The 225,235-nt window shown below is 65.1% G+C and carries 205 protein-coding genes, 4 tRNA genes, 5 pseudogenes and 1 riboswitch (2 of these 215 cut by a window edge); of the genes and pseudogenes, 109 read left to right on the top strand and 105 right to left on the bottom strand.

Annotated features, from left to right (window positions below):
- Positions 1-149, bottom strand: partial view of a hypothetical protein gene (locus P5W99_RS12500; protein ID WP_421024710.1) — the 5' portion only. The gene continues 100 nt to the left of window position 1, outside the view; the window shows 149 of its 249 coding nt (coding positions 1-149); the start codon lies at positions 147-149; the stop codon falls past the left edge of the window.
- Between the two features lie 438 nt (positions 150-587).
- Between P5W99_RS12500 and P5W99_RS12495 the strand changes: the two genes are divergently transcribed.
- Positions 588-1,391: a ferritin-like domain-containing protein gene (locus P5W99_RS12495; RefSeq protein ID WP_421025266.1), complete on the top strand. Its 804-nt coding sequence runs from the start codon at positions 588-590 to the stop codon at positions 1,389-1,391.
- Positions 1,392-1,496: 105 nt separating this feature from the next.
- Here the strand turns inward: P5W99_RS12495 and P5W99_RS12490 are convergent, their stop codons facing one another.
- The 4 genes from P5W99_RS12490 to P5W99_RS12475 all read right to left on the bottom strand — a co-directional run bounded on the left by P5W99_RS12490 (position 1,497) and on the right by P5W99_RS12475 (position 6,212).
- Positions 1,497-3,143 carry a DEAD/DEAH box helicase gene (locus tag P5W99_RS12490; RefSeq protein ID WP_421024709.1) on the bottom strand — a complete coding sequence of 549 codons (1,647 nt, stop codon included), beginning with the start codon at positions 3,141-3,143 and terminating at the stop codon, positions 1,497-1,499.
- A 267-nt stretch (positions 3,144-3,410) separates the two neighbouring features.
- Positions 3,411-4,031, bottom strand: a complete 621-nt coding sequence (gene trhA, locus P5W99_RS12485; RefSeq protein ID WP_421024708.1) for a PAQR family membrane homeostasis protein TrhA — start codon at positions 4,029-4,031, stop codon at positions 3,411-3,413.
- A gap of 108 nt (positions 4,032-4,139) precedes the next feature.
- Positions 4,140-5,435, bottom strand: coding sequence for a c-type cytochrome (locus tag P5W99_RS12480; RefSeq protein ID WP_421024707.1), 1,296 nt, complete (start codon positions 5,433-5,435; stop codon positions 4,140-4,142).
- A 21-nt stretch (positions 5,436-5,456) separates the two neighbouring features.
- Complete coding sequence (locus P5W99_RS12475; protein WP_421024706.1) at positions 5,457-6,212, bottom strand: c-type cytochrome; 756 nt, start codon at positions 6,210-6,212, stop codon at positions 5,457-5,459.
- A gap of 570 nt (positions 6,213-6,782) precedes the next feature.
- On the opposite strand from P5W99_RS12475, the gene P5W99_RS12470 reads away from it, so the two are divergent.
- Positions 6,783-7,709 (top strand): copper resistance D family protein, encoded by a 927-nt coding sequence (locus P5W99_RS12470; protein ID WP_434660970.1) that lies wholly within the window; start codon positions 6,783-6,785, stop codon positions 7,707-7,709.
- A 65-nt stretch (positions 7,710-7,774) separates the two neighbouring features.
- On the opposite strand, the gene P5W99_RS12465 is transcribed toward P5W99_RS12470, so the two are convergent.
- Positions 7,775-8,074, bottom strand: a complete 300-nt coding sequence (locus tag P5W99_RS12465; protein WP_421024704.1) for a hypothetical protein — start codon at positions 8,072-8,074, stop codon at positions 7,775-7,777.
- A 289-nt stretch (positions 8,075-8,363) separates the two neighbouring features.
- Complete coding sequence (dgoD, locus tag P5W99_RS12460; RefSeq protein ID WP_434660968.1) at positions 8,364-9,512, bottom strand: galactonate dehydratase; 1,149 nt, start codon at positions 9,510-9,512, stop codon at positions 8,364-8,366.
- 144 nt (positions 9,513-9,656) lie between these two features.
- Between dgoD and P5W99_RS12455 the strand changes: the two genes are divergently transcribed.
- Both P5W99_RS12455 and P5W99_RS12450 read left to right on the top strand, forming a co-directional pair.
- Complete coding sequence (locus P5W99_RS12455; RefSeq protein ID WP_434662584.1) at positions 9,657-10,373, top strand: FadR/GntR family transcriptional regulator; 717 nt, start codon at positions 9,657-9,659, stop codon at positions 10,371-10,373.
- Between the two features lie 113 nt (positions 10,374-10,486).
- Complete coding sequence (locus tag P5W99_RS12450; protein WP_421024702.1) at positions 10,487-11,500, top strand: diguanylate cyclase domain-containing protein; 1,014 nt, start codon at positions 10,487-10,489, stop codon at positions 11,498-11,500.
- A gap of 79 nt (positions 11,501-11,579) precedes the next feature.
- Here P5W99_RS12450 and P5W99_RS12445 read toward each other — a convergent pair whose 3' ends face one another.
- Positions 11,580-13,226, bottom strand: coding sequence for an extracellular solute-binding protein (locus P5W99_RS12445; RefSeq protein WP_434660966.1), 1,647 nt, complete (start codon positions 13,224-13,226; stop codon positions 11,580-11,582).
- A gap of 158 nt (positions 13,227-13,384) precedes the next feature.
- Here P5W99_RS12445 and P5W99_RS12440 point away from each other — a divergent pair, with 158 nt between their 5' ends.
- The 3 genes from P5W99_RS12440 to iolG all read left to right on the top strand — a co-directional run bounded on the left by P5W99_RS12440 (position 13,385) and on the right by iolG (position 16,351).
- Entirely contained in the window at positions 13,385-14,404 is a 1,020-nt protein-coding gene (locus P5W99_RS12440) for a sugar ABC transporter substrate-binding protein (protein WP_434660964.1), read from the top strand.
- Between the two features lie 62 nt (positions 14,405-14,466).
- Entirely contained in the window at positions 14,467-15,240 is a 774-nt protein-coding gene (locus P5W99_RS12435; RefSeq protein ID WP_434660962.1) for a TIM barrel protein, read from the top strand.
- Between the two features lie 100 nt (positions 15,241-15,340).
- Positions 15,341-16,351 carry an inositol 2-dehydrogenase gene (iolG, locus tag P5W99_RS12430; protein WP_434660960.1) on the top strand — a complete coding sequence of 337 codons (1,011 nt, stop codon included), beginning with the start codon at positions 15,341-15,343 and terminating at the stop codon, positions 16,349-16,351.
- A gap of 78 nt (positions 16,352-16,429) precedes the next feature.
- Here the strand turns inward: iolG and P5W99_RS12425 are convergent.
- The 4 genes from P5W99_RS12425 to P5W99_RS12410 all read right to left on the bottom strand — a co-directional run bounded on the left by P5W99_RS12425 (position 16,430) and on the right by P5W99_RS12410 (position 20,875).
- Positions 16,430-16,506: transfer RNA gene (locus tag P5W99_RS12425), tRNA-Met, on the bottom strand.
- A gap of 103 nt (positions 16,507-16,609) precedes the next feature.
- Positions 16,610-18,268, bottom strand: coding sequence for an MFS transporter (locus P5W99_RS12420; RefSeq protein ID WP_421024697.1), 1,659 nt, complete (start codon positions 18,266-18,268; stop codon positions 16,610-16,612).
- 264 nt (positions 18,269-18,532) lie between these two features.
- Positions 18,533-20,098 carry a sensor histidine kinase N-terminal domain-containing protein gene (locus tag P5W99_RS12415; RefSeq protein ID WP_434660959.1) on the bottom strand — a complete coding sequence of 522 codons (1,566 nt, stop codon included), beginning with the start codon at positions 20,096-20,098 and terminating at the stop codon, positions 18,533-18,535.
- Positions 20,099-20,110: 12 nt separating this feature from the next.
- The gene (locus P5W99_RS12410; RefSeq protein WP_421024695.1) at positions 20,111-20,875 is read right to left on the bottom strand and encodes a response regulator; all 765 of its coding nucleotides are present in this window, start codon (positions 20,873-20,875) and stop codon (positions 20,111-20,113) included.
- 270 nt (positions 20,876-21,145) lie between these two features.
- Between P5W99_RS12410 and recA the strand changes: the two genes are divergently transcribed.
- The 8 genes from recA to P5W99_RS12370 all read left to right on the top strand — a co-directional run bounded on the left by recA (position 21,146) and on the right by P5W99_RS12370 (position 29,803).
- Positions 21,146-22,222, top strand: coding sequence for a recombinase RecA (gene recA, locus P5W99_RS12405; protein WP_421024694.1), 1,077 nt, complete (start codon positions 21,146-21,148; stop codon positions 22,220-22,222).
- A 49-nt stretch (positions 22,223-22,271) separates the two neighbouring features.
- Complete coding sequence (recX, locus tag P5W99_RS12400; protein WP_434660957.1) at positions 22,272-22,904, top strand: recombination regulator RecX; 633 nt, start codon at positions 22,272-22,274, stop codon at positions 22,902-22,904.
- A gap of 133 nt (positions 22,905-23,037) precedes the next feature.
- Complete coding sequence (locus tag P5W99_RS12395; protein WP_421024693.1) at positions 23,038-23,733, top strand: DUF2889 domain-containing protein; 696 nt, start codon at positions 23,038-23,040, stop codon at positions 23,731-23,733.
- Between the two features lie 50 nt (positions 23,734-23,783).
- Positions 23,784-24,950, top strand: coding sequence for an ADP-forming succinate--CoA ligase subunit beta (gene sucC, locus P5W99_RS12390; RefSeq protein WP_421024692.1), 1,167 nt, complete (start codon positions 23,784-23,786; stop codon positions 24,948-24,950).
- A gap of 94 nt (positions 24,951-25,044) precedes the next feature.
- Complete coding sequence (gene sucD, locus P5W99_RS12385) at positions 25,045-25,926, top strand: succinate--CoA ligase subunit alpha (RefSeq protein ID WP_035532387.1); 882 nt, start codon at positions 25,045-25,047, stop codon at positions 25,924-25,926.
- Between the two features lie 218 nt (positions 25,927-26,144).
- Entirely contained in the window at positions 26,145-26,855 is a 711-nt protein-coding gene (locus P5W99_RS12380) for a TerC family protein (RefSeq protein ID WP_421024691.1), read from the top strand.
- A 193-nt stretch (positions 26,856-27,048) separates the two neighbouring features.
- Positions 27,049-27,726, top strand: coding sequence for a pilin (locus P5W99_RS12375; RefSeq protein ID WP_421024690.1), 678 nt, complete (start codon positions 27,049-27,051; stop codon positions 27,724-27,726).
- Positions 27,727-27,970: 244 nt separating this feature from the next.
- Positions 27,971-29,803, top strand: a complete 1,833-nt coding sequence (locus P5W99_RS12370; protein ID WP_421024689.1) for a PglL family O-oligosaccharyltransferase — start codon at positions 27,971-27,973, stop codon at positions 29,801-29,803.
- Between the two features lie 107 nt (positions 29,804-29,910).
- Here P5W99_RS12370 and moaC read toward each other — a convergent pair whose 3' ends face one another.
- Entirely contained in the window at positions 29,911-30,390 is a 480-nt protein-coding gene (gene moaC, locus P5W99_RS12365; RefSeq protein WP_213299674.1) for a cyclic pyranopterin monophosphate synthase MoaC, read from the bottom strand.
- A 368-nt stretch (positions 30,391-30,758) separates the two neighbouring features.
- Between moaC and P5W99_RS12360 the strand changes: the two genes are divergently transcribed.
- Complete coding sequence (locus P5W99_RS12360; protein WP_434660953.1) at positions 30,759-32,642, top strand: M48 family metalloprotease; 1,884 nt, start codon at positions 30,759-30,761, stop codon at positions 32,640-32,642.
- Positions 32,643-32,657: 15 nt separating this feature from the next.
- Here the strand turns inward: P5W99_RS12360 and P5W99_RS12355 are convergent, their stop codons facing one another.
- The 5 genes from P5W99_RS12355 to P5W99_RS12335 all read right to left on the bottom strand — a co-directional run bounded on the left by P5W99_RS12355 (position 32,658) and on the right by P5W99_RS12335 (position 36,826).
- Complete coding sequence (locus P5W99_RS12355; protein ID WP_421024687.1) at positions 32,658-33,299, bottom strand: DUF2946 family protein; 642 nt, start codon at positions 33,297-33,299, stop codon at positions 32,658-32,660.
- A complete protein-coding gene (locus tag P5W99_RS12350) occupies positions 33,292-34,422 on the bottom strand; it encodes a hydrolase (protein ID WP_421024686.1) in 1,131 nt (376 codons plus the stop codon). Before P5W99_RS12350 ends, P5W99_RS12355 begins: the two co-directional genes overlap by 8 nt.
- Before the next feature lie 69 nt (positions 34,423-34,491).
- The gene (locus tag P5W99_RS12345) at positions 34,492-34,938 is read right to left on the bottom strand and encodes a nuclear transport factor 2 family protein (protein WP_421024685.1); all 447 of its coding nucleotides are present in this window, start codon (positions 34,936-34,938) and stop codon (positions 34,492-34,494) included.
- A gap of 331 nt (positions 34,939-35,269) precedes the next feature.
- A complete protein-coding gene (waaF, locus tag P5W99_RS12340) occupies positions 35,270-36,295 on the bottom strand; it encodes a lipopolysaccharide heptosyltransferase II (protein ID WP_421024684.1) in 1,026 nt (341 codons plus the stop codon).
- A 336-nt stretch (positions 36,296-36,631) separates the two neighbouring features.
- On the bottom strand, positions 36,632-36,826 hold the full coding sequence (locus tag P5W99_RS12335; protein ID WP_213299692.1) for a zinc-finger domain-containing protein: 195 nt from the start codon (positions 36,824-36,826) through the stop codon (positions 36,632-36,634).
- A 511-nt stretch (positions 36,827-37,337) separates the two neighbouring features.
- Here P5W99_RS12335 and P5W99_RS12330 point away from each other — a divergent pair.
- The 7 genes from P5W99_RS12330 to P5W99_RS12300 all read left to right on the top strand — a co-directional run bounded on the left by P5W99_RS12330 (position 37,338) and on the right by P5W99_RS12300 (position 45,944).
- Positions 37,338-38,537 (top strand): phosphoglycerate kinase, encoded by a 1,200-nt coding sequence (locus P5W99_RS12330; protein ID WP_421024683.1) that lies wholly within the window; start codon positions 37,338-37,340, stop codon positions 38,535-38,537.
- Between the two features lie 423 nt (positions 38,538-38,960).
- Positions 38,961-40,397: a pyruvate kinase gene (gene pyk, locus P5W99_RS12325; protein ID WP_421024681.1), complete on the top strand. Its 1,437-nt coding sequence runs from the start codon at positions 38,961-38,963 to the stop codon at positions 40,395-40,397.
- Between the two features lie 388 nt (positions 40,398-40,785).
- Positions 40,786-41,850 carry a class II fructose-bisphosphate aldolase gene (fba, locus tag P5W99_RS12320; protein WP_035532433.1) on the top strand — a complete coding sequence of 355 codons (1,065 nt, stop codon included), beginning with the start codon at positions 40,786-40,788 and terminating at the stop codon, positions 41,848-41,850.
- Positions 41,851-42,077: 227 nt separating this feature from the next.
- On the top strand, positions 42,078-42,968 hold the full coding sequence (locus P5W99_RS12315; protein ID WP_421024680.1) for a phosphoribosylaminoimidazolesuccinocarboxamide synthase: 891 nt from the start codon (positions 42,078-42,080) through the stop codon (positions 42,966-42,968).
- A 28-nt stretch (positions 42,969-42,996) separates the two neighbouring features.
- Entirely contained in the window at positions 42,997-43,515 is a 519-nt protein-coding gene (gene purE / locus P5W99_RS12310; protein WP_238462633.1) for a 5-(carboxyamino)imidazole ribonucleotide mutase, read from the top strand.
- Positions 43,516-43,678: 163 nt separating this feature from the next.
- A complete protein-coding gene (locus tag P5W99_RS12305; protein WP_421024679.1) occupies positions 43,679-44,896 on the top strand; it encodes a 5-(carboxyamino)imidazole ribonucleotide synthase in 1,218 nt (405 codons plus the stop codon).
- A gap of 13 nt (positions 44,897-44,909) precedes the next feature.
- Positions 44,910-45,944, top strand: coding sequence for an L-threonylcarbamoyladenylate synthase (locus P5W99_RS12300; RefSeq protein WP_421024678.1), 1,035 nt, complete (start codon positions 44,910-44,912; stop codon positions 45,942-45,944).
- A 110-nt stretch (positions 45,945-46,054) separates the two neighbouring features.
- Here P5W99_RS12300 and P5W99_RS12295 read toward each other — a convergent pair whose 3' ends face one another.
- From P5W99_RS12295 to dacB, 3 genes are all read right to left on the bottom strand, one after another.
- Positions 46,055-47,443, bottom strand: a complete 1,389-nt coding sequence (locus P5W99_RS12295; protein WP_421044973.1) for an acylhydrolase — start codon at positions 47,441-47,443, stop codon at positions 46,055-46,057.
- Between the two features lie 78 nt (positions 47,444-47,521).
- Positions 47,522-48,457: a sterol desaturase family protein gene (locus tag P5W99_RS12290; RefSeq protein WP_421024676.1), complete on the bottom strand. Its 936-nt coding sequence runs from the start codon at positions 48,455-48,457 to the stop codon at positions 47,522-47,524.
- A gap of 280 nt (positions 48,458-48,737) precedes the next feature.
- Complete coding sequence (dacB, locus tag P5W99_RS12285; RefSeq protein ID WP_434662579.1) at positions 48,738-50,414, bottom strand: D-alanyl-D-alanine carboxypeptidase/D-alanyl-D-alanine endopeptidase; 1,677 nt, start codon at positions 50,412-50,414, stop codon at positions 48,738-48,740.
- Between the two features lie 282 nt (positions 50,415-50,696).
- Here dacB and P5W99_RS12280 point away from each other — a divergent pair, with 282 nt between their 5' ends.
- The 6 genes from P5W99_RS12280 (at position 50,697) to P5W99_RS12255 (ending at position 56,581) form a co-directional block, all read left to right on the top strand.
- On the top strand, positions 50,697-51,359 hold the full coding sequence (locus tag P5W99_RS12280; RefSeq protein WP_035532497.1) for a response regulator: 663 nt from the start codon (positions 50,697-50,699) through the stop codon (positions 51,357-51,359).
- A gap of 28 nt (positions 51,360-51,387) precedes the next feature.
- Positions 51,388-52,689, top strand: a complete 1,302-nt coding sequence (locus P5W99_RS12275) for an ATP-binding protein (RefSeq protein ID WP_421024674.1) — start codon at positions 51,388-51,390, stop codon at positions 52,687-52,689.
- Between the two features lie 138 nt (positions 52,690-52,827).
- Positions 52,828-54,321 carry a DegQ family serine endoprotease gene (locus P5W99_RS12270; protein WP_421024673.1) on the top strand — a complete coding sequence of 498 codons (1,494 nt, stop codon included), beginning with the start codon at positions 52,828-52,830 and terminating at the stop codon, positions 54,319-54,321.
- Positions 54,322-54,722: 401 nt separating this feature from the next.
- The gene (locus tag P5W99_RS12265) at positions 54,723-55,169 is read left to right on the top strand and encodes a carboxypeptidase regulatory-like domain-containing protein (RefSeq protein WP_421025263.1); all 447 of its coding nucleotides are present in this window, start codon (positions 54,723-54,725) and stop codon (positions 55,167-55,169) included.
- 221 nt (positions 55,170-55,390) lie between these two features.
- Entirely contained in the window at positions 55,391-55,756 is a 366-nt protein-coding gene (locus P5W99_RS12260; RefSeq protein WP_421024672.1) for a DUF427 domain-containing protein, read from the top strand.
- A gap of 96 nt (positions 55,757-55,852) precedes the next feature.
- Entirely contained in the window at positions 55,853-56,581 is a 729-nt protein-coding gene (locus P5W99_RS12255; RefSeq protein WP_421024671.1) for a CoxG family protein, read from the top strand.
- A gap of 33 nt (positions 56,582-56,614) precedes the next feature.
- Here the strand turns inward: P5W99_RS12255 and P5W99_RS12250 are convergent, their stop codons facing one another.
- The gene (locus P5W99_RS12250) at positions 56,615-57,655 is read right to left on the bottom strand and encodes a helix-turn-helix domain-containing protein (protein WP_421024670.1); all 1,041 of its coding nucleotides are present in this window, start codon (positions 57,653-57,655) and stop codon (positions 56,615-56,617) included.
- 224 nt (positions 57,656-57,879) lie between these two features.
- Here P5W99_RS12250 and P5W99_RS12245 point away from each other — a divergent pair, with 224 nt between their 5' ends.
- Positions 57,880-58,515, top strand: a complete 636-nt coding sequence (locus P5W99_RS12245) for a cysteine hydrolase family protein (RefSeq protein WP_421024669.1) — start codon at positions 57,880-57,882, stop codon at positions 58,513-58,515.
- 87 nt (positions 58,516-58,602) lie between these two features.
- On the opposite strand, the gene P5W99_RS12240 is transcribed toward P5W99_RS12245, so the two are convergent.
- Complete coding sequence (locus tag P5W99_RS12240) at positions 58,603-59,253, bottom strand: TetR family transcriptional regulator (RefSeq protein ID WP_421024668.1); 651 nt, start codon at positions 59,251-59,253, stop codon at positions 58,603-58,605.
- A 438-nt stretch (positions 59,254-59,691) separates the two neighbouring features.
- On the opposite strand from P5W99_RS12240, the gene P5W99_RS12235 reads away from it, so the two are divergent.
- From P5W99_RS12235 to P5W99_RS12225, 3 genes are read left to right on the top strand one after another with little or no spacing between them, the layout of a single operon-like run.
- The gene (locus tag P5W99_RS12235; RefSeq protein WP_434660946.1) at positions 59,692-60,972 is read left to right on the top strand and encodes an efflux RND transporter periplasmic adaptor subunit; all 1,281 of its coding nucleotides are present in this window, start codon (positions 59,692-59,694) and stop codon (positions 60,970-60,972) included.
- Positions 60,973-60,987: 15 nt separating this feature from the next.
- A complete protein-coding gene (locus tag P5W99_RS12230; RefSeq protein WP_421024666.1) occupies positions 60,988-64,257 on the top strand; it encodes an efflux RND transporter permease subunit in 3,270 nt (1,089 codons plus the stop codon).
- 1 nt (position 64,258) lies between these two features.
- Positions 64,259-65,800 (top strand): efflux transporter outer membrane subunit, encoded by a 1,542-nt coding sequence (locus P5W99_RS12225; RefSeq protein WP_434660945.1) that lies wholly within the window; start codon positions 64,259-64,261, stop codon positions 65,798-65,800.
- Between the two features lie 307 nt (positions 65,801-66,107).
- On the opposite strand, the gene P5W99_RS12220 is transcribed toward P5W99_RS12225, so the two are convergent.
- Positions 66,108-67,556 (bottom strand): nucleobase:cation symporter-2 family protein, encoded by a 1,449-nt coding sequence (locus tag P5W99_RS12220; protein ID WP_421024664.1) that lies wholly within the window; start codon positions 67,554-67,556, stop codon positions 66,108-66,110.
- 661 nt (positions 67,557-68,217) lie between these two features.
- On the opposite strand from P5W99_RS12220, the gene P5W99_RS12215 reads away from it, so the two are divergent.
- Positions 68,218-69,747 (top strand): FGGY family carbohydrate kinase, encoded by a 1,530-nt coding sequence (locus P5W99_RS12215; RefSeq protein WP_434660943.1) that lies wholly within the window; start codon positions 68,218-68,220, stop codon positions 69,745-69,747.
- Positions 69,748-69,865: 118 nt separating this feature from the next.
- Positions 69,866-70,711, top strand: coding sequence for an S-formylglutathione hydrolase (gene fghA, locus P5W99_RS12210; RefSeq protein WP_434660941.1), 846 nt, complete (start codon positions 69,866-69,868; stop codon positions 70,709-70,711).
- A 148-nt stretch (positions 70,712-70,859) separates the two neighbouring features.
- On the opposite strand, the gene P5W99_RS12205 is transcribed toward fghA, so the two are convergent.
- The 3 genes from P5W99_RS12205 to P5W99_RS12195 all read right to left on the bottom strand — a co-directional run bounded on the left by P5W99_RS12205 (position 70,860) and on the right by P5W99_RS12195 (position 73,628).
- On the bottom strand, positions 70,860-71,642 hold the full coding sequence (locus P5W99_RS12205; RefSeq protein WP_421025262.1) for a metal ABC transporter permease: 783 nt from the start codon (positions 71,640-71,642) through the stop codon (positions 70,860-70,862).
- Positions 71,635-72,630 carry an ABC transporter ATP-binding protein gene (locus P5W99_RS12200; protein ID WP_434660938.1) on the bottom strand — a complete coding sequence of 332 codons (996 nt, stop codon included), beginning with the start codon at positions 72,628-72,630 and terminating at the stop codon, positions 71,635-71,637. Before P5W99_RS12200 ends, P5W99_RS12205 begins: the two co-directional genes overlap by 8 nt.
- A gap of 107 nt (positions 72,631-72,737) precedes the next feature.
- On the bottom strand, positions 72,738-73,628 hold the full coding sequence (locus P5W99_RS12195) for a metal ABC transporter solute-binding protein (protein WP_421025261.1): 891 nt from the start codon (positions 73,626-73,628) through the stop codon (positions 72,738-72,740).
- Positions 73,629-74,091: 463 nt separating this feature from the next.
- Between P5W99_RS12195 and P5W99_RS12190 the strand changes: the two genes are divergently transcribed.
- The 6 genes and pseudogenes from P5W99_RS12190 (at position 74,092) to P5W99_RS12165 (ending at position 80,210) form a co-directional block, all read left to right on the top strand.
- Positions 74,092-74,895 (top strand): L-iditol 2-dehydrogenase, encoded by an 804-nt coding sequence (locus tag P5W99_RS12190; protein ID WP_421024660.1) that lies wholly within the window; start codon positions 74,092-74,094, stop codon positions 74,893-74,895.
- Positions 74,896-74,985: 90 nt separating this feature from the next.
- Positions 74,986-76,320 (top strand): ABC transporter substrate-binding protein, encoded by a 1,335-nt coding sequence (locus P5W99_RS12185; RefSeq protein ID WP_434660936.1) that lies wholly within the window; start codon positions 74,986-74,988, stop codon positions 76,318-76,320.
- 233 nt (positions 76,321-76,553) lie between these two features.
- A pseudogene (locus tag P5W99_RS12180) lies at positions 76,554-77,411 on the top strand (carbohydrate ABC transporter permease); the annotation flags it as partial.
- The gene (locus P5W99_RS12175) at positions 77,408-78,286 is read left to right on the top strand and encodes a carbohydrate ABC transporter permease (RefSeq protein WP_434660935.1); all 879 of its coding nucleotides are present in this window, start codon (positions 77,408-77,410) and stop codon (positions 78,284-78,286) included. The pseudogene P5W99_RS12180 and the gene P5W99_RS12175, both read left to right, overlap by 4 nt.
- A gap of 58 nt (positions 78,287-78,344) precedes the next feature.
- Positions 78,345-79,031, top strand: coding sequence for an HAD family hydrolase (locus P5W99_RS12170; protein WP_421024657.1), 687 nt, complete (start codon positions 78,345-78,347; stop codon positions 79,029-79,031).
- 60 nt (positions 79,032-79,091) lie between these two features.
- Positions 79,092-80,210, top strand: a complete 1,119-nt coding sequence (locus P5W99_RS12165; RefSeq protein ID WP_421043160.1) for an ABC transporter ATP-binding protein — start codon at positions 79,092-79,094, stop codon at positions 80,208-80,210.
- Between the two features lie 402 nt (positions 80,211-80,612).
- Here P5W99_RS12165 and P5W99_RS12160 read toward each other — a convergent pair whose 3' ends face one another.
- The 6 genes from P5W99_RS12160 to mutL form a co-directional block, all read right to left on the bottom strand.
- Positions 80,613-81,002 (bottom strand): DUF6402 family protein, encoded by a 390-nt coding sequence (locus P5W99_RS12160; protein ID WP_434660932.1) that lies wholly within the window; start codon positions 81,000-81,002, stop codon positions 80,613-80,615.
- Between the two features lie 18 nt (positions 81,003-81,020).
- The gene (locus tag P5W99_RS12155; RefSeq protein ID WP_434660931.1) at positions 81,021-81,974 is read right to left on the bottom strand and encodes a sugar-binding transcriptional regulator; all 954 of its coding nucleotides are present in this window, start codon (positions 81,972-81,974) and stop codon (positions 81,021-81,023) included.
- 85 nt (positions 81,975-82,059) lie between these two features.
- The gene (gene xylB / locus P5W99_RS12150; RefSeq protein ID WP_421024653.1) at positions 82,060-83,541 is read right to left on the bottom strand and encodes a xylulokinase; all 1,482 of its coding nucleotides are present in this window, start codon (positions 83,539-83,541) and stop codon (positions 82,060-82,062) included.
- A gap of 93 nt (positions 83,542-83,634) precedes the next feature.
- Positions 83,635-85,053 carry a D-arabinitol 4-dehydrogenase gene (dalD, locus tag P5W99_RS12145; protein WP_434660930.1) on the bottom strand — a complete coding sequence of 473 codons (1,419 nt, stop codon included), beginning with the start codon at positions 85,051-85,053 and terminating at the stop codon, positions 83,635-83,637.
- A 281-nt stretch (positions 85,054-85,334) separates the two neighbouring features.
- Positions 85,335-86,336 (bottom strand): tRNA (adenosine(37)-N6)-dimethylallyltransferase MiaA, encoded by a 1,002-nt coding sequence (gene miaA / locus P5W99_RS12140; RefSeq protein ID WP_434660928.1) that lies wholly within the window; start codon positions 86,334-86,336, stop codon positions 85,335-85,337.
- 10 nt (positions 86,337-86,346) lie between these two features.
- Positions 86,347-88,617 (bottom strand): DNA mismatch repair endonuclease MutL, encoded by a 2,271-nt coding sequence (gene mutL / locus P5W99_RS12135; RefSeq protein ID WP_434660926.1) that lies wholly within the window; start codon positions 88,615-88,617, stop codon positions 86,347-86,349.
- Positions 88,618-88,861: 244 nt separating this feature from the next.
- On the opposite strand from mutL, the gene P5W99_RS12130 reads away from it, so the two are divergent.
- A complete protein-coding gene (locus P5W99_RS12130; RefSeq protein WP_421024649.1) occupies positions 88,862-89,554 on the top strand; it encodes a DedA family protein in 693 nt (230 codons plus the stop codon).
- Between the two features lie 127 nt (positions 89,555-89,681).
- Here P5W99_RS12130 and P5W99_RS12125 read toward each other — a convergent pair whose 3' ends face one another.
- From P5W99_RS12125 to P5W99_RS12115, 3 genes are all read right to left on the bottom strand, one after another.
- Complete coding sequence (locus tag P5W99_RS12125) at positions 89,682-90,494, bottom strand: mechanosensitive ion channel family protein (protein WP_434660924.1); 813 nt, start codon at positions 90,492-90,494, stop codon at positions 89,682-89,684.
- Positions 90,495-90,760: 266 nt separating this feature from the next.
- Positions 90,761-91,135, bottom strand: coding sequence for a hypothetical protein (locus tag P5W99_RS12120; RefSeq protein WP_434660922.1), 375 nt, complete (start codon positions 91,133-91,135; stop codon positions 90,761-90,763).
- A gap of 178 nt (positions 91,136-91,313) precedes the next feature.
- On the bottom strand, positions 91,314-92,231 hold the full coding sequence (locus P5W99_RS12115; protein ID WP_421043166.1) for a LysR family transcriptional regulator: 918 nt from the start codon (positions 92,229-92,231) through the stop codon (positions 91,314-91,316).
- Between the two features lie 117 nt (positions 92,232-92,348).
- Here P5W99_RS12115 and P5W99_RS12110 point away from each other — a divergent pair, with 117 nt between their 5' ends.
- From P5W99_RS12110 to P5W99_RS12100, 3 genes are all read left to right on the top strand, one after another.
- The gene (locus P5W99_RS12110) at positions 92,349-92,933 is read left to right on the top strand and encodes a cytochrome b (protein ID WP_434662575.1); all 585 of its coding nucleotides are present in this window, start codon (positions 92,349-92,351) and stop codon (positions 92,931-92,933) included.
- Positions 92,934-92,999: 66 nt separating this feature from the next.
- The gene (locus P5W99_RS12105) at positions 93,000-93,587 is read left to right on the top strand and encodes a YceI family protein (RefSeq protein WP_421024645.1); all 588 of its coding nucleotides are present in this window, start codon (positions 93,000-93,002) and stop codon (positions 93,585-93,587) included.
- Positions 93,588-93,674: 87 nt separating this feature from the next.
- Positions 93,675-94,256 carry a YceI family protein gene (locus P5W99_RS12100; protein ID WP_434660919.1) on the top strand — a complete coding sequence of 194 codons (582 nt, stop codon included), beginning with the start codon at positions 93,675-93,677 and terminating at the stop codon, positions 94,254-94,256.
- A 92-nt stretch (positions 94,257-94,348) separates the two neighbouring features.
- Here P5W99_RS12100 and P5W99_RS12095 read toward each other — a convergent pair whose 3' ends face one another.
- The 10 genes from P5W99_RS12095 to ydfG form a co-directional block, all read right to left on the bottom strand.
- Positions 94,349-94,792, bottom strand: coding sequence for a BspC domain-containing protein (locus tag P5W99_RS12095; protein ID WP_434660917.1), 444 nt, complete (start codon positions 94,790-94,792; stop codon positions 94,349-94,351).
- Between the two features lie 93 nt (positions 94,793-94,885).
- Positions 94,886-94,961: transfer RNA gene (locus P5W99_RS12090), tRNA-Lys, on the bottom strand.
- A gap of 64 nt (positions 94,962-95,025) precedes the next feature.
- Positions 95,026-95,775 carry a tol-pal system protein YbgF gene (gene ybgF / locus P5W99_RS12085; RefSeq protein WP_421043170.1) on the bottom strand — a complete coding sequence of 250 codons (750 nt, stop codon included), beginning with the start codon at positions 95,773-95,775 and terminating at the stop codon, positions 95,026-95,028.
- Between the two features lie 23 nt (positions 95,776-95,798).
- Positions 95,799-96,305, bottom strand: a complete 507-nt coding sequence (gene pal, locus P5W99_RS12080) for a peptidoglycan-associated lipoprotein Pal (RefSeq protein ID WP_421024641.1) — start codon at positions 96,303-96,305, stop codon at positions 95,799-95,801.
- A gap of 18 nt (positions 96,306-96,323) precedes the next feature.
- Positions 96,324-97,616, bottom strand: coding sequence for a Tol-Pal system beta propeller repeat protein TolB (gene tolB, locus P5W99_RS12075; protein WP_434660915.1), 1,293 nt, complete (start codon positions 97,614-97,616; stop codon positions 96,324-96,326).
- Between the two features lie 125 nt (positions 97,617-97,741).
- Positions 97,742-98,746, bottom strand: a complete 1,005-nt coding sequence (gene tolA / locus P5W99_RS12070) for a cell envelope integrity protein TolA (RefSeq protein ID WP_434660913.1) — start codon at positions 98,744-98,746, stop codon at positions 97,742-97,744.
- Positions 98,743-99,189, bottom strand: coding sequence for a protein TolR (gene tolR / locus P5W99_RS12065; protein ID WP_129562710.1), 447 nt, complete (start codon positions 99,187-99,189; stop codon positions 98,743-98,745). Before tolR ends, tolA begins: the two co-directional genes overlap by 4 nt.
- A 28-nt stretch (positions 99,190-99,217) precedes the next feature.
- Positions 99,218-99,895 carry a protein TolQ gene (tolQ, locus tag P5W99_RS12060; protein WP_213299831.1) on the bottom strand — a complete coding sequence of 226 codons (678 nt, stop codon included), beginning with the start codon at positions 99,893-99,895 and terminating at the stop codon, positions 99,218-99,220.
- A gap of 154 nt (positions 99,896-100,049) precedes the next feature.
- A complete protein-coding gene (ybgC, locus tag P5W99_RS12055) occupies positions 100,050-100,544 on the bottom strand; it encodes a tol-pal system-associated acyl-CoA thioesterase (protein ID WP_421024637.1) in 495 nt (164 codons plus the stop codon).
- A gap of 63 nt (positions 100,545-100,607) precedes the next feature.
- A complete protein-coding gene (gene ydfG, locus P5W99_RS12050) occupies positions 100,608-101,354 on the bottom strand; it encodes a bifunctional NADP-dependent 3-hydroxy acid dehydrogenase/3-hydroxypropionate dehydrogenase YdfG (protein WP_434660911.1) in 747 nt (248 codons plus the stop codon).
- Positions 101,355-101,563: 209 nt separating this feature from the next.
- Positions 101,564-101,740, top strand: a riboswitch (ZMP/ZTP riboswitch).
- Between the two features lie 175 nt (positions 101,741-101,915).
- On the opposite strand from ydfG, the gene glyA reads away from it, so the two are divergent.
- The 7 genes from glyA (at position 101,916) to P5W99_RS12015 (ending at position 106,644) form a co-directional block, all read left to right on the top strand.
- Positions 101,916-103,163, top strand: coding sequence for a serine hydroxymethyltransferase (glyA, locus tag P5W99_RS12045; RefSeq protein WP_421024635.1), 1,248 nt, complete (start codon positions 101,916-101,918; stop codon positions 103,161-103,163).
- A gap of 18 nt (positions 103,164-103,181) precedes the next feature.
- Positions 103,182-103,664, top strand: a complete 483-nt coding sequence (gene nrdR / locus P5W99_RS12040; RefSeq protein ID WP_035522065.1) for a transcriptional regulator NrdR — start codon at positions 103,182-103,184, stop codon at positions 103,662-103,664.
- Positions 103,665-103,876: 212 nt separating this feature from the next.
- Positions 103,877-104,422: a GspH/FimT family pseudopilin gene (locus P5W99_RS12035; RefSeq protein ID WP_434660908.1), complete on the top strand. Its 546-nt coding sequence runs from the start codon at positions 103,877-103,879 to the stop codon at positions 104,420-104,422.
- Between the two features lie 47 nt (positions 104,423-104,469).
- Positions 104,470-104,868, top strand: a complete 399-nt coding sequence (locus P5W99_RS12030; RefSeq protein ID WP_421024633.1) for a hypothetical protein — start codon at positions 104,470-104,472, stop codon at positions 104,866-104,868.
- A complete protein-coding gene (locus P5W99_RS12025) occupies positions 104,865-105,662 on the top strand; it encodes a PilW family protein (RefSeq protein WP_421024632.1) in 798 nt (265 codons plus the stop codon). The genes P5W99_RS12030 and P5W99_RS12025 overlap by 4 nt, the downstream gene beginning before the upstream one ends.
- Positions 105,663-105,715: 53 nt before the next feature.
- Positions 105,716-106,183 carry a pilus assembly PilX family protein gene (locus tag P5W99_RS12020; RefSeq protein WP_434660906.1) on the top strand — a complete coding sequence of 156 codons (468 nt, stop codon included), beginning with the start codon at positions 105,716-105,718 and terminating at the stop codon, positions 106,181-106,183.
- 20 nt (positions 106,184-106,203) lie between these two features.
- Positions 106,204-106,644, top strand: a complete 441-nt coding sequence (locus P5W99_RS12015; protein WP_421024630.1) for a type IV pilin protein — start codon at positions 106,204-106,206, stop codon at positions 106,642-106,644.
- A gap of 8 nt (positions 106,645-106,652) precedes the next feature.
- Here P5W99_RS12015 and P5W99_RS12010 read toward each other — a convergent pair whose 3' ends face one another.
- The 3 genes from P5W99_RS12010 to P5W99_RS12000 all read right to left on the bottom strand — a co-directional run bounded on the left by P5W99_RS12010 (position 106,653) and on the right by P5W99_RS12000 (position 108,007).
- Positions 106,653-107,123 (bottom strand): DUF3318 domain-containing protein, encoded by a 471-nt coding sequence (locus P5W99_RS12010; protein WP_421024629.1) that lies wholly within the window; start codon positions 107,121-107,123, stop codon positions 106,653-106,655.
- Between the two features lie 36 nt (positions 107,124-107,159).
- On the bottom strand, positions 107,160-107,546 hold the full coding sequence (locus P5W99_RS12005; RefSeq protein ID WP_421024628.1) for a phage holin family protein: 387 nt from the start codon (positions 107,544-107,546) through the stop codon (positions 107,160-107,162).
- Between the two features lie 158 nt (positions 107,547-107,704).
- Positions 107,705-108,007: a DUF883 family protein gene (locus P5W99_RS12000; protein WP_028220165.1), complete on the bottom strand. Its 303-nt coding sequence runs from the start codon at positions 108,005-108,007 to the stop codon at positions 107,705-107,707.
- A 348-nt stretch (positions 108,008-108,355) separates the two neighbouring features.
- Between P5W99_RS12000 and P5W99_RS11995 the strand changes: the two genes are divergently transcribed.
- Positions 108,356-108,994, top strand: a complete 639-nt coding sequence (locus P5W99_RS11995) for a peroxiredoxin (protein WP_421024627.1) — start codon at positions 108,356-108,358, stop codon at positions 108,992-108,994.
- 116 nt (positions 108,995-109,110) lie between these two features.
- On the opposite strand, the gene P5W99_RS11990 is transcribed toward P5W99_RS11995, so the two are convergent.
- The gene (locus P5W99_RS11990) at positions 109,111-110,301 is read right to left on the bottom strand and encodes an acyl-CoA dehydrogenase (protein ID WP_421024626.1); all 1,191 of its coding nucleotides are present in this window, start codon (positions 110,299-110,301) and stop codon (positions 109,111-109,113) included.
- 104 nt (positions 110,302-110,405) lie between these two features.
- Here P5W99_RS11990 and P5W99_RS11985 point away from each other — a divergent pair, with 104 nt between their 5' ends.
- Complete coding sequence (locus P5W99_RS11985) at positions 110,406-111,221, top strand: IclR family transcriptional regulator (protein WP_421024625.1); 816 nt, start codon at positions 110,406-110,408, stop codon at positions 111,219-111,221.
- Between the two features lie 68 nt (positions 111,222-111,289).
- Here the strand turns inward: P5W99_RS11985 and argF are convergent, their stop codons facing one another.
- Positions 111,290-112,219, bottom strand: coding sequence for an ornithine carbamoyltransferase (gene argF, locus P5W99_RS11980; RefSeq protein ID WP_434660902.1), 930 nt, complete (start codon positions 112,217-112,219; stop codon positions 111,290-111,292).
- Between the two features lie 535 nt (positions 112,220-112,754).
- Between argF and P5W99_RS11975 the strand changes: the two genes are divergently transcribed.
- On the top strand, positions 112,755-113,102 hold the full coding sequence (locus P5W99_RS11975) for a DUF3579 domain-containing protein (RefSeq protein ID WP_421024623.1): 348 nt from the start codon (positions 112,755-112,757) through the stop codon (positions 113,100-113,102).
- A 162-nt stretch (positions 113,103-113,264) separates the two neighbouring features.
- Here P5W99_RS11975 and rpsT read toward each other — a convergent pair whose 3' ends face one another.
- On the bottom strand, positions 113,265-113,537 hold the full coding sequence (rpsT, locus tag P5W99_RS11970; RefSeq protein WP_035522092.1) for a 30S ribosomal protein S20: 273 nt from the start codon (positions 113,535-113,537) through the stop codon (positions 113,265-113,267).
- Positions 113,538-113,902: 365 nt separating this feature from the next.
- On the opposite strand from rpsT, the gene murJ reads away from it, so the two are divergent.
- Together murJ and P5W99_RS11960 are read left to right on the top strand one after the other, a co-directional pair.
- Positions 113,903-115,453 (top strand): murein biosynthesis integral membrane protein MurJ, encoded by a 1,551-nt coding sequence (murJ, locus tag P5W99_RS11965; protein ID WP_421024622.1) that lies wholly within the window; start codon positions 113,903-113,905, stop codon positions 115,451-115,453.
- Between the two features lie 5 nt (positions 115,454-115,458).
- On the top strand, positions 115,459-116,298 hold the full coding sequence (locus P5W99_RS11960; RefSeq protein WP_421025259.1) for a SirB1 family protein: 840 nt from the start codon (positions 115,459-115,461) through the stop codon (positions 116,296-116,298).
- 96 nt (positions 116,299-116,394) lie between these two features.
- On the opposite strand, the gene P5W99_RS11955 is transcribed toward P5W99_RS11960, so the two are convergent.
- The 5 genes from P5W99_RS11955 to lpxK all read right to left on the bottom strand — a co-directional run bounded on the left by P5W99_RS11955 (position 116,395) and on the right by lpxK (position 120,248).
- On the bottom strand, positions 116,395-117,153 hold the full coding sequence (locus P5W99_RS11955) for a 3-hydroxyacyl-CoA dehydrogenase (protein ID WP_421024621.1): 759 nt from the start codon (positions 117,151-117,153) through the stop codon (positions 116,395-116,397).
- A gap of 164 nt (positions 117,154-117,317) precedes the next feature.
- Positions 117,318-117,980, bottom strand: a complete 663-nt coding sequence (gene adk / locus P5W99_RS11950) for an adenylate kinase (RefSeq protein ID WP_421024620.1) — start codon at positions 117,978-117,980, stop codon at positions 117,318-117,320.
- 180 nt (positions 117,981-118,160) lie between these two features.
- Positions 118,161-118,964: a 3-deoxy-manno-octulosonate cytidylyltransferase gene (gene kdsB / locus P5W99_RS11945; protein ID WP_421043186.1), complete on the bottom strand. Its 804-nt coding sequence runs from the start codon at positions 118,962-118,964 to the stop codon at positions 118,161-118,163.
- A 2-nt stretch (positions 118,965-118,966) separates the two neighbouring features.
- Positions 118,967-119,197 carry a Trm112 family protein gene (locus P5W99_RS11940; RefSeq protein WP_434660899.1) on the bottom strand — a complete coding sequence of 77 codons (231 nt, stop codon included), beginning with the start codon at positions 119,195-119,197 and terminating at the stop codon, positions 118,967-118,969.
- Positions 119,178-120,248, bottom strand: coding sequence for a tetraacyldisaccharide 4'-kinase (gene lpxK / locus P5W99_RS11935; protein ID WP_434662572.1), 1,071 nt, complete (start codon positions 120,246-120,248; stop codon positions 119,178-119,180). Before lpxK ends, P5W99_RS11940 begins: the two co-directional genes overlap by 20 nt.
- A gap of 601 nt (positions 120,249-120,849) precedes the next feature.
- Between lpxK and xseA the strand changes: the two genes are divergently transcribed.
- Together xseA and sodB are read left to right on the top strand one after the other, a co-directional pair.
- Positions 120,850-122,220: an exodeoxyribonuclease VII large subunit gene (gene xseA / locus P5W99_RS11930; RefSeq protein WP_434660897.1), complete on the top strand. Its 1,371-nt coding sequence runs from the start codon at positions 120,850-120,852 to the stop codon at positions 122,218-122,220.
- 288 nt (positions 122,221-122,508) lie between these two features.
- Positions 122,509-123,087 carry a superoxide dismutase [Fe] gene (gene sodB, locus P5W99_RS11925; RefSeq protein ID WP_035522111.1) on the top strand — a complete coding sequence of 193 codons (579 nt, stop codon included), beginning with the start codon at positions 122,509-122,511 and terminating at the stop codon, positions 123,085-123,087.
- 295 nt (positions 123,088-123,382) lie between these two features.
- On the opposite strand, the gene clpP is transcribed toward sodB, so the two are convergent.
- Complete coding sequence (gene clpP, locus P5W99_RS11920; RefSeq protein ID WP_421024615.1) at positions 123,383-124,027, bottom strand: ATP-dependent Clp endopeptidase proteolytic subunit ClpP; 645 nt, start codon at positions 124,025-124,027, stop codon at positions 123,383-123,385.
- Between the two features lie 205 nt (positions 124,028-124,232).
- Between clpP and P5W99_RS11915 the strand changes: the two genes are divergently transcribed.
- On the top strand, positions 124,233-125,333 hold the full coding sequence (locus tag P5W99_RS11915) for a sigma-70 family RNA polymerase sigma factor (protein WP_434660896.1): 1,101 nt from the start codon (positions 124,233-124,235) through the stop codon (positions 125,331-125,333).
- A 39-nt stretch (positions 125,334-125,372) separates the two neighbouring features.
- Here the strand turns inward: P5W99_RS11915 and P5W99_RS11910 are convergent, their stop codons facing one another.
- From P5W99_RS11910 to P5W99_RS11900, 3 genes are all read right to left on the bottom strand, one after another.
- Positions 125,373-126,641 carry an EAL domain-containing protein gene (locus P5W99_RS11910; RefSeq protein ID WP_421024613.1) on the bottom strand — a complete coding sequence of 423 codons (1,269 nt, stop codon included), beginning with the start codon at positions 126,639-126,641 and terminating at the stop codon, positions 125,373-125,375.
- A gap of 271 nt (positions 126,642-126,912) precedes the next feature.
- Positions 126,913-128,361 (bottom strand): multidrug transporter subunit MdtD, encoded by a 1,449-nt coding sequence (mdtD, locus tag P5W99_RS11905; RefSeq protein WP_421024612.1) that lies wholly within the window; start codon positions 128,359-128,361, stop codon positions 126,913-126,915.
- 130 nt (positions 128,362-128,491) lie between these two features.
- The gene (locus tag P5W99_RS11900) at positions 128,492-129,946 is read right to left on the bottom strand and encodes a PLP-dependent aminotransferase family protein (RefSeq protein ID WP_434660895.1); all 1,455 of its coding nucleotides are present in this window, start codon (positions 129,944-129,946) and stop codon (positions 128,492-128,494) included.
- A gap of 249 nt (positions 129,947-130,195) precedes the next feature.
- On the opposite strand from P5W99_RS11900, the gene P5W99_RS11895 reads away from it, so the two are divergent.
- Entirely contained in the window at positions 130,196-130,573 is a 378-nt protein-coding gene (locus tag P5W99_RS11895) for a DUF2917 domain-containing protein (RefSeq protein ID WP_421024610.1), read from the top strand.
- A gap of 7 nt (positions 130,574-130,580) precedes the next feature.
- Here P5W99_RS11895 and P5W99_RS11890 read toward each other — a convergent pair whose 3' ends face one another.
- A complete protein-coding gene (locus tag P5W99_RS11890; RefSeq protein WP_421024609.1) occupies positions 130,581-131,846 on the bottom strand; it encodes a citrate synthase in 1,266 nt (421 codons plus the stop codon).
- A 124-nt stretch (positions 131,847-131,970) separates the two neighbouring features.
- Here P5W99_RS11890 and P5W99_RS11885 point away from each other — a divergent pair, with 124 nt between their 5' ends.
- The gene (locus P5W99_RS11885) at positions 131,971-133,473 is read left to right on the top strand and encodes a CoA transferase (protein ID WP_421024608.1); all 1,503 of its coding nucleotides are present in this window, start codon (positions 131,971-131,973) and stop codon (positions 133,471-133,473) included.
- A 14-nt stretch (positions 133,474-133,487) separates the two neighbouring features.
- On the opposite strand, the gene P5W99_RS11880 is transcribed toward P5W99_RS11885, so the two are convergent.
- Positions 133,488-134,234, bottom strand: coding sequence for a GntR family transcriptional regulator (locus P5W99_RS11880; RefSeq protein ID WP_213299888.1), 747 nt, complete (start codon positions 134,232-134,234; stop codon positions 133,488-133,490).
- A 278-nt stretch (positions 134,235-134,512) separates the two neighbouring features.
- Between P5W99_RS11880 and P5W99_RS11875 the strand changes: the two genes are divergently transcribed.
- A complete protein-coding gene (locus tag P5W99_RS11875) occupies positions 134,513-135,370 on the top strand; it encodes an aldo/keto reductase (RefSeq protein WP_421024607.1) in 858 nt (285 codons plus the stop codon).
- Between the two features lie 168 nt (positions 135,371-135,538).
- Here P5W99_RS11875 and P5W99_RS11870 read toward each other — a convergent pair whose 3' ends face one another.
- The 11 genes from P5W99_RS11870 to P5W99_RS11820 form a co-directional block, all read right to left on the bottom strand.
- Positions 135,539-136,537 carry a hypothetical protein gene (locus P5W99_RS11870; RefSeq protein ID WP_434660892.1) on the bottom strand — a complete coding sequence of 333 codons (999 nt, stop codon included), beginning with the start codon at positions 136,535-136,537 and terminating at the stop codon, positions 135,539-135,541.
- A gap of 570 nt (positions 136,538-137,107) precedes the next feature.
- On the bottom strand, positions 137,108-139,378 hold the full coding sequence (locus tag P5W99_RS11865) for a dipeptide ABC transporter ATP-binding protein (RefSeq protein WP_421024605.1): 2,271 nt from the start codon (positions 139,376-139,378) through the stop codon (positions 137,108-137,110).
- Positions 139,375-140,265: an ABC transporter permease gene (locus P5W99_RS11860; protein ID WP_421024604.1), complete on the bottom strand. Its 891-nt coding sequence runs from the start codon at positions 140,263-140,265 to the stop codon at positions 139,375-139,377. The genes P5W99_RS11865 and P5W99_RS11860 overlap by 4 nt, the downstream gene beginning before the upstream one ends.
- Before the next feature lie 19 nt (positions 140,266-140,284).
- The gene (locus tag P5W99_RS11855) at positions 140,285-141,262 is read right to left on the bottom strand and encodes an ABC transporter permease (protein ID WP_434662569.1); all 978 of its coding nucleotides are present in this window, start codon (positions 141,260-141,262) and stop codon (positions 140,285-140,287) included.
- Between the two features lie 102 nt (positions 141,263-141,364).
- Positions 141,365-143,134 carry an ABC transporter substrate-binding protein gene (locus P5W99_RS11850; protein WP_421024603.1) on the bottom strand — a complete coding sequence of 590 codons (1,770 nt, stop codon included), beginning with the start codon at positions 143,132-143,134 and terminating at the stop codon, positions 141,365-141,367.
- A 100-nt stretch (positions 143,135-143,234) separates the two neighbouring features.
- Positions 143,235-144,344, bottom strand: a complete 1,110-nt coding sequence (locus P5W99_RS11845; RefSeq protein WP_434660890.1) for a HoxN/HupN/NixA family nickel/cobalt transporter — start codon at positions 144,342-144,344, stop codon at positions 143,235-143,237.
- Between the two features lie 37 nt (positions 144,345-144,381).
- The gene (locus P5W99_RS11840) at positions 144,382-144,867 is read right to left on the bottom strand and encodes a cupin domain-containing protein (RefSeq protein ID WP_421024601.1); all 486 of its coding nucleotides are present in this window, start codon (positions 144,865-144,867) and stop codon (positions 144,382-144,384) included.
- A 91-nt stretch (positions 144,868-144,958) separates the two neighbouring features.
- Positions 144,959-147,067, bottom strand: coding sequence for an elongation factor G (gene fusA, locus P5W99_RS11835; protein WP_421024600.1), 2,109 nt, complete (start codon positions 147,065-147,067; stop codon positions 144,959-144,961).
- 425 nt (positions 147,068-147,492) lie between these two features.
- On the bottom strand, positions 147,493-148,023 hold the full coding sequence (locus P5W99_RS11830) for a DUF192 domain-containing protein (RefSeq protein ID WP_421024599.1): 531 nt from the start codon (positions 148,021-148,023) through the stop codon (positions 147,493-147,495).
- 195 nt (positions 148,024-148,218) lie between these two features.
- Positions 148,219-148,434: a hypothetical protein gene (locus tag P5W99_RS11825; protein WP_421024598.1), complete on the bottom strand. Its 216-nt coding sequence runs from the start codon at positions 148,432-148,434 to the stop codon at positions 148,219-148,221.
- Positions 148,435-148,779: 345 nt separating this feature from the next.
- Positions 148,780-149,376, bottom strand: a complete 597-nt coding sequence (locus tag P5W99_RS11820; protein ID WP_421024597.1) for a pseudouridine synthase — start codon at positions 149,374-149,376, stop codon at positions 148,780-148,782.
- A 299-nt stretch (positions 149,377-149,675) separates the two neighbouring features.
- On the opposite strand from P5W99_RS11820, the gene icd reads away from it, so the two are divergent.
- Positions 149,676-150,932 carry an NADP-dependent isocitrate dehydrogenase gene (gene icd / locus P5W99_RS11815; protein WP_421024596.1) on the top strand — a complete coding sequence of 419 codons (1,257 nt, stop codon included), beginning with the start codon at positions 149,676-149,678 and terminating at the stop codon, positions 150,930-150,932.
- 137 nt (positions 150,933-151,069) lie between these two features.
- Here the strand turns inward: icd and P5W99_RS11810 are convergent, their stop codons facing one another.
- The gene (locus P5W99_RS11810) at positions 151,070-151,651 is read right to left on the bottom strand and encodes a YSC84-related protein (protein WP_421024595.1); all 582 of its coding nucleotides are present in this window, start codon (positions 151,649-151,651) and stop codon (positions 151,070-151,072) included.
- Between the two features lie 717 nt (positions 151,652-152,368).
- Here P5W99_RS11810 and P5W99_RS11805 point away from each other — a divergent pair.
- Positions 152,369-154,003, top strand: coding sequence for a multicopper oxidase family protein (locus P5W99_RS11805; RefSeq protein ID WP_434660886.1), 1,635 nt, complete (start codon positions 152,369-152,371; stop codon positions 154,001-154,003).
- Between the two features lie 68 nt (positions 154,004-154,071).
- On the opposite strand, the gene cspD is transcribed toward P5W99_RS11805, so the two are convergent.
- Positions 154,072-154,278 carry a cold shock domain-containing protein CspD gene (gene cspD / locus P5W99_RS11800; protein ID WP_017776809.1) on the bottom strand — a complete coding sequence of 69 codons (207 nt, stop codon included), beginning with the start codon at positions 154,276-154,278 and terminating at the stop codon, positions 154,072-154,074.
- A gap of 662 nt (positions 154,279-154,940) precedes the next feature.
- On the opposite strand from cspD, the gene clpS reads away from it, so the two are divergent.
- The 3 genes from clpS to P5W99_RS11785 all read left to right on the top strand — a co-directional run bounded on the left by clpS (position 154,941) and on the right by P5W99_RS11785 (position 159,130).
- Positions 154,941-155,255, top strand: a complete 315-nt coding sequence (clpS, locus tag P5W99_RS11795; RefSeq protein WP_028205276.1) for an ATP-dependent Clp protease adapter ClpS — start codon at positions 154,941-154,943, stop codon at positions 155,253-155,255.
- Positions 155,252-157,543: an ATP-dependent Clp protease ATP-binding subunit ClpA gene (gene clpA, locus P5W99_RS11790; protein ID WP_421024593.1), complete on the top strand. Its 2,292-nt coding sequence runs from the start codon at positions 155,252-155,254 to the stop codon at positions 157,541-157,543. The genes clpS and clpA overlap by 4 nt, the downstream gene beginning before the upstream one ends.
- Before the next feature lie 174 nt (positions 157,544-157,717).
- Entirely contained in the window at positions 157,718-159,130 is a 1,413-nt protein-coding gene (locus P5W99_RS11785; RefSeq protein ID WP_434660883.1) for an amino acid permease, read from the top strand.
- Positions 159,131-159,225: 95 nt separating this feature from the next.
- On the opposite strand, the gene dut is transcribed toward P5W99_RS11785, so the two are convergent.
- From dut to P5W99_RS11755, 6 genes are all read right to left on the bottom strand, one after another.
- On the bottom strand, positions 159,226-159,672 hold the full coding sequence (gene dut / locus P5W99_RS11780; RefSeq protein ID WP_421024591.1) for a dUTP diphosphatase: 447 nt from the start codon (positions 159,670-159,672) through the stop codon (positions 159,226-159,228).
- Between the two features lie 21 nt (positions 159,673-159,693).
- Positions 159,694-160,731: an LLM class flavin-dependent oxidoreductase gene (locus tag P5W99_RS11775; RefSeq protein WP_421024590.1), complete on the bottom strand. Its 1,038-nt coding sequence runs from the start codon at positions 160,729-160,731 to the stop codon at positions 159,694-159,696.
- Positions 160,732-160,798: 67 nt separating this feature from the next.
- Entirely contained in the window at positions 160,799-161,971 is a 1,173-nt protein-coding gene (coaBC, locus tag P5W99_RS11770; protein WP_434662566.1) for a bifunctional phosphopantothenoylcysteine decarboxylase/phosphopantothenate--cysteine ligase CoaBC, read from the bottom strand.
- A gap of 86 nt (positions 161,972-162,057) precedes the next feature.
- Entirely contained in the window at positions 162,058-162,576 is a 519-nt protein-coding gene (gene lspA, locus P5W99_RS11765; RefSeq protein ID WP_421024588.1) for a signal peptidase II, read from the bottom strand.
- Positions 162,576-165,428, bottom strand: coding sequence for an isoleucine--tRNA ligase (gene ileS / locus P5W99_RS11760; protein WP_421024587.1), 2,853 nt, complete (start codon positions 165,426-165,428; stop codon positions 162,576-162,578). Before ileS ends, lspA begins: the two co-directional genes overlap by 1 nt.
- Before the next feature lie 170 nt (positions 165,429-165,598).
- The gene (locus tag P5W99_RS11755; protein WP_421024586.1) at positions 165,599-166,594 is read right to left on the bottom strand and encodes a bifunctional riboflavin kinase/FAD synthetase; all 996 of its coding nucleotides are present in this window, start codon (positions 166,592-166,594) and stop codon (positions 165,599-165,601) included.
- Positions 166,595-166,770: 176 nt separating this feature from the next.
- On the opposite strand from P5W99_RS11755, the gene purN reads away from it, so the two are divergent.
- The 6 genes and pseudogenes from purN to nadC all read left to right on the top strand — a co-directional run bounded on the left by purN (position 166,771) and on the right by nadC (position 173,821).
- Entirely contained in the window at positions 166,771-167,484 is a 714-nt protein-coding gene (gene purN / locus P5W99_RS11750) for a phosphoribosylglycinamide formyltransferase (protein ID WP_434660880.1), read from the top strand.
- The gene (locus tag P5W99_RS11745; protein ID WP_434660878.1) at positions 167,481-168,872 is read left to right on the top strand and encodes an RsmB/NOP family class I SAM-dependent RNA methyltransferase; all 1,392 of its coding nucleotides are present in this window, start codon (positions 167,481-167,483) and stop codon (positions 168,870-168,872) included. Before purN ends, P5W99_RS11745 begins: the two co-directional genes overlap by 4 nt.
- A 160-nt stretch (positions 168,873-169,032) precedes the next feature.
- Positions 169,033-170,039: pseudogene (locus P5W99_RS11740) on the top strand (mechanosensitive ion channel family protein).
- Between the two features lie 314 nt (positions 170,040-170,353).
- Entirely contained in the window at positions 170,354-171,550 is a 1,197-nt protein-coding gene (locus P5W99_RS11735; protein ID WP_434660877.1) for a DesA family fatty acid desaturase, read from the top strand.
- Between the two features lie 226 nt (positions 171,551-171,776).
- Positions 171,777-172,907, top strand: coding sequence for a quinolinate synthase NadA (gene nadA, locus P5W99_RS11730; protein WP_434660875.1), 1,131 nt, complete (start codon positions 171,777-171,779; stop codon positions 172,905-172,907).
- The gene (gene nadC, locus P5W99_RS11725) at positions 172,907-173,821 is read left to right on the top strand and encodes a carboxylating nicotinate-nucleotide diphosphorylase (RefSeq protein ID WP_434662562.1); all 915 of its coding nucleotides are present in this window, start codon (positions 172,907-172,909) and stop codon (positions 173,819-173,821) included. The genes nadA and nadC overlap by 1 nt, the downstream gene beginning before the upstream one ends.
- 93 nt (positions 173,822-173,914) lie before the next feature.
- Here the strand turns inward: nadC and nadB are convergent, their stop codons facing one another.
- The 4 genes from nadB to radC form a co-directional block, all read right to left on the bottom strand.
- Positions 173,915-175,516 carry an L-aspartate oxidase gene (nadB, locus tag P5W99_RS11720; RefSeq protein ID WP_434660874.1) on the bottom strand — a complete coding sequence of 534 codons (1,602 nt, stop codon included), beginning with the start codon at positions 175,514-175,516 and terminating at the stop codon, positions 173,915-173,917.
- 216 nt (positions 175,517-175,732) lie between these two features.
- Positions 175,733-175,900, bottom strand: coding sequence for a 50S ribosomal protein L33 (rpmG, locus tag P5W99_RS11715; protein WP_027817504.1), 168 nt, complete (start codon positions 175,898-175,900; stop codon positions 175,733-175,735).
- Between the two features lie 10 nt (positions 175,901-175,910).
- The gene (rpmB, locus tag P5W99_RS11710; protein ID WP_027794135.1) at positions 175,911-176,144 is read right to left on the bottom strand and encodes a 50S ribosomal protein L28; all 234 of its coding nucleotides are present in this window, start codon (positions 176,142-176,144) and stop codon (positions 175,911-175,913) included.
- Between the two features lie 296 nt (positions 176,145-176,440).
- Entirely contained in the window at positions 176,441-177,238 is a 798-nt protein-coding gene (radC, locus tag P5W99_RS11705; RefSeq protein WP_434660872.1) for a RadC family protein, read from the bottom strand.
- 160 nt (positions 177,239-177,398) lie between these two features.
- On the opposite strand from radC, the gene P5W99_RS11700 reads away from it, so the two are divergent.
- The 7 genes from P5W99_RS11700 (at position 177,399) to P5W99_RS11670 (ending at position 183,424) form a co-directional block, all read left to right on the top strand.
- Positions 177,399-177,854: an FKBP-type peptidyl-prolyl cis-trans isomerase gene (locus P5W99_RS11700; protein ID WP_434660871.1), complete on the top strand. Its 456-nt coding sequence runs from the start codon at positions 177,399-177,401 to the stop codon at positions 177,852-177,854.
- Positions 177,855-177,859: 5 nt separating this feature from the next.
- Complete coding sequence (gene ispH, locus P5W99_RS11695) at positions 177,860-178,819, top strand: 4-hydroxy-3-methylbut-2-enyl diphosphate reductase (RefSeq protein ID WP_421024575.1); 960 nt, start codon at positions 177,860-177,862, stop codon at positions 178,817-178,819.
- A 546-nt stretch (positions 178,820-179,365) separates the two neighbouring features.
- A complete protein-coding gene (locus tag P5W99_RS11690) occupies positions 179,366-179,569 on the top strand; it encodes a hypothetical protein (RefSeq protein WP_434660868.1) in 204 nt (67 codons plus the stop codon).
- 211 nt (positions 179,570-179,780) lie between these two features.
- A complete protein-coding gene (locus tag P5W99_RS11685) occupies positions 179,781-180,731 on the top strand; it encodes a branched-chain amino acid ABC transporter permease (RefSeq protein WP_434660867.1) in 951 nt (316 codons plus the stop codon).
- Between the two features lie 15 nt (positions 180,732-180,746).
- Positions 180,747-181,916 (top strand): ABC transporter permease subunit, encoded by a 1,170-nt coding sequence (locus P5W99_RS11680; protein WP_434660866.1) that lies wholly within the window; start codon positions 180,747-180,749, stop codon positions 181,914-181,916.
- 15 nt (positions 181,917-181,931) lie between these two features.
- On the top strand, positions 181,932-182,708 hold the full coding sequence (locus P5W99_RS11675) for an ABC transporter ATP-binding protein (protein ID WP_421024571.1): 777 nt from the start codon (positions 181,932-181,934) through the stop codon (positions 182,706-182,708).
- A complete protein-coding gene (locus tag P5W99_RS11670; RefSeq protein ID WP_421024570.1) occupies positions 182,708-183,424 on the top strand; it encodes an ABC transporter ATP-binding protein in 717 nt (238 codons plus the stop codon). The genes P5W99_RS11675 and P5W99_RS11670 overlap by 1 nt, the downstream gene beginning before the upstream one ends.
- A gap of 118 nt (positions 183,425-183,542) precedes the next feature.
- Here P5W99_RS11670 and P5W99_RS11665 read toward each other — a convergent pair whose 3' ends face one another.
- Both P5W99_RS11665 and P5W99_RS11660 read right to left on the bottom strand, forming a co-directional pair.
- Entirely contained in the window at positions 183,543-184,727 is a 1,185-nt protein-coding gene (locus tag P5W99_RS11665; protein WP_421024569.1) for an acetylornithine transaminase, read from the bottom strand.
- 341 nt (positions 184,728-185,068) lie between these two features.
- Complete coding sequence (locus P5W99_RS11660) at positions 185,069-186,100, bottom strand: CDP-6-deoxy-delta-3,4-glucoseen reductase (protein WP_421024568.1); 1,032 nt, start codon at positions 186,098-186,100, stop codon at positions 185,069-185,071.
- A gap of 114 nt (positions 186,101-186,214) precedes the next feature.
- On the opposite strand from P5W99_RS11660, the gene P5W99_RS11655 reads away from it, so the two are divergent.
- The gene (locus tag P5W99_RS11655; RefSeq protein ID WP_421024567.1) at positions 186,215-187,297 is read left to right on the top strand and encodes an NAD-dependent epimerase/dehydratase family protein; all 1,083 of its coding nucleotides are present in this window, start codon (positions 186,215-186,217) and stop codon (positions 187,295-187,297) included.
- A gap of 33 nt (positions 187,298-187,330) precedes the next feature.
- On the opposite strand, the gene P5W99_RS11650 is transcribed toward P5W99_RS11655, so the two are convergent.
- A complete protein-coding gene (locus P5W99_RS11650; RefSeq protein ID WP_413187071.1) occupies positions 187,331-187,519 on the bottom strand; it encodes a hypothetical protein in 189 nt (62 codons plus the stop codon).
- 154 nt (positions 187,520-187,673) lie between these two features.
- Positions 187,674-188,381: a pseudouridine synthase gene (locus tag P5W99_RS11645; protein WP_434660863.1), complete on the bottom strand. Its 708-nt coding sequence runs from the start codon at positions 188,379-188,381 to the stop codon at positions 187,674-187,676.
- A gap of 255 nt (positions 188,382-188,636) precedes the next feature.
- On the opposite strand from P5W99_RS11645, the gene poxB reads away from it, so the two are divergent.
- Positions 188,637-190,355: a ubiquinone-dependent pyruvate dehydrogenase gene (gene poxB / locus P5W99_RS11640; protein WP_434660861.1), complete on the top strand. Its 1,719-nt coding sequence runs from the start codon at positions 188,637-188,639 to the stop codon at positions 190,353-190,355.
- Between the two features lie 435 nt (positions 190,356-190,790).
- Here the strand turns inward: poxB and P5W99_RS11635 are convergent, their stop codons facing one another.
- The 3 genes from P5W99_RS11635 to P5W99_RS11625 form a co-directional block, all read right to left on the bottom strand.
- On the bottom strand, positions 190,791-192,137 hold the full coding sequence (locus tag P5W99_RS11635) for an ArsA-related P-loop ATPase (protein ID WP_434660860.1): 1,347 nt from the start codon (positions 192,135-192,137) through the stop codon (positions 190,791-190,793).
- Positions 192,092-192,595 (bottom strand): ArsA-related P-loop ATPase, encoded by a 504-nt coding sequence (locus tag P5W99_RS11630; protein ID WP_434660858.1) that lies wholly within the window; start codon positions 192,593-192,595, stop codon positions 192,092-192,094. The genes P5W99_RS11635 and P5W99_RS11630 overlap by 46 nt, the downstream gene beginning before the upstream one ends.
- Positions 192,596-192,899: 304 nt before the next feature.
- Entirely contained in the window at positions 192,900-194,084 is a 1,185-nt protein-coding gene (locus tag P5W99_RS11625) for a thiolase family protein (protein WP_421024564.1), read from the bottom strand.
- Positions 194,085-194,539: 455 nt separating this feature from the next.
- Between P5W99_RS11625 and P5W99_RS11620 the strand changes: the two genes are divergently transcribed.
- From P5W99_RS11620 to P5W99_RS11540, 17 genes and pseudogenes are all read left to right on the top strand, one after another.
- Positions 194,540-194,806 (top strand): hypothetical protein, encoded by a 267-nt coding sequence (locus P5W99_RS11620; protein WP_421024563.1) that lies wholly within the window; start codon positions 194,540-194,542, stop codon positions 194,804-194,806.
- Positions 194,807-194,995: 189 nt separating this feature from the next.
- A complete protein-coding gene (locus P5W99_RS11615; protein ID WP_421024562.1) occupies positions 194,996-195,247 on the top strand; it encodes a DUF2703 domain-containing protein in 252 nt (83 codons plus the stop codon).
- A gap of 251 nt (positions 195,248-195,498) precedes the next feature.
- Positions 195,499-196,011: an arsenate reductase (azurin) small subunit gene (locus P5W99_RS11610; protein WP_421024561.1), complete on the top strand. Its 513-nt coding sequence runs from the start codon at positions 195,499-195,501 to the stop codon at positions 196,009-196,011.
- 12 nt (positions 196,012-196,023) lie between these two features.
- Positions 196,024-198,513 carry an arsenate reductase (azurin) large subunit gene (locus P5W99_RS11605; protein ID WP_421024560.1) on the top strand — a complete coding sequence of 830 codons (2,490 nt, stop codon included), beginning with the start codon at positions 196,024-196,026 and terminating at the stop codon, positions 198,511-198,513.
- A gap of 29 nt (positions 198,514-198,542) precedes the next feature.
- Positions 198,543-198,728: pseudogene (locus tag P5W99_RS11600) on the top strand (ArsI/CadI family heavy metal resistance metalloenzyme); the annotation flags it as partial.
- A 76-nt stretch (positions 198,729-198,804) separates the two neighbouring features.
- Positions 198,805-199,128 carry an ArsR/SmtB family transcription factor gene (locus P5W99_RS11595; RefSeq protein ID WP_421024559.1) on the top strand — a complete coding sequence of 108 codons (324 nt, stop codon included), beginning with the start codon at positions 198,805-198,807 and terminating at the stop codon, positions 199,126-199,128.
- Between the two features lie 12 nt (positions 199,129-199,140).
- Positions 199,141-199,617: an ArsI/CadI family heavy metal resistance metalloenzyme gene (locus tag P5W99_RS11590; RefSeq protein WP_421024558.1), complete on the top strand. Its 477-nt coding sequence runs from the start codon at positions 199,141-199,143 to the stop codon at positions 199,615-199,617.
- Positions 199,618-199,626: 9 nt separating this feature from the next.
- A complete protein-coding gene (locus tag P5W99_RS11585) occupies positions 199,627-200,121 on the top strand; it encodes an arsenate reductase ArsC (protein ID WP_421024557.1) in 495 nt (164 codons plus the stop codon).
- Between the two features lie 13 nt (positions 200,122-200,134).
- On the top strand, positions 200,135-200,629 hold the full coding sequence (locus P5W99_RS11580) for an arsenate reductase ArsC (protein WP_421024556.1): 495 nt from the start codon (positions 200,135-200,137) through the stop codon (positions 200,627-200,629).
- 23 nt (positions 200,630-200,652) lie between these two features.
- The gene (gene arsB / locus P5W99_RS11575; RefSeq protein ID WP_421024555.1) at positions 200,653-201,723 is read left to right on the top strand and encodes an ACR3 family arsenite efflux transporter; all 1,071 of its coding nucleotides are present in this window, start codon (positions 200,653-200,655) and stop codon (positions 201,721-201,723) included.
- A 19-nt stretch (positions 201,724-201,742) separates the two neighbouring features.
- The gene (arsC, locus tag P5W99_RS11570) at positions 201,743-202,177 is read left to right on the top strand and encodes an arsenate reductase (glutaredoxin) (RefSeq protein ID WP_421024554.1); all 435 of its coding nucleotides are present in this window, start codon (positions 201,743-201,745) and stop codon (positions 202,175-202,177) included.
- Positions 202,170-202,892 carry an arsenical resistance protein ArsH gene (gene arsH / locus P5W99_RS11565; protein ID WP_421025255.1) on the top strand — a complete coding sequence of 241 codons (723 nt, stop codon included), beginning with the start codon at positions 202,170-202,172 and terminating at the stop codon, positions 202,890-202,892. Before arsC ends, arsH begins: the two co-directional genes overlap by 8 nt.
- A gap of 3 nt (positions 202,893-202,895) precedes the next feature.
- Positions 202,896-203,252 (top strand): annotated as a pseudogene (locus P5W99_RS11560) (MFS transporter); the annotation flags it as partial.
- A gap of 86 nt (positions 203,253-203,338) precedes the next feature.
- Complete coding sequence (locus tag P5W99_RS11555; RefSeq protein ID WP_434660853.1) at positions 203,339-203,884, top strand: aspartate carbamoyltransferase; 546 nt, start codon at positions 203,339-203,341, stop codon at positions 203,882-203,884.
- A gap of 18 nt (positions 203,885-203,902) precedes the next feature.
- On the top strand, positions 203,903-204,748 hold the full coding sequence (gene arsD / locus P5W99_RS11550) for an arsenite efflux transporter metallochaperone ArsD (RefSeq protein ID WP_434660851.1): 846 nt from the start codon (positions 203,903-203,905) through the stop codon (positions 204,746-204,748).
- 9 nt (positions 204,749-204,757) lie between these two features.
- Positions 204,758-206,521, top strand: coding sequence for an arsenical pump-driving ATPase (arsA, locus tag P5W99_RS11545; RefSeq protein WP_421024551.1), 1,764 nt, complete (start codon positions 204,758-204,760; stop codon positions 206,519-206,521).
- A gap of 81 nt (positions 206,522-206,602) precedes the next feature.
- On the top strand, positions 206,603-207,685 hold the full coding sequence (locus tag P5W99_RS11540; RefSeq protein ID WP_434660849.1) for an ArsO family NAD(P)H-dependent flavin-containing monooxygenase: 1,083 nt from the start codon (positions 206,603-206,605) through the stop codon (positions 207,683-207,685).
- A 451-nt stretch (positions 207,686-208,136) separates the two neighbouring features.
- On the opposite strand, the gene P5W99_RS11535 is transcribed toward P5W99_RS11540, so the two are convergent.
- Positions 208,137-208,763 carry an AraC family transcriptional regulator gene (locus P5W99_RS11535; protein WP_421025254.1) on the bottom strand — a complete coding sequence of 209 codons (627 nt, stop codon included), beginning with the start codon at positions 208,761-208,763 and terminating at the stop codon, positions 208,137-208,139.
- Positions 208,687-209,025: an AraC family transcriptional regulator N-terminal domain-containing protein gene (locus tag P5W99_RS11530; protein WP_421024549.1), complete on the bottom strand. Its 339-nt coding sequence runs from the start codon at positions 209,023-209,025 to the stop codon at positions 208,687-208,689. The genes P5W99_RS11535 and P5W99_RS11530 overlap by 77 nt, the downstream gene beginning before the upstream one ends.
- Positions 209,026-209,209: 184 nt before the next feature.
- Between P5W99_RS11530 and P5W99_RS11525 the strand changes: the two genes are divergently transcribed.
- Positions 209,210-210,208 carry a zinc-binding dehydrogenase gene (locus tag P5W99_RS11525; protein ID WP_421024548.1) on the top strand — a complete coding sequence of 333 codons (999 nt, stop codon included), beginning with the start codon at positions 209,210-209,212 and terminating at the stop codon, positions 210,206-210,208.
- Between the two features lie 3 nt (positions 210,209-210,211).
- Entirely contained in the window at positions 210,212-210,841 is a 630-nt protein-coding gene (locus P5W99_RS11520; protein ID WP_421024547.1) for an MBL fold metallo-hydrolase, read from the top strand.
- A gap of 71 nt (positions 210,842-210,912) precedes the next feature.
- Here P5W99_RS11520 and P5W99_RS11515 read toward each other — a convergent pair.
- Positions 210,913-211,118: pseudogene (locus P5W99_RS11515) on the bottom strand (transposase domain-containing protein); the annotation flags it as partial.
- A 614-nt stretch (positions 211,119-211,732) separates the two neighbouring features.
- Here P5W99_RS11515 and P5W99_RS11510 point away from each other — a divergent pair.
- The gene (locus P5W99_RS11510) at positions 211,733-212,191 is read left to right on the top strand and encodes a hypothetical protein (RefSeq protein WP_421024546.1); all 459 of its coding nucleotides are present in this window, start codon (positions 211,733-211,735) and stop codon (positions 212,189-212,191) included.
- A 21-nt stretch (positions 212,192-212,212) separates the two neighbouring features.
- On the opposite strand, the gene P5W99_RS11505 is transcribed toward P5W99_RS11510, so the two are convergent.
- From P5W99_RS11505 to hemN, 3 genes are all read right to left on the bottom strand, one after another.
- Positions 212,213-213,445, bottom strand: coding sequence for a tyrosine-type recombinase/integrase (locus tag P5W99_RS11505; RefSeq protein WP_421024545.1), 1,233 nt, complete (start codon positions 213,443-213,445; stop codon positions 212,213-212,215).
- Positions 213,446-213,618: 173 nt separating this feature from the next.
- Positions 213,619-213,703 (bottom strand) — tRNA-Leu (locus P5W99_RS11500).
- Between the two features lie 118 nt (positions 213,704-213,821).
- A complete protein-coding gene (gene hemN, locus P5W99_RS11495) occupies positions 213,822-215,207 on the bottom strand; it encodes an oxygen-independent coproporphyrinogen III oxidase (RefSeq protein WP_434660845.1) in 1,386 nt (461 codons plus the stop codon).
- Between the two features lie 234 nt (positions 215,208-215,441).
- Between hemN and P5W99_RS11490 the strand changes: the two genes are divergently transcribed.
- From P5W99_RS11490 to P5W99_RS11480, 3 genes are all read left to right on the top strand, one after another.
- Positions 215,442-215,729: a YkgJ family cysteine cluster protein gene (locus tag P5W99_RS11490; RefSeq protein ID WP_434660843.1), complete on the top strand. Its 288-nt coding sequence runs from the start codon at positions 215,442-215,444 to the stop codon at positions 215,727-215,729.
- Positions 215,730-215,786: 57 nt separating this feature from the next.
- Positions 215,787-216,410: a DUF1439 domain-containing protein gene (locus P5W99_RS11485; protein WP_421024542.1), complete on the top strand. Its 624-nt coding sequence runs from the start codon at positions 215,787-215,789 to the stop codon at positions 216,408-216,410.
- A gap of 93 nt (positions 216,411-216,503) precedes the next feature.
- Positions 216,504-217,358, top strand: coding sequence for an undecaprenyl-diphosphate phosphatase (locus P5W99_RS11480; RefSeq protein WP_421024541.1), 855 nt, complete (start codon positions 216,504-216,506; stop codon positions 217,356-217,358).
- A 92-nt stretch (positions 217,359-217,450) separates the two neighbouring features.
- Here P5W99_RS11480 and trmB read toward each other — a convergent pair whose 3' ends face one another.
- From trmB to P5W99_RS11460, 4 genes are all read right to left on the bottom strand, one after another.
- The gene (gene trmB, locus P5W99_RS11475) at positions 217,451-218,194 is read right to left on the bottom strand and encodes a tRNA (guanosine(46)-N7)-methyltransferase TrmB (RefSeq protein ID WP_421024540.1); all 744 of its coding nucleotides are present in this window, start codon (positions 218,192-218,194) and stop codon (positions 217,451-217,453) included.
- 324 nt (positions 218,195-218,518) lie between these two features.
- A tRNA-Gly gene (locus P5W99_RS11470) sits at positions 218,519-218,593 on the bottom strand.
- A 93-nt stretch (positions 218,594-218,686) separates the two neighbouring features.
- Positions 218,687-219,250, bottom strand: coding sequence for a YggT family protein (locus P5W99_RS11465; protein WP_421024539.1), 564 nt, complete (start codon positions 219,248-219,250; stop codon positions 218,687-218,689).
- A 72-nt stretch (positions 219,251-219,322) separates the two neighbouring features.
- Entirely contained in the window at positions 219,323-219,643 is a 321-nt protein-coding gene (locus P5W99_RS11460) for an EthD family reductase (protein WP_421025253.1), read from the bottom strand.
- A 469-nt stretch (positions 219,644-220,112) separates the two neighbouring features.
- Here P5W99_RS11460 and P5W99_RS11455 point away from each other — a divergent pair, with 469 nt between their 5' ends.
- Together P5W99_RS11455 and P5W99_RS11450 are read left to right on the top strand one after the other, a co-directional pair.
- Complete coding sequence (locus P5W99_RS11455; RefSeq protein ID WP_174220060.1) at positions 220,113-220,274, top strand: hypothetical protein; 162 nt, start codon at positions 220,113-220,115, stop codon at positions 220,272-220,274.
- Positions 220,275-220,659: 385 nt separating this feature from the next.
- Positions 220,660-220,968 (top strand): hypothetical protein, encoded by a 309-nt coding sequence (locus P5W99_RS11450; RefSeq protein ID WP_421043230.1) that lies wholly within the window; start codon positions 220,660-220,662, stop codon positions 220,966-220,968.
- Between the two features lie 125 nt (positions 220,969-221,093).
- On the opposite strand, the gene P5W99_RS11445 is transcribed toward P5W99_RS11450, so the two are convergent.
- Both P5W99_RS11445 and P5W99_RS11440 read right to left on the bottom strand, forming a co-directional pair.
- Positions 221,094-222,566: an NAD-dependent succinate-semialdehyde dehydrogenase gene (locus tag P5W99_RS11445; protein WP_434660840.1), complete on the bottom strand. Its 1,473-nt coding sequence runs from the start codon at positions 222,564-222,566 to the stop codon at positions 221,094-221,096.
- Between the two features lie 154 nt (positions 222,567-222,720).
- On the bottom strand, positions 222,721-224,310 hold the full coding sequence (locus P5W99_RS11440; protein WP_434660839.1) for a UbiD family decarboxylase: 1,590 nt from the start codon (positions 224,308-224,310) through the stop codon (positions 222,721-222,723).
- Positions 224,311-224,867: 557 nt separating this feature from the next.
- Here P5W99_RS11440 and P5W99_RS11435 point away from each other — a divergent pair.
- Positions 224,868-225,235, top strand: partial view of a transglycosylase SLT domain-containing protein gene (locus P5W99_RS11435; RefSeq protein ID WP_434660838.1) — the beginning only. The gene runs 841 nt beyond the window's last position; only the first 368 of its 1,209 coding nucleotides appear in the window; its start codon is at positions 224,868-224,870; its stop codon lies off the right edge, out of view.

Here is a 225,235-nt window from a genome sequence, read left to right as displayed (position 1 = left end):
GGTCCGTTTGCTGTCGTGCGCCACGAATTCTGCAAAGTAGCGACAAACAACGCAAACAGCATCCAGCCCGGATCGACGCCGGGGAACTGGAGTGTAGTCAACTGCCCTGCGTTGTACAAATCACTCTCCGAAAATTTTCTGTTTGACATTCCGCGTCTGCTGCGGCGGTCGAGCTGTGCGCGCAGATCCTTGATTTCACTTCAAGTTCTTGCCGCAGTGCGGGAGAGCGCGGCGATGGGCGCCCGGCGCATGTGCGGGTGCGGGACGGGGCCTGAGCACGCGGCGCAAGGTCGCCGAGCGCCCGTGGCCACGCGCCTTGGCGTCTGATCAGGGCATGAAATGCACTCGCAAGCGCCTTACAAGTCGACTCTTCCTGGAACTGCGGTAAGCGGGATTGGTCTGTGCTCTCAGACTGCAGCTTCGCGAAACAAGATCTAAGATGAAGTAATGACGGCTGGTGCCTTTCACCACGCGGCGCAAATGCTGGACCGGCAAAGACCGGGTTGCCACTCCGGTGGCGTGCTGCGCGAAAAGGGGCCGCTTTGGAGCAAGACAGAATGCGCAACAACACCGAGCCTCGCCACGTGATGCCCTGGCGTATCGAAGATATCGACCTCACGCGGATCGACTGTCAGCGTGCCCGTACCAACGAAGACCTGCTGTTGCTGCTCTGCGCGTCGTCGTTCATTGAAAGCGGTTCGGACCTGTACACGAGCAACCTCAGCATCTTCTTCAACGGCGACCCGGAAGTCTCCGAGTGGCTCAACAACGAGTGGGAGCACGAGGAGCTTCAGCATGGCCGCGCACTGAAGACCTACATCCAGTACGTCTGGCCCGAATTCGACTGGGACACGGCGTTCCGAAACTTCATCGAAGAGTATTCGAAGACCTGCTCTTTCGAGGAGTTCGAGCGTACGCGCGCGCTGGAAATGGTCGCGCGCTGCGTGGTGGAGACGGGCACGGCCACGCTCTATCGAGCGATCGGCGAATGCTCGGACGAGCCGGTGCTCAAGGAGATCACCGACAACATCCGCAGCGACGAAGTGCGCCACTACAAGCACTTTTTCCGCTACTTCAAGAAGTACAACCAGGTCGAAGGCCATGGGCGCCTCGCCGTGCTCGGCGCGCTCATGCGTCGTGTAATGGAGATCAAGAACGAGGACTCGGAGATTGCGTTGCGTCACGTGTTCGCGGTTCGCTATCCCGACCGTGTGAAGGATCTCGCCTACAACCGCGAACTGACGGCGCGCGTGAACAAGCTCGTGCGTCACAATCTTTCCGCCGATATGTGCGTGAAAATGCTGCTCAAGCCGCTCGATATTCCCGCAAAAATTCAGCCTGGCGTGCACTATCCGCTGGCGAAGATCACGCAGCACGTGTTCTTCCGCTGAAGCCCCGTCTCGCCGCTCGTCTGGCATGAAGCCAGGCTGAAAAGAAAAAGGCCCGCTAAACAGCGGGCCTTTGCACCTTCGGCGACTAACGGCGATTACCGGCGATTACCGGTCGCGCTGGCCGTTGCCGTCGCGGCGCGAGCTGGCGCCCGGACGGCCGCCAAGCAGGGCGCCCGGATTCGATTGCGGCTTGCGTTGCGGGCGTCCCAGCGCGCTTTCATGCGACACCCCGCGCTGGCTTTCACGGCGCGTGTGCTCGCCGCGGCTGCCCGACGCGCCATGATTCGCGCTTTGCTGCTTCACCGGCTTGGCCGTGCGCACGCCATTCGGCGCGGCGGGCTTGGCCGGGCGCTGGCCGCCGCCGTTACCACCGCCGTTGCCGCCATGATTGCCACCGCTGTTGGCGCGATTGCCACCGCCATTGGCCGCCTGAGCACGGTTCCCGTCGCGGCTACCCTCGCGGTTGCCGCCACGCGTGTCGCGTCCGTCACGTCCCTGTGCGGGCTTGGCCGCCGCGGCATTGCCTGTCGCGGCGCGCCCCTGGCCTTGCCCTTGACGCTGCCCACGGCCTTGCTGCTGGCCACGGCGCAGGATCGGCTCAGGCTTGGCGTTCGGATCCGGCTCGAAGCCGGCAATGACCTCTTGCGGCACCGCGCGCTTGATGAGCTTTTCGATGTCCTTCAGAAGCTGGTGCTCGTCTACGCACACGAGCGAAACCGCTTCGCCCGTCGCGCCCGCGCGTCCGGTGCGGCCGATGCGGTGCACGTAGTCCTCGGGCACGTTGGGCAGGTCGAAGTTGACCACGTGCGGCAACTGGTCGATGTCGATGCCGCGCGCGGCGATGTCGGTGGCCACGAGCACCTGCAGCGTGCCGTCCTTGAACTCGCTCAAGGCGCGCGTGCGGGCCGACTGGCTCTTGTTGCCGTGGATCGCGAGCGCGCTGATGCCGTCCTTCGTGAGTTGCTCGGCAAGGCGGTTCGCGCCGTGCTTGGTGCGCGTGAACACGAGCACCTGGAACCAGTTGTGCTGGCGGATCAGGTGCGTGAGCAGATCGCGCTTGCGGTCGCGATCGACGGGGTAGATCTTCTGCGCGACGGTTTCCGCCGTGGTGTTGCGGCGTGCGACTTCGATGAGCGCGGGCGAGTCGAGCAGGCTGTCGGCGAGCGCCTTGATCTCGTCGGCGAAGGTGGCCGAGAAGAGCAGATTCTGGCGCTTTGGGGGCAGCTTCGCGAGCACGCGCTTGATGTCGTGGATGAAGCCCATGTCGAGCATGCGGTCGGCTTCGTCGAGCACGAGGATTTCGAGATGCGCGAGGTCGATGGTCTTCTGCTGCATGTGATCGAGCAGGCGGCCCGGCGTCGCGACCACGATGTCCACGCCGCGCTTGAGCGCGTCGATCTGCGGATTGATGCCCACGCCGCCGAACATCACCGTCGACTTGAGCTTCAGATACTTGCCGTAGGCGCGCACGCTTTCCTCGACTTGGGCGGCCAACTCGCGCGTGGGCGTGAGGATGAGCGCACGCACGACGCGCTTGCCTGAAGCGGCGGGCGGCATCTCGGACAGGCGCTGCAGGATGGGCAGCGTGAAGCCGGCGGTCTTGCCGGTGCCTGTCTGGGCGCCGGCGAGCAGATCGCCGCCGTTCAGCACGGCGGGAATGGCTTGCAGCTGGATGGGCGTGGGCGTGGTATAGCCCAGTTCGTTGACGGCGCGGACCAGCGGTTCGGACAAGCCGAGAGAATCAAAAGACATAAAGACCTGTTGTATTGCAGTGGCGCGAGCGGCAAGGCGCTGCTGGCCGAGGCAACAGCACGGCGCGGCGCGCGAGATGCGGCTGCGCCCGCTCGCGTTCATTCGGACGGCGCGCCAGTGCGCGCGCCGGGTGTCGGCGGTCTATGCAGACCCGCCGGCTGGCGTAAAGTTGCATCGCGCAGCCGCGGACACTGCGGCCGCCGCGCGATGGTCTTCGTATGGGCAACGCGCGCCCTGTGTGCGTCCGGTGAATGCGCCGGCGGCGCATCATGCGACGTAGGCCGCGACGCTCACGAATTGACAGACGCTCCCGGCGAGCACGAACAGATGCCAGATACCATGTCCGTGCCGGATGCGCTCGTCGTTGACGAAAAAATAAATGCCGCCGCTATAGATGATGCCGCCTGCCAGCAACCACGCGGTGCCGGCTGCCGGCAGCGCGCCGATGAGCGGCCCGGCGGCGACCAGCGCGAGCCAGCCCATGATCACGTACAGCACCATCGAGAGCTTGCGCGTGCGGCGCCCGATCGTGAGTTCCTGCACGATGCCGAACACGGCAAGCCCCCAGCTTACGCCGAACAGCGACCAGCCCCACGGCCCGCGCAACGTGACAAGCGAGAACGGAGTATAGCTGCCCGCGATCAGCAGATAGATTGCGGCATGATCGCACTTTTGCAGCACGGCCTTGAGGCGCGGCCCGCGCACGCCGTGATACAGCGTGGAGACGGTGTACAGCGCGCACAGCATGGCGCCGTAGACGGCGAAGCTCACGACCTTGTATGCATCGTGATCGAGCGCGCCGAGCGTCACGAGCGAAACCAGCCCGGCGACCGACAGCAGCGCGCCCAGGAGGTGCGTAACGCTGTTCAGACGCTCACCCGGGTTCATGACGGCTACTCCTTGTTCTTCTTGCCCCGACAATAGCGAAGGGCGCAGCCGGCGGCGTTTTGCCGGCTGCGCCCTTTATCAGGCAGACGCCACTATAACAAACGAGCGTCAGTCGAGCGGCGCGGAGCGCAGATCGGCCACCTGTTGCGGGGACACCGGCGTGCCCTTGTTGCCCCACGACATGCGGATGAACGTCACGACCGCCGCCACTTCCTGATTGGACAGCGATTGCGCGAACGGCGGCATGCCATAGGGGCGCGCATTGCCCTGCGTGCTGGGCGGATAGCCGCCGTTGAGCACCATGCGGATCGGATTCACCGCCGACTTCATCTGAATCGACTGATTGTTCGCGAGCGGCGGGAAGTTCGGCGGCATGCCGAGGCCGTTTTCCGCGTGACACTTTGCACACTGGTCATGGTAGATCTTCTGACCTTGCTGTAAGAGTTCGCCTCCGAACGCTTCGGACGTTTCCATCTGCATGTTCTCAGGCGCTTCCTTCTTTTGTGGAATCGTCTTGAGATAGGTCGCCATCGCCTGGATATCGTCGTCGGGGAGATATTGCAGACTGTTATGGACCACGTCCGCCATCGGACCGAATACCGCGCCGCGTTCCGAGACGCCGGTTTTCAGAAGGCTCGAAATCTCCTTGATGTCCCAGTCGCCGAGGCCGCCTTCACTCGAGGTGAGCGACGGCGCGTACCAGTTCTGCAGCGGGATCAGGCCGCCCGCGAACGCCGACGAGTTGACCGGCCCGCCCATCATGTTGATGGACGTATGGCACATGCCGCAGTGGCCCAGGCCCTCGACCAGATACGCGCCGCGGTTCCATTCGACCGATTTGGTCGGATCGGCCTTGTACTCGCCTTCACGGAAGAACAGCGTGCGCCAGCCGATCAGCAGGTTGCGGTTGTTGAACGGGAACTTGAGCTCGTGCGGGCGGCTCGGCACGTTCACCGGCTCCACCGAGCGCAGGTACGCGTAGATGGCGTCCGAGTCGGCGCGCGTGACCTTCGTGTAGCTCGTGAACGGGAAGGCCGGGTAGAGCAGGCTGCCGTCCTTCGAGCGGCCTGTGTGCATGGCGCGATAGAAGTCGTCGGCGGTCCATTTGCCGATGCCGTACTTGTCGTCGGGTGTGATGTTCGGCGTATAGAGCGTGCCGAATGGCGTCGCCATCGGCAGGCCGCCCGCGAAGGTCTTGCCGCCGCGCACCGTGTGGCAGGCCACGCAGTCGCCGGCGCGGGCGAGCAGCTCGCCCTTCTTGATGAGTTCGGACTGGTCGGCGGGCGTGGCCGCCTGCGCCGAGCTGTTGCGCAGAAAGTCGGTGCCGGTCCACAGCACCGGCACGAGCGCGGCGGCAGCGGTGACGACGACTGCGGAAAGTGCGAACAGGGACTTGCGGTTCATATGGCTGTCTCCCCCGGCGCCTTATTGCGGTTCGCTGCCGCATGCAAGCGGCGTCTTCAACGAGCCAGCCGGTGCCGGCACGGGATTTTGCGGTGCGCTTTGCGTCGAGAGCCAGGCAGCGACCGAGTTCACGTCGTCATCCGTGAGGCGCGTGGCGATCTCATGCATGCAGTCGGGTGCCTTGGCGTGGCGCGAACCCGAACGCCAGGCGCCGATCTGCGCGCTGATGTAATCCGAATGCAGGCCGACGAGGCCCGGAATGGCGGGCTCCATGCCGGTGAGCTTCGCGCCGTGGCAGGCCGCGCACGCGGGCACCTGCTTTGCCGGGTCGCCATGCAGCACGATTTCGCGGCCGCGCTTGAGCGTGCTTTCGGCGACCGCCGACCTCGAAGGCGGCGGGTAGGGCGGCCGCTGCTGCGAGAAGTACGTCGCGATCTCGTGCAGGTAGTCGTCGGAGAGATACGTGACCAGATAATTCATCGGAGGGTACTTGCGGCGACCCTCGCGAAAATTCATCAGCTGGTTGTACAGGTACTCCGCCGGTTTGCCTGCGAGGCGCGGGAAGTAGTCGTTGTCGGTCCCCTGGCCGTGCGTGCCGTGACACGCGGTACAGCCCTGCACGCGCGCTGCAATCGTGTCGGGGGCTTTGGGCTGCGGGGTCTGGGCGGACGCTGCGCTGAAGATGCCGGCCGTGCCGAACAGCAAGGCGGCCAACAGCGGCGCGGCGAGCGTATTGAGCGGTCTGGAGATACGTCTTGGGGACACGCGCGACTCCATTCTTTATCGTGGACCTGACCAGGCTTCGAACGACCCGGCTTGTAGGCTGCGCGCGCTTGAAACCAAACACCGTGCGCGCCGCGGCGACGCAGCAGATTCTATCATCGCGACCTGATAGTGACTATTTGCCACGCGTGCTATCGAGTCGCCTGCACAGGCCTTGCCCGAACGCGATTGCGGCAGAGAGCCGCAACGCCGCCGGTTATGATTCTGCACCTGTTGGCCGATCCGCGACTCGGGATTGACCCTGCTTGCGCCGCACTGCATGCCATGCGCATCGGGATCGCAGCATGTTCGCGGTTGAACCCGCGGTTGAACCCGCGGTTGAACCGATCGGCGTGGATGCTATCGAAGCAGGCGCGTCGCGAAATGGCATGCAAGCGCGCGACCGGCATGCATGCATCGTTGCGCCAGCGTCGATGCTGATCTGATTCCACCTTGTTTTCTTGTTGTTTCCTTGCCACTCGTCTCGATGACTTCAATTGCACTTTCTCACTCGATGCCGCAGCCGCGTGCCGCGGACCTCGCCACGCTCCCCGTATGTCGTGAATGCCGGGAGGTCGTGGTCCGATGAAAGCTGACTGGCTGTGGATCGGGCAGGTCGCGATGGCCGCCCTCGTGAACATCGCCTATGCGTTTGCGCTGGGCTCGACGCTCTATGGCGCATGGCTCGAGAAGGATGCTCGCAGTGCGGTCGCGCCGGCGCGACCCGCGTGGCTGCGTGCACAAACATCGCTGCGAGCGGGCTCGCTCGTGCTCGTGATCGCGCTCGTCATGTGGCTGCTGTATGAAAGCGCGTCGATCAGCGGCGGGACGCTGCCCGGCTCATATAGCGTCGTGCCGACGGTGCTCGCGCAAACGCACGTGGGCCACGCGTGGAGCGTTGCGTTCGTGGGCGCGCTGGTGGTGGCCGCCATGGCGCTGATGCCGGCCAGCGCGGCGCGCGACGGCGTGCTGTGGCTCGCGCTCATCGCCACGGCCGCCGGGCGCGCGGGACTCGGCCATGCCGCCGATGCCGGCTTCGCTTCGGCGGCGCTCGGCGTGCAGACGCTGCACGTGCTCAGCGCGAGCGCATGGAGCGGCATCGTGATGGCCGGCGGGCTGGCCGTGCTGCCGGCGCTCGGCGCATCGACGGCGCGTGGCGTGCTGATCCGCACGGCAGGGCAAGTGTCGAATGTGGCGCTGTTCGCCGTAGGGCTCGTGCTCGCGACGGGCGTGTTCAATGCGCTGCGCGGCACTGGCGGCTCTCCCCATGTGCTCATGACGAGCACATGGGGCCACGTGCTGATCGCCAAGCTCGCGCTCGTCGTGCTGGCGATGCTGCTGGGCGGTTTTAACCGCGTCGTGGCGATGCCCGAGTTGCGCCGCGCGGCATCGACGGTCGCGGCGCGCCGTTTCGTCAACGTGCTGCATCTCGAAGCGCTGGTGATGATGGCGGTGCTCGTCGTCGCGGCCGTGCTCGGGCACAGTGTGCCGGGCTATGTGTTGCAGGGCTGAAACGCCGGACCAAAGATGGCGCTCGCGGATTGCGCGTGCGCCTTCGTTCGAGCGCTAGCGCCGCATCATTCGTAGCCGAGCCGGTGACTGAGGATCGGCGAGAAGAAGAGGGCGATGGCGCAGCCGATGGCCTTGCCTTCGAGTTCGGCGAGCGCGAGCACCGAAGACGGATGAGCGATCAGCTCGACGAGCTGCGGCGCGCACCACAGCATCGCGACGCCGATCAGGCTCTGCTCGACAACGAGGATGCGCCAGCCGCGCGTACACGCGACGGCGGCAGCGATCACGCGCATCAGGCCAAAAACGAACAAAGCGCCAACAGCGGCCTGCTCGCGGATCAGATAGTCGGGGAGCATTGCTTCCATGTGAATCCCTGCGGCTGGTGTAGGGCGGGTATGAGTGCCGCAGGGAATTCAGCAAGGAGCAGGCCAGCGAGGGCCAGATGGCGCCGCAGATGGCGCGCGGGCAGAATGCGAAGCGCGCAGAGCCTTGCGTGACGGGCATCTGCAGGCGCCTTCGCCATGTGCGAAAGCGCCAGTCGCAGAACCCGCCCGAAGGCATGTTGCAGCGTTTGGGCCGCAAAACGGCCTCAAACGTTACGGCGCTGAAACGCACCGTAACGAGCGCGTCACGTAACGCGCGTTTGCATCGAAATCACCATTCGGCGACGCTGCCGTCCTCGTGACGCCACACCGGGTTGCGCCAGCGATGTCCCGTCTTCGCCATCTCGCGCACCTTCTCCTCGTTGACTTCGATGCCGAGACCCGGGCCTTGCGGAATCGACACGAAGCCGTCTTCGTACTTGAAGACCTCGGGATTCCTGATGTAGTCGAGCAGATCGTTGCCCTTGTTGTAGTGGATGCCGAGGCTCTGCTCCTGGATGAACGCGTTGTAGCTCACCGCATCGATCTGCAAGCATGTCGCGAGCGCAATGGGCCCGAGGGGGCAATGCAGCGCGAGCGCGACGTCGTAGGCCTCGGCCATCGCGGCGATCTTGCGGCACTCGGTGATGCCGCCCGCGTGCGAAGCATCGGGCTGGATGATGTCCACATAGCCGCCCGCGAGGATGTGCTTGAAATCCCAGCGCGAGTACAAACGCTCGCCCAGCGCGATCGGCGTGCTCGTCTGATTGATGATGTCGCGCAGCGCCTCGACATTCTCCGAAAGCACCGGCTCCTCGATGAACATCAGCTTGAACGGGTCGAGCTCCTTCGCGAGCACCTTGGCCATCGGCTTGTGCACGCGGCCATGAAAGTCCACGCCGATGCCGACGTTCGGTCCCACGGCCTCGCGCACCGCCGCGACGTTGTTGATCACGCCTTGCACCTTGTCAAAGGTGTCGATGATCTGCAGTTCTTCCGAGCCGTTCATCTTGACGGCCTTGAAGCCGCGCTCGACCACGGCGCGCGCGTTGTTCGCGACGTCGCTAGGTCGGTCGCCGCCGATCCACGAGTAGACCTTGATCTTGTCGCGCACCTGGCCGCCGAGCAGCGCGTGCACGGGCACGCCATGATGCTTGCCCAGGATGTCCCAGAGCGCCTGATCCACGCCCGCGATCGCGCTCATCGAGATGGGACCGCCGCGGTAAAAGCCCGCGCGATACATCACCTGCCAGTGATCTTCGATGAGCCGTGGATCCTTGCCGATCAGGTAATCGGCGAGTTCGTCGACCGCCGCCGCGACGGTGTGCGCGCGGCCTTCGACAACGGGCTCGCCCCAACCGGCGATGCCCTCGTCCGTTTCGATCTTGAGAAAGCACCAGCGGGGCGGCACGACGAAGGTTTCGAGCTTGGTGATTTTCATGCGGGGTCTCCCATCCCATCAAAGCTAATCGTTGCGCGGCGCGCGGCCACATCGTCACTTGTCGCCGCGTCGAGGAGCCCATGCTACTGCAAAAATCGCCTTTAAGTGCTATTAATAGTATTATTTCGCGTGAGCTCCCAGTATCTGGGCTTTTGCAGCGGATTTAACCTCGGGAGAACGGCAATTCAGCGCGATCTGCATGGAACGGTGGCGTTCGAACTTGGCAGCGCGATCCTGCGCGGCGACTACGCGCCCGCCGAGATACTGCCCCGCGAAGCCGACCTCATGGCGGCCTTCGACGTGAGCCGCACGGTGCTGCGCGAGGCCTTGCGCACACTGACCTCGAAGGGGCTCGTGGAGTCGCGTCCGAAGGTGGGCACGCGGGTGCGCGAGCGCACAGCGTGGAATCTGCTCGATGCCGACTTGCTCGACTGGTACGCGCGCGTCGCGCCGCCGCTTGCATTCGCGCTCAAGCTCCAGGAGATGCGCGAGATGATCGAGCCGTTCGCGGCGGGCCTGGCCGCGAGCGCCCACGATGCCCTCGCGCTCGAGCGGCTCGCAAACGCCCACACCGCAATGGCCGAAGCGCGCAACGTCGACGAATGGGTGCGCGCCGACTTGCGCTTTCACCTCGCGGTGCTGGCGGCGTGCCGCAATGAACTGCTGGTGCCGCTCGGCACGCTGATCGAGCGCACGCTCGAAGGCCAGTTGCGCGTGAACGCAAAACGCGCGGACGTGTTCAACGCCGCGCTGCCCGACCACACGACGGTGTTCGAGGCGATAGGCCGGCGCGATGCGCAGGCGGCGAGCGCCGCGATGGCCGCGCTGTTGCGCGTGACGCGCGAGCGCATCGAAGGCTGAGCGGCATGACAGCGAGGGTTTGCTATCCTGTTATAGATCAGACCTTTGCCTTTCAGTGCTGTCAGGCACGCTCACGCAACGCCATCCGGCTCATTTCGCAACCGTTCGTCGCAATGAAAATCTCAACCGGCGTCTCGACCCTGGACAACGCAACGCTCCTCGAAATCATCCGCGCGCAATCGGATATCGCGAAGCTGGGATTGGATCTCGGCGGCGTGATGGCCTTCGTCGCACAGCGCGCCGAAGAGCTGACCGGCGCACAAGGCGCCGTGGTCGAGCTCGCTGAAGGCCACGAGATGGTGTATCGCGCGGCCTCGGGCAGCGTCGGGAACATGCTGGGCTTGCGACTCGCGCGCGAAACGAGCCTCTCCGGACTGTGTGTGAGCAGCGGCGAAATCCTGCGCTGCGACGACTCGGAAAGCGATCCGCGCGTGGATCGCGAAGCGTGCCGGCGCGCGGGACTGCGCTCGATGGTCGTCACGCCGCTCAAGCACCTGGAAACCACCGTGGGCGTGCTGAAAGTGGTGGCGCCCGAAGTGGCTGCGTTCGACGAAGCCGATATCGAAGCGCTCTCGCTGATATCCGGCCTGATCGCGGCCGCGATGTTCCATGCCGCGCGCCACGAGACGAGCGAGCTGTACCTGCAAGCGACCCACGACGCGCTCACGGGCTTGCCGAACCGCGCGCTGTTCTACGACCGCTTGCGCCAGTCGGTCGATCTGGCGACGCGCTCGGAGGGCCGGCTGGGCGTGCTCAATCTCGACATGGACGGCCTGAAGCCGATCAACGACCGCTACGGCCACCGGGCCGGCGACGCGGCCATCAAGGAGACGGCGGCGCGCATCGTGAAAAACTGCCGCCGGGTGGATACCGCCGCGCGCGTGGGCGGCGACGAATTCGCGATGATTCTGCCCGGCATCAGCTCGCGCAAGGACGCCGAGTCGCATAGCCGGCGCATCGTGGAGAAAGTGGGCGAGCCGTTCGAGTTCGAAGGGCGGCCGATCGAACTCGGCGTGAGCGTGGGGTTCGCACTGCTGCCCGAGGACGGCGTGGAGATGACCCGCCTGATCGATCACGCCGATCAGGCGATGTATGAGGCGAAGCGGGGAAGGAAGGCAATGGGGTGAATCGGCACATGCCTGTGCATCGTGTCGAAAGCGCCAGTGCCGACGCTGCGCATGGTCTTGCGCTCATGCGCCATCTGCTTCAGCGGCGACAGCGTTGCTGAGCCAACGCACGCTGGAGAGCGCGAAGTGTTTTGCGCACGTCCCGATCGGGTAAGCGCAGCAAGGGCTCGAGATGATCGCTCAAGATTTGCATCATGCCCCGATACCCCCGTAACGGCACCGGAGGAAACGTGCGGATCTGCCTGTCATTCGCGAGCCGGTCGATCACTTCGACAACACGGTTGCGTTGCCGGACATAGCGGTCTTCCGCAACGGAATGACGGGCACTGCCGGCGGCGCCGTGAAGCACAAAATATTTCATCAGTTCGGGAGACGTCAGCGTCTCGATGGTCCGCCACGCCCGTCGCGCCGCGACTTCGGAATTTCTCAGCGGAATGGCGAGCAGTGCGCCGCCAAGGGGTGACAGGGGCGTCATGCCGGGCGTGCCGGTGGGATGCAGTTGCAGTCCGACGCGGCCGCCTTTTTGCAGGAGCGCGTGACTATCGAGCACGCCAAAGCGGTTTGACCAGTGGTAACACATTGCGGCTTTTCCCGAGCCGAATAGCCGGGCGTTCCTCGCCCAATCCACGCTGCTCGAGTGCGCAGGCGAAACGGGAACCAGTGCGCGCAGATACTCGATGACCTGCATGCCTGTTTCGGTATCCACCTGCAGGACCCCATCGTCAAACTCGACGCCGCCCTGTGCGCCGAGAATCTGCAGGAACGTTTCCGCGAGCGGCAGTCCCGAGGCGGAGTTCCAACTGATGCCGGCACGCCCCAGCCGAGGCCGATGCATGCGCGCCGCGATGCGGAGCACATCGTCGAAGCAACGCGGAGGCTCGAGTCCGTCGGCTTCGAGCAGATCCTGCCGGTACCAGAGAAAGTCGACGGTGGGTTGCAGGGCGATCGCGTAGAGTTCCTCGTCGAACCAGCCTGCCTGCCACACGGCATCGTAGAAGTCGGCTCCGGAAAAGCTGCTTTCCGCTTGCAGTCCCCGCAGCCCGAGCAGGTGAGCGTCCTCGCACAGTTCGGCAAGCCACGGAAACGGAATCGCGATGAGCAACGGCGTCGTGCCGCCGGCCGTGGATGTATCGGTGAGCGACCTGTCGAGCACTGCGCGATATCCGGCTTGAGAGAACGTCTGCATCCGCATGCGATGTCCAACGAATCGTTCGATGTCGGACCGGTTGCGTTTGAGGATGTCGAATACCGGGTCCTCATAAGCGATCAACGTCACCTCGATCGAATCGTCAAAGCCTTCGGTCGCGGCGTGCGGCCACGCAATACCGGTGTCGCGGTCGAGGTTCATGGCACCGAGACTGTCGAACGAGCCGTTGCCGGTTGCACCGACGATCATGCGGACCGTCTGCTCGGTGATCCGGTCGAAACGGTCGAGCAGCCAACTGGACGGAACAATCGTCGTTCGGCTGCGGGAACCCGTGATCGCGCGAAACTCGATCCAGCCCTTCGCTTTCAGGCCGAAGATGATGCGGCGCGCGCTCGTGCGCGGCAGGCCGGACAGGTCCGCGAGTGCGGTGATGCTCGTCGGCCGGTCACGCGCATGGTTTTGCAAGAGCGCAGAGACGACCGGCCAGATCGCTTGGGCTTCGTCCCCGAGTTCGGAACGCAGTATCTCGCCCGCGCGGTCCAGTACGGCGATGGCCGCGAGCCGATCATCAGCATGCATGGCACTTCCCGGGACTGAAATCTGTCATAACTATATGACAAACAAGAAAATAACCAGAATGGCTATTTTGCCGCGAAGCTCGTGCGGGACGCTCGCCATACGATTCATGTACAGACCGGAATCCAGCCGGCAACCTGTGATTCGGAAAGGAGACGAGCATGAAAGGAGCAACGAGGCTGATCGCTGTGTTGGCCACCATGGCGTTTAGCGTGAGCGCGGCGGCAGCGGGTGTGAGGTTCGTCGTCGTGTCCCATGCACCCGATGCCGACCCGTTCTGGAACGTGGTCAAAAACGGCATTGCCGATGCGCAAAAAGACTTCGGCGTGACGGTGGACTATCGCAATCCGCCGAATGGCGATCTCGCCGACATGGTTCATCTGCTTGACCAGGCGAGCGCCCGCAACTACGACGGCGTCGCAACGACCATCGCCGACTTCGACGTCGTGCGCGGTCCCGTGAATAAAATCGTGGGGAAAGGCATCCCTGTCATCACTTTCAATTCCGGAACCGCGCAGCAGAACAAGGAATTGGGCGCGCTGCTCCACGTGGGTCAGCCCGAATATCTCGCAGGGAAGGGGGCCGGAGCGCGGGCCAAGGCTGCCGGCGTCAAAAGCTTTCTGTGCATCAACAACAACGCGACCAATCCCGAATCCTTCGAGCGTTGCCGAGGCTTCGCGGACGCGATCGGCGCCGATTTCAAGAAGTCGACGCTCGATACCGGCAACGATCCTACCGAGGTCGAAAACAAGGTGTTCGCGGCGTTGCATAAGCAACCCGGCACGCAGGCGGTCCTGGCTCTGGGCCCAACGTCGGCCGTGCCCGCGATGCGTGCCATCCGCAAGCTGAGGCTGGCGGGCAAGATCTGGTTCGCCATGTTCGATATCACCCCGGAAATCATTAAGGATATCGAAGCAGGTGTCGTGGCTTTCGCGATCGACCAGCAGCCCTATTTGCAGGGCTATATCCCGGTTGCGCTGCTCGCGCTCATGAAGCAGGACGGTACACGAGACACCCGCAGGGCCATCGCTGCACTGCAGGCCAATCCGAAGTTTCAGCAACGTGTCCGGACCTACGGACTCACTCCGCGTTTCGCAGCGGATGGTGTCGACACCGGACCCGGATTTGTAACGCGTGAGAACGTCGGTCTCGTCGGGAAATACGCCGGGCAATACCGCTGAACCCGTCACGGCCGCACGGCCCCGCAGGCCGCTTGCGCATCACGAATTTCTAGAGGATTCCTATGTTTAAACTGGCCGTGTGCGCGGAAATGATTTTCCGCAGTCTTCCGTTTGTCGAGCGCGTTCGCAGGATCGCCGAACTCGGATTCCAGGTGGAGATCTGGGACTGGACGAAGCACGACCTGACGGAGTTGCAGCAGACCGGCGCGACGTTTTCTTCGATGACGGGATACATCGAAGGCGATCTGATTACGGAGAGCGGCGCGCAAACCCTGCTGAAAACGGCGGCGCATTCGATCGATGCCGCGAGGCGGTTGCGTTGCCCCCGCCTGAATCTGCACGGCACGGGTCTGGATGGCCATGGCATGCCCGTGAAACCGATGCCCGCCGTGACTGGACCGATGTGGCTTGCGGCATTGCATACGCTGACCCGCGTGGCGCGACTCGGCCAGACCGCGAAGGTCGTCTTCTGCCTCGAAAACCTCAACACGACGGTGGATCATCCGGGGGTGCCGTTTGCCCGCGCCGCGGACACCATGGCGCTCGTGAAGGCAGTCGACAGCCCGAATCTGCGCCTGAACCTCGACTTGTATCACGCACAGATCGGCGAGGGGAATTTGATCGAACTGGTTCGAGACGCGCTTCCGTTCATTGGCGAAATCCAGGTTGCTGATGTTCCCGGGCGTTGCGAGCCCGGCACGGGTGAGATCAACTATCCCGCGATCGCCCGCGCGCTGGCGCAGGCGGGCTTCCGGGGCACGGTCGCCATGGAGGCGTGGGCAAGCGGCGACGACGAACTCGCGCTGCGGCGTTTCCGGAACGCTTTTTCCGTCTGATGCCGCAGAGCCTTCAATCCAGCCTGGAAATGCTGTTGAAACCAGCCAGTCCTGATCGAATGATCGATCATTCCGTCAAACATCAATGGAGCGATTCAACATGTTGAACGTTGCCCTCGTGGGTGCCGGCCGTATCGGACAGGTGCACGCCAGATCAATCCAGTCGCACCCGGACTGCACGCTCGCCGGAGTGTGCGACGTCGGCGTGGAGGCTGCGCAAAAGCTCGCCGGCCAATATGGTGCGAAGGCTCGACGGGTCGACGATATCCTCGCCGATCCGGCGATCGACGCCGTGCTCATCGCTTCCTCGACCGACACCCATTCCGGGTTCATCGAGCGCGCGACGGCGGCCGGCAAGGCCGTCCTCTGTGAGAAACCGGTGGACCTCGCACTCGCACGCACGCTGCAATGCGAGGTCAAGGTGGCGAGGACCGGCAGGCCCGTGATGATCGGATTCAATCGCCGCTTCGATCCGAATTTCGCGGCGCTCAAGAAGGCGTTCGACGCTGGCGATATCGGAAAGGCCGAGTTGCTGTCCATCACCTCATTCGACCCGGCGCCGCCGCCCATTTCATATATCGGAACCTCCGGCGGCCTGTTTCGCGACATGATGATCCATGACTTCGACGTCGCCTGCTGGATCATGGGCCGCGCGCCTTCGAGCATCACGGCAACCGGCGCCTCACTCGTCGATCCGGAGATCGGCGCCGCCGGCGATTTCGACACGGCAGCGGTCACGCTGGCGTGGGCCGACGGGCGTCTCGCTGTCATCAAGAACTCCCGCCGTGCGGGGTATGGCTACGATCAACGCATCGAACTGCTGGGTTCACAAGGCCTCTTGTCGGCGAAGAACGTCCTTGAGAATACGATGGAGAAGATCACGCCCGAAGGCTCGCTATCTGCGAAACCGGTCTACTTCTTTCTCGAGCGCTATATGCGTGCTTACGAAGCGGAATGGTCTGCTTTTGTCCATGCTGTCGAGAATGAGGCTCCCATGCCCGTGACGCTGCGCGACGGCATTGTGGCGCTTGCGTGCGCCGAGGCCGCTGCGCGCTCGGCGAACACCGGCAAGACCGTGGCAATCACGCCGGACATGCTCTCGGCACTGTGAAAAAGTGCCAACCTTGGGCGAATGGGCCGCCGAAAGCAGAAAAGCCGCTGTCCCTTTCGGAACAGCGGCTTTCGCATTTGGTGGCGAATCAGGGATTCGAACCCCGGACCTGCGGATTATGATTCCGTCGCTCTAACCGGCTGAGCTAATTCGCCTAAGAAGAAGAATTATGAAGGCGCCGGCCGAAGCTGTCAACCCATATCGACATCTTTTTTCAAGATTCTCGGAACCGGCTCGCGCCGGTCCTCCATCAGCGCATCAATCCTGCGCGTAGATATCCGAATCCTTGGTCTCCTTCACGAACAGAACGCCAATCACGCAGGTCGCGAGTGCGATGATGATCGGATACCAGAGCCCCGAATAGATATCGCCCTTGGCCGCCACGATCGCGAAGGCCGTCGCCGGCAGGAAGCCGCCGAACCAGCCGTTGCCGATGTGATAGGGCAGCGACATCGACGTATAGCGGATGCGCGTCGGGAACATCTCCACCAGCATTGCCGCGATGGGCCCATACACCATCGTCACGAAGATCACGAGGATGGTCAGAATCGCCACGGTCATCGGCCAGTTGAGCTGCGCCGGATCGGCCTTGGCCGGGTAGCCCGCCGATTTCAGCGTGCCCGAGAGCGTCTTCTCGAACGCCGCGCCCGCTTCCTTCGCGCCCGCAGCCTTGCCGTCATAGGTGTCGACCGTCGTGTCGCCCACCTTGATCTGCGCGAGCGTGCCCGCCGGCGCGGCCACGTTCGAGTAGTTCAGGCCCGCCTTCGAAAGCGCGCTCTTGGCGATGTCGCACGAGCTCGTGAATTTCGAGGTGCCCACCGGGTTGAACTGGAACGAGCATTCGTCCGGGTTCGCGATCACCACGATCGGCGCGCGCGCCGTCGCGGTTTCGAGCGCCGGGTTGGCGAAGTGCGTGAGCGCCTTGAAGAGCGGGAAGTAGGTGAGCGCCGCGATCAGGCAGCCGGCCATGATGATCGGCTTGCGGCCGATCTTGTCCGAGAGCGCGCCGAAGAACAGAAAGAACGGCGTGCCGATCAGCAGCGCCAGCGCGATCAGGATGTTGGCGCTCGCGCCGTCGACCTTGAGCGTCTGCGTGAGGAAGAAGAGCGCGTAGAACTGGCCCGTGTACCAGACCACGGCCTGGCCCGCCGTCACGCCGATCAGCGCGAGGATCACGACCTTGAGGTTCTTCCACTGGCCGAACGCTTCGGAGAGCGGCGCCTTCGAGACCTTGCCTTCAGCCTTGATGCGCTTGAATGCCGGCGATTCGTCGAGTTGCAGGCGGATCCACACCGACACCGCGAGCAGCAGGATCGAGGCCACGAACGGAATGCGCCATGCCCAGGTGGCGAACGCTTCTTCGCCCACCGTCGTGCGCACGCCGAGGATCACGAGCAGCGAGAGGAACAGGCCGAGCGTCGCCGTGGTCTGGATCCACGAGGTGTAGAAGCCGCGGCGTCCGGGCGGCGCATGTTCGGCCACGTATGTCGCCGCGCCGCCGTACTCGCCGCCGAGCGCAAGGCCCTGGAGCAGGCGCATGCCGATGAAGATCACGGGCGCGGCGATGCCGATCGACGCGTAACCGGGCAGGAAGCCGACCACGAAAGTGGACAGGCCCATGATGACGATGGTGACGAGGAACGTATGCTTGCGGCCCACGAGGTCGCCGAGGCGCCCGAACACAATCGCGCCGAACGGCCGCACTGCGAAGCCCGCCGCAAAGCCGAGCAGCGTGAAGATGAAGCCCGCGGTGGGGTTCACGCCAGAGAAAAAGCTCTTGCTGATGTAGGCCGCGAGCGAGCCGGCCAGGTAGAAGTCGTACCACTCGAACACCGTGCCGAGCGACGACGCGAAGATCACGCGTTTTTCGTCGCTGGTCATCGGCGCGTGTGAGACTTGTCCGCCAACGGTTGCCATATGTGTCTCCATTTTTGATATGCGTATGGGCCCGCCATGCGAGCGGTCCTGCGGAGCATTATTGGAATGGAAACTTACGGGGTTCTGACGACAGCGACGCTTTACTGTGGCGCGACCCGGATGGCCTATTGTTTGCTAAGTTCTCTCAACGAACGTGCAACAGTCGTCAAAATCGGATCAATTGATTCTATCTTTCGAATTCATGTGGGGCGGGCGGGTGCTGGCTAAGGGTAAGTCCCATCCCGGTTTTCGCCCGTTTTGCCGTCAGCTGCCGTCGCGCAGACGCAGTGTCACGCGCACGAGCGTGCCGGCGAGACGCGGTTCGGCTTGATAGACGTTGTCGTCGATGGTGAGCGTGCCGCCGTGCATCGTGGCAATCTCGCGCACGATCGCGAGCCCGAGGCCGCTGCCGTCGCCGTCGCGCCCGAGGATGCGATAGAAGCGTTCCTGCACGCGTTCGCGCTCCGCTGCCGGAATGCCGATGCCGGTGTCCTCCACTTCCAGATGCACCACGTGCGCGGCGGGTTCGGGCCGCACGCGCACCGTGATGCGGCCGCCGGCGGGCGTGTAGCGGATCGCATTGTCGATCAGGTTCGACAGCATCTCGCGCAGCATCACGGGGTTGCCGTCGACCTGTACCGGTACGGCGCGGTCCTGCGTGCCGCGTTCATCGCCGTCGTTCGCTTCGCTCTCCGGACCTTCGTATCCGAGGTCCATCTGCTTGGCGAGCGCGGGCTGCACCCAGTCGCGCACCGCGTGACGGGCCACATCGGCGATATCGACGGGGGCGAAAATCTGCCCCGTCATCCGGTTTTCGGCGCGCGCGAGCGCGAGCAGTTGCGTGACGAGCCGCGCGGCGTGCTCGGAACTCGTCGCGATCTGCTCGAGCGAGCGGTGCACCTCGGCGCTTGCGTCCTGGCGCAGCGCCAGCTCGGCCTGGGTGCGCAAGCCCGCGAGCGGCGTCTTCATCTGGTGCGCGGCATCGGCGATAAAGCGCTTTTGCAGCTGCATGTTCTGTTCGAGGCGCGTGAGCAGGTCGTTGAACGAGGTGACGAGCGGCTCGATCTCGGGCGGCGCGCGCCGCGCTTCGAGCGGCGAGAGGTCGTCGGGGCGGCGCATGCGCATGTTCGATTCCAGCGCATGCAGCGGCGCGAGGCCGCGCGAGAGGCCGAACCAGACGAGCAGGATCGCGAGCGGCAGGATCACGAACTGCGGCAGGATCACGCCTTTAATGATGTCGTTGGCGAGCTGGCGGCGCTTGTCGAGCGTTTCGGCCACCTGCACGAGCACGGGCTGCGAGCCCGACAGATTCGGCAGTTCGACCGTCGTATAGGCCACGCGGATATCGATGCCATGCAGCATGTCGTCGCGGAATTCCACAAGGCCGGCGGGCGGGCGGTCGTCGTCGCGCGGCAGCGGCATCTCGCGGTCGCCGCCCACCAGTTCGCCGCGGCTGCCGAGCACCTGGTAGAACACGCTGTCGACGTTGTCGGCGCGCAGGAAGTCGCGCGTGGAGGCGGGCAGCGAGAGCTCCGCCACGCCGTTGACCGGATGGATCTGGCGCGCGAGCACATAGGCGTCGGTTTCGAGCGCGCGGTCGAACGGGCCGTTGGCGATCGACTTGGCGACGAGATACGTGACCGCGATGCTCATCGGCCAGAGCAGCAGCAGCGGCGCGAGCATCCAGTCGAGAATTTCGCCGAACAGCGAGCGGGGGCGCGCGGCGGCGGCTTCGGCCTCGTCGGGCGGGGCGAACGGGTTGGCGTAGCGGGCGTCGCGCGCCTCGTCGTCGAGCGCGCCGGGCTGGGCGGCGGGAGCGGGCTCGGCCATCGTGGCGCCTGGCTATTTGTAGTGGTGGCTCGCCGGCATGGCGGGAGGCGCGGCGGCGCCTGCCGAGGGGCTCGCCGGGGTGTCTGCCGGGTTGCTCGCGTTTGCCGGATTCGCTTCCTTTTCGAGGCAATATCCGAGCCCACGCACGGTCACGATGCGCACGCCGCCCGTTTCGAGTTTTTTGCGCAGCCGGTGCACGTAGACCTCGATCGCGTTGTTGCTCACTTCCTCGCCCCATTCGCACAGATGGTCGACGAGCTGTTCCTTCGAGACGAGCCGCCCGAGCCGCTGCAGCAGCACTTCGAGCACGCCGAGTTCGCGCGCGGAGAGATCGAGCACCTGGTCGTTGATGCGCGCCACGCGCCCGACCTGGTCGAACGCCAGCGCGCCATGGCGCACGACCGTGGGGCCGCCGCCCGCGCCGCGCCGCGTGAGCGCACGCACGCGCGCTTCCAGTTCGTTGAGCGCAAACGGCTTGGCCATGTAGTCGTCGGCGCCGAGGTCGAGGCCTTTCACGCGTTCGTCCACGCTGTCGGCGGCGGTGAGGATCAGCACGGGGAGGTTGGAATTGCGCGCGCGCAAGCGGCGCAGCACTTCGAGGCCCGGCATTTTCGGCAGGCCCAGATCGAGGATCAGGAGGTCGAACGACTGCATCGACAAGGCCGTATCGGCATCCACGCCGTGACGCACGTGATCAACGGCATAGCCCGCCTGGCGGAGTGATCGGACGAGACCGTCCGCGAGTATGCTGTCGTCTTCGGCAATGAGAATTCGCATGTGCGCCAGCGTCGCCCTCATAGCGCTTTGATGCCCGTTTTGTGCGGCGCGGGGTGTGCAGCGCGCGCAGCGCTCCCGGCAGGGAGCGGGCCCGGGCAGCGTCGGGCGGCGGTCTCCGAAAATTCGCGGTTTCGGCGCGCGCGTTTAAGGGCCAAAAACGGGCTTGCCAAAACTACTGTTTTTTTATACAGTGTCTGCGTTCAGGCGCATGTGCGCAAAAGCACGCGCGCATCGTCACCAGACGCCGTTCATCATAGCAAAGGACGATTCATGGAAGATAGCAAGAAAGGCTCGGCTGGGCTGACTGCTGAAAAGAGCAAGGCACTGGCTGCCGCGCTCGCGCAGATCGAAAAGCAGTTCGGCAAAGGGTCGATCATGCGGCTCGGCGACGGCGAGGCGGTCGAAGACATTCAGGTGGTCTCCACCGGTTCGCTCGGCCTCGACATTGCGCTCGGCGTGGGCGGCTTGCCGCGCGGCCGGGTGGTCGAGATCTACGGTCCGGAATCGTCGGGCAAGACCACGCTCACGCTCCAGGTGATCGCCGAATTGCAGAAGCTCGGCGGCACGGCGGCGTTTATCGACGCGGAACACGCGCTCGACGTGCAGTACGCGTCCAAGCTCGGCGTGAACGTGCCGGAGCTGCTCATCTCGCAGCCGGACACGGGCGAGCAGGCGCTCGAAATCACCGACGCGCTGGTGCGCTCGGGCTCGATCGACATGATCGTGATCGACTCGGTTGCGGCGCTCGTGCCGAAGGCCGAAATCGAAGGCGAAATGGGCGACTCGCTGCCGGGTCTGCAGGCGCGCCTGATGTCGCAGGCGCTGCGCAAGCTCACCGGCACGATCAAGAAGACGAACTGCATGGTGATCTTCATTAACCAGATCCGCATGAAGATCGGCGTGATGTTCGGCAACCCGGAAACCACCACGGGCGGCAACGCGCTCAAGTTCTACTCGTCGGTGCGTCTGGATATTCGCCGTATCGGTTCGATCAAGAAGAACGACGAAGTGATCGGCAGCGAAACGCGTGTGAAGGTCGTCAAGAACAAGGTGTCGCCGCCGTTCCGCGAAGCCGTGTTCGACATCCTCTACGGCGAAGGCATCTCGCGCCAGGGCGAAATCATCGACCTCGGCGTGCAGGCCAAGATCGTGGACAAGGCAGGCGCGTGGTACAGCTATAACGGCGAACGCATCGGCCAGGGCAAGGACAATGCGCGCGAATTCCTGCGCGAGAATGCGGACATCGCTCGCGAGATCGAAAACCGCATTCGCGAGTCGCTTGGCGTGAGCACGATGCCGGACGGCGTCAACGACTCCGGCGAAGTCGAAGTCGCGGGCGAAGAATAAGTTCGGATCACCAGTCTCGAATGGGCACCAGAGAGTCAGCACGATCGTGATGCGCAAGGTTGGGTTCGCTTCGGTGCCGCATGAGACGGAAACGCCAGAGGCCCCGCCTTCGTCTTTGGGCGAAGGCGGGGCCTCGTCGCAAGCCGACCAATTCGAGCGCACCTCCACCTCGCGTACCTCACGCACCTCGCGAAACGCGCCCACGAACGAAGCGCCTGGCAGGCAGCGCCCCGAGCGTTCCCTCAAGGGCCGTGCGCTCGGCTATCTCTCGCGCCGCGAATACAGCCGCGCAGAGCTTTCGCGCAAGCTCATGCCTTTCACCGAAAACGCCGACGAGCTCGAAGCACTGCTCGACGCGCTCGAACGCGAAGGCTGGCTATCCGACGCACGCTTTGCGGAAAGCGTCGTGTACCGCCGCGCCGCGCGCGTGGGAGCGGGGCGCATCGTCAGCGAGCTCAAGCGTCATGCCGTGGGCGACGCGCTCATTGAAGAAGTCAACGCGCAACTGCGCGAAACGGAACTCGCCCGGGCCCGTGCCGTCTGGCAAAAGAAGTACGGCCAGTTACCCGAGACGCCCGCCGAGCGCGCGCGACAGGCGCGTTTTCTGGCTGCGCGAGGCTTTTCGATGTCGATAATCGGCAAGATTTTGAAGGGCATCGAAGACAGCTTCGAGGGCGACTGACCAAAAATTGATCCGGTCGACTCAAAAAACAGCTGCGGCCTGGCACTGCCGGGCGCTGTGGGTTCGCCGCTGTCTCAAATACTCGGTATGCTAAAATCGAGAGGTTTTCCTGTCCGGTCTTACCTCTACTAGCATGCCGCTTTCTTCGCCAGCGCCTCGCCAGTTGCGTCATCAGCGCGCTATCCGGGCGGTCGCCTATGAGCGCGAAGACGGCCTGTGGGACATCGACGCGTGCCTGACCGATCATAAGCCACGCGACGTGCCGCTCGCCGCCGGTGTGCGGCCCAACGGTTCGCCGATCCATGAACTCTGGCTCCGCATCACGATCGATCGCAAGCTCAACGTCGTCGACGCCGAAGCGTCGTCCGACTGGGTGCCGTACGACGGTCAGTGCCAGAACGCTCATCCCGCCTATCGGGCCCTTATCGGGCTCAATCTCCTCAAGAACTTTCGCCGCGAAGCCGGTCGGTTGCTCGCCGGCACGGTTGGCTGCACGCACCTCACGGAAATGCTGGGCGTGTTGCCGACAGTCGCGGTCCAGGCGTTTGCAGGAGAGGTGTGGGAAATCTCGCGCGGAACGCCCGGCGAAGCGTCCGGGCAGGAACCGAGCAAGACCGCCGACGGCGAAGCCGCCGGCGAAACGCCGCCTTTCCAGCTCGGCCGCTGCCATGCGCTGCGGTTCGACGGTGAGGCGGTGAGGCAGTTTTATCCGCGCTGGTATGGTCATGTGCCGCAATCAATAGAACGCGGCGCACAAGCCTCCAGCGTGCGCGACAACCCAACAGGCCTGAGCCAAGAGGGCAGGGCCGGCGTTCTCGCGCATGAATAACAACAGCGGAAACGAAGTTCACTCCAACTCTCAGACTGAAGGAATCACGCATGAAGATTCACGAGTACCAGGGTAAGGAAATCCTGCGGAAATTCGGAGTCGCGGTACCGCGCGGCAAGCCGGTGTTTTCGGTGGACGACGCGGTCAAGGCCGCTGAAGAGCTGGGCGGTCCGGTGTGGGTCGTCAAGGCGCAGATTCACGCGGGTGGCCGCGGCAAGGGCGGTGGCGTGAAGGTGGCGAAGTCGCTGGAACAGGTTCGCGAATACGCGAGCCAGATTCTCGGCATGCAGCTCGTCACGCACCAGACCGGTCCGGAAGGACAGCGCGTCAACCGTCTGCTGATCGAAGAAGGCGCCGACATCAAGCAGGAACTGTATGTCAGCCTCGTCGTTGACCGCGTGTCGCAAAAGATCGTTCTGATGGGCTCGAGCGAAGGCGGCATGGACATCGAAGAAGTTGCCGAAAAGCATCCGGAACTGATTCACAAGGTCATCGTCGAGCCGTCGACGGGTCTGCTCGACGCTCAGGCCGACGACCTCGCCGCGAAGATCGGCGTGCCGGCTGCCTCGATTCCGCAAGCGCGCGCGATCCTGCAAGGCCTGTACAAGGCATTCTGGGAGACCGACGCGTCGCTGGCCGAAATCAACCCGCTCAACGTCACGGGCGACGGCAAGGTCATCGCACTCGACGCGAAGTTCAACTTCGACTCGAACGCGCTGTTCCGCCACCCGGAAATCGTTGCTTACCGCGACCTGGACGAAGAAGATCCGGCTGAAATCGAAGCCTCGAAGTTCGACCTCGCGTACATCTCGCTCGACGGCAACATCGGCTGTCTCGTGAACGGCGCAGGCCTTGCGATGGCCACGATGGACACCATCAAGCTGTTCGGCGGCGAGCCGGCGAACTTCCTCGACGTTGGCGGTGGCGCCACGACCGAGAAGGTCACCGAAGCGTTCAAGCTCATGCTCAAGAACCCGGGCCTGAAGGCGATCCTCGTGAACATCTTCGGCGGCATCATGCGCTGCGACGTGATCGCGGAAGGCGTGATCGCCGGTTCGAAGGCCGTGAATCTGAATGTGCCGCTCGTCGTGCGCATGAAGGGGACGAACGAGGACCTCGGCAAGAAGATGCTGGCCGAATCGGGCCTGCCGATCATCTCGGCGGACAGCATGGAAGAGGCTGCGCAGAAGGTCGTCGCGGCTACCGAAGGCAAGTAATTTTCAGCGGATACGAATGGCATCGTGCCGGCGCGAAGGCTCGGGTCCGCCCGGCTGACGCGACGCGCGACGCCAAACGAACAGAGGTCAATACATGTCGATTCTGATCAACAAAGACACCAAGGTCATCACGCAGGGCATCACCGGCAAGACCGGTCAGTTCCACACGCGCGCCTGCCGTGAATATGCCAACGGCCGCGAAGCGTTCGTCGCGGGCGTGAACCCGAAGAAGGCCGGCGAGGACTTCGAAGGCATTCCTATTTACGCGAACGTGCGTGAAGCCAAGGAAGCCACCGGCGCGACCGTTTCGGTCATCTACGTGCCGCCCGCAGGCGCCGCCGCCGCGATCTGGGAAGCCGTCGAGGCCGACCTCGATCTCGCGATCTGCATCACGGAAGGCATCCCTGTCCGCGACATGATCGAAGTCAAGGATCGTATGCGCCGCGAAGGCCGCAAGACGCTGCTCCTCGGCCCGAACTGCCCCGGCACGATCACGCCGGACGAGCTGAAGATCGGCATCATGCCGGGTCACATCCACAAGAAGGGCCGCATCGGCGTCGTGTCGCGTTCGGGCACGCTCACGTATGAAGCGGTGGGCCAACTGACGGCGCTCGGCCTCGGCCAGTCGTCGGCAGTCGGTATCGGCGGCGACCCGATCAACGGTCTGAAGCACATCGACGTCATGAAGATGTTCAACGACGACCCGGATACGGACGCCGTGATCATGATCGGCGAGATCGGCGGTCCGGACGAAGCCAACGCCGCTTACTGGATCAAGGACAACATGAAGAAGCCGGTGGTCGGCTTCATCGCAGGCGTCACGGCGCCTCCGGGCAAGCGCATGGGCCACGCCGGCGCGCTGATCTCGGGCGGTGCGGACACGGCCGACGCGAAGCTGGAAATCATGGACGGCTGCGGCATCAAGGTGACGCGCAACCCGTCGGAAATGGGTCGTCTGCTGAAGTCGATTCTGTAATTTCGGCGCGGTAAATTTCAAAACTGGCTGCGCGCCCGCGCACGATGTGATGCGCGGGTGGCCAGCGTTTTTTGATATGCTTGCGGAACCCTTTCAAGAGGTTTCCGGACAGAAGCGAGGGAGTCAGTCATGGCTGCCTCGCTTTTTTACTTGTGCGGCTGCTTTTTTTTACGGCGGCCGCGCCTTGTTGCTGCATTCACGATTCTCTTGTCGCTTTCATGCTTGAGTTTTTCACGTCGCTCCACTGGGGCGCTGTTTTTCAGATCATCGTCATCGACATCCTGCTCGGTGGCGACAACGCCGTGGTGATCGCGCTCGCCTGCCGCGACTTGCCCGCACAACAGCGCCTGCGCGGCATCGTTTGGGGCACGGTCGGCGCGATCGTGCTGCGTGTCGTGCTGATCGCTTTTGCGGTCGTGCTGCTCAACGTGCCGTACCTGAAGTTCACGGGCGGCCTGCTGCTGCTGTGGATCGGGGTGCGGCTGCTTGCGCCTTCGCATCTCGAGCACGCTGACGTGAAGCCCTCCGACAAGCTGATCGGCGCGATCAAGACCATCATCGTCGCCGATGCGGTGATGAGCCTCGACAACGTCGTGGCAATCGCGGGCGCGGCCGAAGCCGCCGACCCGCGCCACCGCATCGCGCTCGTGATCTTTGGCCTGATGGTGAGCATTCCGCTGATCGTGTGGGGCAGCCAGCTCGTGCTCAGGCTGCTCGACCGCTATCCTGTGGTGGTGACGCTGGGCGCTGCGCTGCTCGGCTGGATCGCGGGCGGGCTGATCATCAACGATCCGGCCGGCGACCGCTGGCCGCTGCTCGATACGCCCGCCGCCGAATATGGCATGAGCGCGGCGTGCGCGATTCTGGTGGTGGTGGTCGGGCATCTGCTCAAGCGCCGCAACGAGCGGCGCGCGCGGGGCACGCATTGAGTGCGGCGCTGGCGCTCTTCCGGTCGTTCTGAGCTGGCCGTCGCGTGGACGCTGCGCCTCGCACACAAGCCGATGCTCCGACAGCGTCAGGCCTAAGCCATCCGGCCGACTGCTGCGCCAACGGGGGCGCCGATACGATCGAAGCGCCTGTTCACTGTTTCGTGAGCAGGCGTTTCTCGTTTCAGGAGCCCTGATGATGACCGTATCCCCATCCCTTTCCAGCCCGAGCGCGTCTCGCTTCGCCGGGCCCTGTGCCGCGTCGGCCGCGGCCCCACCGTTTGCGAGCCATGCCACGCATGCCGCGGCTTCGCTCGTGCGGTCCTGTCGCGCGTTCGTGCGTCTCGCGAAGCGCTGGTCAGCGCCCGGTTTCACGCTCATCGAACTGATGATCGTGCTTGCCATCGTTGGTGTGATCGCCGCGTATGCCATTCCTGCGTATCAGGACTATCTTGCGCGCAGCCGGGTGGGCGAGGGCCTCTCACTGGCTTCCGCAGCGCGGCTTGCAGTGGCGGAGAACGCCGCAAGCGGCAATGCGTTCGGCGCAGGCTACACGGTGCCGCCGGCCACGCGCAACGTAGACTCCGTGAAGGTGGACGACACGACCGGGCAGATCACCGTGGTGTTCACCAAGCGCATCGCGCCCGATGGCAGCAACACGATCGTGCTCGTGCCGTCGGTGCCCGACAACGCGGACTCGCCCACCGCGCGCGTGGCGCTCACGCAAGGCAGCGTGCAGGGCGGCACGCTCACGTGGGAATGCTTCGCGGGCGGCAAGTCGGCCTCGTCGCTCGGCGCACCTGGCTTGGGTCCGGTGCCTGTCGAGGCGGCTACGCTGCCCGCCAACCTCGCGCCGCCGGAGTGCCGGGCTTGAGAGCGTGAGGGTCTTGTGAAGCACGCGTGAGAGGCGGCAATTCGCGCGCCGGCCGCCGTGAGGGCGTCCGGCGCGCGATGTCTGGCGCATGCGCCGCCATGCTGCACCCACCTGGAGCCGGGGCCTGTTGCGCGGCGTACGGATCGAAGGCATGGCAGGTGCGGGCGGATTTCATTCGTCTGCCTTCCGCACAGGGAGGGAAAAGTTTTGTATAGTGCGCCGGTTGCCGACGCCCCCCATTCCCATGCCTTCTCCTTTTGCGCGTTACCTCACGTTCGTCCTGCTGGCCGTTGCATTGATCCTGCCGTATGCGGTCGTCGTCCACACGTATCCCATCCCGACGTTCTATTCCGAATTCACCGCGCTCGCGCTGTATCTGATGGTCGGCGCCGGGGTCTGGCTTCTGGTGCGCTCCGCGCGGCCGGCGCGCGACTTCGCTTCGCCCGCGGTCGCGCTCGTGCCCCTCGCCTTCGGTGTGCTGCTCATCGTGCAGACCCTCGCGCTGCCCGTCGAGCAACCGTCGATGAACTGGCTGGGCGCGGGCTATTTGCTGGCCGCCTTCATGGCCGTCCACGCGGGCTATGGCATCACGCGCGTGAACCTCACGCGCACGGCGATGGTGTGGGGCGCCTGGGCGCTCATGATCGGCGGCCTGTTCGCGGTGTTCTGCCAGGTCATTCAACTGCTGCATCTCGAGGCGAAGGTCACGCCGCTCGTGGTCGCCTACAACGTGCGCTTCGACCGGCGGCCGTTCGGCAACATGGCGCAAGCCAATCACCTCGCGACCTACATCGCGTTCGCGACGGCAGCGGCGCTGTACCTCGTGCAGACGCGTCGTCTGAACGTCCTGTTGTGGGTCGTGCTTTCGGTCATCTACTCGGGCGGTCTCGCGCTTACGGTGTCGCGCGGCCCGTGGCTGCAGATGGCCGTAATTGTCGTTGCGGGACTCTGGATGGCGCTGTCCGCGACGCGCGGCGTGCGTGCCGGAGACGAGGCGGGCAGCACCACCGGTGCGGTCGCGCGTGTCGGCAGCGCGCGTGCCTGGGTCGTGCCCATCGTGCTTTTTGTGATTTTCTTCGCCGTGAACGGGCTCGTGCGCTGGGCCAACGTCCACTACGAGTTGTTGCTCGACCAGTCGGCGGCCGATCGCTTCAAGGACGCCGGCCAGATCGCGCCGCGCATCGCACTGTGGCGCTACGGCTGGACGATGTTCAAGACGCATCCGCTGCTGGGCGTGGGTTGGGGAGACTTCCCGATCCATCAGTTCGAACTCGCGCGCACGCTGGGCGGCGTCGAGATCGCCAACAACTCGCACGACATCTTCATCGACTTGCTCGCCAAGACGGGTGTGCTGGGCTGCGCGATCGTCGTGATCGGGCTCGTCGCCTGGTTCGTGCGCGCGCTGCGCGCGCCGCATACGGCAGAGCGCATTTTCGGTTTTGCGCTGATTGGCGCGCTGGTCATGCATGCGCTCGTCGAGTATCCGCAGCAGTACATGTTCTTCCTGCTCCCCGCGATGTTCGTGTTCGGCCTGCTCGAGACGAAGCCGCTGCGCTTCGTTCCGCCGAGCCTCACGCGCGCCGTTTATGCGGTGCTCGTGTTCGGCGGCATCGTTTCGCTGTGGCCGGTGCTGCGCGACTACAACCGAGCGGAGGTGCTGTACTACGGTTCCCATCCCGCCGAGGAGTATGCGGCGCAGCCGTCGTTCCTGTTCCGCGCCTGGGGCAATTACGGCATGGCGACGCTCATGTCGATCGACGCCCGGGATCTCGCGAGCAAGCTCGCCGCGCACGAGCGCGCGATTGCGCTGCTGCCGGGCGAGACCGTGCTGCGCCGCTATGCGGCACTGCAGGCGCTAGATGGGAATCAGGACGGCGCGTTCGACACGGTCGAGCGCCTGAAGATCTTTGCGCAGGAACTGCATGACTGGCCCACGCAAATGGCCTCGCTCTACAGCCTCTGCGACGCCGAGCCGGCGCTCGCAGGCTTCAAGGCCGCGCTGGTGAAAAAGTACGGCATGCCGGCGACGAAGGTCCAGCAAGAGTCGAGCGAATCGGACGACGATTCGGATGATTGAGGGATGATTGACTATCGGGCGCGGCGGCTGGGCTCCGGCTCGCCGCTGGGCGCGCCAACGAACGCGCTCAGCGTTTGGACATTGCCTTAACTCCGCCCTGGCGGGCCTTAACCCGCCGCCACCCAATCCCCCGACTTCCCGCCGTGCTTCTCCAGCACGCGCACATCGGTGATCGTCATGCCGCGGTCCACCGCCTTGCACATGTCGTAGACCGTCAACAGGCCCACCTGAACCGCGGTCAGCGCTTCCATTTCCACACCCGTGCGACCCAGCGTCTCCACTTGCGCGGTGCAGTGCACGCCTGGCAGCGCCTCATCGAGCGCGAAATCGACCTTCACGCGTGTGATCGCGAGCGGATGGCACAGCGGAATCAGATCCGAGGTGCGCTTGGCGCCCTGGATCGCGGCGATGCGCGCGACGCCAATCACATCGCCTTTCTTCGCGTTGCCGTCGCGCACCAGCGCGAATGTGGCCGGCAGCATGCGAATCGTGCCGCTCGCCACGGCGATGCGCCGGGTCTCGGCCTTGCCGCCGACGTCGACCATGTGCGCGTCGCCTGCGGCGTCGAAATGGGTGAGTTCGGGCATGGTGGGTTCTTTCATGATGAAGGCGCGGATTAGCAGGATTTCGCTCGACGCGCCGTGTATTTGCTATCGACGCAGGTGCTGCGCCAAGGTTCCGGGATTGTAAGCTCGGAGTGAATCGTTCGCGCCGATATATTAAGCGAAAGATTCGAATACGGCCCCGCCCGTCGGAGCATCCGGTCAAGCACGGAACATGGAGACCCGGCGATGGCTCTCGCGCATCGTTGCGGCAGCACTTCCATTGGGGAGTGCAGCGTTCCAGGCTTGGCGCACGGGGCTACAATCGGTCGGTCGGGGCCAGTCGGCGCAGGCGCCAGATGATGGATTCCTGCCACTGGGCCAGCGCTCTGCATTCTTCGATCCTGTCATCAATGCATCTGAAACGGCTGCTTGCTGCGTGGTTGTGCATGTCGCTTGCCGTTACGCCGCAAGCGCACGCACAGGCGCCGGGCGGTGGGGCGGGGGCATCGGCTGCGCACGCGGCCGTGCTCGATCTCCATGCGGCGAGCGCGCCCGCCACGGGTGCGGCCGGGCCTCGCGCGAGCAAGCCATCCGTCGTTGGCGCGCTCGCCCCCGATGAGCCCGCGCTCGTAAGCGGCCCGCTCGACGATGAAGCCAGCTTCGCCGTTCCGGCCTCGATCGCGCAGGGGGTATTCGGCACTTATGGCGGCGCGCAGAGCCGTTTCGGCACGTCCGGATCAGGACAACTCACCGACTCCTCCGGGATGTCGGGCGCACGCGGCAACGCCAGTGCGCGCGCGCCGGCCTGGGTTCCGCAACTGCCCGACCTCGGCGACGGCTCGGGCGGCGAGCTCACTCCGCAGGCGGAGCGCCGCATCGGCGAGCGCGTGATGCGCGAAATCCGGCGCGATCCCGACTACATCGGCGACTGGCTCGTGCGCGACTATCTCAACTCGGTGGCGGAGCGCCTCTCGGCTTCGGCGGCGGCGCAGTTCATCGGTGGGTATCGGCCGGACTTCGATCTGTTCGCCGTGCGCGATGGACGGATCAACGCGTTCTCGCTGCCGGGCGGCTTCATCGGCGTGAATACGGGACTGATCGTGGCCACGCAGACCGAGTCGGAGCTGGCTTCCGTGCTCGGCCACGAGATGGGCCACGTGCTCCAGCGGCACATCGCGCGCATGCTTTCCCAGAGCGAGCGTACGGGTTATGCCGCGCTCGCGGGTATTGTGTTCGGCATTCTCGCGGGCGTGCTGGCGAGGAGCGGCGATCTCGGCAGCGCGATCGCCATGGGCAGCCAGGCTTACGCCGTCGACAGCCAGCTGCGCTTCTCGCGCGCCGCCGAGCATGAGGCGGACCGCGTCGGCTTCAAGCTGCTGGCGGGCGCAGGCTACGATGCCTGGGGCATGGTGGCGTTCTTCGAGCGGCTCGAGCGCACGTCGCTGGGCGACGCCGGCGTGCCGGCCTACGCGCGCACGCACCCGCTCACGATCTCGCGCATCGCCGACATGGAGGATCGCGCTCGCCGCTCGCCTTACCGGCAGCCGCGCCAGTCGCCCGAATACGGTTTTGTGCGTGCGCGTGTGCGCGTGCTTCAGGACCGTTCGCGCGGCGATTACCTCGACGAGATTGCGCGTCTGCGCGTCGAGATCGACGATCGCGTCGCGCTCAACGTCGCGGCGAACTGGTACGGCATTGCCTGTGCGCAGATGCGCGTCGAACGCTACGACGCCGCCGCGGCGTCGCTTGCGAATGCGCGCGCATCGTTTGCCAGCTTCGAAGCCGCGGATGGTGGAAGCGGGGGCAGCAACGCGGGTAAGAGCAGTGGCGGCAAAATCCGCAGCTCGCCGAGCCTCGACGTGCTGGCTGCCGAGATCGCGCGTCGCGCGGGCCGCTTCGACGAAGCTGTGCGGCTCGCGCAGGCCGCGCATGCGGCGTGGCCCGCGTCGCATGCGGCCACCGACGGCCTGCTGCAGGCGCTGATCGACGCGCGCCGCTTCAAGGAGGCGCAGACGCTCGCGCGCAGCGAGACCGAGTCCGAGCCGCGCGAGGGGGCGTGGTGGCTGTATCTCGCTCAGTCGAGCGCGGGGCTGGGCGACCTGCTTGCGCAACGGCGGGCGCTCGCGGAGAAGTTCGCGCTCGATGGCGCGTGGCCGTCGGCGATCCGGCAGCTAAAGGAGGCGCGCGACATGAAGTCGGTGGGGTTCTACGATTTGTCGACGATCGATGCGCGCCTGCATGACTTCGAGGCGCGCTACAAGGAAGAGCGCGCGGACGAACAGGACCAGGGGTGAACGCGCCTATCCCGCTCAGCCAGCGGCTTTTTCCGCCTTTTCAGCTTGCTCCGGACTCCGTATGAACGCGAAACGCGCGGGCACGTCCGCGCGCGCGATGGGCTGCAAGGGCAGCGCGGTCTCGGCGCGCCAGTGAAACGTGCCGCTCTCGCCGTCCTCGGCTAGCGTCGCATGCTCCGTGAAGCAGTCGAGATCGTGATCGTGCAGCAGGGCCACGCGCGCATGCGTGGCTGCGGCGATGTCGGCGCTTTCCGTGGCCGCTTCCATCGTCGATTCCGGCGCAGCTTCGAACAGCACGCTGCCATGCTCGTCGACGTACACGGCAGTCGGCTCGAAAGGCTGGCCCGCCTGATCGGCGAGCGTCAGTGCGCCGCCGTTCGCGCTGGCGAGGCGCACGACCCACGGCGTGTATTCGAGCTCGACATAGACGCGTTGCGGCCCGTTCTGAAAGAACCATTGGCCCTTGGCGTCGCGTCCGTAATTGCGGTTGATGAAGCCGATGAGCGCCTCGTGCCGGATTAGCGTGCCTGGTGCGCCCTGGGCCTGATCGGCTTCGTCGCGCAGGCGCCAGTGGCCGCGCGCGTCGAGCAGCAGCCAGCCGGTGCAATGCGGAACGTTGGGCCAGCGCGCGAGCGCCTGTTTGACGATGTCATCCATGGGTCTTGGCGAGGTGGGGCGAGAGGTAGCGGGTCACGCGTTGCGCGAGCCAGTCGTTGCGGCCCGGAAACGGCCCCGTCATGAAGCCGACGTGGCCTCCGTCTTCGGGCTGCTCGAGCTCGACCGCAGAACTCACTTCGTGGTGCTCAGGCAGCGCATCGCCCGGTAGGAACGGGTCGTTGCGCGCGTTGAGGACGAGCGTGGGCACGGCGATCTCGCCGAGCTTCGGGCGCACCGTCGCGCGGGTGTAGTAGTCGTGCGCGCTCTTGAAGCCATGCAGCGGCGCGGTCACGACATCGTCGAATTCGTACATGTTGCGCGTCGCCAGCACCGCTTGCGCGTCGAACAAGCCTGGATACTGTTCGAGCTTTTGCAGCGCTTTCACCTTGAGCGTCTTCAGGAAGCTGCGCGTGTAGACCATGCCGAAGCCGTTCGCGAGCATCTTGCCGCCCGCGTGCACGTCGAGCGGCGCCGAAATCGCGGCGGCGGCGCTCACGATCCTTGCGTCTTCGCGTTGCTGCGCGAGCCAGTGCAGCAGCACGTTGCCGCCGAGCGAAACGCCCGCCACCACGAGCGGGCCCGCGTGGCGCGCGGCGAGGCGGCGCAGGACCCAGTCGACTTCGGCTGCGTCGGCGAGATGGTAGAAGCGTGGCAGCAGGTTCATCGGCCCGCTGCAACTGCGAAAGTGCGGGATGACCGCGTGCCAGCCGTGCGCGTGCGCTGCCGCCGCGAACGCGCGGGCGTAGTGCGAGCCGGAGCTGCCTTCAAGACCGTGAAAGAGCACGAACAGCGGCGCTTGTGACGAATGTTGCGGCGGCGCGTCGGCCCAATCGAGCTCGATGAAGTCGCCATCGGGCGTGTCCCAGCGTTCGCGCCGATAGGCGGGCAGGGGCAGGCGCGAAAACAGCGCGGGGATGATGGTCTGGAGGTGCGCGCCCGGCAGCCAGAAGGGAGCCTGGTAGGGCGTCTGGCAGGATGACTGGCAGTGCGTCTGATAGGCGGCGGGGTGGTTCGCGCCCCCCTGCGCGTGGCCGCGCGCGCCGTTCAGGACAGACGCGGCAGGGTGTCTTGCCGCTTCGTTGCTAGTCCGGCTTAACGCCGCTTTTTCGCTTGTCGTGCTCATGGCCGTCCCCTTTCTCCCGCGCCTGGCCCTGCTTTTACCGCTGTCCTGCTGGCGCCGCGCACGCCTTTGTCAATGCAGCGCGCCCTGGCCGTGGCGCAGCTTTGCTGAGAACTGGCTCGCGGCGTCGTCGGGCATGCGGCTCGCGTGAATGTGCGCGATGCGCCACTCGCCGCGCTCATGCACCATCACATAAGTCGTGAAGACCATTGCCGGAATCGCGTTCGGATCCACAGGGCGATGCGCCTCCACGATGGCGTAGACCACCGTGCCCAGGCTGTCGTAGACGCGGATGTCGAGCGGCTCGATCGACACCGGCGCGGCTTCGAGCTCCGCGGCGAGACCGGCGCGAATATCGGACAGGCCGTGCAGATGCGAACCCTGGGCGCTGATGCAACTCACGAACTCCTCGTCGATCCACAGGCCCATCAACGTGTCGATGTTGACCTCCGCGACGGCCTGATAGTACGCGTTGAGGGTGTCCGCGGCGGCTTCGAAGATGTGGGCAAAACGTGGCATGGCTCGTTGATCTGATGCGCTTCTTGCGCGGGTTGGCGTTGGCTTCGGCATTTGCTTCGGTTCCGAGGCGGCGGTTCGTGGCGCCTGGCAGCCAGGCGCACGCCGCCGCATCATGAGACCGTCGCGAGACAGGCCTGTGACGCCCCGCTTCGTAGCGCGTTACCTGAATTGGGCGCGCGCTCGATGCATGGTGTCAGTGGCGTGCCGCACATCCACGGCCCGAAGCCCGTGAGGGGCGCGAGGTTTTCCGGGCGCCGGCAGCCCGCGGGCGGGCCGAAGGGAAACCGCGCGGGCGCATGCGCGGCGCGCTCGCCGCCCGGGTTCGGTGCTGCTAGCGCTGGGCGACCAGCATACCGCGCAAATCGTCGAAGACCTGTTCCGGGCTCAGTTCGCGCAGGCAGTTCAGATGCCCGAGCGGACACTCGCGCGCAAAGCAGGGGCTGCATTCGAGATGCAGCCATTGTACCTTTGCGAGGTCGGACAAGGGCGGCGTGTGGCGCGGATCCGTCGATCCGTAGATCGCCACGAGCGGCCGGCGCAGAGCGGCGGCGACGTGCATGAGACCCGAATCGTTGGTGACCACGGCGCTCGCGCGCGAGATGAGCGCGCAGGCTTCGCCCAGCGCGGTCTGGCCGCACAGGTTGCGCACGTTCGGGGCTTTGTCGGCGATCGCCTGGGCGAGCGGAGCGTCCTTGGGCGAGCCGAGCGCGATGATCTGCGTGTACGGGAACGACTGCCCGACCATGCGCGCGAGCGCCGCGAAATGCTCGGGCGGCCAGCGCTTGGCGGGGCCGTATTCGGCGCCGGGGCAGAACACCAGCAGCGGCACGCGCGTGTCGAGATTGAAGCGCGCCGAGACGCGCGAGGCTTCGTTCGGATCCGCTTCGAGACGCGGCAGCGGCAGGTCGTCGGGTACGGTGGCGCCGGGCGCGTAGGCGAGCGCGGCGTAGTGCTTGACCATCGGCGGGCGCTCGTCCTTGGGCGGATTCGCGTGGCGCACGTTCAGGAAGCCGTAGCGGCTCTCGCCGGTGTAGCCGATGCGCAGCGGAATGTTCGCGAGCCACGGGATCAGCGCGGACTTGAGCGAATTCGGCAGCACGTAGACCGCGTCGTAGCGCTCGGCGCGCAGGTCGCCGGCCAGTTGCCAGCGGCGCAGCAGCTGCAGCTTGCCGTGGGCGAGGTCGGTGGCGTAGACGTCGCGTATCTCGGGCATGCGCTCGAGCACGGGCGCAACCCAGGTGGGCGCAATCGCATCGATGTCGATGCGCGGATGCAGTTTTACGAGCCGCGAAAGAAGCGGCTGCGCCATCAGTGCGTCACCGATCCAATTCGGTGCAATTACCAGCGCGCGGCGCATCGGGAGTCAGGGTCCGGAAAAAGGGCGGGGATTTCGTACGCGGCCCGGCAACCTTGGGCCGGAGCGTGCGCGAAACGCGGTTAGGGAATCGGCGCGGCAAGCGCGCCGGCGGGTTGCGGGCCGTTCGAGGGGCCTGCGTGGCGGATGATGCGCCAGTGGCGGCAGGCGCGAGGAACATGCCGCGTGCCGGCGCGGGCATCATCGGGTGCCCACGCTGGCGCGGCGTCTTCTGTTGCGCTGAGCGCCCGGAATGCGGCGGCCCGGGCCGCCTGTCCTCACGTTACCGCCGTGTGTGCGAACCTTGCGAACCGTGCCGCTTCCTGCCAACAGCAGCCGTCAGTGGCCGTGCACGACCTCGCCGTCGCGCAGCTTGTAGCGCGTGCTGCAATACGGGCACTTCGCTTCGCCGTGGGTCACGTCGAGAAAGACACGCGGATGATTGCTCCAGCGCGGCATCGACGGATTCGGGCAATACGCGGGCAGGTCCTTGGCCTTCAACTCGACCAGGGGCATTTCCTTGAGTTCGCTCATGAGGATGATTCTCTTTGTATCCGGTGTATCGATCGGGCGCAGCCGGCTGTCTTGCCACATTCGGCGCCGCACGCCCCAGGCGCGAACCCTTCGGGCGCGCGCGGGGCAAAGAGTGCCATTTTAGCGTCATTTGTGCGCCGCAAGCGCGCTCGCGGGCTCGCGCGTTGGCGCTGTAAGGTCTCGCAAGGTCTGCGCAGCGCCCATGCAAATACGCGACATTCTCTGATGCACGCTCAGATCAACCTGGCTATCGGCTAAAATACCGATCTCGCAAATCGATGCTGGCCTCGCGCCCGGCGCCGAGCAGCGACCCGCAGCGGCGCAGCGGCCTGTCACAGGGCCGGCAGAGGGCAGCCGCGCGGATCCCGCGCCGCGCCCTTTGCGTCTTTGTCCCCGATTGCACGTGTCGGGCACCCATGGCACCCACGGTAGCCATGGCACCCGGGCACGCGTTGCATTCGGCGCCCGCATCGGCTTGCCACCGCCTTCCCACCATCAAGATGAAATCTCCATGAACAAGGTTCTGCGTCTTTCCGACCTCATCTCCGAAGGCAAGCTCAAGGGCAAGCGGGTGTTCATCCGCGCCGACCTGAACGTGCCGCAGGACGACCAGGGCAACATCACCGAAGACACCCGCGTGCGCGCGTCCGTGCCGGCCATCAAGGCGGCGCTCGACGCCGGCGCGGCCGTCATGGTCACCTCGCACCTGGGCCGCCCGACCGAAGGCGAATTCAAGCCAGAAGACTCGCTCGCGCCGGTCGCGAAGCGCCTTGCCGAACTGCTTGGCCGCGACGTGCCGCTGGTCGCGAACTGGGTCGAGAACGGCGTGAACGTCGCGCCGGGCAACGTGGTCCTGCTCGAAAACTGCCGCGTCAACAAGGGCGAGAAGAAGAATTCCGACGAGCTCGCACAGAAAATGGCGAAGCTCTGTGACGTCTATGTCAACGACGCTTTCGGCACCGCGCATCGCGCCGAAGCCACCACCTACGGCATCGCGAAGTATGCGGGCATCGCCTGCGCAGGCCCGCTGCTGGCGGCCGAGCTCGACGCGCTCGGCAAAGCGCTCGGCGCGCCCAAGCGCCCGCTCGTGGCGATCGTCGCGGGCTCGAAGGTCTCGACCAAGCTCACCATCCTCAAGTCGCTGGCCGAGAAGGTCGACCAGCTGATCGTCGGCGGCGGCATCGCCAACACGTTCATGCTCGCGGCCGGCCTGAAGATCGGCAAGTCGCTCGCCGAAGCCGATCTCGTCGACGAAGCCAAGGCCATCATTGAAGCAGCGCGCGCGCGCGGCGCTTCGGTGCCGATCCCGACCGACGTCGTGACCGCCAAGGAATTCGCGCCGACGGCCAAGGCCGAGACGAAGAACGTGGCCGACGTGGCCGACGACGACATGATTCTCGACATCGGCCCGGTCACGGCCAACGCGCTCGCCGCGCAGCTCGCGCAAGCCGGCACGGTGGTGTGGAATGGCCCGGTCGGCGTGTTCGAGTTCGACCAGTTTGGCAACGGCACCAAGACGCTCGCGAGCGCCATCGCGAATTCGGGTGCGTTCTCGATCGCCGGCGGTGGCGACACGCTCGCGGCCATCGCGAAGTACAACATCGCCGACAAGGTCAGCTATATCTCGACCGGCGGCGGCGCCTTCCTCGAATTCCTCGAGGGCAAGAAGCTGCCGGCAGTCGAAGTGCTCGAAACCCGGGCGGCAGGCTAAGTGGCACCGCGCGCCCCGGCCGCCAAATTGGCAAAGGCGGTGGCAAAAGCGGCGGCACAGGCCGCCGCTGGCAAGTCTCCTCGCGCCGGCGCGGCCAGGCCGCGCGGCGCAGCCGGGGTGGCAAAAGCGACAAAAGAGCAGGGGCGCGCAGCGCCCCTCGCAGGCGCAGCGCGGGCGAGCGCGACGCCCGCCGCCGCGCCAAAGCGCGAGCATGCGCCGCTCGCGGGCACGAACATCCATAACGCCGGCAACGTCGGCACAAGCAACGCCGCGCCAGTCCAGCCGACTGGCGCCGAGCCCTCCAAGAAAGCGACGCCGGGTCTGACCGGTGCGCGTTCCGGCCCCGCCTCATCGGCGTGGGAGCCGGCCAGCACATCTCGCAACATCGGTTTTTCCAGCGATCCCATCCAGACGAGGAGACTCATGCATCGCGCCACCAAGATTGTTGCCACCATCGGTCCGGCTTCCAGCACGCCGGACATCCTGCAGAAAATGATCCGCGCGGGATTGGACGTGGTGCGTCTGAACTTCTCGCACGGCACCGCCGACGATCATCGCCAACGCGCCGAGATGGTGCGGGAATGCGCCCGTCAGTGCGGCCGCGAAGTCGCGATCATGGCCGACCTGCAAGGCCCGAAGATTCGCGTGGGCAAGTTCGAGAACGGCAAGACGACGCTCCAGCCCGGCCAGCCCTTCATCCTCGACGCCGACTGCGAACTCGGCAACGACGAGCGCGTCGGCCTCGACTACAAGGATCTGCCGCGCGACCTGAAGCCCGCCGACGTGCTGCTGCTCAACGACGGCCTGATCGTGCTCGACGTGGTGCGCGTGATCGGCAGCGAGATCCACACGACGGTGCGCGTGGGCGGCGACCTGTCGAACAACAAGGGCATCAATCGCCAGGGCGGCGGCCTCACGGCGCCGGCGCTCACCGCGAAGGACATGGAGGACATCCGCACGGCGATGTCGCTCGGCGCGGACTTCGTGGCCGTGTCGTTCCCGAAGAACGCCACCGACATGGAAATGGCGCGCCAGCTTGCGAACATCGCGGGCGCGCCCTACGGCATCAAGCCGAAGATGATCGCGAAGATCGAGCGCGCCGAAGCCATCCCGGCGCTGCAGGAAATCCTCGATTCGTCGGACGGCATCATGGTCGCGCGCGGCGATCTGGCCGTGGAAGTGGGCAACGCGGCGGTGCCGGCGCTGCAAAAGCGCATGATCCGCATGGCGCGCGAGTCGAACAAGCTCGTGATCACCGCCACGCAGATGATGGAGTCGATGATCCACGCGCCCGTGCCCACCCGCGCCGAAGTCTCGGACGTGGCCAACGCCGTGCTCGACGGCACCGACGCCGTGATGCTCTCGGCCGAATCGGCTGCGGGCAAGTACCCGGTAGAGACCATCGAGGCGATGGCCGCGATCTGCGTGGAAGCGGAGAAGTCGGAGCACAGCGAACTCGACAAGGATTTTCTCGACCGCACCTTCACGCGCATCGACCAGTCGATCGCCATGGGCGCGCTGTTCACGGCCTATCACCTCGGCGCGAAGGCCATCGTCGCGCTCACGGATTCGGGTTCGACCGCGCTGTGGATGTCGCGCCACTGGACCCATGTGCCCATCTTCGCGCTCACGCCGCGCACCGGCAGCGAGCGGGCGATGTCGCTCTACCGCAATGTCACGCCGCTGCATCTGGACACGAGCAACGATCGCGACACGGCGCTCCAGCAGGCCATCGAAGTGGTGGTGAGCAAGGGCTATGCGGCGCGCGGCGACATGGTCGTGCTGACCGTGGGCGAGCCGATGGGCCAGCCGGGCGGCACCAACACGCTGAAGATCGTGCGGGTCGGCGACGTCCTCTAAAGCCGCGGCGATTTTTTTCGGTTTATTTTCGAGACTCATGCGGGCAGGGGAGATGAGTGCCTGATGCTGGTATCGAATTGGTATCTAAAAGGTGCCAGTCAGGTGCTAGTCGGGCTGCTTTCCCCGGCTGTAGCGGCCCGCGCGCGAGCGAGGCAGGGCGCGGGCTGTCAACCCTTTTTGCATCTTCTCGCCGATTTGACGTCCTGATACGCTAATTTCATGCCAGTTCGTTTTTTTGGCGGCGGGAATGGAGCGGCTTCGCGATAAAATCACGCCATTAAGCCCGCTGCCCGGCGCGCGGGCGGTGGCCGCCAGGCCATCCTCGACCGGCCGCGCTAGACGGCCGGCGGCATGAAGCAATTCGTTTCAAATCAAAGGAGTAGCAACAATGCCTCTCGTTTCAATGCGTCAACTGCTCGACCACGCCGCGGAAAACGGCTATGGCCTGCCGGCGTTCAACGTGAACAACCTGGAACAAGTCCAGGCCATCATGGAAGCCGCTAACCAGGTCGGTTCGCCTGTGATCATGCAGGCTTCGGCAGGCGCGCGCAAATACGCGGGCGAGCCGTTTCTGCGTCACCTGATCGAAGCGGCGATCGAGTCGTATCCGCATATTCCGGTGGTGATGCACCAGGACCACGGCCAGTCGCCGGCGGTCTGCATGGCAGCCATCCGCAGCGGTTTCTCGAGCGTGATGATGGACGGCTCGCTCGAGGCCGACGGCAAGACAGTCGCTTCGTACGAGTACAACGTCGATGTTTCGCGCAAGGTAGTGGAAATGGCGCACTCGATCGGCGTCACCGTGGAAGCGGAACTGGGCGTGCTCGGCTCGCTCGAGACGATGAAGGGCGACAAGGAAGACGGTCATGGCGCCGAAGGCACCATGACGCGCGAGCAGCTCCTGACCGATCCGGAGCAGGCCGCCGACTTCGTGAAGCTCACGCAGTGCGACGCGCTCGCGATCGCCATCGGCACCTCGCACGGCGCATACAAGTTCTCCAAGAAGCCCACGGGCGACATCCTGTCGATCCAGCGCATCAAGGAAATCCACGCGCGCATTCCGAACACGCACCTCGTGATGCACGGCTCGTCGTCGGTGCCGCAGGAGCTGCTCGCGGAAATCCGCGAATTCGGCGGCGACATGAAGGAAACCTACGGCGTGCCGGTCGAAGAGATCCAGGAAGGCATCCGTCACGGCGTGCGCAAGATCAACATCGACACCGACCTGCGTCTGGCGATCACGGGCGCGATCCGTCGTTACATGTTCGAGAACCCGTCGAAGTTCGACCCGCGTGACTACCTGAAGCCGGCTCGCGAAGCTGCGAAGAAGGTCTGCGTGGACCGCTTCCTCGCGTTCGGCTGCGAAGGCCAGGCTGGCAAGATCAAGCCGGTCTCGCTCGACAAGATCGCCGAGAAGTACAAGTCGGGCGAACTCGCGCAGATCGTCCGCTAAACGGATGGCCGCGCTGGCGCGGCTATCCCGGAGTCGTAAAAACATCGCCGTTTCCGCCTGTTTTGGGGGAACGGCGATGGGCTTTTTCGGGATTTCTGATTAGTTTTGGTTTACCCTCGCAATACTTTCAGATTCCGGCTCCCCGCCGGGGACTGATTCCGCGATCCGTGGCCGCGATATTGCCCGGGTCTGCCCGTTTTCGATTGTTCTTTTAGCGAATCACGACGATGTCTACCCTCTACGAATCCACGCTCCGCTCGCTGCCGCTCCTCGGCCGCGGCAAGGTCCGCGACAACTACGCCGTGGGCGACGACAAGCTGCTGATCGTCACGACCGACCGCCTGTCGGCGTTCGACGTCATCATGGGCGAGCCGATTCCGCGCAAGGGCGAGGTGCTCAACCAGATGGCCGACTTCTGGTTCGAGAAGCTCAAGCACGTCGTGCCGAACCACCTCACGGGCATCGCGCCCGAGACGGTCGTGGCCGCCGACGAAGTCGATCAGGTCAAGGGCCGCGCCGTGGTGGTCAAGCGCCTCGAGCCGATCCTCGTGGAAGCCGTGGTGCGCGGCTATCTGGCCGGCAGCGGCTGGAAGGACTATCAGGCAACCGGCGCCGTATGCGGCGTGGCGCTGCCGCCGGGCCTGCAGAACGCGCAGAAGCTGCCCGAGCCGATCTTCACGCCGGCAGCCAAGGCCGAAATGGGCCACCACGACGAGAACATCACCTACGAAGAGATGGAGCGCCGCATCGGCACTGAGCTTTCGCGCACCATCAAAGAGATTTCGATCAAGCTGTACAAGGAAGCCGCCGACTACGCGGCCACGCGCGGCATCATCATCGCCGACACCAAGTTCGAGTTCGGTCTGGACAACAACGGCAAGCTTTATCTGATGGACGAAGCGCTCACCGCCGATTCGTCGCGTTTCTGGCCCGCCGACCAGTACCAGGTGGGCTCGAACCCGCCGTCGTTCGACAAGCAGTTCGTGCGCGACTGGCTCGAAACCCAGCCGTGGAAGAAAGAGCCGCCGGCGCCGAAGCTGCCCGACGACGTGCTGGCGAAGACGTCGGCTAAGTATCAGGAGGCGCTCGAGCGCCTCACGGGCCAGAAGCTCGCATAAAGCAGCGAAGAGGGAAGAAGGAAGCACAATGAGTGAAGTTCAGACTGCTCACCAGCACGCGGCGCCGCTCGTCGGCGTGTTGATGGGCTCCAGCTCCGACTGGGACACGATGAAGCACGCGGTCGCGATCCTGCAGGAATTCGGCGTCGCGTACGAGGCCAAGGTGGTCTCGGCGCACCGCATGCCCGACGAAATGTTCGAGTACGCGGAACGGGCACGCGAGCGCGGCCTGCGCGCGATCATCGCGGGCGCGGGCGGCGCGGCGCACCTGCCGGGCATGCTGGCGGCCAAGACCACGGTGCCGGTGCTCGGCGTGCCGGCGGTCAGCAAGTACCTGAAGGGCGTGGACTCGCTTCACTCGATCGTGCAGATGCCCAAGGGCGTGCCGGTCGCGACCTTCGCCATCGGCGAGGCGGGCGCGGCCAATGCGGCGCTGTTCGCCGTATCGATGCTGAGCGTGACCGATCCCGAATACGCGAACAAGCTCGCGGCCTTCCGCGTGCGCCAGAACGAAGCGGCGCACGCGATGGTGTTGCCGGCGCTTTGATTGCGTCGCGCGAAAGCGCATGAAGCGCGCTTGAAGTGACATCGTCGAGGGGCAAACTGGCGGGGCAGCGCGTTCCCGCCTGTGTGTGCTTCGACGTTAAACCCCGGTTTGGCCACGCGCGACGTTCCCCACGCGCCGCGGCCAGCCGCGACCGACCACGAAGATGACTCCTGACAACTCTCCGGTTTCACCGATCCTGCCCGGCGCATGGCTGGGCATGGTGGGTGGCGGCCAGCTCGGCCGCATGTTCTGCTTTGCCGCCCAGGCCATGGGCTATCGCGTCGCCGTGCTCGATCCCGATGCGACGAGCCCCGCCGGTGCGGTCGCCGATCGCCATATCTGCGCGCCCTACGACGACCCCGCCGCGCTCACCGAGCTTGCGCGTCTGTGCGCAGCCGTCTCGACCGAATTCGAGAATGTGCCTGCCGCAAGTCTCGACGCGCTCGCCAAGTCGACCTTCGTGAGCCCGGCCGGCCGCTGCGTGGCCGTCGCGCAGGACCGCATCGCGGAGAAGCGCTTTATCGCGGCGGCGGGCGTGCCGGTCGCGCCGCACGTGGTGATCGAGTCGCGCGAGGCGCTGGCAGCTATCGGCGACGAGGCGCTGGCCGCCGTGCTGCCGGGCATCCTCAAGACCGCGCGCATGGGCTACGACGGCAAAGGCCAGATTCGCGTGACCAACGCCCACGAAGTGCGCGAGGCGCATGCCTCGCTCGGCGGTGTGCCCTGCGTGCTGGAAAAGCGCCTGCCGCTGAAGCTCGAGGTGAGCGCGCTGATCGCGCGCGGCGTGAGCGGCGCGAGCGTGGTGTATCCGCTCGCGCAGAACGTGCACCGCGACGGCGTGCTGTCGCACACCATCGTGCCGGCGCCTGACGCGAGCGCGGCGCTCGTGCAGCAGGCGCAGCAGTCGGCGTTGCAGATCGCTGCGAAGCTCGGCTACGTGGGCGTGCTGTGCGTGGAGTTCTTCGTGCTCGAAGACGGCTCGCTCGTCGCCAACGAAATGGCGCCGCGTCCGCACAACTCGGGCCACTATACGACCGATGCGTGCGCGACGAGCCAGTTCGAGCAGCAGGTGCGCGCGATGACTGGCATGCCGCTCGGCGATCCGCGCCAGCACTCGCCGGCCGTGATGCTCAACATTCTCGGCGACGTGTGGTTTGCCGTGGGCGCGGGGGAGACCAAGGCCCAGAAAGGCGCTGCGCCCGTCACGCCGCCGTGGGACCAGGTCGCGGCGATGCCCTCCGCGCGCCTGCATCTGTACGGCAAGGAAGAGGCGCGTCCGGGCCGCAAGATGGGCCACGTGAATTTCACCGCGCCGACGCTCGACGAAGCGCGCACGGCCGCGCGCGATTGCGCGCGCCTGTTGCACATCGTCACGCGCTGAGCCGGGCCGCATCATGTCTGATCAGCAGCCAGGCCGCAACGTAACCACGGCCGAGATCGAAGCCGCCGCCGCATTGCTCGACGCGGGCGAGCTGGTCGCGTTTCCCACCGAAACGGTCTACGGCCTTGGCGGCGATGCGGCGAGCCCAGAGGCCGTCGCGCGCATCTATGCCGCGAAGGGCCGGCCCGCAAATCATCCGGTGATCGTGCATCTGCCGCCGGGCGGCGATCCGCAATACTGGGCCGCCGAATGGCCCGAGGCGGCGCAAAAGCTCGTCAACGCGTTCTGGCCCGGCCCGCTCACGCTTATCGTCAAGCGTCACGCGCGCATTCCCGACGCGGTAAGCGGCGGCCAGGATTCGGTGGGCCTGCGTTGCCCATCGCATCCGGTCGCGCAGCAACTGCTGGCCGCGTTCTCGAAGCGGCGCGGCGGCCATGGCGGCGTCGCGGCGCCCTCGGCGAACCGCTTCGGCCATGTGAGCCCGACCACGGCGCAGCACGTGCGCGACGAATTCGGCGCGACCGTGCATGTGCTCGATGGCGGGGCGTGCGATGTCGGCATCGAATCGACGATTCTCGACCTTTCGCGTGGCTTCCCGGCGCTGCTGCGCCCGGGCCACGTGAGCCCGCACGATATCGCGCGCGTGCTGGGCGAGGCGCCGCGCCTGCCCGATGGCTCGGACGCCACGGCGCCGCGCGCGTCGGGCACGCTCAAGGCGCATTACGCGCCGCGCACGCCGCTCGCGCTGCTGCCGTTCGAGGCGCTGGAGCCGCTGCTCGCGGCCGCGCGCGACGCGGGCGAGACGGTTGCGCTGGTGGCGCGCGGCTCGCGCGCCGGTGCATGGGCGAGCGCCGCGAACGTGCATTTCGTGGCCGCGCCGGAAGAGCCGCAGGCCTATGCGCGCGAGCTCTATGGTCTGCTGCGCGCGCTCGACCGCGCGAACGTCTCGCGCATCCTCATCGAGAAGCTTCCCGAGACCATCGAGTGGATCGCCGTGAACGACCGCCTGGGCCGCGCAGCTGCGGCGTTCGAAGCGCAGCAGGACTAACGCGCGATCCTCCGCGCTCGATAAAAATGAAAACACCCCACGACCCTGGCGGGCCGTGGGGTGTTTTTTTACGCCGGGAGGCCCGGCGCGGGTGGCCTGCGCGTGCTCTGTTACTGCGGTGCCTTGCCGATGCCCGCGGCAGCGAGCTGCGTTTCCACGAAGGTGGCGAACTGGGCGTGCAGCGAAGTGGTCGGGTGCACGAGATCCGCGAACATGTAGGTCGTGGGCGCGTTCGGGGTCGTGTAGGTCTGCGGCGAGCAGAACAGCGAGTCGCCGAAAGCCTGGCCGTATTGCTGCGCGGCGGCGTCGATGACCGACTGCGGCGTCGTCGCCGGGTTCAAGCCGAGCGTCGCCTGCGGATTGGCCAGTGCGTACTTGGTGGCGCTGGCCGCCATCTGCGTGATGTTGCAGCCCGTCCCCGTGTTCGTCACGGTGAAGCCGAGGCTCGCCGCATTCTGGATCGACTGGTCGATCCACGAGAACGTGTCGATCGGCAGGACCTTCTTGGCGGCGATCGACGGCTGGAGCCCCTTCAGCAGCGCGAGGTTGTAGACGGCGGAGATGAGCGAGAGCGCCTGGTCGGGCGCGTTCGCCGAGCCCGGCGTCGCGCCGACGGCCGCATCGGCCGTTATCGCAGCCGGCGTCTTGCCGACGTCGGGCACCGTCACGACCGCGACCTTGGGCGCGCCCGCGATCTGCGTGTTGACGATGGTGGCCAGCGTCGTGGCCGCCGTGACGATCGGCAGAACCGATGCGAAGTCGGTGGCGGCGTTCGGATCCGTCGTGATGATCTGCAGCGCGATGGCGGCCGGCACCAGCGCCTGGGCTTGAGTCTGCGTGAAGCCCTGCGCGACCAGCGACTGGACCGTCTTGGCCTGCGTGGCGGGATCGTTCACGAGCGTCGAGAACGGCGTGGCCGCGAGGGCCTTGCCGAACGCTGCGAGCCCTGCGCCATTGTTGTCGAGCAGCGCCAGGATTTCGTTTGCGCCGCCTTCGACGAGCACGAGCTGGTTCGCATTGAAGCTGCCGTGCTGTGCCAGGTACTGGCCGACCTGCCAGGTCACGGGCTGCTGGCTCGCGGTGGGAATCGGGGCGCTGGTGTTGGCCACGCCGCCGGTGGAGACCATTGCGCCGCCCTGCGCGTAGTCGAAGCCGCCCGAGGCCGTCAGCGGCAGGCCGAAGCCGCCTTCGAAGGCCGGCGTCATCGGACTGCCGAAGTACTCGGACACCTTCTGGGCCCAGACTTCGCCCGGATTGGTCGTGAAGCGGCCGCCGCCGAAGCCCGGCGTGATTTGCGGCGAATACGTGCCAGCGTCGGTGAGGCTCGTGCCGAATGCCACGACCTGCATGCTCACGCCGGACGGCGGCGGCGGTGGCGGCGTGCTCGAGTCGCTGCTGCTGCCGCCGCCGCATGCGGCGAGGAGCGCGAAAGCCGCGCTCGCGACAGCGATCTGGGTGGCGCGCACGAGCGTACGGTGTCTCGGTCCTTGTTGCTTCATATTCACTTCATCTCCTCTGTTGTGGCGTGTGTTGCCATTGCCTGCTGCCAGCTTTTAATCGTCAGACTACGCAATCTGTCAGGTCTTGCGCGATCCGATGTCACCCTCGGTGTTGTTTTCCGACACGTATGTGCGTATCGCAGCCAGGCCGGTTGCCGCGTGCGTGGCGTCGCGGCGCTCGCACCAGTCGGGCGGCGCGAACAGCGCGGCCAGCCGCGAGCGCCAGTCGGGCATGCGCGAGCAGTCGCGCGCCATCGCCAGCCATTCGTGAAAGCTCGCCTTAAGCGGGTTGTAGGTGTCGAGCGGCTTGACGATGCCGTAGATGGGCGGCGCGTGCGCGTCTTCCTCGACGTAGCTGCCGAACAGGCGATCCCAGATCGCAAGCACGCCTGCGTAATTACGATCGATGTACTGCGCATTGCGCGCGTGATGGATGCGGTGCATCGACGGCGTGTTGAACACGTACTCGAGCCAGCCGAGCTTGCCGACGGTTTGCGTATGCACGAAGAACTGGAACGCGAGATTGACGAGCACGATGCCGACGATCTGCATCGGCGGGAAGCCGATCACGGCGAGCGGGATCCAGAAGACCCACATGCCCGCGACCGGATACATGAGGCTCTGGCGGAACGCGGTGGAGAAGTTGAGCCGCTCCGACGAGTGATGGACGACGTGCGCGGCCCATAGCCATCGCACGCGATGGCTGGCGCGGTGGAACACGTAATAGAGCAGATCCTGCGCGGCGAACAGCGCGAGCCACGCGCCAATGCCGGGCTGCCACGAGACGATGCGCCAATGCTGGTAGACGTACGCGTAGACGGGAATGGCGACAAGCCAGGCGAGCTTGTCGGCGCCCTGATGCATGAGCGCGAGCGCGGCGTTGCAGAGCGTGTCGGGCCAGCTATAGAGCGCGGCGCCGGGGCGCGTGCGGGCGAGGTGCCACGCCTCCCAGCCGATGCAGGCGAGAAAGACGGGCGCGAGGGCGAGCAGCAGCCATTCAGCGTCGAACTGCACGAATCCCGTTCTCCTTGTCCCTTGAGCGGCGCTGGCGAGTCAGCGCCGCGATGTTGTGTGTGTCTCGATAGGCATATTCCGACGCGCCAATCGACTGTGCCCGTCAGAGTACACGCCCGACGCGCACGGCGCGCGGGGCTTTGCTAGAGGAAAGCTTCGATCGGAGCGCCCGGCGTGAGGGGGATGGGGGAGAGAGAAGGAGGGATGCGCAGGCGCGGATTCGCGCATCGAATTTGTGCGGGAAGCGGGCGCGCCAGGACCGGCTGGCGCGCCCGGACGATCAATGCGCGCCGCGCGTCCGCTTCACGACCCTGGTGGTCTTTTCCGCTTTCGTGGCGTGCCTGGCTTTGGCCTTCGACGCACGCTTCGGATGCGGATCGACATACACGGGCTTCTCCTCCGGCATGCCCTGATAGACCCATTCGAGCAGCGCGTCGTGCGCGGCGCGCGCGGCTTCGGCGCGCGGATCGTTGATGAGGCTCACGACGATCCAGGTCTCGCCGTTCTGGGCGGCCACGTAGCCCGCGATCGCGCGCACGTCGCGCAGCGTGCCGGTCTTGATGTGCGCGTTGCCGTCGACGCCCGCGTTGTTCAGGCGATTGCGCATGGTGCCGTCCACGCCCGCGATCGGCAGCGAGTCGATGAACGGCTGCGCCACCGGGCTCGCATTGGCGGCTTGCAGCAGATTCGCGAGCGAGAGTGCGCTGATGTGCTCTTCGCGCGAGAGGCCGCAGCCGTTGTCGAGCACGAGATCGGGCATGTTCAGGCCGCTCTTGCGCAGGAACGCCGTGACGGCGGCTGCGGCCTTCGCCGTGGTCGCGGGCGGCTTGCCGGCGACCGCGCCGAGCGTGAGGAACAGATTGCGCGCCATCACGTTATTGCTGAACTTGTTGATGTCGTGCACGACGTCCGAGAGCGGCGGGCTTTGATGCACGGCGATCGGACGCGAGCGCGGCGGCACGACGCCTTCGCGCGTCGTCCCCTCGAAGCTGCCGCCGGCCTGCTGCCAGAGCGCGAGAAAGCCGTCGGCGAAGAAGGTGCTGTGATCGACGGGCGCGGCCATGTTGAGCGTGCGCTCGCCGCAGCGCGTCGCGTAGTTGCCCGCGAAGCTCGCCGTGACCACGCCGTTCGCGCCCGGCGTGACCTGCGGGCTCGGCAGCAGGCCGCCGCATTTGCCGCCGCGCTCGCGGATCTGGTTGTCGATCTGCCATTGCGCGACGGGCGGCACCACGTTGACCGACACGCCGTCGTGCGATGGTGCGAACGTGAACGAGACCGCCTTGAACGCGTACATCAGCGGATCGGGGCCGACGTTGTACGGTGCGCTGTCGTCGCCGTCGAACGAGGGCAGGTCGCGAGTAGACACGTCGAATTCGCTCTTGTCGAGCACGAGCGCGCCTTCGATGCGCACGATGCCGGTCGCGCGAATCTTCTGCACCAGATCGATCAGCTCTTCGGGAACGAGCTTCGGGTCGCCGGTGCCCTTGATATAGAGATTGCCGTGCAGCGTGCCGCTCGCGTCCACTTCGCCGTCGGTGTAGGCGCTGGTCTTCCAGCGGTAGTCGGGCCCGAGCATCGAGAGGCCGCTCCAGGTGGTGACGAGCTTCATCGTCGAGGCGGGCATCATCGGCTGGCCCGCGTTGACGGCCACGCTCGGCTGTCGGTCGCCCACTTTCTCGATCACCACGCTCACCGACGAAAGCGGTACGTGTGCGCGCTCGAGCCCTGCCATCACGCCCGGCGGCAGGACGGTGCTGACGTTGACGGCGGGCACGCGCCCACCCTGGTGCTGGGCGGGCAGCGGTTCGCCCTGGGCTTGCGCCAGGGCCGGCGTGCCGGCAAAGGAGGTGGCGAGCGCCGCGCAGGCGAGGATGAGCGCGAGGGGGCGAGTAAATTGACGTGCAAGCGAACGAGGGGTGTTCGGGCAGAACCGGGTACGTAGACGGGACAGCGAGATGGGCAGCAAAACGGGCGGCATGAAGAGCGTTGGACGAGAAAGGGGGCGTTCGCATCGCGGCGCCGCGCGCCGCAAAAGCGCACATTGTAAAGACCTCGCGTGGCGTGCGCGCATCGCCGGCGAGAAATGTGGGAAAAGGTCGCGCGGGCGCAGGGCTGGACCACCCATGCACGCGCGTCGTTCTCGCGGGTGGTGCGGGGCGAGGCGCTAGAATGCAGCCATCTTCATTCACTTCGAGCTTCAAGCGCGGTGCCGCGAGCGCCGCCTTGCCAATTCATTACGATGCGCATACTGCTAGTCGAAGATGACCGCATGATCGCCGAGGGCGTGCGCAAGGCGCTGCGCGGCGAAGGCTTCGCGGTCGACTGGGTCGAGGACGGCGAGGCCGCGCTCTCGGTCGCGAGCGCCGACTCCTACGATCTGATCCTGCTCGATCTCGGGCTGCCCAAGCGCGATGGCCTCGACGTGCTGCGCACCTTGCGCGCGCGCGGCGTGGCGCTGCCGGTGCTGATCCTCACCGCGCGCGACGCCATCGCCGACCGCGTGAAAGGTCTCGATGCCGGCGCCGACGACTACCTCATCAAGCCCTTCGATCTCGACGAACTGGGCGCGCGCATGCGCGCGCTGATCCGCCGCCAGTCGGGCCGCAGCGAGTCCACCATCCGCCACGGCTCGATCACGCTCGATCCCGCCTCGCACCAGGTGACTCAGGACGGCGCGCCCGTCGCGCTCTCGGCGCGCGAGTTCGCGTTGCTGGAGGCGCTGCTCGCGCGTCCCGGCGCGGTGCTCTCCAAGACCCAGCTCGAAGAGAAGATGTACGGCTGGGGCGAGGAGATCGGCAGCAACACGGTCGAGGTCTACATCCACGCGCTGCGCAAGAAGCTCGGCGCCGACCTGATCCGCAACGTGCGCGGCCTCGGCTACATGATCGCGAAAGACGCGTGAGGACGAGCGCCCGCTTGATGAGTTCCGAATGAGTTCGATCCGACGACAACTGCTGTTCTGGCTGCTCGCGATCGTGGTCGCGGGCGTGGGCCTCGCGGGCTGGCTGATCTACCGCCAGGCGCTCGCCGAAGCCAATGAGCTGTTCGATTACCAGTTGCAGGAGATTGCCGCTGCGCTGCCTTCCGAGCCGTTCAACGAGATTCTAAGCTCGCGCGACACCGGCACCGAGGGCATCGTTCTGCAGATCTGGAACCGCAACGGCGAGCTGATGTACTACTCGCATCCGCGCGCGCCGCTCGCGCCGCGCGCGGAGCTCGGCTTTTCGACCGAGCGCACCGACCGCGGCGACTGGCGCGTCTATGGCGCGATCGTCGGCGACAACGTCGTGCAGCTCGCCCAGCCAATGACGGTGCGCAACCGGCTCGCCGCAAACGTCGCGCTGCGCACGCTCTGGCCGCTGATCGTCCTGCTGCCGTTCCTCGGGCTCGCCGTGTGGCAGGTGGTGGGGCGCGGACTCAAGCCGCTTTCGCGCGTGGCGCTCGCGCTCGATACGCGCCACCCCGAGGCGCTCGAGCCGCTGCCCGAGCAGCGCCTGCCGCGTGAAGTGATGCCGCTCGTGCATGCGCTCAACGCGCTGCTCGAACGCCTTGCCCAGGCGCTCGATACACAAAAGGCCTTCGTGGCCGACGCCGCGCACGAACTGCGCACGCCGCTCGCGGCGGTGCAGATTCAGGCGCAACTCGTTGCGCGCGCAAGGGATGATGAAACGCGCCGCGAAGCGCTCGTCGATCTGCAAGCGGGCGTGACGCGCGCCACGCGTCTTGCCGAGCAACTGCTTGCGCTCGCGCGCTCGGAGCCCGACGGCCACGCGCGTGAGCAAAGCGTCGACCTGCATGCGCTGCTAGATGATTGCGTGCTCAACTATGCGCCGCTCGCGCAGCAGCGCGGCGTGGATCTCGGCATCGAGGAGAGCGTCGACGCGCACGTGCATGGCGATGCCGACGCCTTGCGCGTGATGTTCAACAACCTGCTCGACAACGCGACGAAATACACGCCCGCGGGTGGCCGCGTGGACGTGAGCCTGATCGTGGACGATGGCCATCCGCTCGTGCGCATCGACGACAGCGGGCCAGGCATTCCCGTCGACGAACGCTCGCGCGTGTTCGATCGCTTTTATCGCGTGGGTGCGAGCGCGAGCCGCGCGCCAACGGACGTATCGGGCACGGGGCTCGGTCTTGCGATCGTGCGCCGCATTGCCGACCAGCACGAGGCCACCATCACGCTCGGTGATTCGCCGGCGAGCGGGTTGCGGGTGGACGTGCGGTTTTGAGATCGCGAGTCATTTCGGAAATCCCGCAATCGCCCGGTGCACGGGCGTTTGCGGCGAAGTTCCCCGCTTAAGACTCCTTTAAGCGATAGCGCTTAATCTTCGTTACGTCGTGACAGTATCCCGCGCAAGGAGTCCGCTATGAATACCAAAGTCTTTACCCGCAGTGCCGTGGCCATTGCCGTTGCAGTCGCGTTGTCGGCGGGCTATGTGGCCGGGCGCCGCGACGTGCCGCCGCCGCAGGTGATCACCCCGGCGCAGGCCGCGATGATGCCCGCCGAGGCCGCTGCCAAGACCGGCATTCCGGACTTCTCGGGCCTCGTGGAAACCTACGGCCCGGCCGTCGTCAACATCAGTGCGAAGCATGTGGTGAAGCAGGCCTCCATGCGCGGCGGGGCGCAGCAACTGCCGATCGATCCGGGCGATCCGTTCTACCAGTTCTTCAAGCACTTCTACGGCGGCGTGCCCGGCATGGGCGGCGACGGCGGCGGCATGCAGCCCGACACGCCTAGCTCGAGTCTCGGCTCGGGCTTCGTCATCAGCCCGGACGGCTACATTCTCACGAACGCGCACGTTGTGGACGGCGCGAACGTCGTGACCGTGAAGCTCACCGACAAGCGCGAATTCAAGGCCAAGGTCGTGGGCGCGGACAAGCAGTCCGACGTCGCCGTGCTCAAGATCGACGCGAAGGATCTGCCCACCGTGAAGATCGGCGACCCGCGCCAGAGCAAGGTCGGCCAGTGGGTGGTGGCGATCGGCTCGCCGTATGGCTTCGACAACACCGTGACCTCGGGCATCATCAGCGCGAAGTCGCGCTCGCTGCCCGACGAGAACTACACGCCGTTCATCCAGACCGACGTGCCGGTGAACCCCGGCAACTCGGGCGGCCCGCTGTTCAATCTGCAGGGCGAAGTCATCGGCATCAACTCGATGATCTATTCGCAGACGGGCGGCTTCCAGGGCCTTTCGTTCGCAATCCCGATCAATGAGGCCATGAAGGTCAAGGACGAACTCGTCAAGACCGGTCATGTGAGCCGCGGCCGCCTCGGCGTGGCCGTGCAGTCGATGAACCAGACGCTCGCCGACTCGTTCGGCATGGACAAGCCGCGCGGCGCGCTGGTGAGTTCGGTGGACGCAAGCGGTCCGGCCGCGAAGGCGGGCCTGAAGCCCGGCGATGTGATTCTTGCCGTGAACGGCCAGGCGGTGGGCGATTCGGTCGACCTGCCTTCGCTGATCGCGGGCATGAAGCCGGGCACGAAGGCCGACATTCAGGTTTGGCGCGACAAGTCGACCAAGGACTTCACGGCGACCATCGGCGCGCTCACCGACAGCAAGCTCGCCTCGAACGACACGCCTCAGTCGCAGATGCAGGGGCGCCTCGGTGTTGCGGTGCGCCCGCTCTCGCCGCAAGAGAAGGGCAATGGCTCGATCGATCACGGCTTGCTGGTCGAGCAGGCGTCCGGCGCCGCGGAAAATGCCGGCATCCAGCCCGGCGACGTGATTCTCGCGGTGAACGGCCGCGCAGTGACGAGCCCCGACCAGCTCAAGCAGATGATCGCGCAAGCGGGTAACAGCATCGCACTCCTGATTCAGCGCGACGACGCGCAGATCTTCGTGCCGGTCGATCTCGGCTGAGCGCGGACCCTATTTTTTCACTGCCGCCGTGGGCTTCGCGCCCCGGCGGTAGTTTTCTTTTCAGCGTGTTGTTCATGCCTCACGAGTTGGGCATGCATTTTGCGCCGGTTCGATACCGAGGCAATTTGTAAGGAGCATTCACGATGAAGAGGTTCCATCAAACGCGTCCAGTTCTTTCGATCGTTGCGATTGCGGCGACCCTGACACTCGGTTTCGCGGGCGTCGCGGCAGCGCAGCAAGGCAGCGCGCCGGTGCAGCAGGTGCCGATGCCGCAAGAGAACGCGCCGGCGCAGCAAATGCCGGCGCAGCAAATGCCGGCGCAGCAAATGCCGATGCAGCAAGCACCAATGCAGCAAGCACCAATGCAGCAAATGCCAGCGCAGCAAGCGCCGATGCAGCCGATGCCAGCCCAGCAAGGCGGCGCCCACGGTGCAGTGAACGGCATGAATCCCGCGAACGGCGCAGTGGGCGGTTCGAGCACCGATATGTCGAGCGCCGGCAACACCAACGGCGGCGGCATGCCGCAAGTGCAGCAGCAAGGCAGCGTGGAGTTCGTGTCGGGCGGTGTCGGCCTCGACGAATCGAAGGCGCTGCAAGCGGCTCGGTCGCAGTGGCCGCTTTCCTTGCGCTTCACCGACCGCAGCGCCGAATTCCTTGCCGACGTGCGCGTGCAGATCGTCGACGCCCGTGGCGCGAGCGTGCTCGATGCGACTGCGCGCGGGCCGTACATGCTCGTGCGCGTGCGCCCGGGGCGCTATACCGTGCACGCGAGCCACAACGGCATCGACAAGACCAGTGCCGTGACGGTGGGCTCGAATGGCAGCGCCCGCGCATCGTTCATCTGGTAAGCCCTGGCGGCGCGCGGCAGCCGAATTCGCGCAAGCCCCCGGAGTTTCGCGGATAATGAAAACCACGGACTTGCCGTGAATTTCCTGGCACCGCTGCCGCGCGACCGGACCTTTTCGCCCCGGCGTGGCTGGGCCGGCAAGTTGACGATAGAACCGGCACGCCGTGCCGGGTGAGGCGCCGCGCGAAAGCGCGGCGGCGCCCATCGCTCAGGGAGCAGACCATGACGGTCGAACCGGATACCGGCCATCGCATCGACATCGTCGTGAACCGTCACCGCGTGCGCGTGATCCACGGCGGCATCACGATTGCCGATACGCTCGCGGCGCTCACGCTCGTCGAGACCGGCAATCCGGACGTGTTTTACTTCCCGCGCGCCGACGTGAACATGGCGCGGCTCGAACGCTCCACACGCACCGAAGCCTGCCCGCATAAGGGCAAGGCGTCCTTTTACCACCTGCGCACCGAGGATGGCTGCGTCGAGGACGCCGCATGGAGCTACGAGACGCCACTCGAGGCGGTGCGCGGCATCAAGGCTTATCTGGCGTTTCACGCCGGGCGCGTGGACCGCATCGATCAGACCTCCTGAGAAAGCGCCCGAGCGCTCGACTATTGATTGCCGTTTGATGCTCTCACCCGCCGAACGACCTGAAGGAACTTCTCGAACCGCCACCGGGGAGCCGCCATGGAACTGAACGATGCGTTGAGGATTCCGCTCGAGCCGTCTGCCGTCTGGCAGGCGCTGCAGGAGGTCGCGCTCGTGCGGGCGAGTCTGGAGCATTGCGAGTCGTTCAGGCGGCTCGGCCCCGGCGAGTATGCGATCACGCTGACCGTGCCACTCGGACCGCTGCGCGCGCGTTACGAAGTGCGCGCTCACATCGCCAGCGACGTTGCGACGGTGCCGCTCACGCCGCGCCGGGTGCTGAGCTTTCGCGCGCGCGCCGACGGCATCGGTTCGCTGCGCGGCCAGATCGACGTCGCACTGCGCGAGGAGGAACCGGCCGCGATGGGCAAGGGCGCGAGCACGCGCATCGACTATTCGGTGTGGGCCACGCTGACCGGGCCGCTGGGCGAACTGCCGCCGCGTCAGATCGAAAACGCGCTCCACGAACTCGCCGATGAGTTCTTCACCGAATTTTGCGCCGTGGTTGCGGCCAAGCATGGGCGGGCGCCGAACCGCGCGCGTGGCGAGGCGCCCCGGCGTCAGCATGTGTTTTTGCGGCCCATCAATCTCGCGGCGGTCGCGCGGCGTGCGCATCTGCTCCCGCAAGCGGGCGGCACGCTCTCGGGCCGCGCCGCGGGCACGCTTCATCACGAGCCTGCGCCGCACGTGATGCCGAACTGGGTTTGGGCCGCGATGATCTTTTTCGTCGCGCTGCTGTTTTACGTCGCGCGGCGTCTTGCGGAAGGCTGAGGCGGCGCGGCTTCACATCACCCTCACATTCTTTCACGTCCCCCGGAACTCCCGTCGCCATGCCGACGGCGAGGTCCTGAATGCCTCCACGAAATGCTGGCGCAGCGACGCGGCCGAACCAAAGCCCGCGCCCTGCGCGATGGCGTCGATCGGCTGGTCGGTGGTTTCGAGCAGTTGCTGCGCGCGGGCGAGCCGCTCGCCGAGCAGCCACGCGCTCACGGTGGCGCCTGTCGTCAGGCGGAATTGGCGGGTGAAGGTGCGGCGGCTCATGAGCGCGCGCTGCGCAAGCGAGTCGAGCGTATGCGGCGTGTCGAGATGAGCGCGGATCCAGTCGAGCAGGCTCGAGAGCCGGTCGCCGCGCCCGCGCGCCGCCACGGGTTGCTGCACGTACTGCGCCTGGCTGCCCTGGCGATGCGGCGGCACCACTAACCGCCGCGCCACGTAGTTGGCCGCCTGCGTGCCGGCGAGGCGCCGCAGCAGATGCAGGCAGCAGTCGAGACCCGCTGCCGTACCCGCCGAAGTGAGGATGTCGCCGTCGTCGACATAGAGGACATCGGGATCGAAGCGCACTTGCGGGAACTGGCGCGCGAAGGCGTCCGCGGCGGCCCAGTGCGTGGTGGCCGGGCGGCCGTCGAGCAAGCCCGCGTGCGCGAGCACGAAGGCGCCGAAACACAGGCCCACGAGCACCGCGCCGCGTGCGTGCGCCGCGCGCAGCGCTTCGCACAGCGCGCCGGGCGGCACTTCTTCGGCATCGCGCCAGCTTGGCACGACGACCACATCGGCGTGTTCGAGCGCTTCGAGGCCGCAGGACGCGCCGATCGTAAAGCCGGCCGTCGTCGCGAGCGGCCCCGGTTCCGCGGCGCAGACGATCAACTCGAACGGCGGCACGCCGCCTTCGGGGCGCGGTTCGCCAAACACGATGCACGGCACCGAGAGATGAAACGGGATGATGCGATCGAACGCGACCACGGCAATGCGGCGCGCGGCCGGCGCTGCTGCGGGCGTTGGGGTTGTCGTTGACGCTGTCGCGGTGGGTGCGGTGGCCGGCGTCGGGGTACGGGGAGCGGTGGGCATCGATCGCCTTGCGAGTCGGGGGGGGGTGAGCACGTATCATTCGCCCAGGTTTGGCCCAATTCTATCGAAAGTTGTCATTTGGGCCACTGTGCACGTCCGATGCGCCACCCGAGAATGCCTCCATCGCAGCCGGGTTGCCTGGCCGGCCGCGGATTCCATCGAGTTTCCACCCGGATTTCCCCCGGTTTTCTCGCCAGGCTCATATCGAAGAAGGAGGTATCGCCATGTCCGCAACTCCCCGCCGTGCGCTGATCATCATCGACGTGCAAAACGAATACGTCACCGGCGACCTGCCGATCGAATACCCGGACGTGCAGACGTCGCTCGCCAACGTGGGCCGCGCGATCGATGCCGCACGCGCCGCTGGCGTGCCGGTCGTGGTGGTGCAGAACTTCGCGCCCGTCGGGTCGCCGCTGTTCGCGCGCGGCAGCGTTGGCGCCGAGCTGCACCCCGTGGTGGCTTCGCGCCAGCGCGATCATTACGTGGAAAAGGCGTTGCCGAGCGCCTTCGCGGGCACCGATCTCTCCGCATGGCTCGCCGCGCACCACATTGACACGCTGGCTGTTGCCGGCTACATGACGCACAACTGCGACGCGTCCACGGTGTTCGATGCGACGCACGCGGGCCTCGCGGTCGAGTTCCTCGAGGACGCCTCGGGCTCGGTGCCCTACGAAAACGCGGCGGGCGCGGCGAGTGCCGAGGAGATCCATCGCGTGTTCAAGGTCGTGATGCACTCGCGCTTCGCGGCGGTCGCGAGCACCGATGCCTGGATTGCCGCGCTCGAAACGGGCGTGCCGCTGGAGCGCGACAACATTTACGCCTCGAATCAGCGCGCGCGGGCCAGCCAGGTGGCGGCTTGATATGGCAGTGATGCCGGATTGATGCCGGACTGATCCCGGCAGGCGGAGGCAGAGCGTCCTCGCGGGCCGCCGCACCCGGACGGGCCGCTATTCCGTCGCCGCCGGAGCGACGCGCAGCGCCGGGCTGTAGCGCAGCGCGTCGAGCATGGCCTCGACGTGCCGCTCCGCGTTGTGCGCCACGTCGAACATATCGGGCAGGATCGCCATGTCGCGCAGCGCGCCGGTGATGAACGAGTGCAGCACGCGCGTCGCGCGCGGGGCGTCGAGATCGGCGGGCAACTGCCCCTTGGACATCGCGTTGCGCAAGCCTTCCTCGATGCGCACGAGGCCCTCGCGCATATTGCCCTGATGGCGCGCCATGACCGGGCCCATTTCCTCCACGAACTCGCACTTCAGAAACAGGATCTCGAACACGCGCCGGCGCTTCGCGTCGGTGGCGGTGTCGCGCAGGCACAGCACGCACAGGTCCTTGATGCGCCCGAGCGGGTCGGGCTCGTCCGGGTCGACCGTGGCCGCCTTCATCTCGTCGAGCGGCAGCACCACGCGGTCGAACATGGCGGTAAAGAGGTCGCCCTTGTTCTCGAAATGCCAGTAGATCGCCCCGCGCGTGACGCCGGCGGCCTGGGCGATGTCGGCGAGCGAGCTGCGCGATACGCCTTTTTCGAAAAAGACGTGCTCTGCGGCATCGAGAATGCGGTTGCGCGTCTCCAGCGCTTCCTCTTTCGTGCGTCGGACCATGGAGGTTACTGCTCAATATGTGGGTTATCGGGGAAAGAAAGCATATAAGAGCCGGATCAGCAATGTATTAATTTGTAATACACACGTCGTGTGCCGAACGCTCTTATGCAGCCTCGGAATCGGAACGATTTGTTCTTATACATTCATTCGCGAATGTATCTATAATACCACCCCACCACCTGGATGCCTCAAGAATTGATGTCCGGTTAATATCCGTCACTGGCCACTAGTCGTAGAAACCCCAGTGCGCGCCGTTTGCTTACGTTGTGCGCCAAAACGAAGTCGCCCGGACGGATGTTGTGCAAACCGGTATCGCGCCATTCCTGAAGCACCGGGTTATCCGTCAGTTATTGCAGATGCTGGCGTGTGCCGCCGTTCTTCCTCACGAAGGAAGAACGCCGCACGCTTTTATTGTCAGTTATAGACAGAGGTTGCTCCATGCGCGTCGAACGGGTTCCATTCCGCCTAATCACCTTCGCGACGGCTGCCGTAGTGCTCGCAGCGTGCGGGCAAAAAAACACCGCTCCGCCGCCGCAAACCCCCGAAGTCGGCGTGATCGCCGTCCAGCCCACGTCCGTGCCTGTCGTGACCGAACTGCCGGGCCGCACCAATGCCTTCCTCGTCGCGCAGGTGCGCGCGCGGGTCGACGGCATCGTGCTGCGCCGCGAATTCACCGAGGGTTCAGTCGTGAAGGCGGGCCAGCGCCTGTACAAGATCGACCCGGCGCCGTACATCGCCATCCTCAATAACGCCAAGGCCTCGCTCGCGAAGGCGAAGGCGAATCTCGTCACGCAGAACGCGCTCGTCGCGCGCTACAAGGTGCTCGTCGCGGCCAACGCGGTCAGCAAGCAGGACTACGACAACGCCGTGGCCGCGCAAGGCCAGGCACAGGCCGATGTCGATGCGGGCAAGGCCGCGGTCGACACCGCGCAGATCAACCTTGGCTACACCGACGTGGTCTCGCCGATCACCGGCAAGGTCGGTATTTCGCAGGTCACGCCGGGCGCCTACGTGCAGGCGAGCCAGGCGACGCTGATGTCCACCGTGCAGCAAATGGACCCGGTATACGTGGACCTCACGCAGTCGAGCCTCGACGGCCTGAAGCTGCGCCGCGCCGTCGAAGCGGGGCGCCTGAAGACCAATGGGCCCGACGCGGCCAAGGTCTCACTCGTGCTCGAAGACGGCCGCACCTACTCGCAGCAGGGCAAGCTCCAGTTCACCGACGTCACGGTCGACCAGACCACCGGCTCGGTCACGATCCGCGCGCTGTTCCCGAACCCCGACCGCGTGCTGCTGCCCGGCATGTTCGTGCGCGCGCGCATCGACGAAGGCACCAACGAGCACGCGTTCCTCGTGCCGCAGGTGGGCGTGCAGCACGACCAGAAGGGCCAGGCCACGGTGCTGCTCGTCGACAAGGACAACAAGGTCGTGCCGCACGTCATTGTCACGTCGGGTACGCAGGGCCAGGACTGGGTCGTAGAAAGCGGCCTGAACGCGGGCGACCGCGTGATCGTGCAGGGCACCGAGAAGGTTCGCCCGGGCGCAACGGTGAAGGCGGTCGATGCGCATCTGCCGCCGCCGCCGCCGCCAGGCGCGCCTTCGGCGGACCAGGCGACGGCTGCGGGTCTCGCGGGCGCGAGCGGCGCTTCGGGGGCATCCGGAGCCGGCGCATCGGCGGCTCACGCTGCCTCCGTACCCGCTGCTTCCGCTGCGCAATAACAGGGAGCCTGCTTCATGGCAAAGTTCTTTATCGATCGCCCGATTTTTGCATGGGTGATCGCCATCATCCTGATGCTGGCGGGCGTGGCGTCGGTGTTCACGCTGCCGGTCGCGCAGTATCCGACCATCGCGCCGCCCTCCATTCAGATCAGCGCGAATTATCCGGGCGCATCGGCCAAGACGGTGGAAGACACGGTCACGCAGGTGATCGAGCAGCAGATGAGCGGTCTCGACCACTTGCTGTATCTTTCGTCCACTTCCGATGACTCGGGCACGGCCACTATCACGCTGACCTTCGCCGCCGGCACCAATCCGGACATCGCGCAGGTGCAGGTGCAGAACAAGCTGCAGCTCGCCACGCCGGTCCTGCCGCAGGTGGTGCAGCAGCTGGGCATCAGCGTCACGAAGTCGAGCAGCAGCTTCCTGCTCGTGCTCGCGTTCGTGTCGCAAGACGGCAGCATGAGCAAGTACGACCTCGCGAACTACGTGGCGTCGAACGTGAAGGACCCGATCAGCCGTATCGACGGCGTGGGTACGGTGACGCTGTTCGGCTCGCAGTACGCGATGCGCATCTGGATCGATCCGAACAAGCTCACGAACTACAACCTCACGCCATCGGACGTCTCGGCCGCGATCAGCGCGCAGAACGTGCAGATCGCGGGCGGCCAGCTGGGCGGCACGCCGTCGGTGGCGGGGCAGGCGTTCCAGGCGACCATCACCGAATCGACGCTGCTGCGCACGCCCGAGCAGTTCGGCAACATCCTGCTGAAGGTGAACCAGGACGGCTCGCAGGTGCGCTTGAAGGACGTGGCGCGAATTGCGCTCGGCGGCGAAACGTATAACTTCGATACGAAGTACAGCGGCGCGCCTACTGCGGGCCTCGGCATTCAGCTCGCGACGGGCGCCAACGCGCTGCAGACCGCGAAGCTCGTGCGCCAGAAGATCGACAGCCTCTCGAAGTACTTCCCGCACGGTCTCGTCGTGCAGTACCCGTACGACACCACGCCGTTCGTGCGCCTGTCGATCGAGGAAGTGATCAAGACGCTGCTCGAAGGCATCGTGCTGGTGTTCCTCGTGATGTACCTGTTCCTGCAGAACCTGCGCGCCACGCTGATTCCGACCATCGCGGTGCCGGTGGTGCTGCTGGGCACGTTCGCGATCATGGGGATGGTGGGCTTCTCCATCAATACGCTCTCGATGTTCGGCCTCGTGCTCGCCATCGGCCTGCTCGTGGACGATGCCATCGTGGTGGTGGAGAACGTCGAGCGGGTGATGGTGGAAGAGGGCCTGGGGCCGAAGGAAGCGACCAGGAAGGCGATGGGCCAGATCACCGGCGCACTCGTGGGCGTGGCGCTCGTGCTCTCCGCGGTGTTCGTGCCGGTGGCGTTTTCGGGCGGCTCGGTGGGCGCCATCTACCGGCAGTTCTCGCTCACGATCGTGGCGGCGATGGTGCTGTCCGTGCTCGTCGCGCTGATTCTCACGCCGGCGCTGTGCGCGACCATTCTCAAGCCGATCCCGAAGGGCCACCACGAAGAGAAGAAGGGCTTCTTCGGCTGGTTCAACCGCACCTTCGAGACGAGTCGCGACAAGTATCACAGCGGCGTGTATCACGTCATCAAGCGCTCGGGCCGCTGGCTCATCATCTATCTCGCGCTGATCGTCGCGGTCGGGCTGCTGTTCGTGCGCCTGCCGAAGTCGTTCCTGCCCGATGAAGACCAGGGCACGATGTTCGTGATCGTGCAGACGCCCTCGGGCTCGACCCAGGAAACCACGGCGCGCACGCTCGCCAACATCACGGATTACCTGCTCAAGGACGAAGGCAGCATCGTCGAGTCGGTGTTCACGGTGAACGGCTTCAGCTTCGCGGGCCGCGGCCAGAACTCGGGCCTCGCGTTCGTGAGGCTCAAGGACTACAAGGAGCGCCAGCACGCGGACCAGAAGGTGCAGGCGCTGGTGCACCGCATGTTCGCGCACTACGCGGGCTACAAGGACGCGATGGTGTTCCCGGTGAATCCGCCTTCGATTCCTGAACTGGGCACGGCCTCGGGCTTCGACTTCGAGTTGCAGGACCGCGGCGGTCTCGGCCACGAGAAGCTGATGGAAGCGCGCAACATGCTGCTCGGCATGGCGGCGAAGGATCCGTCGCTCGCGGTCGTGCGCCCGAACGGCCTGAACGACACGCCGCAGTACAAGGTGGACATCGACCGCGAGAAGGCGAATGCGCTCGGCGTGACGTCGGCTGCGATCGACCAGACCTTCTCGATCGCGTGGGCGTCGCAGTACGTGAACAACTTCCTCGATACGGACGGTCGTATCAAGAAGGTGTACGTGCAGTCCGACGCACCGTTCCGCATGACGCCAGACGATATGAACATCTGGTACGTGCGCAACGGCTCGGGCGGGATGGTGCCGTTCAGCGCGTTCGCGAGCGGCCACTGGACGTATGGCTCGCCCAAGCTCGAGCGCTATAACGGCATCTCGGCGATGGAAATCCAGGGTCAGGCGGCCCCGGGCAAGTCGACGGGCCAGGCCATGACGGCCATGGAGCAGATCGCGGCGAAGCTGCCCGCGGGCATCGGCTACGAGTGGACGGGCCTGTCGTTCCAGGAAATTCAGTCGGGTTCGCAGGCGCCGATTCTCTACGGCATCTCGATCCTCGTCGTGTTCCTGTGTCTCGCGGCGCTCTATGAGAGCTGGTCGATTCCGTTCGCGGTCATCATGGTGGTGCCGCTCGGCGTGCTCGGCGCGCTGCTCGCGGTGACGCTGCGCGGCCTCGAAAACGATGTGTTCTTCCAGGTGGGGCTCTTAACCACCGTCGGTCTCTCGGCGAAGAACGCGATTCTGATTGTGGAGTTCGCGCGAGATTTGCAGGCCGACGGGAAGATCGGACCGATCGAAGCGGCGCTCGAAGCTTCTCGACTGCGTCTGCGGCCGATTCTGATGACCTCGATGGCGTTCATTCTCGGCGTGCTGCCGCTCGCGATCAGTAACGGCGCGGGCTCGGCATCGCAGCACGCGATCGGCACGGGCGTGATCGGCGGGATGATCACCGCGACGTTCCTCGCGATCTTCATGATCCCGATGTTCTTCGTGGTGATCCGCGCGAAGTTCGCCGGCGAGAAGGAAGACGCCGACACGGCGCTTGCGCATTACGAAGAGCACCACGCGCACGACCATGACGACGAGAACGGCGGCAATGATGGCAAGGGCGGCGCGAATAGTGGTGGCAATGGCGGCGGCGGCAACAGCGGCGGCGGCAACGGCCAGGGCAAGGAAGGACATTGAGATGCATAAACTATCCGTAATTGCAGTGGCCGCCGCAGTGGCCACCGCTGTTCTCGCGGGTTGCACGATGGAGCCGCACTATCAGCGGCCGGACGCGCCGGTGTCGCAGGACTTCCCGCAGGGCGGCGTCTACGCGACGCAGCCCGGCGTGACTGGCGACAGCGGCCAGCCCGGGCGCAGCGCCAACGGCGTCGCGGCCGCCGACATCGGCTGGCGCGACTTCTTCGTCGATCCGCGCCTGCAGCAGCTGGTCGAGATCGCGCTGAAGAACAACCGCGACCTGCGCGTCTCGGTGCTCAACGTCGAGGCGGCGCGCGCGCAGTATCAGATCACGCGCTCCGCGCTGTTCCCGGCCATCGACGGCGTGGCCACCGAGAAGCGCTCGCGCGTGCCGAACGATCTGCTGTCCTCGCCGCTGCAACCGAATCCGTCCAGCGTCTACAACGTGGGCTTGCAGGCATCCTGGGAAATCGACTTCTGGGGGCGCATCCGCAGCCTGAAGGACCAGGCGCTCGCGCAATACCTGTCAACGGCGCAGGCGCGCAAGGCGGCGGAGATCTCGCTCGTTTCTCAGGTCGCCGACCAGTACCTGGCGATGCTCGCCGACGACGACTTGCTGAAGGTCACGCAGGACACCCTCAAGACGGCGCAGGATTCGTACAACATCGCGAAGGCGCAGTTCGACACCGGCACCGGCACCGAACTCGATCTGCGCCAGGCGCAGACCGTCGTGGAAAACGCGCAGGCCAACCTGCAGGCGCAACTGCGCTCCCGCGCGCAGGCCGAGAACGCGCTCGTGCTGCTGATTGGCGAGCCGCTGCCGGCCGATCTCGCGCCGGGCCTGCCGCTCGGCAGCCAGAACCTGCTGACCGATATCCCGGCGGGGTTGCCTTCGGACCTGCTTACGCGGCGTCCGGACATCATGGAGGCCGAGCAGAACCTGCTCGCGGCGAACGCCAATATTGGCGCGGCGCGCGCAGCGTTCTTCCCGAAGGTCTCGCTCACGGCGGCGTTCGGCACCGAAAGCCTCTCGCTCGGGGGGCTCTTCAAGGCGGGCACGGCGGCGTGGAGCTTCGCGCCGCAGATCACGATGCCGATCTTCGAAGGCGGCGCGAACATCGCGAATCTCGATCTCGCGCACGTCGAGAAGCGCATCGAAATCGCCAACTACGAGAAGGCAATCCAGTCGGCGTTCCGCGAAGTGGCCGATGGGCTCGCGGCGCGCGGCACCTACGATCAGCAGATCGGGGCGCTCCAGCGCAGCACCTTCGCAAACCAGCGCACGCTCGATCTCTCGGAACTGCGCTACAAGAACGGCGTGGACAGCTATTTGCCGGTGCTGGCCGCGCAGACCAGCCTGTACCAGTCGCAGCAGGCACTCGTCACGGCGCGGCTCGCGCGGCTGACCAACCTCGTCGATCTGTATCGCGCGCTGGGCGGCGGCTGGATCGAGCACGCGGGCGAGGCGCCGCGTCCGGCCGATGCGCCGGTCGATTACGGCGCAGCCAGCGCACCGGCGGCGGCTTCGGCGCCGGCGGGTTGAGCCATGTGAGCACGGACCGCGTTTTACGTGGTACGAACGATAAAAGCCACGGGAGACCGTGGCTTTTTTTTCGAGTGCATTCGGGAAGCCCGGGCAGGCAACTCCGAGCACTCGGCAGCGGGCATTGGACAGTGAATTGCATGCGGCAGGGCGGGGCGTCTTCGATGCCGCCTGGCCGCTGCTCCGCGCATCGGGCGATAACGCCGCCCAAAAACAAAAAAGGCGTCACGGTTTCCCGTGACGCCAAACCAGCAAAAGGCCCCGGCGCGCATGTCTATCATCCGGCCGGGGCGCCTCTCGCGTCGACTCAGTGTGCTGCCGTGCGCGGCATGCCTTGTCCTGCTTCCGTCGAGCCATGCTCGCTTTCGTTCGACTGGGTGCCGTCGAAGTCGTGGCCGACCTGGTGGATGTCGTGTTCTGCGGCTGCTTCGCTCTTTGCGCCGTTGAAAATCAGGTTCAGGACCACGGCCGAAACCGAGGCCAGCAGAATGCCGCTATGCAGCAGCGGCGAGAGCGCCGGCGGCAGTTGCGAGAAGAACTTCGGCGAGACCACCGGCACGAGACCGAAGCCCACGCTCACGGCGACGATGAACAGGTTGTGATGGTTCTTCACGAAGTCGACCTTCGAGAGAACCTTGATGCCGTTCGCAGCCACCATGCCGAACATCACGAGGCCCGCGCCGCCCAGCACGAACGGGGGCACCGAAGCAACAACCTGAGCCATCTTCGGGAACAGGCCGAGCGCCACCAGAATCACGCCGCCCGTTGCGCACACAAAGCGGCTCTTCACGCCCGTCACGCCGATGAGGCCGACGTTCTGCGAGAACGAGGTATGCGGGAACGAGTTGAAGATGCCGCCGATCATCGTGCCCAGACCGTCGACGCGCAGACCGCGCACCAGCGTTGCCTGGTCGACCGGACGATCCACCATGTCGCCTACGGCGAGGAACATGCCCGTCGACTCGATGAAGGTCACGAACATCACGATCACCATCGTTGCGATCGGCAGGATGTGGAATTTCGGCAGGCCGAAGTGGAACGGCATCACGAAGCCCATCCACTGTGCGTGCGACACGCCATCGAGGTTCACGCGGCCAAGCGCCATCGCGATCGCGAAGCCTGCCACGATGCCGAGCAGCACCGAGATGTTGGCGATGAAGCCGCGGCCGAACTTGTTGATCAGGAGAATCAGCATCAGCACGACGAGCGACAGGCCGAGATAGACCGGATCACCGTAGCTCGGATTGCCTACGCCGCCAGCTGCCCAGTTGATGCCCACTTCCATGAGCGAGAGGCCGATCACCGCGATCACCGTGCCCACCACGACAGGCGGGAAGAAGCGCAGCAGCTTGCCGATCATCGGTGAGATCACGATGCCTATCGCACCGGCGGCGATGGTCGAGCCGAAGATGTCGAGAATGCCCAGCGAGGGGTTCGTGCCGATGGCGATCATCGGGCCGACCGAGGCAAACGTACAACCCATGATGACGGGCAGGCGGATACCGAAGATCCAGAGGCCGAGCGTCTGGATCAGTGTTGCAATGCCGCAGGCGAACAGGTCGGCGCTGATGAGGAACGCCACTTGATCCTTCGGCAGTCCCACGGCGCCCCCGACGATGAGCGGCACGGCCACCGCACCCGCATACATCACGAGAACGTGCTGGATTCCGAGCGTGAGAAGTTGGCCGAACGGCAGGCGCTCGTCTACCGGGTGAACCTGGCTCCGAGCCTGGGTTTGGGTACCCTGGGATTGCATGTCGTCTCTCTCCGTCTTTGGTTTCAAAATATGGCCTCCAAGGTATTCGCGACGAAAAGAAGCAGCAAGACCACTGGGGACTATTCCGTGCTTTCCGGGGGCGATATGCGCGTGGGGCGCGCGGATCCCCCTATCAGGGTACGATCAGACTATGTGGAGGACGGTGCTAGCCCGTATGGCGATGCTGCGGCGCATCGTATGAGTACACATGCGACGTTCTGACGCAGCGTTGGGGCCGGTTTTCAGGTGGTTTCAGGCGTTAGTCGCTATTGCGTCGCTTCGGCTGTGATGAGTACGGGGCTCAGGTAGTCGCACATGAAGGGAGCGATGTCGGGGGACACCAGATGTCAGTCGCCCCGGAAATATATGGGCGATTCATTATGATCTATATTTCGCTTTCCGCATGTGCCACATTTTGCTTGTCGCAAAAGTCCCTCGGGTTAACCCGCGAATACCTCTAAACGGGATCATTTCGAGGCGCCCGCGGGACCCTCCGCGAGACCACCGGTTATCCTCTCCAGCGCCGTTCTAGACCCCGTCTCCGACCATGAATTTCGCGCTGTCATCATGCGCTTTTTTATCGTCTTTTACTGCTGCCGCGGCTTGTCGTGTTCGATGAGCGGCGCGCGCCAATCTTGATTATGTTTCCGGGCTATTTCGTATGAATGCAATGCCGTCCCGCTTTCTCGGTATCGACCTCGGCACCGGTTCGCTCAAAGTCGCCATTGTCGATGAAGCGGGGGCCGAGCGTGCCGCGGCCAGCGCCGCGTATGCGCTGGAGACGCCGCAGCCCGGCTGGGCCGAGATCGACGTCGAGCGCTGGTGGGACGCGCTCGTGCTGGCGTGCGGGCGTCTGCCCGGGGCCGAGCGCGCGAGGGTGCGCGCAATCGGCTTCTCCGGCCAGATGCATGGCGTCGTGCCGGTCGATACAGCGGGCCATGCCCTGCGTCGCGCCATGCTGTGGCCCGACACGCGGGCGCGCGCGTTGCTCGAGGCGTGGCCCGGCTCTTCGCACGATAACGTGGAGCATCCGCAGCCGAATCCGGTCGCGCCCGGCATGGCGGGGCCATTGCTCTATTGGCTGACGCTGCACGAGCGCGCGATAGCCGACGCCACGCGCTGGGCGTTGCAGCCGAAGGACTGGCTGCGCGTGCGGCTTGCGGGTTCGGCGCGGGAGGCCTTCGTGGCCGATCCGTCCGATGCCTGCGCGACTGCGCTTGCCGCGCCAGGCGGTGCGTGGGACTTCGCGCTGATCGAGCGGCTCGGCTTGCCGGCGCGCTGGTTCGCGCCGCTCGCGCCATCGGCGGCGGCTAGCGGCACGCTGTGCGCAGACGCCGCGCGCGCCCTCGGCCTGCCTGCGGGCATCGTGCTTGCCACAGGCGCCGGCGACACGCCGTGCGCGGCGCTCGGCAGTGGCCTGCGCGAAGACGGCGATGCGCTGCTGACCACCGGCACGGGTGGCCAGATCGTCGTCACATCGAGCGTTGAGCCGCCTGCCCGGCGCGGCCTGCATCGCTATCGGTCGGCGAGCGGCGGCTGGTATGCAATGGCCGCGATGCAGAACGTGGGTGTGGCGCTCGAAGCAGCGCGCGGCTGGCTGTCCTGCGATTGGGCCGAGGCTTATGCAGAGGCCTTTGCCGCGCCACCGTCGCAGACGCTCGCCTTTTTGCCGTACCTGAGCGGCGAGCGCTCGCCGTGGCTCGATCCCGAAGCGCGCGGCGGCTGGCTCGGCGCGGGCCTCGGTGACACGCGCGGCGTGCTCATGCGCGCCGCGTTCGAAGGCGTGGCGTTTGCGTTGCGCGCGGGGCTCGACGCGTTGCGTGGCGCGCCGCAGGACGGGGCTGACGCGAGCCGTGCGAGCCATGTCGATGGCGCGGGTTCGCCGCCAGCGCCGATCACCGTGCTCAAGCTCGCGGGCGGCGGTTCCGTCGATGCGCGCTGGCGTCAATTGCTCGCCGACGTGCTGGGCGCGCGGCTCGATGCGATCGATTGCCCGAATGCGGCTGCGCGTGGTGCGGCGCTGCTGGGCGGCGTCGCCTGCGGCCATTGGCGCATGGACGAACTCGCGGCGCTCGCGCCCGCCGCGACCTGTGTGGCGCAGCCGCACGCCGACGCCGCGCTCGCGCAGCGCTACGCGCGCTTCATCGATCTGTATGTCCGCGTGCGCACATGGTTCGCGCCGATGCCGTAACGGGCCGCGCGGTTCCCTTCGTGCCGGATCTCACGGGAAAGGTAAGATCGGCATCGACCTGTTGAAGAAGGGCGAATCGATTCGCCCGGTTGTCCAATCCCAATAGCGAGGGCTAGAGATGCTGGACCAGATTGAAGAACACGCTTGTTATGGCGGCGTGCAGCGCATCTACAAACACGACTCGAAAACGATCGGCCTGCCGATGCGCTTTTCGGTGTTCCTGCCGCCCCAGGCGCGCGAGCGCAAGGTGCCGGGACTGTTTTATCTGGCGGGTCTGACCTGCACCGAAGAGACTTTCCCGATCAAGGCGGGCGCGCAGCGCTTCGCCGCGCAGCACGGCATCGCGCTGATCGCGCCCGACACGAGCCCGCGCGGCGCGAACGTGCCCGGCGAAGCCGAGGCCTGGGACTTCGGCGTGGGCGCGGGCTTCTACGTCGACGCCACGCGCGAGCCGTGGTCGAAGCATTGGCGCATGTACTCGTACGTGCGCGACGAACTGCGCGAGGCCGTGACGGAGAACCTGCCCGTGGACGGCGCGCGGCTCGGCATCTTCGGTCATTCGATGGGCGGGCATGGCGCGTTGATGCTCGCGCTGCGCAACCCCGATATCTATCGCTCGGTGTCGGCATTCGCACCGATCGCAGCGCCCACGCGCTGCCCGTGGGGCGAGAAAGCGTTCTCCGGCTATCTGGGCGACGACCGCGAAGCGTGGAAGCAATACGACGCAAGCGAACTGGTGGGCAAGGCCGCGCGCAAGTTCGAAGCCGGCATCCTCGTCGATCAGGGCATGGCCGACTCGTTCTTGCCGAACCAGTTGAACCCGGATGTGTTCGAAGCCGCGTGCAAGGCGGCGGGGCAGCCGCTCACGCTGCGCCGTCACGAAGGCTACGATCACGGCTACTTCTTCATCCAGAGCTTTATCGAGGACCATCTGGCGCATCACGCGCGGGTGCTCGCGAAGTAACTCACCCCGTGTGACAAGGGCCTCCACGCTGCGCGTCGAGGCCCGTTTTCTTTGCATGTCATGCGCGCCAGCGAGGCGGGCGGCGCGCGGCCCGACGCGACGCGCCGCTTGCGCTTCATCGGGGTGACGGCGAGATCTGAGCCTGCGCTCAGCGCCGGCCCATCAGGCTCGCGCCGTAGACGAGCGCCGCGAGCGCGGTGATCCAGAAGCTCGTCGGCCAGTCGGTGTAGTAGGCGAGCGTCACGCCGATCCACGCCTGCGCGAGCGCGAGCAGCGCGGCGAGCGCGAGGCCCGCCGAAAGGCGCGTGGTGAGATTCTGCGCGGCGGCGGCGGGCCCCACCATCAGCGTGAAGACGAGCAGCACGCCCACGATCTGCGTGCACGCGGCCACGGCCAGCGCCGCGATGGCGAGGAACAGCACCGAGACGAGACGCAGCGATACGCCCTTGGCCTCGGCCAGCTCCGGCTGCAGCGAGGCGAACAGCAGCGGCCGCATGATGGCCGCGAGCGCGGCGAGACTCGCCACGGCCAGCGCGGCGAGCACGCCGAGCGTATCGCGGCCCACGCCGAGCACGTTGCCGAACAAGAGCGCCGTGACCTGGGTGGCAAACGACGTGAAGTAATGCAGGAACAGCAGGCCGAAGCCGAGCGCGAGCGACAGGACCACGCCGATGGCCACATCGCGGCCCGCGAGTTTTTCGCCGAGCGCGCCCATCGACACGCCCGCGGCGAGCGTGAAGCCCACCATCCCCCAGATCGGCGAGATGCCGAGCAGCACGGCGCCCGTGGCGCCCGTGAAGCCGACGTGCGAGAGCGCATGGCCCGCAAAGGTCTGCCCGCGCATCACCAGAAAGTAGCCGACGATGCCCGCGAGCACCGCGACAATGCCCGACGCCGCGAAGGCGTTCACCATGAAATCGTATTCAAGCATCGTGGGTATGGCCGTGGGCGTTGTTGTCGTCGTTGTCGTGATCGGGGTGATCGTGATGGCCGTGTGCGTGGCCATGGCCATGCGCGTGGTCGTGGTCGTGGTCGTGCTCATGCTCGTGGTCGTGCTTCTCGACCTCGACGTCGCCCGACATCACGAAGATGCGGCCCCTCATGCGCATCACTTCGATAGGCGAGCCATAGAGCCGCGAGAGCACCGGCGCGGTGATCACTTCGTCCACGCTGCCGAGCGCCGCCACGCCGTTGCCGAGATAGAGCACGCGGTCGAGCGAGTTCAGCAGCGGATTGAGTTCGTGGGCCGAGAACAGCACCGCGATGCCGAGTTCGCGCTGCACGCGGCGCACGAGTTCGACCACGCCGCGCTGGTGGTGCGGGTCGAGACTGATGAGCGGCTCGTCGAGCAGCAGCAGCTTCGGGTCGCCGAGCAGGCATTGCGCGAGCATCAGGCGCTGGCGCTCGCCGCCGGACAGCTCCGAGAGCGGCCGGTCGGCGAGTTTTTCGGCGCCCACCAGTTCGAGCACGCGCGCGACGTCGGCGCGCGTGGCGGCGTCGGCGCGCGGCAGGCCCCAGCGATGGCCATCGGCGGCCATCGCCACGAAATCGCGTCCGCGCACGCGGCGGCTGGCCAGCGCGGTGCGCGTTTGCGGCATGTAGCCGATCTTCGGATTACCGCGCGCCACGGGTTCGCCTAGCACGCGAATCGCGCCGTGCGCGGCGGGCACGAGGCCGAGGATCGCCCGCATCATCGTGGTCTTGCCGGCGCCGTTCGGCCCGAGCACGCCGATGAATTCGCCCTGGCTCACCGCGAAGTTGGCGTCGCGCAGGATCGTGCGCTCGCCGAGCGTGAGCGTCACGCCCGCGAGCGTGAGCACCGGCTGCGCCGCACGGTGTCCGTGGTGCGCGTGATGCCCGGCGGCGGGCGCTGGGTGCGCCGACGCGTGTACGTGAGAGGAGGGCGCGGCCTCGGTCATCGCTTCTGTTCCCTGCTGTCGATTGCGTTATGGGGATCGTTGCCAGTATGGCCTGTGCTTCGCCGCTGCCGTGTTACGGCAGAAGCGTCACGGTCACGGCGACAGTCTTACTTTTGCGCAAGGGCCTTCGCCAGCGCGTCGAGTTGCCCGAGCATCCATTGCTGGAAGTTCACGCCCGCGGGTTGAGTCTCGGTCACGCTCAGCGCCGGCACCTTCGCTTGCTGCGCGATGTCCAGCATGCGCCGCGTGAGCGCTTCCGTCGCCTGGCTGTTGTAGACCAGCACGCGCACGCGGCGCTCGCGCAGGTCGCGCTCGAAGGCCGCGATATCCGATGCGCTGGCCTCGGTATCGTTCATCGCCGCCATCTGGAAGCGCAGGTTGCGCATGTCGAGGCCGATGGCGTCCGACATGTAGCCGAACACTGGCTCGGTCGCCGTCACCGGCTGGCCTTTGAACTGCGCGCGCAGCGTCGCGACCTTGTCGTCGATCGGCTTGAGCGAGCCGAGAAAAGCCGCAAGATTGGCATCGTACATCCTCTTGTGCGCGGGATCCGCCGCGCCGAGTGCGGCGCTCACGACGCGCGCGACGGCGGGCATCGTGCGCGGGTCGTACCAGAGATGCGGATTGTCGCCGGCCTTCTTGCCGACCAGATCCGCCGCCACGATGATCGCGCGCTGGCCGCTCCCGCTGCTGGAGGCGGCGGAGAGCAATTTGGTCATCCACGGATCGTAGTCGGCGCCGTTGTAGACCACGAGGCGCGCGCGCTGCAGCGCGCGCGCGGTTTTCGGGCTTGCCTCGAAGAGGTGGGGATCCTGGTCCGGGTTGCTCAGGATGCTCGTCACGCTCACGTATGCGCCGCCGATCTGCTTGACGACATCGCCGTAGAAGTTCTCCGCCGTCACGACGGGCAGCGCCGCGCCCGGAGCGTCCGCCGCCTGGGCGGCGGCGCACGGACCAGGCAGCGCACCGAGCGCGAGGCATGCCGCCACGGCCGGCATGGCGGCGCGCCTGAGCGCGGCAGCGGCCTGGGCGAGCCGGCCGGGCAGGCGCACGGCGAGCCCGATGCGCTTGCTTATGCGGGCTGCGGAGGTGACAGAGGACATGGTCCTATCCTTGAACGAGGCGTGAGAACGTGGCTAGAGCGGTGTTCTGGCGGAATCGCGGCGCGACCGGAAGATGCAAGTTTTCATTAAGACGCGATGATATAACGTATCACACTGGTTGGCGAGACGGCTACCCAGCCACGCACCCATTCCTTGTCCCACCGGACAGGCGCGCCAAATGCGCTCGCACTGAGCCGCCCGTTGCGCGCCGCACCATCGAAATCTGTCGTGAATCGCGTATGTCTGCCTTGACATGCACGCGTCCGTCGCCGATCATTCGATCACAAGCAGAGCAAATGCTCATGTGTCGGGCGATAGTTCGCACGTCGGCTCGACGGACGCAAATGGAGACAACCCTGTGGCACATTCCGCGCACCCGGCGGCAGGACGTTTGCAGGACAAAGTGGCTGTGCTTACCGGCGCGGCGAGCGGCATTGGCGAGGCGGTCGCGCGGCGCTATCTGGACGAGGGCGCGCGTTGCGTGCTGGTCGACGTGAAGCCCGTCGACGCCATCGCGCCCGCGCTGGCCGCCGGGTTTGCCGAACGCGTGCTCGCCCTCACCGCTGACGTCACGCGCCGCGAGGACATCGAGCGCATCGTCGCGGGCGCGCTCGGGCGCTTCGGCCGCATCGACATCCTCTTCAACAATGCGGCGCTGTTCGACATGCGCCCGCTGCTCGACGAATCCTGGGACATCTACGATCGGCTCTTCGCCGTGAACGTGAAGGGCATGTTCTTTCTGATGCAGGCAGTGGCGCGCCGCATGGTCGAGCAGGGGCAGGGCGGCAAGATCATCAACATGTCGTCGCAAGCGGGCCGGCGCGGTGAGGCACTCGTTTCGCACTACTGCGCAACCAAGGCGGCGGTGCTGAGCTACACGCAGTCGGCGGCGCTCGCGCTTGCGCCACACAAGATCAACGTGAACGGCATTGCGCCGGGCGTGGTCGACACGCCGATGTGGGATCAGGTGGACGCGCTCTTCGCTCGCTACGAGAACCGGCCACTGGGCGAGAAGAAGCGGCTGGTGGGCGAGGAAGTGCCGCTCGGCCGCATGGGCGTGCCCGGCGATCTCACGGGCGCCGCGCTCTTTCTCGCTTCGGCCGACGCCGATTACATCACCGCCCAGACGCTCAATGTGGACGGCGGAAACTGGATGAGCTGAGCGGCTCCGGTGTGTTCCGGCGGCTTCAATTCATGCAGCACGACCTGCGGTTTCGAACATAACGCAGCCAACAAGGAAGGAGACAACGTCATGAAACCAGCTATACGGCACGCCGCCTGGCGCCTCGCGCGCGCCACGAGCGCGCTCGCCCTCGTCGCCGCGGCGGGCGCTGCGCACGCGCAGACCGTCACGATCGCGATGTTGAACAACCCGGACATGCTCGAGCTGAAGAAGCTCTCGCCGGCCTTCGAGAAGGCCAATCCGGGCATCAAGCTGAACTGGGTGATCCTCGAAGAAAACGTGTTGCGCCAGCGCGCCACGACCGACATCACGACCAATAGCGGCCAGTTCGACGTGATGATGATCGGCACCTACGAGGCGCCGCAGTGGGGCAAGCGGGGCTGGCTCGCGCCCATGACGAACCTGCCCGCCGACTATGACCTGAACGATGTGGTGAAGACGGCGCGCGACGGTCTCTCGTATAACGGCACGCTGTACGCGCTGCCCTTCTACGTCGAAAGCTCGATGACGTACTACCGCAAAGACTTGTTCGCGGCGAAGGGCCTGACGATGCCCGAGCAGCCGACCTACGATCAGATCAAGACTTTCGCCGACAAGCTGAACGACCCGTCCAAGGGCACCTACGGCATCTGTCTGCGCGGCAAGGCGGGCTGGGGCGAGAACATGGCTTACGTGACCACGGTGGCGAACACCTTCGGTGGCCGCTGGTTCGACGAAAAATGGCACGCGCAGCTGACCTCGCCAGAGTGGAAGAAGGCAGTCGGCTTCTACGTCGATCTGCTGAAGAAGGACGGCCCGCCGGGAGCGAGCTCGAACGGCTTCAACGAGAACCTCACGCTGATGTCGTCGGGCAAGTGCGCCATGTGGATCGACGCCACGGTCGCAGCCGGGATCCTCTATAACAAGCAGCAGTCGCAGGTGGCCGACAAGATCGGCTTCGCGGCGGCGCCGACCCAGGTCACGCCGAACGGCTCGCACTGGCTGTGGTCGTGGGCGCTGGCGGTGCCGAAATCGTCGAAGTCGCAGGACGCCGCGAAGAAGTTCATCGAGTGGTCCACCTCGAAGCAATATATCGAGCTGGTCGCGAAGGACGAGGGCTGGGCCTCGGTGCCGTCGGGCACACGCGTATCGACTTATCAGCGCGCCGAGTACAAGCAGGCAGCGCCGTTCTCGGACTTCGTGCTGAAGGCGATCCAGAGCGCCGACCCGACTCACCCGAGCGCCAAACCAGTGCCGTACACGGGAGTCCAGTTCGTTGGGATTCCTGAGTTCCAGTCGTTCGGAACGGTCGTGGGTCAGAGCATCGCGGGCGCCGTGGCGGGCCAGATGAGCGTCGATCAGGCGCTTGCCGCCGGCAACGCCGCAGCCGACCGCGCAGTGAAGCAGGCCGGTTACCAGAAGTAAGCGCAGAAGTCGGCGTAGAAGTCAGCGCCGCTATCAGCAGCGCGGTAGAAGCGAAGGGCGCGTCGAGCCACGCGGCACGAAGCGTCCTTCGCGAAGCCCATGCGGCGTCGTGCCCTGAGCCGCCGCGCAACGAAAGAAGGGTGGTCCTCATGCGTCATCTCCATCTTCCCATGCCCATGTTCAATCGAGCGCGCGTACCCCAGCCGCAACATGCGCAGACGCGCCGTTCGGCGTCACGCTGGCTGGTTTCGCCTTCCGTCGCTGTACTGCTGTTGTGGATGACGATTCCGCTCGCGATGACGATCTGGTATTCGTTCACGCGCTACAACCTGCTCAATCCCGATCTCAAGGGCTTCGCCGGCGTCGACAACTACACGTTTCTCGTCACCGACCCGTCGTTCTGGCCGTCGATCCTGCACACGGTCGAATTGATCGTGTCAGTGCTCGTGATCACCGTGGTCGGCGGCGTGCTGATGGCGGTGCTGTTCGACCGCAAGTTCCTGGGGCAAGGCGTGGCGCGCCTCTTTGCCATCGCGCCGTTCTTCGTGATGCCGACGGTTTCCGCGCTGATCTGGAAGAACATGATCCTGCATCCCGTGTATGGTCTCGTGGCCATCGCGATGCGCGCGCTCGGCATGACACCGATCGACTGGTTTGCCGACTATCCGCTCACCGCGGTCATCATGATCGTGGCGTGGCAATGGCTGCCGTTTGCGTTCCTCATTCTCTTCACCGCGATCCAGTCGCTCGACCAGGAGCAGAAGGAGGCCGCGCGCATCGACGGCGCGGGCGCCATCGCGATGTTCTTCTACATCACGCTGCCGCACCTGCGCCGCGCAATAGCCGTGGTGGTGATGATGGAAAGCATCTTCCTGCTCTCGATTTTCGCGGAGATCTACACGACCACGAGCGGCGGTCCCGGCAACGCAACCACCAACCTCACTTACCTGATCTACTCGATGGGCCTGCAGCAGTTCGACGTGGGCATTGCGTCCGCGGGCGGCATTCTTGCCGTCGTGCTCGCAAACATCGTGTCGTTCTTCCTCGTGCGCATGCTCGCGCGCAACCTCAAAGGGGAGTACGAAAAATGAGCCAAGTCACTGCCTCGCCCGTTCATGCGCCCGAGTCGCCGCATGCCGTCAAGCGCTCATCCCCGCTCCAGTTCATCGGCCGCGTGGTGCCCGGGTTGCTCGCGTGGATCATCGCGCTCGCGCTGTTCTTCCCGATCTTCTGGATGACGATCACGGCGTTCAAGACCGAGCAGCAAGCGTATATCCCCTCGCTGTTCTTCACGCCGACGTTCGACAGCTTCCGCGAGGTCTTCGCGCGCAGCAACTACTTCGCGTTTGCCTGGAATTCGGTGTTGATCTCGGCGGGCGTCACGATCGTCTGCCTGATTCTTGCCGTGCCGGCCGCCTACGCGATGGCGTTCTTCCCGAACCGGCGCACCCAGGGGATTCTGCTGTGGATGCTGTCCACCAAGATGATGCCCTCGGTGGGTGTGCTCGTGCCGATCTACCTGCTGTGGAAAAACTCCGGGCTGCTCGACACCGTGAGCGGGCTCGTGGTCGTCTACACGCTCATCAATTTGCCGATCGCGGTGTGGATGGCCTATACGTACTTCAACGAGATTCCCAAGGACATTCTCGAGGCCGGGCGCATGGACGGCGCGGCCACCTGGCAGGAGATCGTTTATCTGCTCATGCCGATGTCGGTGCCGGGGCTTGCGTCCACCGCGCTTCTTTTGATCATTCTTTCGTGGAACGAAGCATTCTGGAGCATCAATCTGTCGAGTTCGAACGCGGCGCCGCTTACCGTGTTCATCGCTTCGTATTCGAGTCCGGAGGGCTTGTTCTGGGCGAAGCTCTCGGCGGCTTCGCTGCTGGCGGTGGCGCCCGTGCTGATCGTCGGCTGGCTTTCGCAGAAGCAGCTCGTGCGCGGCCTTACGTTCGGCGCGGTCAAGTAGTGACGCAGGCAAGCGACGCAAACAATCGAAGCAAACAGGCAAAACAAGGACTCGACTCATGCCCATTCAGGCTCTGATCTGCGACTGCGACGGCGTGCTGATCGACAGCGAAGCCGTGGCCGCGCGCGTGCTCGTGCGCGAGCTCGAAACGCGCTGGCCAGGCGCTGCGGTGGCGCCCGTGCTGATGCCGCTGCTCGGGCAGCGCATCGAGCGTGTGCTCGGCGGCGCGAGCGAGGCGCTTGGCCGGCGGCTGACGCCCGCGGACGTCGACGCGATCCGCGCCGCGGCTGAAGCCGAGGCCGCCGAAGCGCCGCTCTTTCCCGGCGTGAGCGCGGCACTGGAGGCCGTTGCGCTTGCCAAGGCCTGCGCGAGCAACAGTTACGCGGCGGTGGTGCGCCGCGTGCTGGAGCGCAACGGCCTCGCGTGTTTTTTTGGCGAGCGCATCTATTGCGCCGACATGGTGGCAAGGCCGAAGCCCGCGCCGGACGTTTATCTCGCGGCGGCGCAGGGGTTGGGCCTGGCGCCCGATGGATGCCTCGTGGTGGAGGACAGCGTGGCGGGCGTGAGCGCGGCGCGCGCGGCGGGCATGACGGTGCTCGGCTTCGTGGGCGGCGCGCATGTGGGCGGCGACGCGCACGCGCTCGAATTGCGCGAAGTGGGCGCGCAGGAGATTTTCGACGACATGCGCGCGTTGCCCGCGCTCGTGGCGGACTGGATACAGAGGGCGGATGCTCGCGCGCACTGAGCGCAGCTTGCGGGCAAATTTCGCAGCGAGACGATTCATGATCGAACGGAGACAGACATCATGGCAAGCGTGACACTGAGAGACGTACTCAAGCGCTACGACGAAACGGAAGTGCTGCGTGACGTGAACCTCGATATCGCAGACGGTGAGTTCGTCGTGTTCGTGGGCCCGAGCGGCTGCGGCAAGACCACGCTCATGCGGATGATCGCTGGACTCGAAGACATCAGCGGCGGCGACCTGATGATCGACGGCGCGCGCATGAACGACGTGCCGCCGGCCAAGCGCGGCATCGCGATGGTATTCCAGTCGTACGCGCTCTATCCGCACATGACGCTCTACGACAACATGGCGTTCGGGCTCAAGCTCGCGGGCACGAAGAAGGCCGAGATCGATGCGGCGGTGAGGAACGCCGCGAAGATCCTCCATATCGACCATCTGCTCGACCGCAAGCCCAAGCAGCTATCCGGCGGCCAGCGCCAGCGCGTGGCGATCGGGCGCGCGATCACGCGCAAGCCCAAGGTGTTCCTGTTCGACGAGCCGCTCTCGAATCTCGACGCCGCGCTGCGCGTGAAGATGCGCCTCGAGTTCGCGCGCCTGCACGACGAGCTGAAAACGACGATGATCTACGTGACGCACGACCAGGTCGAGGCGATGACGCTCGCGGACAAGATCGTCGTACTTTCGGCGGGCAACGTGGAGCAAGTGGGGAGTCCGAACCGTCTCTATCATGCGCCGGCGAACCGCTTCGTGGCGGGCTTCATCGGCTCGCCGAAGATGAATTTTCTCGATGGCGTCGTGCAGCAGGTCGCGAGCGACGGGGTCGTCGTGCGCTACGAAACGGGCGAGACGCAGAAGGTGGCGGTGGAGCCGAATACGGCATCAGGCGCGCGCGAAGGCGACAAGGTGACGGTGGGCATCCGCCCCGAGCATATGCATGTCGCCACGGGCGAATACGGCGTGAGTGCGAAGGCCAATACGGTGGAGTCGCTCGGCGATGCGGCGTATCTCTATGCGGAGTCGCCCGTTGCCCCGGATGGCCTGATTGCGCGCATTCCGCCGCTGGAGCAACACGAGCGCGGCGAGGTGATGAAGCTGGGTGCGTCGCCCGATCATTGCCACCTGTTCGATGCCGACGGCATGGCGTTCGAGCGCCGCTTCGCGCAGCAGATGGCGGCTTGAGAGACAGGCGCCGTTTCGGGAGCGAGGCGGCGCCGCGATGATTGTCGCAGAGGGGGCCTGAATCAAGGCCTTGTATGCCCGCTTTCGAGCGGGTTTTTTTGTGCCAGGGCCAACCGCCAGTAGGCAGCATTGATGCGGTCATAGAGTGAGAGCGGGAAGACTACAAAATCGTCGTCACCTCCGCCGCTCGAAAACAGAAGGTGGCTGCCTGCCCAGGTTATCTCTGGGGAGGGTGTATGGAACGATCTTCGAAGGATCAGCTTTCCAGAGGTATCGTAGACACGGCCGACATATTTCGGGTTGTCACCATTCCATCAGGGGACGCGCGGCGAACGCAGTCATACGCGCTGGAGTCTGAACGATGCGTAGAGTAGAAGCAGGCTGACGCGATGGCGATCTTTTTCATAGCTTGATCCGGATCGGTTCACGTAGTCGAACACGTTTGCGGTCGGAGAAAATGATGAAATCGCCCCCCCTTTGGTGCTTCATGGCCCACTGCCGCAAATCCTTATTGTGCACCGGGTAATAGACATTCCCCTTTACCCTCATGTCGCCGCGCGCGACTGGATAGGGTAGATACAGGGACGGGGCATTGAGCTGGCCCACGAGGCCATCATAGGGAACGACGATGACGCCCTTGCTACTCCAGTGACCGAGATACTGCGAAACGTCGCCGGGCTTGTCGGTAAAGTCGTAGCTATCTTTCGATGCTATAAGGAGCAAGAACGAGTTCATCTCATAAAAGAAGTCCGCTGTGATCATCGGTGCAAGTACCATCGCGCCATGGCGCATGGAAAGGCTTCGATACGCTCAGCCCCCATCCGCCAACGCTGCCCGCGCGCATTCCTCATCGGTCACGAGCCCCGAGAGCCAGCCGCCCTTGAGCACCGCGATCACCGCCTCGCGCTTGCGCGCGCCGCCTGCGAAGCCGATGGTGGGGCGCTTGGGCGGCGCATCCAGATGCAGGCTCGTCACGCGCCGTCCGGTGGGCGAATCCACGCGCTTGCCGCGCGCATCGATCGGCAGGCCGAGCATTTCCGCAATCGCCCCCAGGCGCATCAATTCGTGCACTTCGTCGGTGGTGAGGAAGCCATCCTCATGCAGCGGGCAATGCTCGCCGATATTGCCGATGCCGACGAACGCCACATCGGCCTCGCCCGACAGCGACTCGACGATGCGGTAGAGCCGGTGATTGCACCATTGCGCGCGCTCCGCCTCGTTGTCGGCGATGAGCGGCGCTGGCAGCAGAAAATGCTTGCCGCCGGTTTTCTCGGAGATATGCAGCGCCACGTCGTAGCGGTTCGACGAACCGTCCTGCGCGATCGCGCCCACCATCGAGACGAGGCGGTGCTGCGGCCGCTCGAGCTGCGCGATCTGATCGACGGCGGCCTTGAGCGTTCGCCCGCTGCTCACCGCCACGACCATCGGCCGCTCCTCGCCCAGATAGCGCTCCATGACCTGCGCGCCGGCTACCGCGAGCTTGCGGTCGATGGCTTCCTGGGTGTCGCCGTCCACGGGCACGACTTCGCACATTGCGAGGCCGTAGCGCTTCATGAGCCGGTCCGCGAGCGCGAGGCAGTCGGCCAGCCGATGATCGACGCGCACGCGAATCAGATTCTTCTCGACCGCGAACGCGACGAGGCGCTGTGCAACCGGGCGCGACACCTGGAGCTTTTCGGCGATCTCGTTCTGGGTGTTGCCGGCCACGTAGTAGAGCCAGGCGGCGCGAGTGGCGAGATCGAGTTTTTCTGTGGACTTGGGCACGGTGTTGATCGGAGCGGGCTTCGCGGCGAATGCGTGAGCGGGTTGTCTGGTGCGAGGCGGAGTGTACTGGAAACCTTCGGTGCGCTCAGGCGAGCCTTTCTCGCGCGGGATCGAACAGAGGCCGCACGTGCCGATACAGCGAGCGATACGCTTCGAGCCGCTCGCGCAGCGCCGCGTGGCGCGCCGCGTCGGGCGTGTATTCGGCGGCCACGGGTGCCTTCGCCAGCACCTCGTCGAATGCGCCGCCCGCCGCCAGCCAGCCGAGGCGCGCCGCGCCCAGCGCCGCGCCCGTTTCGCCACCGCCGTGCTGGCGCGTGGGGGTGTCGAATGCGTCGGCCGCAAGTTGTGCCCACCAGGCGCTGCGTGCGCCGCCGCCGAGCATCGAGAGCGCGCCGACTTCGGTGCCCGCCGCGCGCAGGGCGTCGAGGCCGTCGGTGAGCGCGAGCGTCACGCCTTCGAGCACGGCATAGCCGAGCAGCGCGCGGTCGGTCGCGTGCGTCATCCCGAAGAACACGCCCTGTGCATAGGGGTCGTTGTGCGGCGTGCGCTCTCCCGAGAGATAGGGCAAAAAGAGCGGCGCTTGCGCAAGCGTTGACGGCGCGAGACGCTCGACTTCGGCGAGCAGCGTGGGCTCGTCGGTGCTGGTGAGCTTGCAGACCCAGCGCAGGCAGCTGGCTGCCGAGAGCACGACGCTCATCTGATGCCAGCGCTCGGGAATCGCGTGGCAGAACGCATGCACGGCCGAGGCCGGATTCGGCCGGAAACGATCGCCGATCACGCACAGCACGCCCGAGGTGCCGAGCGAGACGAAGCCGTCGCCGGGCTGCACGGCGCCGATGCCGATCGCGCTCGTGGCGTTGTCGCCGCCACCGGCCGCGACCACCACGTCCTCGCGCAGGCCGAACTCGCGCGCGACCGCCGGCAGCAGCGTGCCCGAAGGCGCGCTGCCTTCGGCGAGCGCGGGCATCTGCGCACGTGTCATGTTGCAGGCGTCGAGGAGCGCGTCGGACCAGTCGCGTTTCGCGACATCGAGCCATAACGTGCCCGCCGCATCGGAAGGATCGGAGACCTTGCCGCCCGTGAGCTTCAGGCGCAGCCAGTCCTTGGGCAGCAGCACGCAGGCCATCCTGCGAAAGTGTTCGGGCTCGTGGCGCGCGACCCACAGCAGCTTGGGCGCGGTGAAGCCCGGCATCGCCAGATTGCCGGCCACGCGATGCAGTTGCGGTGCGCGCGCGGTGAGCTCGGCGCATTCGTCGACGGCACGCATGTCGTTCCAGAGGATCGCGGGACGCAGCACGGTGTCGTCTTCATCGAGCAGCACCGCGCCGTGCATCTGCCCCGAGAGGCCGATGCCGCGCACCTCGGCGAATTCGCGCGGATGCTTCTCGCGCAGCGCGGCGAGCGCGCGGCGCGTGCCGTCCCACCAGTCGGCGGGGTCCTGTTCGGCCCAGCGCGGTTGTGGGCGCGATATCGTGAACGGCGAGCCCGCGGTGCCGATCACGCGGCTGTCGGGGGCGAGCAGCAGGACTTTTACTTCGGAGGTGCCGAGGTCGATGCCGAGATACATGGGCGCGCGCGAAAGTCGTGAGAGTGGAGGAGCTACTTTAGCCGCGCGCGCCGGGCTGCGCCATGCGCGCCGACCCAGGGGCGCGGTGCATGCTCAGACGCTGCCTCCGCGCTTTGCGAGCCATGCATCCACGCGCGCGAGCGCGTCGCGCAGGGCGCTTTCGAGCGGCGCGCTGCCTGCGAGGCTGCCCCAGAGCAGCTTGTCGGCGCAGAACATGGCGAGCGGGTCGCTTGCTTCGAACATTTTCGTCACGGCCTGGCCGTCCATCACGCCGTCCTGGTACGCGTACGGCAGCGTGCCTTTGCTCCAGCGCTGCAGGAAGCGCAGGAACAGCGCGGGCAGGATGGCCGTGGCGGCCGGCACGGCGCCAGCCGCGACGCGCTGCGCGATGGTTGGCGCGATGAAGCCAGGAATCTTCGAAAATCCATCGGCGGCCACGCGCTGATTCGTGTCCTGGATGTACGGATTGCTGAAGCGCTCGAGCACGACGTCGCGGTACTTCGCGAGATCGAGCGGGCTGGGCGTGAGGCAGGGGATCACGTCCTCGCTCACGTACTCGCGCGCGAAAGTGCGGATGTCCGCGTCGTTCGTGCCTTCGTGTATGTAGTCGAGCCCGACGAGCGTGCCCGCCCACGCGATGCAGCTATGCGTCGCGTTGAGGATGCGGATCTTGGCCTCTTCGTACGGCATCACCGATTCGACCAGCTCCGCGCCCGCGCGCTCCCACGCGGGGCGCCCCGCACAAAAGTGATCCTCGATCACCCATTGGATGAAGGCCTCGCCCATCACGGGGCAGGCGTCGTCGATGCCGGTCGCGGCCTTCACGCGTTCGCGCACGTCGGGCGTGGGGCGCGGCGTGATGCGGTCGACCATCGAATCGGGGCTGGCGGTGTGGCCATCGAACCAGTCGCGCAGCGCCATTGCGCCGCGCAGCGCGAGGAATTCGCGCATGCCCGCGTGAAAGCGCTTGCCGTTGCTGCGCAGGTTATCGCAGGTCTGGAGCGTGACCGCGCTGTTGCCATGCGCCCCGCCGCGTGTCATGCGCGCTTCGAGAATCGCAGCCAGCGCGCCGTAGATCGTGCTGCGCGCGCCGTTGAGATCGGCGGCGAGATCGGGATTCGCGGTGTCGAGGCGGTCGTGCTCGTCGAGGTAATAGCCGCCCTCGGTCACCGTGAAGGCGATGATCTTGCACGCGGGATCCGCGCCCGCCTCGATCAACGCCGCCAGGTCGGCAGACCATGGCAGCACGCGCGTGATCGAGCGGATCGTCTCATAGGCGCGCTCGCCCTGTGGCGTGACCGTTTCGAGCGTGTAGACGCCGTGCTGCGCGGCGAGCGCATCCATGACGGCGTTCATGTCAGCGCGGATGTTGCCGACGGCTAGGGACCAGACCGGCTCGTCCGGCTTGCGCGCGAGATTCGCGCGATGCAGATACCACGCCTGATGCGCGCGATGAAACGACCCGGCGCCAATGTGCAGGATCACGTTCGCGTTGCTGCGTTCGCTGTCCATCTGTGTGTCTCCTCAGATAGCGTCATGCGCGCCCTGTGCGCGTCCATGCGCTGCCCGGTGATATCGAGCAATTGATCTATTGATGAACGAATGATCGTATCCGGTCGTGCGAAAGTCAAGACGGCTTCTGCGGGTTTTTATCGGCGTGCTGCGGGTGCTTTTGGCGCACAGGCGCGTGCACAGGGGTAGCGGGAGAAAATGTGCGGCGACAATGTTGTGATGCACAAACGCGGCGCGGCCCCTGAAGAGCGCGGGCAGGCGCGGCGCCCGCGCTCGTGGGCTCAGTCCTGCGCGTGCGTCACCGCCGAGATGGCGGCGACGGCCTGAGCGGTCGCATTGGCGGCGCAGCAGTCGACGACGATGCGCTCGGGCATCGCGCGCAACCACGTGAGCTGGCGCTTGCAGAGCTGGCGCGTGGCGAACACGCCCTTGTCGCGCATCGTGGCGTAGTCGATCGTGCCGTCGAGGTATTCCCAGGCCTGGCGATAGCCCACGCAGCGCATCGAAGGCAGGTTCGGATCGAGATCGCCACGCGCGCGCAGCGCCTTCACCTCGTCGATAAAGCCGGCGGCGAGCATGGCGTCGAAGCGCTGCTCGATGCGCCGGTGCAGCACGCCGCGATCCGACGGCTCGAGCGCAATCGGCACGAAACGGTAGCGCGCCGCTTCATCCTCGCGCGTGGCGTTCGTGCGCGGCGCGGCGAGCAGCGCCGACATCGGCTGGCCCGCGAGCATGAAGATTTCGATCGCGCGCTGGATGCGCTGCGAGTCGTTGGGCGCGAGGCGCGCGGCCGTGGCCGGATCGACTTGTGCCAGACGCGCGTGAAGCGCGGGCCAGCCATCGCGCGCGGCTTCGGCGTCGAGTTGCGCGCGCACGGCGGGGTCGGCGCCCGGCAGATCGTTGAGTCCTTGCGTGAGCGCCTTGTAGTAGAGCATCGTGCCGCCCACGAGCAAGGGAATGTTGCCGCGCGCGACGATTTCGCCGGTCACGCGCAGCGCATCGGCGCGAAAGTTGGCGGCGGAGTACGCCTCGGCGGGATCGACGATGTCGATCAGGTGATGCGCGGCCGCCGCGCGCTCCTCAGCGCTGGGCTTGGCCGTGCCGATGTCCATGCCGCGATACACGAGCGCCGAATCGACGCTGACGATCTCGACCGTGCGAGCTTGGGTCGCGTTGGCTGCCTTTGCCTGCTGCGAGGCATACGTGAGCGCGGCCGCCGTCTTGCCCGAGGCCGTGGGCCCGAGCAGACACGCGATGGGCAGTGCTTCGCTGGATGGCTTCATGAGTGTCGCTTCACTGGCCGCGCATGAAGAGCCGGTCGAGATCGGCGAGCGTGAGCTGATACCACGTGGGCCGGCCGTGATTGCACTGGTCGGCGCGCTCGGTGGCTTCCATCTGGCGCAGGAGCGCGTTCATCTCGTCGAGCGTGAGGCGCCGGTTCGCGCGCACCGCGTGGTGGCAGGCGAGCGTGCCGAGCATCTCGTGCTGGCGCTCGGTCAGCACGCGCGAGCCGCCATAGGCGTGCAGATCGGCGAGCACCGCGCGCGCGAGGGCTTGCAGGTCCGCGTCCTTCAGGAGCGCGGGCACCGCACGAATGGCGATCGACGTGGGCGAGAGCACGGCGAGATCGAAGCCGAGCGCTTCGAGCGTGGCTTTTTCTTCCTCGACGGTGCCGGTTTCCACCGGGTCGGCTGTCATGGAGACAGGGATCAGCAGCGGCTGGACCGCGAGCGAGCGCTCGGCGAGCGCCTGCTTGAACTGCTCGTAGAGGATGCGTTCATGCGCGGCGTGCATGTCGACGATCACGAGGCCGCGCGCGTTTTGCGCGAGCACGTAGATGCCGTGCACCTGACCGAGGGCGAAGCCGAGCGGATGGTCGTCGCGGGCGTCGAAGGCGGGCTGGGAGCCTTGCGTGGCGAAGGACGCGTCCGCCGCCTGGCCAGTCTGCGGCAAGGTCGCGCCTTGTGCCGTGCCGGCGCCGACGTCCTTGCGGCCGAACAGGGCGTCGTAGAGCGCGAGCGGCTGCGCGACGGGCAGGCTGCCTTGCGTCATGCGCGACTGGCGCAGCCAGGTGTTGCCGCTGGCGCCGGGGCCACCGCCCGAGCTGCCGCTTGAACCGCTTGAACCGCTGGAGCCGCCAGAACCGAACCCCGAAGCGCGGCCTCCGGCGCCACCGGAGAAGCCGCTTCCAGCGCCGCCGAAGCTGCTCGCGACGCTGGCCGTGCCGAACTTGCCAGGCGCGCCGAAGCCCGCGGGCGGCGCGCCGGCAGCGCCGGTCGCGCCAATGCCGCCGGCGTTGCCCGGCCCACCCGCAGCCAGCCCGGTTGACCCGCCCAGCACGCCGGCGCCCGGCGCGGGCCGCGGCTCGATTAGCGCGGCGTGGCCGCCCGCCGTGGTTTCGGGCGATGCGCCCGCATGGCGCGCGAGCGCGCGCTGGACCGCGTGGAACACGAACTGGTGAATCGAGCGCGAGTCGCGAAAGCGCACCTCGATCTTCGACGGATGCACGTTCACGTCGACCGCTTCGGGCGGCAGGTCGAGAAACAGCACATACGACGGATAGCGGTCGCCGTGAAGAACATCTTCATAGGCGGCGCGCACGGCATGCGTGAGCAGCTTGTCGCGCACGAAACGGCCGTTCACGAAGAAGTATTGCTGGTCGGCGCGATTGCGGCTCGCGGTAGGCAGGCCCGCGCAGCCGTAGACGGCGAGCGGCCCGGCGCGCTCGTCGAGCGGCAGATGCGCGGTGGCGAAGGTCTCGCCGAGGATCTTCGAGACGCGCGTGGCCGGATCACTGGCGTTCCAGTGCTCCACGGCGCGGCCGTTGTGCAGCACCGAGATCGCCACGTCGGGCCGCGCGAGCGCGCTGCGGCGGATCATCTCGAGACAGTGGCCGAGCTCGGTCTGCTCACTCTTCAGAAACTTGCGGCGCGCGGGCGTGTTGAAGTACAGCTCGCGCACTTCGATGGTGGTGCCCTGGCCGCCCGCGGCGGGCGAGAGCGCGCCGGTGTGCGCATCGATCTTCACCGCGTGCGCGGCGCTGGCGGGGCGGCTCGTGATCGACATCTCGGCCACCGAGGCGATCGAGGCCAGCGCTTCGCCGCGAAACCCGAGCGTCGCGACGCTTTCGAGTTCGGTGAGCGAGCGGATCTTGCTGGTCGCGTGGCGCATCAGTGCGAGCGGCAACTCGGCTTCGGGGATGCCGCAGCCGTCGTCGGCGATCGAGATGCGCTTCACGCCCCCTTCGTCGAGCAGAATGCGCAGCGTGGACGCGCCCGCGTCGAGCGCGTTCTCGAGCAGTTCCTTCACGACCGAGGCCGGGCGCTCGACCACTTCGCCCGCCGCGATCTGGCTGATCAGCTGGTCGGGCAGCGCCTGGATCGCGCGTGCGGGCTGCGCGGCGCGCGAGGTGTGTGCGGGGTCCGCCGCTGCAGCAGTTGCGGTGGCGGCTGCGGTCGCATGCGCGGCTGCGCCATCGGCAGAGTCGGGCGCATTGACGGATGCACCGTCTGGTGCACTGCCGGGAATTGCGCCAGCGCCGGCAAGATCGGAATTCGAAGACATGCGCGCAATTATAGCGATTCGGCGCGGGCCTCCCCGGGCTGCCCCAGCGTGCGCCTACGGGCCCGGTTTTGGCGACGTTCGAGACGCTTTCGGGGCACTTTCGATGGATTTTTGCGGATTTTCGCGGGAATTTTTCGTGACGAGGGGCACTTTCGGTATCATGGCGCGGTCAATTTTGCTTCTCGCGCAACACCGGCTTCGCGCGCCTCGAAGGGCACCGGGCCTCGACCAATAAGGGATACATTTGGATACGCTGCTGCATTTCGCCACTTTGGTCCTGCACATTGACCAGTTTCTAGGGGACTTCATCCACCAGTATGGCGCCTGGGTTTATGCGGTTCTGTTCCTGATCGTGTTTTGCGAAACCGGGCTTGTGGTGCTGCCATTCCTGCCCGGCGATTCGCTGCTGTTCATCGGCGGCGCGTTCGCGGCCTCGCACGAGATGAACCTCGGCCTGCTGATTGTCTTGCTGGTCGTGGCGGCGGTCTCCGGCAACACGGTCAACTATCTGATCGGCCATGCCATCGGTCCGAAGGTGTTCAATACGCGCATTCCCGTGCTCGAACGTTTTCTCGATCGCGCGGCACTGCAAAAGACCCACGACTTCTACGAACGCCACGGCGGCAAGACCATCGTGCTCGCTCGCTTCATTCCGGTCGTGCGCACCTTCGCGCCGTTCGTCGCGGGCGTCTCGCAGATGAGCATGCGACGCTTCCAGTTCTTCAACATTGCGGGGGCGCTGTTCTGGGTGCTGCTGCTCGTGCTGCTCGGCTTCTTCTTCGGCAACATTCCGTTCATTCGCCAGTATCTGAACGTGATCGTGCTCGTGGGCATTGGCGCGGCCATCGTACCGGTTCTCATCGGCGGGCTGTGGAAGATGATGCGCAAGAGCGGGCGCGACAGCGCCATGCGCGGGCCGAACGGCAACCGCAACTAACCGCGGCGGCGCGTCGGCTCAGCGCGGTCGAACGTGACGGTGGCCCGGCGGCCGCCGCTCCAACAAAAAAACGGCATCGCCCGCGAGGACGATGCCGTTTGTTCTTGCGCGCCGTGGCGCGGTGCGCTTAACCCACGTGGCGAATGATCGACGGCGTTTCCGGCGTCGGATAGCCCGCGCCCCGGAAGGTCTCGACAATCGCGCGGTTGGTGTCGAAGTACACCTGCCAGTAGTGGTCGTTGTTCGTATAAGGCCGCACGCACAGGAGCGGACCTTCGGGCGTGAACGACAGCACCTCGACGTCAGGCGCCGGATCCTGCGCGACGTTGGGAATTGCCGCGATCACGGTGCGCAGCCGGTTGGCGGCATCGACGGGGTCGACGCCGTTGGCGATCTTCGCGGTGAGCTCGACACGGCGCACCGGCGTGGCGCTGAAGTTCGAGATGGTGTCCGAAAAGATCTTGTTGTTGCCGACGATGTTCACGACGTTGTCCGGCGAGATGATGGTCGTGCCGAAGATGCCGAGTTCCTTTACGGTGCCCGTCACGCCGCCGGCCGTCACGAAGTCGCCGACCTTGAACGGGCGCAGCACCTGCATGAAGACGCCCGCCGCGAAGTGCGCAAGCAGGCCGCCCCAGGCCGTGCCGATGGCGAGGCCGAGGCCCGCGAGCAGCGCCGCGAACGAAGTAGTCTGCACTCCGAACACCTGGAGAATCGCGAGGACCAGAAGCAGGTTCAGCAAGCCGCCGAGGATGGAGCCGAGGTAATGCGCGAGCGTGGGATCGACGCGCTGGTTGCGCGAGAGCACGCGGCGCAGCAAGCCGGTGATCAGGTGGATGACCCAGCGCCCGATGATCCACAGAACGATCGCCGCGACGACCTTGGTCCCGAAGTCGATGCCCCGGGTCATGACGAATGTGCGAATGGTTTCGAGATCCAAGATGTCCTCGCTTGAGACGTTGTTGATATGGTTATTGAGCCAGGAAAAAGAGGCGCTAATGGCCCCGCGCTGAGTTGCGGCGCTTTGTCGCACAGTGCGCAGGTGCATTTATAGGCCAAGCGGCGAGAGCGTGCACCGAACGTGCCCGGGGCGCTGAGGGTTGACACCAGGCAGCTGGGGAGGGGCGTGGTGTTGCGCTAGTTCCGGTTCATGCGCAATGCATGATAGCCCGGCAAGAAGTAGAAAGTCTGGGCGTGACGGCGTGCTTACATCGGCAGAGTTGACTTGCTGTACGGCGACGTTTCGATCACGAGCGCGCCAGGCGGCGCTTTGCGCCGTGCGCTGCGCCGGCGCCAGACGCGCGCAAGGACGAACGCCAGCACGATCGCGAGGAGATAGGCGGCTGCGCGCGCAACGAACGTTTCGGCCGGCTTTTGGGCGCGCCACGGGCCGCCCGCATCGGCGAACACGAGAAACGTGAGCGCGGCGTCGAACACGAACGCAATGGCGATGATGCCGATGAACACGCGCGTGCCGCGCAGGTGCAGTTCAGGGCGCACGGCGCGGGCGATCGCGCATGCCAGTTGCGCGGTGGCGAGCAGGACGAGATTGGAGAGCAGGCAGCAGACGAAGATGTACATGAGACGTACCGGACAACGCACAAAAAGCGGCCGAAGTCCTGATCGACGGCTCGCAAGCGGCGCGATCATGGCACGACGATGTTTCTCGAAAAATGGGCGCCGCGCGAGGGTTGTATCGGCGCAACGGAGTGCGAAACTCAGGGGCCGTGGCACAGGGGCTCAAGCGGCCGAAGCGCGTTCAGTACGCGTCGGCGACCAGCGTGCCGGGCGGCGTGCCGCTCGCGAGATAGTGGCTGAGCCACTGGCAGGCGGGTCCGGTGGCGGCGTCCGTGCGGTGGATCAGCGAGATGTTGTAGTTCACCGAGCCGCGATCCGCGAGCGTGATGCGCACGAGACGCCCCGCTTCGAGATCGGCCTCGACGAGATGGCGCGGCATCGACCCCCAGCCCAGCCCCGCGAGCAACAGGCGGTGCTTCGCGCCCAGGTCGCCTAGCTTCCACGCGCGGTTGCTGTAGACGCCGAAAGTCTGGCCGAGCGTGAGCCGGCTGCGGTCGGTCAGCACGAGCTGGGTGTGCTCGCGCGCGTCGGAGATCCGCACGGGCTGTGTGGCCTGCGCGAGTGGATGAATCGGCGCCGCCACCAGCACGAGCTCGACGGAGCCGATTGCGCGCGCCTCGATCACGTGAGGCCAGTTCTGGTTCGGCCCGCTGATGCCGATGGCGCAATCGCCGTCGAGCACGAGCTTGAGCACGCCGCCGAGCGCCTCCATGGTGAGGTTCAGCGCCACGGTCGGAAAGGCCAGCGCGAACGCCTGCAAGGCCTCCACGAGCCGAGGCGATGGAAACATCACGTCCACGGCCACCGAAACCTCGCCTTCGAGCCCGCGCTGCAGGCCGGCCGCCTTGGCGTTAAGCTGACCCATCAGCAGATCGAGACGCCGCGCATCGGCGAGAATCGCCCGCCCCGCGGCCGTGAGTTCGGGCTTGCGCTTGCCGCGCACGAACAGGGCGACGCCCAGCAGCGCCTCCAGATTGGCGATCGTGTAGCTCACCACCGACTGCGCGCGGTCGAGCTGACGCGCCGCCGCCGAAAAGCTGCCGGTTTCCGCCACGGCAATCAGCGCGCGCAGTTGTTCGAGACTCGGCGAACGGTCCATGGACGCTCCAGGATCGACCTATCAAGAAAATGGATGGTAACGATCCATTTTAGACGATTGTTTGAATAGCTTACGCCAGTTAAAGTGCGCCCTTCCTTGTTGAGTATGTCCATGCCGATGAATCGCTCCGTCAAGTCCACTGGCCGCTACAGCGGCGTTGCCATGCTGCTGCACTGGCTGGTCGCCGCGCTGATCGTCTGGGGCTTCGCACTCGGCTGGATCATGACCGATATCCCCGGCATCACGCCCACCAAGTTGCGCTACTTCTCGTGGCACAAGTGGATTGGCGTGACCGTGCTCGCGCTCGTGCTGGTGCGCCTCCTGTGGCGCGCGACGCATCGCGCGCCCGCGTTGCCCGGCTCCATGCACGGCTGGGAGCGCGGCGCGGCGCACGCGGGCCACTTCGCGCTTTACGTGCTGATGATCGCGATTCCCGTGACCGGCTATCTCTATAGCTCGGCGGCGGGCATCCAGGTCGTGTACCTGGGCATCTGGCCGCTGCCCACGATCATCGGTCCCGATACGGCGCTCAAGGGCACGCTGCGGATCATTCACGTCGCGCTCAACTACACGTTGCTCGCGGTGGTCGTGCTGCACGTGCTGGCGGTCATGAAGCATCAATGGCTCGATCGCCAGAATATCCTCGCGCGCATGCTGCCTTCGTTCGGCAAACCCGACAAACCCGGCACGCCGCGCGGCTAAGCGCGGCGTGCAGCTTCATCGTCGCTTTATCGACTTTTCACCGCTCACAGCGAACCGACTCTGCCCATGATCCAACGTCTCGCCTCCAAAGTTTCCATCGTCGCGCTCGGCGTGGCGCTTGCCGCCGGCGCGGCTTTCACCGCTTCGTTCGCCACCAGCGCGGATGCCGCTGCAGAAGCCGCGAAAAGCTCCGTCTCGGCCGTGTTCAAGCAGATGAACGTGCCGGTGGAAGGGCGTTTCAGCCGCTTTAACGCCGACGTGCATTTCGACCCGGCCAACGCCGCGGCATCGAGCGCGAAGCTCGACGTCGAGGTGGCGAGCTTCGACCTCGGCTCGCCCGACTACAACAAGGAAGTCGCCGGCGACGAATGGTTCGATGCCGCGCATTTCCCGCGCGCCACGTTCGTTTCAACGCAGATCAAGGCGGGCGCGAACGGCGCCTTCACGGCCGCGGGCAAGCTCACGATCCGGGGCAAGACGACCGACGTTGTCGTGCCGGTGACGTACCACAAGGACGGCGCGAACCAGGTGTTCGACGGCGCACTGCCCATCAAGCGTCTCGCCTACGGCGTCGGCACGGGCGAGTGGAAGGACACGTCGATCGTCGCCGACGACGTGCAGATCAAGTTTCACATCGTGACCGCCGCGCACTGACGCGCGCCGGTTGTTCGTTTCAACCATTTCATCCGGCGTCTATTAGTACCGTATTCGCCGACTCATTCGTATCAGGACCACGCTTTCATGAAGACCACTCTTTTTGCCGCCGCTGCGCTGGCAGCGGCCATCGCCACGCCCGCGTTCGCAACGCCCACGACGTACAACCTCGACCCGTCGCACACGTTCCCGAGCTTCGAAGCCGACCACTTCGGCGGCGTCTCGGTCTGGCGCGGCAAGTTCACGAAGAGCTCGGGCACCGTCGTGCTTGACCGCGCGGCGAAGACCGGCACGGTCGATGTGACCATCGACGCTTCGTCCATCGAGACCGGCAACCCGGCGCTCGACAAGCACGTGAGCTCGGCGGAAATGCTCGACGCGGCCAAGTACCCCACCGCCGTCTACAAGGGCACGTCGGTCAAGTTCGACGGCGACAAGCCGGTCGAAGTGATCGGCTCGTTCACGCTGCACGGCGTCACGAAGCCGCTGAACCTCAAGATCGATTCGTTCAAATGCTTCCAGAACCCGATGCTCAAGCGTGAAGTGTGCGGCGCCGACGCCAGCGCGGAATTCGATCGCGCCGACTACGGCGTGAGCTACGGCAAGGCCTACGGCTTCAAGATGGCCACGACGCTGCAGATCCAGGTTGAAGGCATCAAGGCGGAATAAGCGCGCCGCAAAGGTGCGCTAAAGCGAAAGCCCGTGCGTGTCATGCGCACGGGCTTTTTTCATGCGCGCGTGCAATGCAGGTGCAATCGGACTTACTGGATGGCTGAGCCGGCGTGTGCTGGTCGCGGCTTCAACACGACATCGACGATGTGCGAATGCCACACGCCGCAGGTTGCCTTCACGGGCACCCAGGCGTACTTGCCGCGCACCTTGGCGAAGCCGCGCAGATGAACGAGCGTGTCGATGGACGAGGCTTGCGCCATGGCCGAAGACGATACGCGTGTGATGGCGCCATCGGGCGTGGGCGTTTCGATATGCGCGGTGAGCGCACGGCGGTCCGGCACGAGCAGCGAATCGTAGCGCTGGCCCTGGCGCACCCACTCGTCGAGGGCGGCGACGCAGTTGATGACGACATCGGGCACGCTAAGGCGGCGCAGGTATTCGTAGTCTTCGGGCTGGGCTTGCATTTGCGCCTGGACGCGCAGACTGATCAGAAACAGCGCGAGCAGGGCGCAGGCGAGAGTCGAGAACTTCATGATCACATGGCCTGTGCGACGGGGAAGGGAACTGCGAAAAGCGGCACATCAAAGCAAAAAGCCCAGTCACGAGGACTAGGCTTTTTTATTCTTTGGTAGGCCGTACTGGATTCGAACCAGTGACCAACGGATTAAAAGTCCGCTGCTCTACCAGCTGAGCTAACGACCCAAAAGAGAAGCGGGAGTATAGCGAGCCTTTCCGCTTGTGTCAACCAGCGCTCGCGCAGTGGCGCTTACTTGAGCTGTGACAGCTTGCTCTGTGCCGTCTGCGCCACCTCCGAGCCGCTGTACTGCGAAACGATCTGCTCGAGCGTGCGCCTGGCGGCAGCCTTTTGCCCCTGCTCGATCTGATTGTTCGCAATCGCCAGCAGCGCATCCGGTGCGCGCGGATGTTGCGGATAATTCTTGACCACGTTCTGCCACGTCGCGGTCGACCCCTTGTAGTCCTTCAACGCGTAGAGCGCATTGCCGAGCCAATATTGCGCGGTCGGCTGATAGGGGCTTTGCGGATACTTCGAGATGAAGCTGCGGAACGCCGATGCAGCCTGCTTGAAGTCGCCGTTGCGAAACTGCTGCGAAGCGGCGTTGAACGCTTCCGTCTCACCGGGTTGCACGGTGCCCTGCATGCCATCCACGGTTTGCTGCTGCGGCTCGAACTTCTTGAGACGCGTATCCAGGTCCGTGTAGTAGTCCTTCTGTTGCTTCTGCAGGGTGGCCAGCTGGTTCGCCATGTCCTCGTTCTGTCCGCGCAACGTCGCGACCTGCTGGTTGAGCTGGTCGAGGTGGTTGGACTGATCGAGGATCGTGCGCTGGGCAGCGGACAGCTGGCTAGACAGATTGTCCGTTTTCGCGCGCAGGTCGAGAATCGCCTGGCGCGCCTGATCGTCATCGAAGAGACCCGCGTGAGCCGGCAGCGACGCGAACGCGCTTCCGGCTACGCAGGCGGCTGCGGCTACCCGCAGCAGGGAGAAACGGTGCGACATACGCCCCTTCATCCAATGCTCAATTACTGTTGGTACACGAGGTCAGCACGGCGGTTCTGCGACCACGATGCTTCGTCGTGGCCTGCCGCGACCGGCTTTTCCTTGCCGAGGCTCACAGCTTCCATTTGCGAATCGCCCACGCCGTCGAGCGCGAGGACCTTGCGGACAGCTTCAGCACGCTTTTGGCCCAGCGCCAGGTTGTACTCGCTCGAGCCGCGCTCGTCGGTGTTGCCCTGGATCAGGACGTGACGCTGCGGATGCGTCTTCAGGTACTGAGCGTGAGCTTGCAGCAGCGACTGGTAGTCGTCCTTGACGCTGTAGCTGTCGAAGTCGAAGTACACGCTGCGCTTGGCGAGCGGGCTGTTCGGGTTGTTCAGCTCGTCGACGTTCACCTGGGCAACGGCGTTCGGGTTCGGCTGGGTGTTCATTGCGCCGGCGTTTTCGTTGTCGGTCTTGACGCCCGACTTACATGCGGCCAGCGCACCGACCATCATGACGGCCAGGGCCAGGCGGACTTTATTCGACTTCATTTTTTCTCTCCTGAAGTGTTATTGCATAAAAGGACCCCAGGACGGCTCGCGTACGATGCCGCCCTGAACGGACAGAACTTGCCGCGTCCGACCATCGGTCGATACAGCAGCCAGCACGCCACGGCCGTTCACCTGAGTGGCGTAAAGAATGTACTGACCGTTCGCCGCGAAGCTTGGCGATTCGTCATGTGTCGTGTCAGTGAGCGCCGTGGAGACGCCCGACTGCAGATCTTGAATGTACAGCTTAAACCCGCCGCCCGTGCGCGAGATGTATGCCAGCTCCTTGCCGTCCGGGCTGACCTTCGGGCTCGTGTTGTAGTTGCCGGTGAACGTCACGCGTTGTGCCGCGCCCGCGCTTTCGCCCTGGGCCGGCATCCTGTAGATCTGCGGCTGGCCACCGCGGTCGCTCGTGAAGTAAATCCAGCGTCCGTCAGGAGAGAAGGTGGGTTCGGTGTCGATCGTCGTGCCTTGCGTGAGGCGGCGCAGGCCGGAACCGTCGGCGTTGACGGCGAAGATCTGCGTGTTGCCCGTGCGCGACAGTGCGACGGCGAGCGTGCGACCGTCCGGCGACCAGGCCGGCGCCGAGTTGTTGCCCTTCTGGTCGGAGATCATGACGCGCCGCCCCGTGGGCAGGTCATGTACGTAGACGATGGGCTTTTTCTTTTCGAATGAAACGTAGGCGACCCGGGTGCCGTCAGGCGACCAGGCCGGAGAAATGATGGGCTCGGGGCTCGAGAGCGCGATGTGCGCATCTTGTCCGTCGGAGTCCGAAATCTGCAGCTGGTAGCGGTTACCCGTCTTGATCACATAGGACAGGCGCGTGGCGAACACGCCGCGGTCGCCGAACAGCTTCTGATAGATATAGTCCGCAACCTTGTGCGCGCTCATGCGCAGGCCGCTGGGTGGGCTTTGCAGCACGAGGCCGCCGAGGCTGTCGCCTTTCACCGTGTCATACAGCTTGAAGCGCACTTCGTACTGGCCGTTGGCGAGCTTGTTGACGCTGCCCGCCACGAACGCGTTAGCGCCCTTGGCCTTCCAACTGCCGAGGTCGACCGAGTCGCTTTCCGAGACCGGGGCGCTGCCTGCGTCGATGTTGGTGAATTTGCCGCTGCGAGCGAGGTCGGCGCGCACGATGGCGGCGACTTGCTGCGGGGAGTTCGCTTCGCCGGCGAAATTTGCCGTGGCGATGGGGAACTGGGTGGAGCCCACGCCGGTGACGAGGACGTTGAGTTGTGCGTTCGCTGCGCCGCCGACTGCAATCAGGCAAGACGCGACGAGAGTTCGCAGGCCAAGCTTCGTCATCAAACTCATGCTGTGCTGTTTCCTGAAAAAGCGATTTTTGTCACACCGTGCAACAGCAGACAGACCGGGAAACGTTCGAATCGTTCCTTGATCCGCTGCCGTGCGACGGCTTCCTTGTGCCCCGATGGGCGCCCTTAACTTGCCGGGCGCAAGGTAATTTTAAAGTTCGACGGCGTTTTGCCATCCGTGTCGACCGGCATGGGATCCGAGCGCTGCACGGCGCGCAACGCCGCGTCGTCCCACTGCGAATTGCCACTGCTGCGCGAGATGGTGGCCGAAAGCAGCGTGCCGCTTGGCGAGCAGTGCACCGAAATTTCGGTTTCCAGGCCTGCTGTCTCGCCGGCCCAGATGATGTTCGGACGCACACGACGCCGCACCTTGTCCGCATAACCCGGCGAAGCCGCGTTGCCGCCCGAGCCGCTGCCGGTGCCGCTTTTCGCGAGACCGTTGCCGCTCGTGCCCGCGCCGCCGCCCATCGAGCCTTGCATCTGCGCGATGCGCGCGCGCCGCTCGGCGTCGAGCTTTTTCGCCTGTGCATCGGCTTGCGCCTTGGCCTTGGCGGCCTTTTCGGCGTCGGCCTTCTTCTGCGCGTCGAGCTTCGCCTGCTTTTGCGCCTCTTCCTGCGCCTGCTTCTTCAGCGCTTCCTGTTGCTTGAGCTTTTCGGCGGCGGCTTGCTGCTGCTCCTGCTGCTGTTGCTGTTGCTGTTGCTTGAGCTTCGCTTGCTTCTGCTGCAGGGCGAGCTGTGCGGCCTGCTGGGCCGCGAGCTGCTGCTGGCGCTTTGCCTCTGCTTCCTGCTGCGCTTTCAGGCGCTTCTGCTCGGCCAGTTGAGCTTCGCGCGCCGCTTCTTGCTGCTGCTTACGCTTTAACTGTTGCAGCGCGATGTCGGCCTCTTCCGTTTGCGGCGGAGGCGGGGCAGGGGCGACCGGTGCGGGCGGCGGCAGAGGCCGCGGCGTCGACAGGTCGGGCACCTCGGTCCAGAGTTCCGCCTCTTCACCCGCCGGCGTGCTGTTCTGCCAGCGGATGCCGTGGTAGAGGAACAAGCCGAGCAGCACGTGCATGACCACGGCGAGCGCGAGCGCACGTCCCGTGCCTCGCTCGCGCGGAGGCTGCAGCGGATACGTATCTTTGTTCCGGATCATTGCGATTTGACGAGCAGTCCGACACGTTTGACGCCGCGCGACTTCAGGTCGGACATCACGTTCATCACCGTCTCATACTTGACGGACTTGTCGGCTGCGATCACGACGGGCTGGTCCGGATGGCTTTGCTCGCGCTCCATGACGAAGCCGTTGAGGTCGGCGCGCGACATGTTTTGCTGCTGCGTGGCGCCGGAGTCATCCTTGTAGCGTACGCTCAGATTGCCGTCGGGGCGAATATTGACCACGACGGGCGGCGTCTGCTGCTGCTGGCTTGCGCCGCCAACAGTGGGCAGATTGACGATGGACGGCGCGACCAGCGGCGCCGTCACCATGAAAATCACGAGCAGCACCAGCATCACGTCGATATACGGCACGACGTTGATGTCGGCCATCGCGCGGCGCGAGCGGCTGCCTCGCATGCTCGAACGAACTGAGCCTCCCATCTTCGACTCCTTGGCTAGCTGGTGAAGATTAGTGGGCCTGACGTTGCAGGATGTTCGAAAATTCTTCGATGAACGTTTCGAAGCGGATCGCGAGGCGGTCGATGTCGTGCGCGTAGCTGTTGTACGCGACCACTGCCGGGATGGCGGCGAACAGACCGATCGCGGTGGCCGTCAGCGCTTCGGCAATGCCGGGCGCGACGTTCGCGAGCGTGGCCTGCTGCACGTTCGCGAGGCCGCGAAATGCGTTCATGATCCCCCAGACCGTGCCGAACAGACCAATGTACGGGCTCACCGAGCCCACCGACGCGAGAAACGAGAGGTTGGCCTCGAGCGCGTCCATTTCGCGCTGGAAGGCTGCGCGCATGGCACGACGCGCGCCGTCGAGCACGAGGCTCGGATCGTTCAGGCGCTTCTCCTTGGCCTTGAGGAATTCACGCATGCCGGACTCGAAGATACGCTCGAGTGCGCCGATCGTGTGACGGTTGTTGGCCGCGCTCTGGTAGAGCGCCTGCAGGTCGCCGCCCGACCAGAATTCGCGCTCGAACAGCTCGGTCTGCGTGCGCGCGCGACGGATGGCAAACCACTTGCGGAAGATGAAGGTCCAGGAAATCAGGGACAGCAACAGGAGCAGTCCCATCACCGCCTGTGCCAGTACGCTCGCATTAAGAACGAGAGAAAGGATCGACAGATCTTGTGTAGTGTTCATAGAGGTTTTTGATTACGTCCCGGAAGGGGCGAGCGGCTGCAAGGCAACGCAAATCTTTCCGAAAGGTCAGTGGAAAGACGCCGCGCCCCGCAGCCAAACCCAGTCAGGTCTTGAATCGACCGACGCGAGTTCACTGGCGTCGTATCAACGACAATTACTGCGGCGCCGTTGACACAGCCGGCAAGACTTTCTTCATACCACGCTCCAAAGCTTCGAAAACGTGGTCAGGAATGGCTGCAGGGCGCATTTCTGCACCATTCACGCAGGCAACGCGAATCTTTCCGCTGACTAACAACGTGTCGCCGCGCCACGCGCTCTGCATGAAATCGACCGACACGCGGCCCAGCTTGGCAACCCGGGTCACGATCGTCACGACGTCGTCGAGGCGGGCAGGCGACTTGTAGTCGAGCGTGGTGTTGCACACGACGAACAGTTCGCCCGACTCCTCCGCGAGCTTGCGCTGGTCGACGCCGCACGCGCGCAGCCATTCGGTGCGCGCGCGTTCGAAGAACTTCAGGTAGTTCGCATAAAACACGATGCCGCCTGCGTCGGTGTCTTCGTAATAGACGCGTACCGGCCAGGTAAAACCGGCTGCGGCCTGTGATGGGGTCGCATCCGGAGTGCGGGTAGATCTTTCCATGCCGCGCATTCTACCGGAACGCGCTGCGCTCACGCCGTTCGTACGACTGATGGCGAAGCGCAAACGCAGGGTTCAGCCGCGGTGGACGCTGAGGCCGGCAAAGGACTGCGCGACCGGCATCAGTTCGATCCTGTTGATGTTTACGTGCGCGGGGCGCGTGGCGACCCAGTAGATGGAATCGGCGATGTCTTCGGGGGTGAGCGGTTGCACGTCCTTATACATATTGGCGGCTTTTGTCTCGTCCCCACGAAAGCGCACGTTGGAGAACTCCGTGCCGCCGCACAGGCCCGGCTCTATATCGGTCACGCGCAGCGCGGTGCCGGCGAGGTCCGCACGCAGATTGAGGCTGAATTGGTGCACGAAGGCCTTGCTCGCGCCGTACACGTTGCCGCCCGCATACGGCCAGTTGCCTGCAGTCGAGCCCAGATTGACGATGTGGCCTCGGTTGCGCGCCACCATGCCGGGCAGGAACGCGCGCGTCACTCGCACCAGACCGGTGCAGTTGGTGTCGATCATGGTCTCCCAGTCGTCGAGATCGGCTTTGTGCGCGGGTTCGACGCCCAACGCGAGGCCGGCGTTGTTGACGAGCACATCGACGTCGGCGAATTCGGGCGGCAGCGCGGCGGGCGCGGCCTCGACGGCGGCGCGGTCGCGCACGTCGAGCTCGACCGGCAGGAGGGCGTCTCCCAGCTCCGTGGCGAGGGCGTCGAGTCGGTCCTTGCGGCGCGCCGTGGCGACGACGCGGTGCCCGCCCTTGACAAAGGCTCGGGCGATGGCGGCGCCGAATCCTGCGGATGCGCCGGTGACGAAGACGATCATGATTGCTCCCTGGTCGGTGGAACGCGAAGAAAGGGGAGAGCCTACTTGTAATGCGGTGCTGCGGCAAGGAAGCGTCAGAACACCGGCGAGCCGGGCGGCGGCGGGCTTTGGGGAGGACGCGCGCAGGCCCGTCGGGCGCGACAGGCGGCGCGCGCCGCAGCGGCCCGCCAGGTTGCCTATTCCGGGCGCATCCAATACACTAACGCGCTCAATCCCTGCGTGACTGGCGATAGGGTCCCCGAATGGCAATCGCTGTAATAATTGCCCTTTAAGCTGCTTGTGTTGGACACGGCGTCTGGCGCGGCGCGGCTCGAACGGGGGCTCAAGGTGGAACGACCCACCGTGAAGCGCAGGGTGCCGTTTTGCCGTTCGCCTGGGCAGCCAGAAATCGTGCGCTTCTTCAAGCGCTGCTGGGCCTTTACCGGCCGTGGCTGTCCTGCCTCGCGTGTGCGGCACCTTCTTCCGCCACGTCAAGGCTGGCCTTTTCGCCAGCAGCGCCGCGTACCCGCTACGCGTTCCGCGCGAGACCCGGTCAACCTGAACACACTTAACGGAACCCGTATGTTTGACAGAGCCGAAAGCACCATCGCCAACGTCGATCCCGAACTCTTCAAGGCGATCGAACTCGAGAACCGCCGCCAGGAAGAGCACATCGAGCTCATCGCGTCGGAGAACTACACGTCGCCCGCGGTCATGGCCGCGCAGGGTTCGCAGCTCACCAACAAGTATGCCGAAGGCTATCCCGGCAAGCGCTACTACGGTGGCTGCGAGTACGTGGATGTGGTCGAGCAGCTCGCGATCGACCGCGTGAAGGAACTGTTTGGCGCCGAAGCCGCCAACGTCCAGCCGAACTCGGGCTCGCAGGCCAACCAGGGCGTGTTCTTCGCCATGCTCAAGCCCGGCGACACCATCATGGGCATGAGCCTCGCGCACGGCGGCCACCTCACGCACGGCTCGCCCGTGAACATGTCGGGCAAGTGGTTCAACGTCGTGAGCTACGGCCTGAACGAAGCCGAAGACATCGATTACGACGCCGCCGAAAAGCTCGCGCAAGAGCACAAGCCGAAGCTGATCGTGGCGGGTGCATCGGCATTCGCACTGCGCATCGACTTCGAGCGTCTGGCAAAGATCGCCAAGTCGGTTGGCGCATACCTGATGGTCGACATGGCTCACTACGCGGGCCTGATCGCTGCGGGCGTCTACCCGAACCCGGTGCCGTTCGCCGACTTCGTCACCACGACCACGCACAAGAGCCTGCGCGGCCCGCGCGGCGGCGTGATCCTGATGAAGGCCGAATTCGAGAAGCAGATCAACTCGGCGATCTTCCCGGGCATCCAGGGCGGCCCGCTCATGCACGTGATCGCGGGCAAGGCGGTGGCGTTCAAGGAAGCGCTCTCGCCGGCGTTCAAGGAATACCAGCAGCAGGTGGTCGAGAATGCGCGCGTGCTGGCCGAAACGCTGGTCAAGCGCGGCCTGCGCATCGTCTCGGGCCGCACGGAAAGCCACGTGATGCTGGTGGACCTGCGCGCGAAGAAGATCACCGGCAAGGCTGCTGAAGCCGCGCTGGGCGCCGCGCACATCACGGTGAACAAAAACGCGATCCCGAACGACCCGGAAAAGCCGTTCGTGACGAGCGGCATCCGCCTGGGCTCGCCGGCCATGACCACGCGCGGCTTCGGCGTGAAGGAAGCCGAGCAGGTGGGCAACCTGATTGCCGACGTGCTGGACAACCCGGAAGACGCCGCAACCATCGAACGCGTGAAGGCGCAGGTGGCCGAGCTGACGAAGCGCTTCCCGGTCTATCGCTGATCCGGACACCCACGCATCATGCGCTGCCCTTTTTGCCGGCACGAAGACACGCAAGTCGTTGATTCGCGCGTGTCCGAGGACGGTGCCGCAATCCGGCGCCGCCGCCGCTGCCCGGCCTGCGACAAGCGTTTCACGACGTACGAGCGGGTCGAGCTGGCGATGCCAGCCGTCGTCAAGAAGGATGGCAGCCGCACGGAATTCGACCGCCGCAAGATCATGGCGAGCATGCAATTGGCGCTGCGCAAGCGGCCCGTTGCTGCCGACGCGATCGACGCGGCGGTCGCCCGCATCGAGTATCAGCTGCTCGGCAGCGGCGAGCGCGAGGTGCGCAGCGAGCGCCTTGGCGAGCTCGTCATGGCGGAGCTGCGCGAGCTCGACACGGTTGCGTTCGTGCGTTTTGCCTCTGTGTACCGGCGCTTCGAGGATGTTTCCGAGTTCGAGGACGTCATCGAAGAGTTTCGTCGCGCAAGCGGCGCTGCCACGCCCCCCAAAAAGCGCTGAGCGCCCGCACGATTCCTCTGAACGCTTGCGCGTTACCTTCGAGCGCTTGCGCGTTTTCCTTCCTCGCATTTCCTCCTCTCCCTGCCGTTGCCCGTGACCGTTGTAGTGTGTCGCGTGAAGGCCGTGCGCACATAAGCTGGCCGTTCGGCTAATTGTTCCGTTTCCTGTGCTTCCGTAGAGTGACTGCAATTCCTCAACGATAAGGAGTGCAGATGAAATACGCCGGCTTCACGCTGATCGAGACAATGGTCGTGATCGTCCTGCTCGCCGTGTGCGCCACCGCAAGCGCGCCCGTGTTCGTAGCGTGGCGCGTGCGCGACCAGGTCGACGCGCGTGCGAACGCATTGCTCGGCACGCTTTCTTATGCGCGCAGCGAGGCGATCCGGCGCAAGGTGCGCGTGAGCGTGTGCCGGATCGACGCCGCCCGGCACTGTCTTGCAGCCGGGAAGAACTGCCCGTCCGGGCGTGCCGATTGGTCGTGCGGCTGGGCCGTGATGGCCGAGCGCGCGGGTATGTCGTTGTTGCTGCGTGCGCAGCCGGCACTCGATGAGATCGCTGTGGCGTCGGGCCTGACGGCGCTCACATTCACGCCTCCCGCGGGGCAGACGATCGGCAGTTTGCGCAATTTCGAGATCGCGCCGCGCGCCGCCGCGCCTTCCATGCGTGGCACCGGATGGCGGCGCTGCATCCGCGTGGCTGCGGGCGGGCGTGCGCGCGTGAGCGACGGGGCATGCGGGGCATGCGGGGCGGCGTCATGAGCGCGCGGAGCCAGGGTTTTAGGCGTGGTCCGCGTATCGGGCGCGGTGTGGCTTTGCTCGAAGTCGCGCTGGCGATGGCGCTCATGTCGATGTGCGGACTCGGCCTTCTGGGCGCGCAGCTCGGTCTTGCGCGGCATGCGCTAGTCGCTGCGGCGCGGGCGCGGGCCGCATTCGCCGCCGACGCGATCGCCGAGGCTGCGCTGGAAACAGGCACCGCGCCTCGCGATCAATGGAAGGCGCGTGCTGCTATCGTCGTGCCCGAGGGGCGCGCAACCGTGGCCAGCGCGGCGGACACGGCCTCGCTCGTGGTGCTGACATGGGCCGCCTTGCGCGATGAGGCCGCGCCACGCGCGCAGCCATCCGCTGATGGGTGCGAAAACGCCCAATCCGGCGGCGCCGGGCTGGCACAGGGGCGAGCCTGCATCGCGCTCGCGTTCGTCCAATGAGGCGCGTTTCCTTGCGCTTGCGCGCCGGTGCCGGGCACACCCTGCTCGAATTCACGATCGCCGTGGCGCTCGGCCTCGTTGTGATCGCGGGCGCGCTGGCCGCATATCGTTCGCAGCGCCAGGCGTTCGCGGCCGCAATCGACGCCGCCCGCATCCATGACGCAGGCGTGAACGCGCTGATCCTCATGGGCGAGCAGATCCAGATGGCCGGGTTCGTGGGCGCCGACGGTCGAGAGGGGCTCGCTGGCCCACCGATCTTTGGCTGCACTGCTGGGCGTCCTGCCGGCACACATGCGAGTTTGACGTGCGAGGCGCTCCCGAATCGCTCGGATGGCTTCGAAGTGCGCTATCGAGGCGACGGCGAGTCCACCTGGCCTGCCGCGAATGGTCAGGTCACCGACTGCCTGGGGCAGGCGGTCGGACCGCCCCCGACCGAGGTGCTCAACCGCTTTCATGCAAAAACGAGTGGCTCGACCGGCGAGCCTGAGCTCTACTGCGAGGGCTCAGGTAAAGCCGGCACGGCGCAGCCGCTCGTGGAAGGCGTCGAGCGCATGCGTGTGCGCTACTGGCTGGCCGGCGCCGCGCAAGCCGTGGATGCTGCTGCCATTTCGCACGATCAGTGGGCCTCGGTCGTCGCCGTCGATCTATGCGTGCTCGTGCGCGGGGCGCCGTTCGCGCAGCGCGTGCGCTACGTCGATTGCGAAGGCGTATCGGCCGGCGCCGTCGACGGTCGCGCGCGGCAGGCGTTCTGGCGTCACGTTGTGCTGCGCAATGTGCTCGCGGCCGGCTCATGATCTGCGCGGCGCGGCGTTCGCAGGGTGGGCGTCAGGGGCAGCGGGGCACCGCGTTGCCGGTCGTTTTGCTGATCGTTTCGATGATGCTCGCCACGTCCGCAGCGTGGTTCGAGGGAGTGCTATTCGCGGTTCGCAACACCAGCGCCGTCATCGACCAGATGCAGTCGTTCCGCGCCGCCGACGCAGCGCTTGTTCTGTGTTCACGCGCACTGGTCGACGGCGCGACGATAGCGCTCCCCACTCCGGCGCAGTCGGGCGAGCCGCAGGACTGGCAACGCCAGCAGGCGTTCGAAGCGCGGGCCACGACACCCGTGGGGTCGTGGCCCGGTTCCGCGAGGCCACCGCAGTGCCTCGTTGAAGCGTGGCGTATCGAGGCGCGGCCGGCGGTGCGAGCGTTTCTTGTCACGGCGCGCGGGTTCGGCGCTACAGACGATGCGCAAAGCTGGTTGCAAATGCAGCTTGTCGTGGAGGGCATGCGCATCGAGCGCCATTGGCGGCGTGTCGTTGCCCAGCCGTTTTGAGGGCGATAAAGGGGAGAAAGATGTCGCGCCGTGAGCGTGCTTTTACCTTGCTGGAACTGGTCATTGCGCTGGCCGCAGTGGCCATCGTGGCGGCTTTCGCGTTGCCAGGCTGGCGCAGTCAGCTCGCGCGCGGGCATCGGATTGACGCCGTCGCGGCGCTCTATCGCGCCGCGCAATACATCGAAGCGCTAAGCCCATTGCCGGCTTCATTGCCCGCGGGCATGGATCAGGCGCCGCCAGCGGGAGCGGCGGTTTATCGGCTGAAACTTTCGGCGGCGGACGAAATGAACGGCGGTTACACCATTGTGGCCGCGCCTGTGCCGGGCGGCCCGATGCGCGATGACCCGTGTGGGGCGTTCGTGCTCGATGCAAATGGCTCGCGCGGCAATCAGATGCCGGGTGCGGATGCGGCCGCGCTTGCGGCGGCTCCCGGTGCGCGCGATTGCTGGAGCGGGCGTTGAGCGGCGCCTCAGCCGGTGATGTCGTCTTCTTCGGACGCGTAGCGTCGTGCGCTGCCGGCTGGCGCGCCGCGCTGGCGACGCACCTGTTGCCAAATACGCCAGGCCTCCCACGCCGTGAGCGCCAGGCCGCCCCATTTAACGACCGGCCTGGCGGCCGAGGCGACGCTATCGCGCAGCGGCTTGGCCAGCACGAGCGAGGCGAGAGAGCTCAAGAGCGGATACTGCTTGAGCAGATTGCCGAATCCGGCGCCCGCGCGACTCGCGCCAACGTTGCCGAAACCCGGCACGAGAAAGCGCAGCCAGCTAAAGTGCGTGATGGTTTCGCGCAATTCGACAACCGAAGCAGCCATTTCGGCGCGCTCGACGCTCGCGCGCACGATCAGCAGCTCCTTGCGCAAGGCTCGCAGCTGCGGTGTCGAAAGCTCGCGGCTACGCGTGCGAGAAGGGCGAAAGGCATTGTCCGATCGGGGTTGGCTCATGGTTTCGATTCGCGGCAGGCGGTTGGCGGGCGGGGGCTAGGGCTTGCGAAGGATTTCACGATCCTTTTCGAATTCTTCGAGCGTCGCCTGGAATACCGGCGGCGCGTTGCGCAGGACATTGCGCGCCTTCAGCCCGCAGAAGAGCGCACCGAGCGCATAGAAGGCCGTGATCCCGGCGAGCGCCTGCCAGCGCCAGGTGTCCCAGAAAGCGATCGCGACGAGCGCGGTCAGCGCGATCAGCGCCATGGTCCCCAGCAGCATCGCCGCGAGTCCGAGGAGGAGCATGCCGAGCAGGCGTTCCTTCTCCTCTGCCAGTTCGATGCCGATCAGCTCGAGCCGCGTATGAAGCATCGCGAACGCGGAGCTGAGAAGGCGGCGCGCCGCTCCATGTTCGTGTCGCTGCGATTGGGTGTCTGTCGTCATGGCGAATGCGGTTGGCGCCCACGCGCGTGCGCGAGGCGAATGCGCGAAAAAAAGCGCCCAGAAAAGACAGGCCGGTGCAGCGCACCGGCCTGCCAGCTTGTGGTTTGGCGTGGGGTGCGGCCTTGCGTGGGCCGCCCGCTGCGGCTATGCGCCGCGTCTTACTTGCGGTTGATCAGCAGGCCCACGAGCACGCCCACGCCGGCGGCGATGCCGATCGACGTCCACGGGTGTTCGTGCACGTAATCGTCAGTGGCGCGCGCCGCTTTCTTGCCTTTCTCCACCACAACGACCTGAACGTCGGCCGCCTTTTCCTTGGCTTGCTTCAGGCGCGTGAGGGCCGTTTCGCGAAGCTCGGAAGCGCGTTCGCCGGTGGCGCTCGCCGCTTGCTTGAGCAAGTCCTCCGCATCCGCGAGGACGGTTTTGATATCCGACATCAGCCTCTCCTTATTGACCTCTGACATTGACTAACTCCCATCGTGTCATACCACGCGTGAATCGTAACAAAGATACGCGCGCTGGCAAGCGTGGCCGGCCGCCGCCCGCTAGCTCCCGCACGATTTATTCCTGAGGGAGGAGCGTAACAGCCGCCACGATAAGACAAATATGGAGTTGATCTGGAACGTAAAGTTTCCGCGAGTTGCCACGATCATGGCCAAAATTACCAAAACTCATATCGGTCTGACCCGATGTTCGTTCGCCGGGCATGAGCGTGCCCTGTATGCTTCTATCTTGTAAATGTTCACTGGATCAACGGGCGATGCGCCGATGCAGGTAACGGACCGCCCACCTCGTTCAAAGGAAACCGCACCATGAGTCTGCGTCTTGGCGATATTGCACCCGACTTCGAGCAGGATTCGAGCGTTGGCCGCATCAAGTTTCATGACTGGCTCGGCAACAGCTGGGGCGTGCTGTTCTCGCATCCGGCCGATTTCACGCCGGTCTGCACAACCGAGCTGGGCCTGACCGCGAAGCTCAAGGACGAGTTCGAGAAGCGCAACGTCAAGACGATCGCGCTTTCGGTCGATAGCGCGGAATCGCACAACGAGTGGATCAAGGACATCAACGAGACACAGGCGGTGAGCGTCGGTTTTCCGATTCTCGCGGACGGCGACCGCAAGGTGTCCACGCTGTACGACATGATCCATCCGAACGCGAACGAGACGCTCACGGTGCGCTCGCTCTTCGTGATCGATCCGAACAAGAAAGTGCGCCTCATCATCACGTATCCGGCGAGCACGGGCCGCAATTTCGACGAAGTGCTGCGCGTGATCGATTCGCTTCAGCTCACCGACAACTATCAGGTCGCGACGCCCGGCAACTGGAAGCACGGCGACGATGTCGTGATCGTCCCGTCGCTGAAGGACGAAGAGGTGCTCAAGCAGAAGTTTCCGAAGGGCTACAAGGCGCTGCGTCCTTATCTGCGCCTGACGCCGCAACCGAACAAGTAACGTACAGGCCTGGCCGCGCCGATCACCGAACGCGCGGCACCAAAATGAAAGAGCGCCGCGCGAGTCGATTCGCGCGGCGCTTTTTTCATACGCCAACGGCTGCGGGGAGGGGCGTTTTAGAAGAACGCCTGAATGCCCGTTTGCGCGCGGCCCAGGATCAGGGCGTGGATGTCGTGCGTGCCTTCGTAGGTGTTCACCACCTCGAGGTTCACGAGATGGCGCGCCACTCCGAACTCGTCGGAGATGCCGTTGCCGCCCAGCATGTCGCGCGCGAGGCGCGCGATGTCGAGCGACTTGCCGCACGAGTTGCGCTTCATGATCGAGGTGATCTCGACCGCCGCCGTGCCCTCGTCCTTCATGCGGCCGAGGCGCAGGCAGCCTTGCAGGCCGAGCGTGATTTCGGTCTGCATGTCGGCGAGCTTTTTCTGGATCAGCTGGTTGGCCGCGAGCGGGCGGCCGAACTGCTTGCGGTCGAGCACGTACTGGCGCGCCGTGTGCCAGCAGGCCTCAGCCGCGCCGAGCGCGCCCCAGGCGATGCCGTAACGGGCCGAATTCAGGCACGTGAACGGTCCACGCAGGCCCTTCACGCCGGGCATGATGTTCTCTTCCGGCACGAACACCTCGTCGAGCACGATTTCACCGGTGATCGACGCGCGCAGGCCCACCTTGCCGTGGATCGCCGGCGCCGAGAGGCCCTTCCAGCCTTTCTCGAGGATGAAGCCGCGGATCTCGTCCTTGCCGTCTTCTTCGAGCTTTGCCCAGACGACAAACACATCGGCGATGGGCGAATTCGTGATCCACATCTTGGCGCCCGAGAGCGAGTAGCCGCCGTTCACCTTCTTCGCGCGCGTGACCATGCTGCCCGGATCGGAGCCGTGATTCGGTTCGGTCAAGCCGAAGCAGCCGATCCACTCGCCGCTCGCGAGCTTCGGCAGGTACTTCTGCTTTTGCGCTTCCGAGCCGAATTCGTGGATCGGCACCATCACGAGCGACGACTGCACTGACATCATCGAGCGATAGCCCGAGTCGACACGCTCCACTTCGCGTGCGATCAGGCCGTAAGCCACATAGTTCAAGCCCGGGCCGCCATATTGCTCGGGGATGGTCGGACCGAGCAGGCCGACTTCGCCCATTTCGCGGAAGATCGAAGCGTCGGTCTTTTCGTGGCGGAACGCTTCCAGCACGCGCGGCGCGAGCTTGTCCTGCGCGTAGGCGGCGGCGGCGTCGCGCACCATGCGCTCGTCTTCGGTGAGCTGCTGGTCGAGCAGCAGAGGATCTTCCCAATGAAACTGGGCATGTGCGGCCATGGTGTCTCTCCAAAATCTCGAAATGGACAATTTGCGCTTGACTGAAGTTCCGCTATGCGGAACAATGTTTTGCAAATTCACCTTAGTGTATCACCAGCTCGCTCATGTCTGCATCTGAAATGAACACGTCTTCATCGCTTTCTTCCGCGCTGGCGGAGGGCCCGATCGACGAGCGCAAATTCGTCGTGGCGCTCGCGCGCGGGCTCGAACTGCTGCGTGCTTTCCGGCCCGGTGAAACGCTGCTCGGCAACCGCGATTTCGTCGAGCGCACTGGCTTGCCGAAGGCAACCGTCAACCGGCTCGCCTATACGCTTACGGTGCTCGGCTATTTGCGCTTCGACGAATTACTCGGCAAATATGCGCTCGACGCCGGCGTGCTGTCGCTGGGGTTTGCGTTGCTTTCCGGCACGGACACGCTCGAACTCGCGCGCCCGCATATGCGCGTGTTCGCGCGCGAGGTGGGGGCGGCGGTGTCGCTAGGATGTCGCGACGGCCTCGACGTGATCTATCTGGACACGATCCGCAGCGAGACGGCGCTTACGCTGGGTCTCGCATCGGGCTCGCGCCTGTCGATGCTGACGAGCTCCATGGGGCGCGCATATCTGGCGGTGCAGCCGCCCGAGGTGCGTAAGGCGCTGTTCGCGGAACTGGAAAAGGCCGCGGGTGCTGACGGCCCCGCGCAGGTTGCGGCGGCGAAGCGGGAGATCGAGGTTTTCGCGAAGGAGGGCGTCTGCTATTCGTTTCGCGACTGGCACGACGATGTCAACGCCGTAGCAGTGCCGTTTCGCGAGCCGCGCGAGCGGCGCTGGCTGGTGCTCAGTTGCAGCGGGCCCGCTTCGTCGATGGGGCCGGAAGTGTTTCGCGAGCGCGTGGCGCCGCTGCTGAAGTTGCTGGCGCGCAGGCTCGGCGAGACGGTCTGACGCGCGCCGCCATGGACGAAAAAAAGCCGACCCGAGGGTCGGCTTTTTACATGATGCGGAGGGCCGGCTTAGTGATTCAGGCGGCCGAGCAGCAAGAACTCCATCAGCGCCTTCTGGACGTGCAGGCGGTTTTCCGCCTCGTCCCAGACCACGCTTTGCGGGCCGTCGATCACCTCGGCGCTCACTTCCTCGCCGCGGTGTGCAGGCAGGCAGTGCATGAACAGGGCGTCGGGGTTGGCGCGCGCCATCATTTCTGCATCCACGCACCAGTCGGCGAAGGCCTTCATGCGCGCCTCGTTTTCCGCTTCGAAGCCCATGCTGGTCCAGACGTCCGTGGTGACGAGGTCGGCGCCCGCGCAGGCCTCGTTCGGGTCGTCGAAGACCGCGTAGTACGGCGCGCTTTCCGGCGCGACCAGAGCAGGATCGAGCGGGTAGCCCGGCGGCGTGGAGATGCGCAGCTTGAAGTCGAGGATCTGCGCGGCTTCGATCCACGTGTAGAGCATGTTGTTGGCGTCGCCCACCCACGCCACGGTCTTGTCGCGGATCGGGCCACGATGCTCGTAGTACGTAAAGATGTCGGCCAGCACCTGGCAGGGGTGGTACTCGTTCGTGAGACCGTTGATGACCGGCACGCGCGAACTTTCGGCAAAGCGACGGATGATGTCCTGGCCGAACGTGCGGATCATGATGATGTCCACCATGCGCGAGATCACCTGCGCCGAATCCTCGATGGGCTCGCCGCGGCCGAGCTGCGTGTCGCGCGTGTTCATGAACACGGCGTGACCGCCAAGCTGGAAGATGCCGGCTTCGAAAGACAGACGCGTGCGCGTGGAGCTCTTCTCGAAGATCATCGCGAGCGTGCGGTCGTGCAGCGGATGATAGGTCTCGTAGTTCTTGAACTTGCGCTTCAGGATGCGCGCGCGCTCCAGCACATATTCATAATCGTCAAGGGAGAAATCCTTGAACTGCAGGTAATGGCGAATGGTCCGGGAGGTCATGAAACGAAAACGGCGCCTGATCCGGCCTCGAACTGCAGGTTGGAGCCGGCGACGCCGCTGCGGTTGGTGGTAAGTCAATGCAGCATAAAGGATTTTGCGGACTTTGACGAGTCGGCCGGAAGGCGGGGGCGGGGCCAGGTGGACTTCGGCGCCATGGAAGAAAGCCAGGGCAATGCGCAACGCGGCCCCCGGCCCGCTGTCCTATGTGCAGTGCGTCAAAAGTGCTGCTGCGCTATAATCTCAAAGATTTTTCAGGCACGACAGCGGGCTCGACGCGCAAGACGCGGGGCTCGCGGGAGCGGCCTGTGCGCTGGCCGGAAAGCGCGCTGCACATGCGATGCGGCGCCGCGCCGGTCGGGGTGCGCGACCGGCTTCTCCCCTCTCCATCGGACTGTATTTGCACGCGGCTATCGGGCGAACCGCCCGCGGCTGGCGCTCTGCGGGACAAGCGCGGAGCGGCGTGCTCGTGCTCTCGTTTCAGCCGCATAAGCGCACCGCGTTACCGCGGCTCCGCGCAGTCATACAGGTACCCTACATGGCCGACGACGCTCCAACCGAATACTTTATTCAAGGCATCACCAGTACGGGGAAAAAGTTTCGCCCGAGCGACTGGTCCGAGCGCCTGGCGGGGGTGATGTCGAGTTTTGGCCCGAAGGCGCCCGCCAATGCGCGCGGGCCGAACGCTTATCTGCGCTATTCGCTGTACGTGCGGCCGACCATGATCGGCGACCTCAAGGTCGTGGTGCTGGATTCGCGCTTGAAGGACGTCGAGCCGATGGCTTTCAACTTCGTGATGAATTTCGCCAAGGACAACGATCTGGTGGTGACCGAGGCCTGCGAGTTGCCGCAGGATCACGCGACACAGCAGGGCGGCAGCCGCTGAATCGCACCCACCCGCTGCGGCGGGTTTTTTTGCGCCTGCGCCGCGCAGTGGCGCAGGCGTCGCCGGAATTGCAGCAATAAAAAACCCGCCGAAGCGGGTTTTTTTGTGCAGCGGAATCAGAAAGCGCCCGCCGTGGCGGACGGTCCGACTCTTGTCTGCGCTTTATTGCGCAGCTTGCATTGCCTTGACGGCAGCTGCGAGGCGGCTCTTATGGCGAGCAGCCTTGTTCTTGTGAACGATCTTCTTGTCCGAGATGATGTCGAGCGTCTTTGCCGAGGCCTTCAGGACTTCTGCAGCCTTTGCCTTGTCGCCAGCGTCGATCGCCTTGCGGACAGCCTTGATAGCGGTGCGGAACTTCGAGCGCAGCGCCGAGTTGTGCGAGTTTGCCTTAGCGGCCTGACGGGCGCGCTTGCGTGCTTGTGCGGAATTTGCCATGTTGGTTCCTTATGTTTCGAGAGCTTCAGCTCGCCGACTCCGGGTCGGGCAGAGCGACGCTCCTTGCCTGGATTTGAACTTCCGGGTGATTGCCCGAAAGCACAAAACGGTATTTGCCGGCATTGATCCAGCTTGCCAGCCGCGTCTTTTGTGCCAAAGCGCAAAGAGGGCCTGAAACGCAGACCGCTCAACGCTCCCTTTCCAAGACGCGATTCTCGAGTGCCAGTGAAACTCGAAACCGCGAATTATAGCAATGAAATCATGGGCGTGGCAACGGCGATGCGCCTGGCGTGCCGTCCCTTATCGGGAACGAAGCAGGAACGAAGCGGCGACGGACCAGGCGGCACCCGTATAATAAGCGCCCCATGAATCTATTCCGAGCCCTGCTGACGGTCAGCGGCTTCACGCTGCTGTCGCGCGTGACCGGACTGGCCCGTGAAACGCTGATTGCCCGCGCATTCGGCGCGAGCCAGTACACCGACGCCTTCTACGTCGCGTTTCGCATCCCCAACCTGCTGCGCCGCATTTCGGCGGAAGGCGCGTTTTCGCAGGCTTTCGTGCCGATTCTCGCGGAGTTCAAGAGCCAGAAGGGGCACGACGCCACCCGCGATCTCGTTGATGCGACTTCGACGGTGCTCGCGTGGGCGCTCGCCATTCTTTCGGTGCTGGGCATCGTCGGGGCGTCGTTCGTCGTGACGGTGGTGGCCACGGGCCTGAAGAACGACGGCCAGGCGTATCAACTTGCCGTCGCGATGACGCGCATCATGTTCCCGTACATCGTGTTCATCTCGCTCACGTCGCTCGCGTCCGGGGTGCTCAACACGTACAAGCAGTTCTCGCTGCCCGCGTTCGCGCCGGTGCTGCTCAACGTGGCGTTCATCACGGCGGCGGTGGCGTTTGCGCCGCACATGAAGCAGCCGGTCTTTGCGCTCGCGTGGGCCGTGATCGTCGGCGGCGTGCTGCAGTTCGTCGTGCAGCTGCCGGGGCTGAAGAAGATCGACATGATGCCGCGCATCGGCCTCAATCCGCTCAAGGCGCTCGCGCATCGCGGCGTCAAGCGCGTGCTCGCGAAAATGGTGCCGGCCATGTTCGCGGTGTCAGTCGCGCAGATCAGCCTCATCATCAATACGAACATTGCGTCGCGTCTGGGCGCGGGCGCGGTCTCGTGGATCAATTACGCCGACCGTCTGATGGAGTTCCCCACCGCGCTGCTGGGCGTGGCGCTCGGCACGATCCTGCTGCCTAGCCTGTCGAAAGCGCACGTCGATGCCGATCCGCACGAATATTCGGCGCTGCTCGACTGGGGCCTGCGCGTGACCTTCCTGCTCGCGGCGCCTTCGGCGGTTGCGCTGTTCTTCTTCTCCGAGCCGCTCACGGCCACGCTGTTCCACTACGGCAAGTTCGACGCGAATTCGGTCGTCATGACAGCCCGCGCGCTCACCGCTTATGGTGTGGGGCTCATCGGGCTCATTCTCATCAAGATTCTCGCGCCCGGTTTTTATGCGCGCCAGGACATCAAGACGCCCGTGAAGATCGGCGTGGGCGTGCTGGTCGCCACGCAGATCGGCAACTATGTCTTCGTGCCGATCTTCGCGCACGCGGGCCTCACGCTCTCGGTCGGGCTCGGCGCCTGCATCAACGCGCTGCTGCTGTTCATCGGCTTGCGCCGCCGCGGCATCTATATGCCGTCGTCGGGCTGGACCCGCTTCTTCGTACAGCTGCTCGGGGCATGCCTCGTGCTTTCCGGTGCGATGCACTGGTGTGCGATCAGCTACGACTGGATCGGCTTGCATCATGAGCCGCTTGCGCGCATGGCGCTGCTCGCCGCCTGCCTCGTGCTGTTCGCCACGCTATATTTCGGTATGCTTTGGTTGATGGGCTTCAAATACGCATACTTCAAGAGGCGCGCGAAGTGATCACGATGAACACGCGGGTGCTCGATTATTTCAGTGCACTCGTGGCCGACGACGACAGCCTGCCGCTCACCGAAGCGGCGCTCGCAATCGCGCAGGACGCCTACCCCGACCTCGACGTGCAAGGCACGCTCGCGGAAATCGACGAGTTGGCGCTGCGCGTGAAAAAGCGCATGCCCGAGGGCATCGACGTGCGCCAGCAGATCACGTTTCTGAACCGCGTGTTCTTTCGCGAGATGGGCTTCGGCGCCAATCTCAACGACTTTTTCGATCCCGATAACAGTCATCTGAATGTCGTGCTCAAGCGTCGGCGCGGCATTCCCATTTCGCTCGCGGTGCTCTACCTGGAGATTGCGGGGCAACTCGGGCTGCCGGTGCAGGGCGTGTCGTTTCCGGGGCACTTCCTGCTGCGCGTCTCGCTGCCCGAAGGCGACGCCATGCTCGATCCCACCACCGGTCGCACGCTCACCGAATCCGACATGGTCGAGATGCTCGAGCCCTATGTGACGAGTGCGGGCGACTCCGTCGCGCGGGCGCTGCGCATGCTGCTCGAACCGGCCACGCGGCGCGAGATCGTCGCGCGCATGCTGCGCAACCTGAAATCGGTGTACTTGCAGACCGAGCGCTGGGAGCGCCTGCTCGGCATCCAGCAGCGGCTGGTGATTCTGTTGCCGGAGAGCATCGAGGAGGTGCGCGATCGCGGCTTTGCGTATGCGCGCCTGGATTACCTGCGGCCCGCGCTGGAGGATCTCGAGCATTATCTCGACGAGCGCCCCGACGCCGAGGACGCCATGGTGGTCGAGTCGCAATTGCAGGAACTGCGCCAGCGCACGCTCGATAACGATTGATCGGCGCGCCGCGCTGGCGCGCGTTGTGTAAATTCTGCAAACAAAAAACCCGCGAATTTTCGTTCGCGGGTTTTTTTACGCCGGATGCGAGCCTGTTTACTTCGGCTGCATGCGGATCGCGCCGTCGAGGCGGATCACCTCGCCGTTGAGCATCGGGTTCTCGACGATCTGCTTGACGAGCATCGCGTACTCGCTGGGTTTGCCGAGGCGCGGCGGGAACGGCACCATGGCGCCGAGCGCGTCCTGCACTTCCTTGGGCATGCCGAGCAGCATCGGCGTTTCGAACAGGCCCGGCGCGATCGTCATCACGCGGATGCCGTTGCGCGAGAGGTCGCGCGCGATCGGCAGCGTCATCGCCACGACGCCGCCCTTGGAGGCAGCATAGGCCGCCTGGCCGATCTGGCCGTCGTACGCGGCCACCGATGCCGTGTTGATGATCACGCCGCGCTCGCCGCCCTCGTTGGGCGCGGTCTGCGCGATTGCCGCCGCCGCGAGGCGGATCATGTTGAAAGTGCCGATCAGATTGACCGAAATGGTCTTGCTGAACGCGTCGAGCGGGTGCGGGCCGTCCTTGCCGACAGTCTTCACCGCGGGCGCGATGCCCGCGCAGTTTACGAGGCCGCGCAAGGTGCCTGCCGCAGTGGCGGCGGCCACGGCGAGCGCGCCGTCTTCCTCGCTTGCGACGTTGCACTTCACGAAGGTGCCGCCGAGTTCTTGCGCGAGCGCATGGCCCGCTTCCTCGTTGAGGTCGGCGAGCACGACCTTGCCGCCTTCGGCCGCGATGAGCCGCGCGCTGGCCGCGCCAAGGCCCGACGCGCCGCCGGTGATCAGAAATACGTTGTCGCGGATTTGCATCTGTCTTCCTCCTTGCTGCTCGATGGGTAATTTCTTGCGGCGTGACCCCGCAACGGGTCAGCCCGCGACTCCACGGCTAAGAGGAGCAAAAGGACGAGGACCGGCCGGAACGGGGAGGCCGGCGTCACGCCGGGGATCGCCCGGCGCGGCCGGCAAAAGACGTTTTACTTGAGCGCTTCGAACGCGCGGTTGCGGATTTCCTCGACGCTGCCGAGACCCGCGATGGCGCGGTACTGCGGCGCCTTCATGCCGTTTTCCTCGCCGCGCTGGGCCCAGTCGCTGTAGTAGGCGATGAGCGGCTTCGTTTGCGCGACATACACGTCGAGACGCTTGCGCACGGTCTCTTCCTTGTCGTCGTCGCGCTGGACCAGCGGCTCGCCCGTCACGTCGTCGACCATGTCCTGTTTGGGCGGGTTGAACTTGACGTGATAGGTGCGGCCCGACGCCGGGTGCACGCGGCGGCCGCTCATGCGCACGATGATCTCGTCGAACGGCACGTCGATCTCGAGCACGTAGTCGATGGCCACGCCGGCCTGCTTCATGGCTTCGGCCTGCGGCAGGGTGCGCGGGAAGCCGTCGAACAGGTAGCCGTTCTTGCAGTCGGGTTCCTGCAGGCGTTCCTTCACGAGGTTGATGATCAGCGCATCGGGCACGAGGTCGCCCGCGTCCATGTAGCGCTTGGCCTCGACGCCGAGCGGCGTGCCGGCCTTGACGGCCGCGCGCAGCATGTCGCCCGTCGAGATTTGCGGAATGCCGAACTTCTCCTTGATGAAGTTTGCCTGGGTTCCCTTGCCCGCGCCGGGGGCGCCCAACAGGATCAAACGCATTTCAACTTTCTCCGATCTATGTAAATTCTTGCGGCGCGGCGGCGGCCCTCGTGGGCGGCATCGGCGGCGTCGTGCGTCTCCTCTTCGGCAGGCCTTGTCGGGGAACCCCCACGCACAAAGGCTTCGACGGCTCGCGCAAACAACCGATTATGCCATGGGATTTTCGGCCCACGACCCCTCTTAAGGACGGAATAGCGCCTGTACGCGGGCGAGGTCGGCGGGCGTGTCCACGCCGGGCGCCGGCGCCTCGGCTGTGACGAGCACCGCGATGCGCTCGCCATGCCACATGGCGCGTAGCTGCTCGAGAGCTTCGGCCTGCTCGATCGGCGAGTGCGCGAGCGAGGGGTAGCTGCGCAGGAATTTCGCCCGATACGCATACAGGCCGATATGCCGATAAACGGTCGCCGGGGCCGGTGGGGCGGGCATGGCGGCCAGATCGAGGCGGGCCGGTGACCAGTGCGGCTGCCAGGCGTCGCGCGCCCACGGAATGGGGGCGCGCGAGAAGTAGAGCGCCACGCCGCGCGCATCGAGCACGACCTTCACCACGTTCGGGTTCAGGATCTCGCCGGGGGCGGTGATGGGGTGCGCCGCCGTGGCGATCGCGCACTCCGGGTGCGCAGCGAGGTGCGACGCCACGTCGCACACCAAAGCGGGGTCGATTAGCGGTTCATCGCCCTGAACGTTGACCACAATTAAGTCGTCGCTCCAGCCAAAGTGCTCTGCAACTTCGGCCAGGCGGTCGGTGCCCGAGGGGTGATCGGCGCGCGTCATGACCGCGTCGAAGCCGTGCTCGCGCGCGGCGTCGAGCACGCTCTGGGCGTCCGAGGCGATCAGCACCTGCTGCGCGCCCGAGGCGCGGGCGCGCTCGGCGACCCGCACGACCATTGGCTTTCCGCCGATGTCGGCAAGCGGCTTGTCAGGCAGCCGGGTCGAGGCGAGGCGCGCCGGTACGACGGCGATGAAGGGTTGCGCGGGCACGGTCATGCTCAGGTGTCGCTTGAGCTGCTTGAGCCGCTTGAACCGGAGGGGCCGGCCGGATCGACCGGCGTGCCTTCGACGGTCTGGCGCGCCTCGTCGACGAGCATGACGGGAATGCCGTCGCGAATCGGATAGGCGAGCTTGTCGGCGTTGCAGATCAATTCCTGCGCGGCGCGGTCGTAGCTGAGCGGGCCCTTGCAGATCGGGCAGACCAGGATTTCAAGCAGACGGGCGTCCACGGAGTTTCTCCACAACCAGGGTAATGAGGCGATGATCGAGCGCGGCTTCAACGGGGACGACCCAGATGCGCGCGTCGTTCCAGGCCGCTAATTTTACGGCATCTTTTTCGGTGACCAGGATGGCGTCGGCCGCGACCTCGCTGAGCGGGTTCGTCGCGTAGTCGTAATGGTCGGGCAGCGCGAGCGTTTGCGGCGCGAGGCCCGCCGCACGCAGGGTCGCGAAAAAACGCTCCGGCGAACCGATGCCGGCGGCCGCCACGATGCGCTGCGGCGGCTGGCCGGGTGCGCCGGACGCGCTCGCAGCGGCTTGCGCTGCGAATTGCGCGAGCGGCCGGCGCAGGGCGGGGTTCGCGAGATGCCAGGCCTCGCCGGGCTCGAGCTTGAGCGCGAAGGTGTTCGGCCAGTCGGGCAGCGCGCGCTCGAACGGATTGTTGACGAGCGTGGCGTCGCGCTGGCGCGAGAGCGGCTCGCGCAGCGGCCCGGCGGGCAGCAGAAAACCATTGCCGCCCAGCCGGTGATCGAAGACCACCAGCTCGAAGTCGCGCGCGAGACGGTAGTGCTGCAGGCCGTCGTCGCTCACGATTGCGTCGACGTCGCGGTGCGCCGCGCACAATGCCTGCGCCGCCGCGACGCGATCGGGCGAGACCCAGACCGGCACGCCGGTGCGGCGCGCGATCAGTAACGGCTCGTCTCCGCATGCGCGGGCGGACGTGTCCGCCGTCACCGGCGTGGGGCGCGGCACTTTCGCGCCGTAGCCGCGCGAAACGACGCCGGGCGTAAAGCCGGCGGCGCGCAGTGCCTCGACGAGCGCGATTACCGTGGGCGTCTTGCCGGTGCCGCCCACGGTCACGTTCCCGACCACCACGACCGGCGCGCCCACGCGCACCGATTTGAGCCAGCCCGCGGCATAGGCCGCGCGCCGCGCGCCGCTCACGGCGGCGAACACAACGGAAAGCGGCGCGAGCGCCCAGGCGAGTGCGCCGCGCTGCTGCCACTGGTGCGCGAGGCCGGCTTCGGCGCGCGCCTTGAGATCGGCAACGAGACCGCTCATCGGCGTGTGCGGCATGCGGGCCTTGCGTACGAAAGCCACCGGAGGCTGACGGGCAGAACGGACATCGGAGCGGTTCTCCAGTTCGAAGCGGGCGCGGGAGCCAGAAGCAAAAAGCGCCGCAGGGAAAGCAGGGACGGCTCGCTGTCGTGTCATATCGCGTCGCGAAAGGGCCGTCGTGAACCCGGCACTCTAGCGCGGGTGAGCGGCGGGCGGCAAGCTGCATGGCCAAGCGGTGGCGTGAATCCGGCGGCGCCAGCACGGCTCGCCGATGCGTAGCACGTCTGTGGATAACTTTGTGGAAAAGTAAGGCGCGGGTGAGCGCAAAAGCCCGCTCGTGGCCCATCTCATCGGTGTAACTCTTTGTTATTGAGATAAAAACCGTATGTAAATCAATGGGATGGGGTATTTTTTCAGCGTTTTTTACGTATTTGCGGCAACTATGTCACATGACGGAGTCGATGTGGACACCTCGTAGCCCTTGTTTCATGGGAGCGCTTCCCGCTGGACTGCCGTACCCCGAACGGTCTATCGTCTGTCCGGGCTATTTTCCGGGTTGGGTTTCGACCTTGCTTTCAACCCACTGTTCATTCACGTCTTGCTCATGAATTCCGACCGCTTTTCTTCTGCGCCCGGCGGCGATGTCGTCGTTCCGGTTTCGGCGCTCAATCGCGCGATCGCTTCCATGCTCGAACGTTCGTTCCCGCTCACGTGGATCTCGGGTGAAGTCTCGAACTTCACGCGCGCCGCGAGCGGGCACTGGTACTTCTCGATCAAGGACGCGCAGGCGCAAATGCGCTGCGTGATGTTTCGCGGCCGCGCGCAATACGCCGAGTTCACGCCGCGCGAGGGCGACCGCATCGAGGTGCGTGCGCTCGTGACGATGTACGAGCCGCGCGGCGAGGTGCAGCTGAACGTCGAGGCGATCCGGCGCACGGGGCAGGGGCGTCTTTTCGAAGCGTTCTTGCGTCTGAAGGCGCAACTGGAGGCCGAAGGGCTGTTCGACGCCGGGCGCAAGCGCACGTTGCCCACCCATCCGCGCGCGATCGGCGTGATTACGTCGATGCAGGCGGCTGCGCTGCGCGACGTGCTCACGACGCTCGCGCGCCGCGCGCCGCACGTTCCCGTGATCGTCTATCCGGCGCCGGTGCAGGGTGCGGGCTCGGCGGAAAAACTCGCGGCCATGCTCGACGTCGCGAACGCGCGTGCGGAAGTGGACGTGATCGTGCTGTGCCGGGGCGGCGGCTCGATCGAGGACCTCTGGTCGTTCAACGACGAGACGCTCGCGCGCGCCATTGCAGCAAGCGCGATTCCCGTGGTGAGCGGCGTGGGCCACGAAACCGATTTCACGATCGCCGATTTCGCCGCCGACGTGCGCGCGCCCACGCCCACCGCCGCCGCCGAACTCGTGAGCCCGCAGCGCGTGCTGCTGCTGCGCGAGCTGGACCAGCGCCATGCCGCGCTCGCGCGGGGCTTCGGCAGGCTGATGGAGCGCCGCGCGCAACAGCTCGACTGGCTCGCGCGCCGCCTGGTTTCGCCGGGCGAACGGCTGGCGCAGCAGCGCGCGCATTTGCGCCAGTTGGCGATCCGGCTTGCTTCGGCAGGCTCGCGCACGACGGCGCAGGCGCGCGCGCAATTCAATATCGCGCAGATGCGCTGGCGGCGCATGCGCCCCGACGCCTCGGCGCAGCGCGTGCAGGTGGAGTCGCTCGCGCGGCGTCTCGACAGCGCGTTCGCGCGGGGGCGCGAGCGCGAAACGGCGCGCGTGGCGGGGCTCGCGGCGCGCCTCGAGGTGCTGAGCCCGCAGCGCACCTTCGAGCGCGGTTACGCGGCGCTGCTGGATGCGCAAAGCGGCGCGGCCGTGCGCTCACCGGGCGCGCTCAAGCCGGGCAAGCGCCTGACCGTGCATCTCGCCCAGGGCAGCGCCGATGTCGCGCTCGCCGACGTGCAGCCAAGACTTTCCGAAGACTTTTGAAACGAGCGTAGCAACGAGCGCAGCAGCGGGCGCGGCGTTTGCTGGAATGCGGGCACGATAGCCACAGGAGAGCCACATCACCGCCACGCCATCGCATTACAAGCGACACAAAAGCGACGCGAAATCGCCATGAAATCCGCGCCGCAAAAGCGCTGCATAACCGATGATCGGCATAATGTCCGAGCGTTTGCGGGGTTATTCCAACTCGCCTACAATCGAGTGCTCCATGCCGGCGAATTTGCAGAACTCTACGCAGAACTCCCCATAACACGACGAAGGAACCGCATCATGTCATTTACGCTCCCGCCGCTGCCGTTCGCGAAGAACGCTCTTGCTCCGACCATGTCGGAAGAAACGCTCGAGTTCCACTACGGCAAGCACCACCAGGCCTACGTCACGAATCTGAACAACCTGATTCCGGGCACCGAGTTCGAAAACCTCTCGCTCGAAGAGATCGTCAAGAAGTCGTCGGGTGGCGTGTTCAACAACGCGGCCCAGATCTGGAATCACACGTTCTTCTGGAACAGCCTCTCGCCGCAAGGCGGCGGCGCTCCGTCGGGTGCGCTCGGCGACGCGATCAACGCAAAGTGGGGCTCCTTCGACGCGTTCAAGGAAGCCTTCACGAAGGCTGCAGTCGGCAACTTCGGTTCGGGCTGGACGTGGCTCGTGAAGAAGGCAGACGGCTCGCTCGACATCGTGTCGACCAGCAACGCCGCCACGCCGCTCACGACCGACGCCAAGCCGCTCCTCACGATCGACGTGTGGGAACACGCTTACTACATCGACTACCGCAACGCGCGTCCGAAGTTCGTCGAAGCGTTCTGGAACATCGCAAACTGGGAATTCGCTGCGAAGAACTTCGCGTAAAGCGCAGTAGTCCGACCAGTTTCGCTTGTGCGCCGTTCGATTCGAATGGCGCAGAAAAAGAAGCCCTCGATTCGCATTGAGGGCTTTTTTGTTTGCAGCGCCGTCGCGACGCGCTTCGACATTCTTCGACGCGTTAGTTACGCGAGCGCGTCGAGCGCTTCCTGCGTCGAGCGCACTTATCCCATGTGGCGGCACCGCTTTTCGAGCGATGCATTGCATCGTTCAGTTCAGTACAAGGGCGTGCTTGCAGCCTGGCTCGCAGTGCCGCTCGCGTGAAGACCGGACGTCTCATTCCCTAGCGCAGCACCGCATCGCCGCGCGACGTGAGCACGCGGTCGATCAACCCGTATTCGGCCGCCGCCGCCGCCGACATGAAGTGATCGCGATCGGTGTCGCGCTCGATCTGCGCGATGTCGCGGCCCGTATGCGCGGCGAGCATCGTGTTCAGGCGCTCGCGCAGATAGAGCACCTCGCGCGCCTGAAGCTCGACATCGGCGGCGGTGCCCTGGCTGCCGCCCGAGGGCTGGTGGATCATGATGCGTGCGTTCGGGAGTGCGAAGCGTTTGCCAGGTGCGCCGGCGGCTAGCAGAAATGAGCCCATGCTCGCCGCGAAGCCAGTGCATAGCGTGGCGACGTCGGGCTTCACGAACTGCATCGTGTCGTGGATCGCGAGGCCGTCGTACACGGAGCCTCCCGGCGAGTTGATGTAGAGGCTGATGTCCTTTTCAGGATTCTCGGCTTCGAGAAACAGCAACTGCGCGACGACGACGCTTGCCGTCTGCTCGGTCACCGGCCCGACCAGGAACACGATGCGCTCGCGCAAGAGGCGCGAGTAGATGTCGTAGGCGCGCTCGCCGCGCCCCGAGGTTTCGATGACGGTCGGCACGAGGTTGAGCGCGCGCGGCGCAAAGGTTGCGTGATGCTGGACGGTCGGATGCATGAAATTTCTCGCCTTGGGGTAAGTGGGTGGAGGGGAGCGGCGCGGTGGCGCGGTTCCTTCCCCAAGACGCCCGGCGCGCGTTGCGTGTGACGAAAATTTTTTTGCGCGAGACTGTCACATCGGCGCGCTCGCGGTCGTCTTGGGGGCGAGAGCGCACGTAGCGCGGGCGAAGCAGTACAAGGCGGTGCAACAAGGAGCGAAGCGAATGACCCAGGTGATCGACGAAGTTGGCGTGCGGGATCTGCGCGACGCGCGCGAGCCCCTTCGGGGCGAGGTGGGGTTCGACGCGCCGTCCAGCATGCAAGGCGGCGCATGGAGCGAGGGTCGCCGCGCTGCCGTCTTCGACCAGGAGCGCGCGCGGCTGCTGGCGTTGGCCATGCGCGTGCTGGGCGGCCGCGCCGAGGCGGAGGACGTCGTCCAGGACGCGTGGTTCCGTTGGCGCGAAGTGGATGCTCAGGCGGTGCGCGTGCCGCAGGCGTGGCTTGCAACGGCCACGGTGCGTCTCGCGATCGATCGCCTGCGCAAGCAGCGCCGTGAGCGCGCGGGCGAGCGCCAAGCGCCCGGCGCTGCGCCGTGGCTCGACGCCGCCGCGCCTTCGGCGGAGGAAGCGGGCCTGCGTGCCGCGCGTCTCGCGGATGGGCTGCTGATGCTGCTGGAGCGGCTCGGGCCGCTGGAGCAGGCCGTTTTCGTGCTGCGCGAGGCGTTCGACTGCGACTATGCCGAGATCGCCGCGCTCACGGGCTGCACCCCCGTGCATTGCCGACAGATCGTGCGCCGTGCGCGGGTGCGGCTGGTGCGCGAGCAGGCGGCCAGGCCCTTGGCGCCCGCCGACGCGGCGCAGCACGCGCTCACCGTCGAGCGGCTGCGCGAAGTGCTCCACGCGCAGGACCGCGTGGGCCTGATGGATCTGCTGGGCGTGACCGCGACGGCGCTGGCGGTGGCGGGCGCGACGATGAGTGCGGCGGCGAGTGCGGCGGCGAGTGCGGCGATGAATGCAGCATCAGGCTCGATGATGCCGCGCGCCGGCGCTGAGGTAGAGGCTGGAATCGCGGGCACGCCGCTACGCGGCCTGCGCGCGGAGACGCTCTCGCTCGACGGCGAGCCTGGCGTCGTGCTGGTGGCGGAGGACGGTGAATTGGTCGCGTGGCTGCACATCGGCTTGGGCGACGATGGGCGCGCCGCTCCTGTGGTCTGCGTGGCCGCGACGGCGGGCGGGAGCGCCTTGCGGGCGGCCAACCGGGCGTTCGGAGGGGCGGCGGTGCGCGCACTGCTCGCCGGGATCGCCCGATCGCTCGCGCCAGCCTGAGCTGAGTGCGCAGGATTTGCGCAAGGTTACCGCGCGAGGCTACCGGGAAGCGGCGTCCCAGTTGATGTCGACGCACAGCACCTGCAGGCCATGCGCCGTCTGGGCGGCGACTGAGGCGGTCACGCACAGGTGGGCTTCGTTGATCGAGAGATAGGGCGGCGTGAACTGCACGCTGCCGGGCGCCTTCATGGCCCCGATGAAATAGGGCCGGCGCTCCCAGCTCGCGCCTTCGGAATGCAGGAGCGGCCTGAAGCGCTTGGCGCGAGGCGTCGCACGCACGTCGGGCAGCACGTTGTCGCCAATCTGGCGGCCCGAGGCGTCCAGCAAGAAGCTGCGTGCGGTGTCTGCGAGACCGAGCAGCGGCTGCGAGACATCGGCCATGCTCGCGCCCGCAGCGAGCTGCGCTGCCGCCGCTTCGAGCGCCTTCACATAGGGCGCGAGGCGCGCGCACTGGGTCTTCTCGCGCGCGCTCACACGCTCGCGCAGGCGCGCGGAGAGATCGTCCATCAGGCGCGCGGCGGTGGCGGGCGGCACGGGCTCGACCTCGGGGCGCGCGAAGTACGCGCCCTGCACGAAGTCGGCGTTGCTTTCGAGTGCGATCAACGCGTCGCGCTCGGTCGAGAGGCCGCCCACCAGCACCAGCTGGCCGGACTCGTGCAGCATCGAGACGAGTCCCGGCAGCACGCGCTCGATATGCGCATGGCGGCTCGCCTGGGCGAGCAGGCTGCGATCGAGCGTGACGATATCGGGCCGTAGCTGCCACACGCGGTCGATGTTCGAATGCTTGGCGCCGAAGCCGTCGAGCGCGATCACGAAGCCCGACTTGCGCAACGTGTCGATGATCTCCGCGAAGCGCGAATTCTCGCCGCCCGCCTGCTCCGAAACTTCCAGCACCACGCGCTGGGGCTGCAGCCCCAGCGCCTTGATGCCCGCGAGCAGTGCGTCGCCATAGCTCGTGTCCATCAGCGCGGCGGGGTGCAGGCTCAGGAAGAGCCATTCGTCGTGCGAGTCGAAGGCGTTGAAGTTGCCCAGATGCAGCGATTCCGCGAGCCGCCCGAGTTCGAGCAGATCGCCGCGGCGCGCGGCCTGCGTGAATACCTCCTGCGACGGCACCTGGCCGCCATGCTCATCGTGCGCGCGCAGCGAAGCGTGGTAACCGATCGCGCGGCGGTGGGCGACCGAGAATACCGGCTGGAATACGCTGAACACGGTGTAGCCGCCGTAGAGCACGGTGCGTCGCGCGCCTTCTTCGCCCGCGACGGGGCGCGACTGAAAGCCGGGAGGATCGAGGTCGATCATGCTGGTCATGGAACTGGGTGGTGCGCGCGACAGGTCGCGCGCGAATCTCGAGTTTACATTACAAGATAACAGTGCAAAAAGTATGCTCATTCCGACACATGGCGGCTCGGGCCATGCAGACGGGATATCGGCTATGTCGAGACGCGCTTCGACGCCCCTTCGGCGCCCCGTTTCGACGCGGTGCGCGAGGCGGCTTCGCACTCGCGCGGCGCGTGTGCACCGCTGCGGTGCGCAGCGGGCATTGAACGGGAAGACGGCGCGCCGCGGCGTCCCGGTGTTATCAGGCGCGTTCTGATGGGTCGGTCTTCTTTGCCGTGCGGCGCACGTCGTCGGAGAGCTGGGCGAAGATCCACGACGAGGCTGCCGTGATGATCCCCACGCACACGAAAGTCGCGTGGAATGCCGGAATCACGTTCGAGCCGCTCGCATGGCGGATCAGGCCGGTGAAGGTCGTGAGCAGCGCGCCCGCCACTGTCACGCCGAGGCTCATCGAAAGCATCTGCACGAGCGAAAAGAGGCTGTTGCCGCTGCTCGCGCCACCCATGCCGAGGTCCTTGAGCGTGAGCGTGTTCATCGCCGTGAACTGCATGGAGTTCACGCTGCCGAACACGGCCAGCTGCACGATGCGCAGCCACAGCGGCTCGGCCGGCGTGGCGAGCGTGAAGCTCGCCATCATCAGGCCCACCAGCACGGTATTGGTCACGAGCACGCGCCGGTAGCCATGGCGCGTGATGAGATACGTGACGAGGCGCTTGGAGAACATGCCCGCTGCGGCCACCGGCAGCATCATGAGGCCCGCTTCGAACGGCGTGTAGCCGAGCGCGACCTGCAGCAGCAGCGGGATCAGGTACGGCATCGCGCCGCTGCCGATGCGCGCGAACAGGTTGCCGAGCAGCCCCACGCTGAAAGTGTGGATCTTGAAGAGCTCGAGCGAGAAGATCGGCCGCGGCGTACGCCCCGCGTGCAGCCCGTACGCCACGAATGCCGCGAGCGAGACGATCAGCATCACCAGTACGATCGCCTGCGGGATGCCCAGCTCGGCGCGGCCGTCGAGCGCGACCGAGATCGTCACCATGCCCGTGACGAGCAACAGGTAGCCCGGCACGTCGAATTTCGGCGTGTCGGGATTGCGGCTGTCGGGCATGAAGATGAAAGTGGCAATGCAGCCGGCCACGCCCACCGGCACGTTGATGAGAAAAATCCAGTGCCACGAGGCGATTTGCACGAGCCAGCCGCCGAGCGTCGGGCCGATCAGCGGGCCGATCAGGCCCGGGATCGCCACGAACGAGAGCGCGGGCAGATAACGTTCCGCCGGAAACGTGCGCAGCACGGCGAGGCGTCCCACGGGCAGCAGCATCGCGCCGCCCACGCCCTGCACGATGCGCGCGAGCACGAGCTGGTTCAGCGTGTGCGCGCTCGCGCACAGCAGCGAGCCGATCGTGAAGACGAGGATCGCGCCGAGAAACACGCGCCGCGTGCCAAGCTTGTCGGCGAGCCAGCCGGAGACCGGGATCATCACGGCCATCGTCAGCGAATACGCGATCACGACCGATTGCATGCGCAACGGCAATTCGCCGAGGCTCGCGGCCATCGCGGGCAGCGCCGTGTTCACGATGGTCGAATCGAGCGTCTGCATGAAGAAGCCCGTGGCGACGAGCCACAGCATCACGGACAACTTGCGGGCGGACGGCGTAGAGGTGGGGCTGGACGGGGCGGCGGATTCGGGCATGGGAGAACGCGGGCGCGCAGGCGGTGGCTGGCAGCCGCCATTGTAGTGAACCCGGCGTCGCGGCGGCGTGCTGCTGCTGTTGCGCGATACGGCAAACGCGGCACGGCCGGGGCCTGGTGAGCGGGGTGAATTACCCTGGAACGCGCGCGGCCGCCGCGAAAAACGCCTGCGCGCGCGGGTCCAGCGCGAACGCCACGTTGATGCGCAGCCAGGGGCTCGGCTCGCCGTGGGGCCGGAAGTGGCTGCCTGGCGACGCGCTCACGCCGAACGGCTCGCCGCAGGGCACGAGCCGGGCCGAGTCGTCCACGTGGGGCACGCGCGCCCAGATGAACTTGCCGCCGCTCTGTGCATAAGCGCGAGCGCCGCCTGGCGCCCCGGCGGATCCGGCGAGCGGCCCAGCGAACAATGCCCAGCCGTGGTCTTCCAGCGTGCGCGAGGCGGTGCCGAGCGCTTCGGCCAGACGGCGGCGCAGCCGCTCCAGGTGCTTGCGGTACGCGCCGCGCTCGAGCAGCGTGGCCACCACGGCCTGGGTGAAGCGCGAGCCGCCGAGGCTCGTGAGCGCCTTGATCGAGGCGAGGTCGTGCACGATCGCCGGATTCGCGACCACATAGCCGATGCGCAGCGACGAGGAGAGCGTCTTCGAGAGCCCGCCCACGTAGATCACGTGCTCGAACTGGTCGAGCGCGGCGAGCCGGTCGCTGGGCTCGGCCTGGAAGTCGGCGTAGATGTCGTCCTCGACGATGGTGAAGCCGTGCTCGCGCGCGAGCTGCAGCAGGCGGAACGCGACCGGCGGCGAGACGATGGTGCCGGTCGGGTTGTGGAACACCGTGTTGATGAAAAACGCGCGCGGGCGATGCTGGGCGAGCAGCGCATGCAGATGCTCGAGATCGGGCCCGCTCGTCGTGCGCGTGACGCCGACGATCCGCACGCCGTGAAGCTTCAGCAGTCCGTACAAATTGAAGTAGCCCGGATCTTCCACGAACACGGTGTCGCCGGGCTTGAGCATGTAGCGCATCAGGAGGTCGATGCCCTCGCTCGCGCCTTCGGTGATGAGGATCTGCTGGGCGTCGGCGGCAATGCCGAGCGGCGCGAGCCGGTTGCGCAGATGCTCGCGCAGCGTGGCGTCGCCCAGCGGCGAGCCGTAGTCGACGAGACTCGACGGGTTGGTGCGCGAGACGTGACGGATCGCCTGGCCGAGCGCGTCGATATCGCGCCACGCCTGCGGGATCGAGCCGCTGTCGAGCTGCAGCGTTTCGCCGGGCCGGTTGAGCTGGGTGAGCAGGTGGCCCGATTCGTCGGCGGCGTTCGAGAGGTCGCAGGTGCCCATGCCGGACAGCCCGAGCCGCGCGTGCTCGCTCACGTAGAAGCCCGAGCCGTGCCGCGAGTCGAGATAACCAAGCGAGACCAGCCGGTCGTAGGCCTCGATCACCGGAAAGCGACTGATGCGGTAATCGGCGGCGAACTGGCGGATCGAGGGCAGACGTGCGCCCGGGTGCGCGCCGCGCGAGCGGATCCAGGTCTGCACGCCGGCGACGATCTGGTCGGTGAGCGGGACACCGCTGGCGCGGTCGAGTTCGAGTTTCATGCGGGCCTCGCTGGGAGCGGCCGGGGTTGCCCGGGCGTTGCGTGAAGACGGCTGGGGGACGATCGAGTGTTCGGTTTTTCGGCTGCACAGTTCCGGGTGAACTGTTCGGAATTGTGCATGGGATTGCCCCGCGCTGACCGCAATAATGCTCCAACCGGGAAGGCCCTTCAAGCCGCCGTTACAAGCGATCCGTCTCGCTTCGGCGGGGGGGGGGCGCCGGCCCGCGAGTTATCGTCAAGGAGCACGGCAATGCGCGAAATCCGAATTTTCGAACTGGAACACGGCGAGCCCGCCGAGACCTGGCGGCTCGCGCAGGCAATGCAACTGCATGTGAGCGAGGGCGAACTCTGGCTCACGCTTGGCGGCGACGCGGGCGATTACTGGCTGCGTGCCGGCGAGTCGATTCGCCTTCCTGCCGGCGCGCGCGCGTGCTTGAGCGCGGGGCGCGCAGGGGCGCGCTTCATGCTCGCACTCGGCGGGGCGTCGGCAAACGAGGCGCGCGATATGCGGGCGGCGCCGGCTGCGTTGCCGCACGGGCAAGGTGCGCGCGGGTTTGCGGGATGGCTGGCCCAGGCGCTGCGCGAGCGCTCGACGCGGTTGCAGTGGGGCGCGCGCACCGCCGGCTGAGCGCGCATCAACGCTCGTCGCCGAATTTGCCTATATAGCGGGCGCGTGGCCGGATCAGCCGGCCATCGGCGTTCTGCTCCAGCGCGTGGGCGATCCAGCCCGTCACGCGCGCCGCCGCGAACAGCGTGAACGCCGCGCCGTGCGGCAGTGCGAGCACGCGCTCGATGGCTGCCAGCGCGTAGTCGAGCGTGGGTCGCGCACCGGTGGTCTCCGCCACGGCGTGTGCGAGCGCGTCGACTTCGTCCATCGGCGAGCGGGCGCTCGCATGCTGCGCGAGCATGTCGAGCAGCAGCCGGGCGCGCGGATCGCCGTCGGGGTAGAGCGGATGCCCGAAGCCCGGCAGCTTCGGCGTTGCGCCGAACTCGTCCGCCGCGAGCCGCTGCGCGAGATAGCGGTGCAGATCGTCGGCGTGGGCGGCTTCGTCGAAGAGCGCCGCCACGCGCGTGGTCTCGCCGCCGTGGCTCGGGCCGCCGAGCGCGGCGAGTCCGCCCGCCGCCGCGCCGAATAGATGCATGCCCGTCGAGGTGATGCAGCGCACCGTGAATGCCGAAGCGTTGAGCTCATGGTCGGCACACAGCACGAGCGCGGCGCGCAGCAGTTCCGCCTGCGCGCGTGAGCGCACGGCCCATGCATGCGCAAGCTGGCGGTGCAGCGGTTCGCTGGACGGGGCCGTGCAGACTAGCGCGGCGGCCAGCAAGCGCATCAGTTGCGTGCCCGTTTCGAGTTGCGCGTCGCGGCCTTGGGCCCAGATGCGCGGCATTTGCGTGGCGGCGGACGGCAGCAGCACCAGCGCGCGTTCGAGCGGCGAATGCGCGCTCCAGAGCTTGAGCCACGCCGACCATTGCGCGACGGCGATCGGCGCCGCGTTCGCTTCGAGCACGCGGCGCGGCGAGCATTCCCAGAGCAGCGCCGCGACCTCTTCGAGCGAGGCATGGCGCGCGAGCGCGATGGCGTCCTGGCCGCGATAAAACAGCTTGCCGTCCGCGATCAGCGTGATCGACGATTCGAGCACCGGCACGCCCCAATCGAGCACCTTCTGCGCGACCTTGCCCGCGCGCTTGCCGTCGGCCTTGCGGCGCGCGAGGCGACGAACTTCGGCGGCGGCGTAGCGGCGCGATTGGGGCCGGCTTGGAAGTTCGTGCGGGTGCGCGCTGCCGTTGGCATCGTCGGCGGGTACGGAGGTGAGCATGCCGCGGCTCACATAGGCATAGAGCGTGGCCCGGCTGATGCCGAGCGCAGCGGCGGCTTCGGCCGCGGTCATATAGCTGGACATAGTGGCGCGCCTCGCGAAACCGGAAAAATCGATCTATGTTGATCATCATAATCAAGATTGATTCGATGACGAGCGCGCACTTACCCTTGGTCCATCTTCCCCTGACCCATACAGGACGCAAGCCATGACACCCCGCGACGCGCTCGAGCACCTCTGGATGCTGGCCCATCCTCACGACAGCGCCGCAGCGCACCAGGCTGCGCTCGACACGGTCGACATCGAAGGCGACGATCCCGGCCTGCCTTCGGTGTTTCGCGTCGGCACCCTGGCGGCGGCGAGCATCGGCGCGGCGGGGCTGGCGGCCGCGCGCTTTCACCAGCTGCGCGGCGGCCCCGGGCAGCGCGTCGGCATCGATGTGCGCCGTGCGCTCGCGGCGTTTCGCAGCGAGCGCTATCTGAGCGTCGATGGCGGCGCGCCGTTCGAATTGCGCCATCCGGTCACCGGCTATTTCGAAACGCGCGATGGCCGCTGGATCCAGTTGCATGCGAACTTCGCGCACCATCTGCAGGGCATCCTGCGCGTGCTCGGCTGTGGCGAGCGCCGCGACGACGTCGCGCACGCGATCCGCACGCACTGGGACGGCGCCGCGCTGGACGAAGCGCTCGCGCAGGCGGGCTTGTGCGCAGCGCTCGTGCGCACGCCGCGCGAATGGGCCGCGCTCGAACAGGCGCAGGCCGTGGCGCGCCTGCCGCTCATTGAAATCGAGCGCATCGGCGATGGTGATGGTCGCGGCGATGGTGGCGCGCTCACGCAGCGGCCCGGTGCGCGTCCGCTCGACGGCGTGCGCGTGCTCGACCTCACGCGCATCATCGCGGGGCCGGTGGCGGGGCGCGTGCTCGCGCATCACGGTGCCGACGTGCTGCTCGTCAACGGCCCGCATCTGCCCAATATCGCGCCGCTCGTGATCGACAACGGGCGCGGCAAGCGCTCGGCCACGCTCGACTTGCGCGAGGCTCAGGACCGCGCGCAACTGCACGCGCTCGTGCGCGACGCCGATGTGTTCCTGCAAGGCTACCGGCCCGGCGCGCTGGCAGCGCACGGTTTTGCGCCCGAGGCGCTCGCGCGCGAACGGCCCGGCATCGTGTGCGTATCGATTAGCGCGTACTCGCATCGCGGACCGTGGCGCGAGCGGCGTGGCTTCGACAGCCTCGTGCAGTCGGCGAGCGGGATCGTCTGGATCGAGAGCGTGGCGGCCGCGCACGGCGGCGTCATGCCGGGCGCGCAGATTGATGCGTCGGCCGGGGCATCGCTCGATAAGCGGTTCGATAAGCCGTTCGATGCGCCGCGCCCGCTGCCTTGCCAGGCGCTCGATCACGCGACCGGCTATCTCGCCGCCTTCGGGGCGATGGTCGCACTCGCGCGGCGCGCGCAGGAAGGCGGCAGCTGGCACGTGCGCGTCTCGCTCGCGCAGACGGGCCGCTGGCTGCAGACGATGGGCATGCTCGAGCAAGGCCAGCGCGTGCCCGACCTGCGCGCACAGGACCTCGCGGATAGCTTCGAGGAGATGGATACGCCGTTCGGACGCGTGCGCGCGGTGGCCAGTGCCGAGCGGCTCGACCGCACGCCGGCGTTCTACGCGCGCCCGAGCGTGCCGATCGGGACCGATGCGCCGCAGTGGGCCGCGTGAGGTCGCTTCGCGCCTTACTTGCGCAATTCCGCGACGAAGTCGTAGTAGTCGTTGCGACAGTACGTGTCGGTGAGCTCGATGGCGCGCTGATCGGCGGTATAGCCCACGCGCGTGATGAGCAGCAGCGCTTCGTTGGGCGCGATGCTCATCTGCTGCGCAATTTCCTCGCTTGCGTTGACCGCGCGAAAGTGCTGCAGCGCGCGCACGATCGCGAGGCCGCGCTGTTCGAGAAAGCTGTAGAGCGAGTCGCCGATGGCGCTCGGGTCGGGGATCAGCGCGGCGGGGAAGGTCGAGTTCTCGACGGCCATGACGATGCCGTCGGCCAGACGCAGACGCTTCAGGCGCGTCACGGCGGCGGCGGGCGAGAGGCCGAGCTGGATCACCTCGTCGCGGCTCGCGGGCTGGATCTCGCGCGAGAGCCAGCGCGAACTCGGCGTGAAGCCGCGCTGGCGCAGCATCTCGCTGAAGCTCGTGAGACGCGAGAGCGGATCTTCATAGCGCGGCGTGATGAAGCTGCCCGCGCCCTGGGTGCGGCGGATCATGCCTTGCTCGACCAGCAGCGCGATGGCCTTGCGCGCGGTGATGCGCGAGACGCCGAGCGCGTCGGCGAGCACGCGCTCGGACGGCAGCGCCTCGCCGGCTGACCAGCGGTTCTCGTGAATGGCATCGGTCAGCTTGCGGGCGAGCTGCAGATAGAGCGGCGTGTCGTTGTCCGGGTCCGGGCGCAGGCCGCGCCAGCGGTCTTCCGTGGAGGCGTTCATGGGAGGCAGGCGTGAGAAGCGAACGGCAATTTTATGTCATAGGCGGCGCGGCGAGGAAATGATGGACTTACTCGTCGGCACATGGCCCGGGGCCACGCGAGGCGATACACTGGCCGTTTGCTGCAAGCGCAGATTCGCATGAGGCCGGGAACAAGGGCCTGGCTTGCGAGCTTTGCATGGGGCAGGAGAGCTCTGCATGAGACCGGAGCAAGCGCCAAAGCGCTAATTCCGGATCGCAAAGTGCTGAAGCACCAACGCCTGCCGACACAGGAGACTACATGACAACGGATATCGCCAGTATCGCGCTGCCTGGCGGCGAACGCATCGCAAAGCTCGGGCAGGGCACGTGGGAAATGGGTGAGCGGGGGGGCGACCACAACTCGCGCCGCGCCGACGAAATTGCCGCGCTGCGCAAAGGCGTCGCGCTCGGCATGACGCTCATCGACACTGCCGAAATGTACGGCGACGGCGCGACCGAAACGCTCGTCGGCGAAGCGCTGCAAGGGCTGCGCGAGGACGTATTTCTCGTCAGCAAGGTGTATCCGCACAATGCGAGCCGGCGCGGCGTCGAGCGCGCCTGCGAGGCGAGCCTGAGGCGCCTGAACACCGACAGGCTCGATCTGTATCTGCTGCACTGGCGCGGCGGCGTGCCGCTCGAAGAAACGGTGCAAGGGTTCGAAGCGCTGGTGCGCGCAGGCAAGATCCGCTACTGGGGCGTGAGCAACTTCGACACCGAGGACATGGAGGAACTCTTCGAGGTCCCCGGCGGCGACGCTTGCGCAATCAACCAGATTCTCTACAACGTCGCGCGGCGTGGCCCCGAGTACGATCTGCTGCCCTGGGGCGCTGCGCACGGCATGCCGCTGATGGCGTATAGCCCCGTCGATCATGCGCGGCTGCCGAGGCGCTCGCCGCTCGACGACATCGCGTCCCGGCATGGCGTGTCGATTTATCAGGTTGCGCTTGCGTGGGTGCTGCGTCAGCCGAACGTCTGCGCGATTCCGAAGGCGGGACGCGTCGATCACGTGCGCGACAATCGCGCCGCGCTCGACCTCGTGCTGAGCGCCGAGGACCACGCGATGCTGGACGCTTACTTCAAGCCGCCGCGCAGCAAGCGGCCGCTGGAGATGCTTTAGCGCGGTAGAGGTCAGGACAGGCCGCAAGAGTGCGGAGGCTTCCGGCCACCGGCGGCGGCGCCCGGCCGGGGGACCAGGAGACCGCCGCCGTGATGCCTGGAATGACGCGACCGGCCGTCGCGCCAATTCGGAGTGGTTGCGTTGGCATGCTCGCACCGCCGTGCGAACTCAGTGACCGCCGCCGCCTTTGCCGCCACCGGAGCCGCCGCCGTACCCGCCGCCCGGGCCGCCCGACGGTCCCCCCTTGCCGAATCCTCCACCGAAGCCACCACCGAAGCCACCACCGAAGCCACCGCCGAAGCCACCGCCGAAACCACCGCCGAAACCACCGCCGAAACCACCGCCGAAACCGCCTGAGGGGCCTCCTCCTGAAGGTCCGCCCGACGGGCCGCCGTGAGCGCCGCCGCAACCGCATCCGCTCGATCCGCCGCCGCCGTTACTTCCACCGCCGCCGTTACTTCCACCGCCGCCGTTACTTCCACCGCCGCCGTTACTTCCACCGCCGCCGTTGCTTCCACCGCCGCCGTTACTTCCACCGCCGCCGTTGCTTCCACCGCCGCCGTTGCTTCCGCCGCCGCCGTTGCTTCCGCCGCCGCCGCCCGAGTTGCTGGAGCCGCTGGTCGCGCCGCCGACGCCTGAACTGCCGCGGCCAGAGCCGGATCCCGAACCCGAGCCTGAGCCTGAGCCCGAACCCGAGCCCGAGCCCGAGCCCGAGCCCGAGCCCGAACTGCCTCCAGCGCTCGCTGAACTCGAAGTGGGTCCGTTGCCGCTACCGCCGCGCCCGCAGTTGCCGCTGGTGGCCGCGTAGCAGTTCCTCGGCTCGAAGACAAAGGCGGCGTCGGCTGCTGCGCTTGCCCGGTCGGCGGCAACGGTATCCGCGCCCGGGGCATGGCCGGTGGCGTCCGACGTAGCTGACTTGAGCGCGGGATTGCCCGGCGACGTGTCCTCGACCGGCAAGCCGGCGCCCATCGTGCCGGCCGCGCCGCTCGCAGGCAGCGCGGCTTCGGCGACGATCACCCAGCTTGGAGCCGTTGCGTTGTCGGCGGCATGGGCATCGACGGCCGGCAGGAACACGCTCGCGCCAGCAGCGCCGATTGCGCTGATTGCACCGACTGCGAGCCCCCGACTGATCCCGTAGTAATGCTGATTAAAAATTGTTTTGTTCATTACTTTCTCCCCGGAAGCGATAGCGTGTACCCGCTTCGCTTCTCTTACGCCTTGCGTCCGGCGCTGCATCGCTGATGCGCAGACGCCGTTCCCCGTCAGGCCAGCAGCGTTTGGTGCCGACACCGCGCCGACGCGTGCTTCATGCCGTGCGCTGTTGGCACAGCCTCGCCGGCGCGGGCGGTAAGAGCGGCACCCGGATGCGTTTGCACCGGATGACCGATTCAGTCAGGAATCCTTGCTGACTGCCGCGGACTGTTACGGAGGCGGCGCAAAGCATGTGTGCCGTGCTGCCGGCCATCCGTTCGCCCGGCGCGAGAAACCGCGCGCCTCATCCCCATTCCATCTGGATTTCACAGCGCTGGGCGCAGGCCGGATGCCTGGTGCCGATTTAGCGAGTTCCGTGCCATCGGTCCAGCAAGTCCGCGTGACGAGGACTTAACACTTTCTCTATGGCTACGGGGCGGAAAAATTAACGGAAAACGTTTCGACGATGAAACGCGTGCGGAGTGCCTGGCGATTCGCGTTGCAAAACTGGACAACGCAACGAATTTCGTCTGACCTTCGCGCGGCTCAGGAGTGGGGTTGTGCCGAGGCCGTTTCGGCTTGAAGCGTGCGCAGCTGCTCGGCCGGAATGTGGCAGCGGATGCAATGACCGTGGGCATCCGCGTCGAAGGGCGGCGCGGCTTCGTCGCAGATCGCGCCGAGCTTGCGTGGGCAACGCGCGCTGAAGACACAGCCTGTCGTGCCGCCGGTGGCGTTGCGCGGTATGTCGCCGGTGGGCGTGCCGGCGAGGGTATGGCTCGTGGATGTTTCGCGCGTGAGCATGCCGGGATTGAGCAGCGTTTCGGTATACGGATGGCACGGGCCGCTGAGCACGGCGCTCGCGGGGCCGCTCTCCAGCACGCGGCCCGCGTAGAGCACCATGACGCGGTCCGCGAGATAACGCACTACGTCGAGGTCGTGTGAGATGAACAGATAGCTCACGCCGTGCTCGCGCTGCAGGCGCGCCAGCAGATTCAGGATGGCGGCCTGCACCGAGACATCCAGCGCCGAGGTCGGCTCGTCGCAGATCACCACACGCGGTTCGCCCGCGAACGCCTGAGCGATTGCCACGCGCTGCTTGAGGCCGCCCGAAAGCTGCCGCGCGCGGGCTGCGAGGTAGCGCACCGGCACGCGCACCGCTTCGAGCAGCGCGGCAATGCGCGCCGCGTTGCGGGCTTCGGCGCTTTGGTCTGTAGTCCCGCCTGCAGTTTCGTCCGCGGGCTCCTCTGCCGCTTCGCGCGATCGCGCGCTCGATGCATCGCCCGCGCCTGCGCGCCGTGCCTGGGCGAGCGCGCGGCCCACCAGCCGCCTTACTGGCAGTGCACGATTGAGCGAGGCGTCAGGATGCTGGAACACGATGCGCAACGCCTGCAGCTGCCTGGCGTCGCGCTGCGCGAGACGCTCCGCGAGGGGCTGTGCGTCGAGTTCGAGGGTGCCGCCCGGGTCGGCGGCTTGGAGCCCGAGCAGAAGCTTCGCGAGTGTCGTCTTGCCGCTGCCCGATTCGCCGACGAGGCCGAGCGTTTCCCCCGTGCGCAACTCGAGCGAGACGTCGTCGAGCACGCGCTGCGCGTGCTCGCCGCGGCCGAAGGTGCGCGAAACATTGGCCGCGCGCAGGACCACTTTCGCCTCGTGTGCGCGCGGTGCGCACGGCGTTTCCTCAGCCGGTTCGTTTGTCTGCGGATTCGACTGTCCGGTTGATGGAGCAATGGTCTGTGCACCGGTGCGCATATCGGCGACGTTCGCGTGGTCCGCACTCTCGGCGACCGGCAGCTCGATGGCCCGCTCGTGATAGTGGCAGCGCGACATCTGCTCGCCGTGCGCCGCTTCCATGCGATGCGGCGGCGGCGCGTGCTCGCGGCAACGCGCGTCAGCGAGACGGCAGCGCGGAGCGTAGACGCAGCCATGCGTGAGCGTGCCAGGGGCCGGCAGCTCTCCGGGAATCGTGTCCAGCGCGCCATGCGCCTTGTTGCGGCCCGGCGCCGGCAGGCAGCGCAGCAGCCCCACCGTGTACGGATGGCGCGCCCGCGCGAACACGTCGCGCGTTGCGCCTTCCTCCACGAGGCGTCCCGCGTAGAGCACGCCCATGCGCTCGCACATCCCGCGGATCACGGCCAGGTCGTGGCTGATGAGCAACACCGCCATGCCGAGCTCCGCGCGCAGTTGTGCGATGAGCGCGAGCACCTCGGCCTCGACGGTGGCGTCGAGGCCCGTGGTGGGTTCGTCGAGGATCAGGAGCGCCGGGTTCGACGCGAGCGCCATCGCGATCACCACACGCTGCTGCATGCCGCCGGAGAGCTGATGCGGCCAGCTCGCCATCACGCGCGCGGGGTCGGCGATGCGCACGCGCTCGAGCATCGCATGCGACTGCGCGAGCGCGTCGGCGGGGTGTGCCCCGGCGGCTTCGAAAGCCTCGCTCAGCTGGCGGGCGATCGTGAGCGTCGGGTTCAGCGCGCTGGCCGGATCTTGATAGACCATCGACACCTTGTGGGCGCGCAGCATGCGCAGACCTTCGCGATCGAGCGAGAGCACGTCCTCGCCAGCGATGGCGATGCGCCCCGCCTTCACGCGGCCGTTATGTGCGAGATAGCGCAGCACGGCGAGCGCGACCGTCGATTTGCCGCAGCCCGATTCGCCCACGAGGCCATACGCTTCGCCACGCCTGATGCGCAGCGACACGTCGGTGAGCACGTCGCGGTCCTTGCCACGCACGCGGTAGGCCACCGTGAGGCCGACCAGCGCGAGCGCATCGTCGGCGCGCGGTGCGTGGAAGGTGGCGAGGGCGGGGCGCACGGCATTCATGAGTCGAGCTCCTCGCGCAGGCTGTCGGCGATCAGGTTGACCGCCACCACGAGCGATGCGATCGCGAGTGCATCGAAGGCGACGGTCCACCACGCGCCACCCGCGAGCAGTGCGTACGACTCGGCGAGCGCGAGGCCCCAGTCGGCCGAAGGGGGCTGGATGCCGAAGCCGAGAAACGAAAGCGTCGCCACCGCGAAGATCGCGTAGCCGAGGCGTACCGTTGCTTCAACAACGATCGGCGGCCAGACGTTCGGCAAGATCTCTGCAAACATCACGTAGTGCGCGCGCTCGCCGCGCAGCCGTGCGGCGGCCACGTAGTCGAGATGGCGCTCGGCGAGCACGGCCGCGCGCACGGTGCGTGCGACGAGCGGCGCGAAGGTGATGCCGATCACCAGCACGACGGCGAGGTTCGACGCGCCCACGGCCGCGAGCACGAGCAGCGCGACGATCACGAGGGGCAGCGCGAGCACGGCGTCGAGCGCGCGTGCGACGAGCGTGCCCGCCCAACCTTCGACATAGCCGGTCAGGAGGCCGAGCGCCGTGCCCGCGAGCGTGCCCGTCAAGGTGGCGAGCGGTGCGATCGTAAGAATGTCGCGCGCGCCCACGATCACGCGCGAGCAGATGTCGCGGCCGAGCTGGTCAGTGCCGCACCAGTGCGTGCGCTCGGGCGGCAGCAGCGAGCTGAGCGGGTCGGACGCATAGGCGTCGTAAGGCGCGATCCAGGCGCCCGCGAGGGCGCAGACGATCCATGCGAGCAGAATCAGCGTGCCCAGCACGAACGCGGGCGAGCGCAGCAAAAGACGCAACGTGGCCACGAAGTGCGGCGCGCCGGCTTCGGCCTCGTGCGAGGTCGCATTGTTAATCGATTCGGATACCGTATCGTTCATGCGTATCCCCGTTAGCCCGTCAAGAACCCGTTTGCGCGCGCAGCCGCGGATCGAACAGCGCGTGCAACAGGTCGGCGCCGAGATTCGCGAGCGTGTAGACGAGGCCTACGGTGAGCACGCCCGCTTCGAGCAACGGAAAGTCCCTCGCCTTCGCTGCGCTGTAGATGAGCGAGCCGATGCCCGGATAGCGAAATAGCGACTCGACTACCACGAGCCCGCCGATCAGATAGCCGAGCTGGGTGGCCGCCACCGTAACGCTCGGCAGCAGTGCGTTGCGCAGCACGTGGCGCACGATCACGACGCGGCGCGGCAGGCCCTTGAGGACTGCGGTGCGCGTGTAGTCGGCTTCGAGCGCGTCGAGCATGCCCGCGCGCGCGATGCGCGCAAGATAGCCGAAGAACACCAGCACGAGCGGCAGCACCGGCAGCACGAGGTGGCGCAGCGTGTCGAGCACGCCCGCATCCGCTGGCGCGACGGCCTCGATCGGCAGCCAGCGCAGCCAGACACCGAACACGAGGATGAGCGCGATCGATGAGACGAATTCCGGCACCGCGCTCGCGCACAGCCCCAGCGTGCTGATGAGCCGGTCGAGCCAGCGTCCGCCGTGCAGCGCGGCCCATACGCCGCCGCCGATGCCGAGCGGCACGACTACCACGAACGCGAGCAGCCCGAGCTTCGCCGATTGCAGGAGCGCATCGCCCACCAGCGGCGCGACGGGCTGGTGGAAGGTCCACGAGGTGCCGAGGTCGCCGCGCAATGCATGGCCGATCCATCTGGCGTATTGGTCGAGCAGCGGGCGGTCCGCGCCGAGCGCGTGGTTGAGCGCTGCTACGGCGCGCGCGTCGGCGAGCGGGCCGAGCACCGCGCGCCCAACGTCGCCCGGCAGCAGTTGGCCGCCCGCGAACACCAGCACGGAAAGCAGCCAGAGCGTGAAAAGCGCCCATGCGGCGCGCTGCGCGAGAAAACGCGCGACGCCCTTGCCGCGCACCCCGCGCATGGGGTGTGCGCCGAGCGGCTCGCGAGGGTTCAATTCGGGCGGTCTCGTCAGCGGTGTAGCCATCGGACTCCAGATGCGCGCATGGCAGGCGTTGCGCGACGCTTACGCCGCGAGCGTCGCGCGGTCGAAGTAGAGCTGTGCGAGCGCGGTGAAATGCACGCCCGAAAGCGCGGTGCGTTGCGCGATCAATTGATCGTAGAAGTACGGGATGATCACCGGCGTTTCATCGAGCAGCAGCGTCTGGATCTGCGCGGCCACTTGCTTCTGCGCGGCCACGTCGAGCGTCGCCGCGAATTGCGCGACCAGCTTGTCGTACTGCGCATTGCGAAAGTGCGCAGCATTCCACGTGCCGCCGCTCGTGAACGGCGCGTTGAGGAACACGTTCGGCACGCCGCGATGGCCGTAATCCGTGATGCCGAGCGGCGCGTCGAGCCAGTCCGATTTGCCATACGTGCCCGCGCCGTAGTATTGCGACTGGCTCTCCACCTTCAGCGCGATGCGCACGCCGATCGCCTTCGCCGCGTTCTGCACGACCACGGCGAGATCGGGAATCTCCATGTACTTCTCGGTCGTGAGCGTGATGTCGAAGCCATTGGCGACGCCCGCCTGCGCGAGCAACTGGCGCGCCTTCGCAACATCGATCTTGCGCTGGGGCACCGTGCCGGCCGTCGACGGGAAGATCGGCGCGAACGGGCTGTCGTTGCCCACCACGGCGCGGCCCTTGAAGAGCCCGCGCACCATCACGTCGCGATCGAGCGCGAGTGCGAGCGCCTGGCGCACGCGTTTGTCCTTGAACGTGGGCACGTCGTTGCGCATGTGGATCTGCCGGTGCGCGCTCGAACGCACGCCGATCACCTTGAAGTCGGGATTGTTCAGGATGCCGATGCCGCCCTGCACGGTAAAGGTGCCCATGACATCGGCCTGATGGCCCTGCAGTGCGAGAATCTGCGCCTGCTCGTCGGCGTAGAACGCAAACTGCACGCGTTCGGGCAGCGCTTTCTCGCCCCAGTAAGCGTCGTTGCGCACGAAGCTCGCGCCGCGCCGTGTTTCGTAGCGCTCGAGCTTGAACGGCCCGGTGCCGATGAAGCTCTTTTCGTAATTGCCCGCGTAATTCGCGGGCAGCAGCACGGCGTTGTAGTTGTCCGAAGAAACGTAGTAGGGAAAGTTGCCGTTGGGCGCGTCGAGATGGAACGCGACGGTGTGCTCGTCGACCATCTTCGTGCCGCCCTTCGAGAGCACGCCCTTGAGCACCGAGAGCGCCGCCGAGCCGCTCGCGGGGTCGGCGAGGCGATCGAACGTGGCGACCACGTCCTTCGCGCCGAATGGCTGGCCGTCGTGGAATTTCACGCCGGGGCGCAGCTTGAAGGTCCAGACGTCGGCGCTCGCGTTGGGCTGCCACGAGAGCGCGAGCGCCGGTTGCAGATGGCCGTCGGCGTCGTCGTTGGCGAGGAATTCGCCGGTCTGGTTCAGGAGGCAGAGCGCACCCGCGTCGGTCACCGTGAGCGGGTCGACCGCGCCCGCCGGCATCAGGTGGGCAACGCGGATGGTCTGATTTCCCGGCTTGCCTCGCGTGGCCTGGGCGCGCGCGCTGCGCGGCGCGACGAGGCCGCTGCCCGCCAACGCGAGGCTCGACAGCCCGAGCGCGCCGGCATAGCGCAGCAACTCGCGGCGCGTGAGCCGGCCGGTGAGGAACTCGTCGATGGCGTGGTTGCCGTATGCGCCTGCACGGGCGCGCAATGCGTCGAAGGAAGCGGCCGCAGTCGAGCACGACCCTTGCGCTGGTTCGCGCGAGTCAGGCGGGGGGGACTCTTGCGGTAAAGCGGGCTTCGAGAGCGAGAGGCGGCGGGGCGGCTTGGACTGCTGACGTTTCATCGGCGCGGGTTTCCGGTGCGGTTCCGTGGAAGGGCGCGGCCGCGATGGAAGCGGCCGCGACGGCGGCATGCGGTACGGCAGACGACGAATAGTGCTTAGTTTAGGCGTTTTCGGCCATGCCCGCCGATACGGGCGTAGCGGGGGTTGTACCGGATTGCGTAGCCAGTTCAACGAGGCCGGGCCGGCGCCAGCGGTGGAACAGCACCGAGCCGATCCAGCACGCGATGAAGAGCGCGACGAACGCGTAGCCGATCTCGCCGAAGTGCGCATTCACGCCCGCGGCGGCCGACCAGAGGCCGCCGCTCGCGCCGAGCTGCGCGCCGATAAGCCCCGCCGCTTCCACGCCGCCGATCATGACAGCCAGCAGCGCCGAGACGAGCGTGATGCTCGCGTTGTAGTAGAGCTTGCGCTTCGGATCGTCCATCGCCCAACCGTAGGCGTGAACCATCAGCACGTTATCGGTGGAATCGACGAGCGTCATGCCGGCGGTGAAAAGCGCCGGGAACACGAGGATCGAGACCATCGGCAAGCCCTTGCCCGCTTGCGCGGCGGCGATGGCGAGCAGGCCGATCTCGGTGGCGGTATCGAGGCCGAGGCCGAACAGCAGGCCCACGGGATACATGTGCCAGCTCTTGCTCACGAGCGCGAAAAGCGGCCGCAGCGCGCGCGCGAGGAGTCCGGCGGGGGCCATCGGTTCAGCGCTCGCCACGGCTGCTTCGGCTGTTTCAGCGTCGTCCCGATGCGCGCGGCGATAGCGGCGCCAGACGTCGCGCAGGATCACGAGGTTCATGCCCGCGATCACGAGCAGGAAGCCCGACGACACCAGCGTGCCGATAGCCGCGCCGATCTCGTGCCACTGCTCGAAGCGCCCCTGCAGCGTGAGCGCCGAGAGCGCGATGCCGAGCGTGGCCGCGATCACGATGCTCGAATGTCCGAGCGAGAACGCGAGGCCCACGCCGAGCGGCCGCTCGCCGCGCTGCATGAGCTTGCGCGTGACGGCGTCGATGGCGGCGATGTGGTCGGCGTCCACGGCGTGGCGCAGGCCGAAGCCGTAGGCGATGACGGCGGTGCCGATAAGCAGCGGATAGTGGCGCAACGCGATCAGCGCCCACGCCCACGCCGCGATGTTGGCCCCGATCAGGGCTGCGTAAAGCGCAATGAGGCGCGGACGCAGCGATTTGGCTGAAGCGGGCGGGGCGGACAATGTCATGCGCTATGAGGTTTCAATGCGAGGTTTCAATGCGGTCTCAAGGTTCGTGCGGATGGCGATGAATCGGATCGACCCAATAGACCGTTTCCGGCGCTTCGACGGCGTCGATGTTCAGATTCACGACCACGGCCTCGTTGTCGCTGCGCACGAGCACGCATTCGAGCGGATCGTCGGTGCTCGCGTTGATCTCCTGGTGCGGCACGTAGGGCGGCACGAAGATGAAGTCGCCCGGGCCCGCTTCGGCGGTGAATTCGAGGTGCTCGCCCCAGCGCATGCGCGCCTGGCCGCGCAGCACGTAGATCACGCTTTCGAGCGCGCCGTGATGATGCGCGCCCGTCTTCGCGTTCGGATGGATCGTCACTGTGCCGGCCCAGATTTTCTGTGCGCCCACGCGCGCCGCATTGATTGCGGCAGCGCGGTTCATGCCGGGCGTTTGCGCCGTGTTCGTGTCGAGCTGGTCGCCGCGTATCACCTTGACGCCGTTCTCGCGCCAGTCGGGCGCGTGCTCATGGTCGTGACTCATGGTCGTGTCTCCTTACTCCGGCCCCATGCAAAGCTGTGAAAAAGCCCGCCCCTTGCGGGACGGGCTTCGAGTCATGCGCTTCGCGCACGCCTTATTGCTTCTTCGCGTTGATGACCGCTTCGGCCACGTTCTGCGGCGTTTCGGCGTAGTGCTTGAACTCCATCGTGTAGGTGGCGCGCCCCTGCGTGAGCGAGCGCAGCGACGTGGAGTAGCCGAACATCTCCGAAAGCGGCACTTCGGCGCGCACGATCTTGCCGCCGCCGCCCGCGATGTCCTCCATGCCCTGCACGATGCCGCGCCGGCTGGAGAGGTCGCCCATCACGTTGCCCATGAAGTCCTCGGGCGTTTCCACTTCCACCGCCATCATCGGCTCGAGCAGAACCGGTTTCGCTTTGCGCATCGCTTCCTTGAAGGCCATCGAGCCGGCCATGCGGAACGCGTTTTCGTTCGAGTCCACATCGTGGTACGAGCCGAACGTGAGCGTCACCTTGGTGTCGACCACCGGATAGCCCGCGAGCACGCCCGCCTTGAGCGTTTCCTGGATGCCCTTGTCGACGGCCGGAATGAACTCGCGCGGAATCACGCCGCCCTTGATGGCGTCGACGAACTCGTAGCCCTTGCCCGGCGGCTGCGGCTCGAGCGTGATGACCGCGTGACCGTACTGGCCGCGCCCGCCCGATTGCTTGACGAACTTGCCTTCGACATCTTCGACCTTGTTCTTCACGGTCTCGCGATACGCGACCTGCGGCTTGCCGACGGTGGCCTCCACGCCGAACTCGCGCTTCATGCGGTCGACGAGAATTTCGAGGTGCAGCTCGCCCATGCCCGAGATGATGGTCTGGCCGGATTCCTCGTCGGTCTGCACGCGGAACGACGGGTCTTCCTGCGCGAGACGATTGAGCGCGATGCCCATCTTTTCCTGGTCGGCCTTGGTCTTCGGCTCGACGGCCTGCGAGATCACGGGCTCGGGGAAGATCATCTTTTCGAGCACGATTGCGTGCGCCGGATCGCACAGCGTGTCGCCCGTGGTGGCCTCCTTCAGACCCACCGCCGCCGCGATGTCACCCGCACGGACCTCCTTGATTTCCTTGCGCTCGTTCGCGTGCATTTGCAGGATGCGGCCAAGGCGCTCCTTCTTGTCCTTCGTCGCGTTGAGCACCGTGTCGCCCGAATTCACCACGCCCGAATAGACGCGGAAGAAGATCAGCTGGCCGACGAACGGGTCGGTCATGATCTTGAACGCGAGGGCGGAGAACGGCTCGTCGTCGTTCGGATGGCGCTCGATCTCTCTGTCCTGGAGGTCGTGGCCGAGAATCGCAGGCACGTCCACGGGCGAGGGCAGATAGTCGATCACGGCGTCGAGCATCGCCTGCACACCCTTGTTCTTGAACGCGCTACCGCACAGCATCGGCACGATTTCGTTGGCGATCGTGCGCTTGCGCAGCGCGCCCTTGATTTCCTCTTCGGTGAGGCTCTCGTGGTCGTGCAGATATTTCTCGAGCAGCACTTCGTCGGCCTCGGCGGCGGCCTCGACCATTTTTTCGCGCCACTCGTGCGCGAGATCGACGAGGTTTGCGGGGATCTCCTCGTATTCGAACTTCACGCCCTGGCTCTCGTCATCCCAGACGATCGCCTTCATCTTCACGAGATCGACCACGCCCTGGAAGTGGTCTTCGGCGCCCACGGGAATCTGGATGGGCACGGCCACACCCTTCAGGCGCTCGCCGATCTGCCGCTGCACGCGGAAGAAGTCCGCGCCCACGCGGTCCATCTTGTTGACGAACGCGATGCGCGGCACCTTGTACTTGTTCGCCTGGCGCCACACGGTTTCCGATTGCGGCTGCACGCCGCCCACGGAGTCGTACACCATGCACGCGCCGTCGAGCACGCGCATGGAACGCTCGACTTCGATGGTGAAGTCGACGTGCCCCGGGGTATCGATGATGTTGATGCGATGCTCGGGGTAATTGCCGGCCATGCCCTTCCAGAACGCGGTGGTCGCGGCCGAAGTGATGGTGATGCCGCGCTCCTGTTCCTGCTCCATCCAGTCCATGGTCGCCGCGCCGTCGTGAACCTCACCCAGCTTGTGATTCACGCCGGTGTAGAAAAGGATGCGCTCGGTCGTCGTGGTTTTGCCGGCATCGATGTGAGCGCTAATCCCGATGTTGCGATAGCGCTCGATGGGAGTCTTGCGAGGCACGGTGATCTCCTTGGAATAACGCGCCATGGAAAGTGCCGGGCGGCGCGCGGCGCGGCCTGCGCGCGGCCCGGCGGTCCGCGCGGCGGCGTGCCCGGGAGCGTTTCAGCGTGCTTCAAGGTGCTTAAACGTGCATCGGGCAGACGCGCGCCGCGCGGCGGATTACTAGGATAGCGCTTGCGCGGCGCTTTTGCTGAAAGGGCGTCAGAGCCCGAGAAGGCGTCTTGTGGAGGGCGTCGCGGCGCGGCCTGGCGGGTGGGGCGCGAGAGTTGGGCGCGCGAGTCAGGCGCGCACAAGCGGCGCACGCCACGCGCGCAAAAAAGCCGGCGCCGCGAACTGCGGAAGCCGGCTCATGCGCCTCGGAGGGCGGCGGGGCGGCGCAATATCGGCGCCGGGGCGCCCGGGGCGGGCCAAAGTTGCCCGGGCGCTTACTGCAGCCGCGGCAGGCCGTCGATCTTCATGCCGGGCTTGATGCCTTTCGCCGTAAACCAGCCCTTGCTCATTTCGAGCGCGTAGACGCCGTTATTGCGCGGGCAGTGGTTGTTGGTGGTTTCGGCCTGCATTTCGTCGATGTCGGTGATCGTGCCGTCGGCGCGCATGAACGCGATCGACAGCGGAATCAGCGTGTTCTTCATCCAGAAGCAGTGCACGGCGTTCTCGCCGAACACGAACAGCATGCCTTCGTTCGGCGCGAGCTGCGTGCGATACATGAGGCCTTGCTCGCGGTCCGCGTCATTGGCGGCCACGGCGGCATCGATCACGAACATGCCTGCAGTGAGCTTCGTGTGCGGAAAATCGCCGGGCTGCTTGGCGCCGGGCGGCATCTGCTGTGCATGCGCCGCGCTGCTGGTGGCGGTCGCGGTGAGCGTAAGGGCCGCAAAGGTGCCGAGCGTGGCGGCGAGCGGAAAAGCGACGGCGAGCGCGCAACGCGCGATGAGCGGGCGCAGGGAAAATCGCACGAGTGAGCTCCTTGCTTGGGAATAATCCGCGCATGTTACGCGAGTCCGCGAACGCGGGTCAAAACATGCAGCCGTAGTGGGACGATACGCGGACGATGCATAAACAAAAAGGCAGAGTGCCTTGCGACACTCTGCCTTTCGAACGCGGTGAAGAACGGCACGAAGCGCCGCTCTTCCAGGCGTCTTTCAGCGAGCTTACTCCGAAGCTGCCGAAGCGGCTTCAGCCTTAGCTGCCTTCTTGTGCGACGACTTCTTGTGCGTCGACTTCTTGTGCGTCGACGACTTGTGAGCCGTCGAAGCAGCAGCAGCCGGAGCTGCCGATGCCGGAGCAGCTGCTTCCGGAGCCGAAGCTTGTGCGAATGCAGCCGTTGCGAAGAGGCCAGCGACCAGAGCGGCGATCAGTTTGTTCATGTTGTGAATCCTCAGCTTGAGTTGATTAACCAAGTGACCCGGTTATTGGAGTCAGGTCGGTAAACGTGCCATCCACCTTTCGGTTGACAGTCGTGAGCGACAAATTCGGAACGAATTGACGAACGCGTCTGCCAGCGGTCGGGACCGTGCATTGCTGCGCTGGGCCCGTAAGGCTGAATGCCGGATAGCTTCGGGGCGGCATCTGCGTGAAATAACGCATGGTTTCGCGTACCGGTTGACGCGAATTCCTCATTTGTTTTTCTTCGCACGAAATTCGTGAGGCAACGCGCCGATGCACGGCGCACGCGGCAAGCCGTAAATGACGGAAAAGTGCTTACGCAACAGTCACTTGTGTGCCGTGCGCGTGGGTGTCGCGCGGCGCCAGGGCGCATCGGTGGGTACTTCGACACTCGCACCGGGGGGGAGGCCCAGCGAAAAAATATCGAGCGAGCCGATTGCCACGCGCACGAGACGCAGCGTCGGAAAGCCCACCGCCGCCGTCATGCGCCGCACCTGGCGGTTCTTGCCTTCGCTGATGGCGAGTTCGATCCATGTGGTGGGAATCGCCGCGCGATAGCGAATGGGCGGCGTGCGCGGCCACAGGAGATCGGCGTCGTCATCGGAGATTTTTTTTGCGCGGCACGGCTGCGTCACGAAATCGCCAAGATCGACGCCGCGCTCGAGCGCCGCGAGCGCGTCCTCGCCGGGCGCGCCTTCGACCTGCGCCCAATAGCGCTTCACGAGCTTGCGCTTCGGTTCGGCTATGCGGGCTTGAAGTGCGCCGTCGTCGGTGAGCAGCAGCAGACCTTCGCTGTCCGCATCGAGACGGCCAGCAGGATAGACGCCCGGCGTCTTGACCCAATCCGCAAGCGACTGGCGTGTTTCGTGCGGCGAAAACTGGCAAATCGTGCCGAACGGCTTATTGAGGGCGATCAAGCGCATAGGGAATAGGGCGAGCGTGCCAGTGAGGAATGGGAGTCTTCTGGAATCAGGGCGCGCCGCGATATTAATGCATATTGGGCCGCATCGAATAACGGGTCCTATATAAGACATCGGACATTCACGATGGGCGATGGCGCCGCGCAGCATAAATGCATGAATGACCTGCGGGGCGGGCAATGGGGCCGTGGGCTAGAATAACGACCAGACCCTGGCGCCGCGCACGGCCGCCTTGCAATCGGGCACATCCCGTTTTCGAAACGTTCGCGGTCGACAGACCGATTCCCCTACTGGAGTTGATCATGCCGTATCAGCACATTAAGGTCCCGGCTAGCGGTGAGAAGATCACCGTCAATCCGGACTTCTCGCTCAATGTCTCCGATCAGCCGATCATTCCTTACATCGAGGGCGACGGCACGGGCGTCGACATCACGCCGGTCATGCTCAAGGTGGTCGACGCGGCGGTCCAGAAAGCCTACGCGGGCAAGCGCAAGATCCACTGGATGGAGATCTACGCAGGCGAGAAGGCCACGCGCGTGTATGGCCCCGACGTATGGCTGCCCGACGAGACGCTCGACGCCGTGAAGGAATATGTCGTGTCGATCAAGGGTCCGCTCACGACGCCGGTGGGCGGCGGCATCCGTTCGCTGAACGTGGCGATGCGCCAGCAGCTCGACCTCTATGTGTGCCTGCGGCCCGTGCAGTACTTCAAGGGCGTGCCGTCGCCCGTGCGCGCGCCGGAGAAGGTCAACATGGTGATCTTCCGCGAGAATTCGGAAGATATTTACGCGGGTATCGAGTGGCCTGCCGAGTCGGAAGGCGCGAAGAAGCTCATCAAGTTCTTGCGCGAGGAAATGGGCGTTTCCAAGATCCGCTTCCCGGACAGCTCGGGTCTCGGCATCAAGCCGGTTTCGCGGGAAGGCACGGAGCGTCTCGTGCGCAAGGCGATCCAGTACGCGATCGACAACGAGCGCCGTTCAGTGACGCTCGTGCACAAGGGCAACATCATGAAGTTCACCGAAGGCGCATTCCGCGACTACGGCTATGCGCTCGCGCAGAAGGAATTCGGGGCGGAACTCATCGACGGTGGTCCGTGGATGAAGGTCAAGAACCCGAAGACGGGCGGCGACATCGTGATCAAGGACGTGATCGCCGACGCGTTCCTCCAGCAGATTCTGCTGCGCCCGGCCGAGTACGACGTGATCGCCACGCTGAATCTGAACGGCGACTACATCTCGGACGCACTGGCTGCGCAGGTGGGCGGCATCGGCATTGCGCCCGGCGCGAACCTGTCGGACTCGGTGGCAATGTTCGAGGCGACGCACGGCACGGCGCCGAAGTACGCGGGCAAGGATTACGTGAATCCGGGCTCGGAGATTCTGTCGGCGGAAATGATGCTGCGCCACCTCGGCTGGACCGAGGCGGCGGATCTCATCATCGCTTCGATGGAGAAGTCGATTCTGCAAAAGCGTGTGACGTACGACTTCGCGCGGCTCATGGAGGGCGCGACGCAGGTGTCGTGCTCCGCATTCGGGCAGGTGATGATCGACAATATGTAGGCGTAGTCCAGCAGGTTCGCGCCGCAACGTAAAAACCCCGATGGACCCGTAAAGGCCGTCGGGGTTTTTTGCATTGACCTGCCGGAAAATTATTCCGATTGATTCGATATGCGAATTGATGCGGAGAGTGACATCCGCTACTCGCTCAGGCGCGTAATTTTCTGCCCTTGTACGCCGAGTCCGGCCATCAGACCGGACTGGCCGTAAATGAACGCGTAAATATCGGAGCGCCCGGTGGTGGTGGTGAGGTCCTTGGCCATGCCGGAATCGGCGACCACGACGCTCGGCCCCACGCCGACCGACCAGCCATCGGAGCTATCGAGATACTGCATCGACTCGCGCGTCATCATGAACATGGCTTCGGAGAAGTTCTGGGCGCCGGCCTGCAGACCCCACGAGACCGCGCTGGAGTTGTAGTAACCCAGCACCTTGCCTTCCGCCGAGAACAGCACGCCGTTGCCGCTCGATCCGCCGACCAGCAAGCCCGCCTTCAGCACCTGCGGAAAGACCAGAATGCCGGCGGACTTCGAGCCCAGCGCCCGTGCGCCCGGTGTTGTCTCGTAAAGCGTATGCAAGGCCTGGCGCGCGGACTGCTCGAGTTGCGCGCGCGACGACGCTTCGCTGACTGCGGACGTGGGTGCGGCGGTCAGTGTGGCCGAACAGGCGGCGATGAGCAGGGGCGAAAGCAGGGCCGCGACGCGTACGGATTTCGATGACATAGTGAGTGATGCTCCGTTTTATTTTGTGGGAAGCGTTCATCGGCGCATTGCGCTTGCGCAGTACCGGCGAAGCTGCCGCGATCTTATCGAGCACTCCTACCTGTTTCTTTGTCGTACTCATGGCATGCCGTGTGATGTGGTGCGCGCAGCGACGACGACTGTGCGTTATCATGACGCCCATCAATTGAGTTCATTCGCCGTCTCGTTTCGCATGACTTTTCTGTGTCGCTTCCTCGTCGCTGGTCTGCTCGCGCTTCTTGCCCTGAGCGGCGCCAGCGCGTGCGAGCCCATGCAGCGAGACGCGAACTCATCGCCGGTTTCGCATGTTGCGCATCGGGCTGCTGCGGCGGACGATCATTGCGGCGTCGCAGAGCCGGCAAGCACGCATGGCCGCTGCGCCGGCCATGCGAGCGATTGCGCTGCGAGCTGCTGTGGACATTGCGCCGCGCCGCCTGTCGGCGCGCGCATCGGTACGGGCGTGCCCGAGCGCTCCCCACGCGCTGCGCCTGCCGCTGCACTGCGCGCGGGCATCACCCACGCGCCGCTGTTGCCGCCTCCCATCGTCTGAACGCGGGCGCTTCGCCTCATGGGCGGAAGCGGCCCGATGCAGGCCCGAGAGGATTCGTCGTGCGGTGAGCGCACGCGAAGCCCATGGCCACATGCGCGGCGCGCTGTCATTGCGCGTCGCGTCGTCAGGTGTGTTTGAGGAATTCATCGATGAAACGCAGAACTTTTTTGTCCGGCGCATTGAGCGCCGCCACGGCGTCGCTGTTTGCGCGCGCGGCGCTGGCCCAGCAGAGCGGCCATGCGATGTCCGGCATGTCCAACATGTCCGGCATGAGCGGGATGAGCGGGATGAGCGGGATGTCCGTCGCGATGATGCACGCGCCGACGCCGCTCGCGGCAGCCGATGCGTTGCCCGCCGGCGCGCCGCTGGCAACGTTGCGAACGCTGGTGAACGAGAGCCGCGAAGCAGGGCATTTTCGTGCGACGCTGATCGCCAGGCCCGTGACGCGGCCCTTGCTCGCTGGGCAGCCGGCTACCACTTTCTGGCAATACGATCCGGGGAATCAGACCGATAAGGCCGATGACGCCGGCCCCGGCGTCGGTCCGTTGATCGACGTGCAGGAAGGCGACACTGTCGAGATCCGCTTCGTCAACCGGTTGCCGCAGCCGTCCACGATTCATTGGCACGGTTTGCCCGTGCCGCCCGATCAGGACGGCAACCCCATGAACCTCGTGGCGCCAGGTGACGAGCGCGTCTACCGGTTCACGCTGCCCAAGGGGAGCGCCGGCACCTACTGGTATCACCCGCATCCGCACATGCACACGGCCGAGCAGGTGTTTCGCGGGCTCGCGGGTCCCATTGTCGTGCGCGCCGCGAGCGATCCGCTTGCGGCTTGGCCGGAGCGCCATCTGTTCGTATCCGACCTCAAGCTTGCTGCTGACGGCACGATTTCCGAGAACGGCATGATGGACTGGATGAACGGTCGGGAAGGCCAGTTCGTGCTCGTGAACGGCGCGCGCGAGCCGCGCATCGACGTGGTGCGCGACGAGCGCTGGCGTGTCTGGAACGGCTGCAGCGCGCGCTATCTGCTGCTGGCGTTCGATGATGGCCGTGCGTTCGCGCAGGTCGGCACCGACGGCGGCCTGCTTGCCGCGCCGCGCGAGGGTGTGACTTCGCTGCTGATCGCGCCGGGTGAGCGCGCCGAACTGATCGTGCGCGCGGGCGAGGGCGCGTCACGCGCGCGCATGATGGCCGCGCAGTACGACCGGCGCAAGATGGCGATGTCGCACGGCAGCCTGCCGCCCACGCCATCGGCCGTATTGGCCCAGGTGCAATTCGCGCCGCATGGCGCGGCGGCGGCATTGCCTGCGCAGTTGCGCACGATCGAACCGTTGGCGCCGCGCGGCAAGACCACGGCTGCGCTCACGCAAAAATCCGTGGTGTTCAGCGAAGTCATGGACATGCATGCGATGCACCAGCCGGGGGCGTCAAAATCGGGCATGCCGCGCGGTATGCAATTCATGATCAACGGCACAATCTACGATCCCGAGCGCATCACGCTTACGAGCCGCCGCGGCGAAGTCGAGCATTGGACGATTGCGAACCGCACGGACATGGATCATCCGTTCCATCTGCACGGTACGCAGTTCCAGGTAATGTCGCGCGAGACGGGCGCCAAGCGCGTGGACGAGCCGTATCTCGCATGGCGCGACACGGTCAACGTGAAACCCGGGGAAAGCGTGCATCTTGCGACCGTGCAGGACGTCGCGGGCGAGCGCATGTTCCATTGCCATATCCTCGAGCATGAGGACCTCGGCATGATGGGCACGCTGCGCGTGATCTAGCGAAAAATCGTCCGCCCAAAAAGAAACCCGGCCGAAGCCGGGTTTCTCAGGTACAGATACCGAACAGGTCAGGCAGCTGCCTGAATGTTCGATGCCTGCTTACCCTTCGGGCCTTGCACGACCTCGAAGCTCACCTTCTGACCTTCTTTGAGGGTCTTGAAGCCATTCATCTGGATGGCCGAAAAGTGAGCGAACAGATCCTCGCCGCCTTCGTCCGGCGTGATGAATCCGAAACCCTTCGCGTCGTTGAACCACTTAACCGTACCGGTTGCCATACCAACTTCCCCTGTAACTCATGTCACTACCACGAGCAGTTCGAAAAGCTAAACGATCGCAGAGTGCGAACGCCCCCTCTCACAAGCTCACCAACGGCATTTTTTCGAAAATATAGGCGGTTGAAAAAAGTGCCAGCTTGATTGTTGGGGCTCTTTATTCTGCTGTCAAGAATATTTTGAGACGTTATCTGACGCGTTGTAAAGAGCACATTCCAGGGTTTTTCCGGCTTTTCTTGCGACTCTGTCTGGCCGAAATCGTAGGCAGTTGCCGATGCACTCATCCGGTTCGTTTTTTATCCAATCGGAGTTGCGCGAGCTGTCTTGAAAAGTCGCATAATCGACTCACATGGGATGCACCGCAGCACGAAATCTGCGGACGTGCGTGCGCAGGCCTACAGTGGCTGCCCACGTGGGCACGCAGGTTGTGCGATACTCGATTCGACGGTGGCCCGAAAGCTGCTGGCAGAATGGTTCGAACCGGCCCCGCAGCCGGGCGCCCGCGAAAGTACGGCTTGAGGTACGGATTGGGCGAGGCTGATCGAGTCCGGGAAAACGAGGCTGCGCCGGGATTGTCCGCACGGCGCCGCAGCCCGGTGTTCACCGGACGGCCGGTCGGGTTTCGGCAGGATTGCGGGCCTGTCCGAGTTGTTTAGAATGGGTGTATGGCGATTATCCCGGACAAGCAGGATTCAACCGTAGTGGAGCGGCAGGAGCAAAAGGTCAAACCGCCCTCCATGTACAAGGTCGTGCTGATGAACGACGACTACACGCCGATGGAATTCGTCGTGATGGTCGTGCAGGAATATTTCAATAAGGACCGCGAGACCGCAACACAAATCATGTTGAAGGTGCATCGCGAGGGCAGGGGCGTTTGTGGGGTCTATACGCGGGACATCGCGTCGACCAAGGTTGAGCAAGTCGTTACCCACGCGCGGCAAGCGGGGCACCCGCTGCAGTGTGTGATGGAGGAAGCATGATTGCCCAGGAACTGGAAGTCAGCCTGCACATGGCGTTCATGGAAGCACGTCAGGCGCGGCATGAGTTCATTACGGTCGAGCATCTTTTGCTCGCGCTGCTGGATAACCCAACAGCTGCGGAAGTGCTGCGAGCGTGCGCTGCGAATATCGAAGACCTGCGACAGAACCTGCGCAACTTTATTCACGACAACACTCCTACGGTTCCCGGCACGGATGACGTCGATACGCAGCCGACGCTCGGGTTCCAGCGCGTGATCCAGCGCGCGATCATGCACGTCCAGTCCACCTCCAACGGCAAGAAGGAAGTGACGGGCGCGAACGTGCTGGTCGCGATCTTCGGCGAGAAGGATTCGCACGCGGTGTACTACCTGCAACAGCAGGGCGTCACGCGTCTGGACGTGGTGAATTTCATTTCGCACGGCATCGCGAAGACCGGCAGCGGCGAAGCAGCCAAGGCCAGCGAGGCGAACGCCGAAGCCGAAGACGCGGCAGGCCAGAAGGAAACCCCGCTCGCCCAGTTCACGCAGAACCTGAACCAGATGGCGAAGGATGGCCGCATCGATCCGCTGATCGGGCGCGAGCTCGAAGTCGAGCGCGTGGTGCAGGTGCTGTGCCGCCGCCGCAAGAACAATCCGCTGCTCGTGGGCGAAGCGGGCGTGGGCAAGACTGCCATCGCCGAAGGCCTCGCCTGGCGCATCACGCGCGGCGAAGTGCCGGACATTCTCGCGGACGCACAGGTCTACTCGCTGGACATGGGCGCGCTGCTGGCGGGCACCAAATATCGCGGCGACTTTGAGCAGCGTCTGAAGACCGTGCTCAAGGAGCTCAAGGAGCGTCCGCACGCGATTCTCTTCATCGACGAGATTCATACGCTGATTGGCGCGGGCGCCGCGTCGGGCGGCACGCTCGATGCTTCGAACCTGCTCAAGCCGGCGCTTTCGTCGGGCACGCTCAAGTGCATCGGCGCGACCACCTTCACGGAATATCGTGGCATCTTCGAGAAAGACGCGGCGCTGTCGCGGCGTTTCCAGAAGGTGGACGTGGTCGAGCCGACCGTGGAGCAGACGGTTGCCATCCTGCGCGGGCTCAAGTCGCGTTTCGAGGAGCACCATGGCGTGAAGTATTCGTCGGGCGCTTTGAACGCAGCGGCCGAGTTGTCGGCGCGCTTCATCACCGACCGTCATTTGCCTGACAAGGCAATCGACGTGATCGACGAAGCGGGCGCGGCGCAGCGCATCCTGCCGAAGTCGAAGCAGAAGAAGACCATCGGCAAGAGCGAGATCGAGGAGATCATCTCGAAGATCGCGCGCGTGCCGGCGCAAAGCGTCTCGCAAGACGATCGCTCGAAACTGCAAACGCTCGACCGCGATCTGAAGGCGGTGGTGTTCGGACAGGACCCGGCTATCGACGCGCTTTCGGCCTCGATCAAGATGGCGCGCGCGGGTCTGGGCAAGACCGACAAGCCGATCGGCTCGTTCCTGTTCTCGGGCCCCACGGGCGTCGGCAAGACCGAAGTGGCGCGTCAGCTGGCGTTCACGCTCGGCATCGAGCTGATCCGCTTCGACATGTCGGAGTACATGGAGCGCCATGCGGTGAGCCGGCTGATCGGCGCGCCGCCGGGCTACGTAGGGTTCGATCAGGGCGGTCTGCTCACCGAAGCCGTCACGAAGAAGCCGCACTGCGTGCTGCTGCTCGACGAAATCGAGAAAGCGCACCCGGACATCTTCAACGTGCTGCTGCAGGTGATGGACCACGGCACGCTGACCGACAACAACGGCCGCAAGGCAGACTTCCGCAACGTCATCATCATCATGACGACGAATGCGGGCGCCGACACGATGAACAAGTCGACGATCGGTTTCACGACCCGGCGCGAGCAGGGCGACGAAATGGCCGACATCAAGCGGCTGTTCACGCCCGAGTTCCGCAACCGGCTCGATGCGACGATCAGCTTCCGTGCGCTCGATGAGGAAATCATCATGCGCGTGGTCGACAAGTTCCTCATGCAACTGGAAGACCAACTGCATGAGAAGAAGGTCGACGCGCTCTTCACCGATGCGCTGCGCAAGCATCTGGCCAAGCATGGCTTCGACCCGCTGATGGGGGCGCGGCCGATGCAGCGCCTGATCCAGGACACGATCCGCCGTGCGCTCGCCGACGAACTGCTGTTCGGCAAGCTCATGAATGGTGGCCGCGTGACCGTGGATGTCGACGCCGAGGACAAGATCCAGCTCACGTTCGACGCGCAACCCGCACCGCGCAATCCGGAAGCCGTGGAAGTCGAATAAGCACTGCTTGCCGCTAACGCACGACGGCGTAGCCCTTTACGGGTTACGCCGTTTTATTTCGAGACCAAAGAATCAGGAATCCGAAATGATTTATGCGGTCTTCGAGGTGCGTGCGACGCCACAAAGTAAAATAGGCGTTCATTCACAGTGTCAGCGCAAAGCAGGGGTGCAATAGTGGTACCACGTAAATCGGGCGCGTTCGACTCCATCGTCGAGCGCGAGCAGGGGCTGCGCCAGGGCTTGTCCGCGGGCCAGATGACGATGATCGCCATCGGCGGCGCGGTGGGCACCGGGCTCTTTCTCGGCAGCGGCTTCGCCATCGGCTTTGCCGGGCCGGGCGTGCTCGTGTCCTATGCGATTGGCGCGCTGATCGCGCTGTTGCTGATGGGCGCGCTGGCCGAGATGACCGTCGCGCACCCGACCTCCGGTTCGTTCGGCGCGTATGCGGAGCACTATATCGGCCCGCTGGCCGGCTTCGTCGTGCGCTACGCGTACTGGTCCGCCTACGTGCTGGCCGTGGGCACTGAAGTCGCGGCCATCGCCATCTACATGAAGTTCTGGCTGCCGCACGTGCCGGGGCTCTACTGGATTGTCGGCTTCTCGGCGGCGTTGATCGCCGTAAACGCCATGAGCGTGCGGGCCTACGGCACCATCGAGTATCTCTTTTCCAGTCTCAAGATCGCGGCGATCGTCGCGTTCATCGTGCTCGGCGCGTGGTTCGTGTGGCGCGCGCCCGCCAGTTCGGGCGTGGGGTTCTCGAACTATACGTCGCACGGCGGACTGCTGCCCAAGGGCTGGTGGGGCGTGTGGGTGGGCACGATCGTTTCGCTTTTCAGCTACCTCGGCGTGGAAACCATCGCGGTTGCCGCAGCGGAGGCCAAAGACCCGGCGCGTGCCGTCACGCGGGCGTTCCGCGCGACGGTGCTGCGCCTCGTGCTGTTCTATCTGCTCACGCTCGCGCTGATGCTCGCCATCGTCCCCTGGACCGAGGCGGGCGGCAACGAGAGCCCGTTCGTGAAGGTGATGGCCGAAACCGGCGTGCCGTACGCGGCCGGGGCGATCAACTTTATCGTGCTTGTGGCCGCGCTGTCGGCCATGAACAGCCAGCTTTACATCACCACGCGCATGATGTTCAGTCTCTCGCGTGCGGGCTACGCACCTGCGGTGTTCGGGCGCCTCACGCCCAATGGCGTACCGACCGCGGCGCTCTCGCTGTCGACCATCGGCATCGCCGTGGCGGCCGTGCTCAACGCGCTTTGGCCGCAGGCGGCGTTCACGCTGATGATGTCGATCGCGATGTTCGGCGCAATGTTTACGTGGTTCATGATCTTCGTGACGCAAATTTTCTTCCGCGCGCGTCGCGCGCGCGACGGGAGCGCACCGCTCGCATTCCGCATGTGGGGCTTTCCGCTCACGAGCGTGCTGGGCGCGCTGCTGATGCTCGGCATTCTGGTCGGCACGGCGTTCACGCGCGAATTCCGCATGACGCTCGCATATGGGCTCGGGTTTCTCGCGGTGCTCGTGGCGGCATATGCGCTATGGTATCGCCGCAGGCAGCCCGCCGCACGGGCTCAGGAGTCGCTGTGAACGCAAAAAAGCACGCCGTGAGCGTGCTTTTTTGTTGCTGCTGGGCGCGCCGGATTGGGGCCAGGCGCGTTTGGGCGGCGCTCAGAGCTCAGTGCTCAGTGCTTGCCCGTGCTGCCGAAGCCGCCTGCGCCGCGCTCGCTTTGCTCGAAGTCGTCGACGATATTGAACTGCGCCTGCACCACCGGCACGATCACGAGTTGCGCGAGACGCTCCATCGGATTGAGCGTGAAAGTGGTGTGGCCGCGGTTCCAGGTGGAGATCATCAGCTCGCCCTGGTAGTCGGAGTCGATCAGACCAACGAGATTGCCGAGCACGATGCCGTGCTTGTGGCCGAGACCCGAGCGCGGCAGGATCAGCGCCGCGTATCCGGGGTCGGCCAGGTGGATCGCGAGACCGGTCGGCACGAGCTTCGTTTCGCCGGGTTCGAGCGTGATTGGCGTGTCGAGGCAGGCGCGCAGGTCGAGGCCGGCGCTGCCCGGCGTGGCGTAGTGGGGCAGCTGGTCGCGCATGTGTTCGTTCAGGATCTTGATGTCGATTTTCATGAGGCTCCGATTCGATCGGGGTCAGGGTTGGGTCGGCGTTGAGTCCGGGTTGGATCGGTTCCGAGGCAACTGGAAGGCCTCGGCGAGAAGTTCGTAGGAGCGCAGGCGCGCCTCGTAGCTGCCCGCGACGGTCAGCACGACGAGTTCATCGGCGCGAAAGCTGTCCTTGAGCGCGTGCAGGCGCTCGGTGACGCGTTCGGGCGTGCCGATGATGCTGCGCGGCTTTTCGCGGTCGATCACGATCTGTTCGCGTTCGCCGTATTCCTGCGCGCGGCCCTGCTCGAGACTCGGAATGGGCGCGTTCAGGCCGTAGGCCATCTGCACGCGGCGCAGGTCGACGGCCTTTTCGAGGTCGGCGGCTTCGGCATCGGTGTCGGCGCAGATGACGAATACCGCACACGCGAGATACGGCTTTGGTTCGTGGCCGGCCTGGAAGCTGTCGCGGTAGGCGTTGGCCACCAGGTGCCCGAAGTGTGCGTTGATGAAATGCGCGAACGAGAAACGCAGCCCGAGCTGCGCAGCCAGCGCGCCGCCGAAGTCGCTCGAACCCAGCACCCACAGCTGCGGCCGCGTGGCGATTTGCGGCTGCAGCGCCACGCCGTGCGCGAGGTGGTCGGCGGCGAGCGTGCCGTCCATCAGGCCGACGAGATCCTGCACCTGCTGCGTAAACTGATCGCCGCGATTGTAGGCACCTGCTGCAACGGCCTGAGCGGTGCGCATGTCGCCACCGGGCGCACGGCCCACGCCCAGATCGACCCGCCCCGGGAACAGCGCTTCGAGCATCATGAACTGCTCGGCGACCTTGAACGGGCTGTAGTAGGGCAGCATGATGCCGCCCGAGCCGATGCGGATGCGTTGGGTCACGCTGCCCAGGCGCGCGAGCATGACTTCGGGGGCGGGGTTGCATACACCCAGCAGGCCATGGTGCTCGGCGCACCAGTAGCGCGTGTAGCCGAGCTCGTCGGCGAGTTGCGCGAGTTCGACGGTGGCGGCGATGGCGTCCGCCGCGGTGTGCCCGGCAATCACGGGCGACTGGTCCAGCACGGAAAGCAGTGTCATGGCAGTACTGCTCCTTCACTTCGTTCGCGGCGCGCCGCGTCAGCGCCCGAGGGCGCCGGCGTGCGCGTCACGAGATGATGCTCGGGTCCGGCAGACGCCGCGCGATTTCGGCGATCAGCGTCTGCGCGAGCGCCTGCTTGGCCGCCCGCGGCAGCGGCGTGCGGCCGGCGGCTTCGAACAGCACGACTTCGTTCTCGTCCTGGCCGAAGGTCAGCGGGCCGAGGTTGCCGATCAGGAGCGGCACGTTCTTGCGCGCGCGCTTTTCTGCGCCGTGCACCTCGAGGTCGCCGCTTTCGGCCGCGAAGCCCACGCAGTACGGAGGATTCGGCATGGCCGCGACCGACGCCAGAATGTCGGGGTTCTCGACGAAACTGAACGTCGGCATGCGGTGCTCGGCCGTCTTCTTGATCTTGTGCGCGGCAACGTGATCGACGCGCCAGTCGGCCACCGCGGCCACGCCGATGAAGACATCGGCATCGCTTGCTTCGCGCATCACGGCGTCGTACATCTGCTGCGCGGTCTGCACGTCTTCGCGCCGGACGCCCCACGGCGTGGGCAGCGCAACGGGGCCCGCGACCAGATGCACTTCGGCGCCGGCTTGCTGCGCCGCGCGCGCGAGCGCGAAGCCCATCTTGCCGCTCGAGCGGTTCGTGATGCCGCGCACCGGGTCGAGCGGCTCGAAGGTCGGTCCGGCCGTGATCAGCAGCTTGCGGCCTGCCAGCACCTTGGGCGCGAAGAACGCGACGATGGCCTCGTAAATGGCTTCCGGCTCCAGCATGCGCCCGTCGCCGACTTCGCCGCAAGCCTGCGGGCCGGAGTCGGGGCCGAGCGTTTCCACGCCGTCCGCGCGCAGTTGCGCGACGTTGCGTTGCGTAGCCGGGTTGTTCCACATCTGCCGGTTCATGGCCGGCACGACCAGCAGCGGGCAGTCGCGCGCGACGCACAGCGTGGCGAGCAGGTCGTCGGCGAAACCGTTGGCGAGTTTGGCGATGAAGTCGGTGGAGGCGGGCGCGATGACGATGGCGTCCGCTTCGCGCGAGAGGTCGATGTGCGCCATGTTGTTGGGCACGCGGCCGTCCCACTGGCTCGTGTAGACGGGGCGGCCCGAGAGCGCCTGCATCGTGACCGGCGTGATGAACTGGGTGGCCGCCTCGGTCATCACGACCTGCACGTTCGCGCCGGCCTTGGTCAGGAGGCGCGTGAGCTCGGCGATCTTGTAGCAGGCGATGCCGCCTGTCATGCCGAGCACGAGGTGGCGGCCGGCCAGCTCGCCTTCGGTTGCAGCGGAGGTGTTCAAATCAAGTCTCCAGTCTCGGGCTGGCGCGCTCAATGCGACTTGCGCACGCGCCGCAATTCGTCGAACACCAGCAAGATGGCGCCCACGGTGATCGCGCTGTCGGCAACGTTGAACGCCGGCCAGTGCGACGAGCCCAGATGGAAGTCGAGGAAGTCGATCACATGGCCGTACATCAGGCGGTCGATCACGTTGCCGAGCGCGCCGCCGAGTATCAGCGCGAGCGCGGTGCAAAAGAGGCGTTGCCCCGCGTGGCGCTTGAGCAGGTAGCCGATCACGATGGCCGCGACCACGCCGAGCGCCGTGAATGCCCAGCGCTGCCAGCCGCCCGCCGCCGCAAGGAAGCTGAACGCGGCGCCCTTGTTGTAGACCAGCACGAGGTTGAAGAACGGCGTGACCACGCGGCCTTCGCCATAGCTGAACATCCGCGAGATGGCGATCTTCGTGAGCTGGTCGGCGAGGATCACGATCACCGCGATGCCGAGCCACGGCGCAAGCATGCCGCGCGCGCCGCTCGACTTCGACTGTTTCGGCAGGGTCGTTTTGGCCATTATGCCGCGCTCCGCGCTTCGCCGTTGCCGAACAGATTGGCCACGCAGCGCCCGCACAGGCCCGGGTGCCCGGCGTTCGCGCCGACGTCCTCGCGGTAGTGCCAGCAGCGCTCGCACTTGAGGTACTTCGAGGTGACGACTTCGACGCCTTCGTCGGCTTCGCTCTCGACCTTCACGACTTCGGCCGCCGAGGTGATCAGCACGAACTTGAGGTCTTCGCCCAGCGAGGTGAGTGCATCGTAACGCGCGCCGCTCGCCAGAATGCGCACCTCGGCCTGCAGCGACGAGCCGATCTGGTTCGCCACGCGCGCCTCTTCGAGCGCCTTCGTCACGTTGCCGCGCACTTCGCGCAGGAGCGTCCACTTGGCGATCAGCTCAGGCGCCTCTCCGATATCCGGGAACGCGTGGAACGTCTCGGTGAAGATGGTCGTGCTTTGCGGCTGGAACACCTTCCATGCTTCCTCGGCCGTGAACGAGAGGAACGGCGCGAGGATGCGCAGGAGGCTGTGCGTGATGTGGTGCAGCGCGGTCTGCGCGGCGCGGCGCGCGGCCGAATCGGGCGCGCTGGTGTACAGGCGGTCCTTGAGCACGTCCAGATAGAAGCCGCCCATGTCTTCCGAGCAGAACGTCTGCAGCTTTGCCACGACCGGGTGGAACTCGTAGCGGTCGTAGTGCGCGAGCACGTCGTTTTGCAGCGTGTGCGTGAGCGCCACGGCGTAACGGTCGATTTCGAGCCACTGGTCGGCGGGTAGCGCATGCGTTTCGAAGTCGAAGTCCGACAGGTTCGAGAGCAGGAAGCGCAGCGTGTTGCGGATGCGGCGATAGCCTTCCGTCACGCGCTTGAGAATCTCTTCGGAGATCGCCAGCTCGCCCGAATAGTCGGTCGAGGCAATCCACAGGCGGATGATTTCTGCGCCCAGGCGGTTCGCGACCTCATGCGGGTCGACGCCGTTGCCGAGCGACTTCGACATCTTGCGGCCTTCGCCGTCGACCGTGAAGCCGTGTGTGAGCAGCGCGTTGTAAGGCGGGCGGCCATCGAGCATCGAAGCCGTGAGCAGCGACGAGTGGAACCAGCCGCGGTGCTGATCCGAGCCTTCGAGATACAGGTCGGCCGGGAACTGGAGCTCGTCCTTGTGCGAGCCGCGCAGCACGTGCCAGTGCGTCGTGCCTGAGTCGAACCACACGTCGAGCGTGTCGCGGTTCTTTTCGTACATATTGGCGTCGTCGCCGATCAGCTCGCGCGCGTCGAGCGTCTGCCAGGCTTCGATGCCTTCCTTCTCCACGCGCTTCGCGACTTCCTCGAGCAGCTCCAGCGTGCGCGGATGCAGCTCGCCGGTTTCCTTGTGCACGAAGAACGCCATCGGCACGCCCCATTGGCGCTGGCGCGAGAGCGTCCAGTCGGGGCGGTTCGCGATCATCGAGTAGAGGCGCTGCTTGCCCCACGACGGGTAGAACGCGGTCGCCTCGATGCCTTCGAGCGCAGTCTCGCGCAGGGTCTTGCCGCCGTCCTTCGGGGTGACGTCCATGCCCGCGAACCACTGCGAGGTGGCGCGGTAGATGATGGGCGTCTTGTGGCGCCAGCAGTGCATGTAGCTGTGCACGTACTTCTCGCTGCGCAGCAGGGTGCCGGCGGCGTCGAGCGCGTCGACGATCTTCGGGTTCGCGGCCCAGATGGTGAGCCCGCCGAACAGCGGCAGCGATTCGATATAGCGGCCATCGCCCATCACCGGGCTGATGATGTCCGAGTCGGCCATGTTGTGCGCCTTGCACGACACGAAGTCTTCCACGCCATAAGCGGGCGCCGAGTGCACGATGCCCGTGCCGGTGTCGGTCGTGACGTAATCGCCGAGATAGATCGGCGAAGTGCGCTTGTAGCCCGGATGCGCCGAAGCGAGCGGGTGGTTGAATCGCAGGAGCGAGAGCTTCTCGCCCTTCGTCGTGGCGACGATCTTGCCGGTCAGGCCGAAGTCCTTCATGCAGGCTTCGACGCGCTCGACAGCCAGGATCAGCAGGCCGCGCTCGGTGTCGACGAGCGCGTAGTCGATCTCCGGATGCACGTTGAGCGCCTGGTTCGACGGAATGGTCCACGGCGTGGTGGTCCAGATCACGATGCCGCCTTCCTCGCGCGGCAGGGCCGCGAGGCCGAACGCGGCTGCCGTCTGCTCGGGTTGCGCGAACGGGAACAGCACGTCGATGGTCGGATCGGTCTTGTCCTTGTACTCGACCTCGGCCTCGGCGAGGGCCGAGCCGCAGTCGAAGCACCAGTTCACGGGCTTCAGGCCCCGGAACACGTAGCCTTTCTCGATGATCTTCGCGAGCGCACGGATCTCGTTCGCCTCGTTCACGAAGTTCATGGTCTTGTACGGGTTGTCCCAGTCGCCGAGGACGCCCAGGCGCTTGAAGCCGGCCTTCTGCGTCTCGATCTGGCCGGCCGCGTACTCGCGCGCCTTCTTCATCACTTCCTGGGCCGGCAGCGACTTGCCGAATTGCTTCTCGATCTGGATTTCGATCGGCATGCCGTGGCAGTCCCAGCCCGGCACGTAGACGGCGTCGTAGCCGGCGAGATTACGCGCCTTGACGATCATGTCCTTGAGGATCTTGTTGACCGCGTGGCCCAGGTGGATGTCGCCGTTCGCATACGGCGGACCGTCGTGCAGGATGAACTTCTTGCGGCCCTTCGAGGCCTCGCGGATCTGCTTGTAGATGCCTTTTTCTTCCCACTCCTTGACCCATTGCGGCTCGCGCTTGGGCAGGTCGCCCCGCATGGGGAACGGGGTGTCCAGAAGATTGACGGGGTACTTCGATTCGGACTTCTGCGCGGCTTTGCCGGAGGATGCTTTCTTGTCGCTCATGGTGAGATCACGTGGAATTCGGGGGATGCCTGGCGTCAGCATTGCGGCGGTGCCGCGCAACTGTCGCCTTGGACGCCGCTTACCGCCGAGGCGGCGGCGCCGTGGGGCGGAGCGGCCCGCGCGCGCCGCGGTCTTGCCTTGCTGGACGAGACGCGCGCGCGGGCCACGGCTTACCTAATTCGGTCGGTGGCCGAGGTGGCGAAGCCGGTGGAGCGGCTGCCGGCCACGCCGGCGCCCGCGGCGGCGAACCATGCGCGGGTGTTCGCCACGTCGCGCGCAATCGCGGCGGTGAGCGTTTCGAGGTCGGCGAACTTCTCCTCGTCGCGCAGCTTCTTGAGGAACTCGACGCGCACGAGCTTGCCGTAGGCGTCGCCATGCCAGTCGAGCAGATGCACTTCGAGCAGCACGCGGCCCGTGTCGTCGACGGTCGGGCGCACGCCGAGGCTCGCGACGCCAGGCAGCGGCTCGTCGGCGATGCCGTGCACCTGCACGACGAAGATGCCCTTGAGCGCCGGGCGCTTATGGCCGATCGGCAGGTTCAGCGTGGGAAAGCCGAGATCGCGGCCGAGCTTCAGGCCGTGCGTGACGTGCCCGCTGATCGCGTAGCCACAGCCGAGCGACGCGCGTGCGGCGTCCAGGTCGCCCGCCGCGAGCTGGGCGCGCACGGCGGAGCTGGAGATGCGCACGCCCGAGGGGTCGGCCACGGTGGCCATCTGCTCGACTTCGAAGCCGTGCTGCGCGCCGGCGGCCTGGAGCGAGGCGAAGTCGCCCGCGCGCTTCGCGCCGTAGCGGAAGTCGTCGCCGATCATCATCCAGCGCGCGTGCAGGCCGCCGACGATGATGCGCTCAACGAACGTCTCGGGCGACTGGCTCGCGAATGTGTGGTTGAAATGCTCGACCACGACGCGGTCCACGCCGTTCTCGCGCAGCGCTTCGAGCTTGTCGCGCAGCATGGCAATGCGCGGCGGGGCGCCGGCCGGATTGAAGAACTCGCGCGGATGCGGCTCGAAGGTCATCACGCAGACGGGCAGGCCGCGCGCGTTGGCGGCCTCGCGCACGCGCGCAAGCAACGCTTGATGTCCGCGGTGGACACCGTCGAAGTTGCCGATGGTAAGCGCGCAGGGCGCGCGACTTTCAGCGTTGGGAAGACCGCGGAAGACTCTCACGATAGCGGAACCTGGAGGAACCCGAGGGAACCTGGAAAAGTGCGCGCGGGCCATGCGCGCCGATCAATACCGGTGATGCGGCCATGGCCGCGACTAAACAGGAGATTATAAACGCACGGGGCGACGATCGCCGCCGCGCGAGCGTCGGATGCCCGCCCCGATGATAAAATCCGCGGATGAAAAATCTCGTCATCCTGATTTCCGGGCGGGGCAGCAACATGGAGGCTATCGTGCGCGCGTGCGAAAACGAAGCCTGGCCGGCGCGCATCGCCGCCGTGGTTGCCAACCGCCCCGACGCCGCGGGCCTTGCGTTCGCCGCCTCGCACGGCATTGCCACGGCGGTCGTCGACCACCGCCAGTACCCCGACCGCGCCTCGTTCGACACGGCGCTCGCTCAGGTCATCGACAGCCACGCGCCGGACCTCGTCGTGCTCGCGGGCTTCATGCGCGTGCTCACCGAGGGCTTCGTGCAGCGTTATTCGGGTCGCATGCTCAATATTCATCCCTCGCTGCTGCCGAGCTTTCCGGGCTTGAAGACGCACGAGAAGGCGATTGACGCGGGCTGCCGCGTGCATGGCGCCACGGTCCATTTCGTCACGCCCACGCTCGACCATGGTCCGATCGTGATGCAGTCGGCCGTGCCGGTGCGCACGGGCGACGACGCCGCGGCGCTCGCCGCGCGCGTGCTCAAGACCGAGCACGTGATTTATCCGCGTGCGGTGCGCTGGTTCGTCGAAGGGCGCCTCGCGCTCGATGGCGAGCGCGTGACGCTCACGCCGCCCGAGGCGCAATGGCTCTTCCTTGACGAGACCAGCGTGGAAGAAAACGCAAAAACAGGCGCACAAGCCGTAAAAGCAGGCGCACCAACACACGCCGGGGAGGGCGCATGAGATTGCATGGTTTCCTGATCGGACAGACCGAGACGTTGCTGGCCGACGTGCTCAAGTTCACGGGTCCCGCTGATGCCGTGACGAGCCGCTTCTTTCGCGAGCACCCGAAGCTCGGCCATGCCGAGCGCGGCGTGATCGCCGAGGCGGTGTTCGCCGTGCTGCGCCGGCGCATGGAGTTCGCGCATCTGGCAGAGAGCGGCACCGGCAGCCCGACGCGGCGCCTTGCGCTGCTCGGCCTGATGGCGACGGCCGGGCGCTCGGCGATTCGCCCGTTCGTGTCCGACGCCGAGGCAAGCTGGCTCGAGCACGTCGCGAAGATCGACCCGGCGAGCCTGCCGCAGCGCGTGCAGCTCAATTTGCCCGAGTGGATCATGAAAGCGCTGGAAACGCGCTTTGACCCGGCCGAGCTCGCGCAACTAGCAGCCGCGCTGAATTATCCGGCGCCGCTCGATCTGCGCGCGAACCCCATCAAGGCGAACCGCGACGAGCTGCTGCGCGCGCTGGCCTCGGCCGGCATCGAGGCCGGCGAGACACCGTTCGCGCCGTTCGGCGTGCGCGTGACGGGCAAGCCCGCGCTGGCGAAGCTCGACGCGTTCAAGGAAGGCTGGTTCGAGGTGCAGGACGAGGGCAGCCAGCTGCTGTGCTCGCTCGTGGCGCCCCGCCGTGGCGAGATGGTGGTGGACTTCTGCGCGGGTGCGGGTGGCAAGACGCTCGCGCTCGGCGCGATGATGCGCTCGACGGGCCGCCTCTATGCGTTCGACATTTCCGAACGGCGCCTCGCGAAGCTCAAGCCGCGCCTCGCGCGCAGCGGCTTGTCGAACGTGAATCCGGTGTTGATCGACAGCGAGCACGACGCCAAGATCAAGCGCCTCATCGGCAAGATCGACCGCGTGCTCGTGGATGCACCGTGCTCGGGTCTCGGCACCCTGCGCCGCAATCCCGACCTCAAGTGGCGCCAGTCGCCGGAGTCGATCGCCGAGCTCGCGCCCAAGCAGCTTTCGATTCTCACGAGCGCGGCGCGGCTGCTCAAGCGCGGCGGCCGCCTCGTCTATGCGACCTGCAGCATTCTCGAAGCCGAGAACGAAGCGGTCGTGAAGCAGTTCCTGGAAGCCCATCCCGACTTCGTGCTGGTAAGCGCGCGCGACGTGCTCGCGGACCAGCGCGTGGGCCTCGACACCGGCGAATATCTCTCGATGTGGCCGCACCGCCATGCGACGGACGGTTTCTTTGCGGCCGTGCTGGAGCGCCGCGGCGAAGCGCAGCCGAAGACGAAGCAGGCCGGCGCCGCCACGACGCCGGACGAGGCTGCCGCCGTGACCGAAGCCGCCGACGCTATCGCGAAGGCGCAGCAGTCGGAGGCCGACGAGCCGGACGCGGCGCTGAAGTAAGCGAACGGTTAGAGACAGATCGTGCGGGGCCGTCCGGTGGAGCTGGACGGCCCCGCGTCATTTCAGGCTCTTTTTGCGGCTTTCCTTGAGCGGCATGCATGGCGACGCGCAGCGCCGAGCGGTTACTTTTCAGCGCCTCTTTTGCACATTGTTGCACCGCATGAACAGCAGCCTTTCGTCACTGATCAATCGCGCCGCCTCGCTCTTCGTGCTGCCGCAAACGCGCTGGCAACTCCTGATCCTTGCTGGCTTGCTCGTGGTTGCCTGGACACTTGCCTTGCTGGCGCGGCGGTTTTTCCAGCGGCGGGCGCCAGGGCAGCGAGACGGGCGGCACTTTGGAATGGAAAGCCTTTACCGGGCCATTTTTTGGCTGTGCGCTGCCGCGCTGATCGTGCCGGTCCGGCAGCTCGCGCGGCCCTTCATGTCGACGCCGCTGCTCGATCTCGCACTGGTTTCCGTGGTCGGTATCGGCCTGATCTATCTGGCTTTCTTTCTCCTGCGACGGGTGTTCGGGCGCGACCGGCGCACGCGCAGGCTGCTCGTGGTGAGCGAAGGCATCACAACCATCGTCGTGTGGGGCGGCGTGCTGTTGCGCGTGCTGGGCCTCGGTTGCAGAAAATCGCCAGCAACTATGTATCGGGCTTCATTGTGCTGGCGGACCGGTCGTTGCGTATTGGCGACACCATCAGCGTGGGTGGAATTCAGGGCCGGGTCACGCAGATCCACCGCCGTTACACGGTCGTGCGCAGCCTCGACGGCATCGAGACGCTGATCCCCAACGAAAAGCGGATTACCGACGTGGTGCAGAATCACTCGTCTTATTTGACTCGGGGCTATGCGAAATTGTCCGTTCGGGTGGCGTACACATCGAACCTGGAACTGGCGCTGCAATTGCTCGCCCTTGCCGGGCAAGGCGTCAAACGAGTCTGCGCCGATTCGATGCCGACGGCCGCTCTGGTCGAGTTCGGAAGCGACGGGGCGTTGCTGGAACTGGCGTTCTGGATCGCGGATGCGGCGATCGGTCCGACCGGCGTGCGTTCGGACGTGAACCGCAACGTGTGGCGGCTATTCGGTGAGCACGGGATCGCCATTCCGCCGGCGCAGCGCGATGTGCGCCTTGTCCATCGGCCGATGCCCGCGCCGGGTAACGTCGCCCTGGCCACTTGAGGTTACTTGCGGCAACCTGAGGCAACTTAAGGCCAGGTTAAGGCGCAGCAGCGATCCTGTGGCTGCCAGACGCGGCGGCAAACGATGAAATGGGGTTCGAAGGCTAGGGAAAGTCTCGGACAGGTGTGACAAACAGCCTCAAATGTGTGTCCAGCAATTGACGTCGCGGCCATTTGGGAAAAAAATCTCTATTTGTTACAAACACTTGGAACGGTTCTAGTAGAATGCCGTCCAACCCCTCCTGGCCGCTTTCATTTTCTTGACATCGGCGCGGGCCTGAAAGGCCGGTGCGCTTCGTTTCACGGGTAAAAACCTTGTTGAATTCCCTGCTTGATTTCCTTGCCCACGGGATGCTGCATTTCTCGTGGTGGCAGATCCTGCTGTTCGTGGCTGTGGTCACCCACATCACGATCATTGGCGTGACGGTGTATCTGCACCGCTGCCAGGCGCACCGCGCGCTCGACCTGCACCCCATTGCCAGCCACTTCTTCCGTTTCTGGCTGTGGATGACCACGGGCATGCTCACGGGGCAGTGGGCGGCCATCCATCGCAAGCACCACGCCAAGTGCGAGACCGAAGAGGATCCGCACAGCCCGCAAACGCGCGGCCTCTGGAAGGTGCTGCTCGAAGGCGCCGAACTCTATCGCGCCGAAGCGAAAAACGAAGAAACGCTGCGCCGCTTCAGCCACGGCACGCCCAACGACTGGATGGAGCGCAACGTCTACACGCGCTTCCCGATCCTCGGCGTGAGCATCATGATGGTGATCGACGTTGCGCTGTTCGGCGTGGTCGGTCTTACGGTGTGGGCCGTGCAGATGGCCTGGATCCCGTTCTGGGCCGCCGGCGTCGTGAACGGCCTTGGCCACTTCTGGGGCTATCGCAACTTCAATTCGTCGGATGCGAGCACGAACCTGCTGCCGTTCGGCATCATCATCGGCGGCGAGGAACTGCATAACAACCACCACACCTTTGCGACCTCCGCGAAGCTCTCGAACAAGTGGTACGAGTTCGACATCGGCTGGATGTACATCCGCATGATGCAGGCAGTCGGTCTTGCCAAGGTCAAGAAGGTCGCGCCCACGCCGCGCCTCACCAAGGGCAAGCTCGTGGCCGACCACGAGACGCTCCAGGCCGTGCTTTCGAACCGCTATGAAGTGATGGCGCGTTACGCGAAGGCCGTGAAGCTGGCGTATCGCCAGGAGCTCGCGCACCTGAAGGAGGTGGGCGAGCGCGAGAAGTACAAGCTCATGCGCGGCGCGCGCAACTGGTTCGACAAGGAGGAGTCCAGCCTGAACGAACCGCAGAAGCGTCAATTGCCGCAGATCTTCGCGAATAGCCAGAAGCTGCGCACGTACATCGAACTGCGCAACGAACTCTCGGCCATTTGGGAGCGCTCGAGCGCCTCGCGCGAGCAACTGCTGACGCAGCTCCAGGATTGGTGCCACCGCGCCGAGCAAAGCGGTATCAAGGCGCTTCAGGAGTTTGCGTCGCGTCTGCGCCGCTACGCCTGATTTTTCGCTGGTTTTTTCGGCCACTGCGTCCTGCGTGAGTCTCGAAAAAATCCATTAGAATTCAGGTACGTCACAAAACCCCGCGCTGGCGGGGTTTTTCTTTTGGGGCTGCGGAAAAATGCCGGTGTCTTGCACCGGCCTGGGACTGCAGCGATCGGCAGGACCGTAACATGTGCATGGGGCCGGAGTAAGCGCTTTGCTCCCACTCTGGCCGACAGAGGAGATCATGAGTCAGGCAATCAGGAAGGTCGAGTACGACCGGCCGCAGGGTGCCGTCTGCGGCGTCGGGCAGGCGTGGGCGAAGGTGCCCGACGCACCCGGCGCAGCGGAGCGCGTTGCATTGAAGGAGCGCATTCGCGCATTGCTCAAGCGCGAAAAAGCGGTGCTCGTCGCGCACTATTATGTCGATCCTGAATTGCAGGAGCTGGCGGATGAAACGGGCGGCTGCGTAGCCGATTCGCTCGAGATGGCGCGTTTCGGCCGCGATCACGAGGCGCAGACACTCGTGGTGGCGGGCGTGCGCTTCATGGGAGAGACCGCGAAGATTCTGAGTCCCAACAAGCGCATCCTGATGCCGGACCTCGACGCGACTTGCTCGCTCGACCTCGGCTGCCCCGTCGATGAATTTTCCGCGTTTTGCGACGCGCATCCCGATCGCACCGTGGTGGTCTATGCAAACACCAGCGCGGCTGTGAAGGCTCGCGCGGACTGGATGGTGACTTCCTCGATCGGCCTGGAGATCGTCGCTCATCTGCACGCGAAGGGCGAGAAGATCCTTTGGGCCCCTGATCGCCATCTGGGCAACTACATCCAGAAGAAGACCGGTGCCGACATGCTGCTGTGGCAGGGCTCGTGCCTCGTTCACGACGAATTCAAGGGCATTGAGCTCGATTTGCTGCGCGCCGAATATCCCGATGCGAAGGTGCTCGTGCACCCCGAATCGCCTGAGGCGGTTGTTGCGCTGGCGGACGTGGTCGGCTCGACCACGCAATTGATCGATGCTGCGGTGAAGCTCGATGCGCAGCGTTTCATCGTCGCGACCGATCTCGGCATCCTGCACAAGATGCGGCTCGCGGCGCCGGGCAAGACCTTCATCGAGGCGCCCACGGCCGGCAACAGCGCGACCTGCAAGAGCTGCGCGCATTGCCCGTGGATGGCCATGAACGGTCTCTCGAATCTCGCCGACGTGCTCGAGCGCGGCCACAACGAGATTTTCGTGGATGCTGCGATTGGCGAGCGGGCGCGCCTGCCGATCGACCGCATGCTCGCGTTCGCCGCCGAACACAAGCGCCGCGTGCAGGCGAGCGGCGACCTCGCGCGCGATACCGCACTGTTCTCGCAGGTGGGGGCGGCGTGATGACGAATTTGAAGGAAGGCGCGCGCGAATTGCGTGCAGCGGACGCCGTCGCGCCCGTGCTCGACGAAGTCCGCGCGCAGTACGGCGCGGCGTTCGACGCCGCGATCGCGCGCAATGTGGCGGATGCGCTCGAGGAAGACGTCGGCCCGGTCGACCAGACGGGCCGTCTCGTGCCCGCGGACGAAGTGCGCGATGCGCGCATCATCGTGCGCGAGGACGCGGTGCTGTGCGGCGTGCTGTGGTTCGATGGCGTGGTGAAGCGCGTCGACCCGCGCATCGAGGTGCGCTGGCACTATCGCGAGGGCGAGCGCATGACGGCGGATAGCATTGTCTGCTCGTTGCGCGGCACGGCGCGTGAGCTTCTCACGGCCGAGCGCAACGCGTTGAATTTCCTGCAACTGCTCTCGGGCGTGGCGACCGTGACCCGCCGCTACGTCGACATGATCGCGCACACGCAAACGCGCATTCTCGACACGCGCAAGACGCTGCCGGGCCTGCGCCTCGCGCAGAAGTACGCGGTGCGCGTGGGCGGCGGCGTGAACCAGCGCCTTGCGCTTTACGATGGCATTCTGATCAAGGAAAACCATATCGCGGCGGCCGGCGGTGTCGGCGCGGCGATGGACGCGGCGATCGCCCTGAATGCCGGCGTGCCGATCCAGATCGAAGTCGAGACGCTCGAACAGCTCGATGCGGCGCTCGCGCATGGCGCAAAGTCGGTGCTGCTCGACAACTTCTCGTTCGAGATGATGCGCGAGGCGGTCACGTGCACGGCAGGGCGCGCGGTGCTCGAAGTCTCGGGCGGCGTGAACTTCGATACGGTGCGCACGATTGCGGAGACGGGCGTGGATCGCGTCTCGATCGGCGCATTGACCAAGGACGTGCGGGCCACGGACTATTCGATGCGTATCGTCTGAGCGCGCTGCGTTCCACCAGTGCGGCAACGAAAAAGGCCGCCTCGCGAGGCGGCCTTTTTGCTGGGCCGAAGGCTCTGTCGAGCCTCCGCTGCTTTACGACACGGTGCGATTGCGCACGCGCTCCGGCGAGAGTACGGTCGGCAGCGCCTTGGGCAGCGTGCCCGGCCAGTCGCGGCTGTAGTGCAGGCCGCGGCTCTCGCGGCGCGAGCGCGCGCTTTCGACGATCAGCGACGCCACGTCGACCAGATTGCGCAACTCCAGCAGATCCCGCGTCACGCGGAAGTTCGCGTAGTACTCGAGGATCTCGTCGCGCAGGAGGGCGATGCGGTGCTGCGCGCGCTCGAGGCGCTTGTCGGTGCGCACGATGCCCACGTAGTTCCACATAAGGCGGCGCAGCTCGTCCCAGTTGTGAGCAACCACGACTTCCTCGTCGGAATCGGAGACGCGGCTTTCGTCCCAGTCGGGCAGCGGGGCGTGCGCGCCCGCGCTGAAGCCTTCGGCTTCGATCGCCTCGGCAGCCGAACGGCCGATCACGAGGCATTCGAGCAGCGAGTTGCTGGCGAGCCGGTTGGCGCCGTGCAGGCCCGTGTACGAGGTCTCGCCAACCGCATAGAGCCCTGCGAGGTCGGTGCGCCCGGCCAGGTCGGTGACGACGCCGCCGCAGGTGTAGTGCGCAGCGGGCACGACCGGGATGGGCTCTTTGGCGATGTCGATGCCGAACTCGCGGCAGCGCGCGAGGATCGTCGGAAAGTGCTCTTCGAGGAACGCCTGCGGCTGATGGCTGATATCCAGATGCACGCAGTCGATGCCGTGTTTCTTGATCTCGAAGTCGATCGCGCGCGCGACGATATCGCGCGGCGCGAGCTCCGCGCGCGCGTCGTGCGCGGGCATGAAGCGCGTGCCGTTGGGCAGGCGCAGCACGCCGCCTTCGCCGCGCACGGCCTCGGAAATCAGGAAGGACTTGGCGTGCGGGTGGAACAGGCAAGTGGGGTGGAACTGGATGAACTCCATGTTCGCGACCCGGCAACCCGCGCGCCACGCCATGGCGATGCCGTCCCCGGTGGCCGTGTCGGGGTTGGTCGTGTAGAGGTAAACCTTGCCCGCGCCGCCCGTGGCCAGCACCGTATGCGGCGCCTGGATCGTCACCGTGCGGTCGTTCTGCAGATCGAGCGCGTAGAGTCCGTGGCAGCGGCGGCCCGGCAGGCCGAGACGATCGGACGTGATGACGTCGATCGCCTGGTGATCTTCGAGGATCGTGATGTTCGGGTGCTGGCGGGCGCGTTCGAGCAGCGTTTGCACGACGGCATGGCCGGTGGCATCGGCGGCGTGTATGATGCGCCGGTGGCTATGGCCACCTTCGCGCGTGAGATGGAAGCCGAGTTCGGCGGCGGCGTCCTTGGTGAACGGCACCTCCTGGCCAATCAGCCACTCGATGGCCTCGCGGCCATGCTCGACGATATAGCGCGTGGCGGCTTCCTCGCACAGACCGCCGCCGGCGACGAGCGTGTCGTCGACGTGGTTTTCCACGCTGTCGGCCGAGTCGAGCACTGCGGCGATGCCGCCCTGCGCGCGGTCGCTTGCGCCCTCGGTCATGGCGCGCTTGGCGATCAATACCACGCGGCGCGAATCCGCGAGGTTCAGCGCAACACTTAGTCCCGCCAGTCCGCTGCCGACGATCGCTACATCGAAATTCATGGTCCTGCCTCTCCGTCTCTCGTGTTCTGCTCTGTCTGGTACCGCCCGAAGCCGCGCGGGAGCCGACTTTTGAAGATGGCGCGCCCGTGGGCGGCCGGTAAAGCGGGAAGCATACTCCGATAGGGGAGCGGACGAAAAGCACACATGTGGCGCAAAAAGAAAAACCCCGCCGGAAGGCGGGGTTTTCTGTCTTCGTCAGGCTCGAAACCCGATCAATTACTTGATCTTGGTTTCCTTGTACTCGACGTGCTTGCGAACAACCGGGTCGAACTTCTTGATCGACATTTTTTCCGGCATGTTGCGCTTGTTCTTGGTGGTCGTGTAGAAGTGACCCGTACCTGCGGTCGACTCGAGCTTGATCTTGTCGCGGATGCCCTTGGCCATGATTTACTCCTTACAGTTCGCCGCGTGCGCGCAGGTCTGCGAGCACGGAGTCGATGCCGTTCTTGTCGATCAGGCGCAGGCCTGCGTTCGAGATGCGCAGACGCACCCAACGGTTTTCGCTTTCAACCCAGAAACGGCGGTTTTGCAGATTCGGGAGGAAACGGCGCTTGGTTTTGTTGTTTGCGTGGGAAACGTTGTTGCCGCTCATCGGCGCTTTCCCAGTGACTTGGCATACACGTGCCATGAGTGCACTCCTACGGAAATTCTGAGTTCGAGAGCCGCTTAAGTTTCCCAGGCGAGAAATGGCCGGAATAAGAGCGCGCTCACGTATGGATGAGAGACAACCTCGAACCCAGGCCGTATTTCCCCTGGAATGCCGCGACGGGCTTCGGAACAGGGTTGGAAATAGGCAAACCAGAATTCTAGCAGGAAGACGCCTGGAAAATCAAACACGATTTGCAGATTCAAACGCGATTTGCAAATGCTGCTGCGGCGTCGCTTAACACCGGCTCCGGAAATGATTGGGATGCCGCCGCTGGGTCAATCGAGGCCGTGCTGCGCAAACGAAAACGTTTCCTGCGTGCCGATGATCAAATGGTCCACGAGCTGCACTTCCACGAGTGCGAGGGTTTCGCGCAGCACCCGCGTGAGGCGCCGGTCGCTGGCGCTCGGCTGCACCGCGCCCGACGGATGGTTATGCGCGACGATCAGGCTTGCCGCATTGAGCATCAAGGCGCGCCGCACGATCTCGCGCGGGTACACCGCCATGCGGGTGAGCGAGCCGCGCGTGCTTTCTTCAGTGCGGATCAGCCGGTGCCGTACGTCGAGAAATAGGCACACGAACACTTCGTAGCCTCGCCCGCCGATCAGCAGGCGCAGATAGTCTTCTACCGCGCCCGGTGAATCGATCAACGGCTTGTCTTCGAGTTGCTCGGCGAGCGCGCGGCGGGCAAGTTCGAGCACCGCCACGAGCTTCGAGGCCTTGGCCGGCCCGATGCGGTGCAAGCCTTCAAATTCCTCGCGCTGCGCGTCGAGCATGGCGCGCAGCGATCCGAAATGCACCAGCAACGATCTGGCCACGTCGAACACATTGTGACCTCGCAGACCCGAGCCAAGCACGAGCGCGACCAGTTCGAGGTTGGAGAGCGCGGCCGGGCCCGATTCGCGCAGGCGCTCGCGCGGCATTGCGCGGCGCTGCGCCGCAGTGTGCTCGCTGCCCGTGACCAAAGCGGCCGGCGGGGTTCGCGCCACGTCGCCCGCAAGGGCGGGCGGCGCGCCGCCGGCGCCGGAAGCGGCCCTGTCGCGCCAAAGCGGCTTGTTACAGGCGATTTCGAACATGCGATCTCCTCGCGCCGGGCGGCGCTTGCGCCCGCCGCCCGGCAATCATGTGGCTTACAATACGGGTTTTCCGACCGCAGGAAGGCGGCCGGACCGGCCCCTCGAGGGCGCCTTCCGCACGCACGCGTGGCGCTCGCGACCAGACGAAAATGAGTACCGCATGAGCATCATCGACATCTCCGAGGTGAAACCCGGTTCCCACGTCACGCTGAACTACCGGCTTTCGCTTGCCGATGGCACCGAGATCGTCAATACGTTTGCCGATCGCCCCGCCACGCTGCTGCTGGGCGTCGGGCAGCTTTCGCCGCCCCTGGAGAACATTCTGATCGGTCTGAAAGTGGGGCACCACTCCACCTTTCAGCTAGAACCCGGCGTTGCTTTCGGTCAGCGCAATCCCGATCTGATCCAGCGCATCTCGCTCAAGACGCTGCGCGACAACGCGGTGATCGGCGAGTCGTTCAAACCCGGCGACCTCGTCGAGTTCAACGCCCCCGACGGCGGCCGCTACGCCGGCGTGCTCAAGGAGGTGAACGACAGCTCCGCGCTGTTCGATTTCAACCATCCGCTCGCTGGCCAGGCGGTTGCGTTCGAAGTGCAAATCATCGGAATCCTCTAAAGCCCATGACCACGGACACGTCCCAACTCGCCGACGCAGAAATTCTGCTCGCCCAGCCGCGCGGGTTTTGCGCCGGCGTCGACCGCGCCATCGAGATCGTCGAGCGGGCCATTCAACTGCACGGCGCGCCCATTTATGTGCGCCACGAGATCGTCCATAACGCCTACGTGGTCGAAGACCTGCGCAAGAAGGGGGCGATCTTCATCGAGCAACTCGACGAAGTACCGCCGGGCAACACCGTCATCTTCAGCGCCCACGGCGTGTCCAAGGCCGTGCGCGCCGATGCCGAGGCGCGCGGTTTGCGCGTCTACGACGCCACTTGCCCGCTCGTGACCAAGGTGCACGTCGAAGTGGCGAAGATGCGCGAGGAAGGCCTCGACATCGTGATGATCGGCCACAAGGGACATCCGGAAGTCGAAGGCACCATGGGCCAGGTGGGCGAGGGCATGTATCTGGTCGAGGATATCGCCGACGTGGACGCGCTCACCCTGCGCGATCCGCAGCGCGTGGCGTTCGTCACGCAGACCACGCTCTCCGTTGACGATGCCGCCGATATCATCGCCGCGCTCAAGCAGCGCTTTCCCGATATTCGCGAGCCCAAGAAGCAGGACATCTGCTACGCCACGCAGAACCGCCAGGACGCGGTCAAGTTCATGGCGCCGCAGTGCGACGTCGTGATCGTGGTGGGTAGCCCGAACAGTTCCAATTCGAACCGTCTGCGCGAAGTTGCGGAAAAGCGCGGCATTCCCGCCTATATGGTGGATGCGCCGGACCAGATCGATCCTCGCTGGCTCGAAGGCAAGCGCCGCATCGGCCTGACCGCGGGTGCATCGGCGCCCGAGGCGCTCGCGCAGCAGATCATCGAGCGTTTGCGCGAACTGGGCGTGAGCAATGTTCGCGCGCTCGAGGGCATCGAAGAAAGCATTGCATTTCCGCTGCCGCGGGGTCTCGGGCAGTCCGCCTGATATCGGGCCTCGACTCCGGCTTCAGAAGAAAGCGCACCGACGGTGCGCTTTTTTTATTGTTGCTGAAATCATTAAATAGGGCGGCATCGTGCGAAATGTGAGGTAAACCGCCTTGTTTCAGCCTGGTCGTATTAGTGTTTTCGCTAGAGGGCAGGGTTCAATTCCGTGGTATGACCCCATTTTTTTGAGAGGTTGAGACAGTCCTGATGCCCTGTGCACCGATTTGGTGTGGAATCCCAGCATCTACTTAAATCCGCAAAACGATGTGAGCAAGGCCCGCCTGGTAAGGCATCGCGCCAGGGCGAAACAACACTTGATGCATACGTGGGAGATTTTGGTGCAACTGATGCACTGAAATATGGCGCAACCATGGGTGCAACCTCAGTCGCCTTCTTATTTCAAAAATAGGTTGCAATGCAGGAAAACCCTGTCGGTTCAACAATATTGCCTGCCGCATAATTGGCGTTACAATGCGCGCGTTCTGGGGGGAATGTCCTTGTGAGGCCCTCCAGGCAAGCATTTCGGAAGGCGCAGGAGACCTGATTAATGCAAGTCGAGTTTGCTTTTGCCGCGCCTTCGGCGGCTGCGGTTGCAACGCACCAGACGTGGTTCGTCCGCAGTGTAGAAGCGGGCACGAGCGCAATCTCGATCATTGCGCCCAAGCAGGGAGTCATGACGTACAACGTATGCACGGCTGGCCGCAAGGTCCGCGGCGCAGGCGTTGCTGCGGATGTGACAGGCAGTTGTTGAACCCGACGGCACCGAACCATCCGACGGTGCCGTTTTTGCATCCGCTTCCGGCGAGCCTGCCGCTGCAACACAGCAGCAAAGCAAACTGGGTGTGGCCAACCTTTACCGGTCTTTTACTTCAGTACCCGAGAGTGTCGTTGCGGTTCCGTAAAACATCGCCCACCGGCCGATGACGAGCGCGAATCCGGTCGCACGGGCAAAGGAGCATTAAATGGATATTTTCATCCAGCAGATCCTGAACGGGCTGGTGCTTGGCAGCATCTACGCCATCATCGCGCTGGGCTATACGATGGTGTACGGGATTCTGGGCATCATCAACTTTGCGCACGGCGACGTGCTCATGGTTGGCGCGATGGTCGCGCTGTCCGCGATCAACGTGCTGCATAACCACTTCCCGGGTCTCGGGCACATCCCCACGCTGATCATTGCGCTCGCGATCGCCGCGGTGGTCTGCGCGTTCGTCGGGTACACAATCGAAAAAATCGCGTACCGGCCGTTGCGGCGCGCACCGCGTCTCGCCCCGCTGATCACCGCCATCGGCGTGTCGATCCTGCTTGAAACGCTCGCGATGATGATCTGGTCGCGCAACCCGCTGGCCTTCCCGCAACTGATCTCGACCGATCCGATCAATGTGATCAAGGCGACTGATACGACCGTCGGCGCCGTGATCTCGCCGACCGAGATCGTGATCATCGCTGTCGCGTTCATCGTGATGGCGGGCCTTTTGGTCCTCGTGCACAAAACCAAGCTGGGCCGCGCGATGCGTGCCATCGCGGAGAACCCGAACAACGCGAGCCTGATGGGCGTGAATCCGAATTTCGTGATCTCGGCCACCTTCATGATCGGCTCGGCGCTGGCTGCACTGGCTGGCGTGATGATTGCCTCCGAATACGGCAACGCGCACTTCTACATGGGCTTCATTCCCGGCATGAAGGCGTTCACCGCAGCAGTGCTGGGTGGTATCGGCAACCTGGGCGGCGCGATGGTGGGCGGCGTGGTGCTGGGCCTCATCGAGCAGCTTGGCGCCGGCTACATCGGCAGCCTTACGGGCGGCGTGTTCGGCAGTAACTATCAGGACGTGTTCGCGTTCATCGTGCTGATCGTCGTGCTCGTGTTCCGTCCGTCGGGGCTGTTGGGCGAACGTGTCGCAGACCGCGCATAAAGAGGGGAGCACAACATGACATCCATTCAACCGATCGAGCCGTCGACGACGCTCATCCCCGAAAAGAACACCACGAAAACCCTCACGGTCGGGATCGTTACGGCCATCGTCGTCGCCGCGCTGCCGTTCGTGGTGGGCGCCGCGGGCGGCAACTACTGGGTCCGCGTGCTGGACTTCGCGATGCTCTATGTGATGCTCGCGCTGGGCCTCAATGTGGTGGTGGGCTTCGCCGGACTGCTCGACCTGGGCTACATCGCGTTCTACGCGGTGGGCGCCTATGTTGCCGCGCTGCTGACCTCGCCGCACCTCACGACCCAGTTCGAGTGGATCGCGCACATGTTCCCGAACGGCATGCATACGCCGTACTGGATCGTGGTGCCGTGCGCGATGGGGCTCGCGGCGCTTGCGGGTGTGCTGCTCGGTGCGCCGACGTTGCGTCTGCGCGGCGACTATCTCGCGATCGTGACGCTGGGCTTCGGGGAAATCGTCCGGATCTTCATGAATAACCTCGACCGTCCGGTGAACATCACCAACGGGCCGCAGGGCATCACGGGCGTGGCGCCGCTGCACATCGCGGGCATGGATCTGTCGCAGCCGCATACGGTGTTCGGCTTCACGTTCACGTCGGTGTACGGCTACTACTACGTGTTCGTGCTCTGCGCGCTGCTTGTGATCTGGGTGTGCACCCGACTGCAGCATTCGCGCATCGGCCGCGCATGGGCTGCGATCCGGGAAGATGAAATCGCCGCCAAGGCCATGGGCATCAACACCCGTAACGTGAAGCTGCTCGCGTTCGCGATGGGCGCGTCGTTCGGCGGCCTCTCTGGCGCTATGTTCGGCGCGTTCCAGGGCTTCGTCTCGCCGGAATCGTTCACGTTCTGGGAATCGGTCGTGGTGCTCGCCTGCGTGGTGCTCGGCGGTATGGGCCATATTCCGGGCGTGATTCTCGGCGCCGTGCTTCTGTCGATCTTCCCCGAGTTCTTGCGCTCGACCATGGGCCCTCTGCAGCACGCGCTGTTCGGCCACCAGATCGTCGATACCGAAGTCATTCGTCAGTTGCTCTACGGCCTCGCGATGGTCGTCATCATGCTCTACCGCTCGGAAGGTTTGTGGCCTGCCGCGAAGCATGAAGACAAGATCGCGAAGATCGCGAAGCGCACGAGCAAGAAGCCGGTGCGCGCGTAAGGGGAGACACACAATATGAGCAACAATCAGATTCGCTTGTCCGTGAAGGGCGTGAACAAACGCTTCGGCGGCCTGCAGGCGCTCTCCGATGTGGGCCTGCAGATCGAGGCAGGCACCATCTACGGCCTGATCGGCCCGAACGGCGCGGGCAAGACCACGTTCTTCAACGTGATCACGGGCCTCTACACGCCGGATTCGGGCGAATTCCGGCTCGACGGCGACACCTATACGCCGACCGCCGTGTACCAGGTGGCGAAGGCAGGCATCGCGCGCACGTTCCAGAACATCCGCCTGTTCGGCGGCATGACCGCGCTGGAAAACGTGATGGTGGGCCGCCACGTGCGCACGAAGCATGGCCTGCTGGGCGCCGTGTTCCAGACGCCGGCCGAGCGCAAGGAAGAGCGTGAGATCAAGGAGCGCGCGCTCGAACTGCTCGAATACGTGGGCATTGCGCAGTACGCCGACTACACCTCGCGCAATCTCTCGTACGGCCACCAGCGGCGTCTGGAAATTGCGCGCGCGCTGGCGACCGATCCGAAGCTGCTCGCGCTCGACGAGCCGGCTGCCGGCATGAACGCGACCGAGAAGGTCGAACTCACGCGCCTGCTCGACAAGATCCGCGCCGATGGCAAGACCATCCTGCTGATCGAGCACGACGTGAAACTGGTGATGGGCCTGTGCAACCGCATGACAGTGCTCGACTATGGGAAGGTGATTGCCGAGGGTCTGCCGCAAGACGTGCAGAAGAACCCGAAGGTGATCGAGGCATATCTGGGCGCGGGAGTTCACTGATGGCTACACCGGTTCTGAAAATCAAGGGCCTGCAGGTCAACTACGGCGGCATTCAGGCGGTCAAGGGCGTGGACATGGAGGTCCAGCAGGGCGAGCTCGTCACGCTGATCGGCGCGAACGGCGCGGGCAAGACCACCACCATGAAGGCGATCACGGGCCTGAAGCCATACTCGGCGGGCGACATCGAATACATGGGCCAGTCGATCAAGGGCGTGCCGGCGCACGAGCTTCTGAAGCGAGGTCTGGCGATGGTGCCGGAAGGTCGAGGCATCTTCGCGCGCATGTCGATCGTCGAGAACATGCAGATGGGCGCGTACCTGCGCAACGACAAGGACGGCATCCAGAAGGACGTCGACCGCATGTTCGGCTTCTTCCCGCGCCTGAAGGAGCGTGCGTCGCAGCTCGCGGGCACGCTCTCGGGCGGCGAGCAGCAGATGCTGGCGATGGCGCGCGCGATCATCAGCAAGCCGAAGCTTTTGTTGCTCGACGAGCCGTCGATGGGTCTGTCGCCGATCATGGTGGAGAAGATCTTCGAGGTGGTGCGCACGATCTCGGGCGAGGGCATCACGGTGCTGCTGGTGGAGCAGAACGCGCGGCTCGCGCTGCAGGCGGCGAACCGCGGTTACGTGATGGACTCGGGACTCGTGACGATGGAAGGCGACGCGAAGCAGATGCTCGACGATCCGAAGGTGCGCGCGGCGTATCTGGGCGAGTGAGCGGGTGAGCGACGCAAGGCGGTCTGCATGACCGCCAGAAGCACGAAAGCCGCATGGACGTGAAGTCCATGCGGCTTTTTTCATGATGCTGCGCATCGCGCGCAGCGATGTTACGCGCTTACAGCGAGTCAAGCACCGTGCGCAGCATCGCCATCATCTGGTCGATCTCTTCGTTCGTCACGTTGAGCGCGGGCATGAAACGCAGCAGATTCGGCCGCGCCGCGTTGAGCAGCAGGCCGTCCGGTTGCATGAGGCGCGCCTTCTCGACGATTTCCGGACCGATGTCCTTGCCGAGCAGCAGCGCGCGCAGCAGACCTTCGCCGCGCTCGCCCTGGAAGCCGCGCTCCTCCGACAGTTCGAGCAGCTTCTCGCGCAGATACTGGCCACGCGCGCGCACGCCTTCGAGAAAGCCCGGTGCGACCAGTTGCGAGATCACCGAATAGCCTACGGCCGTCATCAGCGGATTGCCGTTGTACGTGCCGCCCTGGTCGCCGGCCTCGAACACGGTGATTTCTTTCTTCGCGAGCAGCGCCGCGAGCGGCACGCCGCCGCCGATGCCCTTGCCGAGCGTCATGATGTCCGGCTCGATGCCCGAGAGTTCGTAGGCGAACAGGGTGCCCGCGCGGCCGCAGCCGCTTTGCACTTCATCGACGATCAAGAGAATGCCGTGCTTCTTCGTGAGCGCACGCAGCGCCTGCATGAATTCGCGCGTGGCGGGAATTACGCCGCCTTCGCCCTGGATCGGCTCGAGCATCACGGCGACGGTCTTGCCCGTGATGAGCTTTTCGACCGAGGCGATGTCGTTGAGATCGGCCTTCGGGAAGCCCGGCACCTGCGGTGCGTAGATGGTGTCCCAGCCCGGCTTGCCGCTTGCCGACATCGTCGCGAGCGTGCGGCCGTGGAAGCTGTGGTCGAAGGTGATGATCTCGTAGGCGCCGTCGCGATACTTCTTGCCCCACTTGCGCGCGAGCTTGATCGCGCCTTCGTTGGCTTCCGCGCCGCTGTTGGCGAAGAACACCTTGTCATAGCAGCTGTGCTCGGTGAGGAGGCCGGCGAGCTTCGCCATCGGCTCGTTATAGAACGCCGGCGACGGGTTGATGAGCAGGCGCGCCTGTTTCTCCACGGCCTCGATCATGCCTTCGTTGCAGTGTCCGAGGCTGTTCACGGCCCAGCCCTGGATGAAGTCCAGATATCGCTTGCCTTCGTTGTCGTACAGCCACGACCCCTTGCCATGCGTGAAAACGATTTCGGGCCGGTTGGTGATGTACATCAGCGACTCGATCGGGTACTCGGAAAAATTCATGGCAACGGGCTCCGCGCTGGGACTGCAATGAGGGTTGGAAAGAAGCCGTCAAAACCGGCAGACAAACAAAAAGCCACGGGCTGGCCGTGGCTTCGTGATTCGAACTACATCTGCGTTGGGGTTCAACCCGTGTGCAACGCGCGTCCTCGAACTAAGCCAGGCCCAGGGAATGGGGCGAGCGGCGACGTCGAAGGGCGGACAGGATGCAGTTCATGGGCGCAAGAATACGACAAGGGCGGCGGCGCTGTAAACCGTCAATGTGGCGAATGGCTTTGAATAGTTTCAGCCGGCCGACGAAATTTTTGTGACGGCCGGCCAGCCCATTCGCCAGCGGGCGCTGCTTAGACGGGATTCGCGAGGTCCGCGGCACTCGTGAACGAGTCCGCATAGAACTCGTCTTCGGGCAGGCCGTGGTGTTGCGAGAAGTCGCGCTGCGCCGACTCCACCATCACCGGCGCGCCGCAGGCGTAGACCTGGTAGCCGGAGAGATCGGGCAGGTCCTCGATCACGGCGCGGTGCACGAAGCCCGTGCGGCCGGTCCAGTTGTCGCCGGCGGCGGGCTCGGATAGCACCGGCACGAAGCGGAAGTTCGGGATGTCCTTCGCCCATTGTTCGGCGAGGTCCATCAGGTACAGGTCCTTCTTCTGGCGCGCGCCCCAGTAGAGCGTCATCGGGCGGTCCAGCTTCTGGTGGATCGCGTGCTCGACGATCGCCTTGAGCGGCGCGAAGCCGGTGCCCGAGGCGAGCAGCACGATGGGCTTGTCCGAGTCTTCGCGCAGAAAGAAGGTGCCGAGCGGCGCCTCGAAGCGCAGGATGTCGCGCTCCTTCATCTGCGAGAAGACGTGGTCGGTGAACTTGCCGCCCGGCATGTGGCGGATGTGCAGCTCGAGCGGGCCTTCCTCGTGCGGCGCGGTGGCCATCGAATAGCTGCGGCGCGTGCCGTCCTTGAGGATGAATTCCAGGTACTGGCCGGCGAGATATTGCAGGCGCTCGTTGGCGGGCAACTGCAGCTTCAGGACGATGACGTCGTCGGCCTTGCGCTCGATTGCGGCAATGCGCGTGGGCAGCTTGCGCACCTGCATGTCGCCCACGCCCGCCACTTCGCGGACGTCGATTTCGAGGTGGGTCTGCGCCGTCGCGCAGCAGAAGAGGGCCATGCCGCGCGTCTTCTCGTCATTCGAGAGCGCCGAAGCGGCATGTGCGCGCTGCTCGACCTCGCCGCTGCATACTGTGCCCTTGCAGGAGCCGCACGCACCGTTCTTGCAGCCGTACGGCAGGCCGATGCCCTGGCGCAGGGCCGCGTTGAGGATGGGTTCGTCGGGTTCGACCTGGAACTGTCGGCCACTTTGCTTGAGTGTTACGTTGAAGACCATATTCGAGAAAGCAAGTCTGTAATCTGTAATCGGGGGGATCGAGCCGGGTTGCGTCTCGTCTGGCCGATGTCCGGCCCTGCTTGGGCCGTCGCCAGCGGCTAAAATGGGTCCACCATGCTTGCTACACGAACCTTGCGCCGCGCGCGCATCCTTATTGTCGGTTGCGGCGACGTCGGCCTGCGTTGCGTTGCCCAATTGCAGGCGCGGCGCGGCCGACCGCGCATCTTCGCGCTCACGCGCCGTCCGGAACAGGCCGGGACGCTGCGCGCCGCGGGCGCGGTGCCGGTCGCTGGCGACCTCGACGTGCGCACGCGTCTTGCACGCCTCGCCGGGCTCGCGAGCATCGTGCTGCACCTCGCGCCGCCCGCGAGAGACTGCGATGACGACCTGCGCACACGCAGGCTGATTGCGGCGCTCAAGGCGCGTCGGCGCTCTGCGGCGCGGGCGGCCCAAAGCGGGGCATCGGGCCGCCCGGCCGCAAGCGCGCGCGCCGGTGTGGCAGGGCCCGCATTGCAGCCGGCATCGACGCGTCAAGCACGTCTTAAAGCGTCTTCCATTGTACCCGAGCGTACCCGCCTCGCCGCTCGCGCCCACCTGACTGATCCGGCCCATCCGACGCTCGTCTACGCGAGCACCACCGGTGTCTATGGAGACTGCGGCGGTGCGCGCATCGATGAAACCCGTCCGGTGCGGCCTGCCAACGCTCGAGCGATACGGCGCGTGGCGGCCGAGCGGCAACTGCGGCGCGCGACGGCGCGCGGCGCGCTCAAGGCGAGCATCGCGCGGATTCCGGGCATCTACGCCGCGAACCGCTTGCCGCTCGCGCGGCTGGAAAAGGGCACGCCGGCGCTGGTCGAACCGGACGACGTCTACACGAGCCACATCCACGCCGATGACCTCGCCGCCATTCTGCTGCGGCTGACCACGCGCGGGCGCCCGGCGCGCGTCATTCACGCCAGCGACGACAGCGAATTGAAGATGGGAGCCTATTTCGACCGCGTGGCGGATGCGTTCGGTCTCGCGCGCGCCCCGCGCATCGAGCGCGCCCAGGCTGAGCTAGAACTCGATCCGACACTGCTTTCGTTCATGCGGGAATCGCGCCGGCTCGCGAACACGCGACTCAAGCGCGAACTGCGCCTGCGCCTGCGCTATCCCGATGTGGATGCTTTTTTGCGCACGCTGCCGCCGCACCCGTGAGCCCGGGCCGGCGGCACGGCGCAAGCGTGCCGTTCACGTGATTGCCGGCAGCGCTTCGAGCAAGAGGAAGCAGAACAGGGCCCCGATGAGCGCCCCGATCAGATTGGGATGGTATTGATGCCGCAAATGCATCGACGCCAGCAAGCCGCCGATCAGAATCGCTCCCAGCGCCATGAAAGCCATCAACACGAATGAGATCTCGAATGTCCCGTTGATGATCATGATGCCCCTCCTTGCAACTTGTAATCGTTGTTGAATCGAGTATAGGGCGGAACATCGGGAAGGGCATGCTGCGACGCGGCGCAGACAGGTGCAATCGGGCGCGTCTGGTGCGCGAGCGCACACAGGACCGGCCATGGGCTGCGCTCGCCGTGGTTCACCCCGTGTTGCGCAGCGCGTCGAGGGCGGTCTCGTCTAGCCATTGCCATGCGCCTGGGACGAGATCCGCGGGCAACGCGAAGCCGCCGATGCGCTCGCGATGCAGTGCCTCTACGCGGTTGCCCGCGGCGGCAACCATGCGCTTGACCTGGTGGTACTTGCCTTCCAGTACGCTCAGTTCGAGCTCGTGCTCGCCACGCGCATGCGCGGCCACGGCAGTGCTGGGCTCGCGCTCGCCGTGCAGCAGGACGCCTTCGCGCAGCGAGCGCAACTGTGCTTCATCGAGCGCATGGCGCGTGGTGGCCAGGTAGACCTTGGGAACTTTGCGCTTGGGCGAAGTGAAGGCGTGCACGAACTGACCGTCGTCGGAGAGCAGCAGCAGGCCGGTCGTGTCCTGGTCCAGGCGGCCCACGCATTGCACGTTGCGCGCGGCGAACTGCGGCGGCAGCAGATGAAACACGCTCAGATGGTGCTGCGGATCGCGCGAGCACTCATAGCCCGCGGGTTTGTTCAGCGCCAGGTAGGCGCGGGCGTGAAACGGCCAGGGCGTCCCGTCGACGCTGAACACGAGGTCTTCGGTATCGAAGGTGGCGAGCGGATCCGTGCAGGGCACACCCGCGATGGCCACCCGCGCTTCGAGGATCAAGCCGCGGCACTGGCGGCGCGTACCGAAGCCCTGGGAGAAGAGAATGCTTTCGAGATTCATGGCGGAACGCCGACTGCTATAAACCACAGCATTTTAGCGAATGCCGGCGGGCCGCCGATGCAGCACACGCGCGGCGTGAGCGCGTCTTTCCGCGCGGGTCGTCGCGATGCCTGATGAGCGATCGTGCCCCTATATGCGTTAGGGTTGCGATACTTCACGGCGTGCCTGATGAGGATGGCGTAACGTAATGCGACCCACCGGCCGCCGCACGCATCGCGCGCAGCGCCTGGCAATATCCAAGGCAAGGAGAACAGCATGGCGAAGACGATCGCGCACTTTCTGGCCAAGACGCTCGAAGCGGTGGGCGTCGAGCGTATCTGGGGCGTGACCGGAGACAGCCTGAACGGATTTTCCGCGAGCCTGCGCAAGCTTGGCACGATCCGCTGGATGCATACGCGGCACGAGGAAGTCGCTGCGTTCGCGGCAGGCGCCGAAGCCGCTGCAACGGGCCGGCTCGCCGTATGCGCGGGCAGTTGCGGCCCCGGCAATTTGCATCTCATCAATGGCCTGTACGACTGCCATCGCAATCACGCGCCGGTGCTGGCCATCGCCGCGCACATTCCGTCGACTGAGATCGGCCTTGGCTACTTTCAGGAAACTCATCCAACCGAGATCTTTCGCGAGTGCGCTCATTACGTTGAACTCGTGACCAATGCTGCGCAGTTTCCGCGCGTTCTCGCAACGGCGCTGCGCACCGCCATCGATCAGAAGGGTGTGGCCGTGATCGTCCTGCCGGGCGACGTGGCGCTGCTCGACGGACCGGAAGAAGAGCCGGTCTGGGCGCAGCACGCGCGGCCCGCGACGCTGCCGGCTTCGGCGGACATCGACCGGCTGGCGGACCTGCTCAATCTCTCGGAGGCCGTGACGCTGCTGTGCGGCAGCGGCTGCAAGGGCGCGCACGACGAAGTGGTGGCGCTCGCCGACGCCCTTGGCGCACCGGTCGTGCACGCGCTGCGGGGCAAGCAATATGTCGAATGGGATAATCCGTACGACGTGGGCATGACAGGGCTGATCGGCTTCAGCTCGGGCTATCACGCCATGATGTCGTGCGATACGCTCGTGATGCTCGGCACCGATTTTCCTTATCGCAACTTCTACCCCGAGAACGCGAACATCGTGCAAATCGACCGCCATGCGGCGGCGCTGGGCAAGCGCGCGCCGCTCACGCTCGGGTTGATCGGCGACGTGCGCGAGACCTTGCGCGCACTCACGCCGCGGCTCACGCGCAAGACCGAACGCGAGTTCATCAAACGCGCGCGCGAGCACTACGCGAATGCGCGCAAGGGACTGGACGACCTTGCGCGCCCGGCGGCAGCGGGCAAGCCGCTGCATCCGCAATACGTGACCTCGCGCCTCGACGCGCTGGCGGCCGACGATGCCATTTTCGCGGTCGACGTCGGCACGCCTACGCTCTGGGCCGCGCGTTACCTGACGATGAATGGGCGCCGCCGCCTGCACGGCTCGTTCAACCACGGCTCGATGGCGAACGCGATGCCCCAGGCACTGGGCGCTCAGGCCGCGCATGTTGGGCGCCAGGTGATTTCGCTGTCCGGCGATGGCGGTCTTTCGATGCTGCTCGGCGACATTCTCACGGCGCGCCAGCTCGAATTGCCGATCAAGATCGTCGTCCTGAACAATGGGGCGCTGGGTTTCGTCGCGATGGAGATGAAGGCGGGCGGCTACGTCGAGACAGGCACCGATCTCGTGGCGACCAATTTCGCCGATATCGCGAAAGGCGCGGGACTCTTCAGCGTGCGTGTGGAGACGTCGGAAGCGCTCGACGATGCGTTGCGCGAAGCGTTTGCTCATGACGGCCCGGCGCTCGTTGATGTGGTGACGACGAGGCATGAGTTGGCCATGCCGCCGAAACTCCAGTGGGCGCAGGCGAAGGGGTTCAGCCTCTATATGCTGCGCGTGGTGTTGAGCGGACGAGGCGACGAAGTGGTGGAACTCGCGCAGACGAATTTGCGCTGACTGTCTGGATTGCGGATTCAGCGCGCTTGAAGCAAAAAACCCCGCGAGACTATATCTGGCGGGGTTTCGTGGTCAAACGTTGGGAACGTTTGGAGAGTATCTGGTGCTCGGGCCGGAATGGAAAAATTCTTGCGGTCGCTTTGCTGGGGCGGGTCCGTAGAATTTTCGCGATACGGATACCACCAAAAATACCACCGGACACCGGGGCTAGGCCGCTCACGGGTTTGGGTGATCGTCCTTCGCTTACTCACAGGTCGAGATTTCGCTCGGCTAGTATGTGGTCGTATTCGTCCCGTCTGACTCGGTCGCTCCTGCTATTCAGAATGGCAGCTCGTGGCCGAGCGGAGTCTGATGTCGATTGGCTCAGTTCGTCGACCCTTTGCGGGCATCAAGGAGCGCGCAACTGAACGACTGCTTCCAAGGCAGCCTCGGCCGTCAGTCGCCTTCAAGAAGCTTTTCAAGCGCAGTGATTCCCACCGGTCGATCTGCTCGCCATGGAACCACGTAGACCTGGTGTTCCGATATCCTTGACACCCGCTCCATCTGCTCTCGTTCGCTATTCAAACGCGCCAGCAACACGGGATCTTGTGTGTCAGTGGCTAGCAATGACCGGTTGACCACCCATGCAAAGGGTTCGATATCGGCCCTGCGTAGATCTTCCTGTAATGCCGCTGCCTGTGACACCGGCGTTGTTTCCGGCAATGTGACGAGGATGATCCTGGTGTAACTGGCATCCTGCAATCGCATCAATGGGGTCACGATGCGACCGGCAGCCTTGTCGTCAAACGAGCGCATCATCTGACGATGGTAGGCGCCCGCGGCGTCCATCAGCAATAAAGAGTGACCGGTCGGAGCGGTATCGAGTACCACGAATGAACTGCCAGCCTGAGATACGACATGCGAGAAGGCGTGAAACACGGCGACCTCTTCAGTACAGGGGGACCGTAGGTCCTCGATGAGTAGCGCCTTCTCGTCCTCTGTCATTTGCGGCGCGCGTGCAGCCACGATCTTGTCCACATACTTTTGGGTTTCCACTTTCGGATCGATGCGCCCCAGAGTGAGCCCCGGCACGTTTCCCTGGAGGGTCATCGCCAGATGCGCCGCGGGATCAGTAGTGCTCAGATGCACCGACTTTCCGCTGCGAACGAGCCCCAGCGCAATAGCCGACGCGATAGTTGTCTTGCCCACGCCGCCTTTGCCCATGACCATGATCAGCCCCCGCTCGGCGTGGGCCAATTCCTTGACCAATTCCGACATGGTGTGATACGCAAAGTGTGTGGGCACCCCGCGAGGAGTGTCGCTTACGTATGTCGATTCCGGATCCAGGAGGGCGCGGAGCGCAGGCAAGCCCACCGAGTCCACCGCGCGCAGAGGCACATAATCCGTAGGAAGCTGCCGCAGCGGTTCCGGCATGGCTGCGAGAGCCTTCTTTCCCAAGGTATCGAATGCGTCGCCAATGCGGTCATTGGAGTGGCCCGCCTGGAAGACGGCGTTCACGACCAGACGCTGATTTACCAGCCCCAGATCTCGTAGCTCGAAGGACGTACGCGCGGCTTCTTCCAATGCGCCGGTTTCAGGGCGAGCGACCAACACGACGGTTGTCATACTGGCGTCGTTAAGCGCAGCCAACGCCTGATTGAAGAGTTCCTCCTGCATTTTCAAGCCGGAATGCGGTCCCAGACAGGATGCACCCCGGTCATTGCCTTCAAGGAACCCGCTCCACGCTTTGGGCAGGCTCAACAACCGCAGCGTGTGACCAGTGGGGGCTGTGTCGAATACCACATGATCAAAGCCGGAACCACCATGAGAAAGTAAGCTGGAAAACTGTCAAAAGTGGCGATCTCGGTGGTGCAGGCACCGGATAGCTGTTCTCGCACCGTGGTAATTTCCTCGGCACTTGCATCGGGGCTCATCTGTTCGACGACGCGCGCGCGATAGTTCTCAGCTGCGACGTCCGGGTCGATATTCAGGACGAGCAGGCCGACCACACCCGGAACGGAGACCGGGCTATTGGTCAATTCAACACCGAGCATTTCATCCAGGTTGGACGCTGCATCGGTGCTGACCAATAAGACCTTTTTGCCGGCGTCGGCCAGCGCGATGGACGCGGCGGTGGAAACCGAAGTCTTTCCAACGCCACCCTTTCCGGTGAAGAACAAGTACCTGGTCGGTGCATCCAGCAATGCGAGCCGTGGTGGCATGCGCTTCCCCATTCTGATTGATCTCAAATCATCTTGCATCAAGTTGCCAGCGTCCGGGCGTCACCACGACAACCCCGCTAATACGGGGCGCTCTACGCTGGCAGGTCGGGATGCGGCCCTATCCGGCAGTACGTCCAGCGCCGCAACTCCGTGGAAAAGCCATCGTCCAATTGTCCGATCATGGTCGTGATGCGATGGCCGGGCGCGCCCCCGGCGTGATGCATCACACCGCCCGCCAGGCGCGTCGACAGTGGAACAGACCGCCCATGCGGCAAGCTGCCGATCGTGGCCGGTCTGATCACGTCTGCGCTGGGGGCGCTTTCCGGAAGGAACACTACGCGTATCACAAGGTCTCGAGCGCCAGCGCTATGCCCTGTCCGCCGCCGATGCACAGCGTCACGATGCCGCGTCGGCCTCCGCCACGCTGCATCTGGTGCAGCAACCGAGTGGTCAGTACCGCGCCGCTCGCGCCGATCGGATGACCGTGCGCAATCGCCCCACCTTCCACATTCACAACGTCCTCCGCGAATCCCAACTCTCTTATACACGCCAGTGCGATCGCCGCGAACGCCTCGTTGATCTCCACGCGGTCTACCTGTGCCACGGACCAACCCGCGCGCGTGAGGGCCTGCCGCACGGCGGGAATCGGTCCGAGGCCGAACAAGCCCGGTTCCACGGCCCCTATGCCATAACTGACCAGCCGCGCCATCGGCGTCAGGCCATTGCGCTCGGCCCAGCCACGTTCGGCGACAAGCGTCGCAGCGGCCCCGCTGTTCAGGCCGGGCGCATTGCCGGCGGTGATGGTGCCGTCCTTGCGGAACGCCGGTTTAAGCTTGGCAAGCGATTCAGCGCTCGTGTCTGGCCGATTGTGTTCGTCGCGGCCAAAGATCGTCGGACCCTTGCGACCGGGCACCTCCAGGGGTGCGATTTCGGCATCGAACAGCCCGGCGGCCTGGGCCTGCGCGAAGCGTTGCTGCGAGCGCAGCGCCCAGCGATCCTGGTCTTCCCGGGAGACGCCGCACTGACTCACAAGATCTTCGGTATGCCAGCCAGAATGCTGACCGCTGAAGGCGTCGTTGAGCCCGTCGAGCAGCATGCTGTCGAACAACGTCACATCGCCCATCCGGGCGCCCCAGCGCCCCTGCGGCAGCAGGTAGGGGCTACGGTCCATGTTTTCCATGCCGCCTGCAATCGCGCAATCGATCATGCCGGCCCAGATTTCGGTTGCAGCGCTGGCGATCGCCTGCGCGCCCGACCCGCAGACGCGGTTAACCGTGAGCGCGGGAACCGCGACCGGCAAGCCGCCGCTGATACCGGCCTGTCGCGCCGGATTCATCTTCACTCCGGCCTGAATGACGTTTCCCATGACTAGCGACTGCACCTTGTCGGCCGGCAATCCGGCGCGCTTGAGGCTTTCGCGGATGACGGCAGCGCCCAGTGCTGGCGCCGGCATGTCCTTGAGTGTCCCTCCATAGGTGCCTATCGCGGTGCGTACCGGGCTGCACAAGACGACTTCGACGTTGCTCATGACGTTGCTCCTGACAGGAATGATGCGTGAATCACGTGGCACGGCGGATGGTGCCGGACAATGCGGTTCCCGGTGCGAGGGTATTAAACACCGCTCCGTATTTCTTAACGTTCAGATGTAGCGATTTTGTTGCCAATGGTCCTCGGCAGCGTCGACAACCATCTTGTCGTCGATTGATTCGAGACATAGGGGGCTATCGTGGCGGACTTCATGAGATGCGCATCGACGCCGCGTACATGCCCATTGTCTGCCGACGCCTCATTACATCGAAAACGATGCGTGGCTGGGCCTCGTCGCGATGACGTGTCTTGCTGTTGCACCAGACGGCCTTTCATGATGCTTGGGCGAGTTCGATTCATCTTGACCTGTGTCAATGCGCGTACCCTCGCCGGCGGGCAGGCTGACATGATGATGGGACCGAGCCACGGCACGGGCGACAGGGTAGGGAGGCTGACTTGAAAGATATCGATCGGGAAATCGACGGACTGTGGAAACGGATCAATCTCATGCAGGCTCAGGCGGACGCGATGATGACCGTACTCCAGGCAGCCATGCCGACTGTAGAAAATTCGCCGACGTTCGCGGCATCAGTCCGTGAGATTTTCGATGCGCGAATGGCCAATCGGCTCTGTCGTGGCGTCGATGAAGAATTCGTCAACGAATATGTTTCCAGCCTCAAGGCGATCGTGCCAAAGCACCTTTCAGGGACGCTGACGCTGTGAATTCACCAGTAGAGCCTCTTTTCCTCGGGCCGGACGTGAGCATGGCGGCTTTCTCGCCGAGTAGCGGATGACCTGGCGCCACCGACCGCGCTGATTCCGTGGCTTGCCGAGTCGCCAGTCGGGGAAGCCGGTCTGAACCCAGGTGATCACGTCGCGGACAGGCATGCAGTGCTTCGAAAGCGTAACGCCATGAAAGTGCTTCCGGTTCTATGGCAACGACTCGTCTCCAGCGGCAAGACCTGCCCGCGTTGCGTGGACACTGGCGATGAAGTGAACCGGGCAATCCGGCAACTCCGCGAGATCCTGGTGCCGCTCGGTATCGAGCCGGTCCTGGAACCGTCTTCCAGAGGTCGGCTTCGCTCGCCAGCCGGTAGTAACGGGGCCCGGCATACGCCTTCGGGCGATCACACGACCAGCACGACTGGGGCGCGTTTCATCTGAGCTTTTGCGGTTTCTCCGAGGAGTTAGAAAAGAAAGGACGGACTTCCTACCAAGAAACCCGCAATTAGGTCATTCGACCCTGATGACGCTTGCATTGTCGAAACGTTTGCTCTACACCAATATCAACATTTCGAAAAATATAAAAATTGGTGCGCCGCGGCTTCCCATCTCAGTCATGTACCCGAGTTTGCCTTCGATCAAATCTGTTCGTCTAACTAATTAACCAAATTAGTTTTCCTGTGGAGGAGACCATGAGTCTTAGTCGCAGACAGTTTCTGAAGCTCACGGGAGGTGCGGCGGCTGGCGCGAGTGTCGCCGTGGCGGGGACCGGGCCTACCCAGGCGGCGCCAGCGGATGCTGGACGTACGACGTTGCCGTACGTGCCAAAGGTTGTCGCACACGCCGGGCAACTCAAGGAGAACACGCCGGTCATGTTCTCCTTTCCGGACGCTGCGTCGCCCTGCGTCGTGGTCAAAACGGGCGCACCCGTGCCAGGCGGTGTCGGCCCGGACCGCGACATCGTGGCCTACAGCGTGTTATGCACGCACATGGGCTGCCCGGTGGCATACGATCCATCCGCGCGCGTGTTCCGCTGCCCGTGCCACTTCAGCATCTTCGACGCCGAGAAAACTGGCCAGATGGTTTCGGGGCAGGCGACGGAGAACCTGCCCTCGATCGTGCTCGACTACAACGCGAGTGACGGCTCCGTGCGGGCCGTCGCGGTCAACGGGTTGATCTATGGCCGTCAGGCCAATGTGCTGTAAAAGGGGATCACCATGGCTACCAACCGGGACCGGGTGGCGCTGCCCCCCGTACAAGCCCAACGGACCAATCTCACCTGCCACTTCTGCATTGTCGGGTGCGGTTATCACGTCTTTAAGTGGCCGGAGAACGTCGAGGGCGGACGCGCGCCCGAGCAGAACGCGCTGGGCCTCGACTTCCGCAAGCAATTGCCGCCGCTCTCCGTTGTGATGACGCCGGCAATGCAAAACACGATTACCGACCGTGACGGTCACCGCTACAACATCCTGGTCGTGCCGGACAAGCAATGCAGCGTCAATCAGGGACTGTCGTCGACGCGCGGCGGACAGCTGGCGAAAGTCATGTTCAACCCGGATGGTGGCGTCGCGAAAGAGCGGCTTCACAGCCCGCGGGTGTATCTTGCCGACCAGTGGATGGACACCAGTTGGGATGATGCACTCGCGCTGTATGCAGGGCTCACCCGGAAGATTCTCGACAATGACGGTCCGGCCGGCCTTGCGTTCGATTGCTTTGATCACGGTGGTGCCGGCGGAGGCTTCGAAAACACGTGGGGCACCGGCAAGCTGATGTTTACCGCGCTCAAAACCCCGCTCGTGCGCATTCACAACCGCCCCGCCTACAACTCCGAGTGCCATGCCACGCGCGAGATGGGCATCGGCGAATTGAACAACAGCTACGAAGACGCTGAACTGGCTGACGTGATCATGGCAATCGGCTGCAACTCGTACGAAACACAGACCAATTACTTCCTGGCCCACTGGCTGCCGAATCTGCAAGGGCAGAGGATTGACAAACGCAAGCAACGCTTTCCCGGTGAAAGCGTCGAAGCCGCAAAGATCATCTTTGTGGATCCGCGTCGCACGACCACGATTACGATCGCCGAGCACGTCGCCGGCAAACAGAACGTGCTGCACCTGGACATTGAGCCGGGCACGGACATCGCGCTCTTTGACGGCCTGTTGACCTATGTCGTCGACCAAGGCTGGCACGATAAGGCTTTCATCGCCACATACACGAACGGCTTTGACGACGCGATGAAAACCAACCGGCTGTCGCTTGAAGACACCAGCCGAATCACCGGTGTGCCGGTCGAACGATTGAAGCAAGCGGCCGAGTGGGCTTACAAGCCCAAGGCGTCGGGGCATCGCCCCCGGACCATGCACGCGTACGAGAAAGGCATCATCTGGGGCAACGACAACTACGTCATCCAGTCCGCGCTGGTCGACGTTGTGCTCGCCACGCACAACGTAGGCCGCCGCGGCACGGGTGTGGTACGCATGGGCGGTCACCAGGAAGGCTACACGCGCCCGCCTTATCCCGGCGACACGAAGATCTACGTCGATCAGGAGATCATCCACGGCAAGGGCATGATGTACACAGCCTGGGGTGCCAACCCCTTCCAGACCACTCTGAACGCCCAGGAACACCGCGGCGTGATTCTGAAGCGAGCCGGCATTGTCAGGGAGGCCATGGCGCGCGAGCGTGGGGCATCGACCGCGCAACTCGTGGATGTGGCCTACGACGCGGTGAAGCACCATGGAGGGTTATTCGTCACGAGCATCAATCTCTATCCGACCAAGCTCGATGAGGCCGCCGTTCTGCTGCTCCCCGGCGCCCATCCGGGTGAAATGAACCTCACGTCGATGAACGGCGAGAGGCGCATGCGCCTGTCACAGAGATTCATGGACCCGCCGGGATCGGCGCTGCCCGACTGCCTCATCGCGGCCGCTATTGCGAACACGCTTAAGCAGATGTATGCGGCGGACGGCAAACAGGACATGGCGCAACGTTTCGCCGGCTTCGACTGGAAGACCGAGGAGGACGCCTTCAATGACGGCTTCCGGCAGGTCGGCCAGCCCGGTGTCGGCAAAATCGACAGCCAGGGCGGCAACACCGGCAACCTCGTGACATACGAGCGTCTGCGTGCCGCGGGCAACAACGGTGTGCAGTTGCCAGTCAAGTCTTATGAAGGCGGCAAGCTGATTGGCACCGAAATGCTGTACACGGATGGTAAGTTCGATACGCCCGACGGCAAGGCGCAGTTCAAGCCCGCGAAGTGGGCGGGGTTGCCCAAGCCAGTGGCCGACCTGAAGTCGAAATACCGGTTTTGGATCAACAATGGTCGCGTCAATGAGGTCTGGCAGACGATGTATCACGATCAATTCAACGAGTTCGCGCGCGAGCGCGTGCCAATGGCGTACCTCGAAATCAATCCGCAAGACGCCCAGGAGCTCGGTGTTGCCTCGGGAGATGTCGTCGAGCTTTACAACGACTACGGCTCCACCTTTGCAATGGCGTATCTGGAGCCAGCCATCAAGCGCGGCCAGACCTTCATGCAGTTCGGGCACTTTAACGGGATCATGGGTAACGTCACCACGCCCTGGACCGACCGTAACGTGGTGCCCTACTACAAGGGCACGTGGGCGAACCTGCACCGCATCGGCACTGTGCAGGACTACAAGAACACCGTGAGCTTCAAGAGCCGGCGGCAGCCGACGGCCTGACAGACTTGTCCTGTACACCCCAGGGTGTACAGGACTACACGAATTGGATGCTCGATCATCCGCGGGTCAATTTCGCGATCTCGCAGCGCGGCGCGACGCTGGGGTTTGACCACCTGGGCATCCAGGTCGAAAACGAGGCACAACTCGCCGAAATACATGCGCACTTGCAAGATGCAGCCCCTCCCGTCGGTGCGCAGAGCGGCACGGCCTGCTGCGCGAAGGCCGGACTCGAGATTAAGGACCAGTTGAGATTGTCTTGCACCCGTCATATATTTCGAATATATTGGAAATATGGAAGATAAAGACGTTATCCGTGCCCTTGCGGCACTTGCCCATGAACTGCGCCTGCGCGTATTCCGTATGCTGGTTGTCGCCGGCCCTGCCGGACTGACGCCCGGCGCCATCGCAGGGCAACTCGACATTCCCAACGCAACACTCTCCTTTCACCTGAAGGAGTTGATGCACGCGGGGCTCGTCACGCAGGAACGCGATGGTCGCAGCCTGATCTATCGAACCGCCTTCGAGCAGATGAACGCGCTGCTCGGCTTTCTGACCGAAAACTGTTGCCAGGGCGAAGCGTGCCTCACCCCCGGCTCCGATTCCTGCAAATGCTGAAGGAGAACGTTCATGAAGCGGTTTCACATCCACGTCCACGTTGACGATCTTGCAGCCAGTGTCGCGTTCTATACGAAGCTGTTTGCCGCCGAGCCCGCGCGGGTCGAAGCGGACTACGCGAAGTGGATGCTGAACGATCCACGCGTGAACTTCGCCATTTCGACGCGCGGCACGAAGGCCGGTGTGGACCATCTGGGCTTCCAGGTAGATGACGCCGACGAGCTCACCGAACTCGCGCAGCGAGCAAGGGCTGCGGACATGGTATTGCTGGACCAGGGCGAGACCACGTGCTGCTATGCGCGCAGCGCCAAGCACTGGATCATCGATCCGCAGGGTATCGCCTGGGAGCATTTTCATACCCTCGATAGCGCACGCGTCTATGGCGAAAGCACCCAGCAACTCCCGCCGTCACGAACATCTGCATGCTGCGTCCCGCGCGGAAATCCCGTTGACGTTCCCGTGAAACCGGCCGGTTCGGCCTGCTGCTGAGTGCACCTCATGACCGACAGAATCTACAACGTCCTGTTTATCTGCACCGGCAATTCGGCCCGATCGATCCTCGCTGAAGGCTTGATGAACCACTACGGCGCGAACCGCTTCAAGGCATATTCAGCGGGGAGCCACCCAACCGGCCTCGTCAATCCCTATGCGCTGCAAGCTTTGCAGAAATTCGGTATCGGGGCAGACGGATTCCGCAGCAAGAGCTGGGACGAGTTTTCGCGCGACGGTGCCCCCGAGCTGGATTTCGTGTTTACAGTCTGCGACAAGGCCGCGGGCGAAATGTGTCCTATCTGGCCGGGTCAGCCCGTGACGGCCCATTGGGGCGTAGCTGATCCCGTATCGGTTGAAGGCAGTGAAGCGCGCAGGCAGCAGGCGATCTGTGATGCCGCCGTCATATTGAAACGCCGCATCGAACTGTTCCTTTCGTTGCCTCTCGACAAACTGGACGCCGTGGCACTGCGCAAGGCCGTGCATGACATCGGCAAGAAATAAAACAGTATCCACGATGACCACCAACGTACTCATTCTCTGCACCCACAATTCCGCGCGCAGCGTGCTCGCCGAGGGCATGCTGAACCACTGGGCGCAGAAGCTCGGCAAGGACGTCCGCGCATACAGCGCAGGCAGCGCGCCGAGCGGGCGTATCAATCCGTTCGCGCTCGAAGCGCTGACGAACGCGGGCATCGATACGGAGGGCTATCGCAGCAAAAGCTGGGATGAATTCGCGAAGGACGGCGCGCCCCAGATGCGCATCGTCATCACGGTGTGCGACAGCGCGGCCGCGGAGCAGTGCCCGTACTGGCCTGGAAGTCCGATCAAGGTGCACTGGGGCTACGCCGACCCGTCCAATGCCCAGAGTGGCGACGAAGGCAAGCGGCAGGCGTTTGAACTCACACGCCAGGCGATCGGCTATCGCATGCAGCAGCTGCTTGAACTGCCGTTCGATCGTCTGGGCGATGCCGAGCTCCAGCAGGCGCTGAACGACATCCTGCAAAGCTAATCCATTTTCCGCCGAGTCGCCGTATGAACACCCCCAATGTTGCCGCTTCAAGCAAGACCGCTTCGAAACCGGCCATCAGCTTCTTTGAGCGCTACCTGACCGTCTGGGTCGCCCTGTGCATCGTCGCCGGCATCCTGCTCGGCCAGGTCCTGCCCGGCGTCTTCCAGACAATAGGCCGGATGGAATACGCACAGGTCAATCTCCCGGTCGGCCTGTTGATCTGGGTGATGATCATCCCGATGCTCGTCAAGGTCGATTTCGGTGCGCTGCATGAAGTCCGTCAGCACATCAAGGGCATCGGAGTCACGCTCGTCGTGAACTGGCTGGTCAAGCCATTTACGATGGCGTTTCTCGCCTGGCTGTTCATCAAGCACCTCTTTGCGCCCATGCTGCCCGCTACGCAGCTCGACAGCTATGTGGCCGGCCTCATCCTGCTGGCCGCGGCACCCTGCACGGCGATGGTGTTCGTCTGGAGCCGCCTGACCGGCGGTGACCCGCTGTTCACACTCTCCCAGGTTGCACTGAACGACAGCATCATGGTGGTCGCCTTTGCGCCGCTCGTCGGCCTGCTGCTCGGCATCTCCGCCATTACGGTGCCGTGGGCGACGTTGCTCACCTCGGTCGTGCTCTACATCGTGATTCCGGTGATCCTCGCGCAGATCCTGCGCAAGGTGCTGCTCGGCAAGGGGCAGGCGGTGTTTGATGTCGCGATGGCGAAGATCGGCCCCTGGTCGATCACGGCGCTGCTGGCGACGCTGGTGCTGCTGTTCGCGTTCCAGGGCGAGGCTATCCTGAAGCAGCCGCTGGTCATCGTCCTGCTGGCTGTACCCATCCTGATCCAGGTGTTCTTCAATTCGGCGCTCGCATACGGTCTGAATCGTGCGGTCGGCGAAAAGCACAACATCGCGTGCCCGTCGGCGCTGATCGGCGCATCGAACTTCTTCGAGCTGGCTGTTGCTACCGCTATCGGCCTGTTCGGTTTCAACTCAGGTGCCGCGCTCGCAACGGTCGTTGGCGTACTGATCGAGGTGCCGGTCATGCTGCTGGTCGTGCGCATCGTCAACCGCTCGAAAGACTGGTACGAATGTGCCTGAGGTCTACGGAAAGAACCACATGAGCAACGTCGTCATCTATCACAACCCGGATTGCGGAACCTCGCGCAATACACTCGCGATGATCCGCAACGCGGGCATCGAGCCAAGCATCGTCGAGTATCTGAAGCTCCCCCCGTCCCGCGAGAAACTTGTCGAGCTCATTGAGCAGTCGGGACTGGCCGTGCGCGACGTCATGCGTCGGAAGGGAACGCCCTACGCCGAACTGAATCTGGACAACCCGGCACTCACCGATGAGCAGTTGCTCAATGCGATGATGGCGCACCCGATCCTCATCAACCGGCCGATCGTGGTGACGTCGCTCGGTGTTCGCCTGTGCCGTCCTTCCGAAGTCGTTCTCGAGATTCTGCCGAATCCGCAACTCGCGGCGTTTTCGAAGGAAGACGGCGAAGCGGTCGTCGATGGGGAGGGCAAGCGTGTCCGATCTGATGGCTGAGCTCACGACTGACCTGCCGCAGGTCGACCCGACGTTGTTTCGGGTACCCGATATCGACCAACTGCAACCTGCGAAAGCGTCCCCCCATCCGCCGCGTATCCTGCTGCTTTATGGTTCGCTGCGGGAACGCTCGTTCAGCCGCCTGCTGACCGAAGAGGCCGCGCGCCTGCTGACGGCCATGGGCGCCGAAGTCCGCACGTTCAACCCGGGCGGCCTGCCGCTGCCGGACGACGCGCCGGACAGTCACCCCAAGGTGTCAGAACTGCGGGAGCTGGTGTTGTGGTCGGAGGGCATGGTCTGGTGTTCACCGGAGCGGCATGGCGCGATGACCGGCATCATGAAGGCGCAGATCGACTGGATTCCGCTTTCGGTCGGCGCGGTCCGGCCGACCCAGGGCAAGACGCTCGCCGTGATGCAGGTGAGCGGTGGGTCGCAGTCATTCAACGCGGTCAACCAGATGCGCGTGCTCGGCCGCTGGATGCGCATGCTGACCATCCCGAACCAGTCGTCTGTGGCCAAGGCATTTCTGGAGTTCGATGAAGCCGGGCGCATGAAACCGTCCGCCTATTTCGATCGCGTGGTCGACGTGATGGAGGAACTGGTCAAGTTCACGTTGCTGACCCGCGATATCGGTCCTTACCTGGTCGACCGGTACAGCGAACGCAAGGAAAGCGCGGAAGCACTGATGAAGCGGGTGAACCAGGCCAGTATCTGATCTATGCCGGCCTTCGCTCCCCGTCGCCACGAGAACGACAACGCCGAAACATGGGCGCTGGCGATTGCCCAGCTTGTCTCGTGGGGGGCGATCTACTACGCGTTCTCGCTATTTGTCGTGCCGATGGAGCACGAGCTGGGATGGAACCGGACGCTAACCAACGGAGCACTTTCGCTCGGGCTGCTCGTTTCCGGTCTGGCCGCCTATCCGGTCGGAAACTGGATCGATCACGGGCACGGCCGCCTGGTAATGACGACGGGATCGCTGCTCGCATCCGCGATGCTGGCCATCTGGTCTCAGGCGGATAGCGTTGCGACGCTTATTGTGGCCTGTGTGGGCCTCGGCGCTGCGATGGCGGCGAAGCGTGTGCCCACCGTATGATTTCACTCAACCGTCGAACAGGATGCTGGCGCCGGATTCCAGCACACTTCCAGGTGGAATACTCCATGAAACGCCGTTCAGCCCCAGTCGTCGCGGCATCGATCGCCGTCCTGCTTGGCATCGTTGTTGCACCGCCGCCCACCCTTGCCGATGTCACGGCGCGCCAGAAAGAGGTTGCGCAACACGGCGCGGACGTGATGCCGTTCTCGCTCGCGGCGACCACCCACGTCTTCACGAAGACCGCCGACGGTGGCATCCAGCGGGTCGTCACGAAGCACCCCGACGCGAAGCAGACCGCGCTAATCCGCGGACATCTCGCGGCGATCGCCCGTCGCTTCTCGGCAGGCGATTTCGGAGCGCCAGAGCAGATCCACGGCAACGACATGCCAGGCCTCGCCGTATTGCGTACGGCACAGCCTGGCGAGCTGAAGATCGACTATCGCGACGTTTGCAGCGGCGGCGAAATCGTGTATCGCAGCGAGCAGCCTCGTCTGGTCGCCGCGCTGCACGACTGGTTCGATGCCCAACTGTCCGATCACGGGGACGACGCGATGGCCGGGCACGATCCGGGCGCGATGCATCACCATCCGGCAGACGCTTCGGCGCCGTGAACGTATAGGAGGGCTGGCATGAGCGTGCCTGAGTGCGAGATTCGCCGCGCCGCCGCCACGGACTTCGACGGCATTCGCGCGTTGCTGGACCTCTGCGGGTTGCCCGCAAGCGACCTCGCCGCGCAAAGCCTCGGCGGCTTCCACGTGGCCGTGCGCGACGCCGAGATCATCGGAGTAGCGGGACTGGAACAAGCCGGCGATGCGGCTCTGTTGCGTTCGGTCGCCGTTAACCCACGCCTGCGCGCATCCGGGCTGGGTAGCCGCCTTATCGACGCTTCCCTTGCGCTAGCGCAAATGCGATCGCTGCGCGCGCTTTACCTTATTCCGAACGATGAATCCGCGCTGACCTTCTTTGCACGGCGCGGATTCACACGCATCGAGCGAACCCACATTCCCGAGGCGATCCGCGGTCTGCCCGAATTCACGCACCTTTGTCCGCAGACGCATCCGTGCTTGTGGAAATCGCTCAAACCCGATTGCTCTGAGGGGCCCGCCATGAAGAAACTCGAAGTGTTCGATCCCGCGATGTGTTGCTCGACGGGCGTTTGCGGTGTGGACGTGGACCCCGTGCTGGCGCAATTCGCCGCCGACCTGAAGTGGGTGGAGGCGCACGGCGTGACCGTGACCCGCTACAACCTGGGCCAGACGCCGCAGGCGTTCGCGGCCAACGCCGCAGTGGTCAAGGAAATGGAAGCCGGCATGGAACGGCTGCCGATCCTCGTGGTTGACGGCCATATCGTGTCGACCGGCATGTATCCGTCGCGCCAGCAACTCGCGCAGAAACTCGGCATCGTGCTCACGACGTCGGAGAAGCCGCATATCAAGATCGGTGGCCGCTGTTCGCCGGGCTCGGGGTGCTGCTAGGGAGCGCCCATGTCCCTTCCTGAAACGCAGACCCGCTATCTCTTCCTCACCGGCAAAGGCGGCGTCGGCAAGACATCGCTTTCCTGTGCCACCGGCCTCGCCATGGCGGATGCCGGCAAGCGGGTGCTCATCGTCAGCACAGACCCGGCGTCCAATCTCGACGAGGTACTCGGCGTCGGCTTGAGCCAGTTGCCGACCGCGGTGCCTGGCGCGGCGGGCCTGTTCGCATTGAATATCGACCCGGAAGCAGCCGCACATGCCTACCGGGAACGCATGGTCGGGCCGTATCGCGGCGTCTTGCCTGCCGCGGCGATCCGCAACATGGAAGAGCAGTTTTCCGGCGCCTGCACCGTCGAGATCGCGGCCTTCGACGAATTCTCCAAACTCCTGGGCGACCCGGCTGCGACGGCCGATTTCGATCACGTGATTTTCGATACCGCACCGACCGGGCACACGCTGCGCCTGTTGACGTTGCCTTCGGCGTGGAACGAGTTCATCTCGTCATCGACGGGAGGTGCATCCTGCCTCGGTCCGCTAGCCGGACTGGAGAGGCAGAAGGCGCTGTACGCGGCGACCGTCGAACGCCTGTCGAGCGCAATGCAGACCACCGTCGTTCTGGTGAGCCGGCCCGAAGTCGCCGCGCTGCGCGAAGCGAATCGCACGCGGCACGAACTGGCAGAACTCGGCATTCGCAACCAGGTGCTGGCGATCAACGGCCTCTTTGCCACGGACCGGCATGACGACGCGATCGCGACGGCCATGGCGCAGCGCGCGCAACAGGCGCTGACCGAGATGCCACGCGAGCTGGCCGTCCTGCCGCAAACGCGCATTCCGTTTCTGCCGCGCGGCACGGTCGGGCTGGATGCGCTGCGCGACATGGCGCATCCCGAGCGCGTGCGCATGCCGACCGAACGCCGCATGCCCGAAACCGCCTTGCCGCCGGGCCTGGGCGGCCTCGTCGACGCGCTGTCGGCCGCTGGTCACGGCGTCATCATGACGATGGGCAAGGGAGGCGTGGGCAAGACCACCGTAGCGGCAGCCATCGCCGTCGCGCTCGCAGGGCGCGGACACGACGTGATCCTCTCGACCACCGATCCGGCCTCGCATGTGGCCTCCACCGTCGATGGCGTCGTACCTCGCCTGAGCGTCACACGCATCGATCCGGCGCGGGAAGTTCAGCAGTACACGGAAGAGGTGCTCGCCAAAGCCGCACCGCATCTCGACGCGGGCGGCCGGGCGATGCTGGAAGAAGATCTGCGCTCGCCCTGCACGGAGGAAATCGCCGTCTTCAGGGCCTTCGCGCATACGGTCGATCAAGGCAGGTCCGGCTTTGTGGTGCTGGACACCGCGCCGACCGGGCACACCATCCTGCTGCTGGATGCCGCGGAGGCCTATCACCGCGAAGTCATGCGGACGCAGGGTGACATGCCGGAGTCGGTCCGTCAGTTGCTGCCGCGCCTGCGCGACCCGGAGTACAGCCGGATCCTCATCGTCACGCTGCCCGAAGCGACTCCGGTTCACGAAGCGGAACGCCTGAGCGCCGACCTCGCGCGCGCCGGCATCACGCCGTACGCGTGGGTCGTCAACCAGTCGCTGCTGGCGAGCGGCACGACCGATCCGATGCTGTGTCAGCGCGGCACTTACGAGGTGCCGTTCGTGCGCCGCGTCGCGGACAACCTGGCGCAGCGCACCGCACTGATTCCGTGGCTCGCCGAGGCGCCGGTCGGGCCAGTTGGCCTCGAGCACGTGATTACGTCGCGGGCGGCCACCTAGTGCAGTGGACCGACCACCGCCTTTAAGCTCAATGGGCCGCGTGACCGCCAGAATTCGAATCAGGAGATGGGACGAAAGCGCATGCCTGCAGAGATTGATGTCGTAGTCATCGGAGGTGGCCAGGCCGGGCTTGCCACCGCCTACTTCCTGCGTCGTGCGGGGCTCGACTATCTCGTGCTGGATAACCAGAGCGCCGCCGGAGGCGCCTGGCTACATACCTGGGACTCGCTACACCTGTTTTCGCCGTCGCAATGGAGTTCGCTGCCAGGCTGGCAGATGCCGGTAACACACGACACCTACCCGTCGCGCAACGAGGTTATCGACTATCTGGCGCGATATGAGGAGCGTTATCACATCCCTGTCCGGCGCCCCGTTCATGTCAAATCCGTTTCACGCGTTCAGGGTGACTTGCTGGTCAGCACTGATCGCGGGGAATGGATTGCCAGGGCAGTCGTGAGCGCGACCGGCACCTGTAGCGCACCCTATGTGCCGGACTACCCCGGACGCGAGATCTTTTGTGGTCGTCAGATGCATTCGGCGCAGTATCGCAATCCGGACGATCTGCGCGGACAAAACGTGCTGGTCGTGGGCGGCGGCAACTCAGGCGCGCAGATCCTGGCGGAGGTATCGACGGTCTGCAACGCTACGTGGGTGGCGCTGCAGGACCCTGTTTTTCTTCCCGACGACGTAGATGGCCGGGTCTTGTTCGAACGCGCGACCGCCAAATGGCAGGCTCTACGCGACGGGCACACGACGATGGCGCCGGTAGGAGGTTTGGGCGACATCGTCATGGTGGCCCTCGTACGGGAGGCGCGTGCGCGAGGCGTTCTGCATGCAACGCGTCCGTTCAGCCACTTCGATACAGACGGCGTCGTCTGGAGCGACCGCACGCATTCCCGCATCGATGTCGTGATCTGGTGCACCGGGTTCCGCCCCGCACTCAAACATCTTGACCCGCTACAGATCTGTAGTGCCGATGGCTTGCCGAGGACAGATGGGACGCACGCCAGAGACGAGGAACGCTTGGGGCTCGTCGGCTACGGCGAGTGGTGCGGGGCTGCGTCGGCCACGCTCATCGGTGTAATGCGTAGCGCTCGCGACGCGGCGGGGAACATAGCCCAATATCTGCGCTCTATACAGCCGCGCAGCACATCGACACCGTAGCCGATAGGGGCTTCACAAATGAGGCATCGCCCCCTTTTACCTGTCACGCCACGTCCTGGTTATGTGGTCGGCGCCGGGGATCGAGGCCGAGCCGTAGTTTCCAGGGTGCCCCGTGCAGGGTACGATGAAGGCAAACCTTAACCGAAAAATGGGTCCGTTCCTTTGCGTTGAGCGGACGCTCGCACGGCCATGTGGAGTCGCTGGCGAATGACCGATCGTGGCCGCGTACTGCCTGCTGGGGAACGCTGGCTCTTGGCCGCCGCCGTCCCGTCGGCGAATGCACGAAACCGACCCAGTTCAGTCTTCCGTTCCACGCGTATGAACGTCATGACCGAACACAACACCAGTCACTCCAGGCGTCGTTCATGCCCGAGCCTGCGCGCGACGCGGCCCTCGTTGTGACGGACGCTTGTCTGCCACGATTAGCCGACGGGGACCGCGGCGTGCGGCATCAGTTCGTTACATCACGGTGCGGTGGCGTGCCGAATTGCCTCGCGTATTCCCGGTTGAATTGGGAGGGACTTTCATAGCCCACCTCGTAGGCAACTGTCGACGCATTCAAGCCCTTGACCAACATCAACCTTCGAGCCTCGGTCAGGCGCAGCCACTTCTGGAACTGCAGCGGACTCATCGATGTGAGGCGCTTGAAGTGGTGGTGGAAGCGGGACACGCTCATGCCCACCCGGGCGGCGAGCTCACCGATGCGCAGGGGTTCACGAAAATGATTTTTCAGCCAGTCGATGGCCCGAGCGATGCTCTGGTTCTGATCGGCAATGGAAGCCATCTGCCACACGTGATTCTTAACGTCGCTGCGAAGTAGGCGATAAAGGATCTCGCGCTGTAGCAGTGGGGCTAGTTCTGGCAATAACTCGGGCTCGTCCAACAGCCCGATCAGTCGATCCAAAGCAGACAGTAGCCCTGCCGTCGTCTTGCCCAACACGATGCCGGGACCGGTTCTCGCCCGCTCCCGAGGATGCTGCAGGCCGGTCTCCACGACTATGTTACTGATCGCACGCGAGTCGAGTCGCAACACCACACTCAGGAACGGCAAGTCGAGCGAAGCCTGCGCAACCTGCATCGCCACTGGCAAGTCCAACGACGTGAGCAAAAAGCGATGCCTGTCGTAGGGCGTAGACCTCGGAGCCCAGCCACGTTTGCTTCACGCCCTGAACCGGCACCGCGATGGCGGGTTCCATCAGGCAGTCGAAGGGCGAATCGGCGTGTGTGTGCCGGTGTAAGGTCAGGCCTGCAATCGCGGGCCCGTGCTGCTCGGCGTCGCCAGTCCACCGCGCGATTCGCGCCGCCAAGCGGCGTCGATTTGTCTCGAAGTCGTCGTCCATGGGCCCAACTGTAAGAGTAGGCTCTGCCTTCATCAAGAAGATTGGCCTAAGGTCAGGAGGATTAGGCAATTTTCCGGGAGCATCCACCTTCCGCGACCGATCGCGTCGGGCCAAACTGCATTGCGTGCACGACGGATGTCGTGCCAGGCGTGATCGCCGTTCTGAACACCGCAAAGGAATCCCGATGAAAGCTCATGTGTACCGCCGAAACGGCGAGCCGACCGAAGTGCTCGGCTTCGAAGACATCGCCGCCCCGGCGCAACCTGGTCCCAACGAAGTCACAGTCCGCATCACCAAGCGCATGGTGCATCCGATCGACGACTTGATGGTGCGCGGCTACATCCCCTCGCCGATCCCTGCCGAGGGAGCTATTCCCGGCGGCGACGGTGTCGGTGTCGTTGAACAGGTGGGCGCGGACGTCGATCCCGCCACCAGCATCAAGCCGGGTCAGCGAGTGATGCTCTTCCCGGCGCACGGTACGTGGTCGGAGCGCGTGGTTGCGCCCGCCATGGCCGTCATTCCGGTCCCGGATGATGTCAGCGATACGACCGCGTGCCAGATCGCCATCAATGGCATCACCGCGATCGTGCTCATGCGTGCGGCACTGGCTGCCTCCGGCGGTGCGCCATTGCTGGTCACGGCCGCCGGCTCCAGCGTCGGCCGCAACCTGATCGCGCTGGCGCAGATGCACGGTGCCAAGGCCATCGCGCTGGTGCGCAGCGACGCCGGTGCAGCGATCCTGGCGCCCAGCGTTCCCGGCGTTGTCGTCGTCAGCTCGGAGCACGACGGATGGGCTGCTAAGGTGACCGCCGCAGGCGGGCAGGCCCCGGCCGTGGCGATCGATCCAATCGGCGGCGAGATGAGCGCCCAGCTCCTGAACGTGCTCGCCGATGGTGGCACCTTGCTGACCTATGGTGGCCTCGACCCGCGCCCGTCGGCGATCTCCACGATCCCGCTGGCGTTTCGGCAACTGACGTTGAGGGGTCTGAACGCCTATGGCTGGCTTGCGAGCACGGCCGCGCAACGTGCGTCCGACATTGCCGGCCTGTTCGAACTGGCGCGCCGGGCTCCGCAGAACTTTGCTGAATACCGCGAGTTCGCTTTCAAGCACGCGACCGAAGCGCTCGCTGCGGCCCACGCGACGCCGCGACGCGGGGCGACGATCTTGACTTCGGAAATTTGAACCATGCAGCAGCTCTTCCCTGACCTCTGGCAGACGCAGACGGAACACCCGTTCCACGGCGTCACCTCACACGCCTATCTGCTGACGCGGCCGGAAGGCAACATTCTGTTTTACGGCACCGGTGTCTTGGAGGAGTTGCAGCCGATCAAGGATCTGGGCGGGATCGTCCGCCAGTACCTGTCCCACCGGGACGAGGCCGGGCCGGCACTGGCAACGATAAAGCAGACGTTCGGGTCGGCCCTGTGCTGCCACAAGCTGGAGGCCAAGGCCGTCAAGTCGTACTGCCCCATCGACGTGACCTTCGACGCGCGCGAGACGCACCTGGGCAACATCGAGGTCATTCCGACGCCGGGGCACACCTCGGGCAGCACCTGCTTCATGTACCGCTCGCCGCACGGCAAGACCTATCTCTTCACCGGTGATTCGCTCTTCCCCAAGGGGCAGTCTTGGGGAACGCTGATCTGGCCCTTCTCGGGAGGGCGAAAATCCAGTCTTAGAGTCAGTCTTGGCCTGTTGCGCGAACTCGATCCCGACGTGGTGATTGCCAGCGCCTGCCAGGGGCCAACGCCCGTCTCGATGACCTCCGCGGATGAATGGCACACCATCGTGGACGGTGCTATTGAACGGCTATAGCCGTACGGCCGCGTTGATCTGATGGTAATTAGCACCGTCGCGAATTTCGTTGACGACAAAGATGTGAACTGTCAGCGAATGGGATTGATGCGTGCGGAGGCTGGCAACAGCGGCGCGACGTTCCAAGGTAACGGTTCGTCGATGCGGTTGACGGGATGATCGGCGATGCGTCGATGACGTAGTGCAGGTAAGTTTCTGGATCGATGCCGTTTAGCCGCGCTGAGCCGATGAGACTGTACATCGCCGCCGCTCGCTCGCCGCCGGAGTCGGGGCCGGCGAGGTGTCGTTGAGGATGTTCAACCAAGCTTAACCAACCTTACTGATCGGTGTCGAAACATGCATGGCGCCCCAAACCGGCGCAAGCCTTTCCTGCAGTTCTCAATTTCCTTGCCGTTTTTGACTCACAATTTCAAATGTAATCGGATCGCTGCGGGACACTACCGAACTCTCGCTGAACGGAGTCCCAGTCCGTTCGACATGATGCGCGTAGTGACTTGCATTGAATTCTAAATGGAAGATGGATGCGGACGAACCGTGCAGCACGCATCGCAGATTTAGTTGCGGCACGTTTGAGCAACCATATCCAATCAAGTCGATGCGGGAATCTTAGGCGGTCAGTTGCCGAACAAACCGGCACGGCATCCGTTGCTCGTTCGCAGAGCTGTCTTTTCAAATCTCACGCGTATGTTTGAGGAATGACAAAGACCGACCGTCGGCGTTGTGCGCTCACCACGAAATGAAAAAAAGTGCATTGCTCCAAGGTGTTCCGCGTCTATCCGAGGTATTTCGCAAACGTCCGCTTCCCGAGCGACTGCGGCATTGACGCCCTGTCCGATGGGATACACGATGGCTTCAAGCGCTCCAATCACCCAATGCAAATGGACGGTCGCCATGCCCGCACCGAAGACCTACACGAAAGCACAATGGGACGAGTTTGCCCGGCGACTCGACGCACTACCGGAAAAGCCACCATCGGAACGGCGCGTCACGGTACGCGATGCAATGCCAAAGGTCCGAGCCCATATCAATGCGGCTCGCGCGAAGGGATATTCGTTCGAGCAACTGATCGATCAGGCGAAGCAGGCCGGCATCGACGTAACGGCCAGCGCGCTTCGATATGCTCTCCAAGATGCGACGAAACGACGAGCAAGCACTCGGCGAGCGGTTGGCTCGTCCCATTCGCCCGGAAAAGCGGACCAGCGTGGCGCCTACCCGGTCCTGAGGAAACCCGATCAGCAGAGCAGTACAGCATCAGGGACAAGGATGGGGGTGGGCAATAACAAATCCGGATCGATGGTCATTCACGACGCATTCAGTTTTGCGATCACACCGGATACGGAAAATCTATGAACGCGAAAGCGATGAAGACTGTCACGAAGTCGCTGTTTTGCCGGTCTCGATACGAATCACTTCTGCGCCCAACCGGAGCCGATCCAGGTAATCGGCCCATTTCTGCATCATCGTCCGGCGCTCCTTGATGAACTTCGTGCGGTTGTAAGCCGTTCCGAGGTTGTCCGGCACCGTGTGCGCGAGCTGATGTTCGATCACTTCCGGCTTCTGCTCGAGCTCCTCGTGCAGAATCGTGCGCGCCATCGCACGGAAGCCGTGTCCCGTGATCTCCGTGCGCGTGTCGTAGCCGAGCCGGCGCAATGCAGCATTGATCGTGGCCTCGCTCATCGGTCGGTTTCGATCGCGCGTGCCAGGGAACACATAGCGGCCGGCACCGGTGAGCGCATGCAGGTCGCGCAGAATGGCGATCGACTGCGTGGAGAGCGGTACCAGATGGTCGGTATCGGTCTTGGTGACGAGATAGCGCCATTCGCCCTTGTCCAGATCGAACTGGGACCATTCTGCTTGGCGAAGTTCCCCGGGCCGGACGAACAGCAGCGGCGCCAGCCTGAGTGCGCAGAGAACCGGAAAGGTGCCGGTGAACCCGTCGAATGCGCGCAGCATTTCGCCGACTTTTGTCGGCTCCGTGATCGAAGCGAAGTGGTTTGTTTGCGCCGGTGGAATGGCGCCGACGAGATCCCGCGCAGGGTCGGCCTTGCAGTGCCCCTCCTTGATCCCGTACCGGAATACTCGGCTTATTTCACTGCGCACACGGTGAGCGGTGAAGCGGGCGCCGCGACTGTCGATACGCTTGAGGACGGCCAGAATCTCGGGGGCGTCAATTTCGGTGATCGGACGCTTGCCAAGCCACGGGAACACGTCGTTTTCCATGCGGGCGAGTGTCTTCGCATGCTGGGCGGGCTCGACGGTACCCTTGCGCTCAGCCATCCAGCCACGCGCGACTGCTTCGAAGGAGTTGGCCGCCGCGAGCCTGGCGGCGCGTTTCTCTAGGCGCTTGACGTTGCTAGGGTCAAATCCGGCAGCCAACTTCTCACGAGCCTCCTCCCGCTTCTTCCGAGCCGCCGCCAGCGATACGTCCGGGTAGACGCCGAGCGCTAGCGTTTTGTCCTTCCCGGCGAAGCGGTAATTCATCCGCCAGTACTTCGCCCCGGACTTGTCGAGCTGAAGATACATGCGGCCGCCGTCTGACAGGCGGTTGCCGGTTCCGTCCGGGTTGTAACGCGCGTTCCTGACCTGGGTGTCGGTGAGCGGCATGGTGGTATCTCCTATCGGAGAAGGGCTGCAGCGAGCCAGATACCACCCAAAATACCACCCGATACCACCGGCTGTCCAAGGATCAAACCGGACCGCCGAGAAAAGAAAAACCCCGCAAGGCCTTGATCTTGCGGGGTTTGTCGGAATACTTCGGCTTTCGCCGGAACATCTTCTGGTGCCTCGGGCCGGAATCGAACCGGCACTCCTTTCGGAACCGGATTTTGAGTCCGGCGCGTCTACCAATTTCACCACCGAGGCAAGTTCGCCGCCTGCTTTTACAACAGGCGCTCGAAGTAGCCAGAGATTATGGCGCAAATTCATGGCTGCGGCAACTCCTGGTGCCCATGAGCACCTGCGGGGGCACCGGTGGCTGCGCTCAGACCGTGCGAGAAAACCGCTCGATCGTTTGAGCCCCGAGGTACCTGTCGAATACCATCGCAATATTGCGCACGAACATGCGCCCAGCAGGCAGCACTTCGATCCGGTCGGAGCGGCACGTCACGAGGCCGTCGGCTTCGAAGGCGCGCAGGCGCTCCAGTTCAGGCGCGAATTCGGCCGGGAAGCGCACGCCATAGGCGGCTTCGAATTCATCGAAGCGCAGCGCCAGATTGCACATCAGCTCTGTGATGATGTCGCGGCGCAGGCGGTCGTCGGCCGTGAGGCGCACGCCGCGCGTCACGGCGAGTTGCCCGGCGTCGATGGCCGCGCCGTAGCTCGCCAGGTCCTTGGCGTTCTGCGCGTAGACATCGCCGACCCTGCCGATCGACGAGGCGCCGAAGCCGATCAGATCGCACTCCGCACGTGTGCTATACCCCTGGAAATTGCGATGCAGCGTGCGTTGCGCCTGGGCGCGCGCAAGCTCGTCGGTGGGCAGCGCGAAGTGATCCATGCCGATATAGACGTAGCCGGCCTCGGTCAGCTGCTCGACCACGAGTTGCAGCAGCGCGAGCCGCGTGGCCGACGAGGGCAGCGTGGCGGGGTCCATCTGCCGCTGCATCTTGAAGAGTTGCGGCATGTGCGCGTAGCCGAATACCGAAATGCGCTCGGGTGCGAGCAGCAGAATCGTGTAGAGCGTGCGCTGAAAGCTGCTGACACTCTGGTGCGGCAAACCGTAAATCAGATCGACGCTGATCGACTCGAAGCCGTTCGCGCGCGCCGTGTTCATGACGTCGACCGTGAGTTCGAGCGGCTGGAGGCGGTTGATTGCGCGCTGCACGACGGGATCGAAGTCCTGCACGCCGAGGCTCAGCCGGTTGAAGCCGAGCGTGCGCAGATGCGCGATGGTTTGCGCCGATGCCTCGCGCGGATCGATCTCGATCGAGTATTCGCCCTCGCTGTCGGGACGCAGCGCGAAGTGCTCGCGCGTGGCGGCCATCAGCGTGCTCATTTCCTCCAGCGAGAGAAAGGTGGGCGTGCCGCCGCCCCAATGCAACTGCGAGACTGGCCGCGTTGTATCGAAAAGCGCCGCCTGCAGTTCGATTTCGCGCACGAGTTGTTGCACGTAGGGTTTCGAGCGCTTGCGGTTTTTGGTCGCGACCTTGTTGCAACCGCAATAAAAGCAGACGGTGTCGCAGAAGGGGATATGGAAATACAGCGAGAGGTCGGTTTCCGCCGCGCCAGGGTCGGACGCGGCGCGCCGGTAGTGATCGAGGTCGAAATCTTCGCGGAACTGCAGTGCGGTGGGATAAGACGTATAGCGCGGGCCGTTCGTGCCGTATTTGGCAAGCAGATCGGGGCGAAAGAGTAAGTCGGTGTCGCTCATGCGGGCTCTCAGGTGGGCGGCGCGGCACCCGCGATGCGCCACATGGCATCCAGAGCGGGGCGTTCCAGGGCGCCTGACTAACTGAGTGTAAGAGTCGATTGGCCGAGTTGTTTGTGTAAAAAGGTCGCAGCGTGCGATGGCACAATGCCAACAGCCTTTTGCTTTGCCTGCACATGTGCTGGTTCGGCGACGGGTTTTTTCGAATCCGTAACAGTTTTGCTTCAGGAAGTCGTCGTGAGTGCAGGTTTCCTTCTTTCCGCGTCTGGCCACGCATGCCGCCCCGGTTGCGGCGCGTGCTGTATCGCGCCGTCCATTTCGAGTCCGATTCCTGGCATGCCGCACGGCAAACCCGCGGGCGTGCGCTGTGTGCAGCTCGACGAGGACTTGCAGTGCAAAATATTCGACTCGCTGTTGCGTCCCGCCTGTTGCTCGGGTCTTCAGCCGCAGGCTGAGATGTGCGGCGCGTCGCGCGAGCAGGCGCTTGTCTGGATCGAGCGCCTCGAAGCGGCCACCAGTCCGTAGGCGCTCGCTGGAGCCCGTTGTACTTCGCAACGCCGTTGTTCATTAAGGAGATTTCGCATGATCCGACGCGCGCTGCGCGCCTTTTCCCCTTCGCGCAACCCGGGTACGCCTCGCGCCACCCGAAGGGCTTTTGTGCTCTCCGCCTGCGCGGCGGCCTGCGCGGCCATGTCGCTGGGCGCTTGTGCGTCGGGCATCTTTCCTTTTATTCCCGATCACTACACCTTCTCGCAGCAGCAGGTGCAGGACGCGGTGCAGCGCAAATTCCCGTATCACCGCTCGGTGCAGCAGCTTTTCGACGTCGAACTCACGAACCCGGTCGTTACCCTGCTTCCGGATCGCAATCGCGTGGCGGTGCGCGTCGACGCGCATCTCGAAAGTCCGCTGATGCAGGAACCGGTGAGCGGCGCGTTCACGCTCTCGAGCGAACTGGCCTACGATGCACCGAGCCGCGCGGTCATTCTGAAGTCGCCCACGGTGGACAGCGTCGATATGGCGGGCAGCGCCGCCGTCTACGCGCCGCAAGTGAACGCCGTTGCCGCGATGGCGGCTACCCAGCTGTTGGCCAACTATCCCATTTACACGTTCAAGCCGGATCAGCTTCAGTTTGCCGGGGTGAACTACGAACCCGGTACAATCACCATCCTTACAAACGGCATACGCGTGCAGATCGTCGAGAAATAAGCGACGGGAAGCTCGCCGCGTGCAGCCGTCGGCGGGCGTGCACGCGAGCGGCGCACGATCCCTCCGGCGCATATTTTCCGCAAGGGAGTGGGGATGGACTGGATTGTGGCGGGCAAGGCCCTGATTCTGGGCATTGTCGAGGGGCTGACGGAATTTCTGCCGATTTCGAGCACTGGACACCTGATCGTGGCGGGGAGCGCGCTCGGTTTCGACGGCGAGTTCGAAAAAACCTTCGACGTGGTGATCCAGTTAGGCGCCATCCTTGCCGTGTGCTGGGAGTTCCGCCGCAAGATCGGCACTGTGGCGATGGGGCTGCCCACGCGGCCCGAGGCGCGGCGCTTCGCGCTCAACATCGCCATTGCGACGATTCCTGCCGTGGTGCTGGGACTGCTGTTCGAGAAGGCGATCAAGTCGGCGTTGTTCTCGCCGGTTCCGGTTGCATTCGCACTTGTCGTGGGCGGCCTGATCATCTTGTGGGTGGAGGGGCGCCGGCGCGCCGGCCCGGGCACGGGGGCCGACAAGGCGCCGCCGCCCGCGCGCGTGAATTCGCTGGACGACATCTCGCTGCTCGACGCCTTCAAGGTGGGCCTGGCGCAATGTTGTGCGCTGATTCCCGGCATGTCTCGCTCGGGTTCGACCATCATCGGCGCGATGCTGTTCGGCGTCGAGCGGCGCGTCGCTACCGAGTTTTCGTTCTTCCTCGCGATTCCGATCATCTTCGGCGCGACGGTCTATGAAATGCACAAGGCCTGGCAGACGCTCTCGGCCGATTGGCTCGGGCTGTTCGGCGCGGGCTTCGTTGCTGCGTTTGTCAGCGCGTTTGTCTGCGTGCGTTGGCTGTTGCGCTATATCGCGTCGCACGATTTCACGGCATTCGCGTGGTATCGCATCGCGTTTGGCCTTGTGATTCTTCTGTTCGGCTATGGCGACGGGCTCGACTGGCAGTAACGCTGTGAAGCGGCTCGCATCGCCGTCGGAACCGGCGGCGTCGGATTGCAAAACGGGCGCCGCGGCGCCCGGTTGTCTTTGCTGGCGACGCGTTAGCCTGCGCGGCGCTTGAACACCAGATCCCATACGCCGTGACCGAGCCGCAGACCGCGACGCTCGAACTTGGTCACCGGGCGATAGGCAGGGCGCGGCGCGTAGTCGGCGGCCGTGTTTTCGAGAGCGGGCTCGGCGCCCAGCACCTCGAGCATTTGTTCCGCGTAGTTCTGCCAGTCGGTTGCACAGTGCAGGTAGGCGCCAGGCTTCATGCGCGAGACGAGCAACTGCACGAACTTCGGCTGGATCAGCCGGCGCTTGTGGTGACGCGCCTTGTGCCACGGGTCGGGAAAGAAGATGTGCACGCCGTCGAGGCTCGCGGGAGCGATCATCTGCTCGAGCACTTCGACCGCATCGTGCTGAATGATGCGGATGTTCGTGAGATTCTGCTCGCTGATCAGCTTGAGCAGTGCGCCCACGCCGGGCTCATGGACCTCGACGCCGAGAAAGTCGTCTTCGGGGCGTAGCGCGGCGATCTCCGCGGTGCTCGCGCCCATGCCGAAGCCGATCTCCAGCACGCGCGGCGCGCGCCGGCCGAACACGGCGTCCCAGTTGGTGTTTTGATCGGCGGCCTCGGATGCGTAGGGTGCATACGGCACCACGAAGCGCGGGCCGAGTTCGTCGAGCGCGCGGCGCTGGCCGGTCGAGACGCGCCCCGCGCGCGTCACGAAGCTGCGGATGCGGCGGTGGTGCAGGGAGTGATCGGTGCTTGCCTGCGCGGCTTCGGTCGAAGTATCGGGCATGGCCGTTTCCTGCGACGGGTTCGCGGCGGGGTTCTCCGCTGTGGCGGGCGGCGTGCAGTCAGTACGGGCTGCGTCGTTCGGATCGTGGTTCATCTTCGAGGACGGGAGGTGAGAGCGGCGGGCTTCGCGGTCCTGTCTGCAGGGCGAGCCGTGTCGCCGGGACGGCGGCGTTCGGGGCTTGCGGGTTGCGTCGGGAGAAAGTCCGCGCATGGACGCCGGAGCGCTGCGAGGCGCATTACCGCAGATCGCAGCCGCTCGAAGCGGGCCGGCTGGAGAGATGCCACTGCGCCTTGCATGAATGCGCGAGACAGCGCGGCGAATTCGTGGAGCGGGCGATGGGAATCGAACCCACGTCTCCAGCTTGGGAAGCTGGGGTAATAGCCATTATACGACGCCCGCAGAGCGCGCTATTTTACGCGGATTTCACCGGGTTGCGCAATCGCGCCGCGCCTCCCGGGACGCGGCGCAAATCAGATTCAAATCAGATTCCAATCAGATTCCAAACAGCGTGAGCGAGACTGCGGCGCGCGTGACCACCATCAGCAACACCTGGACGATCACGAACAGCAGAATGGGCGAGAGGTCGAGCCCGCCGAAGTTCGGCAGAATGCGCCGAATGGGATTCAGGAACGGCGCCGTAAGCTGAAGCAGCACGGGCATCGCCGCCGAGTGCGGGTTCAGCCACGAGAGCAGCGCCATCAGGATCGTCAGCCACAGGAGCAGGTTGAGCGCCCATTTCACGACCGTCAGTACCGCGACGATCAACAGCGTAGGCAAGAAACCGAGCGGGTCGACGCCCGCGAGCCATACCATCAGCAGCACATAAGCCACGGCGGCGATCAGCGCCGCCACGACGCTCGCGAGGTCGATGCCGCGCAGGCCGGGAATCACGCGGCGCAGCGGCAGCACGAGCCAGTTGGTTGCCTGCTGGATGGCATGCGTTACGGGGTTGTACGGCGGAACGCGGACGAACTGCAGCCAGACGCGCAGCAGCAGGGCGGCGCCGAACAACGTGAAAATCGTGTTGAGCAGAAAGCGGGCGATATCGCCGAACATCGGTGTTGTTTCCTTCTTGTAGTGAGTGACGGTGTGTGGCGGCAGATTTCGGGCGTGTGCGCTGCTGGCGGGTCAGACGGACACCTTGACCTCGCTGACCAGGATCGTGCCATTGCCGCCGTCGGTGTAGTTGGGAATATCGTCGACGAGCGTCTTCTGATGAGGCTTGAACACGGCGTAAAAATCATCCAGCGTTTCGAACAGGAAATGTCCTGCCGCAACGTACGGGGGCGGCGTGCCCGGCGGCCCGGCGTTGATGCCGATATCGATCGACCAGCCCTTGAGCTTGTCGCCGAAAAGTTGCGCGGCGAGCGGCATATGCCGCGTGGCGTAGTACTCCGTGTCGAATCGACCGTTTTCGCGGTACGGATAAAGGATGCTGATCTTGATCATTGGGCGTTCCCGTTGATGAATCCCGATGCGCGTGCGCACTGCCGGCGTGCGCCGTTGCCACATTACCACGGCTTATGCTTTGCCAGTGATGGTGCGAAACGTCGGATGCGAAGAGGCCGCGTAGGGGATTTCGGACGCTTTTGGGGCAAACGGTTAAAGTGAGCCAAAGCGCTCGTGCAGGGTCCCACGCCGCGAAATGTTCGTTGTCGTACCGATGCAATAGGCAAGCTCCAATTAAAAGGCATGTAAGGAGCGGCGACGATGATGTGTGCAGCCTGTTCGCCTTCGCGCAGCACGGGGACCTGGCAACTAACAGGTCCCGGGCTATCTGTCACGCATCTGCGGCTATCTCGCAACACTGCGTTTGTCGGTTCGCAAACCTGCGCACAATGGTTCTATGGCTCCGGTTTCGTTGTTGCTGTTTGCAATTGGGCTGTTTCCTGTCGGTGGTCCGATTTGGGAGGTCACGATGAGCATCTTCGCTTACCGAAAGCATCTGCGGTTTCTCACGCCCCATCAGCGTCGCCGTTGGTGGGATCAGAAGAAGCGTCTCACGCCGCGCGTGCGGATTAGCGGCGCCTATGTCCCGCCCAGCGTTACGCGCGAGTTCACCTACGTGAAAGTCGGATAGCGCCGCCACTTGCGCTCTGCCATTGCATTTCGACGATGCCCGGTCCGTGAACCGGGCATCGTCGTTTCAGGCCCGCCCGGATGCCTCGCGTTGGCCAATTTGTAATGAAACATTACCTGCTCGTTTGGCGGTGTCCCCAATATTTCCGGTAAAAATGACTGGGTGGCGGCGAGGAGCGTTTGGAAGGCGCGATACGTCGAGGTTTGGGCCTTGCGTCATCAGATATTTGTGGCATTGCCTTGATTCAACGTCAGGAAGCCCGCATCGGCGATTGCAATTTGCAACAAATAGCTACCTTTGACGGCCTCCGTTTTCGATAGAGTGCATGTGTGGGCTTTGCCCGTCATGTGGAGCGACGCCGTCGTCGGTCGCCAGGAGAAGAGAAGTGAAAAAGACCGTTTCGTTTATCGTTGCCGCTGTGCTGGGTGTGGGGCTCGTCAGCGCAGCCGAGGCGCACGTTTCGGTGGGTATTGGTATTGGCATTCCTGTCGCACCGGCGTATCCGGTTTACGCTGCGCCGGTCTACGCGCCGCCGCCTGTCGTCTATGCCCCGCCGCCGCCGGTGGTGTATGCGCCGCCGCCCGCAGTTGTCGTGGGTGGTTACGGCGGCTATGGCTACTATGGCCGTCCGTACTGGCGCCATGGTTACTACCGCGGCTATCGTGGTTACCACGGTGGCTGGGACCGCCACTAAGCTCGACGGATGATACCGGGTGGCTTGGCGCCACCCGCCTGAAGTTCTCCGCCACGGCGCAACGCCGGCTCATGCCGCGTTGCGCCGTTTGCTTTTCAGTTGCCAGGCGCGGGTGCGCTGTGCGGTCAGACGCCCATGCAGAGGTACTTGAGCTCGACATATTCGTCGATGCCGTATTTCGAGCCTTCGCGCCCGAGCCCCGACTGCTTGACGCCGCCAAACGGCGCAACTTCGTTCGAAATGAGCCCGGTGTTGATGCCGACCATGCCGTACTCGAGCGCCTCGGCAACGCGCCACACGCGGCCGATGTCACGGCTATAGAAATAGGAGGCGAGGCCGAACTCGGTGTCGTTCGCGAGGCCGATGACCTCGGCTTCGTCGCGGAAGCGGAACACCGCGGCAACCGGCCCGAAGGTTTCCTCGCGCGCGATCAGCATTTCGCGCGTGACTTCAGCAAGCACGGTGGGCTCGACGTAGCGGCCTTCCAGCACCTGGCCGCCGGTGACGAGCCTGGCGCCCTTCGACGTCGCGTCGCCGATGTGCTGCGTCACCTTTGCAACCGCAGCGTCGTCGATCAGCGGTCCCTGGTTGACGCCGGCCTCGAAGCCGTTGCCGACCTTGATCTTGCGCGACGTGGCGGCGAGCTTTTCGACGAACGTGTCGTAGATCTTGTCGTGCACGTAGAAGCGATTGGTGCACACACAAGTCTGGCCCGCGTTGCGATATTTCGAGATCATGGCGCCTTCCACGGCGGCATCGATATCGGCATCGTCGAATACGATGAAGGGGGCGTGGCCGCCCAGCTCCAGCGCAATTTTCTTGACCGTCGGCGCGCATTGCTGCATGAGAATGCGGCCCACCGGCGTCGAGCCAGTGAACGAGAGGTGGCGCACGACGTCGCTTTCGCAGAGCGCTTTGCCCACTTCGATCGAATTGGCCGAGTCGGCGGTGATGACGTTGAACACGCCCTTGGGCACGCCAGCGCGCTGTGCGAGCTCGGCGAGCGCGAGGGCGCACAGCGGCGTTTGTTCGGCCGGCTTCACGACGATCGTGCAACCCGCTGCAATAGCGGGCGCGACTTTGCGAGTGATCATGGCGATCGGGAAATTCCAGGGCGTGATCGATGCGCACACACCAATCGGCTGCTTGAGCACGACGAGCTTGCGATCGCTCGCCGGGCTCGCGAGTACGTCGCCGTTCACGCGTTTCGCTTCTTCGGCAAACCATTCAAGAAACGAGGCGCCATAGAGCACTTCGCCGCGTGCCTCCGCGAGCGGTTTGCCTTGCTCGGCGGTCATGATTGCGGCGAGGTCATCGGCGTGCTCGATCACGAGGTCGTACCAGCGGCGCAGTATGACGGCGCGTTCCTTGCCGGTCTTTGCGCGCCAGGCAGGCAGTGCCGCATGCGCGGCGGCAATGGCGCGGTGCGCCTCGGCGGGGCCGAAATCGGGCACGCGGGCGATTTCCGCGTTGTCGGCGGGGTCGAGCACGGCGAAGGTCGCGGCGCCGCCGCTCCACTCACCGTCGATCCAGGCGCGTGTCTTGAAGAGTGCGGGATCCTGCAACTGCGTCAGGCGTTCCGATGCGGACAAGCTCATCTTCGTGTCTCCTCGATGCGTGTGCGGCGCGGCCCGAAGCGGGCCGTATCGCGGTGAGCGAGCGCGGCGTCGCGAAGGCGTCGCGGTGTGCAACGAATATGCAGCGCCCGGGCTACGGCTCGACGTTAAGGCTGCGGGCCGGCGCCCGCAACCCTCAAGTGCGCCCGAGCCCGAGTTCCTCGTAAAGGCGGTCGACACGCACCTTTACGTCCTGAGTCATCTCGATGGCGCGGCCCCATTCGCGGTCCGTTTCGCCGGGCCACTTGTTAGTGGCGTCGAGGCCCATCTTCGAGCCGAGGCCCGCAATCGGGGACGCAAAATCGAGATAATCGATCGGCGTATTTTCGACGAGCACGGTGTCGCGTGCGGGATCGATGCGCGTGGTGATCGCCCAGATCACTTCTTTCCAGTCGCGAATATTCACATCATCGTCGACTACGACGATGAACTTCGTATACATGAACTGCCGCAGGAAGCTCCAGACGCCAAACATGACGCGTTTTGCGTGCCCGGGGTAGCTTTTCTTCATCTGCACGATGGCCATGCGGTAGCTGCAGCCTTCGGGCGGCAGATAGAAGTCGGTGATTTCCGGGAATTGCTTCTGCAGCAGCGGAACGAACACTTCATTCAGCGCGACGCCGAGCACAGCCGGCTCGTCGGGCGGCTTGCCTGTATACGTAGAGTGATAGATCGCGTCGCGCCGCATGGTGATGCGCTCGACCGTGAAGACGGGGAACCACTCCTGCTCGTTGTAATAGCCGGTGTGGTCGCCATAGGGTCCCTCGAGCGCGTGCTCGTAGGCGGCGCTCGCGCCTTTCGTCGGGCGCGGCGGTGCGCCCGACGGAGCAGTAGGCTGGGCACTGCCGTTCGCGCGATCATGGGGGTAGATGAACCCCTCGAGCACGATTTCCGCGCGTGCGGGAACCTGGAGTGTGTCCACACCGGGCGTGATGCACTTTGCAAGCTCGGTGCGCCCGCCGCGCAAGAGACCCGCGAACTGATATTCCGAAAGCGTATCGGGCACCGGCGTAACGGCGCCGAGGATGGTGGCCGGGTCGGCGCCGAGCACGACCGCCACCGGATAAGGTTTGCCAGGGTTCTGCAGCGCGAATTCGCGGAAGTCGAGCGCGCCGCCGCGATGCGCGAGCCAGCGCATGATGAGTTTGTTGCGCCCGATGAGTTGCTGGCGGTAGATGCCGAGGTTCTGGCGCGTCTTGTTGGGCCCTCGCGTGACCGTGAGGCCCCAGGTGATGAGCGGGCCGGCGTCGCCGGGCCAGCAGGTCTGGATCGGCAGTTTCGCGAGATCGACGTCGTTATCTTCCCAGACGATCTCTTGGCAGGGCGGCGCACTCACGGTCTTCGGCGCCATGTCCCAGACGGCTTTGGCAAGCGTGAGCAGCTTGCCGGCGTCCTTCAGGCCGCGCGGCGGCTCGGGTTCCTTCAGCGCTGAGAGCAGCCGCCCCACGTCGCGCAGCGACTCGAGCGCTGCGCCGTCGCCGGCGCTCTCAGGTGCATCGATGCCCATGCCGAGTGCGACGCGCCGCGGCGTGCCAAAGAGGTTGCCCAGCACGGGGAACGCATGGGTCGCGCGGCTCTCGAATAACAGGGCGGGACCGGCGGCGCGCAATACGCGGTCGCAGAGTTCGGTCATTTCCAGCACCGGAGAGACAGCTTGTGGAACGCGGCGCAACTCGCCGAGCGTCTCCAGGCGACCGACGAAGTCGCGCAAGTCTTTGTATTTCATCAGGATAGGAGCGGAGCCGCAGCGTGCGGCGAGGGCAGAGGCGAAACGTTTGTCGATTTTACCCGTGTTACTTGACGCACGCTGTCAGCCAGATTGGCTAACCGGCCGCAGACGCTCACTGAATGGGGGGTTGCCCGGATTGAACAGTGTTCATTATTACAAATAGTTATAAATTTGACATTCTATAGTGTTGACCATCTATTAAAGCCTGCTAGAATCCGTCCACACTGGTTGCAGGGCTTGCAATTTCTAACCACCATCCCGGTCCTTTCAGACGCAACGCGTCACCGTTTAGCCGACTCCCTGCACGGCTCTTCACGGTCTAGATTGGTTGTCTTAGCCGGCGCCTCTTTGCGCCGGCTGTTTGCGTGAGAACCTCTCATGCACGCCCAAGGCGTGCCCGGTAGTCAGGAAGGGGTTCCACTTACGGCGTTCCTGCCGTTTTCCCGACACCGTTGCCGCACCAGCCAGGGCGCACGGTGTCTTGATCCTGCGATTGGCATTTGGCCTCGTGTCAGCTTCGGTCGCCGGATCATGCAACATGGGAGATCCGTTAGATGAATACCTGGTTATCGTGGTGGCGCGCCGATGAGCGTTTCGCTTCGGGGCTGCGTGCGCTACTGCGACGTGGCACGCGTTTGAGCCACCATCTGTTCAGCATCGTGGGCGGTTGCGCCGTCCTGGTTGCGCTCGCTATCTGGTTGCTGCCCTCGTGGCGCGGCGCGGTGGCGGCGCGCATGATGCCTTTTGTTTCTGCAGCCGTGCAGGCGGGCCCCGCGCGTCTGCTGCAGGGCAATCCGCTGCCTGCGGTCCTGCCGCCGCCCAGCGTGATGGCGAACGAAGACAGCAAGGCTGGCGCTGTGGCATTTCTTCCCGATGCCGGTGCGCCCGCGGCTAACGTGACGCCCGGCGCTTCCAACGGTGT

Source organism: Paraburkholderia sp. A3BS-1L (assembly GCF_051125215.1).
GTDB lineage: Bacteria > Pseudomonadota > Gammaproteobacteria > Burkholderiales > Burkholderiaceae > Paraburkholderia.
This window is presented reverse-complemented; position numbering and strand designations above follow the sequence as displayed.

Bases quoted from the DNA above. Each gene is read 5' to 3' on its own strand.
- P5W99_RS12495 (WP_421025266.1), top strand. From the start codon at position 588: ATGCCCTGGCGTATCGAAGATATCGACCTCACGCGGATCGACTGTCAG.
- P5W99_RS12490 (WP_421024709.1), bottom strand. From the start codon at position 3,143: ATGTCTTTTGATTCTCTCGGCTTGTCCGAACCGCTGGTCCGCGCCGTC.
- trhA (WP_421024708.1), bottom strand. From the start codon at position 4,031: ATGAACCCGGGTGAGCGTCTGAACAGCGTTACGCACCTCCTGGGCGCG.
- P5W99_RS12480 (WP_421024707.1), bottom strand. From the start codon at position 5,435: ATGAACCGCAAGTCCCTGTTCGCACTTTCCGCAGTCGTCGTCACCGCT.
- P5W99_RS12475 (WP_421024706.1), bottom strand. From the start codon at position 6,212: ATGGAGTCGCGCGTGTCCCCAAGACGTATCTCCAGACCGCTCAATACG.
- P5W99_RS12470 (WP_434660970.1), top strand. From the start codon at position 6,783: ATGAAAGCTGACTGGCTGTGGATCGGGCAGGTCGCGATGGCCGCCCTC.
- P5W99_RS12465 (WP_421024704.1), bottom strand. From the start codon at position 8,074: ATGGAAGCAATGCTCCCCGACTATCTGATCCGCGAGCAGGCCGCTGTT.
- dgoD (WP_434660968.1), bottom strand. From the start codon at position 9,512: ATGAAAATCACCAAGCTCGAAACCTTCGTCGTGCCGCCCCGCTGGTGC.
- P5W99_RS12450 (WP_421024702.1), top strand. From the start codon at position 10,487: ATGAAAATCTCAACCGGCGTCTCGACCCTGGACAACGCAACGCTCCTC.
- P5W99_RS12445 (WP_434660966.1), bottom strand. From the start codon at position 13,226: ATGCATGCTGATGATCGGCTCGCGGCCATCGCCGTACTGGACCGCGCG.
- P5W99_RS12440 (WP_434660964.1), top strand. From the start codon at position 13,385: ATGAAAGGAGCAACGAGGCTGATCGCTGTGTTGGCCACCATGGCGTTT.
- P5W99_RS12435 (WP_434660962.1), top strand. From the start codon at position 14,467: ATGTTTAAACTGGCCGTGTGCGCGGAAATGATTTTCCGCAGTCTTCCG.
- iolG (WP_434660960.1), top strand. From the start codon at position 15,341: ATGTTGAACGTTGCCCTCGTGGGTGCCGGCCGTATCGGACAGGTGCAC.
- P5W99_RS12420 (WP_421024697.1), bottom strand. From the start codon at position 18,268: ATGGCAACCGTTGGCGGACAAGTCTCACACGCGCCGATGACCAGCGAC.
- P5W99_RS12415 (WP_434660959.1), bottom strand. From the start codon at position 20,098: ATGGCCGAGCCCGCTCCCGCCGCCCAGCCCGGCGCGCTCGACGACGAG.
- P5W99_RS12410 (WP_421024695.1), bottom strand. From the start codon at position 20,875: ATGCGAATTCTCATTGCCGAAGACGACAGCATACTCGCGGACGGTCTC.
- recA (WP_421024694.1), top strand. From the start codon at position 21,146: ATGGAAGATAGCAAGAAAGGCTCGGCTGGGCTGACTGCTGAAAAGAGC.
- recX (WP_434660957.1), top strand. From the start codon at position 22,272: ATGCGCAAGGTTGGGTTCGCTTCGGTGCCGCATGAGACGGAAACGCCA.
- P5W99_RS12395 (WP_421024693.1), top strand. From the start codon at position 23,038: ATGCCGCTTTCTTCGCCAGCGCCTCGCCAGTTGCGTCATCAGCGCGCT.
- sucC (WP_421024692.1), top strand. From the start codon at position 23,784: ATGAAGATTCACGAGTACCAGGGTAAGGAAATCCTGCGGAAATTCGGA.
- sucD (WP_035532387.1), top strand. From the start codon at position 25,045: ATGTCGATTCTGATCAACAAAGACACCAAGGTCATCACGCAGGGCATC.
- P5W99_RS12380 (WP_421024691.1), top strand. From the start codon at position 26,145: ATGCTTGAGTTTTTCACGTCGCTCCACTGGGGCGCTGTTTTTCAGATC.
- P5W99_RS12375 (WP_421024690.1), top strand. From the start codon at position 27,049: ATGATGACCGTATCCCCATCCCTTTCCAGCCCGAGCGCGTCTCGCTTC.
- P5W99_RS12370 (WP_421024689.1), top strand. From the start codon at position 27,971: ATGCCTTCTCCTTTTGCGCGTTACCTCACGTTCGTCCTGCTGGCCGTT.
- moaC (WP_213299674.1), bottom strand. From the start codon at position 30,390: ATGCCCGAACTCACCCATTTCGACGCCGCAGGCGACGCGCACATGGTC.
- P5W99_RS12360 (WP_434660953.1), top strand. From the start codon at position 30,759: ATGCATCTGAAACGGCTGCTTGCTGCGTGGTTGTGCATGTCGCTTGCC.
- P5W99_RS12355 (WP_421024687.1), bottom strand. From the start codon at position 33,299: ATGGATGACATCGTCAAACAGGCGCTCGCGCGCTGGCCCAACGTTCCG.
- P5W99_RS12350 (WP_421024686.1), bottom strand. From the start codon at position 34,422: ATGAGCACGACAAGCGAAAAAGCGGCGTTAAGCCGGACTAGCAACGAA.
- P5W99_RS12345 (WP_421024685.1), bottom strand. From the start codon at position 34,938: ATGCCACGTTTTGCCCACATCTTCGAAGCCGCCGCGGACACCCTCAAC.
- waaF (WP_421024684.1), bottom strand. From the start codon at position 36,295: ATGCGCCGCGCGCTGGTAATTGCACCGAATTGGATCGGTGACGCACTG.
- P5W99_RS12335 (WP_213299692.1), bottom strand. From the start codon at position 36,826: ATGAGCGAACTCAAGGAAATGCCCCTGGTCGAGTTGAAGGCCAAGGAC.
- P5W99_RS12330 (WP_421024683.1), top strand. From the start codon at position 37,338: ATGAACAAGGTTCTGCGTCTTTCCGACCTCATCTCCGAAGGCAAGCTC.
- pyk (WP_421024681.1), top strand. From the start codon at position 38,961: ATGCATCGCGCCACCAAGATTGTTGCCACCATCGGTCCGGCTTCCAGC.
- fba (WP_035532433.1), top strand. From the start codon at position 40,786: ATGCCTCTCGTTTCAATGCGTCAACTGCTCGACCACGCCGCGGAAAAC.
- P5W99_RS12315 (WP_421024680.1), top strand. From the start codon at position 42,078: ATGTCTACCCTCTACGAATCCACGCTCCGCTCGCTGCCGCTCCTCGGC.
- purE (WP_238462633.1), top strand. From the start codon at position 42,997: ATGAGTGAAGTTCAGACTGCTCACCAGCACGCGGCGCCGCTCGTCGGC.
- P5W99_RS12305 (WP_421024679.1), top strand. From the start codon at position 43,679: ATGACTCCTGACAACTCTCCGGTTTCACCGATCCTGCCCGGCGCATGG.
- P5W99_RS12300 (WP_421024678.1), top strand. From the start codon at position 44,910: ATGTCTGATCAGCAGCCAGGCCGCAACGTAACCACGGCCGAGATCGAA.
- P5W99_RS12295 (WP_421044973.1), bottom strand. From the start codon at position 47,443: ATGAAGCAACAAGGACCGAGACACCGTACGCTCGTGCGCGCCACCCAG.
- P5W99_RS12280 (WP_035532497.1), top strand. From the start codon at position 50,697: ATGCGCATACTGCTAGTCGAAGATGACCGCATGATCGCCGAGGGCGTG.
- P5W99_RS12275 (WP_421024674.1), top strand. From the start codon at position 51,388: ATGAGTTCGATCCGACGACAACTGCTGTTCTGGCTGCTCGCGATCGTG.
- P5W99_RS12270 (WP_421024673.1), top strand. From the start codon at position 52,828: ATGAATACCAAAGTCTTTACCCGCAGTGCCGTGGCCATTGCCGTTGCA.
- P5W99_RS12265 (WP_421025263.1), top strand. From the start codon at position 54,723: ATGCCAGCCCAGCAAGGCGGCGCCCACGGTGCAGTGAACGGCATGAAT.
- P5W99_RS12260 (WP_421024672.1), top strand. From the start codon at position 55,391: ATGACGGTCGAACCGGATACCGGCCATCGCATCGACATCGTCGTGAAC.
- P5W99_RS12255 (WP_421024671.1), top strand. From the start codon at position 55,853: ATGGAACTGAACGATGCGTTGAGGATTCCGCTCGAGCCGTCTGCCGTC.
- P5W99_RS12250 (WP_421024670.1), bottom strand. From the start codon at position 57,655: ATGCCCACCGCTCCCCGTACCCCGACGCCGGCCACCGCACCCACCGCG.
- P5W99_RS12245 (WP_421024669.1), top strand. From the start codon at position 57,880: ATGTCCGCAACTCCCCGCCGTGCGCTGATCATCATCGACGTGCAAAAC.
- P5W99_RS12240 (WP_421024668.1), bottom strand. From the start codon at position 59,253: ATGGTCCGACGCACGAAAGAGGAAGCGCTGGAGACGCGCAACCGCATT.
- P5W99_RS12235 (WP_434660946.1), top strand. From the start codon at position 59,692: ATGCGCGTCGAACGGGTTCCATTCCGCCTAATCACCTTCGCGACGGCT.
- P5W99_RS12230 (WP_421024666.1), top strand. From the start codon at position 60,988: ATGGCAAAGTTCTTTATCGATCGCCCGATTTTTGCATGGGTGATCGCC.
- P5W99_RS12225 (WP_434660945.1), top strand. From the start codon at position 64,259: ATGCATAAACTATCCGTAATTGCAGTGGCCGCCGCAGTGGCCACCGCT.
- P5W99_RS12220 (WP_421024664.1), bottom strand. From the start codon at position 67,556: ATGCAATCCCAGGGTACCCAAACCCAGGCTCGGAGCCAGGTTCACCCG.
- P5W99_RS12215 (WP_434660943.1), top strand. From the start codon at position 68,218: ATGAATGCAATGCCGTCCCGCTTTCTCGGTATCGACCTCGGCACCGGT.
- fghA (WP_434660941.1), top strand. From the start codon at position 69,866: ATGCTGGACCAGATTGAAGAACACGCTTGTTATGGCGGCGTGCAGCGC.
- P5W99_RS12205 (WP_421025262.1), bottom strand. From the start codon at position 71,642: ATGCTTGAATACGATTTCATGGTGAACGCCTTCGCGGCGTCGGGCATT.
- P5W99_RS12200 (WP_434660938.1), bottom strand. From the start codon at position 72,630: ATGACCGAGGCCGCGCCCTCCTCTCACGTACACGCGTCGGCGCACCCA.
- P5W99_RS12195 (WP_421025261.1), bottom strand. From the start codon at position 73,628: ATGCCGGCCGTGGCGGCATGCCTCGCGCTCGGTGCGCTGCCTGGTCCG.
- P5W99_RS12185 (WP_434660936.1), top strand. From the start codon at position 74,986: ATGAAACCAGCTATACGGCACGCCGCCTGGCGCCTCGCGCGCGCCACG.
- P5W99_RS12175 (WP_434660935.1), top strand. From the start codon at position 77,408: ATGAGCCAAGTCACTGCCTCGCCCGTTCATGCGCCCGAGTCGCCGCAT.
- P5W99_RS12170 (WP_421024657.1), top strand. From the start codon at position 78,345: ATGCCCATTCAGGCTCTGATCTGCGACTGCGACGGCGTGCTGATCGAC.
- P5W99_RS12165 (WP_421043160.1), top strand. From the start codon at position 79,092: ATGGCAAGCGTGACACTGAGAGACGTACTCAAGCGCTACGACGAAACG.
- P5W99_RS12160 (WP_434660932.1), bottom strand. From the start codon at position 81,002: ATGCGCCATGGCGCGATGGTACTTGCACCGATGATCACAGCGGACTTC.
- xylB (WP_421024653.1), bottom strand. From the start codon at position 83,541: ATGTATCTCGGCATCGACCTCGGCACCTCCGAAGTAAAAGTCCTGCTG.
- dalD (WP_434660930.1), bottom strand. From the start codon at position 85,053: ATGGACAGCGAACGCAGCAACGCGAACGTGATCCTGCACATTGGCGCC.
- miaA (WP_434660928.1), bottom strand. From the start codon at position 86,336: ATGAAGCCATCCAGCGAAGCACTGCCCATCGCGTGTCTGCTCGGGCCC.
- mutL (WP_434660926.1), bottom strand. From the start codon at position 88,617: ATGTCTTCGAATTCCGATCTTGCCGGCGCTGGCGCAATTCCCGGCAGT.
- P5W99_RS12120 (WP_434660922.1), bottom strand. From the start codon at position 91,135: ATGTACATCTTCGTCTGCTGCCTGCTCTCCAATCTCGTCCTGCTCGCC.
- P5W99_RS12115 (WP_421043166.1), bottom strand. From the start codon at position 92,231: ATGGACCGTTCGCCGAGTCTCGAACAACTGCGCGCGCTGATTGCCGTG.
- P5W99_RS12110 (WP_434662575.1), top strand. From the start codon at position 92,349: ATGAATCGCTCCGTCAAGTCCACTGGCCGCTACAGCGGCGTTGCCATG.
- P5W99_RS12105 (WP_421024645.1), top strand. From the start codon at position 93,000: ATGATCCAACGTCTCGCCTCCAAAGTTTCCATCGTCGCGCTCGGCGTG.
- P5W99_RS12100 (WP_434660919.1), top strand. From the start codon at position 93,675: ATGAAGACCACTCTTTTTGCCGCCGCTGCGCTGGCAGCGGCCATCGCC.
- P5W99_RS12095 (WP_434660917.1), bottom strand. From the start codon at position 94,792: ATGAAGTTCTCGACTCTCGCCTGCGCCCTGCTCGCGCTGTTTCTGATC.
- ybgF (WP_421043170.1), bottom strand. From the start codon at position 95,775: ATGTCGCACCGTTTCTCCCTGCTGCGGGTAGCCGCAGCCGCCTGCGTA.
- pal (WP_421024641.1), bottom strand. From the start codon at position 96,305: ATGAAGTCGAATAAAGTCCGCCTGGCCCTGGCCGTCATGATGGTCGGT.
- tolB (WP_434660915.1), bottom strand. From the start codon at position 97,616: ATGAGTTTGATGACGAAGCTTGGCCTGCGAACTCTCGTCGCGTCTTGC.
- tolA (WP_434660913.1), bottom strand. From the start codon at position 98,746: ATGATCCGGAACAAAGATACGTATCCGCTGCAGCCTCCGCGCGAGCGA.
- tolR (WP_129562710.1), bottom strand. From the start codon at position 99,189: ATGGGAGGCTCAGTTCGTTCGAGCATGCGAGGCAGCCGCTCGCGCCGC.
- tolQ (WP_213299831.1), bottom strand. From the start codon at position 99,895: ATGAACACTACACAAGATCTGTCGATCCTTTCTCTCGTTCTTAATGCG.
- ybgC (WP_421024637.1), bottom strand. From the start codon at position 100,544: ATGCGCGGCATGGAAAGATCTACCCGCACTCCGGATGCGACCCCATCA.
- ydfG (WP_434660911.1), bottom strand. From the start codon at position 101,354: ATGATCGTCTTCGTCACCGGCGCATCCGCAGGATTCGGCGCCGCCATC.
- glyA (WP_421024635.1), top strand. From the start codon at position 101,916: ATGTTTGACAGAGCCGAAAGCACCATCGCCAACGTCGATCCCGAACTC.
- nrdR (WP_035522065.1), top strand. From the start codon at position 103,182: ATGCGCTGCCCTTTTTGCCGGCACGAAGACACGCAAGTCGTTGATTCG.
- P5W99_RS12035 (WP_434660908.1), top strand. From the start codon at position 103,877: ATGAAATACGCCGGCTTCACGCTGATCGAGACAATGGTCGTGATCGTC.
- P5W99_RS12025 (WP_421024632.1), top strand. From the start codon at position 104,865: ATGAGGCGCGTTTCCTTGCGCTTGCGCGCCGGTGCCGGGCACACCCTG.
- P5W99_RS12015 (WP_421024630.1), top strand. From the start codon at position 106,204: ATGTCGCGCCGTGAGCGTGCTTTTACCTTGCTGGAACTGGTCATTGCG.
- P5W99_RS12010 (WP_421024629.1), bottom strand. From the start codon at position 107,123: ATGAGCCAACCCCGATCGGACAATGCCTTTCGCCCTTCTCGCACGCGT.
- P5W99_RS12005 (WP_421024628.1), bottom strand. From the start codon at position 107,546: ATGACGACAGACACCCAATCGCAGCGACACGAACATGGAGCGGCGCGC.
- P5W99_RS12000 (WP_028220165.1), bottom strand. From the start codon at position 108,007: ATGTCAGAGGTCAATAAGGAGAGGCTGATGTCGGATATCAAAACCGTC.
- P5W99_RS11995 (WP_421024627.1), top strand. From the start codon at position 108,356: ATGAGTCTGCGTCTTGGCGATATTGCACCCGACTTCGAGCAGGATTCG.
- P5W99_RS11990 (WP_421024626.1), bottom strand. From the start codon at position 110,301: ATGGCCGCACATGCCCAGTTTCATTGGGAAGATCCTCTGCTGCTCGAC.
- P5W99_RS11985 (WP_421024625.1), top strand. From the start codon at position 110,406: ATGTCTGCATCTGAAATGAACACGTCTTCATCGCTTTCTTCCGCGCTG.
- argF (WP_434660902.1), bottom strand. From the start codon at position 112,219: ATGACCTCCCGGACCATTCGCCATTACCTGCAGTTCAAGGATTTCTCC.
- P5W99_RS11975 (WP_421024623.1), top strand. From the start codon at position 112,755: ATGGCCGACGACGCTCCAACCGAATACTTTATTCAAGGCATCACCAGT.
- rpsT (WP_035522092.1), bottom strand. From the start codon at position 113,537: ATGGCAAATTCCGCACAAGCACGCAAGCGCGCCCGTCAGGCCGCTAAG.
- murJ (WP_421024622.1), top strand. From the start codon at position 113,903: ATGAATCTATTCCGAGCCCTGCTGACGGTCAGCGGCTTCACGCTGCTG.
- P5W99_RS11960 (WP_421025259.1), top strand. From the start codon at position 115,459: ATGAACACGCGGGTGCTCGATTATTTCAGTGCACTCGTGGCCGACGAC.
- P5W99_RS11955 (WP_421024621.1), bottom strand. From the start codon at position 117,153: ATGCAAATCCGCGACAACGTATTTCTGATCACCGGCGGCGCGTCGGGC.
- adk (WP_421024620.1), bottom strand. From the start codon at position 117,980: ATGCGTTTGATCCTGTTGGGCGCCCCCGGCGCGGGCAAGGGAACCCAG.
- kdsB (WP_421043186.1), bottom strand. From the start codon at position 118,964: ATGACCGTGCCCGCGCAACCCTTCATCGCCGTCGTACCGGCGCGCCTC.
- lpxK (WP_434662572.1), bottom strand. From the start codon at position 120,248: ATGAGCGGTCTCGTTGCCGATCTCAAGGCGCGCGCCGAAGCCGGCCTC.
- xseA (WP_434660897.1), top strand. From the start codon at position 120,850: ATGAATTCCGACCGCTTTTCTTCTGCGCCCGGCGGCGATGTCGTCGTT.
- sodB (WP_035522111.1), top strand. From the start codon at position 122,509: ATGTCATTTACGCTCCCGCCGCTGCCGTTCGCGAAGAACGCTCTTGCT.
- clpP (WP_421024615.1), bottom strand. From the start codon at position 124,027: ATGCATCCGACCGTCCAGCATCACGCAACCTTTGCGCCGCGCGCGCTC.
- P5W99_RS11915 (WP_434660896.1), top strand. From the start codon at position 124,233: ATGACCCAGGTGATCGACGAAGTTGGCGTGCGGGATCTGCGCGACGCG.
- P5W99_RS11910 (WP_421024613.1), bottom strand. From the start codon at position 126,641: ATGACCAGCATGATCGACCTCGATCCTCCCGGCTTTCAGTCGCGCCCC.
- mdtD (WP_421024612.1), bottom strand. From the start codon at position 128,361: ATGCCCGAATCCGCCGCCCCGTCCAGCCCCACCTCTACGCCGTCCGCC.
- P5W99_RS11900 (WP_434660895.1), bottom strand. From the start codon at position 129,946: ATGAAACTCGAACTCGACCGCGCCAGCGGTGTCCCGCTCACCGACCAG.
- P5W99_RS11895 (WP_421024610.1), top strand. From the start codon at position 130,196: ATGCGCGAAATCCGAATTTTCGAACTGGAACACGGCGAGCCCGCCGAG.
- P5W99_RS11890 (WP_421024609.1), bottom strand. From the start codon at position 131,846: ATGTCCAGCTATATGACCGCGGCCGAAGCCGCCGCTGCGCTCGGCATC.
- P5W99_RS11885 (WP_421024608.1), top strand. From the start codon at position 131,971: ATGACACCCCGCGACGCGCTCGAGCACCTCTGGATGCTGGCCCATCCT.
- P5W99_RS11880 (WP_213299888.1), bottom strand. From the start codon at position 134,234: ATGAACGCCTCCACGGAAGACCGCTGGCGCGGCCTGCGCCCGGACCCG.
- P5W99_RS11875 (WP_421024607.1), top strand. From the start codon at position 134,513: ATGACAACGGATATCGCCAGTATCGCGCTGCCTGGCGGCGAACGCATC.
- P5W99_RS11870 (WP_434660892.1), bottom strand. From the start codon at position 136,537: ATGAACAAAACAATTTTTAATCAGCATTACTACGGGATCAGTCGGGGG.
- P5W99_RS11865 (WP_421024605.1), bottom strand. From the start codon at position 139,378: ATGAATGCCGTGCGCCCCGCCCTCGCCACCTTCCACGCACCGCGCGCC.
- P5W99_RS11860 (WP_421024604.1), bottom strand. From the start codon at position 140,265: ATGAACGATACGGTATCCGAATCGATTAACAATGCGACCTCGCACGAG.
- P5W99_RS11855 (WP_434662569.1), bottom strand. From the start codon at position 141,262: ATGCGCGGGGTGCGCGGCAAGGGCGTCGCGCGTTTTCTCGCGCAGCGC.
- P5W99_RS11850 (WP_421024603.1), bottom strand. From the start codon at position 143,134: ATGAAACGTCAGCAGTCCAAGCCGCCCCGCCGCCTCTCGCTCTCGAAG.
- P5W99_RS11845 (WP_434660890.1), bottom strand. From the start codon at position 144,344: ATGACATTGTCCGCCCCGCCCGCTTCAGCCAAATCGCTGCGTCCGCGC.
- P5W99_RS11840 (WP_421024601.1), bottom strand. From the start codon at position 144,867: ATGAGTCACGACCATGAGCACGCGCCCGACTGGCGCGAGAACGGCGTC.
- P5W99_RS11825 (WP_421024598.1), bottom strand. From the start codon at position 148,434: ATGAACAAACTGATCGCCGCTCTGGTCGCTGGCCTCTTCGCAACGGCT.
- P5W99_RS11820 (WP_421024597.1), bottom strand. From the start codon at position 149,376: ATGCGCTTGATCGCCCTCAATAAGCCGTTCGGCACGATTTGCCAGTTT.
- icd (WP_421024596.1), top strand. From the start codon at position 149,676: ATGCCGTATCAGCACATTAAGGTCCCGGCTAGCGGTGAGAAGATCACC.
- P5W99_RS11810 (WP_421024595.1), bottom strand. From the start codon at position 151,651: ATGTCATCGAAATCCGTACGCGTCGCGGCCCTGCTTTCGCCCCTGCTC.
- P5W99_RS11805 (WP_434660886.1), top strand. From the start codon at position 152,369: ATGAAACGCAGAACTTTTTTGTCCGGCGCATTGAGCGCCGCCACGGCG.
- cspD (WP_017776809.1), bottom strand. From the start codon at position 154,278: ATGGCAACCGGTACGGTTAAGTGGTTCAACGACGCGAAGGGTTTCGGA.
- clpS (WP_028205276.1), top strand. From the start codon at position 154,941: ATGGCGATTATCCCGGACAAGCAGGATTCAACCGTAGTGGAGCGGCAG.
- clpA (WP_421024593.1), top strand. From the start codon at position 155,252: ATGATTGCCCAGGAACTGGAAGTCAGCCTGCACATGGCGTTCATGGAA.
- dut (WP_421024591.1), bottom strand. From the start codon at position 159,672: ATGAAAATCGACATCAAGATCCTGAACGAACACATGCGCGACCAGCTG.
- P5W99_RS11775 (WP_421024590.1), bottom strand. From the start codon at position 160,731: ATGACACTGCTTTCCGTGCTGGACCAGTCGCCCGTGATTGCCGGGCAC.
- coaBC (WP_434662566.1), bottom strand. From the start codon at position 161,971: ATGACAGGCGGCATCGCCTGCTACAAGATCGCCGAGCTCACGCGCCTC.
- lspA (WP_421024588.1), bottom strand. From the start codon at position 162,576: ATGGCCAAAACGACCCTGCCGAAACAGTCGAAGTCGAGCGGCGCGCGC.
- ileS (WP_421024587.1), bottom strand. From the start codon at position 165,428: ATGAGCGACAAGAAAGCATCCTCCGGCAAAGCCGCGCAGAAGTCCGAA.
- purN (WP_434660880.1), top strand. From the start codon at position 166,771: ATGAAAAATCTCGTCATCCTGATTTCCGGGCGGGGCAGCAACATGGAG.
- P5W99_RS11745 (WP_434660878.1), top strand. From the start codon at position 167,481: ATGAGATTGCATGGTTTCCTGATCGGACAGACCGAGACGTTGCTGGCC.
- nadA (WP_434660875.1), top strand. From the start codon at position 171,777: ATGAGTCAGGCAATCAGGAAGGTCGAGTACGACCGGCCGCAGGGTGCC.
- nadC (WP_434662562.1), top strand. From the start codon at position 172,907: ATGACGAATTTGAAGGAAGGCGCGCGCGAATTGCGTGCAGCGGACGCC.
- nadB (WP_434660874.1), bottom strand. From the start codon at position 175,516: ATGAATTTCGATGTAGCGATCGTCGGCAGCGGACTGGCGGGACTAAGT.
- rpmG (WP_027817504.1), bottom strand. From the start codon at position 175,900: ATGGCCAAGGGCATCCGCGACAAGATCAAGCTCGAGTCGACCGCAGGT.
- rpmB (WP_027794135.1), bottom strand. From the start codon at position 176,144: ATGGCACGTGTATGCCAAGTCACTGGGAAAGCGCCGATGAGCGGCAAC.
- radC (WP_434660872.1), bottom strand. From the start codon at position 177,238: ATGTTCGAAATCGCCTGTAACAAGCCGCTTTGGCGCGACAGGGCCGCT.
- P5W99_RS11700 (WP_434660871.1), top strand. From the start codon at position 177,399: ATGAGCATCATCGACATCTCCGAGGTGAAACCCGGTTCCCACGTCACG.
- ispH (WP_421024575.1), top strand. From the start codon at position 177,860: ATGACCACGGACACGTCCCAACTCGCCGACGCAGAAATTCTGCTCGCC.
- P5W99_RS11690 (WP_434660868.1), top strand. From the start codon at position 179,366: ATGCAAGTCGAGTTTGCTTTTGCCGCGCCTTCGGCGGCTGCGGTTGCA.
- P5W99_RS11685 (WP_434660867.1), top strand. From the start codon at position 179,781: ATGGATATTTTCATCCAGCAGATCCTGAACGGGCTGGTGCTTGGCAGC.
- P5W99_RS11680 (WP_434660866.1), top strand. From the start codon at position 180,747: ATGACATCCATTCAACCGATCGAGCCGTCGACGACGCTCATCCCCGAA.
- P5W99_RS11675 (WP_421024571.1), top strand. From the start codon at position 181,932: ATGAGCAACAATCAGATTCGCTTGTCCGTGAAGGGCGTGAACAAACGC.
- P5W99_RS11670 (WP_421024570.1), top strand. From the start codon at position 182,708: ATGGCTACACCGGTTCTGAAAATCAAGGGCCTGCAGGTCAACTACGGC.
- P5W99_RS11665 (WP_421024569.1), bottom strand. From the start codon at position 184,727: ATGAATTTTTCCGAGTACCCGATCGAGTCGCTGATGTACATCACCAAC.
- P5W99_RS11660 (WP_421024568.1), bottom strand. From the start codon at position 186,100: ATGGTCTTCAACGTAACACTCAAGCAAAGTGGCCGACAGTTCCAGGTC.
- P5W99_RS11655 (WP_421024567.1), top strand. From the start codon at position 186,215: ATGCTTGCTACACGAACCTTGCGCCGCGCGCGCATCCTTATTGTCGGT.
- P5W99_RS11650 (WP_413187071.1), bottom strand. From the start codon at position 187,519: ATGATCATCAACGGGACATTCGAGATCTCATTCGTGTTGATGGCTTTC.
- P5W99_RS11645 (WP_434660863.1), bottom strand. From the start codon at position 188,381: ATGAATCTCGAAAGCATTCTCTTCTCCCAGGGCTTCGGTACGCGCCGC.
- poxB (WP_434660861.1), top strand. From the start codon at position 188,637: ATGGCGAAGACGATCGCGCACTTTCTGGCCAAGACGCTCGAAGCGGTG.
- P5W99_RS11630 (WP_434660858.1), bottom strand. From the start codon at position 192,595: ATGCAAGATGATTTGAGATCAATCAGAATGGGGAAGCGCATGCCACCA.
- P5W99_RS11625 (WP_421024564.1), bottom strand. From the start codon at position 194,084: ATGAGCAACGTCGAAGTCGTCTTGTGCAGCCCGGTACGCACCGCGATA.
- P5W99_RS11615 (WP_421024562.1), top strand. From the start codon at position 194,996: ATGAAAGTGCTTCCGGTTCTATGGCAACGACTCGTCTCCAGCGGCAAG.
- P5W99_RS11610 (WP_421024561.1), top strand. From the start codon at position 195,499: ATGAGTCTTAGTCGCAGACAGTTTCTGAAGCTCACGGGAGGTGCGGCG.
- P5W99_RS11605 (WP_421024560.1), top strand. From the start codon at position 196,024: ATGGCTACCAACCGGGACCGGGTGGCGCTGCCCCCCGTACAAGCCCAA.
- P5W99_RS11595 (WP_421024559.1), top strand. From the start codon at position 198,805: ATGGAAGATAAAGACGTTATCCGTGCCCTTGCGGCACTTGCCCATGAA.
- P5W99_RS11590 (WP_421024558.1), top strand. From the start codon at position 199,141: ATGAAGCGGTTTCACATCCACGTCCACGTTGACGATCTTGCAGCCAGT.
- P5W99_RS11585 (WP_421024557.1), top strand. From the start codon at position 199,627: ATGACCGACAGAATCTACAACGTCCTGTTTATCTGCACCGGCAATTCG.
- P5W99_RS11580 (WP_421024556.1), top strand. From the start codon at position 200,135: ATGACCACCAACGTACTCATTCTCTGCACCCACAATTCCGCGCGCAGC.
- arsB (WP_421024555.1), top strand. From the start codon at position 200,653: ATGAACACCCCCAATGTTGCCGCTTCAAGCAAGACCGCTTCGAAACCG.
- arsC (WP_421024554.1), top strand. From the start codon at position 201,743: ATGAGCAACGTCGTCATCTATCACAACCCGGATTGCGGAACCTCGCGC.
- arsH (WP_421025255.1), top strand. From the start codon at position 202,170: ATGGCTGAGCTCACGACTGACCTGCCGCAGGTCGACCCGACGTTGTTT.
- P5W99_RS11555 (WP_434660853.1), top strand. From the start codon at position 203,339: ATGAAACGCCGTTCAGCCCCAGTCGTCGCGGCATCGATCGCCGTCCTG.
- arsD (WP_434660851.1), top strand. From the start codon at position 203,903: ATGAGCGTGCCTGAGTGCGAGATTCGCCGCGCCGCCGCCACGGACTTC.
- arsA (WP_421024551.1), top strand. From the start codon at position 204,758: ATGTCCCTTCCTGAAACGCAGACCCGCTATCTCTTCCTCACCGGCAAA.
- P5W99_RS11540 (WP_434660849.1), top strand. From the start codon at position 206,603: ATGCCTGCAGAGATTGATGTCGTAGTCATCGGAGGTGGCCAGGCCGGG.
- P5W99_RS11535 (WP_421025254.1), bottom strand. From the start codon at position 208,763: ATGCAGGTTGCGCAGGCTTCGCTCGACTTGCCGTTCCTGAGTGTGGTG.
- P5W99_RS11530 (WP_421024549.1), bottom strand. From the start codon at position 209,025: ATGGACGACGACTTCGAGACAAATCGACGCCGCTTGGCGGCGCGAATC.
- P5W99_RS11525 (WP_421024548.1), top strand. From the start codon at position 209,210: ATGAAAGCTCATGTGTACCGCCGAAACGGCGAGCCGACCGAAGTGCTC.
- P5W99_RS11520 (WP_421024547.1), top strand. From the start codon at position 210,212: ATGCAGCAGCTCTTCCCTGACCTCTGGCAGACGCAGACGGAACACCCG.
- P5W99_RS11510 (WP_421024546.1), top strand. From the start codon at position 211,733: ATGCCCGCACCGAAGACCTACACGAAAGCACAATGGGACGAGTTTGCC.
- P5W99_RS11505 (WP_421024545.1), bottom strand. From the start codon at position 213,445: ATGCCGCTCACCGACACCCAGGTCAGGAACGCGCGTTACAACCCGGAC.
- hemN (WP_434660845.1), bottom strand. From the start codon at position 215,207: ATGAGCGACACCGACTTACTCTTTCGCCCCGATCTGCTTGCCAAATAC.
- P5W99_RS11485 (WP_421024542.1), top strand. From the start codon at position 215,787: ATGATCCGACGCGCGCTGCGCGCCTTTTCCCCTTCGCGCAACCCGGGT.
- P5W99_RS11480 (WP_421024541.1), top strand. From the start codon at position 216,504: ATGGACTGGATTGTGGCGGGCAAGGCCCTGATTCTGGGCATTGTCGAG.
- trmB (WP_421024540.1), bottom strand. From the start codon at position 218,194: ATGCCCGATACTTCGACCGAAGCCGCGCAGGCAAGCACCGATCACTCC.
- P5W99_RS11465 (WP_421024539.1), bottom strand. From the start codon at position 219,250: ATGTTCGGCGATATCGCCCGCTTTCTGCTCAACACGATTTTCACGTTG.
- P5W99_RS11460 (WP_421025253.1), bottom strand. From the start codon at position 219,643: ATGATCAAGATCAGCATCCTTTATCCGTACCGCGAAAACGGTCGATTC.
- P5W99_RS11455 (WP_174220060.1), top strand. From the start codon at position 220,113: ATGAGCATCTTCGCTTACCGAAAGCATCTGCGGTTTCTCACGCCCCAT.
- P5W99_RS11445 (WP_434660840.1), bottom strand. From the start codon at position 222,566: ATGAGCTTGTCCGCATCGGAACGCCTGACGCAGTTGCAGGATCCCGCA.
- P5W99_RS11440 (WP_434660839.1), bottom strand. From the start codon at position 224,310: ATGAAATACAAAGACTTGCGCGACTTCGTCGGTCGCCTGGAGACGCTC.